At 67.3% G+C, this 230,686-nt stretch carries 186 protein-coding genes, 3 tRNA genes, 6 pseudogenes and 1 riboswitch (2 of these 196 only partly in view); of the genes and pseudogenes, 110 read left to right on the top strand and 85 right to left on the bottom strand.

What is annotated here, in order from left to right; all coding sequences use genetic code 11:
- Positions 1-488 carry the 5' portion of a GntR family transcriptional regulator gene (locus tag M9799_RS01250; RefSeq protein WP_231042604.1) on the bottom strand. The gene continues 193 nt to the left of window position 1, outside the view, so 488 of the gene's 681 nt are visible here — the first part of the coding sequence; it begins with the start codon at positions 486-488; its stop codon lies beyond the left edge, outside the window.
- Between the two features lie 364 nt (positions 489-852).
- Here M9799_RS01250 and M9799_RS01245 point away from each other — a divergent pair, with 364 nt between their 5' ends.
- The 21 genes from M9799_RS01245 (at position 853) to M9799_RS01145 (ending at position 20,575) form a co-directional block, all read left to right on the top strand.
- On the top strand, positions 853-1,605 hold the full coding sequence (locus tag M9799_RS01245) for a DUF969 domain-containing protein (RefSeq protein WP_231042603.1): 753 nt from the start codon (positions 853-855) through the stop codon (positions 1,603-1,605).
- A gap of 2 nt (positions 1,606-1,607) precedes the next feature.
- Positions 1,608-2,564 carry a DUF979 domain-containing protein gene (locus M9799_RS01240; protein ID WP_231042602.1) on the top strand — a complete coding sequence of 319 codons (957 nt, stop codon included), beginning with the start codon at positions 1,608-1,610 and terminating at the stop codon, positions 2,562-2,564.
- Positions 2,565-2,580: 16 nt separating this feature from the next.
- Positions 2,581-3,249 (top strand): pyroglutamyl-peptidase I, encoded by a 669-nt coding sequence (pcp, locus tag M9799_RS01235; protein ID WP_231042601.1) that lies wholly within the window; start codon positions 2,581-2,583, stop codon positions 3,247-3,249.
- 16 nt (positions 3,250-3,265) lie between these two features.
- On the top strand, positions 3,266-4,036 hold the full coding sequence (locus M9799_RS01230) for a LamB/YcsF family protein (RefSeq protein ID WP_231042722.1): 771 nt from the start codon (positions 3,266-3,268) through the stop codon (positions 4,034-4,036).
- A gap of 7 nt (positions 4,037-4,043) precedes the next feature.
- Positions 4,044-5,660 (top strand): 5-oxoprolinase subunit B/C family protein, encoded by a 1,617-nt coding sequence (locus M9799_RS01225; protein ID WP_231042600.1) that lies wholly within the window; start codon positions 4,044-4,046, stop codon positions 5,658-5,660.
- A gap of 4 nt (positions 5,661-5,664) precedes the next feature.
- Positions 5,665-7,395, top strand: coding sequence for an acetyl/propionyl/methylcrotonyl-CoA carboxylase subunit alpha (locus tag M9799_RS01220; RefSeq protein WP_231042721.1), 1,731 nt, complete (start codon positions 5,665-5,667; stop codon positions 7,393-7,395).
- Positions 7,396-7,692: 297 nt separating this feature from the next.
- Positions 7,693-9,624 carry a threonine--tRNA ligase gene (thrS, locus tag M9799_RS01215; protein WP_231042599.1) on the top strand — a complete coding sequence of 644 codons (1,932 nt, stop codon included), beginning with the start codon at positions 7,693-7,695 and terminating at the stop codon, positions 9,622-9,624.
- Between the two features lie 76 nt (positions 9,625-9,700).
- Positions 9,701-10,306: a translation initiation factor IF-3 gene (gene infC / locus M9799_RS01210; protein ID WP_231042598.1), complete on the top strand. Its 606-nt coding sequence runs from the start codon at positions 9,701-9,703 to the stop codon at positions 10,304-10,306.
- A 208-nt stretch (positions 10,307-10,514) separates the two neighbouring features.
- The gene (rpmI, locus tag M9799_RS01205) at positions 10,515-10,718 is read left to right on the top strand and encodes a 50S ribosomal protein L35 (RefSeq protein ID WP_231042597.1); all 204 of its coding nucleotides are present in this window, start codon (positions 10,515-10,517) and stop codon (positions 10,716-10,718) included.
- 26 nt (positions 10,719-10,744) lie between these two features.
- Positions 10,745-11,104: a 50S ribosomal protein L20 gene (rplT, locus tag M9799_RS01200; protein WP_159912880.1), complete on the top strand. Its 360-nt coding sequence runs from the start codon at positions 10,745-10,747 to the stop codon at positions 11,102-11,104.
- A gap of 100 nt (positions 11,105-11,204) precedes the next feature.
- Positions 11,205-12,257, top strand: coding sequence for a phenylalanine--tRNA ligase subunit alpha (gene pheS, locus M9799_RS01195; protein WP_231042596.1), 1,053 nt, complete (start codon positions 11,205-11,207; stop codon positions 12,255-12,257).
- A 71-nt stretch (positions 12,258-12,328) separates the two neighbouring features.
- Positions 12,329-14,776, top strand: a complete 2,448-nt coding sequence (gene pheT / locus M9799_RS01190) for a phenylalanine--tRNA ligase subunit beta (RefSeq protein ID WP_231042595.1) — start codon at positions 12,329-12,331, stop codon at positions 14,774-14,776.
- 38 nt (positions 14,777-14,814) lie between these two features.
- The gene (locus tag M9799_RS01185) at positions 14,815-15,150 is read left to right on the top strand and encodes an integration host factor subunit alpha (protein WP_231042594.1); all 336 of its coding nucleotides are present in this window, start codon (positions 14,815-14,817) and stop codon (positions 15,148-15,150) included.
- Positions 15,151-15,226: 76 nt separating this feature from the next.
- Entirely contained in the window at positions 15,227-15,652 is a 426-nt protein-coding gene (locus M9799_RS01180; RefSeq protein ID WP_377006976.1) for a MerR family transcriptional regulator, read from the top strand.
- A 32-nt stretch (positions 15,653-15,684) separates the two neighbouring features.
- A tRNA-Pro gene (locus M9799_RS01175) sits at positions 15,685-15,761 on the top strand.
- An 84-nt stretch (positions 15,762-15,845) separates the two neighbouring features.
- Complete coding sequence (locus M9799_RS01170; protein ID WP_231042592.1) at positions 15,846-16,211, top strand: single-stranded DNA-binding protein; 366 nt, start codon at positions 15,846-15,848, stop codon at positions 16,209-16,211.
- Between the two features lie 112 nt (positions 16,212-16,323).
- A complete protein-coding gene (locus tag M9799_RS01165) occupies positions 16,324-17,127 on the top strand; it encodes a MetQ/NlpA family ABC transporter substrate-binding protein (protein ID WP_231042591.1) in 804 nt (267 codons plus the stop codon).
- A gap of 363 nt (positions 17,128-17,490) precedes the next feature.
- Positions 17,491-18,342: a methionine ABC transporter ATP-binding protein gene (locus M9799_RS01160; protein WP_231042590.1), complete on the top strand. Its 852-nt coding sequence runs from the start codon at positions 17,491-17,493 to the stop codon at positions 18,340-18,342.
- Complete coding sequence (locus tag M9799_RS01155) at positions 18,335-19,000, top strand: methionine ABC transporter permease (protein WP_231042589.1); 666 nt, start codon at positions 18,335-18,337, stop codon at positions 18,998-19,000. The genes M9799_RS01160 and M9799_RS01155 overlap by 8 nt, the downstream gene beginning before the upstream one ends.
- Before the next feature lie 92 nt (positions 19,001-19,092).
- The gene (locus tag M9799_RS01150; RefSeq protein WP_231042588.1) at positions 19,093-19,914 is read left to right on the top strand and encodes a MetQ/NlpA family ABC transporter substrate-binding protein; all 822 of its coding nucleotides are present in this window, start codon (positions 19,093-19,095) and stop codon (positions 19,912-19,914) included.
- A 112-nt stretch (positions 19,915-20,026) separates the two neighbouring features.
- Positions 20,027-20,575, top strand: coding sequence for an NADPH-dependent FMN reductase (locus tag M9799_RS01145; RefSeq protein ID WP_231042587.1), 549 nt, complete (start codon positions 20,027-20,029; stop codon positions 20,573-20,575).
- 61 nt (positions 20,576-20,636) lie between these two features.
- Here M9799_RS01145 and M9799_RS01140 read toward each other — a convergent pair whose 3' ends face one another.
- The 3 genes from M9799_RS01140 to M9799_RS01130 form a co-directional block, all read right to left on the bottom strand.
- Complete coding sequence (locus tag M9799_RS01140; RefSeq protein ID WP_231042586.1) at positions 20,637-22,739, bottom strand: TonB-dependent receptor family protein; 2,103 nt, start codon at positions 22,737-22,739, stop codon at positions 20,637-20,639.
- 219 nt (positions 22,740-22,958) lie between these two features.
- The gene (locus M9799_RS01135) at positions 22,959-23,279 is read right to left on the bottom strand and encodes a hypothetical protein (protein ID WP_231042585.1); all 321 of its coding nucleotides are present in this window, start codon (positions 23,277-23,279) and stop codon (positions 22,959-22,961) included.
- 184 nt (positions 23,280-23,463) lie between these two features.
- Positions 23,464-24,081, bottom strand: coding sequence for an FMN-dependent NADH-azoreductase (locus M9799_RS01130; RefSeq protein ID WP_231042584.1), 618 nt, complete (start codon positions 24,079-24,081; stop codon positions 23,464-23,466).
- Between the two features lie 137 nt (positions 24,082-24,218).
- Here M9799_RS01130 and M9799_RS01125 point away from each other — a divergent pair, with 137 nt between their 5' ends.
- From M9799_RS01125 to M9799_RS01080, 10 genes are all read left to right on the top strand, one after another.
- The gene (locus M9799_RS01125; protein WP_231042583.1) at positions 24,219-25,163 is read left to right on the top strand and encodes a LysR family transcriptional regulator; all 945 of its coding nucleotides are present in this window, start codon (positions 24,219-24,221) and stop codon (positions 25,161-25,163) included.
- Between the two features lie 69 nt (positions 25,164-25,232).
- Positions 25,233-25,808 (top strand): RBBP9/YdeN family alpha/beta hydrolase, encoded by a 576-nt coding sequence (locus tag M9799_RS01120; RefSeq protein WP_231042582.1) that lies wholly within the window; start codon positions 25,233-25,235, stop codon positions 25,806-25,808.
- A 113-nt stretch (positions 25,809-25,921) separates the two neighbouring features.
- A complete protein-coding gene (locus tag M9799_RS01115) occupies positions 25,922-26,923 on the top strand; it encodes a sulfate ABC transporter substrate-binding protein (RefSeq protein WP_231042581.1) in 1,002 nt (333 codons plus the stop codon).
- 81 nt (positions 26,924-27,004) lie between these two features.
- Entirely contained in the window at positions 27,005-27,868 is an 864-nt protein-coding gene (cysT, locus tag M9799_RS01110; protein ID WP_231042720.1) for a sulfate ABC transporter permease subunit CysT, read from the top strand.
- Positions 27,865-28,779 (top strand): sulfate ABC transporter permease subunit CysW, encoded by a 915-nt coding sequence (cysW, locus tag M9799_RS01105; protein ID WP_231042580.1) that lies wholly within the window; start codon positions 27,865-27,867, stop codon positions 28,777-28,779. The genes cysT and cysW overlap by 4 nt, the downstream gene beginning before the upstream one ends.
- Positions 28,780-28,792: 13 nt before the next feature.
- The gene (locus tag M9799_RS01100) at positions 28,793-29,917 is read left to right on the top strand and encodes a sulfate/molybdate ABC transporter ATP-binding protein (protein ID WP_231042579.1); all 1,125 of its coding nucleotides are present in this window, start codon (positions 28,793-28,795) and stop codon (positions 29,915-29,917) included.
- 45 nt (positions 29,918-29,962) lie between these two features.
- On the top strand, positions 29,963-30,469 hold the full coding sequence (locus tag M9799_RS01095; protein WP_231042719.1) for a disulfide bond formation protein B: 507 nt from the start codon (positions 29,963-29,965) through the stop codon (positions 30,467-30,469).
- 78 nt (positions 30,470-30,547) lie between these two features.
- Positions 30,548-31,351, top strand: coding sequence for an MlaE family ABC transporter permease (locus M9799_RS01090; protein ID WP_231042578.1), 804 nt, complete (start codon positions 30,548-30,550; stop codon positions 31,349-31,351).
- Positions 31,352-31,368: 17 nt separating this feature from the next.
- Complete coding sequence (locus tag M9799_RS01085; RefSeq protein ID WP_231042577.1) at positions 31,369-32,361, top strand: MlaD family protein; 993 nt, start codon at positions 31,369-31,371, stop codon at positions 32,359-32,361.
- Entirely contained in the window at positions 32,358-33,080 is a 723-nt protein-coding gene (locus tag M9799_RS01080) for a hypothetical protein (RefSeq protein ID WP_231042576.1), read from the top strand. Before M9799_RS01085 ends, M9799_RS01080 begins: the two co-directional genes overlap by 4 nt.
- A 10-nt stretch (positions 33,081-33,090) precedes the next feature.
- On the opposite strand, the gene M9799_RS01075 is transcribed toward M9799_RS01080, so the two are convergent.
- Both M9799_RS01075 and M9799_RS01070 read right to left on the bottom strand, forming a co-directional pair.
- On the bottom strand, positions 33,091-33,252 hold the full coding sequence (locus M9799_RS01075; protein WP_231042575.1) for a hypothetical protein: 162 nt from the start codon (positions 33,250-33,252) through the stop codon (positions 33,091-33,093).
- Positions 33,253-33,467: 215 nt separating this feature from the next.
- Positions 33,468-34,499, bottom strand: coding sequence for a porin (locus M9799_RS01070; protein WP_231042574.1), 1,032 nt, complete (start codon positions 34,497-34,499; stop codon positions 33,468-33,470).
- 220 nt (positions 34,500-34,719) lie between these two features.
- On the opposite strand from M9799_RS01070, the gene M9799_RS01065 reads away from it, so the two are divergent.
- Together M9799_RS01065 and M9799_RS01060 are read left to right on the top strand one after the other, a co-directional pair.
- Positions 34,720-34,932, top strand: a complete 213-nt coding sequence (locus M9799_RS01065) for a hypothetical protein (RefSeq protein ID WP_231042573.1) — start codon at positions 34,720-34,722, stop codon at positions 34,930-34,932.
- Between the two features lie 95 nt (positions 34,933-35,027).
- Positions 35,028-35,444 carry a hypothetical protein gene (locus M9799_RS01060; protein ID WP_231042572.1) on the top strand — a complete coding sequence of 139 codons (417 nt, stop codon included), beginning with the start codon at positions 35,028-35,030 and terminating at the stop codon, positions 35,442-35,444.
- 8 nt (positions 35,445-35,452) lie between these two features.
- On the opposite strand, the gene M9799_RS01055 is transcribed toward M9799_RS01060, so the two are convergent.
- A complete protein-coding gene (locus M9799_RS01055) occupies positions 35,453-35,878 on the bottom strand; it encodes a thermonuclease family protein (protein ID WP_231042571.1) in 426 nt (141 codons plus the stop codon).
- A gap of 217 nt (positions 35,879-36,095) precedes the next feature.
- Here M9799_RS01055 and M9799_RS01050 point away from each other — a divergent pair, with 217 nt between their 5' ends.
- Positions 36,096-38,798, top strand: coding sequence for a beta-glucosidase (locus tag M9799_RS01050; RefSeq protein ID WP_231042570.1), 2,703 nt, complete (start codon positions 36,096-36,098; stop codon positions 38,796-38,798).
- A 380-nt stretch (positions 38,799-39,178) separates the two neighbouring features.
- The gene (locus tag M9799_RS01045) at positions 39,179-40,528 is read left to right on the top strand and encodes a chloride channel protein (RefSeq protein ID WP_231042569.1); all 1,350 of its coding nucleotides are present in this window, start codon (positions 39,179-39,181) and stop codon (positions 40,526-40,528) included.
- A gap of 39 nt (positions 40,529-40,567) precedes the next feature.
- Here M9799_RS01045 and M9799_RS01040 read toward each other — a convergent pair whose 3' ends face one another.
- Positions 40,568-40,981 carry a hypothetical protein gene (locus M9799_RS01040; RefSeq protein ID WP_231042568.1) on the bottom strand — a complete coding sequence of 138 codons (414 nt, stop codon included), beginning with the start codon at positions 40,979-40,981 and terminating at the stop codon, positions 40,568-40,570.
- A 261-nt stretch (positions 40,982-41,242) separates the two neighbouring features.
- Here M9799_RS01040 and M9799_RS01035 point away from each other — a divergent pair, with 261 nt between their 5' ends.
- From M9799_RS01035 to M9799_RS01015, 6 genes and pseudogenes are all read left to right on the top strand, one after another.
- Complete coding sequence (locus M9799_RS01035; protein ID WP_231042718.1) at positions 41,243-42,505, top strand: putative Na+/H+ antiporter; 1,263 nt, start codon at positions 41,243-41,245, stop codon at positions 42,503-42,505.
- A 228-nt stretch (positions 42,506-42,733) separates the two neighbouring features.
- Positions 42,734-42,931 (top strand): annotated as a pseudogene (locus M9799_RS20635) (IS30 family transposase); the annotation flags it as partial.
- Positions 42,920-43,126: pseudogene (locus M9799_RS01030) on the top strand (hypothetical protein); the annotation flags it as partial. The pseudogenes M9799_RS20635 and M9799_RS01030, both read left to right, overlap by 12 nt.
- A gap of 171 nt (positions 43,127-43,297) precedes the next feature.
- Positions 43,298-43,558, top strand: a complete 261-nt coding sequence (locus M9799_RS01025) for an alcohol dehydrogenase catalytic domain-containing protein (RefSeq protein WP_255662466.1) — start codon at positions 43,298-43,300, stop codon at positions 43,556-43,558.
- A gap of 113 nt (positions 43,559-43,671) precedes the next feature.
- Positions 43,672-44,856: pseudogene (locus tag M9799_RS01020) on the top strand (zinc-dependent alcohol dehydrogenase).
- A 10-nt stretch (positions 44,857-44,866) separates the two neighbouring features.
- Positions 44,867-45,454, top strand: a complete 588-nt coding sequence (locus tag M9799_RS01015; protein WP_231042567.1) for a hypothetical protein — start codon at positions 44,867-44,869, stop codon at positions 45,452-45,454.
- A gap of 356 nt (positions 45,455-45,810) precedes the next feature.
- On the opposite strand, the pseudogene M9799_RS01010 reads toward M9799_RS01015, so the two are convergent.
- The 3 genes and pseudogenes from M9799_RS01010 to infA form a co-directional block, all read right to left on the bottom strand.
- Positions 45,811-46,877 (bottom strand): annotated as a pseudogene (locus M9799_RS01010) (IS1182 family transposase); the annotation flags it as partial.
- Between the two features lie 567 nt (positions 46,878-47,444).
- Positions 47,445-47,521 (bottom strand) — tRNA-Pro (locus tag M9799_RS01005).
- A gap of 80 nt (positions 47,522-47,601) precedes the next feature.
- Positions 47,602-47,850, bottom strand: a complete 249-nt coding sequence (gene infA, locus M9799_RS01000; RefSeq protein ID WP_159918070.1) for a translation initiation factor IF-1 — start codon at positions 47,848-47,850, stop codon at positions 47,602-47,604.
- Positions 47,851-48,370: 520 nt separating this feature from the next.
- Here infA and asd point away from each other — a divergent pair.
- Positions 48,371-49,225, top strand: coding sequence for an archaetidylserine decarboxylase (gene asd, locus M9799_RS00995; protein ID WP_231042566.1), 855 nt, complete (start codon positions 48,371-48,373; stop codon positions 49,223-49,225).
- A 27-nt stretch (positions 49,226-49,252) separates the two neighbouring features.
- On the opposite strand, the gene M9799_RS00990 is transcribed toward asd, so the two are convergent.
- The 11 genes from M9799_RS00990 to M9799_RS00940 all read right to left on the bottom strand — a co-directional run bounded on the left by M9799_RS00990 (position 49,253) and on the right by M9799_RS00940 (position 60,076).
- A complete protein-coding gene (locus tag M9799_RS00990) occupies positions 49,253-49,600 on the bottom strand; it encodes a hypothetical protein (protein ID WP_377006963.1) in 348 nt (115 codons plus the stop codon).
- A gap of 69 nt (positions 49,601-49,669) precedes the next feature.
- Positions 49,670-50,731 carry an NAD(P)/FAD-dependent oxidoreductase gene (locus tag M9799_RS00985; protein ID WP_231042565.1) on the bottom strand — a complete coding sequence of 354 codons (1,062 nt, stop codon included), beginning with the start codon at positions 50,729-50,731 and terminating at the stop codon, positions 49,670-49,672.
- 17 nt (positions 50,732-50,748) lie between these two features.
- The gene (gene fdxA / locus M9799_RS00980) at positions 50,749-51,078 is read right to left on the bottom strand and encodes a ferredoxin FdxA (protein ID WP_231042564.1); all 330 of its coding nucleotides are present in this window, start codon (positions 51,076-51,078) and stop codon (positions 50,749-50,751) included.
- 131 nt (positions 51,079-51,209) lie between these two features.
- A complete protein-coding gene (locus M9799_RS00975; protein WP_231042563.1) occupies positions 51,210-52,532 on the bottom strand; it encodes a sulfate adenylyltransferase subunit 1 in 1,323 nt (440 codons plus the stop codon).
- Positions 52,532-53,464: a sulfate adenylyltransferase subunit CysD gene (gene cysD, locus M9799_RS00970; protein WP_231042562.1), complete on the bottom strand. Its 933-nt coding sequence runs from the start codon at positions 53,462-53,464 to the stop codon at positions 52,532-52,534. Before cysD ends, M9799_RS00975 begins: the two co-directional genes overlap by 1 nt.
- A 38-nt stretch (positions 53,465-53,502) precedes the next feature.
- Entirely contained in the window at positions 53,503-54,300 is a 798-nt protein-coding gene (locus M9799_RS00965) for a phosphoadenylyl-sulfate reductase (protein ID WP_231042561.1), read from the bottom strand.
- Positions 54,300-54,686, bottom strand: a complete 387-nt coding sequence (locus M9799_RS00960) for a DUF934 domain-containing protein (RefSeq protein ID WP_231042560.1) — start codon at positions 54,684-54,686, stop codon at positions 54,300-54,302. The genes M9799_RS00965 and M9799_RS00960 overlap by 1 nt, the downstream gene beginning before the upstream one ends.
- A 26-nt stretch (positions 54,687-54,712) precedes the next feature.
- Positions 54,713-56,503 (bottom strand): nitrite/sulfite reductase, encoded by a 1,791-nt coding sequence (locus tag M9799_RS00955; RefSeq protein WP_231042559.1) that lies wholly within the window; start codon positions 56,501-56,503, stop codon positions 54,713-54,715.
- Between the two features lie 270 nt (positions 56,504-56,773).
- Complete coding sequence (mnmC, locus tag M9799_RS00950) at positions 56,774-58,690, bottom strand: bifunctional tRNA (5-methylaminomethyl-2-thiouridine)(34)-methyltransferase MnmC2/FAD-dependent 5-carboxymethylaminomethyl-2-thiouridine(34) oxidoreductase MnmC1 (RefSeq protein ID WP_231042558.1); 1,917 nt, start codon at positions 58,688-58,690, stop codon at positions 56,774-56,776.
- Between the two features lie 6 nt (positions 58,691-58,696).
- Positions 58,697-59,308 (bottom strand): trimeric intracellular cation channel family protein, encoded by a 612-nt coding sequence (locus M9799_RS00945; protein WP_231042716.1) that lies wholly within the window; start codon positions 59,306-59,308, stop codon positions 58,697-58,699.
- 101 nt (positions 59,309-59,409) lie between these two features.
- A riboswitch (glycine riboswitch) is annotated at positions 59,410-59,535 on the bottom strand.
- 265 nt (positions 59,536-59,800) lie between these two features.
- Complete coding sequence (locus tag M9799_RS00940) at positions 59,801-60,076, bottom strand: oxidative damage protection protein (RefSeq protein WP_231042557.1); 276 nt, start codon at positions 60,074-60,076, stop codon at positions 59,801-59,803.
- 135 nt (positions 60,077-60,211) lie between these two features.
- Between M9799_RS00940 and M9799_RS00935 the strand changes: the two genes are divergently transcribed.
- From M9799_RS00935 to M9799_RS00915, 5 genes are all read left to right on the top strand, one after another.
- A complete protein-coding gene (locus M9799_RS00935) occupies positions 60,212-61,234 on the top strand; it encodes a sulfate ABC transporter substrate-binding protein (protein ID WP_255662463.1) in 1,023 nt (340 codons plus the stop codon).
- Between the two features lie 36 nt (positions 61,235-61,270).
- Positions 61,271-61,471, top strand: a complete 201-nt coding sequence (locus tag M9799_RS00930; protein WP_231042555.1) for a hypothetical protein — start codon at positions 61,271-61,273, stop codon at positions 61,469-61,471.
- Positions 61,468-61,836 carry a VOC family protein gene (locus M9799_RS00925; protein ID WP_231042554.1) on the top strand — a complete coding sequence of 123 codons (369 nt, stop codon included), beginning with the start codon at positions 61,468-61,470 and terminating at the stop codon, positions 61,834-61,836. The genes M9799_RS00930 and M9799_RS00925 overlap by 4 nt, the downstream gene beginning before the upstream one ends.
- On the top strand, positions 61,833-62,771 hold the full coding sequence (locus M9799_RS00920) for a CysB family HTH-type transcriptional regulator (protein WP_231042553.1): 939 nt from the start codon (positions 61,833-61,835) through the stop codon (positions 62,769-62,771). The genes M9799_RS00925 and M9799_RS00920 overlap by 4 nt, the downstream gene beginning before the upstream one ends.
- Before the next feature lie 70 nt (positions 62,772-62,841).
- Positions 62,842-63,399 carry a pseudouridine synthase gene (locus M9799_RS00915; RefSeq protein ID WP_231042552.1) on the top strand — a complete coding sequence of 186 codons (558 nt, stop codon included), beginning with the start codon at positions 62,842-62,844 and terminating at the stop codon, positions 63,397-63,399.
- Between the two features lie 2 nt (positions 63,400-63,401).
- Here M9799_RS00915 and M9799_RS00910 read toward each other — a convergent pair whose 3' ends face one another.
- Both M9799_RS00910 and argA read right to left on the bottom strand, forming a co-directional pair.
- Positions 63,402-64,064: a glutathione S-transferase gene (locus M9799_RS00910; RefSeq protein WP_231042551.1), complete on the bottom strand. Its 663-nt coding sequence runs from the start codon at positions 64,062-64,064 to the stop codon at positions 63,402-63,404.
- A 316-nt stretch (positions 64,065-64,380) separates the two neighbouring features.
- Entirely contained in the window at positions 64,381-65,727 is a 1,347-nt protein-coding gene (gene argA, locus M9799_RS00905) for an amino-acid N-acetyltransferase (protein ID WP_231042550.1), read from the bottom strand.
- Between the two features lie 275 nt (positions 65,728-66,002).
- On the opposite strand from argA, the gene hrpA reads away from it, so the two are divergent.
- The 3 genes from hrpA to M9799_RS00890 all read left to right on the top strand — a co-directional run bounded on the left by hrpA (position 66,003) and on the right by M9799_RS00890 (position 72,274).
- Entirely contained in the window at positions 66,003-69,974 is a 3,972-nt protein-coding gene (gene hrpA, locus M9799_RS00900) for an ATP-dependent RNA helicase HrpA (RefSeq protein ID WP_231042715.1), read from the top strand.
- A complete protein-coding gene (locus M9799_RS00895; protein ID WP_231042549.1) occupies positions 69,974-70,489 on the top strand; it encodes a hypothetical protein in 516 nt (171 codons plus the stop codon). The genes hrpA and M9799_RS00895 overlap by 1 nt, the downstream gene beginning before the upstream one ends.
- 84 nt (positions 70,490-70,573) lie before the next feature.
- Complete coding sequence (locus tag M9799_RS00890) at positions 70,574-72,274, top strand: long-chain fatty acid--CoA ligase (protein ID WP_231042548.1); 1,701 nt, start codon at positions 70,574-70,576, stop codon at positions 72,272-72,274.
- A gap of 3 nt (positions 72,275-72,277) precedes the next feature.
- Here M9799_RS00890 and M9799_RS00885 read toward each other — a convergent pair whose 3' ends face one another.
- Positions 72,278-72,940, bottom strand: coding sequence for a hypothetical protein (locus M9799_RS00885; RefSeq protein ID WP_231042547.1), 663 nt, complete (start codon positions 72,938-72,940; stop codon positions 72,278-72,280).
- Between the two features lie 249 nt (positions 72,941-73,189).
- On the opposite strand from M9799_RS00885, the gene M9799_RS00880 reads away from it, so the two are divergent.
- From M9799_RS00880 to M9799_RS00840, 9 genes are all read left to right on the top strand, one after another.
- Positions 73,190-74,308, top strand: a complete 1,119-nt coding sequence (locus tag M9799_RS00880; protein WP_231042546.1) for a 4-oxalomesaconate tautomerase — start codon at positions 73,190-73,192, stop codon at positions 74,306-74,308.
- A gap of 71 nt (positions 74,309-74,379) precedes the next feature.
- On the top strand, positions 74,380-75,756 hold the full coding sequence (locus M9799_RS00875) for an MFS transporter (RefSeq protein WP_231042545.1): 1,377 nt from the start codon (positions 74,380-74,382) through the stop codon (positions 75,754-75,756).
- A gap of 36 nt (positions 75,757-75,792) precedes the next feature.
- On the top strand, positions 75,793-76,821 hold the full coding sequence (locus M9799_RS00870) for an amidohydrolase family protein (protein ID WP_231042544.1): 1,029 nt from the start codon (positions 75,793-75,795) through the stop codon (positions 76,819-76,821).
- A 25-nt stretch (positions 76,822-76,846) separates the two neighbouring features.
- Positions 76,847-77,530 (top strand): 4-carboxy-4-hydroxy-2-oxoadipate aldolase/oxaloacetate decarboxylase, encoded by a 684-nt coding sequence (gene ligK / locus M9799_RS00865; protein ID WP_231042543.1) that lies wholly within the window; start codon positions 76,847-76,849, stop codon positions 77,528-77,530.
- Positions 77,531-77,542: 12 nt separating this feature from the next.
- On the top strand, positions 77,543-78,472 hold the full coding sequence (locus tag M9799_RS00860; RefSeq protein WP_231042542.1) for an amidohydrolase family protein: 930 nt from the start codon (positions 77,543-77,545) through the stop codon (positions 78,470-78,472).
- Between the two features lie 2 nt (positions 78,473-78,474).
- Positions 78,475-78,918 carry a protocatechuate 4,5-dioxygenase subunit alpha gene (gene ligA / locus M9799_RS00855; protein ID WP_231042541.1) on the top strand — a complete coding sequence of 148 codons (444 nt, stop codon included), beginning with the start codon at positions 78,475-78,477 and terminating at the stop codon, positions 78,916-78,918.
- Positions 78,919-79,785, top strand: a complete 867-nt coding sequence (locus M9799_RS00850) for a class III extradiol dioxygenase subunit beta (RefSeq protein WP_231042540.1) — start codon at positions 78,919-78,921, stop codon at positions 79,783-79,785.
- The gene (locus M9799_RS00845) at positions 79,782-80,741 is read left to right on the top strand and encodes a Gfo/Idh/MocA family oxidoreductase (protein ID WP_231042539.1); all 960 of its coding nucleotides are present in this window, start codon (positions 79,782-79,784) and stop codon (positions 80,739-80,741) included. Before M9799_RS00850 ends, M9799_RS00845 begins: the two co-directional genes overlap by 4 nt.
- Positions 80,742-80,817: 76 nt before the next feature.
- Positions 80,818-81,831, top strand: coding sequence for an aldo/keto reductase (locus tag M9799_RS00840; RefSeq protein ID WP_231042538.1), 1,014 nt, complete (start codon positions 80,818-80,820; stop codon positions 81,829-81,831).
- A 67-nt stretch (positions 81,832-81,898) separates the two neighbouring features.
- Here the strand turns inward: M9799_RS00840 and M9799_RS00835 are convergent, their stop codons facing one another.
- Positions 81,899-82,900 carry a Bug family tripartite tricarboxylate transporter substrate binding protein gene (locus M9799_RS00835; protein WP_231042537.1) on the bottom strand — a complete coding sequence of 334 codons (1,002 nt, stop codon included), beginning with the start codon at positions 82,898-82,900 and terminating at the stop codon, positions 81,899-81,901.
- Between the two features lie 152 nt (positions 82,901-83,052).
- Here M9799_RS00835 and M9799_RS00830 point away from each other — a divergent pair, with 152 nt between their 5' ends.
- Complete coding sequence (locus M9799_RS00830; RefSeq protein ID WP_231042536.1) at positions 83,053-83,961, top strand: LysR family transcriptional regulator; 909 nt, start codon at positions 83,053-83,055, stop codon at positions 83,959-83,961.
- A gap of 183 nt (positions 83,962-84,144) precedes the next feature.
- On the opposite strand, the gene M9799_RS00825 is transcribed toward M9799_RS00830, so the two are convergent.
- Entirely contained in the window at positions 84,145-84,930 is a 786-nt protein-coding gene (locus M9799_RS00825) for an IclR family transcriptional regulator domain-containing protein (RefSeq protein WP_231042714.1), read from the bottom strand.
- 122 nt (positions 84,931-85,052) lie between these two features.
- On the opposite strand from M9799_RS00825, the gene pobA reads away from it, so the two are divergent.
- Complete coding sequence (pobA, locus tag M9799_RS00820) at positions 85,053-86,228, top strand: 4-hydroxybenzoate 3-monooxygenase (RefSeq protein ID WP_231042535.1); 1,176 nt, start codon at positions 85,053-85,055, stop codon at positions 86,226-86,228.
- A gap of 15 nt (positions 86,229-86,243) precedes the next feature.
- On the opposite strand, the gene M9799_RS00815 is transcribed toward pobA, so the two are convergent.
- The gene (locus M9799_RS00815) at positions 86,244-87,464 is read right to left on the bottom strand and encodes an MFS transporter (RefSeq protein ID WP_231042534.1); all 1,221 of its coding nucleotides are present in this window, start codon (positions 87,462-87,464) and stop codon (positions 86,244-86,246) included.
- A gap of 95 nt (positions 87,465-87,559) precedes the next feature.
- Here M9799_RS00815 and M9799_RS00810 point away from each other — a divergent pair, with 95 nt between their 5' ends.
- Positions 87,560-88,006 carry a winged helix-turn-helix transcriptional regulator gene (locus tag M9799_RS00810; RefSeq protein WP_231042533.1) on the top strand — a complete coding sequence of 149 codons (447 nt, stop codon included), beginning with the start codon at positions 87,560-87,562 and terminating at the stop codon, positions 88,004-88,006.
- Between the two features lie 79 nt (positions 88,007-88,085).
- On the opposite strand, the gene M9799_RS00805 is transcribed toward M9799_RS00810, so the two are convergent.
- The 3 genes from M9799_RS00805 to M9799_RS00795 form a co-directional block, all read right to left on the bottom strand.
- On the bottom strand, positions 88,086-89,075 hold the full coding sequence (locus M9799_RS00805) for a TauD/TfdA dioxygenase family protein (RefSeq protein ID WP_231042532.1): 990 nt from the start codon (positions 89,073-89,075) through the stop codon (positions 88,086-88,088).
- A gap of 25 nt (positions 89,076-89,100) precedes the next feature.
- A complete protein-coding gene (locus M9799_RS00800) occupies positions 89,101-90,153 on the bottom strand; it encodes a tripartite tricarboxylate transporter substrate binding protein (RefSeq protein ID WP_231042531.1) in 1,053 nt (350 codons plus the stop codon).
- A gap of 114 nt (positions 90,154-90,267) precedes the next feature.
- Positions 90,268-90,948 (bottom strand): GntR family transcriptional regulator, encoded by a 681-nt coding sequence (locus tag M9799_RS00795; RefSeq protein ID WP_231042530.1) that lies wholly within the window; start codon positions 90,946-90,948, stop codon positions 90,268-90,270.
- Between the two features lie 105 nt (positions 90,949-91,053).
- On the opposite strand from M9799_RS00795, the gene M9799_RS00790 reads away from it, so the two are divergent.
- The 4 genes from M9799_RS00790 (at position 91,054) to M9799_RS00775 (ending at position 94,700) form a co-directional block, all read left to right on the top strand.
- Positions 91,054-92,034 (top strand): Bug family tripartite tricarboxylate transporter substrate binding protein, encoded by a 981-nt coding sequence (locus M9799_RS00790; protein ID WP_231042529.1) that lies wholly within the window; start codon positions 91,054-91,056, stop codon positions 92,032-92,034.
- A gap of 35 nt (positions 92,035-92,069) precedes the next feature.
- Positions 92,070-93,344, top strand: a complete 1,275-nt coding sequence (locus tag M9799_RS00785; protein WP_231042528.1) for a glucarate dehydratase family protein — start codon at positions 92,070-92,072, stop codon at positions 93,342-93,344.
- A gap of 79 nt (positions 93,345-93,423) precedes the next feature.
- Positions 93,424-94,191 carry a 2OG-Fe dioxygenase family protein gene (locus M9799_RS00780; protein WP_231042527.1) on the top strand — a complete coding sequence of 256 codons (768 nt, stop codon included), beginning with the start codon at positions 93,424-93,426 and terminating at the stop codon, positions 94,189-94,191.
- 71 nt (positions 94,192-94,262) lie between these two features.
- Positions 94,263-94,700 carry a universal stress protein gene (locus M9799_RS00775; RefSeq protein WP_231042526.1) on the top strand — a complete coding sequence of 146 codons (438 nt, stop codon included), beginning with the start codon at positions 94,263-94,265 and terminating at the stop codon, positions 94,698-94,700.
- Between the two features lie 66 nt (positions 94,701-94,766).
- Here the strand turns inward: M9799_RS00775 and M9799_RS00770 are convergent, their stop codons facing one another.
- The gene (locus M9799_RS00770; protein WP_263725569.1) at positions 94,767-95,177 is read right to left on the bottom strand and encodes a hypothetical protein; all 411 of its coding nucleotides are present in this window, start codon (positions 95,175-95,177) and stop codon (positions 94,767-94,769) included.
- Between the two features lie 106 nt (positions 95,178-95,283).
- Here M9799_RS00770 and M9799_RS00765 point away from each other — a divergent pair, with 106 nt between their 5' ends.
- Together M9799_RS00765 and M9799_RS00760 are read left to right on the top strand one after the other, a co-directional pair.
- On the top strand, positions 95,284-96,171 hold the full coding sequence (locus tag M9799_RS00765) for a LysR family transcriptional regulator (protein WP_231042524.1): 888 nt from the start codon (positions 95,284-95,286) through the stop codon (positions 96,169-96,171).
- A 158-nt stretch (positions 96,172-96,329) separates the two neighbouring features.
- Positions 96,330-96,761 (top strand): hypothetical protein, encoded by a 432-nt coding sequence (locus tag M9799_RS00760; RefSeq protein ID WP_231042523.1) that lies wholly within the window; start codon positions 96,330-96,332, stop codon positions 96,759-96,761.
- A 54-nt stretch (positions 96,762-96,815) separates the two neighbouring features.
- On the opposite strand, the gene M9799_RS00755 is transcribed toward M9799_RS00760, so the two are convergent.
- The 4 genes from M9799_RS00755 to M9799_RS00740 form a co-directional block, all read right to left on the bottom strand.
- The gene (locus M9799_RS00755) at positions 96,816-98,393 is read right to left on the bottom strand and encodes an MFS transporter (protein ID WP_377006942.1); all 1,578 of its coding nucleotides are present in this window, start codon (positions 98,391-98,393) and stop codon (positions 96,816-96,818) included.
- Positions 98,394-98,395: 2 nt separating this feature from the next.
- Entirely contained in the window at positions 98,396-100,285 is a 1,890-nt protein-coding gene (locus M9799_RS00750) for an amidohydrolase (RefSeq protein WP_231042521.1), read from the bottom strand.
- A 61-nt stretch (positions 100,286-100,346) separates the two neighbouring features.
- Positions 100,347-101,018: a hydrolase gene (locus tag M9799_RS00745; RefSeq protein ID WP_231042520.1), complete on the bottom strand. Its 672-nt coding sequence runs from the start codon at positions 101,016-101,018 to the stop codon at positions 100,347-100,349.
- A 46-nt stretch (positions 101,019-101,064) separates the two neighbouring features.
- A complete protein-coding gene (locus M9799_RS00740; RefSeq protein ID WP_231042519.1) occupies positions 101,065-101,784 on the bottom strand; it encodes a pirin family protein in 720 nt (239 codons plus the stop codon).
- Between the two features lie 140 nt (positions 101,785-101,924).
- On the opposite strand from M9799_RS00740, the gene M9799_RS00735 reads away from it, so the two are divergent.
- Positions 101,925-102,827, top strand: a complete 903-nt coding sequence (locus M9799_RS00735; protein ID WP_231042518.1) for a LysR family transcriptional regulator — start codon at positions 101,925-101,927, stop codon at positions 102,825-102,827.
- On the opposite strand, the gene M9799_RS00730 is transcribed toward M9799_RS00735, so the two are convergent.
- A complete protein-coding gene (locus M9799_RS00730; RefSeq protein ID WP_231042517.1) occupies positions 102,824-104,032 on the bottom strand; it encodes an MFS transporter in 1,209 nt (402 codons plus the stop codon). The genes M9799_RS00735 and M9799_RS00730 overlap by 4 nt on opposite strands.
- A 147-nt stretch (positions 104,033-104,179) precedes the next feature.
- Between M9799_RS00730 and M9799_RS00725 the strand changes: the two genes are divergently transcribed.
- Positions 104,180-105,085, top strand: a complete 906-nt coding sequence (locus tag M9799_RS00725) for a LysR family transcriptional regulator (RefSeq protein WP_231042516.1) — start codon at positions 104,180-104,182, stop codon at positions 105,083-105,085.
- Between the two features lie 67 nt (positions 105,086-105,152).
- Here M9799_RS00725 and M9799_RS00720 read toward each other — a convergent pair whose 3' ends face one another.
- From M9799_RS00720 to gcvT, 12 genes are all read right to left on the bottom strand, one after another.
- Positions 105,153-106,136, bottom strand: a complete 984-nt coding sequence (locus M9799_RS00720) for a Bug family tripartite tricarboxylate transporter substrate binding protein (protein WP_231042515.1) — start codon at positions 106,134-106,136, stop codon at positions 105,153-105,155.
- A 437-nt stretch (positions 106,137-106,573) separates the two neighbouring features.
- A complete protein-coding gene (locus M9799_RS00715) occupies positions 106,574-107,332 on the bottom strand; it encodes an SDR family NAD(P)-dependent oxidoreductase (protein WP_231042514.1) in 759 nt (252 codons plus the stop codon).
- A 53-nt stretch (positions 107,333-107,385) separates the two neighbouring features.
- Entirely contained in the window at positions 107,386-108,096 is a 711-nt protein-coding gene (locus M9799_RS00710; RefSeq protein ID WP_231042513.1) for an ABC transporter ATP-binding protein, read from the bottom strand.
- The gene (livG, locus tag M9799_RS00705) at positions 108,096-108,863 is read right to left on the bottom strand and encodes a high-affinity branched-chain amino acid ABC transporter ATP-binding protein LivG (protein ID WP_231042512.1); all 768 of its coding nucleotides are present in this window, start codon (positions 108,861-108,863) and stop codon (positions 108,096-108,098) included. The genes M9799_RS00710 and livG overlap by 1 nt, the downstream gene beginning before the upstream one ends.
- The gene (locus M9799_RS00700) at positions 108,860-110,125 is read right to left on the bottom strand and encodes a high-affinity branched-chain amino acid ABC transporter permease LivM (RefSeq protein ID WP_231042511.1); all 1,266 of its coding nucleotides are present in this window, start codon (positions 110,123-110,125) and stop codon (positions 108,860-108,862) included. Before M9799_RS00700 ends, livG begins: the two co-directional genes overlap by 4 nt.
- Positions 110,125-111,054: a high-affinity branched-chain amino acid ABC transporter permease LivH gene (gene livH / locus M9799_RS00695; RefSeq protein WP_231042510.1), complete on the bottom strand. Its 930-nt coding sequence runs from the start codon at positions 111,052-111,054 to the stop codon at positions 110,125-110,127. The genes M9799_RS00700 and livH overlap by 1 nt, the downstream gene beginning before the upstream one ends.
- Positions 111,055-111,157: 103 nt before the next feature.
- Positions 111,158-112,282 carry a branched-chain amino acid ABC transporter substrate-binding protein gene (locus tag M9799_RS00690; RefSeq protein WP_231042509.1) on the bottom strand — a complete coding sequence of 375 codons (1,125 nt, stop codon included), beginning with the start codon at positions 112,280-112,282 and terminating at the stop codon, positions 111,158-111,160.
- A 169-nt stretch (positions 112,283-112,451) separates the two neighbouring features.
- Entirely contained in the window at positions 112,452-113,117 is a 666-nt protein-coding gene (locus tag M9799_RS00685) for an RluA family pseudouridine synthase (protein ID WP_231042508.1), read from the bottom strand.
- Positions 113,101-115,296: a PAS domain-containing hybrid sensor histidine kinase/response regulator gene (locus M9799_RS00680; RefSeq protein ID WP_231042507.1), complete on the bottom strand. Its 2,196-nt coding sequence runs from the start codon at positions 115,294-115,296 to the stop codon at positions 113,101-113,103. The genes M9799_RS00685 and M9799_RS00680 overlap by 17 nt, the downstream gene beginning before the upstream one ends.
- An 88-nt stretch (positions 115,297-115,384) precedes the next feature.
- Positions 115,385-118,297 (bottom strand): aminomethyl-transferring glycine dehydrogenase, encoded by a 2,913-nt coding sequence (gcvP, locus tag M9799_RS00675; protein ID WP_231042506.1) that lies wholly within the window; start codon positions 118,295-118,297, stop codon positions 115,385-115,387.
- Positions 118,298-118,394: 97 nt separating this feature from the next.
- Positions 118,395-118,769 carry a glycine cleavage system protein GcvH gene (gcvH, locus tag M9799_RS00670; RefSeq protein ID WP_231042505.1) on the bottom strand — a complete coding sequence of 125 codons (375 nt, stop codon included), beginning with the start codon at positions 118,767-118,769 and terminating at the stop codon, positions 118,395-118,397.
- Positions 118,770-118,856: 87 nt separating this feature from the next.
- Positions 118,857-120,020 (bottom strand): glycine cleavage system aminomethyltransferase GcvT, encoded by a 1,164-nt coding sequence (gene gcvT, locus M9799_RS00665; RefSeq protein WP_231042504.1) that lies wholly within the window; start codon positions 120,018-120,020, stop codon positions 118,857-118,859.
- A gap of 109 nt (positions 120,021-120,129) precedes the next feature.
- Here gcvT and M9799_RS00660 point away from each other — a divergent pair, with 109 nt between their 5' ends.
- Together M9799_RS00660 and M9799_RS00655 are read left to right on the top strand one after the other, a co-directional pair.
- A complete protein-coding gene (locus tag M9799_RS00660; RefSeq protein ID WP_231042503.1) occupies positions 120,130-121,716 on the top strand; it encodes a long-chain-fatty-acid--CoA ligase in 1,587 nt (528 codons plus the stop codon).
- Positions 121,717-121,809: 93 nt separating this feature from the next.
- Entirely contained in the window at positions 121,810-123,435 is a 1,626-nt protein-coding gene (locus tag M9799_RS00655; RefSeq protein WP_231042502.1) for an amidohydrolase family protein, read from the top strand.
- Positions 123,436-123,453: 18 nt separating this feature from the next.
- Here M9799_RS00655 and M9799_RS00650 read toward each other — a convergent pair whose 3' ends face one another.
- From M9799_RS00650 to M9799_RS00615, 8 genes are all read right to left on the bottom strand, one after another.
- Complete coding sequence (locus M9799_RS00650; RefSeq protein WP_231042501.1) at positions 123,454-124,941, bottom strand: amino acid permease; 1,488 nt, start codon at positions 124,939-124,941, stop codon at positions 123,454-123,456.
- A 406-nt stretch (positions 124,942-125,347) separates the two neighbouring features.
- A complete protein-coding gene (locus M9799_RS00645; protein ID WP_231042500.1) occupies positions 125,348-126,142 on the bottom strand; it encodes an ABC transporter ATP-binding protein in 795 nt (264 codons plus the stop codon).
- A 15-nt stretch (positions 126,143-126,157) separates the two neighbouring features.
- Positions 126,158-127,048: an ABC transporter permease gene (locus M9799_RS00640; RefSeq protein WP_231042499.1), complete on the bottom strand. Its 891-nt coding sequence runs from the start codon at positions 127,046-127,048 to the stop codon at positions 126,158-126,160.
- A 95-nt stretch (positions 127,049-127,143) separates the two neighbouring features.
- Positions 127,144-128,109 carry an ABC transporter substrate-binding protein gene (locus M9799_RS00635; protein ID WP_231042498.1) on the bottom strand — a complete coding sequence of 322 codons (966 nt, stop codon included), beginning with the start codon at positions 128,107-128,109 and terminating at the stop codon, positions 127,144-127,146.
- 165 nt (positions 128,110-128,274) lie between these two features.
- Positions 128,275-129,981: an electron transfer flavoprotein-ubiquinone oxidoreductase gene (locus M9799_RS00630; RefSeq protein ID WP_231042497.1), complete on the bottom strand. Its 1,707-nt coding sequence runs from the start codon at positions 129,979-129,981 to the stop codon at positions 128,275-128,277.
- Between the two features lie 134 nt (positions 129,982-130,115).
- Complete coding sequence (locus M9799_RS00625) at positions 130,116-130,694, bottom strand: peroxidase-related enzyme (RefSeq protein WP_231042496.1); 579 nt, start codon at positions 130,692-130,694, stop codon at positions 130,116-130,118.
- A gap of 78 nt (positions 130,695-130,772) precedes the next feature.
- Positions 130,773-132,218, bottom strand: coding sequence for a catalase (locus tag M9799_RS00620; protein WP_231042495.1), 1,446 nt, complete (start codon positions 132,216-132,218; stop codon positions 130,773-130,775).
- Between the two features lie 136 nt (positions 132,219-132,354).
- A complete protein-coding gene (locus tag M9799_RS00615; RefSeq protein ID WP_231042494.1) occupies positions 132,355-132,897 on the bottom strand; it encodes a LuxR C-terminal-related transcriptional regulator in 543 nt (180 codons plus the stop codon).
- 76 nt (positions 132,898-132,973) lie between these two features.
- Between M9799_RS00615 and M9799_RS00610 the strand changes: the two genes are divergently transcribed.
- The 3 genes from M9799_RS00610 to M9799_RS00600 all read left to right on the top strand — a co-directional run bounded on the left by M9799_RS00610 (position 132,974) and on the right by M9799_RS00600 (position 135,820).
- Entirely contained in the window at positions 132,974-133,681 is a 708-nt protein-coding gene (locus tag M9799_RS00610; protein WP_231042493.1) for a CoA transferase subunit A, read from the top strand.
- A gap of 2 nt (positions 133,682-133,683) precedes the next feature.
- Positions 133,684-134,322: a 3-oxoacid CoA-transferase subunit B gene (locus M9799_RS00605; protein WP_231042492.1), complete on the top strand. Its 639-nt coding sequence runs from the start codon at positions 133,684-133,686 to the stop codon at positions 134,320-134,322.
- Between the two features lie 133 nt (positions 134,323-134,455).
- Positions 134,456-135,820 carry an HD-GYP domain-containing protein gene (locus M9799_RS00600; RefSeq protein ID WP_231042491.1) on the top strand — a complete coding sequence of 455 codons (1,365 nt, stop codon included), beginning with the start codon at positions 134,456-134,458 and terminating at the stop codon, positions 135,818-135,820.
- A 15-nt stretch (positions 135,821-135,835) separates the two neighbouring features.
- Here the strand turns inward: M9799_RS00600 and M9799_RS00595 are convergent, their stop codons facing one another.
- Positions 135,836-138,181, bottom strand: a complete 2,346-nt coding sequence (locus M9799_RS00595; RefSeq protein ID WP_231042490.1) for an AsmA family protein — start codon at positions 138,179-138,181, stop codon at positions 135,836-135,838.
- A 229-nt stretch (positions 138,182-138,410) separates the two neighbouring features.
- On the opposite strand from M9799_RS00595, the gene M9799_RS00590 reads away from it, so the two are divergent.
- From M9799_RS00590 to M9799_RS00565, 6 genes are all read left to right on the top strand, one after another.
- The gene (locus tag M9799_RS00590) at positions 138,411-139,331 is read left to right on the top strand and encodes a pseudouridine synthase (RefSeq protein ID WP_231042489.1); all 921 of its coding nucleotides are present in this window, start codon (positions 138,411-138,413) and stop codon (positions 139,329-139,331) included.
- Positions 139,332-139,962: 631 nt separating this feature from the next.
- Positions 139,963-157,671 carry a SwmB domain-containing protein gene (locus tag M9799_RS00585; RefSeq protein WP_231042488.1) on the top strand — a complete coding sequence of 5,903 codons (17,709 nt, stop codon included), beginning with the start codon at positions 139,963-139,965 and terminating at the stop codon, positions 157,669-157,671.
- Between the two features lie 45 nt (positions 157,672-157,716).
- Positions 157,717-157,857 (top strand): hypothetical protein, encoded by a 141-nt coding sequence (locus tag M9799_RS00580; RefSeq protein WP_263725559.1) that lies wholly within the window; start codon positions 157,717-157,719, stop codon positions 157,855-157,857.
- Positions 157,854-159,293 carry a TolC family protein gene (locus tag M9799_RS00575; RefSeq protein ID WP_231042487.1) on the top strand — a complete coding sequence of 480 codons (1,440 nt, stop codon included), beginning with the start codon at positions 157,854-157,856 and terminating at the stop codon, positions 159,291-159,293. The genes M9799_RS00580 and M9799_RS00575 overlap by 4 nt, the downstream gene beginning before the upstream one ends.
- Positions 159,290-161,446, top strand: a complete 2,157-nt coding sequence (locus M9799_RS00570; protein ID WP_231042486.1) for a type I secretion system permease/ATPase — start codon at positions 159,290-159,292, stop codon at positions 161,444-161,446. The genes M9799_RS00575 and M9799_RS00570 overlap by 4 nt, the downstream gene beginning before the upstream one ends.
- A complete protein-coding gene (locus tag M9799_RS00565; protein WP_231042485.1) occupies positions 161,443-162,633 on the top strand; it encodes a beta-barrel domain-containing protein in 1,191 nt (396 codons plus the stop codon). The genes M9799_RS00570 and M9799_RS00565 overlap by 4 nt, the downstream gene beginning before the upstream one ends.
- A 272-nt stretch (positions 162,634-162,905) precedes the next feature.
- On the opposite strand, the gene M9799_RS00560 is transcribed toward M9799_RS00565, so the two are convergent.
- Positions 162,906-163,904, bottom strand: a complete 999-nt coding sequence (locus tag M9799_RS00560) for a DNA/RNA non-specific endonuclease (protein WP_255662458.1) — start codon at positions 163,902-163,904, stop codon at positions 162,906-162,908.
- 295 nt (positions 163,905-164,199) lie between these two features.
- On the opposite strand from M9799_RS00560, the gene M9799_RS00555 reads away from it, so the two are divergent.
- Positions 164,200-164,273 (top strand) — tRNA-Gly (locus M9799_RS00555).
- A gap of 41 nt (positions 164,274-164,314) precedes the next feature.
- Here the strand turns inward: M9799_RS00555 and M9799_RS00550 are convergent.
- Positions 164,315-165,487 (bottom strand): GGDEF domain-containing protein, encoded by a 1,173-nt coding sequence (locus tag M9799_RS00550; protein WP_231042483.1) that lies wholly within the window; start codon positions 165,485-165,487, stop codon positions 164,315-164,317.
- A 314-nt stretch (positions 165,488-165,801) separates the two neighbouring features.
- Here M9799_RS00550 and M9799_RS00545 point away from each other — a divergent pair, with 314 nt between their 5' ends.
- The gene (locus M9799_RS00545) at positions 165,802-167,877 is read left to right on the top strand and encodes a DNA repair helicase YoaA (RefSeq protein WP_231042482.1); all 2,076 of its coding nucleotides are present in this window, start codon (positions 165,802-165,804) and stop codon (positions 167,875-167,877) included.
- Here the strand turns inward: M9799_RS00545 and M9799_RS00540 are convergent.
- Positions 167,831-168,622 (bottom strand): outer membrane protein assembly factor BamD, encoded by a 792-nt coding sequence (locus M9799_RS00540; RefSeq protein ID WP_231042481.1) that lies wholly within the window; start codon positions 168,620-168,622, stop codon positions 167,831-167,833. The genes M9799_RS00545 and M9799_RS00540 overlap by 47 nt on opposite strands.
- A 173-nt stretch (positions 168,623-168,795) precedes the next feature.
- Here M9799_RS00540 and dnaE point away from each other — a divergent pair, with 173 nt between their 5' ends.
- From dnaE to sbcB, 5 genes are all read left to right on the top strand, one after another.
- Complete coding sequence (gene dnaE, locus M9799_RS00535) at positions 168,796-172,332, top strand: DNA polymerase III subunit alpha (protein ID WP_231042480.1); 3,537 nt, start codon at positions 168,796-168,798, stop codon at positions 172,330-172,332.
- Positions 172,333-172,445: 113 nt separating this feature from the next.
- Complete coding sequence (clpS, locus tag M9799_RS00530; RefSeq protein WP_231042479.1) at positions 172,446-172,799, top strand: ATP-dependent Clp protease adapter ClpS; 354 nt, start codon at positions 172,446-172,448, stop codon at positions 172,797-172,799.
- A 60-nt stretch (positions 172,800-172,859) separates the two neighbouring features.
- Positions 172,860-175,196 carry an ATP-dependent Clp protease ATP-binding subunit ClpA gene (gene clpA / locus M9799_RS00525; RefSeq protein ID WP_231042478.1) on the top strand — a complete coding sequence of 779 codons (2,337 nt, stop codon included), beginning with the start codon at positions 172,860-172,862 and terminating at the stop codon, positions 175,194-175,196.
- A gap of 77 nt (positions 175,197-175,273) precedes the next feature.
- A complete protein-coding gene (cls, locus tag M9799_RS00520) occupies positions 175,274-176,728 on the top strand; it encodes a cardiolipin synthase (protein WP_231042477.1) in 1,455 nt (484 codons plus the stop codon).
- Between the two features lie 36 nt (positions 176,729-176,764).
- On the top strand, positions 176,765-178,207 hold the full coding sequence (gene sbcB, locus M9799_RS00515) for an exodeoxyribonuclease I (protein ID WP_231042476.1): 1,443 nt from the start codon (positions 176,765-176,767) through the stop codon (positions 178,205-178,207).
- Positions 178,208-178,389: 182 nt separating this feature from the next.
- On the opposite strand, the gene M9799_RS00510 is transcribed toward sbcB, so the two are convergent.
- A complete protein-coding gene (locus M9799_RS00510; protein WP_231042475.1) occupies positions 178,390-179,625 on the bottom strand; it encodes a nucleoside recognition domain-containing protein in 1,236 nt (411 codons plus the stop codon).
- 178 nt (positions 179,626-179,803) lie between these two features.
- Here M9799_RS00510 and M9799_RS00505 point away from each other — a divergent pair, with 178 nt between their 5' ends.
- Together M9799_RS00505 and M9799_RS00500 are read left to right on the top strand one after the other, a co-directional pair.
- Entirely contained in the window at positions 179,804-182,224 is a 2,421-nt protein-coding gene (locus M9799_RS00505) for a putative bifunctional diguanylate cyclase/phosphodiesterase (protein ID WP_231042474.1), read from the top strand.
- Between the two features lie 13 nt (positions 182,225-182,237).
- Positions 182,238-183,161 carry a phosphate/phosphite/phosphonate ABC transporter substrate-binding protein gene (locus tag M9799_RS00500; protein WP_231042473.1) on the top strand — a complete coding sequence of 308 codons (924 nt, stop codon included), beginning with the start codon at positions 182,238-182,240 and terminating at the stop codon, positions 183,159-183,161.
- Here the strand turns inward: M9799_RS00500 and M9799_RS00495 are convergent.
- Complete coding sequence (locus tag M9799_RS00495) at positions 183,148-184,263, bottom strand: PQQ-dependent sugar dehydrogenase (RefSeq protein WP_231042713.1); 1,116 nt, start codon at positions 184,261-184,263, stop codon at positions 183,148-183,150. The genes M9799_RS00500 and M9799_RS00495 overlap by 14 nt on opposite strands.
- Before the next feature lie 465 nt (positions 184,264-184,728).
- On the opposite strand from M9799_RS00495, the gene M9799_RS00490 reads away from it, so the two are divergent.
- The gene (locus M9799_RS00490) at positions 184,729-186,144 is read left to right on the top strand and encodes a cation:dicarboxylate symporter family transporter (protein ID WP_231042472.1); all 1,416 of its coding nucleotides are present in this window, start codon (positions 184,729-184,731) and stop codon (positions 186,142-186,144) included.
- Positions 186,145-186,297: 153 nt separating this feature from the next.
- The gene (locus M9799_RS00485; RefSeq protein ID WP_231042471.1) at positions 186,298-187,002 is read left to right on the top strand and encodes a YebC/PmpR family DNA-binding transcriptional regulator; all 705 of its coding nucleotides are present in this window, start codon (positions 186,298-186,300) and stop codon (positions 187,000-187,002) included.
- A gap of 155 nt (positions 187,003-187,157) precedes the next feature.
- Here the strand turns inward: M9799_RS00485 and upp are convergent, their stop codons facing one another.
- Complete coding sequence (gene upp, locus M9799_RS00480) at positions 187,158-187,787, bottom strand: uracil phosphoribosyltransferase (protein ID WP_231042470.1); 630 nt, start codon at positions 187,785-187,787, stop codon at positions 187,158-187,160.
- Positions 187,788-187,832: 45 nt separating this feature from the next.
- Positions 187,833-188,807: a threo-3-hydroxy-L-aspartate ammonia-lyase gene (locus M9799_RS00475; RefSeq protein ID WP_231042469.1), complete on the bottom strand. Its 975-nt coding sequence runs from the start codon at positions 188,805-188,807 to the stop codon at positions 187,833-187,835.
- Between the two features lie 184 nt (positions 188,808-188,991).
- On the opposite strand from M9799_RS00475, the gene M9799_RS00470 reads away from it, so the two are divergent.
- The 8 genes from M9799_RS00470 (at position 188,992) to rng (ending at position 197,298) form a co-directional block, all read left to right on the top strand.
- On the top strand, positions 188,992-189,711 hold the full coding sequence (locus M9799_RS00470; RefSeq protein ID WP_231042468.1) for a YebC/PmpR family DNA-binding transcriptional regulator: 720 nt from the start codon (positions 188,992-188,994) through the stop codon (positions 189,709-189,711).
- A complete protein-coding gene (gene purD, locus M9799_RS00465; RefSeq protein ID WP_231042467.1) occupies positions 189,708-190,991 on the top strand; it encodes a phosphoribosylamine--glycine ligase in 1,284 nt (427 codons plus the stop codon). The genes M9799_RS00470 and purD overlap by 4 nt, the downstream gene beginning before the upstream one ends.
- 18 nt (positions 190,992-191,009) lie before the next feature.
- The gene (gene hemF, locus M9799_RS00460) at positions 191,010-191,942 is read left to right on the top strand and encodes an oxygen-dependent coproporphyrinogen oxidase (RefSeq protein ID WP_231042712.1); all 933 of its coding nucleotides are present in this window, start codon (positions 191,010-191,012) and stop codon (positions 191,940-191,942) included.
- Between the two features lie 253 nt (positions 191,943-192,195).
- Complete coding sequence (gene rsfS, locus M9799_RS00455) at positions 192,196-193,005, top strand: ribosome silencing factor (RefSeq protein WP_231042466.1); 810 nt, start codon at positions 192,196-192,198, stop codon at positions 193,003-193,005.
- 13 nt (positions 193,006-193,018) lie between these two features.
- Complete coding sequence (rlmH, locus tag M9799_RS00450) at positions 193,019-193,486, top strand: 23S rRNA (pseudouridine(1915)-N(3))-methyltransferase RlmH (protein ID WP_231042465.1); 468 nt, start codon at positions 193,019-193,021, stop codon at positions 193,484-193,486.
- 200 nt (positions 193,487-193,686) lie between these two features.
- Positions 193,687-195,045, top strand: coding sequence for an alanine/glycine:cation symporter family protein (locus M9799_RS00445; RefSeq protein ID WP_231042464.1), 1,359 nt, complete (start codon positions 193,687-193,689; stop codon positions 195,043-195,045).
- A 136-nt stretch (positions 195,046-195,181) separates the two neighbouring features.
- Entirely contained in the window at positions 195,182-195,796 is a 615-nt protein-coding gene (locus M9799_RS00440) for a Maf family protein (protein ID WP_231042463.1), read from the top strand.
- An 11-nt stretch (positions 195,797-195,807) separates the two neighbouring features.
- Positions 195,808-197,298, top strand: coding sequence for a ribonuclease G (gene rng / locus M9799_RS00435; RefSeq protein WP_231042462.1), 1,491 nt, complete (start codon positions 195,808-195,810; stop codon positions 197,296-197,298).
- Between the two features lie 58 nt (positions 197,299-197,356).
- Here the strand turns inward: rng and M9799_RS00430 are convergent, their stop codons facing one another.
- The 8 genes from M9799_RS00430 to lptF form a co-directional block, all read right to left on the bottom strand.
- Complete coding sequence (locus M9799_RS00430) at positions 197,357-198,679, bottom strand: hypothetical protein (RefSeq protein WP_231042461.1); 1,323 nt, start codon at positions 198,677-198,679, stop codon at positions 197,357-197,359.
- 248 nt (positions 198,680-198,927) lie between these two features.
- Positions 198,928-199,848, bottom strand: coding sequence for a ZIP family metal transporter (locus M9799_RS00425; protein ID WP_231042460.1), 921 nt, complete (start codon positions 199,846-199,848; stop codon positions 198,928-198,930).
- 12 nt (positions 199,849-199,860) lie between these two features.
- Positions 199,861-200,487 (bottom strand): superoxide dismutase, encoded by a 627-nt coding sequence (locus M9799_RS00420; protein ID WP_231042459.1) that lies wholly within the window; start codon positions 200,485-200,487, stop codon positions 199,861-199,863.
- A gap of 176 nt (positions 200,488-200,663) precedes the next feature.
- On the bottom strand, positions 200,664-201,854 hold the full coding sequence (locus tag M9799_RS00415) for a pyridoxal phosphate-dependent aminotransferase (protein ID WP_231042458.1): 1,191 nt from the start codon (positions 201,852-201,854) through the stop codon (positions 200,664-200,666).
- An 11-nt stretch (positions 201,855-201,865) separates the two neighbouring features.
- Positions 201,866-202,807 carry a CysB family HTH-type transcriptional regulator gene (locus M9799_RS00410; RefSeq protein ID WP_231042457.1) on the bottom strand — a complete coding sequence of 314 codons (942 nt, stop codon included), beginning with the start codon at positions 202,805-202,807 and terminating at the stop codon, positions 201,866-201,868.
- Positions 202,808-202,886: 79 nt separating this feature from the next.
- Positions 202,887-203,279, bottom strand: coding sequence for a sirohydrochlorin chelatase (locus M9799_RS00405; RefSeq protein ID WP_231042456.1), 393 nt, complete (start codon positions 203,277-203,279; stop codon positions 202,887-202,889).
- A 2-nt stretch (positions 203,280-203,281) separates the two neighbouring features.
- A complete protein-coding gene (gene lptG / locus M9799_RS00400; protein WP_231042455.1) occupies positions 203,282-204,388 on the bottom strand; it encodes an LPS export ABC transporter permease LptG in 1,107 nt (368 codons plus the stop codon).
- Entirely contained in the window at positions 204,385-205,488 is a 1,104-nt protein-coding gene (gene lptF / locus M9799_RS00395) for an LPS export ABC transporter permease LptF (protein ID WP_231042454.1), read from the bottom strand. Before lptF ends, lptG begins: the two co-directional genes overlap by 4 nt.
- A 23-nt stretch (positions 205,489-205,511) precedes the next feature.
- On the opposite strand from lptF, the gene M9799_RS00390 reads away from it, so the two are divergent.
- From M9799_RS00390 to M9799_RS00380, 3 genes are all read left to right on the top strand, one after another.
- Positions 205,512-207,092 carry a leucyl aminopeptidase gene (locus M9799_RS00390; protein ID WP_231042453.1) on the top strand — a complete coding sequence of 527 codons (1,581 nt, stop codon included), beginning with the start codon at positions 205,512-205,514 and terminating at the stop codon, positions 207,090-207,092.
- 17 nt (positions 207,093-207,109) lie between these two features.
- Positions 207,110-207,544: a DNA polymerase III subunit chi gene (locus M9799_RS00385; RefSeq protein WP_231042452.1), complete on the top strand. Its 435-nt coding sequence runs from the start codon at positions 207,110-207,112 to the stop codon at positions 207,542-207,544.
- Positions 207,545-207,863: 319 nt separating this feature from the next.
- Complete coding sequence (locus tag M9799_RS00380; RefSeq protein ID WP_263725554.1) at positions 207,864-208,058, top strand: hypothetical protein; 195 nt, start codon at positions 207,864-207,866, stop codon at positions 208,056-208,058.
- Between the two features lie 18 nt (positions 208,059-208,076).
- Here M9799_RS00380 and M9799_RS00375 read toward each other — a convergent pair whose 3' ends face one another.
- Complete coding sequence (locus M9799_RS00375; RefSeq protein ID WP_231042450.1) at positions 208,077-209,084, bottom strand: D-2-hydroxyacid dehydrogenase family protein; 1,008 nt, start codon at positions 209,082-209,084, stop codon at positions 208,077-208,079.
- Positions 209,085-209,685: 601 nt separating this feature from the next.
- On the opposite strand from M9799_RS00375, the gene M9799_RS00370 reads away from it, so the two are divergent.
- Together M9799_RS00370 and cyoE are read left to right on the top strand one after the other, a co-directional pair.
- Entirely contained in the window at positions 209,686-210,858 is a 1,173-nt protein-coding gene (locus M9799_RS00370) for a COX15/CtaA family protein (RefSeq protein ID WP_231042449.1), read from the top strand.
- Positions 210,855-211,754, top strand: a complete 900-nt coding sequence (gene cyoE / locus M9799_RS00365) for a heme o synthase (RefSeq protein ID WP_231042448.1) — start codon at positions 210,855-210,857, stop codon at positions 211,752-211,754. The genes M9799_RS00370 and cyoE overlap by 4 nt, the downstream gene beginning before the upstream one ends.
- A 30-nt stretch (positions 211,755-211,784) precedes the next feature.
- Here cyoE and M9799_RS00360 read toward each other — a convergent pair whose 3' ends face one another.
- From M9799_RS00360 to cyoA, 7 genes are all read right to left on the bottom strand, one after another.
- Entirely contained in the window at positions 211,785-212,318 is a 534-nt protein-coding gene (locus M9799_RS00360; protein WP_231042447.1) for a response regulator transcription factor, read from the bottom strand.
- Positions 212,290-213,549 (bottom strand): ATP-binding protein, encoded by a 1,260-nt coding sequence (locus M9799_RS00355; protein WP_231042711.1) that lies wholly within the window; start codon positions 213,547-213,549, stop codon positions 212,290-212,292. The genes M9799_RS00360 and M9799_RS00355 overlap by 29 nt, the downstream gene beginning before the upstream one ends.
- A 117-nt stretch (positions 213,550-213,666) precedes the next feature.
- Complete coding sequence (locus M9799_RS00350; RefSeq protein WP_465252532.1) at positions 213,667-214,410, bottom strand: SURF1 family protein; 744 nt, start codon at positions 214,408-214,410, stop codon at positions 213,667-213,669.
- Between the two features lie 50 nt (positions 214,411-214,460).
- Entirely contained in the window at positions 214,461-214,871 is a 411-nt protein-coding gene (gene cyoD / locus M9799_RS00345; RefSeq protein WP_231042446.1) for a cytochrome o ubiquinol oxidase subunit IV, read from the bottom strand.
- The gene (gene cyoC / locus M9799_RS00340) at positions 214,871-215,503 is read right to left on the bottom strand and encodes a cytochrome o ubiquinol oxidase subunit III (RefSeq protein ID WP_231042445.1); all 633 of its coding nucleotides are present in this window, start codon (positions 215,501-215,503) and stop codon (positions 214,871-214,873) included. Before cyoC ends, cyoD begins: the two co-directional genes overlap by 1 nt.
- Positions 215,496-217,493, bottom strand: coding sequence for a cytochrome o ubiquinol oxidase subunit I (gene cyoB, locus M9799_RS00335; protein WP_231042444.1), 1,998 nt, complete (start codon positions 217,491-217,493; stop codon positions 215,496-215,498). Before cyoB ends, cyoC begins: the two co-directional genes overlap by 8 nt.
- A gap of 63 nt (positions 217,494-217,556) precedes the next feature.
- Positions 217,557-218,603, bottom strand: a complete 1,047-nt coding sequence (gene cyoA / locus M9799_RS00330; RefSeq protein ID WP_231042443.1) for a ubiquinol oxidase subunit II — start codon at positions 218,601-218,603, stop codon at positions 217,557-217,559.
- Positions 218,604-218,922: 319 nt separating this feature from the next.
- On the opposite strand from cyoA, the gene M9799_RS00325 reads away from it, so the two are divergent.
- The 5 genes from M9799_RS00325 (at position 218,923) to M9799_RS00305 (ending at position 226,682) form a co-directional block, all read left to right on the top strand.
- Positions 218,923-220,257 (top strand): MFS transporter, encoded by a 1,335-nt coding sequence (locus M9799_RS00325; protein WP_231042442.1) that lies wholly within the window; start codon positions 218,923-218,925, stop codon positions 220,255-220,257.
- A gap of 188 nt (positions 220,258-220,445) precedes the next feature.
- On the top strand, positions 220,446-223,070 hold the full coding sequence (alaS, locus tag M9799_RS00320) for an alanine--tRNA ligase (protein ID WP_231042441.1): 2,625 nt from the start codon (positions 220,446-220,448) through the stop codon (positions 223,068-223,070).
- A gap of 93 nt (positions 223,071-223,163) precedes the next feature.
- Positions 223,164-224,510, top strand: coding sequence for a GntP family permease (locus M9799_RS00315; protein WP_231042440.1), 1,347 nt, complete (start codon positions 223,164-223,166; stop codon positions 224,508-224,510).
- 7 nt (positions 224,511-224,517) lie between these two features.
- On the top strand, positions 224,518-225,420 hold the full coding sequence (locus tag M9799_RS00310) for a LysR family transcriptional regulator (protein ID WP_231042709.1): 903 nt from the start codon (positions 224,518-224,520) through the stop codon (positions 225,418-225,420).
- 146 nt (positions 225,421-225,566) lie between these two features.
- A complete protein-coding gene (locus tag M9799_RS00305) occupies positions 225,567-226,682 on the top strand; it encodes an NADH:flavin oxidoreductase/NADH oxidase (protein ID WP_231042439.1) in 1,116 nt (371 codons plus the stop codon).
- Between the two features lie 176 nt (positions 226,683-226,858).
- Here M9799_RS00305 and trmB read toward each other — a convergent pair whose 3' ends face one another.
- The 4 genes and pseudogenes from trmB to M9799_RS00285 all read right to left on the bottom strand — a co-directional run.
- On the bottom strand, positions 226,859-227,611 hold the full coding sequence (gene trmB, locus M9799_RS00300; protein ID WP_231042438.1) for a tRNA (guanosine(46)-N7)-methyltransferase TrmB: 753 nt from the start codon (positions 227,609-227,611) through the stop codon (positions 226,859-226,861).
- Entirely contained in the window at positions 227,608-228,582 is a 975-nt protein-coding gene (gene gluQRS, locus M9799_RS00295; protein WP_231042437.1) for a tRNA glutamyl-Q(34) synthetase GluQRS, read from the bottom strand. Before gluQRS ends, trmB begins: the two co-directional genes overlap by 4 nt.
- Positions 228,579-229,687, bottom strand: a pseudogene (locus M9799_RS00290) (NAD(P)/FAD-dependent oxidoreductase). Before M9799_RS00290 ends, gluQRS begins: the two are co-directional and overlap by 4 nt.
- Positions 229,688-229,783: 96 nt before the next feature.
- Positions 229,784-230,686, bottom strand: a pseudogene (locus tag M9799_RS00285) (LysR family transcriptional regulator) (it continues 34 nt past the right edge of the window).

Below are 230,686 nucleotides of genomic sequence, written 5' to 3'. Positions count from 1 at the left end.
CGCAATTCGACCAGCAGGTGGGAAAAGAAACTGTTGAGGCGCTCGCTGTCGGCCATCTCCACCAGCGCCATGTGGAAGTCCATGTTGGCCGTGCCCACGCCCTGCCAGTCGCCCGCGCCGCGGCAGGCCTGGGCCTTGTCAACGGCCTGGCGCATGCGCTTCTTGGCCGGGTGGCAGGGATAGGCCTGGGCCAGGGCCTGGCACTCGATCATGCGCCGCACGCGGTAGATGTCGATGATCGACGCGATGCTGGGCGTGGCCACGAAGACGCCGCGGTTGGGTGCGTGCTTGAGCAGCCCCTCCTTGGTCAGGGTGCGGAACACTTCGCGCAGCGTATTGCGTGAGATATCCAGCGACTCGCTCAGTGCCGCCTCGGAAAGCTTCTGCCCGGGAACGAACTCTCCCTGCACGATCTTCTGGCGAACCATGTCGGCCACACGTTCATTGAGGCTGGTAGTGGCGCCGGGGAGTTCTGAAACAGATGTCATCGGTAGGGAGAAGGGGAGGGTGACAGGATATGCGGCAGGGACGAAGACCATGCCCCGGGCCATTGTGCCGCCAAAGAAGCATGGAACGGCCCGGAGAAAAGCGTCTTGTACAAGACCAATTAGGGAAACTACTGATCCTATGGCCATTGCGACGGCTCACAATGCGGATATTGTTCATTCACATGGTTGTGAGTGATCAATCTTTTGCGTGAATTGTTCAACAAATACAAGGGCTGGTTTTTTGGACCAGCCCTTGTGCCGTTCTATATGCCGTAGGCAACAGTGCGCAGTGGACGCATGGCATGTGGCCATCGAGTCCCTTGCCCCGGCTGCCGGGTCGGTGGAGAAAAGAAAGGTCTAACCAATGCCAACAGACGTCAGCCTTTGGCCCCTGATCGGGGTCGGCGTCATCATCGCGGGCTTCGTGCTGCGCTTCAATCCGATGCTGGTGGTGATCGCCACCGCCATTGCCACGGCCCTGGCCGCCGGCTTTGGCTTCGACAGGATCCTGGCCACGATCGGCACGGGCTTCATCAAGACCCGCAACCTGCCGCTGATCATCCTGCTGCCGCTGGCGGTGATCGGCCTGCTCGAGCGCCACGGGTTGCGCCAGCACGCGCAGAACTGGATCAGCAGCATCAAGTCGGCCACGGCCGGGCGGCTGCTGGTGGTGTACCTTGCCGCGCGCGAGCTCACTGCCGCCGTCGGTCTGACCAGCCTGGGCGGGCACCCGCAGATGGTGCGTCCGCTGCTGGCCCCGATGGCCGAAGGCGCGGCGCAGACCAGGTACGGCACGCTGCCCCAGCGCATCCGCCACAAGCTGCGCGCCTATTCGGCCGCCACCGACAACGTCGGCCTGTTCTTCGGCGAAGACATCTTCGTCGCGTTTGGCGCCATCGTGCTGATGGTCACCTTCCTGCGCGAGGCGGGCATTGAAGTCGAACCGATCCATGTCGCGCTGTGGGGCATTCCCACCGCCATCTGCGCTTTCCTGATCCACGGCTGGCGCATGTACCGCCTGGACAAGATGCTTGACAAGGAACTGGGTGGCGGTCGCGCCGCCGAGGAAGTCGCCGCCGAGCAGGCGGCTGCCGCCAAGAGCGTGGAGGCGCGCTGATCATGATTCTGTCGATTCAACATCTCTACTATCTCGTCGGCATCATCCTGGCGATCACCGCCCTGATGACGCTGGCCGACAAGGGCCATACGCGCCGCTACACCAGCGCTGCCTTCTGGGGCCTGTATTCCCTGGTCTTCCTGATCGGCGAGCGGCTGCCCCCGGAATGGGTGGGCGTGGGCGTCATCGTCATGGCGCTGATCGCCGGTTTCGGCGGCGTGGGCTTCGGCGTGCACAAGCCGCGCACCGACGCGCAATACTTTGCCAGCGCCAAGCGCCTGGCCAACAAGCTGTTCGTGCCGGCGCTGGCGATTCCCGCCGTGACGGTGATCGGCACCGTGCTGCTGCACAACGTGCGCATCGGCGATGCGCTGCTGCTCGACCCGAAGAACACCACGCTGGTGAGCCTGGGCGTGGGCTGCATCGTGGCGCTGGCGCTGGCCTGCTGGCTCACGCGGGAGACGCCGGTGCAGGGCATGCGCGAGTCGCGCCGCCTCACCGACGCGCTGGGCTGGGCGCTGGTGCTGCCGCAGATGCTGGGCATGCTGGGTCTTGTGTTCTCCGACGCCGGCGTGGGCAAGGCCGTGGCCTATGTCACCACCAGCTACATCAACATGGACATCCGCTTCGTCGCCGTCGCGGTCTACGTGCTGGGCATGGCGCTGTTCACCATCATCATGGGCAACGGCTTCGCCGCCTTCCCGGTCATGACCGGCGGCGTGGGCGTGCCGATCCTGGTGGGCGTGTATGGTGGCGATCCGGCCGTCATGGCCGCCATCGGCATGTTCTCGGGCTACTGCGGCACGCTGCTGACGCCGATGGCCGCGAACTTCAACATCGTGCCCGCGGCGCTGCTGGAGCTGCCGGACAAGAACGCGGTGATCAAGGCGCAGGCGCCGACGGCGCTGGCGCTGCTGGTCGTCAACATCTTCCTGATGTATTTCCTGATGTTCCGTTGAGCTGGAGTCGTGAGCCATGAGTGAATCCCTGAACATCCTGCTGACGGGTTTTGAGCCCTTCGAGCGCGACACGCTCAATCCTTCGTGGGAAGTCGCGCGCGCGCTGGACGGATGGAGCCTGGAGCTCGAGGGCCGCACGGCGCGGGTGCACGCAGTGCAGCTGCCCTGCGTGTTCGGCGCGTCCGCTGAGGCGCTGCGCGAGGCCATGGCCCGGCTGCAGCCGCATCTGGTGGTCTGCATGGGCCTGGCCGGCGGGCGCACCGAGATCACGCCCGAGCGCGTGGCGATCAACGTCGACGATGCGCGCATTCCCGACAACGCAGGAGGCCAGCCGATCGATGAGGCCATTGCCGACGGCGGGCCCGTGGCCTACTGGTCTACATTGCCGATCAAGGCCATCGTGCGCGACATGCGCGCAGCGGGCGTGCCGGCATCGGTTTCCAACACTGCCGGCAGCTTTGTCTGCAACCATGTCTTCTATGCGCTGATGCATGCCCTGGCCCGGGACGGGCAGGGCGTGCGCGGCGGGTTCGTGCATCTGCCGCTGCTGCCGCAGCAGGCGGTGCACCGCCCGGGCCTGCCGAGCATGGCGCTGGAGACCCAGGTCGAAGGCATGCGCCAGTTGCTGCGCACGGCGCTCACGGTGCAGGCCGATGTGCGCGAAACCGGCGGCAAGCTGCATTGAGAAGGAACGAGAGATGTTGAAGATGGATTTGAACAGCGACCTGGGCGAGAGCCTGGGCGCATGGCGCATGGGCGATGACGCGGCCATGCTGAAGATCGTGAGCAGCGCCAACGTCGCCTGCGGCTTCCATGCGGGCGATGCCGCCGGCATCCTGGAGACGCTGCGCGAAGCCAAGGCCAATGGCGTCACGGTGGGCGCGCATGTCGCCTACCGCGACCTCGTGGGTTTCGGCCGGCGCAACATGGATGTCGCAAGCGCTGACCTGGTGGCCGATGTGATCTACCAGATCGGCGCGCTGCAGGGCCTGGCTGCCGCCGCCGGCACGCGCGTGCGCTACGTCAAGCCACATGGCGCGCTCTACAACATGATCGCGCACGACGCGCGCCAGGCGCACGATGTGATCAACGCCATCCTCGCCATCGATTCCAGCCTGGTGCTGGTGTGCCTGGCGGGCTCGCCGCTGATCGGATGGGCGCGCGCTGCGGGCCTGGCCACGGTGGCCGAGGCCTTTGCCGACCGCGGCTACATGCCCGACGGCAGCCTGGTGTCGCGCCGCGAGAAGGGCGCCGTGCTGCATGATGCCGACGAGGTCGCCAGCCGCATGCTGCGCCTGGTGCGCGAGGGCGTGGTGGCCGATCTGAACGGCAACGACGTGCGCATCGAGGCGGACTCGATCTGCGTGCATGGCGACAGCCCCGGCGCGGTGGAGATGGCGCGTGCCGTGCGCGCGCGGCTGCAGGCCGAGGGCGTCGAGATTTCGGCCTTCGTGCCCGGCAACGGGAGCTGAGCGGCCCATGCGTTTCCTGCCTGTGAACCTGAATGCGCTGCTGGTCGAGCTCGATGACCTGGCGCAGACCCTGGCGCTGTTGCAGTCGCTGCAGTCCGAGCCCGTGGCCGGTGTCGAGGAGCTGATCCCCGCGGCGCGCACCATCCTGGTCTATTTCAACCCGGCGCTCGTGCCCGCGGCGCGGATCATGGCCGACATCGGCGCGCGCAGCGTCGATGCCCAGGTCGAGCGTTCCACCCACCGCGTGCAGATTCCCGTGCATTACGACGGCGAGGATCTGCAGGAAGTCGCCGATCTGCTGGGTGTCGCGCGCGAGGATGTGGTGCGCATGCACACCGGCTCCGAGTATTCGGTGGCCTTCACGGGCTTCGCGCCGGGCTTTGCCTATCTGTCGGGCGGCAACGAACGCCTGAACGTGCCGCGGCGCAAGACACCGCGCACGCGCATTCCCGCGGGCGCCGTGGGCTTGGCGGGCAGCTTCAGCGGGGTCTATCCGCAAGCGAGCCCCGGCGGCTGGCAGATCATCGGCACGACACCGGTGCAGATGTGGGATCTGGAGCGCGCCGCGCCCTCGCTGCTGCGCCCGGGATTTCGTGTGCAGTTCGTCGATATCTCGACCCTCTCGCCCGAAGCACTGGCAGCATTGGAAGCCGAGTGCGCCGGCGAGCGTGTGGCGCAGGCGACAGGCGACGCGGGCAGCGCCGGCGCTGCGGGCCTGCGCGTCGAGGCACCCGGCCTGCAGACCCTGTTCCAGGACGGCGGCCGCCATGGCCGCGCGGGGCAGGGCGTGGGCGCATCGGGCGCCATGGACCGCGGCGCGCTGCGCGCGGCCAACCGCGTGGTGGGCAATCCCGCGGACACAGCCTGTCTGGAAGTCGCCTTTGGCGGTCTCACGCTCGAGGCCCTGCAGCCTGCGGTGCTGGCAGTCGCAGGTGCCGCGGCACCCCTTGAAGTGCTGACGGCGCAGGGCCAGCGCTATGGCGCTTGCACCTATGCGCCGCTGGCGCTGGATGCCGGCGACCGTCTCACCGTGCAGGCGCCCGAAGCCGGCTCGCGCAACTATGTGGCGGTGCGCGGCGGCTGGAATGTGGCGCCGGTGCTGGGCAGCGTCTCCACGGATACCCTGGCGCGTGTCGGCCCTGCTGCGCTGGCGGCCGGAGATGTCCTCCAGGTGGGGCGCGACACGGGCCTGCCCGCGGTGGCGCTGGGCGAGCAGCCTGCCTTCGATCTGCCGCGCGCGGGCGAGGAAGTCTGCCTCGATGTCGTGCTCGGGCCGCGCACCGACTGGTTCACGCAGCAAGCCATCGATCTGCTGACCGCACAGGCCTGGGCCGTGACGCCGCAATCCAACCGCGTGGGCATCCGCCTGCAGGGCGAGGCGCCGCTCACGCGCGCCGAAAACCGCGAGCTGCCTAGCGAGGGCACGGCGCGCGGCGCGATTCAGGTGCCCGCCAGCGGCCAGCCGGTGCTGTTCCTGGCCGACCATCCGCTGACCGGAGGCTATCCGGTGATCGGCAGCGTGGCCAGCTACCACCTGGATCTGGCGGGTCAGATTCCGGTCAATGCCAAAGTGAGATTCCGCGTGGTGCGCGCGTTCGAGTCCATCATCCACGAGAAGAATTGAAATGATGAAAAAAGTCCTGATTGCCAACCGCGGCGAGATCGCCGTGCGCATTGCGCGTGCCTGTGCCGACTACGGCGTGAAGTCGGTGGCGGTCTATGCCGATGCCGATATCGACGCATTGCACGCGCGCATGGCCGACGAAGCCTATGGCCTGGACGGCCAGCGCCCAGCCGACACCTATCTGAACATTCCGAAGCTGCTGGAGATCGCGCGCAAGAGCGGCGCCGATGCCGTGCATCCGGGCTATGGCTTCCTGTCGGAAAGCGCGGCCTTTGCGCAGGCGGTCATCGATGCCGGGCTGGTCTGGATCGGTCCCTCGCCCGAAGCCATCAGCCGCCTGGGCGACAAGGTGCAAGCGCGCAAGCTGGCCATTCAGGTCGGCGCGCCCCTGGTGGCCGGCACGGCCGAGCCCGTCAAGGACGTGCAGGAAGTGGTGGATTTCGCCCGGCAGCATGGGCTGCCCGTGGCCATCAAGGCGGCATTTGGCGGCGGCGGCCGCGGCATCAAGGTGGCGTGGAAGCTCGAGGAAGTGACCGAGCTCTACCATTCGGCGGTGCGCGAGGCCGTCACGGCCTTTGGCCGCGGCGAATGCTTCCTGGAGCAGTTCCTCGACCGCCCGCGCCATGTCGAGGCGCAGGTGCTGGCCGACCAGCATGGCAACGTGCTGGTGCTGGGCACGCGCGACTGCTCGCTGCAGCGGCGCAACCAGAAGCTGGTGGAGGAGGCGCCTGCGCCCTTCCTGAGCGAGGAGCAGCGCGCGCGCATCCACCAGTCGGCCAAGGACATCTGCGCGGCGGCGGGCTATACCGGCGCCGGTACCGTCGAATTCCTGCTGAGCCAGAACGGCGCGATCTCCTTCCTGGAAGTCAACACCCGGCTGCAGGTCGAGCATCCCGTCACGGAAGAGACGACGGGCATCGACCTGGTGGTCGAGCAGCTGCGCATCGCCGACGGCCTGCCGCTGCGCGTGCTGGAGACTCCCGCGCCGCGCTGCCACGCGCTGGAGTTCCGCATCAACGCCGAGGACGTGGGCCGCGGCTTCGTGCCCACGCCCGGCGCCATCACGCGCTTCGACGCGCCCTCGGGCCCGGGCGTGCGCGTCGATACCGGTGTCCTTGCCGGATCGGTGATTCCGGGCACCTTCGACTCGATGATGGGCAAGCTGATCGTCACCGGCGCCACGCGCGCCGACGCCATCGTGCGCGCGCGCCGTGCGCTCAAGGAATTCCGGATCGAAGGCGTGGCCTCGGTGCTGCCCTTCCACCGCGCGGTGCTGGAGCAGCCGGACTTCACTGCCGAAGCAGACGAGGACTTCAAGGTGCATACGCGCTGGATTGAAACCGACTTCGCCGGCGATCTCGAAGCTGCAGTGCGCGTAGTGCCAATCGCAGGCGCGGCGCTGCACCGCACCGTGATGGAGATCGACGGCCGCCGCGTGAGCCTGGGGCTGCCCGCCGAATGGCTGGCCGGCCTGTCCGCAGGTGCCGCGCCGCAGGCGGCCGCGCCTGCCGAGGCGCCCAAGGACGCGGCAGCCGTCGGCGCGCCCGTGACCGGTACGCTACATGCCTGGCAGGTGGCCGATGGCGATCTGGTCAACGCCGGCGACGTCATTGCCGTCATGGAAGCCATGAAGATGGAGATGCAGGTGACCGCGCACCGCGCCGGCAAGATCGCCCTGCGCGCCGAAGCCGGCTCCTTCCATCAGCAGGGCACGCCGATCGCCAGCATCGAATAGTGTTGCAACGGGCAAGCAGGGCGGGCTGCTGAAAGCGCGGCTTGCCACGGAATGCGCGCGGCAGGGGTAAAATGCGCGCCTGCACCACTGTTTCCAACGTACAAGGGCGAGAAAGGCAAACTGGTTATGACACCGCGAACTACCTCCACGGAGAATTCCTCCGGCCGCTAGGCCGGTTGTTCGCGCCTGCACGAGACCTGCTTTTCCCCCTCTCAAGCGCGGACCCGTTCCGCGCTTTTTGTTTTCCGGCATGGGCGCGCGCACCACTCCCCCAGACAAGCTTTGACAAGGAATCCCATGATCCACATCACGCTCCCCGATGGCTCCCAGCGCGAGTACCCCGGCCCGGTCACGGTCGCCGACGTCGCGGCCTCGATCGGTACCGGCCTGGCCAAGGCGGCGCTGGCCGGCAAGATCGGCTCCGGCGACGCGGCCAAGGTCGTCGACACCAGCCACCTGATCGAGCAGGACGCCCAGCTGTCCATCATCACCGCCAAGGACGCCGACGGCCTGGACGTGATCCGCCATTCGACGGCCCACCTGCTGGCCTATGCCGTCAAGCAGCTGTTCCCCGAAGCCCAGGTCACGATCGGTCCCGTGATCGAGAACGGCTTCTACTACGACTTCGCCTACAAGCGCCCGTTCACGCCCGAAGACCTGGCGGCCATCGAGAAGCGCATGGCCGAGCTCGCCGCCAAGGACGAGCCCGTGCATCGCCGCGTGCTGCCGCGCGACGAGGCGGTGGATTATTTCAAGGGCCTGGGCGAGCACTACAAGGCCGAGATCATCGCCAGCATCCCGAGCAACGAGGACGTGAGCCTGTACCGCGAAGGCGACTTCGAAGACCTGTGCCGCGGCCCGCACGTGCCGAGCACCGGCAAGCTCAAGTTCTTCAAGCTGATGAAGGTCGCGGGCGCCTATTGGCGCGGCGACCACCGCAACGAGATGCTGCAGCGCGTGTACGGCACGGCCTGGGCCAGCAAGGACGAGCTGCAGCAGTACCTGCGCATGCTGGAGGAAGCCGAGAAGCGCGACCACCGCAAGCTCGGCCGCGAGCTCGACCTGTTCCATATCGACGAGCATTCGCCGGGCACGGTGTTCTGGCACCCCAAGGGCTGGACGCTGTGGCAGCAGGTCGAGCAGTACATGCGCGCCGTCTACCGCGACAACGGCTACCAGGAGGTCAAGGCGCCGCAGATCCTGGACAAGGGCCTGTGGGAGAAGACCGGCCACTGGGACAAGTACCGCGACAACATGTTCGTCACCGAGAGCGAAAAGCGCGACTACGCGCTCAAGCCGATGAACTGCCCGGGCCACATCATCATCTTCAACCAGGGCATCAAGAGCTACCGCGACCTGCCGCTGCGCTACGGCGAGTTCGGCCAGTGCCACCGCAACGAGCCCACCGGCGGCCTACATGGCATCATGCGCGTGCGCGGCTTCACGCAGGACGACGGCCACATCTTCTGCACCGAAGACCAGATCCAGCCCGAAGTGTTGGCCTTCAGCCGCCTGCTGCAGAAGGTCTATGCCGACTTCGGCTTCACCGAGATCATCTACAAGGTCGCGACGCGCCCCGAGGCGCGCATCGGCTCGGACGAGAGCTGGGACAAGGCCGAAGCCGCCCTGATGGACAGCCTGCGCGCCTCCGGCGTCGAGTTCGAGATCGCGGTCGGCGACGGCGCCTTCTACGGCCCGAAGATCGAATACACGCTCAAGGACGCGCTGGGCCGCCACTGGCAGTGCGGCACGATCCAGGTGGACTTCTCCATGCCCGAGCGCCTGGACGCGGAATACGTGGGCGAGGACGGCAATCGCCACCGCCCGGTGATGCTGCACCGCGCGATCGTCGGCAGCATGGAGCGCTTCCTGGGCATCCTGATCGAGCAGTACGCGGGCGCGCTGCCGACGTGGCTGGCACCGGTGCAGGCGGCGGTGCTCAACATCACCGACGCCCAGGGCGACTACTGTCGTGAAATTGCCGAAAAGCTGCGAAAGGCCTTGCCCGGCCAGGAGCTTCGCGTGGTCACCGATCTGCGCAACGAGAAGATTACGTATAAAATACGCGAGCATTCGTTGCAGAAGCTGCCCTATATTCTTGTTGCTGGCGACAAGGAAAAGGCGGCTGGAGCGGTTGCAGTGCGCGCCCGGGGCAACAAGGACCTCGGCGTGATGTCGGTCGATGCATTCATTGAATTGGTCGCCAGCGACATCACATCCAAGAACTGACTGAGATGTCAGCCTTTGGCTTGCGTGCACAGTGCACGCAAGCAGGCTACGCTGTTGTAGCCATTCATATTCAAGGGTGAAAACCATAGCTACTGAATTTCGCGATCGCCGTCACCGTGAGGAGCGCAAGCACCGCCTCAACCGTGAAATCATGGCGCCTGAAGTGCGTCTGTCCGGCCCGGAAAACGAGCCCCTCGGCATTGTTCCCATCATGGAAGCACTGCGCATGGCTGGCGAGTTGGATGTTGACCTGGTGGAAATCGCCGCTACCGCCAATCCGCCGGTCTGCCGGCTGATGGACTACGGCAAGTTCAAGTACCAGGAGCAAAAGCGCGCTGCCGAGGCCAAGGCCAAGCAGACGGTCATCGAGATCAAGGAAGTCAAATTCCGCCCCGGTACCGACGACGGCGACTACAACATCAAGCTGCGCAACATCCGCCGCTTTCTGGCTGACGGCGACAAGTGCAAGATCACGCTGCGCTTTCGCGGCCGCGAGATCACGCACCAGAACCTGGGCCTGGCCCTGCTCAACCGCCTGCGCGATGACCTGGCCGACAGCATTTCCGTCGAGCAGTTCCCCAAGCTCGAAGGCCGCCAGATGATCATGATGATCGCACCGGCGAAGAAAAAGCCCGCAGGGGCCAAGCCGCAGGGCGATGCGCCCACAACGCCGGCTGCTTGAGGCATAATCTCTGCCTGCAAGCGAGGTGAGCCTTCGGGCTCACCTTTTGTTTTGCGCGGCACGGCCTTCGGGCCGGGCTGCACAGGCGGCGGATTCGTCCGCTGCCAGGCGCGCCCGAGAGGGTGGGCCAAAAAAGAAGTGGCTCGGGGCCAACAAGTTCGCGCAGTTGCGCGAACGCCTCGCGAGCACAATCAACAGGAGCATTCACATGCCCAAAATGAAGACCAAGAGCAGCGCGAAGAAGCGATTCCGCGTTCGTCCCGGTGGCACCGTCAAGCGCGGTCAAGCCTTCAAGCGTCACATCTTGACGAAGAAGACCACCAAGAACAAGCGTCACCTGCGTGGTGCGGTTGCTGTGCACGAGACCAACATGGGCTCGATCGCGCAAATGCTGCCCAGCTTTGGCTTGTAATCAACTGACGAACAAGGAGTACTTACATGCCTCGCGTCAAACGTGGTGTAACGGCCCGTGCCCGTCACAAAAAAGTTCTGGCCCTCGCTAAGGGTTTTCGCGGTCGCCGCGGCAATGTCTTCCGTATCGCCAAGCAGGCGGTAATGAAGGCTGGGCAATATGCCTACCGTGACCGTCGTAACAAGAAGCGCGTGTTCCGCCAGCTGTGGATTGCCCGTATCAACGCCGCTGCGCGTGAACTCGGCATGACCTACAGCGTGTTCGCCAACGGCCTGAAGAAGGCATCGATCGAGATCGACCGCAAGATGCTGGCCGATATCGCGGTGCACGACAAGGCTGCTTTCGCCAGCATCGTGGAACAAGTCAAGGCCAAGCTGGCTGCTTGAGTTCACGGCCGGCAGTCGCCCTCCGCGGCTGCCAACGCACTAAACAACAAGGGCTAGAGCTTGAAAAGGCACTAGCCCTTGTTTATTTTCAAGAGTCGATATGAACGAGTTGGATTCTCTGGTCGAAAGCGCGCAGCAACTGTTTGCGCAAGCCGCAACCCCTGCCGATCTGGAAAACGCCAAGGCCCAGTTCCTGGGCAAGTCCGGTCGCGTGACCGAACTGATGAAGGGCATGGCGCAGCTTTCCGTCGAGGAGAAGAAGTCGCGCGGCGCGGCTATCAACGTGGCCAAGCAGGCGATCGAGGCGGCGCTCACGGCGCGGCGCCAGGCGCTGGCCGATGCCGAGCTGCAAAACCAACTCAAGGCCGAGGCGCTGGACGTGAGCCTGCCCGGGCGCCGCCGCGGGCAGGGCGGCCTGCACCCGGTGTCGCTGACGCTCGAACGCATCGAAGGCATCTTTGCCTCGATGGGCTTCGACGTGGCCGACGGTCCGGAGATCGAGACCGACTGGTTCAACTTCACCGCGCTCAACACGCCCGAAGACCACCCCGCGCGCTCGATGCACGACACCTTCTACGTCGAAGGCGGCACCGAGACCGCACCCAACCTGCTGCGCACGCACACCAGCCCGATGCAGGTGCGCTATGCGGTGCAGCACGTGAAGAAACACCAGGCCCTGCTGGATGCGGGCCAGAGCATGCCCGAGATCCGCGTGATCGCGCCGGGCCGCACCTACCGCGTGGACAGCGATGCCACGCATTCGCCGATGTTCCACCAGTGCGAAGGCATCTGGATCGGCGAGAACGTCAGCTTCAAGGACCTGAAGGTGGTGTTCACCGACTTCTGCCGCACCTTCTTCGAGAGCGACGACCTGGTGCTGCGCTTCCGTCCGAGCTTCTTTCCCTTCACCGAGCCCAGCGCCGAGATCGACATCCAGTTCCAGACCGGCCCGCTGGCCGGCCGCTGGCTCGAGGTGGCCGGCTCGGGCCAGGTGCACCCGAACGTGGTGCGCAACATGGGGCTCGACCCCGAGAAATACATTGGCTTTGCCTTCGGCATGGGCCCTGACCGGCTGACCATGCTGCGCTACGGGGTTAATGACCTGCGGCTGTTCTTCGACGGCGATGTCCGCTTCCTGTCGCAGTTCCAGTAAACGTCGCAACCACCGCCTGTGTCGGCGCCTGCGCCCGTGCGCAGGCCCGTTTGAAGCCAAAGAGTCTGACTATGCAATTTCCTGAATCCTGGTTGCGTGCGTTCTGCAACCCGCCGCTGAGCACCGCCGAACTCGCCGAAACCCTGACCATGGCTGGTCTGGAAGTCGAGGAACTGGCGCCCGTCGCGCCACCGTTCTCAAAGATCGTCGTCGGCGAGATCAAGCAGGCCGAGCAGCACCCGAACGCCGACCGCCTGCGCGTGTGCCAGGTCGATGTCGGCCAGCCCGAGCTGCTGACCATCGTCTGTGGCGCGCCCAACGCGCGCGTGGGCATCCGCGTGCCCTGCGCCATGGTCGGCGCCGAGCTGCCGCCGGGCGACGACGGCAAGCCCTTCCTGATCAAGATCGGCAAGCTGCGCGGCGTCGAGAGCTTCGGCATGCTGTGCTCGGCCAAGGAACTCAAGCTGGCGGAGGACCATGGCGGCCTGCTCGAGCTGCCGCTCGACGCGCCGCTGGGCCAGGACATCCGCAGCTACCTGAACCTCGACGACACGCTGTTCACACTCAAGCTCACGCCGAACCTGGCGCACTGCCTGAGCGTCTACGGCATTGCACGCGAAGTCGCGGCCCTCACGGGTGCGCCGCTGCAGGCTCCCACCTTCACCCCCGCCACCGTCAAGAGCGACGCGCGCCTGCCGGTGAAGATCAGCGCCCCTGACCTGTGCGGCCGCTTCTCGGGCCGCGTGATCCGCAATGTCAACACCCAGGCCAAGACCCCGGCCTGGATGGTCGACCGCCTGGCGCGCTGCGGCCAGCGCAGCGTTGCGCCCCTGGTCGACATCTCGAACTATGTGATGTTCGAGCTGGGCCGTCCGTCGCACATCTTCGATCTCGACAAGATCCATGGCGGCCTGGACGTGCGCTGGGGCCGTCCAGGCGAGCAGCTCAAGCTGCTCAATGGCAACACGGTGACCGTCGATGGCCAGGTCGGCGTCATTGCCGACGACCAGGCGATCGAGTCGCTGGCCGGCATCATGGGCGGTGACGCCACGGCCGTGGGCGACGGCACGCGGCATATCTATGTCGAAGCCGCGTTCTGGTGGCCCCGCGCCATTGCCGGACGTTCGCGCCGCTTCAACTTCTCGACCGATGCCGGTCACCGCTTCGAGCGCGGCGTGGATCCGCAGCTCACGGTGGAGCACATCGAGCGCATCACCGAGCTGGTGCTCGAGATCTGCGGCACGCCCGAGACCGAGTGCGGCCCGATCGACGACCAGATCGCCAACATCCCCACGCCCCAGCCGGTGCAGTTGCGCGTGGCGCGCGCGGCCAAGGTGATCGGCATGCCCGTGACCCAGCAGCAATGCGCAGAGGCGCTCGAGGGCCTGGGCCTGGCGGTGGCGCAGGGCGCGGGCGTGCTGACGGTGACGCCGCCGTCGTACCGCTTCGACATCGCGCTGGAAGAGGACCTGATCGAGGAGGTCGCGCGCATGCTGGGCTACGGCCAGCTGCCGACCACGCCGCCCATGGCGCCGATCACGCCCAAGCTGCGCGCCGAGAACCGCCGCAGCAGCTTTGCCGTGCGCCGCGCCATTGCCGCGCTGGGCTACCAGGAAACCATCAACTTCAGCTTCGTCGAGGAGCGCTGGGAGCATGAGCTCGCCGGCAATCCGAACCCGATCAAGCTGCTGAACCCCATTGCCAGCCAGCTCAGCGTCATGCGCAGCTCGCTGCTGGGCTCGCTGCTGCAGGTCGTGAAGTTCAACCTCGACCGCAAGGCCCAGCGCGTGCGCGTGTTCGAGCTCGGCCGCGTATTCCTGCGCGATGCCAACGTGCAGAACACCGACACGACGGTGCAGGGCTTCGACCAGCCGATGCGCGTGGCCGGCATGGCCTGCGGGCCGGCCGAGCAACTGCAGTGGGGTCGCAAGGACCAGGCAGTGGATTTCTACGACGTCAAGGGCGATGTGGAAGCCTTGCTGGCGCCGCTGCGCCCGACATTCGAAGCAGCCCAGCACCCGGCAATGCATCCGGGCCGCTGCGCGCGTGTGCTGCTGGACGGCAAGGCCATCGGCTTCGTCGGCGAGCTGCACCCGCAGTGGCGCCAGGGCTGGGAGCTGCCGCAGGCTCCGGTGATGTTCGAGCTCGAGCTCGACGCCGTGCAGCAGCGCCAGGTGCCGCAGTTCCGCGCCGTGGCCAAGCACCAGTCGGTCGAGCGCGACATCGCCGTCGTGGTGGCCGAAGCGGTGACCCATGCCGAAATCATGGCTGCCGTCGAAGCCGCAGCAGCGCACACGGTGCTGCGTTCCGCCGTGCTGTTCGACGTCTTCCGCGCCAAGCCGCTGCGTGCGGGCGAGGAGCCGGCGCCCGGGGCGCTGGCGCCCCACGAGAAGAGCCTGGCCGTGCGCCTGCTGCTGGGCAGCGACACGGCCAGCCTGACCGAAACCGAGATCGAGGCCGCGATGGCCGCCGTGATCGAACAACTGGTGGCACGTTGCGGCGCGCGCCTGCGCGGATGATGGACGCTGCTGTCTTTTCCCACGAAGGGGGATCTGCCATGGAACTGGCCATTGAAAGCCTGGACAGCCCGGCGCTGACCAAGGCGCAGCTTGCCGATCTGCTGTTCGACCAGATCGGCCTGAACAAGCGCGAATCCAAGGAAATGGTGGATGCGTTCTTCGACCTGGTGTCGCAAAGCCTGGTGGAAGGCGATGACGTCAAGCTCTCGGGTTTCGGCAACTTCCAGATCCGCACCAAGGCGCCGCGCCCGGGGCGCAATCCGCGCACCGGCGAGCTGATCCCGATCCAGGCGCGCCGCGTGGTCACATTCCACGCCAGCACCAAGCTCAAGGAACAGATCCAGAGCGGCGAGACCTCGGGGTCCGCGCTGTAGCACTGCGTTGCGTCGGTCCAACGCGCATGGCGGCCAGGCAGCGCCTGCGCTAGCCTTGGTGGGTTGATGATTGGAGATGCAAGCGATGTCCCAGGTTTCCACGCTTCCGGCGATTCCAGCCAAACGCTACTTCACGATCGGTGAGGTGGCGCAGCTGTGCGGCGTGAAACCCCATGTGCTGCGCTACTGGGAGCAGGAGTTCACCCACCTGCGCCCGGTGAAGCGCCGCGGCAACCGGCGCTACTACCAGCACCATGAATTGCTGATGATCCGCCGCATCCGCGAGCTGCTGTACGAGGAAGGATTCACCATCCAGGGCGCGCGCAACCGCCTGCGCGAGAACGGGGCGCTGACCGGCGATGGCGTGGCGCAGGCGGAGGAGACCGAACTGGTGTCCGCCGACTGGCGTGTGGATGCGCCGGGCATGCAGACGGCTGGCGTCCCCGATTCCAGGGCGGTACGGCAGGAGCTTTTGCAGATTCGCGAGCTGTTGTCCTTGTGACTGCTTTTTCCGGTATATAATTCAATTCTCGTCGGCGTGTAGCGCAGCCTGGTAGCGCACTTGCATGGGGTGCAAGGGGTCGAAGGTTCGAATCCTTTCTCGCCGACCACAATCCCAAAAAGGGTCAGCAGATTTGTCTGCTGACCCTTTTTTCATTGGCGCATATGCTGCGCATATTCACGGAGTTCCGACCATGATGGATGGATTGATCGCCGGGCGCCTCTATGGCACGCCCGAGCAGCGCACCGGCAAGGCGGGCAAGCCCTTCGTGGTGGCGCGCATGCGTGCCGAGTGCGGCGACGGCGAGAACCTGTTCGTGAACGTGATTGCCTTCGATGCCGCGCCCTGTGCCGCGCTGCAGGCCCTGCACGAGGGCGACGCCTTGACCATTGCCGGCCCGATCACGCCCAAGGTGTGGACGGACAAGCAGGGCATGGTGCATCCCGCGCTCGATGCAATTGCCCACCAAGTGCTCACGGTCTACCACGTGGAGCACCGCCAGCGCCAGGTGCTTGCAGCGCAGGGGCTGCCTGGCGGAGGACGCGAGCGTGAGGATTGACGCGGCTGGCCATTATTCCCCCGGGATATAAACAGCTGCGTATTTCGTCGGTAACAAGGTGTGCAATTCAGCGTACAGTGCTGCCTTTGTATTTCCGACTGAAGGCATTTCCGTGAACAAGCGCCAACTTCTGCAAACCTCTGCCCTGGCTCTGGGCCTGGCCCTCGCCGCACCTCTGGCGGCCTTCGCCCAGGACAAGACTTCGATCAAGGTCGGCGTCACCGGCGGCCCGCACGCCCAGATCTTCGAGCAGGTCAAGCTCGTCGCCGAGAAGCAGGGCCTGAAGATCCAGGTGGTGGAGTTCGGCGACTATGTCCAGCCCAATGCCGCACTGTCCGCCGGCGACCTCGACGCCAACAGCTACCAGCATCTGCCCTACCTCGATGCGCAGGTCAAGGACCGCGGCTACAAGCTGGTGCGCGTGGCCGATACCGTCAACTTCCCCATCGGCCTGTACTCGAAGAAGGTCAAGAAGCTGGCCGACCTGCCACAAGGCGCGAAGTTCGGTATCCCCAACGACCCCACCAATGGCGGCCGCGTGCTGCTGCTGCTGCAGGCCCAGGGGCTGATCAAGCTCAAGGAAAACGCCGGCCTCAAGGCCACGCCGCTGGACGTGGTGTCGAACCCGAAGAAGCTGCGTTTCGTCGAACTCGACGCCGCGCAGCTGCCGCGTTCGCTCGATGACCTCGATGCCTCGGCCATCAACACCAACTTCGCGCTCTCGGCCGGCCTGAACCCCAAGACCGATTCCATTGCCCAGGAAAGCGCCAAGAATCCCTACGTCAACATCCTGGTGGTGCGCGAGAGCGAAAAGGCCCAGCCCTGGGTGGCCAAGCTGATCAAGGCCTACCAGTCGCCCGAAGTGCGCCAGTTCATCGATACCCAGTTCAAGGGTTCGGTGGTGCCGGCTTTCTAACCGCCGCGCAGTGCCGGCCCTGGCATTGCCGGGGCAAGCGACAAGCCAGTTCCGCATGCTGCGGGACTGGCTTTTTTACTCTGTCATCCGGGGGGCGTAGGCCGACTTTGGCCAGGGAAAGACGCGATTGAACCCGCTGCTTTATTAGGAAAAATGCATAAGCATGGGTCTTTAAATTCGTTGATGAAATTCCTGGATGACGGCACACTTCATCCCTTTCCCGTGTCAGCGGATGGCGCATTTCTCCGTGCCTGTGGGCAGCGGCTCAGGTTGCTGGCGCGGGCGGCACGGGATCCAGATCAAGGGCGCCAAGCCATCGACACTGCCGCGACCGGCGGTCCAGCTTCCAATGAACGTGATTGCATGAGTCAGAAAACTGCCGACAAACTGCCGCTCATCCGCCTGCGCGATGTGCAGAAAAGATTCGCCACCGCCGATGGCGGTGTGTTCGAAGCCGTCAAGTCGGTGAGCCTGGAGGTGCGCCAGGGCGTGATCTTCGGCCTGATCGGCAAGAGCGGCGCCGGCAAGTCGACCCTGCTGCGTCTGATCAATCTGCTCGAGCGTCCCGATGCCGGCGAGGTTTTCGTGGCTGGGCGCGAACTCACGCGTCTGAGCCGGCGCGAACTGCGCGATGCGCGCCAGAACATCGGCATGATCTTCCAGCAGTTCAATCTGCTGCAGAACGCCAGCGTTTTCGACAACGTCGCCTTTCCGCTGAAGATCCACGGCGGCCATTCGCGCGCGCAGATCGACGCGCGGGTGCGCGAGTGCCTGGCGCTGGTGGGCCTGTCCGACAAGCTCGGCAGCTACCCGGCGCAGCTGTCGGGCGGGCAGAAGCAGCGCGTGGCCATCGCGCGTGCGCTGGCGCCGCGCCCGCAGGTGCTGCTGTGCGACGAGCCGACCTCGGCGCTCGACAGCGAAACCACGCGCTCGCTGCTGGAGACGCTGCGCGACATCCAGCAAAAGACCGGCGTGACGATCGTCATCGTGACGCATGAACTCTCGGTGGTCGAGGTGCTGTGCAGCGAAGTGGCCATCGTCGAGGGCGGACGCATCGCCGAACAGTTCTCGCTGCAGGGCGCGGGGGCGCCGCGCAGCACCGCGCTCGGCCAGGAATTGGAAGCCCTGCGCGAGCGCACGGCTCGTGAAGCCCGCTGGAGCGCGGCTCCGGCATCGAACGCTGCCGCGGCAGCCCAGGAACCAAACCATGTCTGAGAATATCGCCGCCATCCTTCCCGAGCTGTGGGTGGCCATCGGCCAGACGGCGCTGATGCTGGGTATCGGCCTCACGGCCGCCGTCGTGCTGGGCGGGCCGCTGGGCGTGCTGCTGTTCCTTCTGGGCCCCGGCCAGTCGCTGGCCAACAAGCCGGCGTTCCTGGTGCTCAACTGGCTCGTGAACACGGTGCGCTCCTTTCCCTTCATCATCCTGCTGGTGGCGCTGGTGCCGTTCACGCGGATCGTCGCTGGCACCTCCATCGGCCCGCTGGCCGCCGCCGTGCCGTTGTCCATAGCGGCAATTCCCTATTTCGCGCGCCTGGTCGACCAGTGCCTGCGCGAAGTGCCGCGCGGCGTGATCGAGGCCGCGCATGCCATGGGGGCCTCGGAGCTGCAGATCGTCTGGCGCGTGCTGGTGGTGGAGGCGCGCTCGGGCCTGGTGCTGGCGCTCACCGTGCTGGCCGTGAGCTTCCTGTCGTATTCGGCCATTGCCGGCGTGGTGGGCGGTGGCGGCATTGGCGACCTGGCCATCCGCTATGGCTATTACCGATTCCAGACCGACGTGATGGTGCTTACCGTCACGGTGCTGGTGGTGCTGGTGCAGATCCTGCAATTCGTCGGCAACACCGCGGCGCGGCGCCTCGACAAGCGCGGCTGACGGCTTGGGCAGCCGGCCGCTGCCGAAATTTCCTGTAGGGCGCTGCGCGCGGCGCCTTTGTTCGCGTGGTTTCTCCTGAAAAGAGGTTTGTGATGAAGAATTTCGTAGTGCGTCGTTCCCTGCTGGCCGCTGCTGCGGCGGCCGTGACCCTGGTCGGCCTGACGGCGCCCGTGCAGGCCCAGGTGAAGAAGGACCTGGTCATCGGTGGCACTGCCGGCTCCAATATCGACCAGCTCAAGCAGGCCATCGTGCCGATCCTCGAGAAGAAGGGCTACAAGGTCAAGCTGGTCGAGTTCAACGATTACGTGCAGCCCAACCTGGCGCTGGCCCAGGGTTCGCTCAATGCCAACTTCTTCCAGCACCGCGTGTACCTGCAGAAATTCGCCGCCGACCAGAAGCTCGATATCGTCGAGCTGGTGCAGGGTGCGATCGCGCCCCTGGGCGTGTACTCGCAAAACCGCAAGACGCTGGAAGAAGCCAAGGTCGGCGACCGCGTGACGCTGCCCAACGACCCCAGCAACCTGGCGCGCGCACTGGTGCTGCTCGAGCAGAACAATCTCGTGAAGATCAAGCCCGGCATCGATCCGCTGCGCGCTTCGGAAAAGGACCTGGCCGAGAACCCGCGCAAGCTCAAATTCATCCCGCTCGAAGCCGCGCAGCTGCCGCGTTCGCTGGGCGACACCGAGTACGCCATCATCAACGGCAATTTCGCGATTTCTTCGGGCCTGAAGCTGACCGAAGCCGTGAAGCTGGAGAAGACCGCCGACCACTACCTGAACGTGGTGGCCGTCAAGCGCGCCGACAAGGACACGCCCTGGGCCAAGGACATCGAAGCCGCCTTCCGCTCCAACGAATACAAGGCCGTGGTGGACAGCAAGTTCCAGGGCTATGCCAAGCCTTCCTTCCTGCAGTGATTCGCGGCTTCAGCGGCAGGCGCGGCGTCCGGTGTAGGACGTTGCCCACCGCGCGGATTGCTGGGGGCTTCCATAATGGAAGCCCTTTTTGTTTTTGCCGCGAGGAGTTTTCATGAGCCAATACCAGGTCGCCGTCATCGTCGGAAGCTTGCGCAAGGAATCCTTCAACCGCAAGCTGGCGCAGGCCATTGCGCGCATGGCGCCCGAAGGTTTCAACTTCGAGGAAATCGCCATCGATGCCCTGCCGCTGTACGACCAGGATGCGGACGGCAATGAGGTCGAGGCCGTGAAGCGCTTTCGCGCGCAGATCGCGGGCGCCCAGGCGCTGCTGTTCGTCACTCCCGAATACAACCGCTCGGTGCCCGGCGTGCTGAAGAACGCGCTGGACCAGGGCTCGCGGCCCTATGGCCAAAGCGTGTGGGGCGGAAAGCCCGGTGCGGTGCTGGGCGTTTCGGTGGGCGCGGCCGGCACGGCGATGGCACAGCAGCATCTGCGCAATATCCTGGCCTATCTCGATGTGCCGTTGCTGGGTCAGCCGGAGATGTTCATCCAGTACAAGGACGGGTTGTTCAATGAGGATGGGTCGATAGGCGAGGGCAGCCGCCAGTTCGTGCAAAGCTGGCTGCACCGCTATGTGGAGTGGGTCAAGCGGCACGCTTGAATGGCTTTTGTCCAAAAAAAACCGGCCACCAGGGCCGGTTTTTTTCGTCGGAGAAGGCTGCTCAGAACTGGTAAGCGGCGCTGACGCCCGTCGCCCACTGTCGGCCCGGTGCGCTTTCGAAGAAGCGGTTGTTGCCGTCGTTGACGATGACCGAGCCCACATACTTGCGGTCGAACAGGTTGTCGACGCGCGCAAACGCGCGCAGCGTCCACGGGCCCATGACCTTGCGATAGCCGATGCTGGCGGCGGCCACGGTGTAGGAGGGCGCGGATTCGCTGTTGGCGTCGTTCACGAAGACCTTGCCCATGTGCTCGGCCGATAAGCCCAGGCGCCACGCGGGCGTGACATGGTAGTTCAGGCCCACCACGAGGTGCTGCTTGGACAGGCCGGGCAGCATGTTGCCCGCGGCGGCGCTGCCCGAGTCCTGGCGGAACTCGGCGTCGAGGTAGGTATAGCCGGCCAGCAGCTGCCACCGGGGCGACAGGCGCAGGTCCGTCTGCAGCTCCAGGCCCTGGCGGCGCGTGTCGCCGGCGTTGCGGTAGGTGGTGCGGCCATTGCTCGAGCCGGCGCTGACGATCTCGTCGCTGGTGCGCGACTGGAACATGGCGGCGCTCCAGTGGCCCTTCACCGCACCCGTCAGGCGCTGGCGGAAGCCGATCTCGTACTGGCTGCTGCTGCTGGGCTGCAGGTCCAGGTTCAGGCCGCCGATGCTGCCGGTGCGGTACGACAGCTCGGCAAAAGTGGGGGTCTCGAAACCGCGGCCGGCGCTCACGTACACCGTCTGCTCGGGCGTGATCTGGTGCGACAGCGAGACCACCGGCAGCGCCTGGCTGTGGGTCACGGAGCCCGAGTCGTCGGGGTTGCCGGCACGGATGTAGCGGTCCTCGGACTCGAACTTCACATGGCTGTAGCGCAGGCCCGTGCCCAGGCTCCAGTCGGGCGCGAGCTTCCAGGTCGCCTGCACGTAGGGGTCGATGCTGGTGACGGTGTTGTCTTCGTTGCGGCGCAGCGCGCCCTTGACGCCCAGCTGGCTGCCGATGAAGTTCTCGTAGCCCTGGCGGTCTTCCTTGACGGTCTCCACGGCCAGGCCGGCCGTGACGGTGACGGGCACCGGAGCGTCGTTGAACGTTCCGGTCCAGCGCGCATCGACGCCGCCATAGTCGCGCGACATGTCGATCACGCCGCCCGCATGGCCGGCGGCGCGCTGGGCCGTGTCGGGAATGGACTGGTACTGCTCCATCGAGCGGTGGCCGGCATAGGCCGTGAGCGACAAGCTATGCTCGCCGTTCAGGCGGCGCTCATAGGTCGTGCCGACCTGGGTCTGCTTGAGCGTCTTGCGGGTGTTGAAGCGCTCGGCCACGGCAGAGGCCTGGCGCGGATTGGCCTGGTATTGTTCCCAGGTCAGGCCCTGCGGGTCCTCCGCGCTGGATTCCATGCTGTTGGCGACGATGGTCAGGCGCGCGTCGTCACCGATGGCCGTGGACAGCTTGGCATTGAGCACATTGCGGTCGGCGGCGCTGTGGTCGCGATAGCCGTCCGTCAGGAAACGGCTGGCGCTGAGCACATAGCTCAGGCCCTGGCCCGTCTGGCCGCTGGCCTTGGCCGACAGGCGCTTCTGGCCGTTGCTGCCCACCGAGTAGCCGCCTTCGATGGTGGGGCGGCCCGTCGGGGTCTCGGTGTACATGCTGATCACGCCGCCGGCCGAGTTGCCGTACAGCGCCGAGTAGGGGCCGCGCAGCACCTCGACGCGCTCCAGGCTGGAGATGTCGATGTGCGACAGCGCGCCCTGGCCGTCGGGCATGGTGGCGGGAATGCCATCGACATACAGCCGCACGCCGCGCAGGCCGAAGGTCGAGCGCGCGCCATAGCCGCGCACCGACAGCTGCAGGTCCTGGGCGTAGTTCTGGCGGTTGTTGATCTGCAGGCCGGGCACGCCCGACAGGCTTTCCGACAGGTTGACCTGCAGCTGGCGGTCGCGCATCTGCTCGGCGTCGATCACCGTGACGGACGCGGGGGTCTGCGCCAGCGTGGTGCCGCCCAGCGTGCTCTGGATGGTGATTTCGGGCAGCCGGGCGTCGGCTGCGGGCTGCGCCATGGCAACGCCATACATACCGCCCACCAGGACGGGAACGCCGGCAACCCAGCGCAGTTGATGCAATTTCATGAAAGAGCCTTGGTTATGGAATGCACCTGCGCGGACAGCAGGACACGGCCGCGCGCAGCGCTGCTGCGTGTACATGCGCAGCATTCATTCGATGGGGAGGGGCTGCCGCGCGACAGCTGCGGCGAAGTCCTGAGAATGCCACAGAGCGCGCAGCAAATTGCGCATCACGGTCGAAAAACCAACAGCCCTGTATTCAGACGCCTGCAGCAGGGGCGCCAGTCAGCGGCCTGCCGACTTCTGCCTCTCCTGCGCCTGGTCGATGGCGTCGACGATGACCTTGCCCGTGCTCTGCACGCCAGGTGCCGCGAAGCCGGGGCCAGGGGTCACGCCGGGATGGGCCAGCAGCTGCTCGCGGACCGCGAGGCGTGTGGCAATGGCTTCGGGCATCGGCTCGGGCGGCTGCACGGGCGTGCTGCGCAGGTAGTGCCGGTAGACCTTGCTCTGGGCCTGCTGCATTTCGCGCGTGTCGCGCGCTTCAAGATACCAGTTCAGCAGATATCCCAGCACGATGGCGCTGACCAACCCGACGGTAACCGCCATGATCACAAAGGACTCATCCGTATTTTTGCGCGATCGCTGCGGGATAGAAGACATGGCAAATGCGCCAAAGCGTGGCACAGGGAAATCCCTAGCCTAACAAAAAAAGCCCCCGTGTCCATGACGGTGGGGGCAATGTCCGAGCTGGACGGTGTTGCTTGGCCTCAGGCGCAGTGGGCCGCCTGGCTCAGGCCGCCCGGGTCAGCTGGCTCTGGATGGCTTCTTCCGCCTGCGCCAGCGCCGTGGCCTTGGCATCGCCACCCATGGCCACGCCCTCGGCGCGCACGAAGCGCACGTCGGTGACGCCCATGAAACCCAGCACCGTCTGCAGCAGGCTTTCCTGGTGCTCCATGGCACGGCCGCCCTCGGAGGTGGAATAGACGCCGCCGCGGGTCGAGACCACGATGACCGTCTTGTCCTTGGCCAGGCCTTCGGGGCCGGCCGAGGTGTAGCGGAAGGTGCGGCCGGCCTGGGCCACGCGGTCGATCCAGGCCTTGAGCTGGCTGGGAATGCTGAAGTTGTAGAAGGGCGCGCCGATCACCACGACATCGGCCGCCAGGAACTGGGACACGAGCTTTTCGGAGATCGCGTTCTCCTGGCGCTCGGCTTCGGTCGTGGCCTGCTGGCCGGTGCGGAAACCCATCGACACCGCCGACAGATGGCTGGGCGCATCCTTGGCAAGGTCCAGATACTCGACCTGCAGGCCGGGGTGGGCCTGGGCCCAGGCCTGCACGGTGCGTGCGGTCAGGGCGCGGGAGACGGATTGGTCGCCGGTGATGGCGGAATCGATGTGCAGCAGTTGCATGAAAGGCTCCTTGGATGGATTGCAGACCGTGGATGGTCAGTGCTTGGGATAGATTATGCGGCTAGGACGAAAGCTTGATAAGCAGCATTGAATGCAATAGATTGTTCCGAAAATGGAACGATTAAGGAAGCTGGAGAATGAACGATCTCAATGACATGCTGTATTTCGCCGAGGTGGTCGAGCGTGGCGGCTTTGCCGCGGCCGGGCGGGCGCTGGGTATCCCGAAGTCGCGCCTGTCGCGCCGCGTGGCCGAGCTGGAGGGGCGCCTGGGCGTGCGCCTGCTGCAGCGCACGACGCGCAAGCTGTCGTTGACCGAGGTGGGCGAGGCCTATTTGCGCCATTGCCAGGTGATGCGCGACGCCGCGCAGGCCGCGGCCGACACCGTGGCCCAGGTGCAGACCGCGCCCTGCGGCACGCTGCGCGTGAGCTGTCCGGTGACGCTGGCGCAGACCGTGCTGGGCGCACTGATGCCGGTCTATCTCGCGCGCCATCCCCAGGTGCGCGTGGACATGCAGGTCACCAACCGCCCTGTCGACCTGGTGGAGGAAAGCATCGACGTGGCGCTGCGCGTGCGCTCCTCGCTCGACGACAGCGGCAGCATGGTGGTCAAGCGCCTGGACATCTCGCGCCAGGTGCTGGTGGCCAGCCCGGAGCTGCTGCGCCGCCAGGGCCGGCCGACGCGGCTGGAAGAGCTCGAACGCATCGACAGCTTGGCGATGTCGTCAGTGGACGGGCGCTCGAGCCTGCGTCTCACCGGCCCCGAAGGCCAGCACTACACGCTGCAGCATCAGCCGCGCTATGTGGTCGACGACCTGCTGACGCTGAAGTTCGCGGTGCTTGCCGGCACAGGCATGGGCTGGCTGCCTGATTACATGTGCCATGACGAGCTGGCCGACGGCCGCATGGTGCACCTGCTGCCCGGCTGGTCGCCACCGCCGGGCGTGGTGCACGCGGTGTTTCCGTCGCGCCGCGGTCTGTCGCCGGCAGTGCGCAGCTTCCTGGATTTCCTGGCCGAAACCCTGCCCGGCAGCAGCGAAGCCGTGGGCCGGGGCAGGGAGGGCGGCCGGGCCGCGCAGCCATAAGGTAACAACCAATGGTTCGTTGGGATTCGAAGCAAAGCTGCCGACAATCGCGCCTCAAGGAGAACCGGCATGGATAAGACCCCCCGCATTCTGATAGTCCCCGGCTGGCATGGTTCGGGCCCGGGCCACTGGCAAAGCCTCTGGGCCGCCCAGCTTCCCGGCGCCGAACGGGTGGAACAGGACGACTGGGTCGTGCCCAAACGCGAGGCATGGGTCCGGCGCCTGGAGGAATGCGTGCTGGCGCGGCCGGAACCGGTGGTGATCGTGGCCCACAGCCTGGGCTGCATCGCCACGACCCACCTGCGGCCCGAGGCCGCCACGCGCGTGGCCGGAGCGCTGCTGGTCGCTCCCGCCGACCCGGAGCGCCGTGCGCAGCTGATCGATTTCGCGCCCGTGCCCTCGGCTTCGCTGCCCTACCGCAGCGTGCTGGTGGCCAGCAGCAACGACCCGTTCTGTCCGATCCGCCTGGCGGGCGCCTATGCGCGGGCATGGGGCAGCGAGCTGGTGCGGCTGCAGAATGCCGGCCATGTGAATGTCGATTCCGGGCACGGCGCCTGGCCGCTGGGCCTGGCGCTGCTGCAGTCCTTGACGGCGGGGCTGTCATGGTCTTGCGCGCCGGTCGATACTGCGGCGCTGCAGGCGTGAAATGGCCAGACCTATATGCCTGTATTGGATTAATTAACAAGAATATATTCGTTTGAGTTTGAAGATGAAGCTCGGACAATGAAACAATTCTTCACGTTCCAGGTTTTGCATCCATGAAATCTTTGACCCTCAAGACAGTTCTGGCCAGCCTTGCCTTCGCGGCCAGTGGCGCGGCGATGGCACAGAACCAGCTGCTCAACGTGTCGTATGACGTGGCGCGCGAGTTCTACAAGGACTACAACGCGGCGTTTGCCGCGCACTACAAGAAGACCACCGGCAAGGACGTGAAGATCGACCAGTCGCATGCCGGCTCGAGCGCCCAGGCGCGCGCCGTCAATGACGGGCTGGACGCCGACGTGGTGACCATGAACACCACTACCGACATCGAATTCCTGGCCGGCAACGGCGTGGTGGCCAAGGACTGGGCCAAGAAATTCCCGCACGATGCCTCGCCCACCACCTCGACCATGCTGTTCCTGGTGCGCAACGGCAATCCGAAGAACATCAAGGACTGGGACGACCTGATCAAGCCCGGCGTGCAGGTCGTGGTCGTGAACCCCAAGACCGGCGGCAACGGCCGCTATGCCTATCTGGCCGCCTGGGGCGCGGCGCGCGAGAAGGGCGCCACCGACGCGCAAGCTGCGGAATTCGTCGGCAAGCTCTACAAGAACGTGCCGGTGCTGGGCAAGGGCGGGCGCGATGCCACGGCCATCTTCCTGCAGCGCAACATCGGCGACGTGCTGATCACCTTCGAGTCCGAAGTGATTTCCATCGACCGCGAATTCGGCAAGGGCAAGGTCCAGGCCGTGTATCCGTCCTCGTCGATCGTTGCCGAGAACCCGGTGGCGGTGGTGGAGCGCACCGTGGCCAAGAAGGGCACGGCTACGCTGGCCAAGCAATACCTGGACTACCTGTACTCGGACGAGGCGCAGGAGATCGCGGCCCAGCATGCGCTGCGCCCGCGCTCCGAAGCGGTGCTGAAGAAGCACGCCGATACCTTCAAGCCGCTCAAGCAGTTCACCGTCGCCAAGTACTTCGGTTCGCTGTCGGAGGCGCAGAAGGTGCACTTCAACGACGGCGGACAGTTCGACAAGCTCTACACGCCTGGCAAGTAAGCCGGCGCGCGCACCTGCACCATGGTTCCTGCTGCTTCCCCGGCTTCGGCCGCATCCCCTGCGGCGACGGCGGAAGCCGCGATGCCGATCACGCCGCCACCGCCTCGCCGCGGACGCGGCGGCGCCAAGCGCGTGCTGCCCGGCTTCGGCCTGACACTGGGCTACACGCTGTTCTATCTCAGCATCATCGTGCTGATCCCGCTGTCGGCGCTGGTCTTCAAGACCTTCACCATGACCTGGCCCCAGTTCTGGGAAGCGGTGAGCGCGCCGCGCGTCATGGCCTCCTACCGCCTGACTTTCGGCGCCTCGCTGATCGCCGCGCTGGTCAACCTGGTGTTCGGGCTGCTGATCGCCTGGGTGCTGGTGCGCTACAGGTTTCCCGGCAAGAAGATCGTCGATGCACTGGTGGACCTGCCCTTCGCGCTGCCCACCGCCGTCGCCGGCATCTCGCTCACGGCGCTGCTCGCGGGCAACGGCTGGATCGGCCAGTACCTCGAGCCGCTGGGCATCCAGCTGGCGTTCAAGCCCGCCGGTATCGTCATTGCGCTGATCTTCATCGGTCTGCCCTTTGTGGTGCGCACGGTGCAGCCGGTGCTCGAAGACGCGGAAAAGGAACTGGAAGAGGCCGCGACCAGCCTGGGCGCGACGCGCCTGCAGATCTTCTTCAAGGTGATCCTGCCGAGCATCACGCCGGCGCTGCTGACGGGTTTTGCGATGGCCTTCGCCCGCGCGGTCGGTGAATACGGCTCGGTGATCTTCATCGCCGGCAACATGCCGATGATCTCCGAAATTACGCCGCTGATCATCATCGGCAAGCTGGAACAATACGACTATGCGGGCGCGACCGCCGTCGCGGTGGTGATGCTGATCATCTCCTTCGCGCTGCTGCTGGTCATCAACGCGCTGCAGGCCTGGCAGCGCCGCCACGCGGGAGCACCGGCATGAGTGGAGCAACATCTTCCCGAAGCCCGGTGCGCCGCGCCAAGGCCGGCACCACCGAGGCGCCCTGGGTGCGCTGGACGCTGATCGGCGTTGCCATGGCCTTCCTGCTGCTGTTCCTGGTGCTGCCGCTGGCCGCGGTGTTCACCGAGGCGCTGCGCAAGGGCTTCGGCGCCTACCTCGAGGGCCTGCGCGAGCCCGATGCCTGGTCGGCCATCAAGCTGACGCTGCTGACGGCGGCGATTGCCGTGCCGCTGAACCTGGTGTTCGGCATCGCCGCGGCCTGGTGCATCGCCAAGTACGAGTTCAAGGGCAAGGCCTTCCTCACCACGCTGGTGGACCTGCCGTTCTCGGTCTCGCCCGTGGTCGCAGGCCTGACCTATGTGCTGATGTTCGGCTCGAACGGCTGGCTCGGCCCGTGGCTGCAGGCCAACGACATCAAGATCATCTTCGCCGTGCCGGGCATCGTGCTGGCGACGATCTTCGTCACTTTCCCCTTCATCGCGCGCGAGCTGATCCCGCTGATGCAGGCCCAGGGCAGCGACGAGGAGCAGGCGGCGATCGTGCTGGGCGCCAGCGGCTGGCAGACCTTCTGGAAGGTCACGCTGCCGAACATCAAGTGGGGCCTGCTGTACGGCGTGATCCTGTGCAATGCGCGCGCCATGGGCGAGTTCGGCGCGGTGTCGGTGGTCTCGGGGCATATCCGCGGGCAGACCAACACCATTCCGCTGCACGTCGAGATCCTCTACAACGAATACCAGTCGGTGGCGGCCTTTGCCGCGGCCTCGCTGCTGGCGCTGCTGGCGCTCGTGACCCTGGTCATCAAATCCTTTGCCGAGTGGCGCGCCGAGCGCGAGCAGGCCGCCGCCGCCGAGCTGCCTCCCGAGCGGCCCACGCCGCCGGCCGCGTCCGCCTGAAAGAAGAAGCACCATGAGTATCGAAATCCGCAACGTCAGCAAGCAGTTCGGCAGTTTCCAGGCGCTGCGCGACGTCAGCCTGGACATCAACTCCGGCGAGCTGATCGCGCTGCTGGGCCCCTCGGGCTGCGGCAAGACCACGCTGCTGCGCATCATCGCCGGGCTGGAAACGCCCGACGTGGGCAGCATCCACTTCAGCGGCGAGGACACGACCGACGTGCACGTGCGCGAGCGCAACGTCGGCTTCGTGTTCCAGCACTACGCGCTGTTTCGCCACATGACGGTGTTCGAGAACGTGGCCTTCGGCTTGCGCATCAAGCCGCGCAAGCTGCGCCCGAGCGAGGCGCAGATCCGCGCCAAGGTCATGGACCTGCTCAAGCTGGTGCAGCTCGACTGGCTGGCCGACCGCCACCCCTCGCAGCTCTCGGGCGGCCAGCGCCAGCGCATTGCCCTGGCGCGCGCCTTGGCCGTCGAGCCCAAGGTGCTGCTGCTCGACGAACCCTTCGGCGCGCTGGACGCCAAGGTGCGCAAGGAGCTGCGCCGCTGGCTGCGCCGGCTGCACGACGAGCTGCACGTGACCTCGATCTTCGTGACCCACGATCAGGAAGAGGCGCTGGAAGTGGCGGACCGGGTGGTGGTCATCAACCAGGGACGCATCGAGCAAAGCGGCTCGCCCCAGGAGGTCTGGGACAATCCCGCAAGCCCCTTCGTCTACGGTTTCCTCGGCGACGTGAACCTGTTCCACGGCCGCGCGCACGAGGGCCTGGTGCACATGAGCGGCATCGAGCTCGATGCGCCCGAAGCCGATGCGGCCAGGGACGCCAAGGCCTTTGCCTATGTGCGCCCGCACGACCTCGATGTCGAGCGCTATTCGCCCGGTCAGAACATCGACGCCCAGGGGCGCCCGCGCGGCATCGTGGCGCGCCTGGACCGCGCCATAGTGGTGGGCCCGATTGCGCGCCTGGAACTTATTCCGGACGATGATGATCATTCCACCACCCAGAGCGGGGAGGAGGCCTTGATCGAAGCGCAGATTCCGGCGCAGCAGTTCAAGGAAATGGGCCTGCGCGAGGGCGAGACGCTGGTGGTGACACCGCGCAGGGCAAAAGTGTTCATTGATCACGCCGCAGGCATCTGACGGACCAAAGGGCCGCGTGCCGCGGCTTCGGAGGGAGCTCGAATGGTGTTGTTGAACTGGTTTGACACGGCGCCGCGCCGGGTGCTGGCGCTGATCTGCGCCGCCTGCGTGGCGATGCTGGCCTTTGGCATGTACCTGCAATACGGCCAGGGCCTCGAGCCCTGCCCGATGTGCATCGTGCAGCGCTATGCGCTGATCGGCGTGGCGATCTTCACCGGCCTGGGCAGCCTGCGCGGCGGCCGGGGCTGGCTGGCGGCCTGGAGCGGCCTGGCGCTGCTGAGCGCCGGCTTCGGTGCCTTCGTGGCCGCGCGCCAGAGCTGGCTGCAGTGGAATCCGCCCGAGGTCGCTTCATGCGGTCGCGACTTCTACGGCATGATCGAGAACTATCCGCTGAGCCGGTCGATCCCCATGATCTTCCGCGGCTCGGGCGACTGCACCGCCATCGACTGGACCTTCCTCGGCGGCTCCATCGCCAACTGGTCGTTCATTGCCTTCGTGCTGTTTGCCCTGGCGCTGCTCGCTCTCTTGCTGCGCCGGCGCAGCGCAGCCTGAGCCGTCGGGCGGGCTGCGGCAAGCAGGGCGCAGCGCGCCTTGCAGGTGAAGCTGCAGCCTCGCCCTTATCATCGCCGCATGAACTTGAGCCAAGCCACCTGGGGTTTTGCCGAGCGCGTCTGGGAGGGCGCGCTCGAGACGGCCATGGGCTGGTGGCGCAGCGTGTACCTCGGGGCAGTGGTGCTGGTGCTGCTGCTGTCGCCCTCGAGCTACCTTGGAGTGTCGCGTGCGCGCATGGCCTACCAGCTCTACGTGCAGACCGGGCCCGTGCTGCTGGGCTTCACGGCGCTGGCGGCGCTGCTGTGCGCCGTCATCACGCGCATCGTGGTGGTCACGGCGCTGAGCTACGGGCTTTCGCGCTATGCGCTGGAGATGGTCGTACGGGTGCTGGTGCTGGAGCTGATCCCGCTCACGGCCTGCCTGTTCGTCGCCATGCGCTGCACCATTCCCAACGGATCGCAGCTGGTGCAGCTACGCCTGCGCGGCCATGGCGAGGCGCTGCAGCGCCGTGGCATCGATCCGGTGCGCAGCGAGCTGCTGCCGCGCGCCGTCGGCGGGCTGTTTGCCTGCCTGACGCTGGCGGCGCTGAGCTGCGTGGTGGCGCTGATCACCGTGTACCTGAGCGTCTATGGATTCACGCTAGCGGGGCTGCCGGCCTACACGCGGCTTTTCGGGCAGGTGTTCAGCCCGGGGGTGACGCTGGTGTTCGCGCTCAAGACGCTGTTTTTCAGCCTGGCGGTGGCGCTGATTCCGCTGGCCTCCGGCTGGTACTCCCCGCTGCCCAGGCTGCGCCGCGAGGGGCGCGAACTGGGCGGCCTGGCACGGATGTTTGCCGTCTTGCTCATAATCGAGATTCTTTCCCTCATGGGCAACTACTATTGAGCTTTGGAGCCTAGTCGATGCAGACCGATGAATCCGCGGGCGCGGCTGCGCCGCCCTTGCCCGACGCGGCCGAACTGCGCCCGGTGGCCCATCTGCGCGCGAAGGCCGCCGCGCTGCTGATCTTCACGCTGGCGCTGGTGCTGGGCTCGGCGCTGTACCTGCTGTACTCGCGCGGCGTGTTCGAGCCGACCCAGCGGCTGGTGCTCACGACGGATGATTCCGAGGGCGTGGTGGTCGGCATGGACATGACCTTCTCCGGGTTCCCCATCGGGCGCGTGCGCCAGATCCAGCTGTCCGGCGATGGCAACGTGCGCATCCTGGTCGACGTGCCGCGCAAGGATGCGCACTGGCTGCGCGAGTCCAGCGTCTTCACGCTGGTGCGCGGGCTGGTGGGCGGCACGACCATCAAGGCCTACAGCGGCATCCTCAGCGACCCGGCGCTGGCCGAAGGCGCCGAGCGGCCCGTGCTGCGCGGCGATGCCACTGCCGAGATCCCGCAGATCATGGCCTCGGCCAAGACGCTGCTGGCCAACCTCGGGGCCATGACGGCGCACGATTCGGCGCTGGGCGGGGCGCTGGGCGAAGTGCGTTCCCTGGCCGAGCGGCTGCAGGGGCCGGGCGGGGCGCTGGGGGTGGTGATGGGCAACGAGGCCGACGCGCGCCGCGTGGTCGCCACGCTCGAGCGCGCGAATTCGCTGATGGCGCGCATGGAGCAGCTGGTCACGCGCGCCGACCGCCAGGTCTTCGATGCCGACGGCGTCATGCCCGAGGTGCGCGCCACGGTGGCGCAGCTCAACGGCCTGCTGGGCGACACCCGCCAGAGCCTGCGCAAGGTGGATGCGGTGCTGGCCGAAGTGCAGGCCGTGGGCGCCAACGCGCGCGAGGCCACTACCGACCTGGGCGCGCTGCGCGGCGAAGTGGAAGGCAACTTGCGGCGCCTGGAAACCATCCTTGTCGACATCCAGCGCAAATGGCCTTTCGCACAAAAGCCGGAGCTTGCATTGCCATGACCCATGCCACCCTTTTGCATGTACGGCGCTGGCCGGCGATTGCCACGCTGTGCTGCGCGCTTGCTGCCTGCGGCAACCAGCCTCCCGCCGCCGACTGGGCGCTCAATGCCGATTCGGCCGCCGAGCGCGCCACCCAGGCCTATCTGCGTGGCGATGCGCGCGTGCAGGCGCTGGAATGGAGCAAGGCGCGCAGCGAGGTCGAGCGCACCGCACGCCCGCAGTTGATCGCCCGGCTCGCGCTGATGCGCTGCGCGGCCGAACAGGCGAGCCTGGACTGGAAGGAATGTGGGGATTACGCGGCCGTGGCGGTCGATGCCGAAGCTGCGGAGCAGGCCTATGCGGCTTATCTGCAGACAAGGCCATTGTCGGTGCAGGACATCGCACTGCTGCCCGCAGCCCAACAGCCCGTGGCGCGTGCCTTGGGCGAACCCGGCGCGGCGCTCGCAGCCGTCAAGGCGGTGAAGGAACCACTGTCGCGCCTCGTGGCAGCATCGGTGGTGTTGCGCGCCCAGGGGCCCTCCGATGGACTGCTGGCCGAAGCGGTGGATACCGCATCCTCGCAGGGCTGGCGCCGTCCCCTGCTGGCCTGGTTGCTGCTGCATATCGGGCAGGCGCGCAAAGCGGGTGACGAGCGCCAGGTGCAGGCATTGGAACGCCGGGTGCAGGTACTGCAGGGCGCCGGCTCGACAGGCGCCGCAGTTCAGGGTCCGGCGCGCTAGCGGGTGTTTCTTACTCTTCCAGCAGCGTGAACAGGTCGACCACCTGCAGGCTGTCGGCGGCCTGCGCGGCATTGTCGATCCAGAGCATCGAGCCCATGGAGGACACGGCGAGCACGACGGTGACGGCAAATGCGACGAGCGGGTGGCGGGCGATCGAGGGGAAGGCTTTCATGGTGGCCTCCTGTCTGTATGGTGGGCGGTTGGAAGTAAGTGAGGGCAAACCCTGCACACCCCGATTGCACCGCTGATTCTCGACCGCCATTGTCGGACAAAAGCGCTTCAACTTGACTTCCGCCGCGCCGCCTCCCGGCAGGCCAAAAAAAAGCGAAGCCGGAGCCTCGCTTCTTGCGTTGGAGCAGGCTTGGCGCCCGCATCCCATAGCTGCGTTCAGAAACGGTGGCGCATGCCCAGCACCACGGTGGTGCCCGAGCGCAGGTCGGTGATCTTGTCGTGCATCACGACACCGTACACATCGGTGCGCTTGGACAGGAAATGGTCGTAGCCGAGGCTCGCGGTGGTGCGCGTCGCATCCAGCGTGCCTTCCACTTTGGTGCGCGCCACGGCGGCCTTCACCGCACCGGCCTTGTTGAGCACCGGCAGGTCCAGACCCAGGGAAATCGTGCGCGCCTCGAAGTCGGTGGCGTTGACCTTCGCCTCGCCGTAGGTGGCATAGGCCTTCACGACGCCGAAGTCATAGTTGCCGCCCAGCATCCAGTTGGTCTTGGTGTCCATCGGCGCGAGCGTGACGGGGTTGCTGATCTTGGCGTTCTCATAGAAGCCCACCAGCGTCAGCGGGCCGCCGAAGTACAGCGCGTTCAAGCCGACATTGCGCTTGCCCGAATCGCCCGCCTGTTCGCCGAACTGGTAGTGCAGGTTGGCCTTGAGGCCGCCAAAGCTGGGAGTCGTGTAGGTGACCTGGTTGCTCCAGCCGGTGTCGGACGGCGTGGTCAGGTTGGCAATGCCCCAGTAGGGCGCATTGGCGATATTGGCGTGCACCACCAGGGGCGACACCACGAAGGAATCGCCGTAGGGGTTGGACAGGATGGTGGGCAGGAAGTTCGGGGCCATGGAGCGGCCCAGGCGCAGGGTACCGAAGCCGCCGGACAGCGCCACGTTGGCGTCGCGGGAGAATGCCGGGTCGCCGTTGTAGCGGCCCAGGGTGCCGACGTCGGCGCGCAGGAAGGAAGACAGCGCGAATTCAGCCTTCAGGCCGCCACCCAGATCTTCCTTGCCGAAGAAGCCCAGCCAGGAAGTCGTCATGCCGCCCGAGCCCACGCTATTGGTGCGATCAGGGCTGCCTGCCAGGCGCATCGAGCCGGCGTAGACATCGACCAGGCCTGAGATCTGCACGGTGCTTTGGGCGTGTGCTGCGCTGGCGCACGCAAGGGCGGCAACCACTGCGAGCAGTGACTTCTTCATGGGAAACTCCAGTAATGAATAGTTAGAAACCCGAATATAGCAAGACATGTGCCAGCCATAAAGCGGGCATTTGTCCTACGTGCGGATAAGCTGGTGACTGCTTGATGAATGTTGTTTCGCTCCAACAAAGGTGCCCGATTCCGGTGTGTCCGGGATGGGTTTGCCGTAAGTCCGTTGCCGCCGCACAATGGCCCTCCCGCAACGCACAAAGGAAATCGATATGCAGCCCCAAGTCCCCGGAGAACATGTGTTTGGCGAGAGCGATGGCAGCAGCTACAGCGCAACGCTGTGTCAGGCCGACGGGGCCTGGTATTGCACCAGCTTCGTGGTGGACGAGCACAACATCCTGTTGAACGGGGAGACCTGGCCGACGCGCGAAGCCGCGCTGGATGCCTTGCGGCGCATTGCCTCGGGTGACCGCGCGCCGCTTTGAAGCTCTCGGCAATCGCATGCAATGCCTATCTGATCCATTGATTTAATAGCGTATTACTATTAAATTGGAGTTTCGATTACATTGGGAGTGGCTCCATGCGCAAATATTTCGTCGCCTGCCTGGTTGCACTGACAGTGTGCGGTGCCGATGCCGCCACCGAGCATCTGCTCCCCGAGAAGTTCTTCGGCAGCTATCTCGCCAACCGCTCCACCGAAGCCTGCCTGCGCCGTGAACGCGAAGGCAAATCGCTGCCGGCCTATCTCGTGGTGCAGGCGCGTTATTTCCGCTATGGCTACACCAACCCCAAGGCGGACCACAGCCTGGACGCCATGGTATGCCGGGCGACCGAGCCAGTGGTGGTGACGGACGACAGCATGGAAGTGCGCAGCGAGTGCTTTCTGACCGACCAGCTGGTCCAGCGGCATTTCCGGTTCACCAAGCGCGCAGGCGTGCTGCGGCTGCGCGACCTGGAGCGCCAGACCGAGGAAGAGTTCGAAGCCTGCTATCCCTAGCCAGGCGCTCAGCGATGGCGCCAGTCCCAGGGCGCCACGGGGTGCGGGTCGGCCCAAAGCCCCACGCGTGCCCGGCGCGCATGCGCTTCCAGTACCGCCAGATCGGAGCGGGAGCGGGCATACCGCAGGTAGGCCCATGCCATCCCATTGCGCACCTGGTGCGCCGCCACATCCTCCTCCCGGCATTCGAGCCGGGCCACGAGACGACCGTAGCCATCGATTTCCAGCGGCCGGATACGCGCGTGCGCATGCAGGCACAACGCGGCCAGGCTGTCGCGGGAGGCCTCGCTAAAGGACTGGAAGCGCTCGGGTGCGTCAATGCCGTGGATGCGCACTTGGCGCAGCTGCGCGTGGCCCGTCGGCCCGCATTGCACCGTCAGCGAATCGCCATCGCTGATACCGATGACCAGGCAGACAAGGAGTGTGGCGAGCATCTGCACATGATGCTGCAACGAGGCTCACCAGGCCCGCCGAAGGGTGTTGCCCACTGTGGGCGCCATGGTTACGTAAGCGCCGGGCTGGTGAATCCTGTAGGCAAACTTCGCCAATTTGCTCCAAATTTCGTCAATTCCTCCGCTATGGCTTGGTCAAGCTTTTACTGACCGTAGTATCCCGTTCGATTTCCGAGTGTCATAACAACAGAGAGATGGAATGAGAAAGCAAGTACAAAACAGGTGGACCGTTCTGGCAGTGGCGGCGCTGCTCACCGCGTGCGGCGGCAGCGGCGGCTCCGATGATTCCGTGGCGGAGCCGAATCCCACGGCCCCGGTCCTCACGCCCGGGGACATTGCCGATCAGGAGATCGATGCCAAGGTGGCATCCGTCATGGCCCGCATGAGCCTGGGCGAAAAGATCGACTACCTGCGCCAGATTGGCAAGAACTGGGTCCATCCCAACGCCGCCCTGGGCATCCCGGCGGCCTGGGGCCTGGACTCGCCCAACGGCATCCGCGTCGATCAGGACCTGGTGGGCACGCAGTTCCCGTCGCAGAAAATCCTCGCCGCGACCTGGAACCTCGAACGCGCCAAGGAATACGGCCTGGCCATCGGCTATGAAACCCGCCTGGCGGGCGGCCACATCACGCTGGCGCCGACGCTGAACATGTACCGGACGCCCTACAACGGCCGCAGCTCGCAGGCCATCTGCGGTGAAGATCCCTTCCTGTGCGCGGCGCTGGCCCCGGCCGTCGTGAACGGCATCCAGACGCAGGGCATGATGGCCTCGGCCACCCACTTCATCGCCAACGAGCAGGAGGCCAACCGCAAGAACGTGAATATCGTCGTGGACGAGCGCACGCTGCGCGAAGGCTATTTCCCGCCCTTCGAGTCCGTCGTCAAGAACGCGGACGTGGCCAACATCATGTGCGCCTTCACCCACGTCAACGGCGACATCGCCTGCGAGAGCAAGTGGCTGCTCAAGGACGTGCTCAAGGGCGAATGGAAGTTCAAGGGCAGCGTGGCCTCCGACTTCGACTCGATCCGCGATGCCGGCAAGGCGCTGCTGGCAGGCGCGGATCTGGACATGGGATCGGGCAAGACCATGGTTCCCGCCACGATCCAGCAGCTGCTGCAGTCGAAGCAGATCAGCGAGAGCGACATCGACGACGCCGTGCGCCGCAACCTGCGCGGCGTGGTGCGCTTCGACAGCGGCGCGCACGCGGCGGGCACCGTCGACCATAGCCACGGCAAGGCCGCGGCCCTGGCGATCGCCCGCGAAGGCATCGTGCTGCTCAAGAACGAGAGCAACGCGCTGCCGCTGCAGAAGAACGCGCGCATCGCGGTGATCGGCAAGCCCGCCAACAGCCGTCCCGCGACAACCTTCGGCGCCGCGTATGGCGCGCCTGCATCCTTCATCACGGAAGTGCAGGGCCTCAAGGACCTGGCGTCTTCGGCGGCGAACATCGACTACTTCCCGGCCAACAACCTGAGCCCGCGCGACAGCATCTGGTACCACCGCGATGCCGGCGGAGCGCTGGTGCGCGGCGTGCAGGCCGAATACTTCACCGGCGGCAACTTCTCGGGCGCGCCGGCCATGACGCGCATCGAGCCCGGCCTGGACCTGAACTTCCTGGCGCGCATGAACATCACCAACCACGGCGTGACGAACCTCTCGGCCATCAACATTGCCGAGAACCAGCTGGCGGCGCGCTTCACCGCGGTCGTGCAGCCGCAGGTCACGGGCCAGCACGTGCTGAAGTTCCGCGGCGACGGTCCCTACCAGGTGAAGGTCAATGGCCAGCGCGTCATCGACAACAGCTTCCCGGTGGCATCGGACGGCCTGACCAACATCCACCCGTCGACGGTGGCTCTGGACTTCGTGGCCGGCCAGGCCTACGACGTCGAGGTCGAGTTCCGGCGCGTGACCCATCCGTGGACCTTCGAGCCCATCGGAGGCATCCAGGGCTTCCAGGCCAGCTGGGCGCCGCTCGTTCCCACGGCCGATCTGAGCGGCTATGACGCCGTGCTGGTGTCCGTCGAGCGTTCCCACGAGAACGAGGGCGAGAGCATGGACACGGAGTTCGCGCTCCCGGACCAGCAGTCGATCCTGCTGCAGAACGTGATCAAGGCGCATGCCAACACCATCGTGGTCGTGCACACCGGCGGCGGCGTGGACCTGATGCCCTGGGCCGACCAGGCCAAGGCCATCCTGTACGCGGGCCAGACCGGCCAGATCCAGGGCCAGGCCGTGGCCGAGATCCTGTATGGCGATGTCAACCCCTCGGGACGCCTGCCTTTCTCCTTCGACCGCAGCATCGGCGACAACCCGAGCTTCGCCTCGTACAGCAAGGTCAGCGACTACGTGGGGGCGAATGCCAAGACGACCATGACGTACTCCGAAGGAACGGACTATGGCTACCGCGGCTACCTCAAGAGCGGGGCCAAGCCGCTGTTCCCGTTCGGCTTCGGGCTGTCGTACACGACGTTCAGCTTTGCCGGCCTGACGGTGGCGGACACCGAGCTGCTGCGCAGCGGCGGCGACGCCCGCGTGCTGGTGAATGTCTCCAACACCGGCAAGCTGGCGGGCTACGCCGTGCCGCAGCTGTATGTGACGCGCCCGGATGGCAGCGTGCGCAGCCTCCAGGCCTTCACCAAGCTCTGGCTCGAGCCGGGCGAAAGCAAGGCCGTGTCGATGCCGCTCAACACGCGCTCGCTGGCAAGCTATGACACCGCGGCCAAGGCCTGGGTGGTGGCGCCGGGCAGCTACAAGCTGCAGCTGGGGCAGGATGCGCAAACCATGGTCCTGAACGCGGACCTGCGCATCGACACGCGCCTGACGCAGACCGCCGCGGAATCGAACCCGCTGCCGCAACAGGTCAAGGCCATGACCATGGTGGGAGCCGATCGCCGGTTCTGATTGCGCGGGCTTGATTCGAAGCCGCCCCTGCGATGTGGGGGCGGCTTTTTGTTGGGCGGGTGGGAACATGCAGGTATCGGCCCGGGATCACGCGGCCGGAGCGGACAGGTCGCCGCCGCTTCACCAAATCGTCCTCGATGCCAGGGCCGCTGAAGCGCGATAGGGTTGCACGCATTGACCATCAACGACGCATCCACAGGATTTCGTTGATTCATTGCCGCAATGTGAAGCGGACAAATGACTTCCTTGCGTACATCCTGCCCCAAAACGCGCAATGCGACCCAGGGTGGGCAGCGGGCCATGACCGCGTTGGCGCCTTCCTCAGCGCCGATCCGCCGTCTCGTGCAGAATGAAGCGCTTTGGCCAGCGGCTGGACCTTGATGCATCAAGAACCCGATTTCCTCCAGAACCTCCACAAAGAACTCAAGGACGGCAGGCGCTGGCTGGACCGGGGTATCGTGCTCACCTTCGCGGTCGCCGCCGGCCTGTGCGTGGTGGCCTTCACGCTGATGGCCGATGCCGCGTTCGAGCTGTTCCTGCACATCTACCAATGGCAGGGGGGCTGGCTGGTGCTTTTCTGGATGCCCGCGGTCACCGCGGCCGCGGTATGGCTCACGCGGCGCTGGGCGCCGGGCGCCGCGGGCTCTGGCATCCCGCAGGTGGTCGTGGCGCTCGATCCCGCCCTCGACAGCTCCCTGCGCGGCCGCTTCGTGTCCCTGTGGCTTTCCTTTGCCAAGATGACACTGGCCACGGCCGGTTTTGCCGCGGGGCTGTCGATCGGCCGGGAAGGGCCGTCGGTGCAGGTGGCGGCCGGCGTCATGCACAGCGCCCGGCGCTGGCTGGGCCCGCAGTCGGGGATCACCAGCCATGCGCTGCTGGTGGCGGGCGGTGCCGCGGGGATCGCGGCGGCTTTCAATGCTCCCCTCGCCGGTGTGGTCTTTGCCATCGAGGAGCTGTCGCGCAAGCTGGAGTCGCGTTCGAGCGGCTTGATCATCGCGGCCATCGTGCTGGCCGGCCTGATGGGGGTATCGGTGTTCGGCAACCTGAGCTATTTCGGGCGCATTCAGGTTCCGCGCCTGTCGTGGGAAGCGCTGCTTCCGGGGCTGGTCGTCACGCTGGTGTGCGGCGTGCTGGGCGGCCTGTTCGCCAAGCTGCTGGCCGCCTCGCTGACGGCCGCACCCGAGCGCCTGAACCGGTTTCGCGCGCGCTTTCCCATCCGCTTCGCCGCCGCGGGCGCGCTGGCAGTGGCCGTGATCGGCATGGCGACCGGAGGCGCGACCTTCGGTGCGGGCTCGGAGGCCGTCAAGCACATGCTGGTGGGCCAGGCCGACGTACCCGAGTTCTATGTCACGCTCAAGTTCATCGCCACCTGGCTGTCGGCATGGGTCGGCATACCGGGCGGGATCTTCGCGCCGTCGCTCTCGATCGGCGCAGGCGTCGGCCACAACGTGGCCGAGTTGATGGGCACTGACATCGCCCCGGCATTGATCGCCATGGGCATGGCCGCCTTCCTCGCGGCCGTGACGCAGGCGCCGCTCACGGCATTCATCATCGTCATGGAGATGGTCGACGGGCATGCCATGGTGCTCAGCCTGATGGCCTCCGCCATGCTGGCCAGCCTGGTGTCGCGCATGCTGGCGCGGCCGCTGTACGAGACGCTGGCGCTGTACATGCTCTCCACGGTGGCCGGGCCGGCGAGGGATGTGGAGGCACCCAAGGCCCACAACTGAGAGCTGATCCAGGGCTGTCGGGGAGGCTGCCCTTCCCGGTCACTTCACCAGCTTGCAGGCAGCGCGCACGAGGCGGTCCGCCTCTCCGGGAATCTCGGCAAAGGCAACGGGGGCGTGGCCCACCTTGAACGATCGGCTCTGCGTCACCGGCCCTGTCCACACGGGGAGGCCGTAGAAATCCATCTGCGTGTACCAGCCCGCCTGGTTGCTGCAATCGATGACCGCGATGGAATGGTGCGAGCGGTACTTGCCGCCACCGTAGGCGTTGCGCTCGACACTGCGCGACACGCGCACCTCGACCGTGGGAAGATCGACGGTCGAGATAAAGGATGGCCGGATCTCGATAAGGTCACTCTGCGACTGCAGGGGGTCGCCGTAGACAACGAACCATTCCTTTGCCATCGAGGGAAAACAGACGGTAGCCAGCATCAGGCCGGCGAAGAGGTATCGCATTGAAGTGACGAAGAGTTGGCCTCATTATGGCATCCGCGTTTTGGCCCTCGATCTGGATGCCCTGGCGGGCCTTGTAGTTGCCATCGGATCGAAGCTTCGATGACCGTCAGCCAATCCCGGCAAGCGGCAGCTCCTGCCCGGTGTCATCCACTCCGCCGAAGCTCGATCTGTTTAGAATGCTCGACGGGTGGTGTATCGCAAGGATGCATCAGGACAGTAGCGAAGGTCGGGCCGCCTCGCTGCGTTTTGACGACCACCCACATGTTTGATCTGCCCTTTGAATGGATCGCTGCATCCATCCTTGCCATTGCCCTGGCGCATACCTTCGCCGCCAAGCAATTCGAGCGCCTGTCCCATCGCTATCCGCATCACGCCGGCCTGTTTCACCTGCTGGGCGAAGTCGAGGTCGTGTTCGGCTTCTGGGCCATCGTCCTGATCGTCCTGATGGCCTTGTCATCGGGCGGCACCGCCGCATTGCAGTACGCGGAATCACGGAACTACACGGAGCCGCTGTTCGTGTTCGTCGTGATGGTGATTGCCGCATCCAGGCCCGTGCTGGCCACCGTCATCCAGGCCGTGAACGCCATCGCACGCCTGGCGCCGCTGTCCACGCCCATCGCCGCTGCCTGGCTAGGATTGGCCGCGGTCCCCTTGCTGGGATCGCTGATCACCGAGCCGGCGGCCATGACGATCGCCGCCTTGATGCTGGCGCCGCAGATCTTCCTCCCCCAGGTGCCCGAGAGGCTCAAGTACTTGGCCATCGGCGTGCTTTTCGTCAATGTTTCCATAGGCGGTACGCTGACTTCCTACGCGGCGCCGCCGGTGTTGATGGTGGCCGCCACCTGGCAGTGGGACAGCGCCTTCATGCTGTCGACCTTCGGCTGGAAGGCCGCGCTCGCCGTGCTTGCGAACGCCAGTGTGGCGACCTGCCTGTTGCGGCACCACCTGCGCTCCACGCCGCCGGGCCGCCAGGAAGGGCCGGAGCACGCGCGCATTCCACTGCCGGTGGTCGCGGTGCATTTGCTGCTGCTGGCCGGCGTGGTGCTGTTTGCGCACCATCCAGTCATTTTCCTGGGGCTGTTCCTGATGTTTCTGGGCTTCACGCAGGCCTATGAAAGATACCAAAGCCCGCTGATCCTCAAGGAGGCCTTGCTCGTCGGTTTCTTCCTGGCAGGCCTGGTGGTCCTGGGCGGAATGCAGCAATGGTGGCTGCAGCCGATCGTGGCCAGCCTGGAGCCTTTGACGCTGTTCATCGGCGCGGTGGGCCTGACCGCCATTACGGACAACGCCGCGCTGACCTACCTGGGCTCGCTGATCGAAGGCATCTCCGACGAATCCAAATACATGCTCGTGGCGGGTGCTGTTGCCGGCGGCGGCCTCACGGTGATTGCCAATGCGCCCAATCCGGCAGGGGTGGCTTTGCTCAAGGGAGGTTTTGCGGACGAGACTGTCGGAGCTGGAGGACTGCTGCTGGGGGCATTGGGGCCGACGGCGGTGGCGGTCGCGGCGTTTATGTTGCTCTGATCTTCTTTGGCTGAATGAGTGGCTTCTATCCGGAAGCCGGTGGGCTTGCGAAAAGGTGTTTGTAAGTGGTGATAAGCGGCGCTTATCGTTACCTATATGGGCCTTGTTCAGCATAGCGTGCGGTCGGGCCCTGATCTTTTACATTACAGCGTATGCAACGTCCGTACGGCTGTGGATTCAACCAGTTGATGCAACACAATGACTGCCGCTGGTAGAAGGAGTGTTGGCATGAAGGAAAGGCTGCGGATTTACTACACTGAAGCTCAGAAGGCCCTCATGTGGGTTCGCTGGAAAGCTGGCGATGCCTTGCACGAGATTGGCAAGATGTTTGACCGCCCGTACACCTCGATTCACACCATCCTAAGTGCCTCCGGTGGTATTCGGCCAGCAGCTAAGCATCGGTCTCGGTTGGCATTGACCATGTCTGGATACTCACAAGACAGCCTGGATGCGATTGCCAGGCAGCTCAATCACCGCCCACGCAAAACGCTGGGATACCGGACACCTGCCGAGATGTCGATGAATGTATTGCGTCGATCAGTTGAATCCCCGGCCCAAAGCGTACCTAGGATTGCTCTCCTTGGTATGTCTGTCCGCCTGAAGAACTTCGCGCCTCTGTAAGAGCCTGTTGGCCAGACCTGTCCTACTTCCAAATAACGGTCCGTCCTATTGTGCATTGGTAGTTCGCGCCTACGATGGTTTTTGAGTCGAACGGTCACGACGTGCCAGGATGCAGCGCTGCTCCTTGCCAGGTAGGGCGGGCTATCTCCTGACGGAATACAGGAGTAGATCATGAAAGCTGTCGTCTATCGAGGTCCCAACCAGGTAGCGGTCGAAGACGTGCCCGATCCCAAGAGCAAGCGTTCAACGGCCGCCATCGTTAAGATTACTTGCACTAATATCTGCGGCTCCGACCTCCACATGTACGAGGGCCGCACCGATTTCGAGCAGGGCCGCATCTTCGGCCACGAAAACCTGGGGGTAGTCCAAGAAGTAGGGCGCGACGTGCGCGATCACCGTTGGACCAAGGTAGTCCTGCATCCTGGTACCTAGCCAGGCAGGTCGCTGCCCACCAGTCGCGCACTTGTCGCCAGCCCTGGTGTCAATCCCTTCCTGCGCGGCGGTCGCATCTGCGTGAGCGCGGGCCATTCCTGAGAGGAGGTTCTATGTTAGCCACAAATTATCGTGGACCATACCGGATCCGGGCGTCGCAGAAACCGGATCCCGTCATCGAACACCCTGGTGACGCCATCGTCCGCGTGACACGCGCCTGCATCTGCGGCTCCGATCTGCACCTGTACCACGGCCTGGTGCCCGACACCCGCATCGGGCACACCTTCGGCCATGAGTTCATTGGTATCGTGGAGTAGGTCGGCTCGGCGGTCGAAACAATTAAGCCGGGTGATCGCGTGCTGGTGCCCTTCAACCTGTTCTGCGGTTCGTGTTTCATCTGCCAGCGCGAGCTGTACGGCAACTGCCACAACACCAACCCCCAAGCGACCGCGGTGGGCGCCATCTACGGTTACTCGCACACCGCCGGCGGCTACGACGGCGGCCAGGCCGAGTACGTGCGCGTGCCGATGGCCGACGTAGGACCGTACAAGATCCCGGACGACATCGGAGACGAGGATGCGGTACTGCTGACGGACGCGTTACCGACCGGCTACCAGGCCGCCGAGATGGGCGACATCAAGGAAGGCGACACCGTCGTGGTGTTCGGCGCCGGACCGGTCGGCATCTTCGCCGCCAGGTCGGCCTGGCTGTTCGGCGCGGGCCGCGTCATCGTGGTCGACCATGTAGAGTACCGGCTCGACTTCGTGCGGCGCTACGCCCCCTGTGAAGTCATCAATTTCCGAGAAGTGGGCGACGTCGCCCTGCACATCAAGAAGATGACGGACTGGCTGGGCGCCGACGTGTGCATCGACGCCGTCGGCTGCGAGGCCTCGGGCAGCCTGGCCCAGACCATCACCGGACGCTGGACCATGCTGCAGGCGGGCGCGGCCACCGCGCTGTTCTGGGCCATCAACTCGGTACGCAAGGGCGGCAACGTGTCGATCGTCGGTGTCTACGGGCCGACCTTCAACGCCGTGCCGATCGGCAACGCGCTGAACAAGGGCATTACGATGCGCATGAACCAAGCCTCCGTCAAGCGCCATGTGCCGCACCTGATCGAGCATATCCGCCAGGGGCATCTGAAGCCGAGCGAGATTATCACCCACCGGGTGCCGCTGGAGGAGGTTTCGGACGCGTACCACATCTTCTCGAGCAAGTACGACGACTGCATCAAAACCGTGCTGATTCCACCGCGTGCAGGCTCGGCGCGCGCGACGGTGACCAGCGTCATTGACTGAAGGAGCAGCCATGGACACCGAAACAGCCCGCCGCGATCTCGCCGAGCAGCAGCACGACCCACACCACCACGGCCATGTGGACTACGAGCGCCAGATGGACCACGACCTAAACCGGCATAGTCCACCCCGCGAACAGTTACAGCTCATCAACGGCTGGGGCGCGGATCTCGACCGCAAGAATCGGCCGGCCGTGCCGATGGAACGCACGCCGCCACGCTTCATCCACGTGCCGGAGGGGCAGCCGGTACAGCAGGCGCAAACCGTCGAAGTGTTCTGCTCACCGGAGCGGCCGGGCATCACGCCGATCTTTGGTACGGCAGAGCCGCCGAAGTGGCTGTCAGGCGCCATCCGGCGCCTGGCCTACAAGCTGCCGGAGAACGACCTGCGCCACTGGCTGATGCTGGTCGCCGCCGACCGCGTCAACATGGTCGAGGGCATCGTCGAGGACCTGGCGCACGGCCACGTACCCAACGTGCTCGCGGAAATGGGGATCCGCTCCGAACTGCGCCACAACCCGGCCGGTCTGGTGCGCAAGGCGCTCATCGCCACGGCAGTAGTGGGCGCAATTATGGCCCTGCGCAACCGCCGCAGGCGCTAACTAATCCCGCAACGCTCGGACAAGTCGGACGAGCATGCAGTCCCGCGTTCGCGGCGCGAGCGCGGGCTTTTCAAGAATCCCGTGGAGAACTATTCTGCACACTCTGACGCTCATGTGCGGTATCAAGTGCGGTACCTCGGGTGGAGAATTCGCAAGGCGTTCTTGTCCGAATACGTCTGCTTTTGGCCCAGGCCGTGTAAAAACTCAAAGCCGTATCCTTGCAGGAGAACTGAACAAGCCGATCCACGTTGTGGGGCTTTTAAGCTCAGGTAGTAGTGCCGACTTATCAGGATTCCGGGCCGAGTCAGCAAGGTAATTGCTCCAAACACGCGCTGTAGGGCCAGTAAAAGGGCATACGCCCTGATCGCTTCCACCATGCCGGCGACACCAAGCAACGTCATCAACCGTTTGAAGTTATAAGCCAGCACGTGGAGGCTCATTTCGGTCTTCACGCGCTCCAGGCCCTTCGTCAGGAAGTGCGTCGCCCCTATCCACGATTTGATGGTCCCAAACGGGTGTTCACCCGAGCAACGCCGAATGCGCATGGCATCGGGACTCTGTTCAAGCTGGACCTGCATCTCGTCGAGCACGCCCTGGTGCTCCCAGCGCGTCACCCGGCGTGCTTGGCTTGGTGTGCACTTGTCCTTCATTGGGCAGCCCTTGCAGTTCGAACTCCAGTAGCGGTGATACGTCAGTCCCTTTTCAACGCTGGTAAAACGATAGATTAGTGACTGGCCAGCTGGACAGCGAAACTCATTTTTCTGCCGGTCATAGACGAAGTCGGCTTGATCGAGTCGCCCGTCTGCCTTGGCGTTAGAAGTTTTTTTGCTGGCACCAACGCAGTAATGCCGGCCTGGTGGCACGCCAGGATTTCCTCGCCCTTAAAGTAGCCCTGATCAGCGATCGCAGTCAGCGAGTTTGCCCCGATTGCAGTGCAAGCTTTCTTTGCCATTCCCGAAAGTTGATGGCGATCGTTGCCGATATTGGTGACCTCATGCTCGATGATCAGATGGTGCTTGGCGTCGACTGCGGTTTGCATGTTGTAGCCGACGATACCTGAGCCCCGCGTCATCATGGAACGGGCGTCCGGATCGGTCGGTGAGATCTGAGTTTCGCCAGTCGCTTCCAGCTTCGCTTCGATATCTTTGAGCGCCGCCATCTGCGATTTCATTGCCGCGATCTTGTCGTTCAGCCGAGCGCTGCGCGCTTGCTTTGTCGCCGGTTCCTGACTGTCAGCTGTGTCGAGTTCCGTCAGATAGCGACTGATGTTCGCCTCGATCTCCTCCATCCGACGCTTGAGCTTGGCCTGCGTGAAGTTGCGGTCGCTGCTGTTGACTGCCTTGAACTTGCTACCATCAATCGCTACCACTGCGTCCGAGAAGAGGTCCAGTTGCTGGCACAGCACGACGAACTGCCGGCATACCGGCTTTCCAGCGATCTCACATCAGGGCCTTCTGCGCTTCAGTATAGTAAATCCGCGGTCTTTGCTTCATGTCAACACTCCTTGTGCCAGTGGCAGTCATTGTGAAAGCAAGAAAATGAACCTAATACATGGCAATACGCTGTAATTCACATAGACGCCAATAGGGTAGGCCTCTAGCGGTACTAGTTTTGGACCTCACGTACGTTGGGTCATTCAGCTACTTACTAAACGCCCCAAAAAGCACCGCTGCCACGTTGACAAACCTAGTGCAATTGACGTTTCAGAGCATGAGCTGCCCACGTCCATCTTTGAGAGCGGGAGACCAGTACAAGCCAAAAACCTCCTCCAGGCACCCTCAGAGAAGCCGTCGGTCGATAAGGTGTTACATGGAAGCGGGCTCATACCATCAGCTATAGAACCCCATTGCAAAAGACAAGAGCAACTGCGGATTCCAAGTATCGTGCGGGGTAGGGGTGGGAGCAAATAGGCGAGCAAAAATGTATTTGCTTTTCAGCGCCACAATAGACAAAAGGCCCTGGCTATTTCTAGCCAGGGCCTTGATATCAATGGTCGGAGCGGCGGGATTCGAACTCGCGACCCTCTGCTCCCAAAGCAGATGCGCTACCAGGCTGCGCTACGCTCCGACAAAAAGAATTCTAAGCTGGATTGCGGGGCGCTTTTTTGAATTTTCAAAAATAATTCAAAAATAGTGCCCGGCACCTGCTCAGCGGGGCGAGGGGCCCGGGCCGCGGCCGGCCAGGTGGCGGAAGGTGATGCGGCCCTTGGTCAGGTCGTAGGGGGACATCTCCAGCGAGACCTTGTCGCCGGCCAGGATGCGGATGTGGTGCTTGCGCATCTTGCCGCCGGTGTAGGCAATCAGCTGGTGTCCGTTTTCCAGCGTCACGCGAAAGCGCGAGTCGGGCAGGACTTCCGTGACGGAGCCTTGCATTTCAATCAGTTCTTCTTTGGCCATGTTCTCAATCTCTCATTTAAATCTGGGTTGGTGCGCCTGGCGGAAAAGACGCAGCAGCCGCAACGGCCTGGGGCCACTGAAGTGCTGTGCAGGGCAGGCGGTACAAGCCGCTGCGCTCCAGGCGCAAAACGGCCAGAGGGCCGGAAAACGGCTGCATTCGCACAGGCGCGGAGCTGTGCGCAATCTATGGGATTGTAACCCGTAGGCGCTGGGTCTGCTAGGTCGGGGGTGTGATTGCCGAGGCCGACGCACACCGGATCGGTCTGGATGAGGACGCCGGCCAGCCGGCGCAGGCGCAGGTGCAGGTTCCAGCCCTTGGAAGACGTGACTTCGGTGCCGCGCAGGCCTGCCGGCGTGCATTGGAAGGCGGCGCGGCCGGCGAGGTGCAGCAGCAGTCCCTGGAGGTCGCGCCGGCTGGTGGGAAGCACCTGAAGGCGGGGGGCGGGGCACTCCGTATGGGCAGCGGCCCGAATGCATGGCTAGAATGCCCTGCTTGTCCCGAACCTCTGGAAACCAATACGTGTCTGATCGCCTTGCCGTGCTTCCCCAATATCTGCTGCCCAAGCAGGCCCTGACGGTTCTCATGGGCCGCCTGGCAAGCGCGCGTGCGGGCGCTTTGACCACCTGGGTGATCAAGCGTTTCATTACCCATTACAAGGTGGACATGACCGAGGCCGAGAATCCGGACCCGGCCAGCTACGACACCTTCAATGCGTTCTTCACGCGCAGCCTGCGGCCGGATGCGCGCAAGGTGGCCGAGGCTTCGCTGGTCTGCCCCGTCGACGGCGCGATCAGCCAGCTGGGCGCCATTGCCGGCGACCAGATCTTCCAGGCCAAGGGGCACCACTATTCGACCCGGGCGCTGGTGGGCGGCGATGCCAAGCTCGCGGCGCAGTTCGACAACGGCCACTTCGCCACCATCTACCTCAGCCCGAGCGATTACCACCGCATCCACATGCCCAGCGACGGCCAGCTGCGGGAGATGATCCACGTCCCGGGCGACCTGTTCTCGGTCAATCCGGTCACGGCGCGCGGCGTGCCCGGGCTGTTCGCGCGCAACGAGCGCGTGGTCTGCGTGTTCGATTCCGCGGACGGCCCGTTCGTGATGGTGCTGGTGGGCGCGACCATCGTCGGCAGCATGGCAACCGTGTGGCATGGGCAGGTCAATCCCCCGCGCAGCGCCGAGATCCGCCGCTGGCAGTATGGCCAGGACGGCCCGAGGCTGCGCCAGGGCGAGGAAATGGGGCGCTTCCTGCTGGGCTCCACCGTGGTGCTGCTCTACCCCAAGGGGCCCATGCTGTTCAATCCGCTGTGGCAGGCCGGCAGCTCGGTGCGCCTGGGCGAGGCGCTGGCCGAGCGCGGCGAGCGCGCCTGAACCTGGCGCCAACGCCAGGCCGGGCGCTCAAAGGAACCAGTTGAGCCCCTCCGTGCGCCGCACGGTGGTGAAGCGCGAAGGCTGCAGGCGCAGCCGGTCGGGCCGCACGGGCTCCTCCTGGCCCACGAGATAGACCATCATCTCGCGCCGGCGCAGGATCACATGGCTGACGGTCTCGGTGCGCCCGTTCTGCTGCACTTCCACGCCGGGGCGAAACAGCGGCATCTCGAACATGAAACTGCGCGCCGCGACCGGCGCATGGGCTTCAGGCGTGGCCACGCCCGGCATGTCAATGCCCGGCGCGGACGCGCCCGTGGGGTCGGCAGCGGCCGTGGCATCTGCCACGGTCTCCGGGGAAATGATGAGGGATTGCATAGGCGCAGACTGGGCAAATAAATTGCTTATCGGCAGGCTGCGCGGGAAGTTGAGGGCCAATCTGCGGCTTCAGGAGGCGCCGGGATGCTCGACGCCCAGGATGCGGTGCAGCCGCGCGCTGGTCGTGGTGTATTGCAGCGCCACCTTGTCGCCGGCCAGCAGCTCCGCCGCGGCAAAGGCCGCCAGCGTGGCTTCATGGAAGGCGCACAGGATAAGCCGGCGCTTGCCCGGGTAGCTGTTGATGTCGCCCACGGCGTAGATGCCGGGCTGGCTGGTGGCAAAGGATGCCGGATCGACCAGCAGCTGCTTGCGCTCGATGGCCAAACCCCAGTCGGCCACCGGGCCCAGGCGCGGCGAGATGCCCAGATAGACCCACAACTGGTCGAGCGCAAGGCGCTGTGGCGCACCCTGCGGATCGGTGAGCTGCAGCGCGGCCAGCCGGCCGTCTTGCTCCTCGATGGCATTGATCTGCGCGGCCACCACCTCGATGCGACCGGCATCGCGCAGCGCCTGCAGCCGTGCCAGCAGCCCGGGCTCTGCCTGGAACACATCGCGGCGGTGCAGCAGCGTGACAGCGGCCGCAGGATGCGCATCGGCGCAGTGCACAGCGGCGGCCACCGCGGCTTCGTCGCCGCCATGCACCACGATGCGCTGGCCTGGCGGCACTTCGGGATCGGCGGGATGGTAGTGCAGCTGCCGGCCCAGATGGGCCTTGATGCCCTCGATCTTCAGCGTGCGCGGCACGAATGCACCCACGCCCGCGGCAATGAACACGCAGCGCGCGCGCAGCTGCGTTCCCGCCGTGGTTCCCAGCAGGAAGCGGCCGTCGGCCAGGGTTTCAAGCGACTGCACCTGGGTGCCCAGGTGCCACTGCACGCCGATGGGCGCGAGCTGTTCGAGCAGCAGGCCTACCAGCTCGCGGCCGGTGCAGACCGGAATGCCGGGCACGTCATAGATGGGCTTGTCGCCATAGAGCTCGGCGCACTGGCCGCCCGCGTGGGGCAGGGCGTCGACGATGTGCGGGCGCAGCCCCTGCAGGCCCAGCTGGAAGGCCTGGAACAGGCCGGCCGGGCCGGCGCCGATCACCACGGCATCGGTGTCGAGGGGGATGGGGGCGGCGCTGTCGGTCATCCGGGTGGATGGATGGCTTAACGCAGCAGCTCGGCGAGCTTGCCGGGCTTGCCGTTGAATTCGTCGGCATCGGGCAGCGCAGCCTTGCGCTTGGTGATGCTCTTCCAGCCCTGGGCCAGCGCCAGCTCGGCATTGAGCTTGATGAAGGCCAGTTGATCGGGCGGAACGTCCTCTTCGGCAAAGATCGCGTTGGCCGGGCACTCGGGGATGCAAACTGCGCAGTCGATGCATTCATCCGGGTCGATGACCAGCATGTTCGGGCCTTCGCGGAAGCAGTCCACGGGGCATACGTCCACGCAGTCGGTGTATTTGCACTGGATGCAGTTTTCGGAAACGACGTGAGTCATGAGGAACTTTGGAGTTATAGGGTCAGTACGGAGCCGATTTTATTTCACCAGGGCCGCCAATGGGCGCAGTGCGTATCGGATTCAAGCGCAGCGCCGGGGTATCCGTCCCCTGCACGCTGCGTTTTCGCTCCTCAATGGGCCAGCGCGGCGGCGGCCGTCTTGTGGCTGGCGGTGTCGACCAGGATCAGCGCGCCCTGGATGCGGGCCTCGTTGAAGGCGCGCAGCGGCAGGGCTTCCTGCAGAGCCAATTCAACCACGCCAATGGCATTGGCTTGCAGGTTGGCGGCGGGCTCCTCGGCCAGCGTGTGGATGTCGAGGTGGTGCACCACGCGGCGCACCTTGGCCTTGACCCAGCGGTGGCCGTGCAGCGCCCAGTACAGGCGCCCGGGCACCAGTGGCTCGTCGTCCATCCAGGCGACGGTGGCCGTCAGGTCGCGGCGGCCCACAGGTGCGGGCTCGGGCGTATCGAAATCATCGTCGGCCACCGGCTGTGCGTCCGGTGCCGCGAGGATCCAGTCGCCGCGCGAGACATCAACCTCGCGGTCGAGCACCACGCCGGCGCTGTGGCCCGCGGCCACCTCGGTGGGGCGGCGCGCGTGGTCCAGCACCTGCGCGACGACGGCGCTCTGGCCGCTGGGGAAGATCTGCACGCTCTGGCCGACCTGCAGCTGGCCGGCGCCCAGGCGTCCCCAGAACACGCGCCGGCCCTGGGAGGTGTCGGACGAGGAGGAGAATTTCTCGACCCACTGCACGGGCAGGGCCACGGGCAGCGCGATGTCTGCCGGCGTGCCGGGCAGGCCTTCGAGCCACTGCAGCAGGCTCGGGCCGCTGTAGCCACACCAGTTTTCATGCGGCGTGACCACGTTCCAGCCCTTGAGCGCCGAGACCGGCACCGTGGCGGCCACGCGGATGCCCGCGTCCCTGGCGAAGCGCTCGAGCGCGGCCTGGATATGGGCAAACGCCAGCGCCGGGTCCTCCACCGCATCGAGCTTGTTCACGGCAAACACCAGCGAGGGCACGCGCAGCAGGTGCACCAGCAGGCTGTGGCGGCGCGTCTGCGGCAGCAGGGCGAGCTCGGGCGAGCGCCAGTCGAGCTTGGTGGCATCGACCAGCACCACGGCGGCGTCGGCGCTGCTCGCGGCCGTGACCATGTTGCGCGTGTACTGCTCGTGGCCGGGCGCGTCGCCGATGATGAACTTGCGCGCGGGCGTGGCGAAGTAGCGGTAGGCGACGTCGATGGTGATGCCCTGCTCGCGCTCGGCGGACAGGCCATCGGTCAGCAGCGCCAGGTCGGTTTCGCCGCTGCGCTGCACGCCGGCGAGCTGGTCCTGCAGCACCGACTTGCTGTCCACCAGCAGGCGGCCGATCAGGGTGCTCTTGCCGTCATCGACGCTGCCGCAGGTGATGAAGCGCAGCGCCGAGGCGGTGTCGGGGGAGGTGAATGCGGTGCTCATCAGAAATAACCTTCCTTCTTGCGCTTTTCCATGGACGCGTCGCTGGTCTTGTCGTCCATGCGCGTGGCGCCGCGTTCGCTGACGTCGGCGGCCAGGGTTTCGATCACGATGTCGGCGGCGCTGGCGGCCGTGCTCTCGACGGGGCAGGTGCAGGTGATGTCGCCCACGGTGCGAAAGCGCACGTCGCGCGTCACCACTTCCTCGCCCTCGCGCGGGGGGGTCAGAAGGGTCACGGGCACCAGCAGGCCGCGGCGCTCGACCACCTCACGCGGATGCGTGTAGTAGATCGAGGGCAGGGCGATCTGCTCGCGCTCGATGTACTGCCACACGTCCAGCTCGGTCCAGTTGCTGATGGGGAACACGCGGAAGTGCTCGCCCGGTGCAATGCGGGTGTTGAACAGCGTCCACAGCTCCGGGCGCTGGGCCTTGGGCTGCCACTGGCCGAAGCTGTCGCGGTGCGAGAAGATGCGCTCCTTGGCGCGGGCTTTTTCCTCGTCGCGGCGCGCGCCGCCGATCAGCGCGTCGAAGCGGAATTCCTCGATGGCCTCGAGCAGCGTGACCGACTGGTGCACGTTGCGCGATTCGCCGGGATGGGCCAGGCGCACGGTGCCGCGCGCCATCGAGTCCTCGACGCTGCGCACGATCAGCTCGGCGCCGAGCTCCTTCGCGCGCAGGTCGCGGAAGTCGGTGACCTCGGGGAAGTTGTGGCCGGTGTCGATCATCAGCAGCGGATAGGGCAGGCGGCCCGCGCCAAAGGCCTTTTCGGCGCAGCGCAGCATGACCAGCGAATCCTTGCCGCCCGAGAACAGCAGCGCCGGGCGCTCGAAGGTGGCGGCGACTTCACGCAGGATGAAGATGGTTTCCTCTTCCAGCGCGTCGAGATGGTGGTTGCTGAGCTGGGTCAGCACTTGGGGGGCAATGGAGGCGTTCATGCAAAACCTTGGAAAGCAATATCGGCGGGAGGCGGCGCTCAGGCGGCCTTGACGTGCAGGCCGCATTCCTTGGCGGCCTCGTCCTCCCACCACCAGCGGCCGGCGCGGAAGTCCTCGCCCAGGCTGATGGCCCGGGTACAGGGCGCGCAGCCGACCGAGGGGTAGAACTGGTCGTGCAGCGGGTTGTAGTCCACATCGTTGGTGGCGATGTAGTGCCAGACGTCGCCCCAGGTCCAGTCGGCCAGCGGGTTGTATTTGGTCAGGCCCTTGGTCTCGACCTCGGACGTGTCGATGGCGGGCACGTCGGCGCGCGCGTTCGACTGTTCGCGGCGCAGGCCGGTGATCCAGGCGCTCTTGCCGGCCAGCGCGCGCGCCAGCGGCTCCATCTTGCGGATGCCGCAGCACTGCTTGCGCAGTTCCAGGCTGCGGTACATCGCGTCCTGGCCCTCGCGGCGCACGAAGTCAATGACCTGCTCGTGCTGCGGGCGGTAGACGCGTACCGGCGCGCGCGAAGTGGCTTCGGTGCGCTCGAGCAGCGCCAGCGTCTCGCGGTGCAGGGCGCCGGTTTCAAGCACGAACACGGGAATGTCCAGCGCCAGCGCATTGATGAGGTGGGTGATGACCACGTCCTCGGCGCCCAGGCTCGAGGCCTGCGTCACGCCGCCCTCGCCGCTGCCATGCAGCGCGGCCTGGCGCAGCAGCTGCCCGGTCTGCGCGAGTTTGGCGGCGAAATCGGCGCTGGCGCGCGCATTGCTGCGCACCGCCTGGCGCGCCGAAGCCGGGGCGGCCGAGCCAACGCCAGCAACGGACAACAAGGAACTGGTGCCGCCGGACATCAGGCTTCCTGCCGCGCGAAGATCGGCGCGGTCTGCACCGCGTCGGCCTGGTAGTAGCGCGAGAAGCGCTCGAACTGGCGCTGCGCGGCCGAGGCGTCGACGTCGGCGCGCAGCACGGCGCTGGAAAAGCCCGTGCGCTGCATCTGCACCAGCTGGTCGATCAGCACGTCGCCCGTGGCGCGCAGCTCGCCGGTGAAGCCGCGGCGGCGGCGCAGCAGGTAGGCCTGGCTGAAGGCGCGGCCGTCGGTGAACTGCGGAAAGTGCAGGTCGATGCGCTCCACGCCTTCGAGCGGCAGCGCCAGCGCGTCGGCGTCGTTGGCCAGCGCCACCTGGCGCGTGTCGCCCTCAAGCGGGGGCTGGTGTTCGTGGGAAGTCAGGATTTTCATCGTCTCGGGAAAATTCATGGGCGGGATCAGGCCGTGGCCTCGGCTTCTGCGGGGGCAGGGTGGCGCGCGGCCTTGCCGGCTTCCTTGAACAGGTCCAGGCCGATGCGGCGCACGGTGTCCTGGAAGCGTTCGCCGGGCTGGCGCTGGTCGCGGTAGGTGCCGAGCATGGCTTCGATCACGTCGGGCACCTCGGCCGCGGAGAACGAGGGGCCGATGACCTTGCCGGCCACGGGCGCGCCCGACAGGATCGAGCCGTCCGAGCCGCCCAGCGTGACCTGGTACCACTCCTTGCCGTCCTTGTCGACGCCCAGGATGCCGATATGGCCGCTGTGGTGGTGGCCGCAGCTGTTGATGCAGCCGCTGATGTGCAGGTCGATGGGGCCGATGTCGTCGAGCTCGTCCAGGTCCTGGTAGCGCTGGGTGATGGCCTCGGCGATCGGCAGCGAGCGGGCGTTGGCCAGCGCGCAGAAGTCGCCGCCGGGGCAGGCGATCATGTCGGTCAGCAGCTGCACGTTGGCGCTGGCCAGGCCCAGGGCGCTGGCTTCCTGCCACAGCGCGAACAGCTCGCCCACCGGCACCCAGGGCAGCAGCACGTTCTGGTCGTGCGTCACGCGCGCCTCGCCGGCGGAGAAGCGGTCCATCAGCGCGGCCAGCGCATCGAGCTGGTCGGCCGTGGCATCGCCTGGCGCCTGGCCCGGGCGCTTGAACGACAGCGTCACGGCGCGCAGCTGCGGGTTGCGGTGCGGGTGGACGTTGCGCGACAGCCAGCGCGAGAACGCCGGGTGCGCGGAGGCATGGCTCAGCAGCGACTGCTCGATCTGCGCGGGCGTGAGTTGCGGGAATTCGGGCAGCTGCGGGTCGACGAAGCAGGCCTTGACGCGGTCGAACTCGGCCTGGGGAATGGTGTGCGGGCCGCCGTCGATCTCGACGATCTGGCGGTACTCCTCCTCCACGTCATCGATGTACTGCTGGCCTTCGGACTTGACCAGGATCTTGATGCGCGCCTTGTACTTGTTGTCGCGCCGGCCGTGCTCGTTGTAGACGCGCACGATGGCCTCGATGTAGTTCATGATCTGGTTCCAGGGCAGGAACTCGCGGATCGGCGTGCCGATGACCGGCGTACGGCCCATGCCGCCGCCGACGAACACCTTGAAGCCGATCTCGCCGGCCTCGTTCTTCACCAGGTGCAGGCCGACGTCGTGCCAGCCGGTGGCCGCGCGGTCTTCCTGCGCGCCGCTGATGGCGATCTTGAACTTGCGCGGCAGGAAGGCGAACTCGGGATGCAGCGTGGTCCACTGGCGCAGGATCTCGGCATAGGGACGCGGATCGACGATCTCGTCGACGGCAATGCCGGCCAGCGCGTCGGTGGTGGTGTTGCGGATGCAGTTGCCGCTGGTCTGGATGCCATGCAGGTCGACGCTGGCCAGCAGGTCCATCACATCGGCGGCCTTGGACAGCGGAATCCAGTTGAACTGCACATTGGTGCGCGTCGTGAAGTGCGCGCAGTGCGTGGGCAGGAAGGTGGTGCCCAGCAGGCCCTGGCCTTCCATCGCGGCCTTGAACACCTCGGCCTCGGGCTCGTCGTACTCGCGCGCCACGCGCGCCAGCGCGCGGATCTGGCGGCTGGCGATTTCGCCATAGGGCACGGCCACGCGCAGCATGGGCGCGTAGCGTTGCACGTACCAGCCGTTTTGCAGGCGCAGCGGGCGGAAGTCGTCTTCCGGCAGCGTGCCGGCCTGCCAGCGTTCGAGTTGGTCGCGGAACTGTTCGGCGCGCAGCTTCACGAATTCCTGGTCAAAGGGGGTGTATTGGTACATGGCGGTTCAATGCGGAAACCGGTGATGCCCTGCCGGGCCGTGACGGGCCTCTTGCAGGCGGGCGAAAACGCAGGACCGGAGCGTTGCCGCCCGGCGCCGGCTTGCGGCGGTGGTGGACGGGACGCTCCGTGCCTGCATGGTGGAACTGTAGGAGGGTATGACCCTGGAGCAAACTATTGTTTTGTGCTTCCTTTATGCGAATAAGCTTATGCGCCAATGCTGGCGCGGCTTCCCGGCCGGTGCAAGGGGCCATGGAAGCACCGTTGCGGATCAGGCACGCAGGCGCCCGGTGGACAAGGCCTGCGCAAGCCTGGCATCGAGCGGCAGCGGCTCGCCATGCAGGCGCGCCGCCAGCAGCTCGGCGCACAGCAGCGCCAGCGTGATGCCGCGCGCGCCCATCGCGGTGCAGGCCCAGAGCCCGGGCTGCTGCGCGGGATCGACCGGGCCGACCAGCGGCAGCCGGTCATGCGATGCCAGGCGCACGCCGGCCCAGAGCCGGGGCGTGGCGGCAAAGGCGGGCGCCAGCGCAGGGGCCTTGAGCGGAAGCAGGGTCCGCAGGCGTTCGGCGTTGGCTGCATGGGCCTGGGCCTGGTCGGCGGGCGAGGGCGGCAGTTGGTCCACATCGCGCTCGAAGCTCGAACCCATGAACCAGCCGGCTTCTCTGGTATCCAGAGGAATGTGCGGCACCAGGCTGCCCTTGCCATTGACGGGGAAGGGGGGCAGGGAGGCCAGGGCGCTTTCCTCGCCCCACGACACCTGCCCGCGCATGCGCTGCAGCGGCCAGTGGGCGGGCAGCAGCCGGTCGCTGCCATGGCCGCCGGCAATGACCACCAGCGCAGCCTCGGCCAGCGGCTGGCCCTGGGCATCGAGCAGTTGCCATCGGGTGTCGCTGGCATCACGCTGCAGGCGTGCCACTTCGCGCCCGCCGTGCCAGGCAATGCCGGGCCGGTTCAGCAGTGCGCGCACCAGCCGCGCCGGCCGTATCCAGCCGGCCTGGGCATGCCAGCAGGCCGCGGCCCCGTCATCGAGACCCGCAAGCGCACGCTGCGCGGCATCTGCCGGACGGCTCCAATCGCGGCCGGGGTGGCGGGAGTCGCCCATGGCGCCAGGGCCCTCGAGCTGCCATTCGCGTGGCAGGCCGATCAGCCCGTCGGTGCTTTCCACGCGGTGCTCGAGGACGCCGCAGTGCAGCCAGTCGCGGCCGGGCTCGAGCAGCGCCCGGGCCTGCTGCAGCGTGGCGCGCACGCCGCTGCGCGACAGGCGCGACAGCACGCTGTCGTCGGGCGAGACATGGGGCGCGAACAGGCCTGCAGGCAGGCCCGAGGCGCCGGCGGCGGGGGCTTCGGCCTGGTCCAGCACATCGACACGCCAGCCGCGCTGCGCCAGCTGGAATGCCACCGCCGCGCCCGCCAGGCCGCCGCCCAGCACGATGCAGTGGCGCGCATCGGGCATTGCAGGGGACTCGCTCCAGGGATCGGGCCGCCGGCGCGGTTCCCAGCGCGGGTCGAACAGCGCCTGCAGGTTGTCGCGCTTCGGGGGAACGCCGGGCATCTTCCTGACCTGGAAGCCGTTTTCCGCCAGTGCATCGCGCACCGCGCGCGCAATGGTCCAGGTGGCCAGGCGCGTGCCGCGGCGGCAGCAGCGCGCCACTGCCTTGAGCGTCCGCGGGTCCCAGATCTCCGGGTTGCGCGCGGGGCTGAAGCCATCGAGATAGATCGAATCGGCGGTCGGCATCTGCTGGCGCAGCTGGGTTTGGGCATCGCCCACATACAGCGTCAATTGCACCTGACCGCCCTCGAACGACAGCCGGTGCACACCAGGCAGCAGGCCCCAGAACTGCGCCGCGAGCTGCTCGGCCAGCGGGCGCAGCGCAGGATCCTGCGGCATTGCCCGGCGCATGTCTTCGGCAGCGACGGGAAAGGCCTCGGTGGAGACGAAATGCAGCAGCTGCGGGCGCTGGGGGGCGGCCTTCCACGCGGCCCAGGTGACAAGAAAGTTCAGGCCGAAGCCGAAGCCGGTCTCCAGGATGCGCCACATCGGCTGATCCGCCCAGGCCTCGGGCAGGCCGCAGCCGGCGAGAAACACCTGGCGCGCCTGATCCAGGCCGCCGTTCTCGCTGTGGTAGCGGTCGCCGAAGCGCGGGCTGTAGGGCGTGCCGTCGGGCAGCCAGTCAATGGGTTCGGGCATCGCGATTCATTCCCAGCGCTGCTGGTAGGAGAAGGTGGGCAGGCGCCATTTGAAGCGGATGGCCGAAAGCCGCAGCGCCAGCCCGCCGCCGAAGCACACGGCGGTGCTGACGCCGGTGGCCACCTCGAAATGCTGCAGCGCCAGGAACAGCACGCAGACGGCCAGCGACACGCTGGCATAGAGCTCGCGCCGGAACACGACCGGCACCTGGTTGCACAGCACGTCGCGCAGGATGCCGCCGCTGATGCCGGTCAGCATGCCGGAGATGATGACCACGACCAAGGGGTATTTCAGCTCGAGCGCCACGTTGCAGCCGATCAGCGAGAACGCAATCAGCCCCATGGCGTCGAGCAGCAGGAACAGTTGCTTCAGGCGCAGCAGGTGCCGCGCAACCAGGGTGGTGAGCAGGCCCGCGGAAATCACCAGATAGACGTATTCGGGATGCTGGGTCCAGCCGATGGGAAAGTGCCCGAGCACCATGTCGCGGATGGTGCCGCCGCCCAGCGCGGTGACGAAGGCAATGACCGCGACGCCGAAGATATCCATGTTGCGCCGCCCGGCCGCGAGCGCTCCGGACATGGCTTCGGCGGTGATCGCCACCAGGTAGATCACCAGCATGGTGTCGATGGGCGGCGCCAGCAGCGCCAGGATGTCGGAGATGTGGGAGGACACGCAAAAACTCTTGGTAGAAGCCAGCCCGCCCTTCGGCGTGCCGGCATGCCTCTCCCGCTGTCCTTTGTACCTGAGAGTTTGCGCGCCCGCGGGCGGGCTGCCTGCAGGCGCTTGCCCCTTCGGTGGGCCGGCAGCGCATGGACTGCGCCCGGCCGCTCTCCAGTTGGCGAACGATTCCTGCGGTTGGGGGGCCTGAGCGATTATGGGAGTTTGCGCCTTCGGCGAAGGTTAGAGCAGTTTCGTCCTGACCGCTGCGCCCTGAAACGCCCTTCGACAGGCTCAGGGCGAACGGCAGGGTATCCGTTCGTCCTGAGCTTGTCCAAGGATGACGGGCTTACTCAGCACAAAACCGCTCGAGGGACCTTGCTCTCCCGCAGAAGGATGGAATTATCCCGTGCAAGCGGGGGCACGGTCAATCCATCCCCGCCTGGTGCTGCCTCAGGCGTCGGTGGGGGGAACGTAGCCCGCAGCGGCATCGGCGCCGCCGCCGAAGAAATGGTTTTCCATCTGGCGCGCCAGGTACTGGCGTGCGCGCGCGTCGGCCAGGTTCAGGCGGTTTTCGTTGACCAGCATGGTCTGGTGCTTGAGCCAGCCGGCCCAGGCTTCCTTGCTGACGTTCTCCCAGATGCGCTTGCCCAGCTCGCCAGGGTAGGGAGGAAAGTCCAGCCCTTCGGCTTCCTTGCCGAGCTTGATGCAGTTGACGGTACGTGCCATGGGGAGATCCTTCAGATGACTTCAGATGTTTTAGGTATAACGAACTGAAATCTTATTGGTTTAAGTTTTGTTGGGTCGGTTTAAGAATGCGTGCATCGGCGTTGGAACGCCAATCGCAAACTTTTCGAGGCCCAAATGACAATTCGCCGCCACTTTATCAAGTTTCCAGCCCTGCTCGCGCTGACTTCCAGCCTTGCACTCACGGCGGGTCCGGCCATGGCCCAGTCCCTCACGCTGCTCAACGTGTCCTACGATCCGACCCGCGAGCTGTACGTGGAATACAACCAGGCCTTTGCCAAGCACTGGCAGGCCAAGACCGGGCAGACGGTGTCGGTCAAGCAGTCGCATGGCGGCTCGGGCAAGCAGGCGCGCTCGATCATCGACGGTATCGACGCCGACGTCGCGACGCTGGCGCTGGCCGGCGACATCGACGCCGTGGCGAAGAACGGCGGCCAGGTCAATGCCGACTGGCAAAAGCGCCTGCCGCACAACTCCGCACCCTATAGCTCGACCATCGTGTTCCTGGTCAAGAAGGGCAACCCCAAGGGCATCAAGGACTGGGACGACCTGGTCAAGCCCGGCGTGCAGGTGATCACGCCCAACCCCAAGACCTCGGGCGGCGCGCGCTGGAACTACCTCGCGGCCTGGGAGTTCGCCAAGCGCAAGTACGGCGGCGACGCGCAGGCCAAGGAATTCGTCGGCAAGCTGTTCCAGAACGTTCCGGTGCTCGATACCGGCGCACGCGGCTCGACCATGACCTTCGTGCAGCGCGGCGTGGGCGATGTGCTGCTGGCGTGGGAAAACGAAGCCTTCCTGGCGCTCAAGGAATTCGGCCGCGACAAGTTCGACATCGTCGTGCCCTCGATCTCCATCCTGGCCGAGCCTTCGGTGGCGGTGGTCGACAAGGTGGTGGACAAGCGCGGCACGCGCGCCGCGGCCGAGGAATACCTGAAATTCCTGTATTCCGAGGAGGCGCAGCAGATCGCCGGGCGCAATTTCTATCGCCCGACCTCCGAGAAGGCCAAGGCGCAGTTCGCCAATACCTTCCCCAAGCTGACGCTGGTGACCATCGACCAGGCTTTCGGCGGCTGGGCCAAGGCCGACAAGGCGCATTTTGCCGACGGCGGCAGCTTCGACCAGATCTATACCCGTAAGTAAGCGCCGCTGGCGCCACGATGCCTCGAGGAGAGCCCCATGACCACCTGCCCGCAGTTCGTCGCCCGTGGCGCGGCGCCCCAGACGCCCGCCTTGCAGCTGATCGCCACCACGGCCGCCAGCTGGAATCTGATAGCGCCGGTGCGCACGCGCCGGCGGGCACGGCGCATTGCGCTGCGCGGCTTTACGCGGCCGGCAGCGGCGCGCACGAGCTGCGGCACCGCGGCGGGGGCGACATGAGCATTCGCGGCGTGCACCATCTGCAGCTGGCTTTCCGCGCCGGGTGCGAGCAGGCGATGCGGCATTTCTACCGTGACCTGCTGGGGCTGAGCGAGCTGCCGGGACCGGCGCCGCGGGCAGCGACGCTGCGCTTCGCCGCCGGGGAGCAGCGCATCGATCTGGTCGGTGTGGCGCAGTGGCAGCCGCTGCCGGCGGTCTCGCACCTGGCCTTCGCGGTGCAGGACGTGCAGGCGCTGCGCGAGCGGCTGCTGGCCGCGCAGCTGCCGCTGGTGGAAAACCGGTGTCTCGCGGGCTTCAAGCGTTTCTATCTCAAGGACCCGGCGGGCAACCAGCTTGAATTCCTGGAGACCGGGGCTGCGGCATGAACTTTCAGCAATTGCGCTCGGTGCGCGAAACCGTGCGCCGGGGCTTCAACCTCACCGAGGTGGCGCAGGTGCTCTACACCTCGCAGCCGGGCGTGAGCCGGCAGATCCGTGAGCTCGAGGAAGAGTTGGGCGTGCAGATCTTCGTGCGCGCCGGCAAGCGCCTCACGGGCCTGACGCCGCCGGGCGAGAGCCTGATGCCGACGGTGGAAAAGCTGCTGTTCGAGGCCGACAACCTGCGCCGCGCGGGGCTGGACTTCAGCGCCAGCGAGCAGGGGCGGCTGTCGATCGCGGCCACGCATTCGCAGGCGCGCTACGCGCTGCCGCAGGTGGTGCGCGACTTCCGCAGCCGTTTCCCGCAGGTCGTGCTGCACCTGCACCAGGGCTCGCCGCAGCAGGTGGCGCAGATGCTGCTCAGCGGCGAGGCCGACATCGGCGTGGCCACCGAGGCGTTGAGCAGCCATGCGGAGCTGGTCACGCTGCCTTGCTACCGCTGGACGCACAGCGTGGTGGTGCCGCCAGGCCATGCGCTGCTGGATGCGCCCGGGCCGCTGACGCTGGACCAGCTGGTGCAGCACCCGATCATCACCTACGAGCAAGGGTTCACCGGGCGCGCGCATATCGACGAGGCCTTTGCGCGCGAGGGGCTGACGCCGGACGTGGTGCTGTCGGCCATGGATGCCGACGTGATCAAGACCTATGTGGAACTGGGCATGGGCGTGGGCATCGTGGCCTCGATCGCGGTCGATGCCGAGCGCGACCGCCATCTGCGCCTGCTCGACGCGGGCCATCTGTTCGAGGTCAATCTCACGCGCCTGGGCCTGCGCCGCGGCGCCTGGCTGCGCGGCTATGCATTCCACTTCATCGAAAGCTTCGTGCCGACGCTCACGCGCGAGGTGGTGGCGCGGGCGCTGGAAGAGACGCACGCGAGCGGCTGAGCGGCCTGGCATCGGGGACAATCGCAGTCTGTTTTTGTCCGCTGGCGCCGCCTGGCGCCACGCTCTTGCCATGCCCCGCTATTTTCTACTGCACAAGCCCTATGGCGTGCTGTCCCAGTTCACCCCCGAGGATGGCGCGCGCTCGCTGGCGGAGTTCGGCCTGCCCAAGGGCGTATACCCGGCCGGCCGGCTGGACAAGGATTCCGAGGGCCTGCTGCTGCTGACGGATGATGGCCCGCTGATCGAGCGGCTGCTCAATCCACGCAATGAAAAACCCAAGACTTATTGGGTGCTGGTCGAACGCGTGCCCACCGAAGAGGCATTGCAGCGGATGCGCAGCGGGCTGCGCATCGAGGACTATCAGACCAAGCCCTGCACCGCGCGGCTGCTCGACCCGCAGCCCGAGGTGCCGCCGCGCGATCCGCCCGTGCGGCTGCGCAAGTCGGTGCAGGACGTGTGGCTCGAGGTCTGCCTGATCGAGGGCAGGAACCGCCAATTGCGCAAGATGACGGCGGCCATCGGGCATCCGACGCTGCGGCTGGTGCGCCAGGGCATGGCCAATCTGCGCCTGGACGGGCTGGCGCCGGGGCAGTGGCGGGAAATCGGCCGCGCCGATATCCGGTTCTGAACCTACTGCGCGCCCGACACCTGGGCCATGAAGGTCGGCCCGGTCTCGCCCTCGCGCCAGCCGGGGTAGGTCTCCATCACCTCGGCAAACAGCGCCGAATCGATCCAGCGCTGCAGCCAGGCCTGCAGTGCCGGCCAGGGCTGCTCGGCCCACTGGGCCTCGTCGATGCGCGCGAACTGGCGCACGAAGGGGCGCAGTGCCATGTCCGCCAGGCTGGGGTGCAGGCCGAACAGATAGCCGGTCTCGGCGAGCTGCTGGTCCAGCGCCGCCAGCCAGGTCAGCGCCTCGGTCTGGGCCTCGTTGACTTCGGCAGCAGCGTAGCGCTCGGGGTATTTGCAGCGGTCGAGCGCGGGCTTGAAGCGCGTATCGAGATCGTGGATCAAGGCCAGCATCTCGGCTTCGCTGCCCGCCGTGGGGGCGAGCCAGCCATCGGGATCGTTCTGCCGCAGCGCCCAGAGCATGATGTCCAGGCTCTGCTCGAGCACCCCATCCGCGGTCACCAGCACCGGCACCGTTGCCTTGGGAGAGGCCTGCAGCAGCGCCTCGGGCTTGGCACGCAGATTGACCTCGCGCAGCTCGCAGGCAATGCCCGCATGCGCCAGCGCCAGGCGGGCGCGGATGGCATAGGGGCAGCGGCGGAAGGAATAGAGGATGGGCAGGGGCATGGAAGGCGGGAGAGGGGGAAAGGCTGTCGATGATAGCGGCGTTGGGCTGTCCTGGGAGGGCGCTTGGGCTTGGTGGTTTTGCTTCGGGCAGCTCCCCGATTTGTCGCGGGGCCGTCCACCCTTCGACGGGCTCAGGGCGAACGGTTTCTGCCGCTGACCCTTCGACGGGCCCAGGACGAACGGTTTCTGCGCTCACTCTTCGAGGGGCTCAGGGCGAACGGGTAGAACCGTTCGTGCTGAGCTTGTCGAAGCATGAACGGCCACCCCCGAAGACAAGCGCGCGACTGCTGGCAAGGTCTATGCCCCGGCCACAGACTCAGAGCTTCTTGACCAACACCTGGCTCTTTCGATCCCAGTTGTACTTCGCCTTGCGCGCCTCCGGCAGCCACGACGGGTCCACCGGCTGGAAGCCGCGCTTGATGAACCAGTGCATGGTCCGTGTGGTCAGCACGAACAGGCTCTCCAGCCCCTGGTTGCGCGCGCGCTGCTCGATGCGCTTGAGCAGCTTCTCGCCGTCGCCCGTGCCCTGGCTCTTGGGCGAGACCGTGACGGCGGCCATCTCGGCGGTCTTTTCCTTGGGATAGGGGTAGAGCGCAGCGCAGCCGAAGATGACGCCATCGTGCTCGATCAACGTGTAATTGGTGATATCGCGTTCGATCTCGGTGCGGCTGCGCTTGACCAGCGTGCCATCGTTCTCGAAGGGCTCGATCAGCTGGACGATGCCCGCCACGTCGTCGGGCGTGGCCTCGCGCAGTTCCTCGAGCTTCTCGTCGATGACCATCGTGCCGATGCCGTCGTGCACATAGATCTCCAGCAGCAGCGCGCCATCGACCGCAAAGGGCAGGATATGGCTGCGCTCGACGCCGTTCTTGCAGGCCTTGACGCAATGCTGCAGGTAGAACGCGGTGTCGGTGGGCTGCTGCGGCGCCGGCAGCTGGGCCAGCAGCGCCTGGGCGGTGGCCAGCGGCAGCTCGGTGTCGATGGGGTTGTCGTCGCCCGCGGGCTCGAGCGGGTTCTGGTACACGCCCGGCACCTCGGTCATGAAGATCAGCTTGTCGGCCTTGAGCTCGATGGCGACGCTGGTGGCGACCTCTTCCATGTTCAGGTTGAAGGCTTCGCCCGTGGGCGAGAAGCCAAAAGGCGAGAGCAGCACCATGGCATCCATGTCCAGCGTCTGGCGGATGGCATTGACATCGACCTTGCGCACCAGGCCCGAATGCTTGAAATCGACGCCGTCGACGATGCCCACCGGGCGCGCGGTGATGAAATTGCCCGAGAGCACGCGCACCGTCGCGCCGGCCATCGGCGTGTTGGGCAGGCCCTGGCTGAAGGCGGCCTCGATCTCGTAGCGCAGCTGGCCCGCCGCTTCCTGCGCGCAGTCCAGCGCGACGGAGTCGGTGATGCGGATGCCGTGCGAATACTGCGGCGCATGGCCCTTGGCCTGGAGCTGCTCGTTGACCTGGGGCCTGAAGCCGTGGACCAGCACGATGCGCACGCCCATCGCCTGGATCATGGCCAGGTCCTGCGCGATGCTGGTGAGTTTGCCCGCGGCAATGGCCTCGCCCGTGATGCCGACCACGAAGGTCTGGTTGCGGAACTTGTGGATGTACGGCGCAACCGAGCGAAACCAGGGAACGAAGGTGAAATTGAAGACGGTGGACATGGGGCAACGGGGCAAACGGTGAGAGCCGGCTGGTTGCAGCGGCGGATAGTCGCATCATAAGCACGCTGCGGGCATTTGCCGCTGTCGGGACAAAGAAGTTGCCGTGCCGCGGATGCAAAAAGAGCCCTGTGCCCATAACACAGAAATCGGTGGCGGTCAGCGCTGGAACCCCAGGCTGCGGATAATGGCGGGCTATGCCTTTGAATCCCGCGCCCTGCGCCCTGAAGATCGAATTTCCCCCTTCTTTGCCCGTGTCCGCGCGGCGCGAGGAGATCATGCGTGCCATGCAGCAGCACCAGGTGATCATCGTCTGCGGCGAGACCGGCTCGGGCAAGACCACGCAGCTGCCGAAGATCGCTCTGGCGCTCGGGCGCGGCAAGTGCAACGCGCCCGAAGGCACGCGCGGGCGGTTGATCGGCCATACCCAGCCGCGGCGCATTGCCGCCAGCTCGGTGGCCAAGCGCATTGCCGACGAGCTCCAGTCGCCGCTGGGCGAAGTCGTGGGCTACAAGGTGCGCTTCCAGGACCGCCTGTCCAGGGACGCCTCGGTCAAGCTGATGACGGACGGCATCCTGCTGGCCGAGACCCAGACCGACCCGCTGCTGCAGGCCTACGACACGCTGATCATCGACGAGGCACACGAGCGCAGCCTGAACATCGATTTCCTGCTGGGCTACCTGCGCCAGATCCTGCCGAAGCGCCCGGACCTGAAGGTGGTCGTGACCTCGGCGACCATCGATGCCGACCGCTTCGCGCAGCACTTCGCCTCGGCGGACGGCCCGGCGCCGGTGATCATGGTCTCGGGCCGCACCTTTCCCGTGGAGCAGCGCTACCGCCCCTTCGAGGAAAGCCGCGACTATGGGCTGAACGAGGCCATTGCCGATGGCGTGGACGAGCTCTGGGCCGGCGGGCGCGGCGGCGACATCCTGGTGTTCCTGCCCGGCGAGCGCGAGATCCGCGAGGCCGCCGACCACCTGCGCAAGCACCTGCAGCACCAGCCGGTGCTGCGCGGCGCGGAAGTGCTGCCACTGTTCTCGCGCCTGTCGCAGGCCGAGCAGGACCGCATCTTCGAGGGCCATACCGGCCGGCGCATCGTGCTGGCCACCAACGTGGCCGAAACCTCGCTCACGGTGCCGGGCATCCGCTATGTGATCGATGCCGGCACGGCGCGCGTCAAGCGCTACAGTTTCCGCAGCAAGGTCGAGCAGCTGCTGGTCGAGCCCATCAGCCAGGCCGCGGCCAATCAACGCGCGGGCCGCTGCGGGCGTGTGGCCGACGGCATCTGCCTGCGCCTGTATGACGAGGCCGATTTCGTCGCGCGTCCGCCATTCACCGACCCCGAGATCCTGCGCAGCTCGCTGGCCGGCGTGATCCTGCGCATGAAGTCGCTGGGGCTGGGCGACGTGGTGAACTTTCCCTTCCTGGAAGCACCCACGGGCCGTGCGATTGCCGACGGCTACCAGCTGCTGGCCGAGCTCGGCGCGGTCACCGACCATGGCGACATCACGCCCATGGGCCAGGAGCTGTCGCGCCTGCCGCTCGATCCGCGCGTGGGCCGCATGATCCTGGAAGCGCGCGCGCGCGGCGCCGTGGCCGAGGTGCTGGTGATCGCCTCGGCGCTGTCGGTGCAGGACGTGCGCGACCGCCCCATCGACGCGCAGCAGCAGGCGGACCAGCAGCATGCCAAGTTCGACGACGAGAAAAGCGAATTCAGCGGCTACCTGCGGCTGTGGAAGTGGCTGCAGGATGCGCGTGGCGGCAAGGTGGTGGCGCAGAGCCGGCGCGAGATGGCGGCGCAGAACGCGCCCGCGCCCCGCGTGTCGACGCGCAGCGCCGCCTTCCTGCCCGCGGCCCAGCGCAGCAGCGGCGCGCAGCCGCCCCAGGCCTTGGCACCGGCATGGACGCCGGCGCCTGGCGTCCCTCAGGCCGAAGATGACTCGACGCACAAGCTCAGCAACCGCCAGTGGGAGCAGCTGCTGCGCCAGAACTTCATCAATATCCGCCGCGTGCGCGAGTGGCGCGACATCCACTCGCAGCTGCTGACGGTGGTGAAGGAGCACCGCTGGCAGATCAACACCGAGCCCGCGGGCTACGAGGCGCTGCACCTGTCGATGCTCTCCGGCCTGCTGGGCAACATCGGCTACAAGGCCGACGAGAGCGACAGCTATCTGGGCGCGCGCGGCATCCGCTTCCACCCGCACCCGGGCGCGCATCTGTCGAAGAAGCCCGGCCGCTGGATCGTCGCGGCCGAGCTGGTCGAGACCTCGCGCCTCTACGGCCGCGGCATTGCCGCCATCGATCCCGCCTGGCTGGAGGAGGTGGGGGCGCATCTGCTCAAGAAGCAGCTACTTGACCCGCATTGGGAGAAGAAGGGCGCCGATGTGGTTGCGCTCGAGCGCGCCACGCTGTACGGCCTGGTGGTCTACAACGGCCGGCGCGTGAGCTTCGGCAAGGTCGATCCGCAGACCGCGCGCGAGCTGTTCATCCGCCAGGCACTGGTCGATGGCGGCTGGGACACACGCCTGCCTTTCCTGCAGGCCAACCGCAAGCTGGTCGCGAAGATCGAGGAGATGGAGCACAAGTCGCGGCGCCAGGACGTGCTGGTCGACGACGAGCTGATCTACGCCTTCTACGACCAACAGCTGCCGCAGGACGTGTTCAGCGGCGCGAGCTTCGAGCGCTGGTTCCAGACGGCCAGCCGCGAGAATGCCGACCTGCTGCGCCTCACGCGCGACGAGCTCATGCGCCACGAGGCCGCGGGCATCACCACGCAGGCCTTCCCGAAGGTGATCAAGCTCGGCGGCGTGGACTGCAGCGCCCAGTATCTGCATTCGCCTGGCGACGCGCGCGATGGCGTCACGGTGACGGTGCCGCTGTTCGTGCTCAACCAGGTCAGCGAGGAGCGCGCCGAATGGCTGGTGCCGGGCATGCTCAAGGACAAGATCCAGGCGCTGCTCAAGAGCCTGCCGCAGCGCCCGCGCAGTCGCTTCGTGCCGCTGCCCGAGAACGCCGCGCGGCTGGCCGAGCTGCTGTGCGCGCCCGAGCGCCATCTGCAGGGTGGGCTGATCGACGCGCTGCTCAAGCAGGTGCGCGACGAGACCTCGCTCGATGTCAAACGTGCCGACTTCAAGCTCGACATGCTGAGCCCGCACCTGTTCATGAATTTCCGCGTGACGGACGAGCATGGCCGCCAGCTGGGGCAAAGCCGCAACCTGGGCGCGCTCAAGGCGCAGCTCGGCGCCAAGGCGCGCGGTGCCTTCCAGGCGCTGGCGGGCATGAAGCTGGCCACGGTGCTGGACGAGAAGGCGCCGGCCGCGCCGGTGGCTGCGGCCAAGCCCGCGTCCCCTGCGGCAAAGGCCGCGCCCGCGCCCAAGCCGGCCAGCAATGCGCCCTCGGCCAGCCAGCGCTATACGCAGTGGAGCTTCGGCACGCTGCCCGAGCTGATGGAAATCCGCCAGGGGCAGCAGACGCTGGTCGGTTTTCCGGCATTGATCGACCACGGCGACAGCGTAGGCATCGAGGTCTTCGACGAGCCCGAGGCGGCGGCCGCGCGCCACCGCGCGGGCCTGCGCCGGCTGTTCGCGCTGCAGATCCGCGACGCGCTCAAGTACCTCGAGAAGAACATTCCGGACCTGCAGAAGATGGCCGTGGCCTTCATGCCGCTGGGCACGCAGGAGGAGCTGCGCCAGCAGATCATCGACACGGCCATCGACCGCGCCTTCCTGCTCGATCCGCTGCCGACGAACGAGGCGGAGTTCAAGCAGCGCATCCAGGACGGGCGCGGGCGGTTGACGCTGATCGCCAATGAGGTCGCGCGCCTGGCTGGCTCCATCCTGACCGAGTATTCGGCCGCGGCGCGCAAGATCAAGGACACGAAGAACGCGCCCGAGGCCACGGCCGATGCCCAGCAGCAGTTGCAGCGGCTCATGCCCAAGCAGTTCATCGCCGCCGCGCCCTGGGCGCAGCTGGCGCACTTCCCGCGCTATCTCAAGGCCATCACGCTGCGCCTGGACAAGTACCGCGCCGACATGGCGCGCGACGCGGCCAGGCTGGCCGAGCTGCGTCCGCACGAGCAGCGCTACTGGCGCCTGGTGGCCGACCGCAAGGGCCAGGTCGACGCGCGCATGCAGGAATACCGCTGGATGCTCGAGGAACTGCGCGTGGGCTTCTTTGCCCAAGAACTGCGCACGCCCTATCCGGTCAGTATCAAGCGCCTGGACAAGGTCTGGGCGCAGATGCAGCGCTGATGCTGCGCTGGTTCTGGCGCCGTCCGCTGCTGCCGTCCGAGCGCGATTTCGTGCGGCAGTACTTCGGCGCGGCGCTGGACGCTCGATTGCCATCGCTGCGCCTGTATCTGCGCCGCGTGGGCGATACCGGGCGCGCGCTGTCGTTCAATGGCGGCCGCATCTCCCTGCCGCGTGCCTGCTTTGCCGCAAACGACCCGCGCCAGCCATTGCGCCTGGATCATCCGCGGATCGCCGGGCTGTTTGCGCACGAGCTGCTGCACCAGTGGCAGCGCGCGCAGGGCCTGCCGGTGACGCGCCAGGCGCTTTGGCTGCAGCTGCGCATGCTGCTTGGCGGACATGATCCCTATGCGTATGAGCGCTGCAGCGACCCGGTGGCGATGCAGGCCTGCTTTGCGTCAGCCCAGGTGGAGCAGCAGGGCCAGATCTGGGAAGACCATGTGCGCGCCTGCGTGGCGGGCCAGCCCGCGGCCGAGTTCGCGCTGATTGCAGCCGAGGTGCGCGCGTCGCCCAGGTGACCGGGCCCTGGGTGTGTCCCCAATGGCAGGGCAGGCAGACTGGCCTAGTCTGGGCGTTGCCCCGCAACTGAACCCTGCACACCCATGCGCCCACACCATGCCTTCTGGCCCCGGCGGCTGCCGCATTCCATCACCGTACCCGCCACCTCGGTCTGGGACAACCTCGCGGTCAGCGCGCGGCGCTATCCGGACAAGACGGCGCTGGTGTTCTTCGGCAGGCATGTGAGCTATCGCCAACTTGCCGAGGGCGTCGAGCGCATGGCGGCCTGTCTGCATGGCCTGGGCGTGCGCACCGGCGACCGGGTGATCGTGCTGATGCAGAATTCGCCGCAGCTGGTGCTGGCGCATTACGCCATCATGCGTGCCAACGCGGTGGTGGTGCCGGTGAACCCGATGAACCGTGCCGATGAACTGCAGCACTACATCACCGATCCCGAAGCCCGCGTGGCATTGACCACCGGGGATCTGGCGGGGGAACTGGCACAGGCAAGCAATGCCTTGCCGGCAGGCTACGGCCTGCAGCATCTGGTGGTCACGCAATTCAGCGACGCCTTCGACCCCGCAGCGCAAGGAGCCGATGCGCCGCCCGAGCAATGGCGCGACTGGCTGGGCACGCGCCACCCCTTGCCGGCGCTGGCGCACGGCGAGGTCCATGCATGGGAGGAGGCGCTGGCTTGCACCGACATCCCGCCCCCGCATGCCGTGGGCAGCGACGACCTCTGCGTGCTCCCCTACACCAGCGGCACCACCGGGCTGCCCAAGGGCTGCATGCATACCCACCGCAGCATCATGCACAACGCGGTGGCCTCGGGCCTGTGGAACAACTCCACCAGCGAGCAGGTCCTGCTGGGCGTGGTGCCGATGTTCCATATCACCGGCCTGGTCTCGATGCTGCATGCCTGCATCCACCTGGGCGCGACGCTGGTGATCATGCCGCGCTGGGAGCGTGAGCTGGCGGGACGGCTGATCTCGCGCTACCAGGTGACGAGCTGGACCAATATCCCGACGATGGTCATCGACCTCATGGGCAGCCCCAACTTCGACCAGTACGACCTGCGCAGCCTGCGCCATATCGGCGGCGGCGGCGCGGCCATGCCCCAGGCGGTGGCGCAGCGGCTGCTCGACCAGTTCGGCCTGCGCTATATCGAAGGCTACGGCCTGACCGAAACCGCCGCGCCCTCGCATTCCAATCCACCGGACCGGCCCAAGCAGCAGTGCCTGGGCATTCCCTTCATCGGCACCGACGCGCGCGTGATCGATCCCGATACGCTGCGGGAAGTGGCGCAGGGCGAGCAGGGCGAGATCGTGATCCACGGCCCCGAGGTCTTTGCCGGCTACTGGAAATGTCCAGAGGCCACGGCCGCGGCGTTCATCGAGATCGATGGCAAGCGCTTCTTCCGTTCGGGCGACCTGGGCCGGGTCGATGAAGAGGGCTACTTCTTCATCACCGACCGGCTCAAGCGCATGATCAACGCCAGCGGCTTCAAGGTCTGGCCCGCCGAGGTCGAGGCGCTGATGTTCAGGCACCCGGCCATCCAGGAAGCCTGCGTGATTGCCGCGCGCGACAGCTACCGCGGCGAGACCGTCAAGGCGGTGGTGGTGCTGCGCCCCTCGCATCGGGACCGGGTCGGCGCGCAGGACATCCTGGCTTGGTGCCGTGAACACATGGCGAACTACAAGGCGCCGCGCCAGGTGGTCTTCGCCGATGCGCTGCCCAAGAGCGGCAGCGGCAAGGTGATGTGGCGGGTGCTGCAGGAGCGCGAGGCGCAGGCTCTGAAAGAGTAGAGGCTATTGCTCGAATCCTTCGGGATGGTCGGCGGCCGCAATATCCGGCCGGAATTCCGCCAGCACCTCGGCATCGACCGCGCCCTGCAGCGAGCAGGTCACGCGCGTCCTCTTGCCCTGGCTGCCCTCGTCGGGCTCCAGGATGAAGATGCGCTCCAGGCGCGTCCTGCCCGGGGCGTCGCCCGGCGGAGCGGCGACCACTTCCCACTGGGCGCCTTTGCGCACCTCGCCGCGCGCATGCAGCCCGGACACCGGCAGCAGGTGCTCGCTGCGGTGGATCAGCGGGCGCAGCTTCCCTGCCACCTCGTCCGGACTGCCCTCGACGACAAAGCCCCAGAACAGGTAGTTGCCGAGCACGTCCAGATCCACGCTCTTGTCGAAGTAGGCCAGCAGCTTCACGCCGGCCACCTGCGGCGTGTGGCGCAGGGGGACCGAGGCAGACTGGCCATAGGCGCGGTCCTGTACCGGAATCCAGCTTACATCTTTCAGGGAGTCAAGTGGTACATGCTTGCTCCAGGCGGCGGAATTCCGATGCAGGCTGAGGAAGAACCGTTCATCGCAGTGGCTGAAAGCCTTGAAGCTTTCTTCCAGTGCGACATTGCTGGCAAGGGCGATGGGTGCCAGCAGGCTGGAGGCGAGAAGTGCGGTACGGGTCAGCAGATTCATGGAAGCGGTTCAAGGACAGGAGAGGGCACATCCCGGGTCGGTCAACTGCCGATTCAAGCAGGCGGCGGCAAGCCCATTTGTCGGTCAAGCGCTTGTTTTCCGTCAATTCAGGCGTGGATGAAACAGATGCTGCGAAGATGTCCATGAAGTGCGATATGCCCGGCAGCTATATCTGCTAGGGCGCGATATGCCTAGTGCAGCCAGGCGCAATTGGTGAAAATCCGCACAAACACAGGAGAGACAACAGCAATGCAGACGGCCATTCCCTGCCTTTTGATGCGTGGCGGCACCTCGAAGGGCCCTTTCTTTCGCGCTGAAGACCTGCCCGGGGATCTGCCCACGCGCGACAAGGTGCTGCTGGCGGCGCTCGGCTCGCCCGACAAGCGCCAGATCGACGGCATCGGCGGCGCACATCCGCTGACCAGCAAGGTCGGCATCGTGTCTTTGAGCGAGCGTGAGGGCATCGACCTGGAGTTCCTGTTCGCCCAACTGCAGCCGGACAAGGACACGGTGGACACCACGCCCAACTGCGGCAACATGCTGGCAGCCGTGGTGCCCTTTGCGCTCGAGACCGGCATGGTTCAGGCGCGCGGCGAGACCAGCACCTTCCGCGTGCTCACGCTCAACACCGACATGGCGGCCGACATCACGGTGCATACGCCGGGCGGCCAGGTCTCGTACGAAGGCAATGCGCGCATCGACGGCGCGCCGGGCCAGTCGGCGCCGGTGGACATCGGCTTTCTCGATACCGCGGGCTCGGTCTGCTCGAGCCTGCTGCCAACGGGCAACCCGAAGGACCGCATCACTGTCACGGGCGAGGGCTTCGAGGATTTCACGCTGGACGTGACCTGCATCGACAACGGCATGCCGCTGGTGATCCTGCGCGCGCAGGACCTGGGCTGCACCGGCCAGGAAAGCGTGGCCGAGCTCAACGGCAACGACGATCTCAAGCGCCGCATCGAGGCGCTGCGCCTGCAGATCTCGCGGAAGATGGGCCTGGGCGACGTCACGCACAAGAACTATCCCAAGATGACGCTGATCGCGCCGCCCGCGCAGGGCGGGGCGCTCACCACGCGCAGCTTCATTCCCCATGTCTGCCACGAAGCGATCGGCGTGCTGGCTGCCGTGACGGTGGGCACGGCGGTCAAGCTGCCGGGCACGGTCTGCGAGGGCGTGGCCGAGGTACCGGCAGGCGATGGGAGCATCACCGTGTCGGTCGAGCATCCGACAGGCGAATTCAGCGTCACGCTCGACAGCGATCCAGCGCGGCCCGAGGTCGTCACCAAGGCGGCGCTGCTGCGCACCGCGCGGCTGCTGATGCGCGGCGAGGTCATGGTGCCGCGCGCGGTCTGGGACGGCGCTCGGTAATTCCGGCCCGGTCGATGGTTGCAATGGCGGCCGCGGCAAGCGCGGCCGCGACGAGATTGAAGTGAAGCGTTATGTCCTCCAAGTCCCTGCGTGAGCCCGGTGCTGCAGTCAATGTGCAGACCCTGCTCGACGAGCATGCCTTTTCCGGTTTCCAGTGGCGCATCTTCGCGCTGTGTTTCTTCATTGTCTTGCTCGATGGCTTCGATACCTCGGCCATCGGCTATATCGCTCCCATGCTGATGAGCGAGTGGGGCGTGAGCAAGCCCGATCTCGCGCCGGTGCTCAGCGCCGCGCTGTTCGGCCTGGCCGCGGGCGCGCTCAGCGCCGGGCCGCTGGCCGACCGCCTGGGCCGCAAGGTGGTGCTGGTGGGTTCGGTGGCGCTGTTTGCCTCGGCCTGCCTGGCCTCGGCCTTCTCGCCCGATCTCTGGACCCTGACGGCATTGCGCTTCGTCACCGGCGTTGGCCTGGGCGCGGCCATGCCCAATGCCGTGACGCTGATGAGCGAGTACTGCCCGGCGAGCCGGCGCGCGACGCTGACCAACGCGATGTTCTGCGGCTTCCCGCTGGGCGCGGCCGCAGGCGGCTTTCTTGCCGCCTGGATGATTCCGCTGCTGGGCTGGCGCAGCGTGCTGGTGCTCGGCGGCGTGCTGCCGCTGATCCTGGTATTGCTGCTGCTGTGGCAATTGCCCGAGTCGGTGCGCTACATGGTGGCCAGGGGCTACCCGATCGAGCGCGTGCGCCGCGTGCTGGTGCGCATTGCGGGCGAGAGCGTGAAGAACGTGCAGCGCTTCGTGCTGACCGAAACGGCTCCCGCGTCGGATGCCAAGAGCGGCATCGGCGTGGTGCTGTCCGCGCCCTACCGCGTGGGCTCGGTGATGATGTGGCTGGCCTATTTCATGGGGCTGGTGATCTTCTACGCGCTGATCAACTGGATGCCGATCCTGTTCCGCGACGCGGGCCTGGACCCCAAGACCGGCGCGCTGGTGGCGGCGCTGTTCCCGCTGGGCGGCGTCGGCGCGGTGTTCTTCGGCTGGCTCATGGACCGCTTCAACGCCACGCGCATCATTGCCGTGGGCTATGCGCTCACGGCGGTGTCGATCTGGTGGATCGGCCAGACCGCGGGCAACCTCGGGTGGCTGGTGGTGTCGGTGTTCCTTGCCGGCACCATCATGAACACCGCGCAGTCCTCGATGCCGGCATTGGCCGCCGCCTACTATCCGACGCGCGGCCGCGCCACCGGCGTGGCCTGGATGCTGGGCGTCGGCCGCTTTGGCGGCATCGCAGGATCGTTTCTCGTCGCCCAGCTTTCCGCGCAGCACCTGGGCTTCAGCGAGATCTTCAGCGTGGTCGCCGTGGCGGGCTTGATCGCCACGGGCGCGCTGATCGTCAAGGAAATCTTCAGCCCCAGGCCCCATGGCGAAGCCGTGGGCCGCAGCGCCGCGCACTGAGCCGGCACCTTTCAGGAATCACAGGAGTAAACAGCCATGATCATTGACGTACACGGCCACTACACGACGGCTCCGGCCGCGCTCGGCGCCTGGCGCGACCTGCAGATCGCGGGCCTCAAGGACCCGAGCCAGGCCCCCTCGGCCAGCGCGCTGAAGATCAGCGACGACGAGATCCGCGAGACCATCGAGACCAACCAGCTCAAGCTGATGAAGCAGCGCGGCTCGGACCTCACCATCTTCAGCCCGCGCGCGAGCTTCATGGCGCACCATATCGGCGACTTCGAGACGTCTTCCACCTGGGCCGCGATCTGCAACGAGCTGTGCTATCGCGTGAGCCAGCTGTTTCCCGAGCATTTCATTCCCGCCGCGATGCTGCCGCAGTCGCCGGGTGTCGATCCCGCGACCTGCATTCCCGAGCTGGTCAAGTGCGTGGAGCAGTACGGCAACGTCGGCATCAACCTCAACCCCGATCCTTCGGGCGGCCACTGGACCTCGCCGCCGCTGTCCGACCGCAGCTGGTATCCGATCTACGAGAAGATGGTGGAGTACGACATTCCCGCCATGATCCATGTGAGCACCAGCTGCAACAGCTGCTTCCACACGACCGGCGCGCACTATCTGAACGCCGACACCACGGCCTTCATGCAGTGCCTGACCAGCGACCTGTTCAAGGACTTCCCCACGCTGAAGTTCCTGATCCCGCATGGCGGCGGCGCCGTGCCCTACCACTGGGGGCGCTTCCGCGGCTTGGCGCAGGAGCTGAAGAAGCCGCTTCTGGACGAGCACCTGCTCAACAACATCTTCTTCGACACCTGCGTGTATCACCAGCCGGGCATCGACCTGCTGACGAACGTGATCCCGGTCAAGAACATCCTGTTCGCCAGCGAGATGATCGGCGCGGTGCGCGGCATCGACCCGACCACGGGCCATTACTACGACGACACCAAGCGCTATATCGAAGCGACGCAGAACCTGAGCGAGGAGGAGCGCTACCAGGTCTACGAGGGCAATGCGCGCCGCGTCTTCACGCGCCTCGACACCGCGTTGAAGAACAAGGGCCTGTAAACGGCCGAGCCATCAGGAGATTCACATGTACGAACTGGGTGTGGTTTACCGCAATATCCAACGCGCCGACCGGGCCGCGGCCGACGGCCTCGCATCGCTGGGCTCGGCCACGGTGCACGAGGCCATGGGCCGCGTCGGGCTGCTCAAGCCCTATATGCGCCCGATCTATTCGGGCCAACAGGTCTCGGGCACGGCCGTCACCGTGCTGCTGCAGCCCGGCGACAACTGGATGATGCATGTCGTCGCCGAGCAGATCCAGCCCGGCGATATCGTGGTCGCGGCAGTGACCTCGGAATGCACCGATGGCTATTTTGGCGACCTGCTGGCGACCAGCTTCCAGGCACGCGGCGCGCGCGCCCTCATCATCGACGCCGGCGTGCGCGATGTGAGGACGCTGCAGGAGATGAACTTCCCGGTCTGGAGCCGTGCCATCTCTTCGCGCGGCACCATCAAGGCCACTCTGGGCTCGGTCAACATTCCCGTGGTCTGCGCCGGCATGTCGGTCAATCCCGGCGATGTGATCGTGGCCGACGACGACGGCGTGGTCTGCGTGCCTGCGGCCAAGGCGGCCGCCACCCTCGAAGCCGCGCAAAAGCGCGAGAGCTTCGAGGGCGAGAAGCGCGCCAAGCTGGCTTCGGGCGTGCTGGGGCTGGATATGTACAAGATGCGCGAGCCGTTGGAAAAAGCGGGCCTGCGCTACATCGACTGAAGGATTGCGGATATGCCGAATTTCGAGAAGACTCCCGGCTGGCTGGACTGGTACAGCGGCCCCTCTACACCCCGATTCAAGCTCCCCGCGGGCGCGGTCGACGCGCATTGCCATGTGTTCGGTCCGGGCAACGAGTTCCCGTTTGCGCCCGAGCGCAAGTACACCCCTTGCGATGCCAGCAAGCAGCAGCTGTTCGCGCTGCGCGACCACCTGGGATTTGCGCGCAACGTGATCGTGCAGGCGACCTGCCACGGCGCGGACAACAGCGCGATGGTCGATGCGTGCCAGACCTCGGGCGGCAAGGCGCGCGGCGTGGCGACGGTGAAGCGCAGCATCAGCGATGAGGAGCTGCAGGCGCTGCACGCGGCCGGCGTGCGCGGCGTGCGCTTCAATTTCGTCAAGCGCCTGGTGGACTTCACGCCCAAGGACGAGCTGCTGGAGATCGCCGGCCGCATCCAGAAGCTGGGCTGGCATGTGGTGATCTACTTCGAGGCGGTGGACCTGCCCGAGCTCTGGGACTTCTTCACCAGCCTGCCGACCACGGTGGTGGTCGACCACATGGGCCGCCCCGATGTGAGCAAGCCCATCGACGGCCCGGAGTTCCAGCTGTTCCTGAAGTTCATGCGCGAGCACGAGAATGTCTGGAGCAAGGTCTCGTGCCCCGAGCGCCTGTCGGTCACGGGCCCGAAGGCGCTCGATGGCGAGCAGAATGCCTACCGCGACGTGGTGCCCTTCGCGCGCCGCGTGGTCGAGGAATTCCCCGACCGCGTGCTGTGGGGCACCGACTGGCCGCACCCGAACCTCAAGGACCATATGCCCGACGACGGGCTGCTGGTGGATTTCATTCCGCACATCGCGCCAACAGAGGAGCTGCAACGCAAGTTGCTGGTGGACAATCCGATGCGCCTATATTGGCCCGAAGAAAGCTCCCAGGAGGCCTGAGCATGGCATTGCACAAACCCTATACCGATGTGCCCGGCACCATCATTTTCGACGCAGAGCAGTCCCGCAAGGGCTACTGGCTCAACCAGTTCTGCATGTCGCTGATGAAGGCCGAGAACCGCGCGCGCTTCAAGGCCGACGAACGCGCCTATCTCGACGAGTGGGCGATGACCGAGGAGCAGAAGCAGGCGGTGCTGGCGCGCGACCTGAACTGGTGCATGCGCACCGGCGGCAACATCTACTTCCTGGCCAAGATCGGCGCCACGGACGGCCTGAGCTTCCAGCAGATGGCGGGCTCGATGACCGGCATGACCGAGGAGGAATACCGCGCCATGATGCTCGCCGGCGGCCGCTCGGCGCAGGGCAACCGCGTGGTCGGCGAAGACGGCGACGCGCAGGCGCACCGCCAGCCCCAGGGACTATCTCGCTTGAAGGAGGGCAACTGAATGGCCCGCATCACCGCTTCCGTCTATACCTCGCACGTGCCCGCCATCGGCGCCGCGCTCGACCTGGGGCGCGATCAGGACGACTATTGGCGCCCGCTGTTCCAGGGCTATGAGCCCTCCAAGCAGTGGATGAAGGACAACAAGCCCGACGTCATCTTCCTGGTCTACAACGACCATGCCACGGCCTTCAGCCTGGACATGATCCCGACCTTCGCCATCGGTACCGCCGACAGCTACACCCCCGCGGACGAAGGCTGGGGCCCGCGCCCGGTGCCCACCGTGGTCGGCCACCCGGAGCTGGCCTCGCATATCGCGCAGTCGGTGATCCAGCAGGATTTCGACCTGACCATCGTCAACAAGATGGACGTGGACCATGGCCTCACCGTGCCGCTGTCGCTGATGTGCGGCCAGCCCGGGCCTGGCCAGGGCTGGCCCTGCCCGGTGATTCCCTTTGCCGTGAATGTCGTGCAATACCCTGTGCCCTCGGGCCAGCGCTGCTTCAACCTGGGCCGCGCCATCCGCAATGCGGTGGAGAGCTTCGATGAGGACTTGAACGTGCATATCTGGGGCACGGGTGGCATGAGCCACCAGCTGCAGGGCGCGCGCGCGGGGCTGATCAACAAGGAATGGGACCTGAACTTCCTTGACCGCCTGGTCGACAACCCGCATGGCCTGGCGAAGATGCCGCATATCGACTATGTGCGCGAGGCCGGCTCCGAAGGCATCGAGCTGGTGATGTGGCTGATCGCGCGCGGCGCGATGAGCGATATCGACAGCCCCGCGCCCGTGCCGCGCGTCGCGCACCGCTTCTACCACGTGCCCGCATCGAATACCGCCGTGGGCCACCTGATCCTGGAGAACCAATGAACAGCAGCAAGACCATCAAAGTAGCTCTCGCCGGCGCCGGCGCGTTCGGCATCAAGCACCTGGACGGCATCAGGAACATCGACGGCGTCGAAGTCGTCTCGCTCGTGAGCCGCGACCTGGAAAAGACGCGTGAAGTGGCCGAAAAATACGGCATCAAGCACGTCACGACGGAACTGGCCGACAGCCTGGCGCTGCCCGAAGTCGATGCCGTGATCCTGTGCACGCCCACGCAGATGCACGCCGCCCAGGCCATCCAGTGCCTGGAGGCGGGCAAGCACGTGCAGGTCGAGATCCCGATGGCCGACAGCCTGGCGGATGCCGAAGCCGTGGTCGCTGCGCAGAAGAAGGCGGGCCTGGTCGCGATGTGCGGCCACACCCGCCGCTTCAACCCGAGCCACCAGTGGGTGCACAACAAGATCGGCGCGGGCGAGCTGAACCTGCAGCAGATGGACGTGCAGACCTATTTCTTCCGCCGTACCAACACCAATGCGCTGGGCCAGCCGCGCAGCTGGACCGACCACCTGCTGTGGCACCACGCGGCGCACACCGTCGACCTGTTCGCCTACCAGGCCGGCAGCCCGATCGTGCAGGCCAACGCCATCCAGGGCCCGATCCATCCGGAGCTGGGCATCGCCATGGACATGAGCATCCAGCTCAAGGCCGAGAACGGCGCGATCTGCACACTGAGCCTGTCGTTCAACAACGACGGCCCGCTTGGCACCTACTTCCGCTACATCGGCGACACCGGCACGTATCTCGCGCGCTATGACGACCTGTTCAACGGCAAGGACGAGAAGATCGATGTGTCGAAGGTCGATGTGTCGATGAACGGCATCGAGCTGCAGGACCGCGAGTTCTTCGCCGCCATCCGCGAGGGCCGCGAGCCCAATGCCAGCGTGGCGCAGGTCCTGCCTTGCTACCAGGTGCTGCACAAGCTCGAGCAACAGTTGAATTAAGCTTAGGGCAGGCTTGCCTGAATCGCCCCCCCCGAGCCAGCGCATGCGCTGGCTTTGCTTTTTGAAGGATTGACCCATGCAAACGCGCAAGATCGGCCCCTTCGACGTCACCAGCGTCGGCCTGGGCTGCATGAACCTGAGCCATGCCTATGGCACGCCGCCCAGCCCCGAGCAGGGCCGCGAACTGCTGGCGCATGCGCTCGACCAGGGCGTGACGCTGTTCGACACCGCCGCGCTCTATGGCTTCGGCGCCAACGAGACGCTGGTCGGCCCGGTGCTGGCGCCGCACCGCGACCGCATCACGCTGTGCAGCAAGGGCGGCATGGCCGGCGTGGCGGGCGAGGACGGCGTGCTGCGCCGCGTCATCGACGGCCGCCCGGCCACGATCCGGCGCAACTGCGAGGACAGCCTGCGCCGCCTGGGCACCGAGGTCATCGACCTCTACTATCTGCACCGCTGGGACAAGTCGGTGCCGATCGAGGAATCGGTGGGCGAGATGGGCCGGCTGCTGCAGGAGGGCAAGGTGCGCGCGTTGGGCCTGTCCGAGGTCTCGGCCGAAACGCTCACGCGGGCCCACCGCGAGCACCCGGTCACGGCGCTGCAAAGCGAGTATTCGCTGTGGTCGCGCAATGCCGAGCTGGGCACGCTGCAGCGCTGCGCCGAACTGGGCGTGGCCTATGTGGCCTTCAGCCCGCTGGGGCGGGGCTTCCTGGCCGGCGGCCTGCCCGATGCTTCCACCCTGGGCGAGAAGGACGTGCGCAAGCCCATGCCGCGTTTCTCGCCCGAGAACTACGCGCGCAACCTGCGCCTGCTGGCGCCCATGCGCGAGATCGCCGAGGAAGCGGGCTGCAGCCTGGCGGCGCTGGCCATCGCCTGGGTGCTGCACCAGGGCAGCCATGTGATCGCGCTGCCCGGCACCACGCAGCGCGCGCATCTGGACGAGGACCTGCATGGCGGCGAAGTCCGGCTCACGACCGAGCAGCTGGAGCAGCTGAACGAACTGTTCCGGCCTTCCGCCATTGCCGGCAGCCGCTATGCGGCGCAGGGCCACCGCGAAGTCGATACCGAGGAGTTCGAGCGCATCGGGTGAGCCGGGGCTTTCCCATGCAAAAAGCCGCTGGGGTTGCCTCCAGCGGCTTTTTCCGGGGGGGCGCTGCTTACAGCTCCAGATTCGCGCGGCGGATCACGTCGCCGAAGCGCTTGTTCTCCTCGACCATGAAGGCCTTGAATTCCTGCGGCGACGGGAAGTAGTTCTCGTAGCCGAAGGTCTGGAACTTGGGCTGCACGTCGGGCTCGCTCAGCGCCTTCATGGTGTCGCGGCGGATCTTCTCCACCACCGCGGGCGGCGTGCTCCTGGAGACCGCAAACGCGTTCCAGCCCGTGACGATGGCATTGGCCGGGCCGCCCGATTCGGCCACCGTGGGCACGTCCTCATAGCCCTTGAGGCGGTGCGGCGCGAGCACCGCCAGGAAGCGCAGCTTGCCCGAACGCGCCAGCGGCCCGGCCGTGCCCGAGGAGCCCAGCGCGAACGCCAGCTCGCCCGTCGCGACGCTGGTGTAGAGCTGGCTGGTTTCCTTGTAGATCACATGCTCCATCTTCGTGCCCGTGAGCGACTCGAGCAGCGCCGAGCCCAGGTGCACCGGGTTGCCCACCGACCAGGAGCCGTAGTTGAGCTTGCCCGGGCGCGCCTTGGCATCGGCAATCAGGTCGGCCATGGTCTTGTAGGGGCTGTCGGTGGCGACGCAGACGAAGAAGAAGGTGCGGAACAGCGGCAGGACGACTTCGAAATCCTTGTCGATGTTGTAGGGCAGCTTCTTGAACAGGTGCGGGTAGGCCGCGAGGTGGACGTTGTCGAGCTGGATGATGTCCGTGCCGTCCGTGGCGCCGCGCTTGAACGCATCGATGGCGATGAAGCCGTTGCCGCCGGGCCGGTTCTCGACGACGACGGGCTGGTTCCACATGCGCGCGAGCTTGTCGGCCACCAGGCGCGACGTGCCGTCCGGGCCGCCGCCGACGGGGAAGGGGTTGATGATGCGCACCTGCCTGGTGGGCCAGTGGGTCGCGTTCTGCGCGCGCGACGATGCCATGGTGCCCAGCGCCAGGGCGCCCAGGGCAAGGCCGGCGCTGCGGCGGTTCATGCGGCGGGTGTCGATGCTCATTTGTCTCCCTTGAAAGGTGAATTGCGTCTTGTTGCGCTGTCTGCCCGGTCTACGGGTCAATTTTTGCATTGTGTCAGTGCAACCTCATGCGCCTAGGGGCTTGGCTCACTATCAGCTATAGCAAAATGGCATGGTTACAGCTTGAACGCGCCATGAATCTCCAGCAGATAGAAACTTTTGTGCATGTGGCCGAGACCGGCAGCTTCAGCAAGGCGGCATTGCTGCTCGACATCGCCCAGCCGGCCTTGAGCCGCCAGGTGCGTGCGCTCGAGACCGAGCTGCGCGAAACGCTGCTGATCCGCACCGGCCGCGGCGTGACGCTCACCGACGCCGGCCGCCGCCTGCTCGAGCACGGCCATGCCATCATGCAGCGCGTGGCACTGGCCAAGGAAGACCTGGGCAGCCAGCGCGACGAGCCCGTGGGGCGCATCGTGGTCGGCCTGCCGCCGAGCCTCGCGCGCCGCCTCACGCTGCCGCTGATCGATGTCTTCAGCCGCGAGATGCCCAAGGCCGGCCTGGCGGTGGTGGAGGGCTTCTCGGTCAACATGGCCGAATGGCTGACCTCGGGGCGCATGGACCTGGCGCTGGTCTACACGCCCGAGCCCCAGCCCCAGGTCGAGGTCACGCCGGTGCTCGAGGAAAGGCTGTGCCTGATCGGGCCGGCCAGCATGGGCCAGCGCGCATCGGTGTCTTTCGAGGAGCTGTCGAACTATCCGCTGGTCATGCCCCAGCGCGGCCAGATCTTCCGCAAGCTGATGGAAGCCCAGGCCACGCTGTCGCAGGTCAAGCTCAATGTCGTCTGGGAAGTCTCCAGCGTGCCTGCGATCCTGGACCTGGTGCGCGGCGGTTACGGGTACGCAGCACTCACAGCGAGCGCTCTGAGCAGCCTTGAACATGGGGACGAGCTGGCGTGCATTCCCATCGAGTCGCCGGGGATCGTCAGCACGCTGTGCATGGCGCAGTCTTCGAAGAAAAGGACTACGCCCTTGATCCGGCGGACTTCGGAGCTGTTGCGGGGGTTGTGCCTGGAGGCGGTGGGGCGGGCTCCCAAAACCCTGTAATTTTTTCAAGACGCGCACTCATTTTTCGCGCAGGCCGTCCATCCTTCGACAGGCTCAGGACGAACGGTGAATACCGGGCGCGCTTTTACCGTTCGCCCTGAGCCTGCCTGCGCGGCCCGGTCGAAGGGTGAAGGGCCAGTCCATAAGTTTGGGACGATCGCCGGAATACCGTGCAGCCATTCCTCACACCAACGGCCTCAACTCCTGCGCCGCATCCCTGAGCAACGGCAGCAGCTCCCGCTCCAGCCCCTGCGCCGTCATCTGCTGCGCCCCCATCACCGCATTGAGCGCAGCCACCACCTGCCCGGCGCTGTTGCGCAGCGGCACGGCAATCGCCTGCACGCCCAGTTCGTGCTCCTCCTGCGCGATGCAGTAGTCCTGCGCGCGCACCTGGTCGAGGCATGCGCGCAGCTCCGAAGGCTGGGTCAGTGTGTGCAGCGTCAGCCGGTGCAGCGTGCGGCAGCCAAGCCATTCGTCCAGCGCCTCGGCAGGAAGGGAGGCCAGCAGCACCCGCCCCGTCGATGAAGCATGCGCCGGCAGCCGGCTGCCCAGATGCACGCCATGCGCAAACAGCTGCGGCGCCGCGCCATGCGGGGTGCTGCGCGCGATCACCACGGTTTCGCTGCCCGCGAGAATGGCGGCCGAAAAGGAAAAAGCCGCCAGTGCGCTCAACCGGTTGAGCACCGGCTGCACCGTGCGCGGCAGCCGCGCGCTGGCCAGGTAGCTGCCCGAAAGCCCGAGCACCTTGGGCGTGAGCCAGAAATGGTGGCCGTCGGATTCGAGATAACCCAGATGCGCCAGCGTCAGCAGATGGCGGCGCGCCGCGGCGCGCGTGAGCCCGGCGCGCTCGGCGGCCAGCGTGGCATTGAGCCGCTGGCGCTCGGTGTCGAAGCATTCGAGCACCGCCAGGCCCTTGCCCAGGCCGGCAATGTAGTCGGCGGGCGCAATGGAGTTGGAAGAGGAGAGCATGGCTTCGATATTGCGCGATGAGCGCGCAGTGTGCGCGATCATCGCGCAAAAGTCGAGCCGGGCCTGCGCTGGTTCGGAGGATGGCTTCTACGCTTGGCACAAACAACTCCGTGGAAGAGACAATGCGCACCCAAGTCGCGATCATCGGCGCAGGCCCCGCGGGCCTGCTTCTGGGCCAGCTGCTGTACGAAGCCGGCATCGACAACATCATCTTCGAGCAGCGCAGCGCCGAATACGTGCTCGGCCGCATCCGCGCCGGCGTGCTCGAGCAGGTCACGGTGGACCTGCTGGCGCAGGCCAAGGCCGACTCCCGCATGCGCGCCGAGGGCCTGCCGCACGACGGCATCGAGCTGCTGTTCGGCGGCAAGCGGCACCGCATCGACTTGAACGAACTCACGGGCGGCAAGCGCGTGATGGTGTACGGCCAGACCGAAGTCACGCGCGACCTGATGCAAGCGCGTGCCCGCGCCGGCCTGCTCACGGTGTATGAAGCCGAGCATGTCACGCCCGTTGACTTCGGCAGCGAACACCCGCGCGTGCGGTATGGAAAGGACGGCCAGCAGCACGAGATCGACTGCGATTTCATCGCCGGCTGCGACGGCTTCCATGGCGTGTGCCGCGCCAGCATCCCCGAAGGCAGCATCCGCAACTACGAGAAGGTCTACCCCTTTGGCTGGCTAGGCATCCTGGCCGATGTGCCGCCCGTGTCGCACGAGCTGATCTATGCGCACACCGAGCGCGGCTTCGCGCTGTGCAGTCAGCGCAGCGCGACGCGCAGCCGCTATTACCTGCAGGTGCCGCTCACGGACAAGGTCGAGAACTGGAGCGACGAGGCCTTCTGGGACGAACTGCGCCTGCGCCTGGACCCGGAGGCACGCGCCAACCTGGTCACGGGTGCATCGCTCGAGAAAAGCATCGCCCCGCTGCGCAGCTTCGTCTCCGAGCCCATGCGCTTCGGCCGCATGTTCCTCGCCGGCGACGCCGCGCACATCGTGCCGCCCACGGGGGCCAAGGGCCTGAACCTGGCGGCGTCCGACGTGGGCTATCTGTCGCGCGCGTTTGCCGAGTACTACCAGCAGCGCAGCAGCGAGGGCATCGACCGCTATTCGGAGATCAGCCTGCGCCGCGTCTGGAAGGCCGAGCGCTTCTCGTGGTGGATGACCTCGCTGATGCACCGTTTTCCCGACTCGGACGACTTCGACCGCAAGGTGCAGGAGGCCGAGCTCGACTATCTGGTGCATTCGCGCGCGGGATCGACCTCGCTGGCGGAGAACTATGTGGGCCTGCCGCTGAACTGAGCGGCTGCGGCGCACTCAGGCGGCTGTGCGCGGCGGCGCCGGGCAGGCCTCGCGCGTGCGCCACCACAGCAGCAGCGCCAGCAGGCTCACGCCGGCGCCGAGCAGGCACACGGCCTGCCAGCCGGCATGGGCGTAGGCGGCGGTGCCGCAAAGCGCGCCGGCTGCGCTGCCCGCGGCATAGAACAGCATGTAGAGGGCGATCAGCCGGCTGTGCGCCTCGGGCCGCGCCTGCAGCACCAGGCTCTGGTTGGTCACATGCAGCGCCTGCCCGCCCAGGTCCAGCAGCAGGATGCCCAGTACCAGCGCCCACAGCGATTGCTCCATCAGCGCCAGCGGCCACCACGCCAGCAGCAGCAGGGCCAGCGCCAGCGCGCTGGTGCGCCCGGCGTATCCGCGATCGGCCCATTGCCCGGCGCGCGCGCCCGCCAGTGCGCCGGCCACGCCCACCAAACCGAAGGCACCGATGGCCGTGTGCGACAGGCCGGCGGCGCGCAGGGGCAGCACCAGCGCGCTCCAGAAGATGTTGAACGCGGCAAACATCAGCAGCGCCAGCAGTCCGCGCACCTGCAGCTGCTTTTGCTGGCGCAGCAGCGTGAGCATCGAGCCCACCAGGCGTGCATAGCCGGGCGACTGGCCCGTGGCAGGCAGGGCCGGCAGCCGGCGCCACAGCGGCAGCGCCAGCGCCAGCATCAGCAGCGCGGCGCTGGCATAGACCGCGCGCCAGCCCGCAAGATCGCTCACGGCACCGGAAAACACCCGCGCCAGCAGCAGGCCGACAAATACGCCGGACTGCGCCGCGCCGACGACGCGCCCGCGCGCCTGCGGCGCAGCAGCGCTGGCCGCGTAGGCAATCAGGCCCTGCGTCATTGCGGTGCCCATCAAGCCCACCAGCAGCATGCCTGCCAGCAGTACGGGCAACTGCCGCGCCAGCGCCACACCCGCAAGCGCGGCCACGAGCACCAGCAGCTGCGCCGCCATCAGCCGGCGGCGCTCCAGGCGGTCGCCCAGGGGCACCAGCAGCAGCAGCGCCAGCGCGCAGCCTATCTGCGTGGCCGTCACCACGCCGCCCACCACGGCCTGACTGATGCCGAAGTCATGGGCCAGGCTGTCGAGCAGCGGCTGGGCGTAGTAGACGTTGGCAACGCTCAGGCCACTGGCCAGCGCAAACAGCAGCACGACAGCGCGGGGCAGTTCCGCTGGCGCACGAGGCAGTGGGGGGACGGGCGAAGGATGCATGCGGTAGCTCCTGAAACTGGTTTCAAAATAAAACTGCTTTGATGCTAGGTGAAGCAGTCCTAAAATGCAACCACATGCCGACTTCCACAAACTCCGTGTCACGCCGCCCTGCCATTGATCACGAGCCCTGTCCCGTCGCGCGCTGCGTCGATATCGTGGGAGACCGCTGGACGCTCCTGATCGTGCGCGACGCCTTCGATGGCGTACGCCGCTTCGGCGACTTCCAGCGCAGCCTGGGCATGGCGCGCAACATCCTGGCGGACCGCCTGCGCAGGCTGGTCGATGCCGGCGTCCTCGCCATGCAGGCCGCATCCGACGGCACGGCCTATCAGGAATACGTGCTGACGCCGCGCGGCGAAAGCCTGTTTCCCGTCGTCGTGGCGCTGCGCCAATGGGGCGAACGGCAGCTGTTCGGCACCGGTGAGCGCCATTCGGTGCTGGTGGACAGGCGCACGCAACTGCCGGTGCCGTTCATGGTGCCGAGCACCGAGGACGGCCGGCCGCTGGCGCCGGACGCGACCGAGGTGCGCAAGCTCGATTGAGGCGCAGCAGGCGAAAAAAAAGCGCTGCCCAGGCAGCGCCCAAATTCCCCAGAGGGAAGAGACATCCCCTTCAACCCGCTCAGTAAGCCGCCCCATGCGCCGCCAGCACCGGATCCCCCTGGATCGCGGTGGACGGGCGCCCATCCGCCCCCACCGGCACCTCGCCGACCAGCGTGCTGCGGTAGAGCTGGCGGTCGTATTCCAGCGCGAAGATATCCTGCGGCGCGACATGGGCCGTCGATCGGTTGTCCCAGAAGGCAATGGAGCCCGGCTCCCATTTGAAGCGCACGGTGAATTCGCTGGAAACCGCGTGTTCCCAGAGCAATTCCAGCAGCACGCGCGATTCACGTGTGCGCAGCCCGCTGATGCTCTTGAGGAACCCCGGGCTGATGTAGAGCACCTGTTCGCCGGTCTCGGGGTGCACGGTGACCAGCGGATGCTCGCTGACCAGGGTGTTGTTGCGGATCAGCTCGAGGTATTCGGGCGTGGGGTTGGCGCCCGCGGGCGGACTGAAGCGGTGTTCGCCGCGCAGGGTCTGGGCAAAGGCCTTGAGCGGCTCGGACAGCGCCTCGTAGGCGGCCGCCAGATTGGTCCACTGCGTGTCGCCGCCATAGGGCGGAATCGTCACGCCGCGCAGAATCGAGGCCGCGGGCGGGTTGTGCGCGGCGGTGACGTCCGCATGCCAGCCGGTCCAGGGCCGGCGCTCGGGCTCGCTGCCGTGGCTGTTGGCGCGGCGGTGCTTGGCGATCGAGTACAGCTCGGGGTGGCCTTCCACATGGCCGAAGACCGGGTGGCCAATGGTCAGCTCGCCGAACTGGCGCGCAAAGGCCACATGCTGCTCGTGGCTCAGGTGCTGGTCGCGAAAGAACACCACCTTCCAGCGCAGCAGCGCAGAGCGGATGCTGTGCACTTCGGCGGCCGTCAGCGGCCGGCGCAGGTCCACGCCGCCGATCAGCGCGCCGATGTGAGCCGATTGCGGCACGGCGCTGATATGGGGCGTGGCCTGCAGCGCGGTCCGCAGGCGCTCGGTCAACAGTTGCTGGGGCGAGGCATCCAGGCGCATGTTCATGTCGTCTCTCCTGTCGTTGGCAGTTTCAGCGGGACTTGGCGAGCTTTTGCGGCGCGTCGGGCAGCAGGCCCAGTTCGCCCAGCAGCGCCTGGTTGGTCTTGAGCTGGGCCTGCAGCAGCTGCTGCGTCGCCTGCGGGCCCTGGAACCAGGGCTCCCACTGGTTCAGCGCGACGAAGTCCTTCCACTCCCGGGTTTCAGACACCTTGCGCAGCGCATCGACCCAATAGGCGGTCTGCGCCGGGCTGGCGCCGGGCACCGTCATCACGCCCTGGAACGAATCGCTGACATAGTCGATGCCTTGCTCCTTCCAGGTCGGCGACTGCGCGAACGCGCCGCCCAGGCGCTGCTCGGCGGCGATCGCCAGCACGCGCACGCGGCCGCTTTGCAGATAGGGCAGCAGGTTGGGCGTGGTGGCGGAAACCACGTCGAGGTGGCCGCCGACCAATGCGGTCATGGATTCGACCGAGGATTTGTAGGGCACGATGCGCAACCCCTTGATGTCCACGCCGGCCTGCTTCAGTGGCTGCGCCACCCCCAGATGGATATGGTTGCCCAGCGTCGTGGCAATGCCTATGGAGTATTTGCCTGGGTCCTGTTTGAGCTGCGCGATCAAGTCCTGCGTGTTGCGCAGCGGCGAGTCCGCGCGTACCACCACCGTGACGAATTCGCGGAACAGCGTGGCCACGGGCGTGCCCTTTTGCAGGTGCGCGGGCAGCGCGTTCTGCGCCTGGCTGTTGCCGTAGCTGGTGCTGAGCGTCATCAGCGTGTGGGCGTCGCCCGGGTGGCGGTGCAGGCCCTCGAGCGCCACGATGCCATGGGCGCTGGATTTGTTGCTGACAATGAAGCCGGGCGCGAGCTTCTCGCGCGCCAGCAGCTCGGTGAGCTTGCGCGCCGCGACATCGAGCGCCGCGCCCGCGCCGCTGGGCACGAGAAATTCGGTGGACTTGCTCGGCTTCCAGGAACCGGCCCCCGTCTGCGCCTGCGCCGGCAGCCAGGCGCTGCAGGCCAGGGCCGCCGCCAGGGCGGCGCGCCGCGAGAGGGCAAGGCGCGGGGGCGGAAAGTGTTTCGTTGTGGGCATGGCGCGGTTCCTTTGCAGACTCTTGCTGCTTGAACCGCACTGTAGAAAGCCCCGTTTATGCTGAAAAGGAAGCTTTTCGCATGAACTTGCTTGGAAAAAGCATAAGGACGCAACTCACTGCGTGACGTATTCCGGGTGCCGCGCGCGGATGTCGGCAACCCGGCTCAGCGTGCCGGACAGATGCGCGCGCAGCGCCGCCTGCGCCGCGTCGGCATCGCCCTTGGCAAGTGCATTCACGATGCGCCGATGGTCGCGCACCACGCGCTCGGGATTGCCGGGAGAGGGCAGGTCCAGCCGGCGCAGCCGGTCGAGATGGCCGCTGCGCCGGCGCACCAGTTCGTAGAGATCGGGCACACCTGCAGCTTCGTACATCGCCCGGTGGAAGGCCTGGTCGGCTGCAATGAATTCCTCGGCGCCGTGGCTCGCCAACGCTGCCTGCAGATCCACCATGGCGGCCAGCCGGGCGTGGAGCGCTGCATCGCCGGAAAGCGCCAGGGAGCGCAGCACCTCGAGTTCGATGGCGCAGCGCAGGAACTGCGCCTGCTCGGCCGAATGCAGGTCGATGCGGCTGACGCGCGTTGCGTGCTGGGCGAAGATATCGACCAGCCCCTCCTGGCGCAGCTGCATCAGCGCGTCGCGCACGGGAGTCTGGCTCAGCTCGAAGCGCTCGGCCAGTTCGTTGCGCGGCAGGGCGGTGCCGGGCGCGAGCTCCAGCGAGATGATGGCCTCGCGCAACCATCCGAACACTTGCGGGGCGGCCTGGCGGGTGCGGTCGAGCTTGGGAATGGTCTTCATCGTGGGTGGCGTGGAGAAGCTTTGATTCTAGGGTCTGCCACGTTGACGCACTAATATATTAGTGCTTCAATGGCTTCGCTTTTTCATAATTCCGGAGACAATTCCATGCACCGTCGCCTTGCCCTGATCGCTGCTGCGTGCAGCGCCACCTGCCTGTTTGCCCCGGCCGCCCAGGCCAGCGAGTGGCCCACCGCCAAGCCCATCACCTGGGTCGTGCCCTTTGCCCCCGGCGGTTCGACCGATGTCGTGGCGCGCATGGTGGGGCAGGAGCTGTCCACCGCGCTCAAGCAATCGGTGGTGGTGGAAAACCGCCCGGGCGCGGGCGGCGGCATCGGCGTGCAGGCCGTGGCCCGTGCGCCGGCCGATGGCTATACGCTGATCGGCGGCACGATCAGCACCCATGCCATCAACAGCGCGCTCTACAAGAAGCTGCCCTATGACCCGGTCAAGGATTTCGAGCCGGTCACGCTGATCGCCTATGTGCCCAATGTGCTGATGGTCAACAGCGCGCTGGGCGTGAACACGGTACAGGAACTGGTGGAGTGGATCCGCAAGAACCCTGAAAAAGCCTCGTACGCATCCTCCGGCGCGGGCACTTCGACGCACCTGACGGGCGCGCAGATGGCGGAATTGATCAAGGTGCCGATGCAGCACGTCGCCTACAAGGGCAGCCCGCAGGCGCTGCAGGACGTGGCGGCGGGCAATGTGCCCTTCCTGTTCGACCAGCTCACGGCCGGCCTGCCGCTGGTCAAAGCCGGCAAGCTGAAATTCCTGGCGGTGACCACCAAGACGCGCTCGCCGCTGGCGCCCGATGTTCCGACCACGGCCGAGGCGGGCTTTCCTGGCCTGGACCTGGTGTCCTGGCAGGGCGTCTATGCACCCAAGGGCACGCCCAAGGAGGTGGTGGCCCGGCTCAATACCGAGATCGTCAAGGCGCTCAAGACACCCGAGCTCAAATCCAAGTTTGAAACGCAGTTCGGCATGCAGGTGGTCGGCAGCAGCCCGGTGGAACTTGCCCGCGTCACGGCCGCCGACATCGCCCGCCTGGGCGAGCTGGTGCGCAAGACCGGCGCCACCACCGAATGAAGAACCGAGACCTGCACCGAGAGACAGAGAGAACCATGGCACGCGATATCACCATCACCCACGTCCGCATCACGCCCATTGCCTTTCGCGACGGTCCGCTGCTCAACGCCGCCGGCATCCACGAACCCTGGGCACTGCGTGCCATCGTCGAGCTCGAGACCAGCGACGGGCGCGTGGGCATCTCCGAGACCTATGGCGACGAGCCGATGCTGCGCGTGCTGGAGCAGGCGCGCGAGCTGCTGATCGGCCTGTCGCCCTTTGCGCTCAATGCGATGGAGGAGCGCGTGCGGGCCACCATCAAGGCGGTGCCCGGCGCGGTGGAGTTCGAGCTGGCGCCGGGCTCGCATGCGGCGAAGAACGCGCCCAAGGTGATCAGCACCTTCGAGGTCGGAATGCTGGACCTGCAGGGGCAGATCGTCGGCGCGCCCATCGTTGACCTGCTGGGCGGCGCCGTGCGCTCTTCGGTGCCCTACAGCGCCTACCTGTTCTTCAAGTATGCGGAACACATCGGCCGCCCCTATGCCCCCGATGCCTGGGGCGAAGGGATCAGCCCGGAGCAGATCGTGGCGCAGGCGCGGCGCATGATCGATCTCTATGGCTTCCAGAGCATCAAGCTCAAGGGCGGGGTGTTCGAGCCGGCGCACGAGGTGGCCTGCATGCAGGCGCTGGCCAAGGCCTTCCCTGGACTGCCGCTGCGGTTGGACCCGAACGCCAACTGGTCGCTGAGCGCCAGCATCGCCGCGGCGCCGGCGCTCGACGAGATCCTCGAGTACTACGAGGACCCGACGCCCGGCCTTGAAGGCATGGCGGAGCTGGCGAAGCACACGCGCCTGCCGCTGGCCACCAACATGGTCATCACGACCATGGAGGACTTCCGCAAGGGCTGCGAGATGGGCTCGGTGAAGGTGCTGCTGTCGGACCATCACTACTGGGGCGGCCTGCGCGCCACGCAGACGCTGGCGCGCATGTGCCGCCTCTGGGGCCTTGGCATGTCCATGCACTCGAACTCGCACCTGGGCATCAGCCTGATGGCCATGACGCATGTGGCGGCCAGCGTGCCCAACCTGACCTATGCCTGCGACACCCACTATCCCTGGCAGGAGGAGGAGGTGGTCAACGGCGGACGCATCCGCTTCGAGCAGGGCGCGGTCGCGGTGCCCACCACGCCCGGCCTGGGCGTGGAGCTCGACCGCGAGGCGCTGGCCACGCTGCATGCGCAGTACCTCGAATGCGGCGTGCGCAACCGCGACGACCTCAAGCAGATGCAGCGCTACGATCCCTCGTTCACCGGCAAGACACCGCGTTTCTGACGCCAGCCGGCCGGTGCCGGCAAAAAATGCGCCGCGTGTCCGGCCCAGGCCCGGGGCGCGGCGTTAAGCTCGGGGATCTATGACGCACGTCACCTTCTCCCCTCCCTATATCCGCCCCGCGCAGCTCGCGCAGCAGTTGCGCAGCCAGGGCTATGCCGTTCTGTCCCCCGCCGACGTCGCGGCCTGGATCGGCGTGGCGCTGGAACAGCTGCAGGCATTGTGCGGCGACTGGGCCGACCTGCCGCCCGACGAGCACCTCAAGGATGGCGGCCGCTACCGCCGCCGGCGCCATTCCTGCTTCATTGCCGGCGACGGCGGCCTGCGGCAGGTCGCCCACCGCGCGCACTGGCAGCCCGTCGAATACAACGCCCTGCATGGCGGCATGCTGCGCATGTTCGCACCCATGCATGCCGAGCTCGTGGCCCAGCCCGCCTGGCAGCGACTGCTGCTGCAGATGGGGCATCTTTGCGACCAGGTGTTCGGCGCCGGCGCGCCGATGGGCCCCTGGTTCATGGAAGCGCACCAGTTCCGCATCGACACCGCGCATGGCATCGGACGGCCCACGCCCGAGGGCGCGCACCGCGATGGCGTGGACCTGGTGGCGGTGTTCCTGGTCGGCCGCGAGAAGGTCAAGGGCGGCGAGACGCGGGTGTTCGAGGCCATGGGCCCGCAGGGCCAGCGCTTCACGCTGACCGAGCCCTGGTCGGTCATGCTGCTGGATGACGCGCGCATGATCCATGAGACCACGCCGATCCAGCCATTGGGCGAGGGCGGCTACCGTGATACGCTGGTGCTGACGTGCCGCCGCGGGAATTTCCAGGGGGCGGAGTTCGATCACCCGGCGTGACCTCCCTCATGGACTTGGCGCCGGGTGCCATGCCACACTGCAGCAGCAGGTTCAACTAGAGGAGAAACATCATGTTCAAGCACATTCTGGTTCCCGTCGATGGTTCTTCCACGTCGCTGATGGCGGTCTCCAAGGCCGCGGAAATGGCCAAGGTCTTCGGCAGCAGCGTGACCGCGGTGTATGTGGTGGATCCCTATCCCTTCACCGGCGTGGGGGCCGATTTCGCCTATGGCCAGGCGCAGTACCTGAGCGCCGCCACGGCCGAAGCCAATACCGCGCTGGAATCGGCGCGCAGGATCATGGACGAAGCCGGCCAGCCCGTGACCACGGTGGTGGGCGAGGGCCATGCGGTGCATGAGGGTATCGTGCGCGTGGTGGAGAACACGGGCGCCGATCTGATCATCATGGGCTCGCAGGGCCGGCGCGGCCTCGAGAAGCTGATGCTGGGCAGCGTCACGCAGCGCGTGCTGCGCTCGGTGCATATTCCGGTGATGGTCGTGCGCACCTGAGCACGGCCTGCCAAGGGCAAAAAAGCCGCTGGGGACAGCGGCTTTTTTGCATCCGGGCGGCCGGGCTCAGTGGACCGGGGCGGTGTGTGCCGTATCCGCACGGCTGCTGCGGCGCCTGAACAGGGCGATCAGCACATGCGCGCCCACGGCCAGCGCCAGCAATGCCAGCGCGCCCAGGCCCCAGATGACCCATGCCAGAACCGTGACGCCGCCCGCCAGCGCAGGGACCGCGGACAGTGCCCACTCCACCCAGGGGCCGAAAGACTGCAGCAGTGCCTCGAACTCCGCCGTCAGCCCTGGCGGTATCAAGACACCCCATCCGCCCGGCGCCCGAACCGAACCCATGGCCGCGGTACCGCCTGCCAAGGCACCGGCGCCGGCTACCGCCCACACAGTGGCTGCATGCAGGCCCCAGCAAACCAGCGACCACAGGCCCAGAAGCACGAACGAAAGAGACCAACTGAGAGCGTAGAACATGGATGTCGACCGGGAAGATGGCAAATGCCGAGTATGGCGTTTCCGGTCAAGCGGATACACCAGAAGGAACCGAACCTAAGATGCGGTTTTTCCAGAAGGACATCGGATGCTGAATTTCCGCCATCTCTACTATTTCTGGATGGTCGCCAAGGAAGGCGGCTTCGCGCGCGCCGCCGAACGCCTGGAGATGGCGGTGCAGACCATCAGCACGCAGGTGCGCGATCTGGAGCGGTCCCTGGGCCACCAGCTGCTCAAGCCCGCGGGCCGTGGCGTGGCGCTGACCGAGGCCGGGCAGGCGGCTTTTGCGCGCGCCGAGGAGATCTTCGAGCGCGGCCAGCGCATTGCCGACGAGGTGCGCGAGGCCGGCAGCGCTCCGGTGGCGCGGCTTGCAGTGGGCTTGTCCGACGGCATTTCCAAGCTGGCCGCGCATGCGCTGCTGGCGCCGGTGCTGGCCACGCCCGGGCTGCGCCTGGTGTGCCACGAGGGCGAGTTCGACGAGCTGCTGTCGGAGCTGGCGCTGCATCAGCTCGATATGGTGCTGGCCGGGCAGGCGGCGCCGCACCATCCCGCGCAGCGCCTGTCGAGCCAGCGCATCGCGCGCTCTTCGCTGCAGTGGTTTGGGCCGGCATCGCTGGTCAGGAAGTCGGCGCGCGAGCGCTTTCCGCAGTCGCTGCAGGAGCTGCCGGTGCTGCTGCCCACATCCCATGCACCGCTGCGCTCCACGCTCGATGCCTGGTTCCAAGAGATAGGCGTGCGACCGCGCGTGGTGGGCGAGTTCGAAGACAGCGCGCTGCTGGCGGTGTTCGCGGCGCGCGGGCTGGGGGTGTTTCCGGTGAGTGATCTGGGCGCGGAAGATGTCGGATTGGTGCGGGGGCTGCGCCTGCTCGGATTGTGCCCCGGGCTGCACGAGGAGGTGCATGCGCTGTGGTCGCGCCGCGGGCAGCACCACCCGCTGGTGCGACGGATCGTTGCAGCGGCAGATGCAGACAATTGAAACCCAGACGCTAGATGGATGATAGCTATTGATAATTAAAGTTGATAGTGATAAATTATGAAGCGTGCCGTCCAACGGTTGACGCCATCCGCCCAGCAAGGCTTGCCGGGTGGAAGCAATGGCAAGACGCACGGTCCATCCACGATTCGTTTACCAACATGCTTCTTCAAATCGATCTTCCCCATTACGATCCCCTGTTCATCCTGTCCGAGGCCATTCTTGCCGTCGAGCTGGCCTATCAACCAGGCCAGTTTGTCGAGATTCCAATGGATGAGGATGCCGAGGTGGTGGATCCGGCCCTGCTGGCAGCCGTGATGGATGCCGAAGCGGACCACGGGGTGCCAGCCCTTGTACCCGCGGCAGCGGCGGCGCCGACAGCTGCCGGGCAAATGCGTGAGGGCGGTCCCGCCCCTGCGCCGGACGTCGAAGAACCCGGCGGGCCAGGCGGCGAGTGGCTCGATGCGCTGATCGCCCGGGTACAGAATCCGGGCGAAGGCCATCCGGCATCGGATATGAACTCCGAAGGCCTGCCATCGAGGGCTTTCACCCCCCCGGCGTTCCTGCAGGCCTCAAGATACGCCCCGACCTGAATCCGAGGCAGCGCGCGAGCCGCACCCACCGCGCCCAACGACCCGCTGCATCTCCTACAGCGCCAGAAAATGCCGCACTTGCGGCTTGTCCGGGCCACGGTGGAACTGCAGCACTTCGGTCTGCAGGTCGGCATCGGCATGCGACACGCGCTGGTGCTGGCGCAGGTGTTCGGCCCAGGAGGCGACCATGAACCACTCGATGATCTGTTCGGCATCGGCCGTGTGCTCCATCACGCCCCAAGCATAGGCGCCGTCGCGCAAGCGTTCCTGTGACAGGCGGCGGATCGCTTCCAGAAAGGCCGGCCGGTCCTGCGGCAGCACGCGGTACGCGGTCTGCACCATCACCGGACCGCGGTCGTTTGCGACTGCTTCGCTCATCGCCGGCTCCGGCCAATGGTGGGAGGGCTGCAGATCGGCTTCGCCCGCCGGCAGCCGCACGCGGTGCATCAACAGCGCGACGATCGCCAGCCCCGCGGCGCTGGCCGCCAGCGCCGCCGGCAGGCCGATGGCGCGCGCGACCAGCCCCCAGCCGAGGCTGCCCGCGGCCATCGCACCGTTGAACACCATCAGGTACACGGCCAGGCCGCGCCCGCGCACCCAGTCGGGCACAATGGCCTGGGCCACGCTGTTGAAGGCGGTGAGCGCCGTGATCCAGCCCGCGCCCAGCAAAAGCAGCAGCACGACCGCCAGCCACTGCGGCGGCGCAAGCGCCAGCGCTGCCATGACGGCGGCGCTGAGCAGCGCGGCGCCCAGCACCATGCCGTCGGCATCGAGCCAGCGGCGCAGCCGCGGCATGAGCATTGCCCCGCCAATCGCGCCCACGCCCACGGCGCCCAGCAGCACGCCATAGAAGCCGGCGCTGCCGCCCAGCATCTGCCGCGCCACCAGCGGCAGCAGCGCCCAGACGGCGCTGGCAAATGCAAAGAACAGCGCGGCGCGCAGCAGCACGCGGTGCAGCTCGCGGCTGGCGCGGATATAGCGCAGCCCGGCGCGCAAGGCGCCTGTGAAGCTCTCGGACAATGCGTCGTCGGCGGCCCGGGGCCGCTTCCACCACAGCAGCGCGCCAATGACAAAGACATAGCTCAGCACATCGAGGCCATAGACCACGGCCGCGCCAAAGCTGGCCAGGATCAGGCCGCCCGCGGCCGGGCCGATGGCGCGCGCGATATTGATGCCCAGCGAATTGAGTGCCACCGCGCCCTTGAGCTGCGCACGCGGCACGAGCTCGGGCACGATGGACTGCCAGGTCGGCCCCATCAGCGCCGCACCGACGCCGCCGACGAAGGTCAGCGCGATCAGATATTCCACCGTGAGCGCGCCAGCCTGCGACAGCAGCAGCAATGTGCCGCTCACCGCCGCCAGCACCAGTTGCACGCAGATCAGAAAACGCCGGCGGTCCAGGATGTCCGAGAGCACGCCCGCGGGAATCGCCAGCAGGAAGACCGGCAGCGTGGCCGCGGTCTGGATCAGCGCCACGGCCGTGGGGCTGGCCGACAGGTCGGTCACGAGCCAGGAGCTGGCGACATCGCGCATGAAGCTGCCGGTATTGCCCAGCACCGTCGCGGCCCACAGCACGGCGAATACCGGCTGGCGCAGCGCGGCGAAGCTGCCGGATGTGTGGGTATCAGCCATGCTCATACCGCCCAGCAGGCACAGCCCAGTGCGCCCCAGAAACTCTTGGCGTCGGAGGTGGGCAGCTGTGCATTCCACGCGCCACCATGCGCATGGCCGTGCACATTGCAGGCATTCGCGCAGGCACACGCCGCCGCGGCCTGGCGCGCGAGCTGCTGCAGCGGGCCATTGTCCTTGGCACCCCAGGCGCCATAGCCGCCATAGCGGCGCACCGGCGACCAGTCGGGCATGGCGGGCGGCAGCTGCGCCTCGTCGAACTGCGCGAAGTCGCCCGCGCCATAGACCACCTTGCCACCGACCATGGTGAGCAGCGCCGAAGTGTCGGCAATCTCGGATTCCGGGCAGGCAAAGAAGTCGCGGTCGGGCACCACCAAATCGGCCAGCTGTCCCGCCTCGATGCGGCCCTTCTTGCCTTCCTCGTTGGAGAACCAGGTGACGTTCTCGGTCCACATGCGCAGCGCCTGCTCGCGGTCCAGGCAATTGCGCTGCGGCGTCAGCTGCAGGCCGCCAACGGTGCGGCCCGTGACCAGCCACGACAGCGACACCCAGGGGTTGTAGCTGGCAACGCGTGTGGCATCGGTGCCGGCCGAGGTCTTCACGCCCATCTCCAGCATGCGCTTGACCGGCGGCGTGGCCTCGGCGGCGCGCGCGCCATATTGCTCGACGAAATATTCGCCCTGGTAGGCCATGCGGTGCTGCACCGCCACGCCGCCGCCCAGCGCCGCGACCCGCTCGATCGAACGCTCGGAAATGGTTTCGGCATGGTCGAAGAACCAGTTCAGGCCGGCCAGCGGCGTGTCCTGGTTCACCTTCTCGAACACATCCAGCGCGCGGCTGATGGTCTCGTCATAGGTCGCATGCATGCGCCAGGGCCAGCGGTTCTGCGCCAGGATGCGCACGACTTCCTCCAGATCACCTTCCATGCCGGCCTCGAGTTCGGGGCGCGGCTGGCGGAAGTCCTCGAAGTCGGCCGCCGAGAACACCAGCATCTCGCCTGCGCCGTTGTGGCGGAAGTAGTCGGTGCCCTGCTTGTATTGCGAGGTCGCGGTCCAGTTCAGGAAGTCTTCCTTTTCCTGCTTGGGTTTTTGCGTGAACAGGTTGTAGGCCAGGCGAATGGTCAACTGGTCGGCTTCGGCCAGCTCCTCGATGACGTTGTAGTCGTCGGGATAATTCTGGAAGCCGCCGCCCGCATCGATCGCGCCCGTGACGCCCAGTCGGTTGAGTTCGCGCATGAAGTGGCGCGTGGAGTTGAGCTGGTATTCGCGCGGCAGCTTCGGGCCGAGCGCCAGCGTGGCATACAGGATGGCGGCATTGGGCTTGGCCAGCAGCAGCCCGGTCGGGTTGCCGGAGCTGTCGCGCAGGATCTCGCCGCCGTGCGGCGCGGGGGTGTCCCGGGTGTAGCCCACGGCGCGCAGCGCGGCGCCGTTGAGCAGTGCGCGGTCATAGAGATGCAGGATGAAGACTGGCGTGTCGGGCGCCGCGGCATTGAGCTCCTCCAGCGTCGGCAGGCGTTTCTCCACGAATTGATGTTCTGTGAAGCCGCCGACCACGCGCACCCACTGCGGCGCGGGAGTGATGTCAACCTGGGCGCGCAGCATGGCCATCGCGTCCGCCAGGCTGCGCACGCCGTCCCAGCGCAGCTCCATATTGAAGTTCAGCCCGCCGCGGATGATATGCAGGTGGTTGTCGATCAACCCGGGCAGCGCGCTGCGGCCCTGCAGGTCGATGCGGCGCGTGCCGGCAGCGGCCAGCGCCAGCACCTCCTGGTTGCTGCCGACGTGGAGGAAGCGGCCGCCGGCAATGGCAACGGCCTGGGCGGTGGGGTTGGCGCGGTCCAGCGTGGTGAAGCGGCCGTTGAAAAGAACCAGATCGGGCGTGGCGGGCGTGGGCATGTTGTCTCCTGGGATGTCATCCGATGGGAGCCCCGGGGCGCAGCGCCCGGGGCCGCGGCGATCAGCCTTCGTGGGCGTTGAACATGCTTTTCGCGTAGTTGATGCCGATGCCATATGCGCCGCCAAACTTCTTGGCGATGCCGGTCGTCAACTCATAGGTCTCGCCGCGCGCCCAGTCGCGCTGCAGCTCGAGCAGGTATTGCAGCGCGGTGATCGGGCGGGCGCCGGCCTGCACCATGCGGTCCATGGCGCGCTCGTGGGCCTCGGTGGAGATATCGCCGCAGGCATCGGCAATGACATAGACCTCGAAACCCTGGTCCAGCGCCGACAGCGCGGGGCCGACGATGCAGACGCTGGTCCACAGCCCGGCCAGCACGATGCGCGGCTTGCCGATCTCGTTGACGCGGCGGATGACGGCCCCGTCCTCCCAGGTGTTCATCGAGGTGCGGTCGAGCAGGGCCTGGCCGGGGAAGGGCGCCGTGACTTCATCGAACATCGGGCCACTGAAGCTTTTCTCCGCGACGGTGGTCAGGATGGTGGAGACACCGAAGCCTGCCGCCGCATGGGACACCAGCGCCGCGTTGTTGCGCAGCGTGGTGGCATCGATGGAATGCGTGGCAAAGGCCATCTGCGACTGGAAGTCGATCATCACCAGGGTGTGGTCCTGGGAATTGAGCAGCGTGGCGCCGGGCTTGGCGTAGGCAACGGGCTGGGCGATGTGGGCGTTGGTCATGGCGGTGTCTCCTGAAGTTGAAAAGGGTGGATGGAAAAAGCGTGGCTCACATCGTGGGCAGCTCGTTGGGGCGCAGGTCGAACACCAGCACCTCGGCGTTCTCGCCCTTGCCGAAGCGCAGCGCCGGGGCGTTGCGGATCCGTGCGCCGTCGCCTTCGGACAGGCGCTCGCCGTTGACTTCCAGGCTGCCGCGCGCCACATGCACATACACATTGCGGTTGGCGCCCACATCGAGCGTGGCGGCTTCGTCGCCGTCGAACAGGCCGGCATAGACCCGCGCATCCTGGCGCACCGCCAGCGCGCCGTTTTCGCCGTTGGGCGCGATGATCAGGCGCAGCTGGCCGCGCTTGTCGGCTTCCTCGAAGCGCACCTGCTGGTAGCGGGGCTCGGCGCCGCGCTCGTTGGGCACGATCCAGATCTGCAGGAAGTGCACCGGCTGCTCGGCAGAGTGGTTGAACTCGCTGTGCTGCACGCCGCTGCCGGCGCTCATCATCTGCACGTCGCCGGGAACGATCACCGAGCCGGTGCCCATCGAGTCCTTGTGCGCCAGCTCGCCTTCGAGCACATAGGAGAAGATCTCCATGTCGCGGTGGCCGTGCGTGCCGAAACCCTTGGCCGGGGCCACGTGGTCGTCGTTGATCACCAGCAGGTCGGAGAAACCCTGCTGGCGCAGATCGCGGTAACTGCTGAAGGAGAAGGTATGGCGCGATTGCAGCCAGCCGTGATTTGCGCGGCCCCGGTCGTCGGATTTGCGGATGTCGATCATGATGCGTCCTTTCGTTCGATGAAATTCATGCAAGGTCTTCGGCGTTTTGCTGCGTTCCTTGCTGCGATGGATGTAGTTTCCCGCTTTGTGCAAGTTTCGAGGTTGAAGCTTTTCACGATTCATCATCGATAATTTCGAACATGCTCAAATTGACCCTCGAAGCCATAGAGATCATCGACGCCATTGCGCGCCACGGCTCCTTTGCCGCGGCCGCGGAGCGCTTGTACAAGGTACCGTCCACCATCTCCTACGCGGTCGCCAAGCTGGAGGATCAGCTCGGGCTGGCGCTGTTCGTGCGCAGCGGCCCGCGCGTCACGCTCACTCCGGCCGGCCAGGAAATGCTCAAGGAAGGGCGCTGGCTGCTGACCGCGGCGCAGCAGCTGGAGTCGCGCATGCGGCAGATCGCCACCGGCTTCGAGTCGGAGCTGCGGCTGGTGCATGACTCGCTGATTCCCACCAGCGCCTTCAACCCCGACATCTGCGCCTTCGAGGAGCTGAACTGCGGCACGCGCCTGCGCATAGGCACCGAGGTGATGACGGGCACGTGGGAAATGCTGCGCGAGGGCCGCGCCGACCTGATCGTTGCCGCGGGCGAGGGGCCGCCCGGGGGCGGCTACAAGGCGGTGTCGGTGGGCAGCCTGGAATTCATTTTCTGTGTCACCGCCACGCACCCGCTGGCGCAGATCAAGCGCCCGCTGGCGCGCGACGATCTGCTTCGGCACACGGCCATCGTCGTCGGCGATAGCGCGCGCTCCTCGGCCAGCCGCACGGTGGGGTTGATGCTGGGCCAGCGGCGCATCACGGTGCCCGACATGCAGGCCAAGATCGCGGCGCAGTGCGCGGGCCTGGGCCATGGCTACCTGCCGCGCGCCTGCGTGCTGGGCGAACTCGAACAGGGCGTGCTGGTCGAGCTGCAGCTGGAGCAGCCGCGTCCGCCCGAGGGCTTCTGGCTGGCCTGGAACCCCGAGCGCATGGGCGAGGCGCTCAAGTGGTGGGTGCAGCGGCTCGATCGCCCGCTGCTGCCCGGCATTCTTCCCTGTTAGCGGCGCATGCGCAGGGCAAACGCTGCCAGCGCCGAGGCCGTCGCCAGCGCCGTCACGCCCATCCAGCCCCAGCGCGCGAACAGCAGCGCCGCCGCCGCCGAGCCCAGCGCCATGCCGATGAACATGCCGGTGAACAGCACCGCATTGATGCGGCCGCGCGCGCCCGCGTCCAGGCCGTAGACGATGGTCTGGTGCGCGATCAGAGCCGCCTGCAACCCCAGGTCGAAGCCGATGGCGCAGGCGACCAGCAGCCACAGCTGCGCGCCCGGCGGCAGGAAAGCCATGAGCGCCATGGCGGCAAAAGAGGCCGCCACCAGGCCGGTGCCGACCCGCGTCACCAGCACCGGGCCGCGCCGGTCGGCCAGGCGCCCGGCCACGGGAGCAACGAGCGCGCCCGCGGCGCCAGCCAGTCCAAACGCGCCCGCAGCCGCGGCGCCCAGGTGGAAGGGCGCACCATGCAGCAGCACCGCCAGCGTCGACCAGAATCCACTGAAGCCCACCGCCAGGAGCGCCTGGGCCACGGTCGCGCGGCGCAGCGCCGGGTGCTGGCGCCACAGCGTGGCCAGCGAGCCCAGCAGCGCCACGTAGGGCAGCTGCGTGGTGGCGGCGAAGCGCGGCAGGCGCCGCCATGCGGTCAGCCCCAGCAGCGCGATGCTCGCCGCGGCGCCCGCGAACATCACGCGCCAGCCCCATTGCTCGGCGACGAAGCCGCTCACGACGCGCGACAGCAAAATGCCCAGCAGCAGGCCGGTCATCACCATGCCCACGACCTTGCCGCGCTGGCTGTCGGGCGCCAGCGTCGCGGCCGCGGGCACGATGTCCTGCGCCAGCGTCGCGGCCAAGCCGATGACCAGGCTGGCCGCGAGCAGCACGCCCAGCGAAGGCGCGCTTGCCGCCAGCAGCAGCGCCAGGCACAGCACGATGGACTTGCCCAGGATGATGCTGCGCCGGTCGTGCCGGTCGCCCAGCGGCGCCAGGAACAGCAGGCCCGACGCATAGCCCAGCTGCGTGAGCGTCGGCAGCAGCCCCACGGCCTGCGTGGAGGCCCCGATCTCGCCCCCCAGCACCCCCAGCATCGGCTGGCTGTAATAGAGCGATGCAACGGCCAGCCCCGCGCCGCTGGCCATCAGCAGGGTCAGGGAGTGCGGCAGGCCGGCGGAGGACGAGGGCTGCAGGGCAGCGTTGGGAGCAGGGCGGCTGGACATGGTGTGATCTTTGAAAGCGGGGGCCTGATGGATGCCAGGAACGAAGTGTGAGGCTTGCGCCGGCGATGTGCAGAGATTAGCCTTTGCTCTGGGTTTACTGAATATGTGCATTTCGCAATTCGCCGTTGCGATGGACGCAAAATCGATATGGACAAATTGCTTGCCTTGCGTGTTTTCATGGATGTGGCGCAGACCGGGGGCTTCTCCAGGGCCGCGCAGCGGCGCGCGGTCGCCACCTCGTCAGTCACGCGGCTCATCGACGGGCTCGAGGCATCGCTGGGAGTGGCGCTGCTGACGCGCTCGACACGCCAGGTGACGCTGACCGATGCCGGCGCTGCCTATCTGGAGCAGGTGGCGCGGCTGCTGTCCGACCTCGACGAGGCCGATGCCAGCGTGGCGGATGGGGGATCGGAGGCGGTCGGGCCGCTGCGGGTGTCGGTGCCGGTGAGCTTCGGTCGCCTGTGCGTGGGGCCGCACATCGCCGCTTTCCTGCGCGCGCATCCCAGGGTCTCGCTGGAGCTGGTGCTGTCCGATGCCTATGTCGATCTGGCGGCCGAGCGCATCGACGTGGCCGTGCGCATCGGCACGCCGGAACACCACCCGCAGCTGATCGTGCGCCCGTTGGCCGGACATCGGCGCCATGTGGTGGCGAGCCCGGGATACCTGGCATGCCATGGAACGCCCGCCAGGCCCGAGGATCTGGCACTGCATGAGTGCCTGCGCTTTGCCTACCAGGCGGGGCCGCAGCGCTGGTCGTTCCTGCGCGGCGGCGCGGTGCAGGCGGTGGAAGTCGACGGCAGGCTGGCGGCCAACAATGCGGACATCCTGCGCGAAGCCGCATTGGGCGGCTCTGGCATCGCGCTGCTGGCGCAGTGGCTGGTCGAGGAGGATGTGCGCGCCGGGCGGCTGCAGCGGCTTTTCGCCGACTACGCCATCAATCCACAGGACCAGGACGTGAACATTCACGCGGCCTGGCTGCCCAATCGCCGGCATTCGCGCAAGGTGCATGCCTTTGTCGATTTCCTGCAGCGGCATATGCCTTGCGCTAGTTGATCCAGCCATGAAAAAAGCGCCCGGCCCGGATCGGACAGGGCGCCTTGGCGCAAGAGCGATCGGCAGCTTACTGGATCTTCGCGCCCGAGTCCTCGACGACCTGCTTCGAGGCCTTGAAGTCGGCCTTGAACATGCGCTCGAAGTTGGCCACGCTCATGGCCTGGGGTTCTGCACCCTGGGCCAGGATCGCGTCGCGGATCTCGGGCATGGCCAGCAGGCGGTTGACCTCGGCATTGACCTTGGTGACGATGGCCGCGGGCGTGTTGGCAGGCATGAACAGGCCGTACCAGGTGCTGACGTCGAAGCCCTTGATGCCGGTTTCGGCCAGCGTGGGCACGTCGGGCAGCGAGCTCGAGCGCTTGGCCGAGGTCACGGCCAGCGCGCGCAGCTTGCCGGCCTTGATCTGGCCGATGGCCGAGGGGACGGAGGACACCAGCAGGTCCACATTGCCCGCCAGAGCGTCCATCAGCGCGGGATTGGAGCCCTTGTAGGGCACGTGGGTCAGCTGCACCGCAGCCGCCTTTTCCAGCTGCACGCCGGCGATATGGATGCTGGTGCCGTTGCCGGGCGAGCCATAGGTGATCTTGCCGGGGTTGGCCTTGGCTGCGGCAATGACGTCGGCCACGGTCTTGTAGGGCGAGTTGACGCTGGTGGCGATGACGACCGGCGTATAGGCCACGTGCGCCACCGGAGTCAGGTCGCGCACCGGGTCCCAGGGCAGGTTCTTGTACAGGTACGGGCCCAGCACCAGGTTGTCCTTCTGGCCCATGACCATGTCATAGCCGGTGGGCGCCGCCTTGGCCGCATCGGTGATGCCGATGGTGCCCCCGGCGCCGGCCTTGTTCTCGGGCACGACGGTCCACTTCGTGACTTCGGTGAGCTTGTTGGCCACCACGCGCGCCAGGATGTCGGTGCCGCCGCCCGGGGGGAACGGAATGACCATGCGGATCGGCTTGTTCGGATAGTCGGTGGCAGGGGCCTGGGCGGCGGCGGTGAAGCTGGCCGTGGCAGCGCAGGCCATCACGGTGGCGGTGAGCAGTGGACGAAACATGAAACAACAAACTCCGTTGGCGGATCGAAAGGAACAGCTGGCCGCACGCGCGCGACTGCGGGTGGCAGTGGGACGCTGCGGCCGCTCGGGCTGAAGCAAATGGGCTGATTCGATGATCGGGGAGGGTGTTTCCGCCATCAATGGGTGTTTGTCTCTAGGTCGTAGAGCGACGGCAGGGCGCAAAAACCTGCCGTCTCACAGCCCGTGCCAGGCACAGCGGGGTTGCCGGCTGCGCGATCACCAGCAGCGCGCCTGGTCCGGTGCGCTGCCCTGTGTGGCCCACGGGACGCGGGCTGAGGGGTTGGAGCTTACTGCATTTCGTTACTGCGCCAGGCGCAAGCACGTGGTAGCAGTCCACGTCAACGGGGCTTTGCAGCGCGCTCGGGGCCATGGCCCCCGGGCCATGCCCTGAGGGCCATGCCCTCAGGGCCGTGCCCTCAGGGCTGGCGTATGTCCGCCACCGGCTGTTCGCCGAAATCCGCGCGCTCCAGCCAGGCCAGCACCTGCCGCGCCGCCTGCTCGGGCGAGGCCAGCTGGTCATGGCTCTTGAGGTCGGCAAAGCGCTGCAGATCGGGAAATGCCGCGGGGTCGGCATTGCGCAGCTGGATCTGCATGTCGGTGTCGATGACACCCGGCGCCAGCGAGCACAGCTTCGCCCCATGCGGCTTGAGCGACTCCTCCAGCGCCACGCAGCGCGTGAAATGGTCCAGCCCGGCTTTGGCAGCGCAATAGGCGGCCTGCGAGGCCATCGGGCGCCGTCCCAGGCCCGAGGAGATGTTGAGCACCTTGCGCTCGGCCGGCCAGTGCTCGGTGGCGCCGAGAAAGGCCGCCGTGAGCAGCATCGGCGCCTCGAAGCCCACGCGCAGCGCGGGCGACAGCTCCGCGGAAGTCAGCGAGGACAGCGGCGCAATGGCCGGCATGGCGCCCGCGTTGTTGATCAGCGTGGCCTGCGCGAAGCGGCCCGAGGGCTGCTGCCTGAGCCAGTCGCCCAGCTGCACCGCGGCTTCGGCCGGCGCGCCCAGGTCCACGCTCCACTGCTGCAGCGGCGCGCTCGCAGCCGCCGCGGCTTCGGCCAGCGCCTCGTTCTGGTTGCGCGACAGGCAGATCAACTCGTGATCGGGGTGCAACAGTTGCCGGGCCATGGCCAGGCCCATGCCGCGCGAGCCACCGGTGAGGAAAATCAGATGGGATGTCATGGGGGAATGGTAACGAGGATGGGACGATTCGCAGCGTAGGTCCGTTGCTGCATCTATGCGCCCAGGTACGCCGCCCGCACCGCATCGTTGCGCAGCAGGTTCTCACCCGTGTCGTGCAGCACCACGCGGCCGTTCTCCAGCACATAGCCGCGGTCGGCCACCTGCAGTGCGCGGTGGGCGTTCTGCTCGACCAGGAACACGGTGACGCCGGCCGCACGGATGGTCTGGATGATCTCGAAGATCTGCGCGATGACCAGCGGCGCCAGGCCCAGCGTGGGTTCGTCCATCAGCAGCAGCCGGGGCCTGGACATCAGCGCGCGGCCGATGGCCAGCATCTGCTGCTCGCCGCCAGACATGGTGGCGCCGCGCTGGCGCGCGCGCTCGCGCAGCCGCGGGAACAATCCGAATACATGCTCCATGCCATTGCGCATCTGCTCCTTGTCCAGGAAGAATCCACCCATCATCAGGTTCTCGGTGACGCTGAGATGCGGGAACACGCGCCGGCCCTCCGGCGCGATGGCAATGCCGCGGCGCATGATGTGGTGCGTGGCCAGTTGCGTGATGTCCTCGCCCTCGAAGCGCACGCTGCCGCTGCTGGCGCGCGGCGTGCCGCACAGCGTCATCAGCAGGGAAGTCTTGCCCGCGCCGTTGCTGCCGATCAGCGTCACGATCTCGCCCATGCGCACCTCCAGGCTGACGTTGTCGACCGCGCAGACCGCGCCGTAATAGGTGAACACATTGCTCAGCTGCAGCATGGCCGCCATCAGGCTTCTCCCAGGTAGGCCTTGATGACCCGTTCGTCGCGGCGTATCGCCTCGGGCGTGCCGGTGGCGATCGGCTTGCCGTATTCCATGACCAGGATGCGTTCCGAAACGCCCATGACCAGCCCCATGTCGTGCTCGATCAGCAGCACTGCCACGTCGTGCTCGCGGCGCAGCGCGTCGATCATCCGCTGCAGTTCCTTCTTTTCGTGCGGATTGAGGCCCGCGGCGGGTTCGTCCAGCATCAGCACCCGCGGCCTGGTGATCATGCACCGCGCGATCTCCAGCCGGCGCTGGTGCCCATAGGGCAGGTTGCCCGCGGGCCGGTTGGCATAGGCGCGCAGGCCCATGTAATCCAGCCAGTGCAGCGCATGGTCCAATGCCTGCTGCTCGGCGCGGCGGTAGCCCGGGGTGTTGAACAGCCCGGCGAGCAGCGAGGTGCGCAGCTGGCGGTGCTGCGCCACCAGCAGGTTCTCGAGCACGGTCATGGCCTTGAACAGCCGCACGTTCTGGAAGGTGCGCACCACGCCGCGGCGCGCGACCCGGTGGCTGCCGAGCCCGCCGATGCTGTCTCCGGCCAGGGCGATGCGCCCGGCGCTGGGCTGGTAGAAGCCGCTGATGCAGTTGAACACCGTGGTCTTGCCCGCGCCGTTGGGCCCGATGATGGCGAACACCTCGCGCGGCTGCAGCGCAAAGCCCACTGCGTCCACCGCCATCAGCCCGCCGAAGCGCATGCTCAGTGCCTCGACTTCCAGCAGCGCCGCGCTCACGGGCCGACCTCCAGATGCGGGCGCTGCATGGGCAGCAGACCCTGCGGGCGCCAGACCATCATCAGGATCATGACCAGCCCGAAGATCAGCATGCGGTATTCGGAGAACTCGCGCGCCAGCTCGGGCAGGACCGTGAGCACGATGGCGGCGATGATCACGCCCAGCTGCGAGCCCATGCCGCCCAGCACGACGATCGCCAGGATCAGCGCCGACTCGATGAAGGTGAAGGATTCGGGGTTGACGATGCCCTGGCGCGCGGCAAAGAAGGCCCCGCCCAGGCCCGCGAACATCGCGCCCAGCGTGAAGGCCGAGAGCTTGATCTTCATCGGGTGCAGCCCGAGCGAGCGGCTGGCGATCTCGTCCTCGCGCAGCGCCTCCCAGGCGCGGCCGATGGGCATGCGGATCAGCCGGCTGGAGATCCACAGCGTGACGAGCGCCAGCGCCAGCGCCATCAGGTACAGCGCGACCACCATGTGCAGCGACTGGAACTCGAGCCCGAAGAACTGGTGGAAGGTGGTGCCGCCTTCGATGGTGGGGCTGCGCGTGAGTTCGAGGCCGAACACCGTGGGCTTCGGGATGCCAGAGATGCCGTCGGGCCCGCCGGTGAAGCCGGTGAGGTTGATCAGCAGCAGCCGGATGATCTCGCCAAAGCCCAGCGTGACGATGGCCAGGTAGTCGCCGCGCAGCCGCAGCACCGGAAAACCCAGCACGCAGCCAAAGCCGGCGGCCACGGCGCCAGCCAGCGGCAGCGCCTCCCAGAAGCTCCAGCCGGCCCAGTGGAAGAGCAGCGCATAGGTATAGGCGCCGACGGCATAGAACCCCACGAAGCCCAGGTCCAGCAGGCCCGCAAACCCCACGACGATGTTCAGCCCCAGGCCCAGCATCACATAGATCATGGCCAGCGTGGCGATGTCCACCGCGTTGCGGCCGGCAAAGAACGGCCACGACACGGCGATCAGCAGCGCCGCCAGCATCATCGCCTGGCGCTGGCGCGCCGTCGTGGCCGGCAGTGCCGGGCGCTGCAGCCGCGGCACGCCGGCAAAAGCACGCGCCAGCCAGGGCCGCAGCAGCTGCACCGCAAAGACCAGCGCGCAGGCCCAGGCCACCGTGGTCCACTCCGCCGCGATCACGGTGCGCGTGCCCGCGCGTTCGAGGTGCAGCCCGAAGATGGGCACCGTCACCAGCGCCGTCAGCACCGAGGCTATCGATGCATCGCGCAGGCTGGAGCGCAGGGTGTCGCGCGACACGGAGGCCGGGGCCATCAGACTTTCTCCACTTCGGGTTTGCCGAGCAGGCCCGTGGGACGCACCAGCAGGATCAGTACCAGCAGCGTGAACGCCACGATGTCCTTGTACTCCGAGGAGATATAGGCCGCGGCGAGCGTTTCGGCCACGCCCAGCAGCACGCCGCCGAGCATTGCGCCGGGGATGCTGCCGATGCCGCCCAGCACCGCCGCCGTGAAGGCCTTGATGCCGGCGAGAAAGCCGATGAAGGGGTTGAGCTTGCCCACCGCCAGCGCGATCAGCACGCCGCCCACGGCCGCCAGCACCGCGCCCAGGATGAAGGTGAAGGAGATCACGCGGTTGGTGTTGATGCCCAGCAGGCTGGCCATGTGCATGTCCTGCGCGCAGGCGCGCGAGGCCCGGCCCATGCGCGAGTGGCGGATGTACAGCGTGAGCAGCGCCATCAGCACCACGGCCACGGCGATGATCATGATGCGCGTGTAGGGGATGAAGATCTCGAAGCCGCCGCCGTGTCCGCCGAACTGCAGCGCGCCGGGCAGCAACTGCGGCACAGCCATGTCGCGCGCGCCCTGGCCCAGCGCCACCCAGTTCTGCAGGAAGATCGACATGCCGATGGCCGATATCAGCGCCACCAGCCGCGGGCTGTTGCGCACCGGCTTGTAGGCCACCTGTTCCACCACAAAGCCATAGACGCCGGTGATGATCGCGGCCACCACCAGCATCGATCCAATCACCAGCCAGAGCGGCACGCCGCCCTGCGTGCCTATGGCCGACAGCGTGACCAGGCCGACATAGGCGCCGATCATGTAGATGTCGCCATGCGCGAAGTTGATCATGCCGATGATGCCGTAGACCATCGTGTAGCCGATGGCGATCAACGCGTAGATGGCGCCGAGCGAAAGCCCGTTGAACAGCTGCTGCAGCAGCTGGGGCAGGAAATCATCCATCAGTCACCGCCTTCCGCGAAAAGTGGCCTTTGCGCCGCGCCACGCAAGGATGGCGTGCAGCCAGGCCGCACACCATCCTTGCCTTGGCGCATGGGCGCCGGTTTCATTTGACGGCGGGCGTCTTGCTGCCGTCCTTGTGCCACTCGAAGACCTGGAAGTCGAAGGCCTTGAGGTCGCCTTGCCGGTTCCAGCCCACTGTGCCCAGCGCCGTCTCGAAATTCGTCTTGCGCAGGTGCTCGGCCACCTTCGCCGGGTTGTCGCCCACGGCCTTGATGCTGTCGAGCAGCACCTGCGCCGCGGCATAGGAGGTCATCTGGAACGCTCCCGAGGGGCTGCGTTTCTTGTCCTGGAAGGCCTTGACCACGGCCGCGTTCTTGGGGTTGGAGGCGAAGTCGGCCGGCATGGTCACCAGCATGCCTTCGACGGCATTGCCGGCAATGGCGTTGACCTCGGGGTTGCCCACGCCTTCGGGGCCCATCATGCGCACCTTCAAGCCCTGTTCCGCGGCCTGGCGCAGCAGCAGGCCCATCTCGGGGTGGTAGCCGCCGTAGTAGACGAAATCGACGCCATTGCTCTTGAGCTTGGTGATGACCGCCGAATAGTCGCTGTCGCCGGCATTGATGCCCTCGAACAGCGCGACGCTGATGCCGGCCTTTTGCAGCGCGTCGCGCACCGAGGTGGCGATGCCCTGGCCGTACGACTGCTTGTCGTGCACCACCGCCACCTTCTTCGGCTTGGCCTTCTCGATGATGAACTTCGCCGCCGAGGGACCCTGCTGGTCGTCGCGGCCGATGGTGCGGAAGATGAACTGGTAGTTCTTGCCATCGGTCAGCGCCGGCGAGGTGGCGGAGGGCGTGACGGCCACCACGCCCTCGTTGTTGTAGATTGGCGCCGCGGCAATGGCTGCGCCCGAGCAGATCGGGCCGATCACGTAGCCGATCTTGGCGTTGACCACGCGGTTGGCGGCCACCGGCCCCTGCTTGGGCTCGCAGGCGTCGTCCACGGGCACCAGCTCGATCTTCTTGCCCTGGATGCCGCCAGCGGCATTGACCTGCTCGACGGCCGTGAACGCGCCTTCCTTGACCATGTCGCCGTACTGGGTCAATGCCCCTGTGGTGGGGATGACCATGGCGATGCGGATGTTCTGCGCATGGGCCACGGACAGCAGGCTGGTGGCAGCCAGGCCCAGCGAAGCAATGAGAACAGACAAGCGAAACGGCTTTTGCATGGAGATCTCCTTGAAGGGCCTTCGGGCATGCGCGAGGGCAGGCCGCAAGGCGTTTGCATCGAGGAGTTCCAGCTTATTCCCGGAGCCGGGGGCCGCAATAGGGTATGTGCGGGGGGATGGCCGCGTTTGCGAGAAAAGGAGCCCTGTGGCGAGGTTGTTTCAGGCCGTTTCAGAAAGCCGCGGGCGACTCGAACCCGCGCCAGTCGCCGTGGCGCGGATGGGCCAGCCCCAGCTGCTCGGCATGCAGCAGCAGGCGCGGCGCACGGGCCACGATCGGCTCGCCAGCGTAAAGCGCATCGCCCAGGATCGGATGGCCCAGGTGCGCCAGGTGCACGCGCAGCTGGTGCGTGCGGCCGGTGACCGGCTCGAGCTCGACACGCGTGCAGCCAGGCCAGCCCGGCGGATCGTGGGCCAGCACGCGCCAGCGCGTCTGGCTGGGCTTGCCGGCCGGGTCGATGATGCGCAGCGGACGGCGCGGCCAGTCGGCAGCAATCGGCGCGTCGATGGTCTGCCAGGCTGCGGGATCTTCGGAGGCGGGCCGCAGCAGTCCATGGACGATGGCCACATAGCGCTTGTGCACCGCGCGCTGCTCGAAGGCGAGCCCCAGCTGGCGCTGCACGGCCGGCGAGCGCGCCATCAGCACCAGCCCCGACGTGGCCATGTCCAGCCGGTGCACCACCAGGGCGCCGGGCCACAGGGCCTGGGCGCGCGCGCTCAGGCAGTCCTGCTTGTCCTCGCCCCGCCCGGGTACGCACAGCAGGCCCGCGGGCTTGTCCAGCACCAGCAGGTCCTCATCGATCGCAACGCAGTGCACCACCTCAGCCGCGTCCGGCACTGTGCATCAGCCGGTCGACGGTGGTGCACAGCTCCTCGACGTCGTTGGGCTTGTGGATCAGCGCGCGCGCGCCCGCAGCCAGCGCCTCGGCCTCGATCTCGGCCGTGACGTAACCCGAGGCCAGCGCGACGGGCAGGTCGGGGCGCGTGGCGATGGCCGCGCGCACCAGGTCCACGCCGCAGAAACCCGGCATGTTGTAGTCGGTGACCACCAGGTCGTAATGATCGGGCGCCGCCACGAGCGCGGCCATGGCCTCGCGCGGGTCGGTGAAGCCGCTGACGTCATAGCCGCGCCGGCGCAGCAGGCGCTGAACGAGGAAAACCAGTGCCTGGTCATCGTCGACGTACATGACATGGCGGCGCAGTGCGTTGTCGCCATCGGCCGTGGGCGGCGCGTCGAGCGCCGGGCGGCGCTCGATGGGCGCGGGCAGCACCGGTGCCGAGCCGCCGGCCACCGGGAAATACAGCGTGAAGCGGCTGCCTTCGCCGGGCGTGCTGGCCACATCGACCGCGCCGCCATGGGTGCGCATGACGCCATGCACCACCGCGAGGCCCAGGCCCGTGCCCTGGCCCACCGGCTTGGTCGTGAAGAAAGGCTCGAAGATGCGCTGCAGCGTGGTCGCATCCATGCCCGGCCCGTTGTCCTGCACGCTCAGCGCCACATAGGTGGCCAGCGGCAGGCCCAGGCGGTCGCTCAGACGCTGGTCGGCGGGCGCGAGGCTGGCGGTCATCTGCACCATGCCGCGCGCGTCGCCGATGGCATGCACGGCATTGGTCGCCAGGTTGAACAGCGCCTGCTCCACCTGGGTGACATCGGCCAGCAGCGGCGGCAGGTTCGGCACGATGTGCGAATGCAGCGCGATGGCGGGCGGCAGCGTCACGCGCAGCAGGCGCTCGGTGTCGCGTATCACGTCCACCGCCTGCACCGCATGGCGCTGCGGCGGCTCGTTGCGGCTGAAGGTCAGGATCTGGCGCACCAGGTCGCGCGCGCGCCGCCCGGCCTTCTCGATCTCCTGCAGGCTCTCGAGCAGAGAGGAGTTGTCCGGGCAGTCGGCGCGGGCCAGCTCGACGTTGCCCAGGATCGCGCCGACGATGTTGTTGAAGTCGTGGGCAATGCCGCCGGCCATGGTGCCCACGGCCTGCATCTTGTGCGATTCGCGCAGCTGCGCCTCGAGCTCGCTGCGGTGGGCCTCGGCCTTCTTGCGGCTGCTGAGGTCGCGCGCAAAGACCGTGGTCGTGGCCTCGCCGCCCGCGTGCTGCTCGAAGGCCACGCTGACTTCCACCGCCACGGTCTTGCCGCTGGCCGTGCGGCCTTCCATCTCGCCGAGCACCGCCTGCGTGGTGAGCGCCGCGAGCCCCAGCGCGCTGGCCGCGTCGGGCAGGAAGCGCTCGAGCGGGCTGCCCAGCGCATCCTCGGCGGCGCAGGTGAACAGCGCCGCCGCCGTCGGATTGAAGACCGTGATGCGCTGCGCGTTGTCGACGCAGAGGATGGCGTCCAGGCTGGAGTTGATGACCGACTCGAGGCGGCGCTCGCTGGCAAACAGCTGCGTGTTGCGCTCCTGCAGCGCGCGCCGCTCGGCCAGCAGCGGTCCCTGGTCCACCACGGCGCAAAGGAACTGCGCGATCGGCGGGCCTTTCTTCTGCGGGATCTCGATGCAGGCGATATGCAGGTCGCCGCAGACCCTGGCCTCGTCGTTGATGGTGAAGACCACCTCATGCACTTCGCTGCCGCCATGCTCGCGCGCCTGGAGGAAGGCTTCGCAGACGCGGTCGGCATGCTGCTCGCTGACCAGCGGCATGAACGACACCAGGATGCGGTCGTGCTCGGTCGGCTGGAAGGCGCTGTGGGCCATGGCGTTGGCCTGGATCACCATGTCGTGTTCGTCGAGCACCAGCAGCGGCAGCGGAATGCTGGCGAAAAGCGCCTCGAAGCGCTCGGACGCGCTTTCGGCCACCGCCTGGCTGTAGTCGAGCACCTTGTTCTGGATCTCGAGCTCGTGCTGGTAGTTGCGCAGCTCGGTGACGAGCGCCGCCAGCGGTTCGTCCACCAGGGGTTCGGCGTCCTGCTGCGGCCAGGGCATGGGTTCGGCCGCGTCGGGACCGGCGTCGGGACCCATCAGGGAGTGCAGGCCCAGCGGGTCGTCTTTGCGCAGGAGAAATGACAGGTCGGGACGGCTCATGGAAGGTGGTGCATTGGCCGTACGGCAGGGTTTTTCCTTAGACGCCGCGAGTGTAAGCCGGCCGCAGTGGACCGGCAACCTGCCGGGATTATCCGCCCGATGCCTCGGGCTGCGGGGCGATGCAGGTGCAGTGCAGGTTGCGGTCGCCATGCACGTTGTCGATGCGCGCGACCGGAGGCCAGTACTTGGCGCTGCGCAGCCCGGGCAGCGGAAAGGCCGCCTGCTCGCGCGCATAGGCATGCGGCCAGTCGGCGCCCAGCAGCGCGGCCGCGGTGTGCGGCGCGTTCTTGAGCAGGTTGCCGGTGCGCGGGGCTTCCCCGGATTCGATCTCGGCGATCTCCGCGCGGATGGCGATCATGGCCTCGATGAAGCGTTCGATCTCGGCCAGCGGCTCGCTTTCGGTGGGCTCGACCATCAGCGTGTTGGGCACGGGAAAGGACAGGGTCGGCGCATGCAGCCCGTAGTCGATCAGCCGCTTGGCCACGTCCTCGGCGGTGACGCCGCAGCTGGCCTTGAAGCCGCGCAGGTCGAGAATGCACTCGTGGCCGACGCGCGCCCGCCCGCCCGGGGCTGCGCTGCTGGCATACAGCGTGGGGTAGTGTTCCTGCAGCCGGCAGCTGATGTAGTTGGCGCTGAGGATCGCGGTCTCGCTGGCGCGCTGCAGGCCCTCGGCGCCCATCATGCGCATGTACATCCAGCTGATCGGCAGCACCGCGGCATTGCCCAGCGGCGCCGCGCTCACGGCGCCCACGCCCGACACCTGGCCGGTGCTGGCGTGGCCTGGCAGGAAGGGCACCAGATCCTCGACCACGCAGACCGGGCCCACGCCCGGGCCGCCGCCGCCATGCGGAATGCAAAAGGTCTTGTGCAGGTTCAGGTGGCTGACGTCGCCGCCGAAGCGGCCCGGCGCGGCTATGCCGACCAGCGCGTTGAGGTTCGCGCCATCGACATAGACCCGCCCGCCATGCCGGTGCACCAGCGCGCACAGCTCCTCGACGCGCGCCTCGAACACCCCGTGCGTGCTGGGGTAGGTGATCATGACGCACGACAGGCGCCCGCTGTATTGCGCGCATTTGTCCGCCAGGTCGGCAAGGTCCACGTTGCCCTGGGCATCGCAGGCCGTCACCACGACCTCCAGCCCGGCCATCTGCGCACTGGCCGGGTTGGTGCCATGCGCGCTCGAAGGAATCAGGCAGATGTCGCGCTGCGCCTGGCCGCGCGCCGCGTGGAAGGCCTGGATCGCCAGCAGCCCCGCGTACTCGCCCTGCGATCCGGCATTGGGCTGCAGGCTGATGCCCGCGTAGCCCGTCGCCTCGCCCAGCCAGGCGCGCAGCTGGGCATCGAGCAGCTGGTAGCCGGCGAGCTGCTCGCGCGGCGCGAAGGGGTGGATCTGCGCGAAGGCCGGCCAGGTGATCGGGATCATCTCGCTGGTGGCATTGAGCTTCATGGTGCACGAGCCCAGCGGGATCATGCTGCGGTCGAGCGCCAGGTCCTTGTCGGCGAGCGCGCGGATATAGCGCAGCATCGCGGTCTCGGCGCGGTGCAGGTGGAACACCGGGTGCGTCAGATACGCGCTGCTGCGGCGCAGGTGGGCGGGAATGCGCAGCGCGCCGCCGGCCTCGAAGCTCGCGAAATCGGGCTGCTCCTGGCCGGACAGCGCGAAGATCTGCCACAGCCGCTCGATATCGGCGCGGGTGGTGGTTTCGTCCAGCGCGATGGCCAGTGCCTCTGCGGAGAAGCGCCGCAGGTTCACGCCCATGGACACCGCGCGCGCGGCCAGCGCCGCCGTGCCCTGGCCGGTGTGCAGCAGCAGGGTGTCGAAGCTGTCGTTTTCCGCCACATAGTGGCCCAGCTGCTCCAGCCCCTGCGCCAGGATCGCGCTGTAGCGTGCCACGCGCAGCGCGATGCGCTCGAGCCCCTCGGGGCCGTGGTAGACCGCGTACATGCTGGCGACGACCGCCGGCAGCACCTGCGCGGTGCAGATGTTGCTGGTGGCCTTCTCGCGCCGGATATGCTGCTCGCGCGTCTGCAGCGCCAGCCGGTAGGCGCTCTGGCCATGGGCATCGCGGCTCACGCCGACGATGCGCCCGGGCAGCGCGCGCTTGCCGGCGTCGCGGCAGGCGATGAAGGCCGCGTGCGGGCCGCCCGCGCCCATCGGCATGCCGAAGCGCTGGCTGCTGCCGACCACGATGTCCGCATCCCACTCGCCGGGCGGCACGAGCAGCGTCAGCGCCAGCAGGTCGGTGGCGACGATGAAGGCCGCGTCGCGCGCATGCGCCTGGGCGATGTCGGGCCCCAGGTCGCGCACGCTGCCATCGGTGGCCGGATACTGGTCCAGCGCCGCGAAATACTCGCCTTCGAGCGCCTCCTGCCAGGCCGCGGGCGTGGCGGGCACCACCACCTCGATGCCCAGCGGACGCGCGCGTGTCTGGATCACCTCGAGCGTCTGCGGATGCACGCCCGCCGACACCACGAAGCGCCGGCTGGCCGATTCGTCGACGCGCAGCGCCAGCGTCATGGCCTCGGCCGCGGCCGTGGCTTCATCGAGCAGCGAGGCATTGGCGATGGGCATGGCCGTGAGGTCGCAGACCAGGGTCTGGAAGTTGATGAGCGCCTCCATCCGGCCCTGGGAGATCTCGGCCTGGTAGGGCGTGTAGGCCGTGTACCAGCCCGGGTTCTCCAGCACGTTGCGCAGGATCACGCCGGGCGTGTGCGTGCCGTAGTAGCCCTGGCCGATGAAGCTTCTGAGCTGCTGGTTGCGCGCGGCAAGCGCCTGCAGTTCGGCCAGCGCCTGGGCTTCGCCCACCGCCGGCGGCAGCTGCATGGGCCGGCGCAGCGCGATGCCCGCTGGCACGATCTCGGCGATCAGCGCCTGGCGCGAGGCCGCGCCGACCACTTCCAGCATGCGCGCTTCCTCCTGTGCGCCAATGCCTATGTGGCGTTCGATGAACTCGCCGGGGTTCTCCAGGGCCGGCAGGGCGGGAACAGGGGACATCGTCATGGCAGGACCTTCAAGAAAAATCAGGGGTCTGGAGCAATGGATCACCCGGGCATCGAGCCCGGCAGGCACGTCCCGTGCCAGGCGCCGGCCCGCGGGCTCAGGCGCTTTGCGCGAAGGCGGTGTACGCGGCCTCGTCCAGCAGCGCATCGAGCTGCGCCGGGTTGCTGAGCTTGACCTTGAAGAACCAGCCGGCACCCAGCGGGTCCGAATTGGCCAGCGATGGATCATCGCGCAGCGCCGCGTTGACCTCGACGATCTCGCCGTCGACGGGCATGTACACGTCTGCCGCGGCCTTGACGGATTCCACCACGCCTGCGACCTCGCCCTGGGCAAAGGTCTTGCCGACTTCAGGCAGCTCGACGAACACCACATCGCCCAGCGCATCCTGCGCATGCACGGTGATGCCCACGACGGCGGCGGCCGCGTCGGCCGAATCGATCCACTCATGGTCCTTGGAAAATTGAACGCTCATGAAAACTCCAGAGAAAAAAGAAAAGCGCAAAGCACCAAACCCGCACTGTAGCCCCTTGGCGGCCCGGCTGAAGCCAGACGCCGTCCTTCAACCTCGGTAATAGCGGCTGGGCACGAAAGGCATTGCCACGACTTCCATCGGCACGCGCCTGCCGCGCACCAGCGCCTGCAGCCGCGTGCCTGGCGCGGCGCTTGGCGGTTCCACATAGGCCTGGGCGATGGGCTGCGCCAGGCTCGGCGAGAGCAGGCCGCTTGTGACCTGCCCCACCTGCCGGCCGTCGGCACCGCACAGCGGCGCGGGCTCACGCACCGGCACGCGCTCGAGCGCACGCAGGCCCACGCGCTGGCGGCGGCGCAGCGCCGGATCGGCCATCTGCGCCAGCAGCCGCGCGGCACCGGGAAAACCGCCCTCGCGCTCGCCGCCTGCGCGCCGCGCCTTCTGCACCGCCCACAGCAGCCCGGCCTCCGCGGGCGTGGTGTTTTCATCGAGCTCGTTGCCATACAGGCACAGGCCCGCTTCCAGGCGCAGCGAATTGCGCGCGCCCAGGCCCGCCGGCGCGGCTTCGGGGTGCAGCAGCAAGGCGCGCGCCAGGGTTTCAGCCATGAAGTCGGGAAGGGATATCTCGAAGCCGTCCTCGCCGGTGTACCCGCTGCGCGTGATGTAGAGCTCGCTGCCTTCCCAGACGAAGGCGGCGCCGTCCATGAATCGCAGCTGCCCGACGCCAGGCACCAGGCGCTGCAGCACATCCACGGCCAGCGGGCCCTGGAATGCCAGCAACGCCTGCCCGGCCAGCGGCGTGATCTCGCAGCGCTCGCCGATCCGGGCCTGCAGGTGCGCGAGGTCGGCCCGCTTGCAGGCGCCGTTCACGACCAGCAGGAAATCATTGCTGCGCCGCACCAGCATCAGGTCGTCGAGGATGCCGGCCTGCTCGTTGAGCAGCAACCCGTAGCGCTGACGGTCCACAGGCAGGTCGAGCACATCGATGGGCATCAGCGTTTCAAGCGCCGCCGCGGCATCCGCACCCACCAGCCGAAGCTGGCCCATGTGCGAGACATCGAACAGGCTGGCGGCGGCGCGCGTGTGCAGATGCTCGGCCATCAGCCCCTGCGCAAACTGCACGGGCAACTGGTAGCCGGCAAACTCGACCATGCGCGCACCCAGCTCCAGGTGCAGCGAGTGCAGCGGGGTCTGCAGCGATGCGCCGGTCGCGGCATGCGGAAAATGGGGCAGGTTGGGGGACGCGGTGGTCATGGCGGTCTCCGGTCGGACGGGTGCTGCAGTGCCATATGCAAATTGCCGATGGCGATAAGCCAAAGCCTACACTGCGCGCCAAGATTCGTGAATTCCCGGAGATCCCTGCATGCAACTGACCCTTGGCGACACCCTCTCGTGGCCGGCCCGCTATCTGCCGCGCAAGGAGGCCCTGGTGGCCTGGGAGGGCGGGCGGCGCCGCGCCTGGACCTACGGGCAGCTGGACGCCGAGGTCAATCGCCATGCCCATGGCCTGCAGGCGCTGGGTATTGCGCGCGGTGATGTGGTGGCGGCATTTCTCTACAACACGCCGGCCTTCGTGTTCACGCTGCTGGCCGCGGCGCGCATCGGCGCGGTGTTCAATCCGGTCAACTACCGGCTGGCGCCGCAGGAGCTGGCCTTCATCCTGCAGGACGGCCAGGCGCGCGCGCTGGTGTTCGAGCGCGAGGTCGCGGATGTCGTGGCGCTCACCCAGGCGCTGCTTGCAGGCGAAAGCGTCCGCCCGGAACACTGGATCTACGCCGGTGAAGGCGAGGCCGATGCCACGCCCCAAGGCGCCAGCGCCCGGCTGGGGGCGCTGGCCGCGGACCGCCCGAGCACGGCGCCCGAGGTCGCTGTCGATGAAATGGACCCTTGCATCCTGATGTACACCAGCGGCACGACAGGCCGGCCCAAGGGGGTGCTGCATACCCACCGCAGCAAGCTCGCGCACAACGCATTGATGCACCAGGTGATGCAGCTGCGGCGCGAGGACGTGGGCCTGTCGCTGGCGCCGCTCAACCACACGGCGGAGCTGCACACCAGCTTCCTGCCGCGCCTGCAGGTGGGCGCGACGCTGGTGCTGCAGCGGCGTTTCGACGCGGCCGAGGCCTGGCGCCTGGTCGAGCAGGAAAAGGTCAGCTTCTTCTTTGCCGCGCCGACCATGGTGTCGATGCTGCTCAACGAGCCCACGCTGGCCGCGCGCGACACCAGCAGCCTGCGGCTTGTCGAATACGGCGGCGCGTCGATGGCTCCGCATCTGATCCGCGAGTGGACGCGCCAGGTGGGCTCGGGGCTGGTGCAGGTGTTCGGCACCACCGAGATGGGACCCTGCATGTCGGTGCTCTATCCGCACGAGCAGCTGTCGCATGCCGGATCGGCGGGAATGCCCGCGCTGAGCCATGACCTGGTCGTGGCCAGGGTGCCCGCGGACGGCAGTCCGAGCGATCCCGCCGCGCGCTGCGAAGTGGGCGAGGCCGGCGAGATCCTGGTGCGCGGGCCTTGCATGATGGCCGGTTATCTGCGGCGCCCCGATGCCAACGCGCGCGCGCTGGCGCATGGCTGGTACCACACCGGAGACATGGGGCATCTGGATGCCGAGGGCTACCTGTGGATACGCGACAGGATGGATTACATGATCAATTCGGGCGCGGAAAACGTCTATCCGCGCGAGGTCGAGGATGCGCTGGTCGAGCACCCCGCGGTGCTCGAGGCGGCCGTGGTGGGCGAGGCCGATGCGCGCTGGGGCCAGGTGGTGGTGGCGCATGTGGTGTGCAAGGCGCCGGCCGCGGCCGATGCGCAGGCGCTCGATGCCTTCCTGGTGCAGGGCGACCGACTGGCGGCGTACAAGCGTCCGCGCCGCTATCATTTTGTGCAGGCACTGCCCAAGACCACCAGCGGCAAGATCCAGAAGCACCTGCTGCGGCCGCCGCACTGAGGTTCGGCGGCCGCAATATCCGGACGAGGGGCCCATGCATTCGCTGCATGGGCCTTTTTGTCGTTGTAATGGCGGCAAACAAGGGAGGATGTGATGCAGTTGCCTACGCGTATCCTGGATTTGCACACCCATCTGTTCAATGCGCGCTACCTTCCGCTGGCCAGTGTCATTGCCCATGCGATGGGCCGCGACAGCAGCCCGCTGGCGCACCAGGTGGCACGGCTGCTGCAGGCGCTGACGGGCTCGGCCTATGCCGATGTGCCGGTCGAGGCCGTGTTCTCGGCATCCGCTGGCGACGCGCAGGACGAAGAGGTACAGGACACCCGGGAGCTCGAATGCCTGGAGCATCTGTGGCGCATGGTGGAGTACGAGCTGCTGCAGAGCACCGGCTCGCTCGATGCCGTCGAGCAGGGGTTGTCGCCGCAGCTCGAGCAGTCGCTGCAGGCGCCGGTCTTCGACCGTCTGCGCGCCTCGCAATTCATGGACATCCTGCTGAGCCTGGAGCAGATCGACTACGCTCAGGAAGGATGGCCGGGGGCGCCTGAGCCGGGGGCGCCTCAGCCGGGGGCGCCGTCCGCATTGCCGCTGCCGATCGGCCCGCTGGCGCGCGAACACGGCACCAGCGAGAGGGCCTTCGTTCCCGAAATGCCGCGGCCGGAAGCCGCCGCCTCCTTTCCCGACTTCCTGCAATGGGCCGAGCGCGTGGTGCGCAAGGCGCTGTGGGTCGTGACGCGGCTGATGGACCCCATGGCCTGGGGCGACGTGGTCAACTATCCGGCCTTCTTCCTGACCCTGCTGCATTCGGAGGAGCAGCTGCTGCAGAAGCTCTTTGCCAGCTACGGGCAGGGCCTGCCGCCGCTGCAGGCCGTGCATTACCTGATGGACATGCAGATGGCTTTCCCCGGCCAGGAGGCGCCGTACTACCCGCTGCAGCCGGTGCAGGAGGACCGCATGCAGGCGCTGCAGCGCGCGCATCCGGCGCGGGTGTTCGGCTTCAGCGCCTTCGATCCACGGCGCGCCGACTGGCATGCGCGCGCCCTGCATGCCCTGGGCAAGGGGTTTGCCGGCTTCAAGTTCTATCCGGCCATGGGCTACAAGCCGGTGGGCAACGAGCCTGCCATCCAGGCCCGCATCGACGATTTCCTGGATTTCTGCGTCGCACGCGGCCTGCCGGTGTTCGCACATTGCACTCCCGTGGGGTTCCAGACGCGGTTGCGGCTCGGGGGCTACGCCCACCCGCGCCACTGGCGCGAGGTGCTGGAGCAGCCGCGCTGGCGGGGGCTGCGCCTGTGCCTGGGCCATGCGGGCGGCGGACGGCTGGACAATGGCGCGCTGCATTCCCCCGGCTGGCTGGCGCGCTCGGAAGAGGAATGGCGGCACGAGGACAATTTCGCGCGCATCGTCGGCGAGCTGTGCACGGCCCATCCGAATGTCTACTGCGAGGTGGCCTACCTGGCCCAGCTGATGCAGGGCGATGGCTTCGCCCCGTTCGAGGCCAACCTGCGGCGGGCGCGTCAGGACGCGGCCTCGGCCGGCCGGCCCTACGAACTGCTCGAGAAGATGGCCTATGGCTCGGACTGGCACATGCCCGATGTGATCACGCGCACGCGCCGCTATCTGGACCTGTTCCTGGAATGGATGAACCAGCCCGAATATGCGCCATACCGCGAGGCCTTCTTCTGGAAGAACGCCTACAGGTACCTGCGTCTGCCGCTGTGAAGTAGCGGCAGCTTCGGCTCAATACGGCTCTGCCCGGACCTTCATCTCGCTGTAGGGAACGATGCGCGAACCCTTGACCACCCGATAGCCCCACCAGATCAGCAGGAACAGCGGCAGCCCGATATAGGTCGCCACCACGCCGCCCCAGTCGATGCGGTCCTGCACGAAAGCCTGGTAGTTCTGGCCCAGCGTGATGATCAGGCACAGCACGAAGGCGAAGATCGGCCCGAAGGGAAAGCCGGCCGCGCGGTAGGGCAGGGCCGCGAGATCCAGGCCCTGCGCTTCGTAGCCCTTGCGGAAGCGGTAGTGGCTGATGGCGATGCCGAGCCAGGCGATGAAGCCGGTCATCCCCGACAGGTTCAGCAGCCAGATGTAGACCGCCTGAGGGCTGAAGATGTTGGTGAGGAAGCACAGCGCGGCAATCGCCGTCGTCGCCAGCAGCGCCATCATGGGCACACCGCGGCGGTTGACGCGCGCGAAGATGCGCGGCGCCATGCGCTGGCAGGCCAGCGTGTAGAGCATGCGCGTCGAGGCATACATGCCCGAGTTGCCGGCCGACAGCACCGAGGTCAAGACCACGGCATTCATGATCGCCGCCGCCGACAGCAGTCCGGCGCGCTCGAACACCAGCGTGAAGGGGCTGACGCTGATGTCGCTGACGTCGTTGCGCAGCAGCTGCGGGTCGTTGTAGGGCAGCAGCAGGCTGATGATCAGGATCGCGAACACATAGAACAGCAGGATGCGCCAGAACACCTTGCGCACCGCGCGCGGCACATTGCGCGCCGGGTCCTCGGATTCGCCGGCGGCAATGCCGATCAGCTCGGTGCCCTGAAAGGAGAAGCCGACGATCATCGCCACACCGATCAGCGCCGCGAAGCCGCCGGCAAAGGGCGCCTCGCCCACGCTCCAGTTCGCGAGGTTGCCCCACAGGCCCTCGGGCGCGCCGCCCTGCAGGATGCCCAGCACCATCAGCAGGCCCAGCGCGATGAACACGATCACCGTGACCACCTTGATAGCGGCGAACCAGTATTCGGCCTCGCCAAAGCCCTTCACCGAGATCGCGTTCAGGCCGAACATCAGCGCCAGGAACAGCGCGCTCCAGACCATGCCGTTGACATCCGGGATCCAGTAGGCCATGACCAGCTGCGCCGCCACCAGGTCGACGGCAATGGTCACCGCCCAGTTGTACCAGTAGTTCCAGCCCAGCGCGAAGCCGAAGCCCTCATCGACATAGCGCGCGCCGTAGGTGGCAAACGAGCCCGAGACCGGCAGGTGCGCGGCCATCTCGCCCAGGCTGGTCATGAGGAAATAGACCATCAGTCCGACCACCATATAGGCCAGCAGCGCGCCGCCCGGTCCGGCTTGGGAGATGGTCGCGCCCGAGGCGACGAACAGGCCGGTGCCGATCGAGCCGCCGATGGCGATCATCGACAGATGCCGCGCCTTGAGGCTGCGGCGCAGGCCGGACTGCGCCGGGCTGCTGGTGGGGGAGGCGTTGTCGCTCATCGGTTGGATTCCTTGGTCCACTGCGCGCGGCCAGCGGCCGGCAACGCAAAAGGCCGCTGATTGCGCGGCCTCGAAAAAGCGGCATTGTGCGCGATTTGCCGGGGTGGTGCTTGAATTCTGCAAATCCCTGATGGGTCGAGAGGAACGGGGGACATTCATGTCTGGAGGACAGGCCGTCCATGGTTCGACAGGCTCACCACGAACGGTTGAAACAGGCCCACCACAGACGGTTCATATCCGTTCGTCCTGAGCCTGCCTAGGGGCGGCCCCGTCGAAGGATGACGGGCCGGCGCTCAAGTCTCGAAGACAGGCCGTCCATGGTTCGACAGGCTCACCACGAACGGTGAAAGACAGGCTCACCACGAACGGTGAAAGACAGGCGCACCACGAACGGTGAAGGACAGACTCACCCCAGCAGCAGCGCATCGTCCGCCAGCCTCTCCCCCCGCACCCTCTCGAACATCCTGAGAAGATCCGGGACATCCATCCGCCGGCGTTCCTCCCCGCTCACATCCAGCACCACCTGCCCCTGGTGCAGCATGACGGTGCGGTCGCCGACGTCCAGTGCCTGGCGCATGCTGTGCGTGACCATCATGGTCGTCAGCCGGGCCTCGGTGACGATGCGCGCGGTGAGCTGCAGCACGAAGTCCGCGGTGCGCGGATCGAGCGCGGCGGTGTGCTCGTCGAGCAGCAGGATGCGCGAGGGCTGCAGCGCCGCCATCAGCAGGCTCACGGCCTGGCGCTGGCCGCCGGAGAGCAGGCCGATGCGGTCGGACAGGCGCTGCTCCAGCCCCAGCCCCAGTGTGGCCAGGCGCTCGCGGAACACCTCTCGCATGGGTTTGCGCAGCGCCAACGAAAGCCGCCGGGAAGTGCCGCGGCGCTGGGCCAGCGCCATGTTTTCCTCGATGCTCAGGTCCTCGCAGGTGCCGGCCATCGGGTCCTGGAACACACGCGCCACGCGCTCGGCGCGGGCCCAGACGGGCAGGGCCGTGACGTCCCGCCCATCGAGGACGATGCTGCCGCGGTCCACGATCTGGTCGCCCGACACGGCGTTGAGGAAGGTGGACTTGCCCGCGCCGTTGGAGCCGATCACGGTGACGAATTGGCCGGCGGGAATCTCCAGCGACAGGCCACGCAGCGCGCGGGTCTCGACCGGCGTGCCGGGGTTGAAGGTCAGGAAGAGGTCTTTTGCACTCAGCATGGCAAACTCCTGCGCTCAGCGCGGCTTGCGCCTGGCCAGCTTGTTCTTGAGCTGCGGGAGGACCAGCGCCACCGCCACCAGCACGGCCGTGACCAGGTTCAGATCCTGCGCCTTGAGGCCGATGAACTCGCTGTTGAGCGCGGCGGCAATGAAGAAGCGGTAGACGACGGCGCCCAGCACCACCGCCAGCGTCGCGTGGACGATGCGCCGCGAGGGCAGCAGGCTCTCGCCGACGATCACCGCCGCCAGGCCGATGACGATGGTGCCGATGCCCATGGAGATGTCCGCACCGCCCTGGGTCTGCACGAACAGCGCGCCGCCCAGCCCGACCAGGCCGTTCGAGACCGCCATGCCCAGCAGGACCATGGCGCCGGTGTTCACGCCCTGCGCGCGCGCCATGCGCGCGTTCGAGCCGGTGGCGCGGATCGCCAGGCCCCGCTCGGTCGAGAAGAACCAGTCCATGGCCAGCTTGGCCAGCAGCACTATTGCCGCCAGGATCAGCGGGCGCGCCACGTAGTCGGGCATGCCTTCGGGCTGCAGCAGCGTGAACAGCGTCGCGTCGTTGATCAGCGGCACGTTGGGGCCGCCCATGATGCGCAGGTTGACCGAGTACAGCGCGATCATCACCAGGATCGAGGCCAGCAGGTCCATGATCCGGAGCTTCACATTGAGCCAGCCGGTGAGCACGCCCGCGGCCGCGCCGGCGGCCGTGGCGGCCAGAGTCGCCAGCCAAGGGTTGGTGCCGCTGGAGATCAGCACCGCGCAGACCGCGCCGCCCAGCGGGAAGCTGCCGTCCACCGTGAGGTCGGGAAAGCGCAGCAGCCTGAAGGAGATGAACACGCCCAGCGCCACCAGGCTGAAGATCAGGCCGATCTCGATGGCGCCCAGCAAGGAAAACAATGACATGGAAAATGCGGCGTTGAAAATGCAATGGCAGGTCCGTGCATCCTACGGTACCTGCCATGGGAGGACCAGCGCCGGGCATGGGCCCGGCACGGGAATCATTCGACGATCTGCGCCGCCGCTTTCAGCAATGCGTCGGGCAGCTTCACGCCCTGGCGCTGCGCCGCGCCCGGGTTCACGAACAGCTCGAGCTTCGTGCTGACCTCGGGCTTGATATTGCCGGGCTTCTCGCCATTGAGGATGCGCGCCACCATGCGGCCGGTCTGCTCGCCCAGGTCGCGGTAGTTGATGCCGTAGGCCGCCACGGCGCCGCGCTTGACGGAGTCGGTGTCCGCGGCGACCATCGGGATCTTCGCGTCCTGGCCGACCTTGACCAGCGCCTCATAGGCCGACACCACGTTGTTGTCGGTGTTGGTGTAGATGACATCGACCTTGCCGACCAGGCTGCGCGCGGCGCTGCCCACGTCCACCGAGCGCGGCGCCGCGGCTTCGACCAGCGTCAGGCCCAGCGTCGGCAGGAGCTTCTGCAGCTGCTTGACCACCACCATGGAATTGGCCTCGCCCGGGTTGTAGACGATGCCCACGCGCTTGGCATTGGGCACCACCTGCCTCAGCAGCTGCATCTGCTTGTCGAGCGCCAGCAGGTCCGACACGCCCGTCACATTGCCCTTGCCCGGCTCCCAGCTCGCCAGCAGCTTGGCGGCGACCGGATCGGTCACGGCCGAGAACACCACCGGCACCGCCTTGGTGGCGGCCACCACTGCCTGCGCCGAGGGCGTGGCGATGGCGACGATGGCATCGGGCTGGTCGCCGATGAACTTGCGCGCGATCTGCGCGGCGGTGCCGGTGTTGCCCTGCGCGCTCTGGTATTGCCACTTGAGGTTCTTGCCGGCCTCGAAACCCGCGTCCTTGAGCGCGGCCTGCACGCCGTCGCGCACCGCGTCGAGCGCCGGGTGCTCGACGATGGCCGTCACGGCCACGGATTTCTGCTGTGCCAGCGCCGGGCTCACTGCTGCCAGCGCCAGCACCAATGCGCCCAGGGGCGCGATCGACAGGTGTTTCATGCGGATCTCCACGCAAAGAAGAGGCCATTGGCGGCTGCACGCCGCCAGGGGACAAGTCGTCTCGAGTCTAATGCAGGCGCAGCCGCGCGCGCGCCGCAGGCTTCCCGCAGGGAGCATGTCGAGCGCGCCGCTGGCATGGGCAGCCGCATGCGGCCGCCGCAGGCCTCACATGCCCGAATAGTTCGGGCCGCCGCCGCCTTCGGGCGTGACCCAGACGATGTTCTGCGTCGGGTCCTTGATGTCGCAGGTCTTGCAGTGCACGCAGTTCTGCGCGTTGATCTGCAGTCGCTGCGCGGCGCCGCCAGCGGCCTCGTCGGGCACGAACTCGTACACGCCGGCCGGGCAGTAGCGGCTCTCGGGCCCGGCATAGCGCGCCAGGTTGATGTCCACCGGAACGCTGGGGTCCTTGAGCGTCAGGTGCGCCGGCTGGTCTTCCGCGTGGTTGGTGTTGCTGATGAACACGCTCGACAGCTTGTCGAAGGTCAGCTTGCCGTCGGGCTTGGGGTAGACGATGGGCTTGCACTCGGCCGCGGGCTTGAGGTAGGCGTGGTCGGGCTTGTCGCGGTGCAGCGTCCAGGGGATGTTGCCGCGCAGCACGAACTGCTCGATGCCGTTCATCAGCGTGGCCGTGGTCAGGCCCTTCTTGAACCAGGACTTGAAGTTGCGGCTCTTCTTGAGCTCCGCGTGAAGCCAGCTGTTCTCGAAGGCCGTGACATAGGCACTCAGCTCGTCGCCCTGGCGGCCGGCCTGGATGGCGTCGAAGGCGGCTTCGGCCGCCAGCATGCCGGTCTTGATCGCGGCGTGGCTGCCCTTGATGCGGCTGACGTTGAGGAAACCGGCCTCGCAGCCGACCAGCGCGCCGCCGGGGAACACGAACTTGGGCAGCGACATCAGGCCGCCCGCGGTGATCGCGCGCGCGCCGTAGCCGATGCGCTTGGCCGGCTTGATGCCCTTGGTTTCGTCGCCTTCGAGGTAGTAGCGGATGTTGGGGTGGGTCTTCCAGCGCTGCATCTCCTCGAACGGGCTCAGGTAGGGGTTCGAGTAGTCGAGGCCGGTGATGAAGCCCAGCGTGACCTTGTTGTCCTCCATGTGGTAGAGGAAGGCGCCGCCATAGGTGTCGGACTTCATCGGCCAGCCGGCGGTGTGCAGCACGAAGCCGGGCTGGTGGCGGGCCGGGTCGATTTCCCAGAGTTCCTTGACGCCCAGGCCGTAGGTCTGCGGGTCGCGCCCCGCGTCGAGCTGGTAGCGCGCGATCAGCTGGCGGCCCAGGTGGCCACGCGCGCCTTCGGCAAAGATCGTGTACTTGCCATGCAGCTCCATGCCCAGCTGGAACTCGCCCGTGGGCTCGCCGTCCTTGCCGATGCCCATGTTGCCGGTGGCCACGCCCTTGACCGAGCCGTCTTCGTTGTAGAGCACTTCCGCCGCGGGGAAGCCCGGGAAGATCTCGACGCCCAGGCCCTCGGCCTGCTCGGCCAGCCAGCGCACGACATTGCCCAGACTGACGATGTAGTTGCCGTGGTTCTGGAAGCACGGCGGCAGCAGGAAGTTGGGCGTGCGCAGCGAGCCTTTCTCGCCCAGAAAGACCATCGCGTCGTCGGTGACGGGCTGGTTCAGCGGCGCGCCGAGTTCCTTCCAGTTGGGAATCAGCTCGGTCAGGGCCTTCGGGTCCATGATGGCGCCGGACAGGATATGGGCACCCGGCTCGGAACCCTTTTCCAGCACCACCACCGACAGTTCCTTGCCTTGCTCCGCGGCCAGCTGCTTGAGGCGAATCGCGGTGGAGAGGCCGCCGGGGCCGCCCCCGACCACCACCACGTCGTATTCCATTGCCTCGCGGGGGCCGTACTGGGCCAGGATTTCATCGTTTGTCATCGGGTGTCTCTTTTGCTGCAGATGTATGGGCGTCATGGCGCACCCCCCCTGGGCGCTCACCAGTAGCCGATCATTTTATGCGCAGCGCGATGGCGCGCAGGAATTTTTGTGCGCTGCAGCAACCGCTGCGCGGCTCAGGCGCTGGCCTTGGGAACCCGCCCGAGCAGGAAGAATTCCGGATTGGGCTGCATGCCCGCGAAGCTCGCCATGCGGTTCGACAAGCCGAAAAAGGCGGTGATGGCGGCGATGTCCCAGATGTCCTCGTCGTCGAAGCCATGCAGGTGCAGCGCGGTGAAGTCGGCGTCTTCGATCTCGTGGCTGCGCGCGCCGACCTTCATCGCGAAGTCCAGCATGGCGCGCTCGCGCGGCGAGATGTCGGCCTTGCGGTAGTTGACCGCCACCTGGTCCGCCAGCAGCGGCTTCTTCTCGTAGATGCGCAGGAGCGCGCCATGGGCCACGACGCAGTACAAACACTGGTTGGCGGCGCTGGTGGCGGTGACGATCATCTCGCGCTCGCCCTTGGTGAGCGAGCCTTCCTCCTTGAGCATCAGCGCGTCGTGGTAGGCAAAGAAGGCGCGCCACTCGGCCGGGCGGCGCGCGAAGGCGAGAAAAACATGGGGAATGAAGCCGGCCTTTTCCTGGACCTCGAGGATGCGTGCGCGGATATCCTCGGGCAGATCGGTGACGGCGGGGAAGGGGTAGCGGGCAGGCATGGGCGGGTTCTCCTTGTGATGACCCAGCATAGTGCGCCGACCGCCGGCGCGCCATGTGCACAACCCTGCCCGCTGCCTTCAGCGGCCTGCCTTGAGCGCCTCGATGGCCCGTGCGACGCCTGCGCCATAGGCGGGATCGGCCTGGGTGCAGTGGTGGATGTGCTTTTGCACGATGTGCTCCGATACACCCGCGATATTGCGCGCGGTGTTGTCGAACAGGCGCTGCTGTGCGTCGGGCGTCAGCAGGCGGAACAGGTCGCCGGGCTGGGTGAAGTAGTCGCTGTCTTCGGCGCGGTAGTTCCACCGGTCGGCCGCGCCATGCAGCGCCAGCGGCGGCTCCTGGAACGCCGGCTGCTGCTGCCACTCGCCGCGCGTGTTGGGCTCGTAGGCGATGGTGGCGCCGAAGTTGCCATCGACGCGCATGGCGCCGTCGCGGTGGTAGGAATGCACCGGGCAGCGCGGCGCGTTGACCGGAATGCTGTGGTGGTTCACGCCCAGGCGGTAGCGCGCGGCATCGCCGTAGGCAAACAGGCGCGACTGCAGCATGCGGTCGGGCGAGACGCCGATGCCGGGCACCAGATTGGCCGGGGTGAAGGAAGCCTGCTCGACATCCGCATAGTAGTTGCGCGGGTTGCGGTTGAGCTCGACGATGCCGACCTCGATCAGCGGGTAGTCCTTCTTGCTCCAGACCTTGGTCAGGTCGAAGGGGTGGAAGCGGTAGGTGTCGGCTTCGGCCTCGGGCATGACCTGCACGCACAGCTTCCACTTGGGGAAGTCGCCGCGCTCGATCGCGCCGAGCAAGTCGCGCTGCGAGCTCTCGCGGTCGGTGGCCACCACGGCTGCGGCCTCGGCATCGGTCAGGTTCTCGATGCCCTGCTGGCTGACGAAGTGGAACTTCACATAGAAGCGTTCGTTCTGCGCGTTGTAGAAGCTGTAGGTGTGCGAGCCGAAGCCATGCATGTGGCGGTAATCCTTCGGGATGCCGCGGTCGCTCATGACGATGGTTATCTGGTGCAGGGCTTCGGGCAGGCCGGTCCAGAAGTCCCAGTTGTTCTCGGCCGAGCGCATGTTGGTGTAGGGGTCGCGCTTGACGGCCTTGTTCAGGTCGGGGAACTTGAGCGGGTCGCGGAAGAAGAACACCGGCGTGTTGTTGCCGACCACGTCCCAGTTGCCTTCCTCGGTGTAGAACTTCATGGCGAAGCCGCGGATGTCGCGCTCGGCATCGGCCGCGCCGCGCTCGCCGGCCACGGTGGAGAAGCGCGCGAACATCTCGGTGGTCTTGCCGATCTCCGAGAAGATCTTCGCGCGGGTGAAGCGCGTGATGTCGCCGGTCACGGTGAAGGTGCCGAAGGCGCCGGAGCCCTTGGCGTGCATGCGGCGCTCGGGAATCACTTCGCGGTTGAAATGCGCGAGCTTCTCCAGGTGCCAGATGTCCTGCAGCAGCATCGGGCCGCGCGGGCCGGCGGTCATGGAATCCTGGTTGTTGGCAACGGGGGCGCCGGCGACGGTGGTGAGCATGCTCATGCGAAACCTTTCAATACGAAATTTGCTATCGGATGTGGTCAATTATTAGCGATTGCCTATGTTTTTTGACGCATCTGCCGATTGCATGTTTGCAAGAGCGCAATAGGAAATTTTTCGCGCGGCTTGTGCCGCCTGCCTAGTTCAGCGTCAGCTTGCGCACCAGGTCCGCAGCCGTGGTGGCGCCGTATTTGCGCATCAGGCGCGCGCGGTAGATCTCCACCGTGCGGTGGCTGATGCCCAGCGCCTTGCCCATTTCCTTGGAGGTCATGCCCTCCAGCAGACGGGCAGCGACCTCACGCTCGCGCCCGGTGAGCCCGGCCTTGACGGGCCGCTGCGCGCTCAGGTCCTCGAAGCTCCAGACCCCGGCCGCGTGCGGGCTGCCGCGCTCGAGCGTGCGGCCCGAGACCTGGCACCAGAACGCCTCGCCGCTGGCGCGCTGCATGATGCGGCTGTCGGAATACATGCCGGTGGCGCTGAGGATCGGCGCCATGCGCTGCCCCAGGCGCTCGTATTCCTCGGCCGATGGATAGAGAATCTGGAAGGACTGGCCGACCAGCAGCTCGCGCGAGGCACCGAACATGGTGCACAGCTGCTGGTTGCAATCGGTCATGATGCGGTTGCGCGAGATGGCCAGGCCGACGGGAGCCATCTCGAACGCGAGCCGGTAGTCATGGGTCATAAGTGCAAGTCTTTACGGAAAACTACGTACCTGGTTACGTAGTATCTTAGCGGTCAACCCTTCTCAGGAGACAAGAGTGAAAAAGCTTTATCCCTCGGCGGCCGAGGCGCTTGCCGGCGTGGTGGCGGATGGCCAGACGCTGGCCGTTGGCGGCTTCGGCCTGTGCGGCATTCCGGAGGCGCTGATCGATGCGCTGCAGGCCAGCGGCGTGCAGGACCTGACGGTGATCTCCAACAACGCGGGCGTCGATGGCTTCGGCCTGGGCAAGCTGCTGGAGACGCGCCAGATCAAGAAGATGATTTCCTCCTACGTGGGCGAGAACAAGGAATTCGAGCGCCAGTACCTGGCGGGCGAGCTCGAGCTCGAATTCACGCCCCAGGGCACGCTGGCAGAGAAGCTGCGCGCGGGTGGCGCGGGCATTCCGGCCTTCTTCACCAAGACCGGCGTGGGCACGCTGGTGGCCGAGGGCAAGGAGCTGCGCGAGTTCGACGGCGAGACCTATGTCATGGAGCGCTCGCTGGTGCCCGACGTTTCGCTGGTCAAGGCGCACCGCGCGGACAAGAGCGGCAACCTGCAGTTCCGCCTCACGGCGCGCAACTTCAACCCGGCTGCGGCCACGGCCGGCAAGATCTGCATCGTCGAGGTCGAGGAGGTGGTCGAGGTCGGCGCCATTGCACCGGACGATATCCACCTGCCCGGCATCTACGTGCACCGCATCGTGCACAACCCGAACCCCGAAAAGCGCATCGAGAAGCGCACCGTCACTGCAAAGCAAGGAGCCTGAGCATGGCATGGACCCAAGACCAGATGGCTGCGCGCGCGGCGCAGGAACTCGAAGACGGCTTCTACGTGAACCTGGGCATCGGCATTCCGACCCTGGTGGCGAACCACACGGGCAGCAAGGAAGTGTGGCTGCAGTCGGAAAACGGCATGCTGGGCATCGGCGCCTTCCCCACCGAGGACCAGGTCGACGCCGACCTGATCAACGCCGGGAAGCAGACCGTGACCACCATTGCCGGCTCGGCGATCTTCGGCAGCGACCAGTCGTTCGCCATGATCCGCGGCGGCAAGATCAACCTGTCGATCCTGGGCGCGATGCAGGTCAGCGAGAAGGGCGACCTAGCCAACTGGATGATCCCCGGCAAGATGGTCAAGGGCATGGGCGGGGCCATGGACCTGGTGGCCGGCGTCAAGCGCGTGATCGTGCTGATGGAGCATGTGGCGAAGAAGAAGGACGGCACCACCGACCTGAAGATCCTGCCGCAATGCACGCTGCCGCTCACGGGCGTGGGCGTGGTGGACCGCATCATCACCGACCTGGGCGTGTTCGACGTGACGCCCGAGGGCCTCAAGGTGGTCGAGCTGGCGCCGGGCGTGGAATTCGCGCAGGTGCAGGAGCAGACCGGCGTGACGCTGCTGCGCTGAAGCGCCAAAGCAGCTGCGATACGGCCCCCAGGGGCCGTTTTTTTGTTGGCTTTCGACCGCCGGCCTTGCCAACATGTAGGAACATTTCCTACGAAGCCGTATATTCGGGGCCTGTCCCAATTCACTGCAACGAATGTCAACAACTGCTTCTCCAGACCTGGATGTCGTGCCGGACGATCTGCGCGACAGCGCGCATTTCCTGCGGGCGGTCACCGAGCTGGCTGAAAAAGACAATGTCATCACGCACAGCCCGATCTACACCGATCGCGGCATCAAGCTGGTGGAAAGCGGTGCGCGCATCGACAGCCGGCTCTACGACCGCCTGGTGCAGGCACCGCTGCGCGAGTCCATCGACCATAACCTGATGGTCGACAACATGGTCTGCATCCAGTCCATCGAGGCTGAGGTCATGGTGCAGTGCGAGACCATGCCGCTGGTGCGCCGCCTGGGCGAGAAGCTCGGCGGCGTGGAACGGCTGCTGGCGCCGCTGCGCTTCATTCCGCTGCCGATGCCGATCGCCTTCAAGCTGACGCTGATGCGCGAGCAGCGACCCGAGCTCTACAGCCACAGCCTGCAGATGATGCTGGTGGCGTTGTACCTGGCGCTCGAGGCCGGCTGGAGCGAGCGCGATTGCGTGCCGCTGGCCGCCGCGGGCCTGCTGCACGACATCGGCATGCTCTACATGCCGCCGGCCTGGACCGACCCGGCGCACAAGCTCAGCCCCGAGGAGCGCAAGCAGCTGGTGGCGCATTCGGTCACGGCCATGTGGGTGCTGCGCGAGCAGCAGGTCTACACGCCCGCGGTGCAGCTGGCGGTGCTGGAGCACCACGAATGCATGGACGGCAGCGGCTACCCGCGCGGGCTGCAGCGCGAGCAGATCTCCCCCATGGGGCAGATGCTCATCCTGGCCGAGGTGGTGTCGGCTTTCCACGAGAAATATGCCGACATGCCCGGCCCGCGCCTGTCGCTGATGCTGCGCATGAACCACCGGCGCTATCCACCGGACCTGGTCGAGAAGATCCTGCCGCTGCTGGCCGTGGAGGTGGACACCGGGCTCGAGATGGAGCCGCTCATGGCCGAGGTCGAGGCCATGGCGGCCTTGCTCGGGCGCCACTTTGCCCATTGGGCGCAACTGCGCGCGCCGCTGGCGCCTCCGGCCCTGGCGCCTGCGGCCGCCAAGCCGCCGCGGCCGCTGGACCGCGCCGTGGTCTGGCTCGACGGACGCCTCAAGGCGCTGGAGCAGGAGCTGGCGCAGGCCGGCTCGCATCCCAAGCAATTGCGCGACCTGCTGGGCTATCTCAGGGACGACCTGCAGGGCATGGCCGAACTGGCGCTGCTGCACCGCGAGGCGGTGTGGCAGCTCGAGACCATCGCCAACGGCTGCCTGCGCCGCTGGCCGCAGCTGCTCGAGCGTGCCACGCCCACCGACGAGGCGCTGGCCGACTGGTGCCAGGCCGTGAGCGCAGCCGGCGCGCCCCGGGAACCCGAAACGCGCTGATCGCTCACCGAGCGCTCATTGAGCGCGCGCCGGCTTGTTGGCGCCCTTGGGGCCTGCCTGAACCGCGGCGCGGCCCGCCGCCAGCAGCCGGCCGCAGTTGGCATCGTCCTCAGCTGCCGGCACGGTGATCGGCACCAGCGCCAGGGCCACCGGCGCGACGGCGGCAGCGACCACCGCGGCGCCTGCGCGCAGCGCCAGCGGGGCGATTTCCGGGCGAACCTTGGGGCTCGAGAAGGGCCCCTGCACATTCAGCGGCGTGCGCAGGGAGAAGAACTTCCATTTGAGCGCTTCGGGCTTGATATTCAGGTCGAACAGCTCGCGTCCCATGTCGATGGTGCCGGTGACCTCGACATTGGCCTCCGGCGTGGCCAGCTTGGCGACGCGCGCCCGCGCCACGCCCTTGTTCACCGCGAAGTCGGCGACCGCGCACTGCAGCTGCACTTCGCGTTCGTCGCCAAACAGCTTGGCCACCACGATGGAGCCGACATTGAGCCCCGCGAGGTCGAGCAGCGTCGCGCTCAGCGTGCCGTTGCGCACATAGAGCTTGAATTCGCCGGTGCTGGTGCCCAGCAGCTTGGCCACCGAGTTGCCCTGCGCGCTCAGCGCTAGGGCGCCGTCGACCTGGCCCAGGCTCTTTTCCATCAGCTCGACCTTGGGAAACAGCGCCGACAGCTTCAGGCCGGCGACCGTGCCGCGGATCTCGCCCGCCAGCGGCTTCTTGTTGCTGTCGAGCATGACGCTGGTGTTGAACTTGCCGCGGGCGACATCGAAGCGCAGCGGGTCCAGGCGCAGCACGCCGTTCTTGAGCACGGCATGGGTGCTCAGCGCATCGATGGGTAGCTTGTCCGAACTGATGATTTTCTTGCCGTCGAATTTCAGATCGAGATCCATGGCGTTCCAGCGGCCGATGTCGAAGGTATCGTCCGGCAGGATCTTGCCGCCCGTGGCCTTGGCGCGCTCGGCCTTGGCCTCGGAGGTGCCGAGCACCGGCACCAGGTCGGCCAGGCGCAGCTGCTCCGAGCGCATGAAGCCTTCCAGGCGCGGGCGCGGCTTGGCCGAGGTGTAGGTCAGGCTGCCGGCGAGATCGCTGCGGCCGACCTTGCCGCGGAATTCCTCGTACTTCCACACCGCCTTCTGCGGCTCGAGGCTGCCCGTCAGGTGGCCGCGGGTCTCGAAGGCCGGGGTGTTGGGCAGCACCAGGCCGGTCAGCGGGTAGAGATCGGCCATGCTGTTGGCCTTGAGCGTGACGTCGAAATCCAGGCCTTCCAGCTTGACCGGATTGGCCAGGATGCCTTCGGCCGTCGCGGCCACGCTGCCGGCGCGCGCCGCGAACTGCAGCGGATAGTTGATTTCCCGCTCGCGCAGGCTCAGCACCGGTCCACCCTTGCCCTGGCCCGTGACGTCGGCCTTGCCATAGCTGCCGGTCAGCGCGAAGGCCAGGCCGTAGGGGCTGTCGGCGGGTGCGTTGTCGATGGTCGACAGGCGCGCGCGCATGGCGAGATCGATGGGGCCGTCCAGGTAGCCCAGCCAGCCTTGCTGGATGCGCAACTGGCCCACGTCGAAGCTCCAGGGGTTGTCGCTTTGCTCGCGGCGCTCGAATTGCCAGTTGACCTTGCCATCCTCGCGGCGCGCGAAGACGATGTCGGGTTCATCCAGTGCCAGCGCGTCGATCTGCACATGGCGCGTCAGCAGCGGCCACAGGCGCAGCGAGGCGCTGGCATGGGCAATGCTGGCCATCATCGCGGGGTCGCGTTCGCCCGCAGCGGTCTGACTTGCCGGCACGCCCTTGTCGGTGTTGGCAGCCGCTGGCTTGGCATCGGGCGGGGTGTCCGCCTTGGCCTCGGCCTGCGCCACCGCCGGCTTGGCATCCGGCTTGGGGTGGCGCTTGGGGTCGGCCTTGGCAGCATCCTTGGGGTCGGTGACATCGGTGGCCGCGTCGGGCACCGGCACCGTCAGTGCCTTGCGCGCGGGCAGGGCGGGCAGGCCGGCGGCGGCGCGCGCCGGCGCCTCGGGGGTGGCGAAGTCCACGGGGTTGCCCAGCGTCAGCTGCTCGGCATGCACGGTGACGCCCGGGATCCAGCGGCGCCAGCCGGTATCGAGCGGCTGCGGCCAGTGCCAGTCCGCCGACAGCGGCCCGGCAATGTGAAAGCTGCGGCCCGTGGCCTCGCTGACCTTCTGCTCGATCCAGGGCTTGGCCCGGTTCAGGTCGTAGTTGATGATGAACAGCACGATGGCGACCAGCAGGGCCAGCAGCACCGCCACGATGCCGGCGACCCAGCGCAGGACACGGTGGCGCGTGGGCTTCGGTTTGCCGGATTCGGGTTGGTCGGTAGGGGCGTCGGATGTGTCGTTCTGGTTCATGTAGGTTCTGGGTGCATCCTGGCGAAGCGCCGCCGGAAAAAGCCTGGCTGCTCGCTCCTTGCCGGCCACCTGCGGCCTGCAGATGCGATCAACCGCATGGCTGCATCCTAGCCTCGCATTCCGGCGCAACCAAGTGCCGGGCAGCGGCTTGCGCCCTTGGCTTACAAAACCTGCCCGCCTCGGGCTGGCCCGGGGCGGGTGGCGTGCCGGCCGCTAGAATCACGCCGCCATGCACAACACGCACGATCCCAAAGTCCTGCCCATGCGCGACGGGGTCAGCCCCAGCTGTGTCGTCCTGCCCACCCGGGGGCAGGGCAGCATGCTGGATTTCCTGACCGAGCGCCTGCCCGCCGTCACGCGCGCCCAATGGCTGGCGCGCATGGAGGCCGGGGAGGTGGTCGATGAGCATGGGCAGCGCGTCACGCCCGGGCGCGCCATGGCGGCGGGCCTGCGGCTCTATTACTACCGTGCGCTCGTGGACGAGGTGCCGCTGCCCTTCGAGGCCGAGGTGCTGTTTCGCGATGCGCATCTGCTGGTCGCCGACAAGCCGCACTTCCTGCCGGTGGTGCCGGCCGGGCGCTTCCTGCAAAACAGCCTGCTGGTGCGCCTCAAGCGCAAATACGACCTGCCCGAGCTTTCTCCCATCCACCGCATCGACCGCGAGACCGCGGGCCTGGTGCTGTTCTCGGTGCAGAGGCCGACACGGGGCTTGTACCAGGGGCTGTTTCGCGATCGCGCCGTGCAAAAGCGCTATGAGGCGGTCGCGCCATGGAATGCGGGCCTGCGCTTTCCACGCGAACATGCCAGCCGCATGGAGGAAAGCGGGCATTTCTTTCGCATGCACGAGGTCCCGGGCGAGCCCAACAGCTTCACGCACATGGATGTGCTCGAACACAACGCGCATTGGGCGCGTTATGCGCTGGCGCCCGTCAGCGGCCGGCGCCACCAGCTGCGGGTGCACATGGCGGCGCTTGGTCTGCCGCTGCGCGGCGACACGCTTTATCCCGAAGTGAATGATGCCCCCGAGGGCGATTATTCCAATCCGCTGCAGCTCCTGGCGCGCTCGGTGGCATTTGAGGACCCCCTGACCGGCAAGCCGCGTTGCTTTGAAAGCCGCCGGCATTTGCAGCCACTCCCGGCAGAGAAATGAATGGCGCCCGGGGGCGCGCCGGGTCCAGCGGCAATGCAGTGGCGCCTGTCAAGCAAATGGAAACGATTCTTTCGGATTTACATGAATATGACCGTTGGCGCGGTCGCTGGTTCGCTTGCGGCGGGTGCGGTGGGACTTCATTCGTGTAGGTCAATGCCGCAAAAAAATGCAGTCTCATAAATCCCATCAAGATTTAATCAGGTTTGATTGATTTTCTTGATGTGTCGTTACGCTTGGTAGCAAGAGGACGGATCCAATATTCCATTGGTAATGAAAAAAATTATTGCACCATTGACGGTTTGAGATGTTTTCTTACAAATACTTTCAATAGAGCGGAAACGTGCAAATCAAATAAGCTTGGCGGCATTGAGGTAATGGCTTCGAATCGTTCAATTCGGGAGACGGTATGAATTTCCTTGCTAAAACAGCGCCCATCGATCAATCCGTGGTTTCTGCTCCCAGCATAGAAGTTTCTACCGGGTTAACCCTGACAGAACCCAGTCGGGTATTCCTGAATGTCAGTACCGCCGATATTGGGAATTTCAGCCGCGTTGGCAACGACCTGGTATTTTCTTTCTGCGGCGACGCGGTCACCATTGCCGGCTTTTTCCTGCCGGAAGCCCCCAGCGAATTGTTTCTGCGCGGTGCCGATGGAGAGGCCGTTCTCGTCCTGCTGGAAAGCATCGGCGCCGATGGCGAGATCATCGCGCGTTTCCTGCCGCAGGCCGAGGCTGCGCCCTTCGAATCGCTGACATCTTCCGTGGCGTGCGTGATCGCTCCCGAGTCGGGCTCCAGTCTGGCGTCGATCGGCGCCGCGGCCGCGGCCGTGCTGGGCGGGGTGGCCGTGCTCGGCGCTGCGGCGAACAGCGGTGGCGGTGGCGGCATGGACCCGGGAACACCTGCGCCCGCGCCACGCGCACCCTCCTTTGTCGGCGCCACGCTGGGCGCCGATGGCCGCGTGCTGAGCCTGTCCTACGACACCGCGCTCGATGCCGCGAATCCTCCGCCGGCGGAAAGCTTTGCGGTGCTGGTCAACGGCGCCGCGGTGCCCGTGACCGCGGTCAGCGTGGTCGGGGGGCGGGTGGACCTCACGCTGGCCACGCCGGTGCCCGCGGGCGCCACGGTCAGCATCGGCTACAGCGATCCAACGCCAGGCAATGACGCCAGCGCCATCCAGGACGGCGCGGGCACCGATGCCGCGAGCCTGCCGCAGACCGGCGTGGCCAATGACGTGCCCGCCGCCACGCCGCCGCTGTTCCTGTCGGCGCAGACCAGTACCGATGGCGCCACGGTGGTGCTGGTCTACAACCAGCCGCTCGATGCTGCCAACCCGCCGTTGCCCGGCAGCTTCGTGCTCAACGTGAACGGCGTGGCGGTGGCCGTGGCTGGCGCCGCAGTGGCCGGCAACACGGTCGTTCTGACGCCGGCGACGCCCGTGCCGGCGGGCGCGGCCGTGACGGTGGCCTATGCCGATCCCACCCCGGGCAACGACGCCAGCGCGATCCAGGACGCGCAGGGCAACGACGCGGCGGCGCTGGCGCCCGTGGAGGTCGTCAATCTGGTGCCCGACGGCAGCGCGCCGGTGTTCGTGTCGGCCGTGACCAGTGCCGATGGCGCCTCGCTGGTGTTGACCTACAGCGAAGCGCTGGATGCGGCCAACCCGCCGGCCGCGGGCAGCTTCGTGGTGGCCGTGGACGGCGTGCCGGTGGTGGTGTCCGCCGTCTCCATCGTCGGCAGCAACGTGGTGCTGACGCTGGCCACGCCGGTGGGCCATGGCGCGGCGGTGACCGTGGCCTATGCGGACCCCACGGCCGGCAACGATGCCAGCGCGCTCCAGGACGCGGCCGGCAACGACGCCGCGAGCCTGGCGCCGACGGGCGTGACCAACGCCGTGCCCGACAGCACCGCGCCGGTGTTCGTCGCCGCCGCGACCAGCACGGACGGAGCCACGCTGGTGCTGACCTATGACGAAGCGCTCGATCCGGCCCGTCCGCCGGCTGCGGACGGCTTCCTCGTCAACGTCAATGGCACGCCGGTGGCGGTGACCGCAGTGGCGGTGCTCGGCAGCAGCGTGGTGCTGACGCTGGCCAGCGCCGTGCCGCATGGCGTGGCCGTGGCCGTGGCCTACACCGATCTCGGCGCGGGCGACGATGCCGCGGCGATCCAGGACCTCGCCGGCAACGACGCCGCCAGCCTGCCGCTGACCAACGCCAGCAATCTCGTGCCTGACGGCACGCCGCCGGCCTTCGTCTCGGCCGCGACCAGCAGCGACGGCAGCGCGCTGGTGCTGAGCTATGACGAGGCGCTCGACGCGGGCAATCCGCCCGGCGCCGCGAGTTTCGTGGTCCAGGTGGACGGCAGCCCGGTGGCCGTGACCGGGGTGCTGGTTTCGGGCAGCACGGTGCGCCTGAGCCTGGGCTCCCCGGTACCCCATGGCGCGGCCGTCACGGTGGCCTATGGCGACCCCACGCCGGGCAATGACGGCAATGCGCTGCAGGATGCGGCGGGCAACGACGCCGCCAGCCTGCCCGTCACCAGCGTCAACAATCTGGTGCCCGATGGCGCCACGCCGACCTTTGTCTCCGCTGCCACCAGCGCCGATGGCGCCACGCTGGTGCTGGGCTATGACGAGGCGCTGGACGCGGCCAATCCGCCCGCGCCCGGCAGCTTCGTGGTCAACGTCGATGGCGTGGCGGTGGCCGTGACCGGCGTGGGCATCGCCGGCAGCACGGTGGTGCTGACCCTGGCGTCACCGGTGGCGCACGGCGCCGTGGTGACGGTGGCCTATGCCGATCCCACACCGGGCAACGATGCAGCCGCGATCCAGGATGCGGCCGGCAACGATGCCGCCAGCCTGGCCGCCGTCAGCGTCGCCAACCTCGTGCCCGACACCACGCCGCCGGCGTTCGTTTCCGCGGTGACCGGCGCGCAGGGCGCCACGCTGGTGCTGACCTATGACGAGGCGCTGGACGCCGCCAATCCGCCGGCCGCCGACAGCTTCGTGGTCAACGTCGACGGCGCACCCGTCGCGATCACGGGCCTGAGCATCTCCGGCAATGCCGTGGTGCTGGCGCTGGCTGCGCCAGTGCCCCAGGGCGCGGCCGTGACGGTGGCCTATGGTGATCCGACCGCGGGCAACGATGGCGCCGCGCTGCAGGATCTCGCGGGCAACGACGCCGCCAGCCTGGCGCCCACGGGCGTAACCAATACCGTGCCCGACAGCACGCCCCCGGTGTTCGTCTCGGCCGCCACCAGCAGCGATGGCGGGGCGGTGGTGCTGAGCTATGGCGAGGCGCTGGATGGCGCCAATCCGCCGCCGGCCGCAGGGTTTGCGGTCACGGTCGACGGCGCTGCCGTGGCGGTCACGGGCGTGGCCGTCAGCGGCGCCAGCGTGGTGCTGACGCTGGCCACCGCCGTGCCCAGCGGCGCGGCAGTGACCGTGGCCTATGCCGATCCCACGGCCGGCAACGACGCCAATGCCATCCAGGACGCGGCCGGCAACGACGCCGCCAGCCTCCCGCCCACCAATGTCAGCAACCTGGTGCCCGACACCACGCCGCCGGCCTTCGTCTCCGCCGCCACCAGCGCCGATGGCGCCAGCGTGGTGCTGCGCTACGACGGCGCGCTGGACGCGGGCAATCCGCCCGCCGCCGGGAGCTTCACGGTCAATGTGAACGGCGCTGCGGCCACGGTGGCCTCGGTGGTGGTCGAAGGCAGCGCCGTGGTGCTGACGCTGGCCACGCCCGTGCCGAATGGCGCCGCTGTCACGGTGGCCTATGCCGATCCCAGCGCGGGCAACGACGCGGCCGCGATCCAGGACGGCGCCGGCAACGACGCGCCCAGCCTGCCGCCGACCAGCGTCGACAACCTGGTGCCCGACACCGCGGCGCCGGCCTTCGTGTCGGCCGCGACCAGCGCCAGCGGCGCGGCGCTGGTGCTGACCTACAGCGAGCCGCTGGATGCGGCCAGCGCGCCGACGGCCGGCAGCTTCGCCGTCACCGTCGGCGGCGCGCCGGTGGCAGTGACGGCGGTGACTATCGACGGCGCCAGCGTGGTGCTGACGCTGGCCGCCGCGGTGCCCAGCGGCGCGGCGGTGACCGTGGCCTATGCCGATCCCACGGCTGGCGACGATGCGAACGCCATCCAGGATGCGGCCGGCAACGACGCCGCCAGCCTGGCTGCCACCGGCGTGAACAACACGGTGCCCGACACCCTCGCGCCGGCCTTCGTGTCGGCGGCGACCAGTGCCGATGGCGCGACGCTGGTGTTGACCTACGACGAAGCGCTGGATGCCGCCAACCCGCCCGCTGCGGGCGGGTTCCTGGTCCGCGTCGGCGGCGCGGCCGTGGTGGTGTCCGGTGTGGCCGTCGCCGGCAGCAGCGTGGTGCTGACGCTGGCAGCGCCGGTGCCCCATGGCGTGTCGGTGACGGTGGCATACGCCGATCCCAGCACGGGCAACGACGCGAGTGCCATCCAGGACGCGGCCGGCAACGACGCCGCCAGCCTGCCGCCCACCAACGTCAGCAACCTGGTGCCCGACGGCACCGCGCCGGCCTTCGTCGCGGCCCAGACGAGCGCCGATGGCGCGACGCTGGTGCTGACCTACGACGACGTTCTGGATGCCGCCAATCCCCCGGCTGCGGGCAGCTTTGCCGTCAATGTCAACGGCGCGCCCGTGGCCGTCGCGGGCGTGGCGGTCTCCGGCAGCACGGTGGTGCTGACCCTGGCCAGCCCGGTCACGGCAGGTGCCGTGGTGACCGTGGCGTACGACGACCCCGCGCCCGGCGACGATGCCAATGCCATCCAGGACGCCGCCGGCAACGATGCCGCCAGCCTGGGCGAGACCGCGGTCAACAATCTCGTGCCCGATGGCACCAGGCCGACCTTTGTGTCGGCCGCCACCAGCGCCGATGGCGCGACCCTGGTGCTGACCTACGACGAGGCGCTGGATGCCGCCAATCCGCCGGCCCCGGCCAGCTTCGCGGTCAGCGTCGGCGGCGCCGCGGTGGCGGTGACGGGCGTGGCGGTAGTCGGCAGCACGGTGGTGCTGACGCTGGCGGCTGCGGTGGTCAATGGCGCCGTGGTCACGGTGGCCTACGCCGATCCCACCGCCGGCAACGACGCCAGCGCCGTCCAGGATGCGGCCGGCAACGATGCGGCCAGCCTGCTGCCGGCCAGCGTCAGCAACCAGGTGCCCGATACCACGGCGCCGGCCTTCGTTTCGGCCCGGACCAGCGCCGATGGCGCGACCCTGGTGCTGACCTACGACGAGGCGCTGGACGCCGCCAATCCGCCGGCCGCGGCCAGCTTTGCGGTCAGCATCGGCGGCGCCTTGGTGGCGGTGACGGGCGTGGCCATAGCGGGCAGCACGGTGGTGCTGACGCTGGCCACACCGGTCGCCAACGGCGCCGCGGTCACCGTGGCCTATGCCGACCCGACCGCGGGCAACGACGGCAACGCCATCCAGGACGCGGCCGGCAACGACGCCGCCAGCCTGGCGCCCACCGGCGTGGACAACACCGTGCCCGACGGCAGCGCCCCGGCCTTCGTCTCGGCCGTGACCAGTGCCGACGGCAGCACGCTGCAGCTGCGCTACAGCGAAGCGCTGGATGCGGCCAATCCGCCGCCGGCCAGCGCATTCGTCGTCACCGTCGATGGCGTCCAGGTGGCGGTGACCGGCGTTGCCGTCGACGGCAGCGACGTGGTGCTGACGCTGCAGGCGCCGGTCGTGAACGGCGCGGCGGTAACCGTGGCGTATGGCGATCCCACACCCGGCAACGACGGCAATGCCATCCAGGACGCTGCGGGCAACGATGCGGCCAGCCTGCCGGCCACCAATGCGAGCAACATCGTCGCCGACGTCTCGCCCCCGGTGTTCGTCTCGGCCGCGACCAGCACCGACGGCCGCACGCTGGTGCTCGAATACGACGATCTGCTCGATGCGTCCAACCCGCCGGCCGCCGGCAGCTTTGCCGTCAACGTCAACGGCACGGCGGCCGTGGTGACCGGCGTGGCCGTGGCCGGCAGCGCCGTGGTGCTGACGCTGCAGGCGCCGGTGGCCCATGGCGCGGCGGTCACGGTGGCCTATGCCGACCCGTCCGCGGGCAACGACGGCAATGCCATCCAGGATGCGGCGGGCAACGATGCCGCCAGCCTGCCCGAGACCGGCGTCGACAACCGGGTGCCCGACAGCGGCGCGCCGGTCTTCGTGTCCGCCGTGACCAGCGAAGACGGCGCCGCGCTGGTGCTGACCTACAGCGAAGCGCTGGATGCGTCCAATCTGCCCGAAGCCGTCCGCTTCTCCGTCACCGTCGATGGGGTGGCCGTGCCTGTCGCTGCCGTGTCGGTCGATGGCCGCAGCGTGGTGCTGACGCTCGCCGCCGCCGTCGCCCACGGCGCCACGGTCACCGTGGCCTATGCCGATGCCACGCCGGGCAACGATCCCGACGCGGTCCAGGACGCCGCCGGCAACGATGCGGCCAGCCTGGCGCAGACCGGCGTCACCAACCTGGTGCCCGACACCACCGCGCCGGCCTTCGTCTCGGCCGCCACCAGTACCGACGGCAGCACGCTGGTGCTTGGCTACAGCGAAACGCTGGACCCCGCCAGCCCGCCCCCGGCAAGCGCCTTCGTCGTCACCGTCAACGGCGCGGCGGTGGCCGTGGCGGGCGTGTCGACCGTCGGCAGCACCGTGGTGCTGGCGCTGCAGACTCCGGTGGCGCACGGCGCGGCGGTGACCGTGTCCTATACCGACCTCACGCCAGGCAATGACGCGGCCGCGATCCAGGATGCGGCCGGCAACGACGCGGCCAGCCTGCCGACGACGAACGTCAGCAACCTCGTTCCCGACCTCGAGCCGCCGGTGTTCGTCTCGGCCGCCACCAACGCCGACGGCAGCGAGCTGACGCTGACCTATGACAAGGCGCTGGATGCGGTCAATCCCCCGGACGCCTCCCATTTCGTGGTCCGGGTCAACGGCGCGGCGGTGGGCTTTCGCAGCCTTTTCGTGTCAGGCAACAGGGTCCTGCTGGCGCTGGAAACTCCCGTGCCCAGTGGCGCCCGCGTGACCGTGGCCTACAACGCTCCCGGCGCCGGCGACCCGGGCGCGGTGCAGGACCCGGACGGCAACGATGCGTCCAGCCTCGCGGAAACCGGCGTGAACAACCTCGTGCCCGACGGCATCACGCCGACCTTCGTCTCGGCCGCCACGAGTGCGGATGGCGCCAGCGTTGTGCTGACCTACGACGAAGCGCTCGATGCCGCCTTTCCGCCGGCGCTGGGCAGCTTCGCCGTCAATGCCGACGGCGCGCTGGTGGCAGTGACCGGAGTGGCCATTGCCGGCAACCGCGTGGTGCTGACGCTGCAGTCGCCGATTGCCAACGGCGCAACGGTCACGGTGGCATACGCCGATCCCACGGCGGGCAACGACACCAGCGCCATCCAGGATGCGGCCGGCAACGATGCGGTCAGCCTGGTGGCCATCAGCGTCGACAATCTGGTGCCCGATACCGTGGCACCGAATTTCGTTTCCGCCCGGACCAGCGCCGACGGCACGACGCTGCAGCTGAACTACAGCGAGGCGCTGGACGCCGCCAACCCGCCGGCCGCCGATGCCTTCGCGGTCACCGTCGACGGCGCCGCGGTGGCGGTGACGGCGGTCAGCGTGTCGGGCAGCAGCGTGCAGCTGATCCTGGCGGCGCCGGTGGCCAACGGCGCGGTGGTCACGGTGGCCTACGCCGATCCGACGTCCGGCAACGACGCTGGCGCGATCCAGGACATGGCGGGCAATGACGCCGCCAGCCTGGCGCCGACCGGCGTCGACAACACGGTGCCCGACAGCACCCCTCCGGTGTTCGTGTCGGCAGCCACCAGCGCCGATGGCCTCACGTTGGCGTTGAACTACAGCGAGCCGCTGGACGCGGCCAATCCGCCCGCTGCAAGCAGTTTCGTGGTGCGTGTCAATGGCTCGCCGGTGGCGGTGAGCATGGTCAGCGTGAGCGACGGCACGGTGGTGCTGCGCCTTGTGGAGCCGGTCGCGAACGGCGCCGCGGTCACCGTGGCCTATGCCGACCCAACGGTCAGCAACGATGCCAGCGCCATCCAGGATGCGGCAGGCAACGATGCGGCCAGCTTGGCGGAGACCGCCGTGAGCAACATGGTGCCCGACACCACGGCGCCGGTTTTCGTCTCGGCCGTGACCAGCGCCGATGGCGCCAGCCTGGTGCTGACCTATGACGGCGCGCTCGATGCGGCCAACCCGCCCGCGGCGGCGAGCTTTGCCGTGAGCGCGGGCGGCGCTGCGCTGCCGGTGACCGCGGTCACCGTCGACGGCAGCACCGTCGTGCTGACCCTGGGCAGCCCGGTCGCCCATGGCGCCGCCGTGAGCGTGAGCTACACCGATCCCACCGCGGACGACGACGGCAATGCGATCCAGGACGCGGCCGGCAACGACGCGGCCAGCCTGGTGGACGTGGCCGTGGTCAACGCGGTGCCGGACACCACCGCGCCGGTGTTTGTCTCGGCCGTGACCAGCCCCGACGGCGGCACGCTGCAGCTGAGCTACAGCGAAGCGCTCGACGACATCAACCTTCCCGCGCCCGGCAGCTTTGCCGTGACCGTGAACGGCACGGCGGTGGCGGTCAGCGGCGTGAGCGTGGCGGGCAACGTCCTGCTGCTGGCCTTGGCCGGCCCGGTCCCCAGCGGCGCCGCGGTGACGGTGGCCTATGCCGACCCGTCGACGGGCAATGACGGCAGCGCGATCCAGGATGCGGCCGGCAACGACGCGGCCAGCCTGGCGCAGACCAGCGTGAACAACCTGGTGCCCGACACCAGCGCGCCGGTGTTCCTATCGGCCCAGACCAGCGCCGATGGCAGCACGCTGCAGCTGCGCTACAGCGAAGCGCTGGATGCGGGCAACCCGCCCACAGCAGGCGCGTTCGTGGTCAACGTCAATGGCGCGGCGGTGGCCGTGACGGGCGTTGCCGTGGCGGGCAGCAGCGTGGTGCTGACCCTGGCAACGGCGGTGGCCAATGGGGCGGCGGTCAGCGTTGCCTACAACGATCCCAGCGTGGACAACGACATCGGCGCCATCCAGGACGCGGCCGGCAACGATGCCGCCAGCCTGCCCGTCACGGGCGTGCAGAACCTGGTGCCCGACACCACCGCCCCGGTGTTCGTCTCCGCCGCGACCAGTGCCGATGGCGCGACGCTGGTGCTGACCTACAGCGAGGCGCTGGATGCGCTCGATGCGCCCGCGCCGGGCAGCTTTGCGGTGAACGTCAACGGCGTGCCGGTCACGGTGACGGCCGCGGCCATTGCGGGCAGCAGCGTGGTATTGACGCTGGCCAGCTCCGTGCCAAATGGTGCGCCGGTGACCGTGGCCTATGCCGACCCGACGCCAGGCAACGATGGCAATGCCATCCAGGACGCGGCCGGCAACGATGCGGCCAGCCTGCCGGCCACCGGCGTGAGCAACCGGGTGCCGGACACCACGGCGCCGACCCTTGTCTCGGCCCAGACCAGCGCCGACGGCAGCACGCTGCAGCTGAGCTACAACGAGGCGCTGGATGCGCTGAACGCCCCCGAGGCGGCGAGTTTCACGGTCAACGTCAATGGCTCCGCCGTGGCCGTGAGCGCCGTGGCGGTGGTCGGCAACGCGGTGCTGCTGACGCTGGCGGCGCCGGTACCCCATGGCGCCTCGGTCACCGTGGGCTATGCCGATCCTTCGCCGGCCAACGACGTCCGCGCCATCCAGGACATGGCTGGCAACGACGCGGCGGCCCTGAACGGCGTCGCGGTGCTGAACACCGTGCCCGACAGCCTGGCGCCATCTTTCGTCTCGGCCGCGACGAGCACCGATGGCGCATCGCTGGTGCTGACCTACAGCGAGGGGCTGGATGCGGCGAATCCGCCCGCCATTGGCGCTTTCGTGGTCAACGTCGATGGCACGCCGGTCGCGGTGACCGGCGTGAGCGTGGCCGGCAGCAGCGTGGTGCTGGCGCTGGCCAGCCCGGTGGCCCATGGCGCCGCGGTCACCGTGGCCTATACCGATCCGAGCACGGGCAACGATGCCAATGCCATCCAGGACACTGCCGGCAATGACGCGGCCAGCCTGCCGCCGACCAGCGTCAGCAACCTCGTGCCCGATGTGACGCCGCCGGCATTCGTCTCGGCCGCCACCAGCGCCGACGGCGGCTCGCTGGTTCTGACCTACGACGGTGCGCTCGATGCGGCCAATCCGCCCGCTGGGGGCGACTTCACCGTCAACGTCGCGGGCAGCCCCGTTGCCGTGACCGCCGTGGCCGTCATCGGCAGCACGGTGGTCCTGACGCTGGCCACCGCGGTGGCCAACGGCCAGCCGGTGACGGTGGCCTATGACGATCCCACGCCGGACGACGATGCCAATGCCACCCAGGACGCGGCGGGCAATGACGCCGCCAGCCTGGCCGAAACCGGCGTGAACAACCTGGTGCCCGACGGCCTGACCCCGACCTTTGTCTCGGCCACCACCAGCGCCGACGGTGCCACGCTGGTGCTGAGCTATGACGAAACGCTGGATGCGGCCAATCCCCCGGCGGCGGGAAGTTTCGTGGTCAATGTGAATGGCGCGGCGGTGCCGGTCACGGCAGTGGCCGTGATCGGAACCGACGTGGTGCTGACGCTGGCGACCCCGGTGTCCCATGGCGCAGTGGTCACCGTCGCCTATGCGGACCCCTCGGCGGGTGACGATGCCAGCGCGATCCAGGACGATGCCGGCAACGATGCCGCCAGCCTGACCGCCACCAGCGTGGCGAATCTGGTGCCCGACACCGTGGCGCCCACATTCGTCTCGGCCCAGACCAGCGCCGATGGCGCAACGCTGGTGCTGCGCTATGACGAAGCGCTGGATCCAGCGAATCCGCCGGCTGCCGGCAGCTTTGTGGTCAATTCCAACGGCGTGGCCGTGCCGGTCAGCGCGGTGGCGGTGTCGGGCGACAGCGTGGTGCTGACGCTGGCCACCGCGGTGACGAATGGCGCCGCGGTGACGGTGGCCTACGCCGACCCCACCGCAGGCAACGACGCCAGCGCGATCCAGGATGCCGCCGGCAACGACGCTGCGAGCCTGGCGGAGACCGGCGTGACCAACACGGTGCCCGACGGTACCGCCCCGACATTCGTCTCGGCCGTCACCAGCGCCGACGGCGCCTCGCTGGTGCTGATCTACAGCGAGGCGCTGGATGCCGCCAATCTGCCCTCCGCCAGCGCTTTCGTGGTCAATGTCAATGGCGCGCCCGTCGCCGTGACCGGCGTGAGCGTGGCCGGCAGCAGCGTGGTGCTGGCGCTGGCCAGCCCGGTGGCCCATGGCGCGGCGGTCACGGTGGGGTATACCGACCCGACGAGCGGCAATGACGCCAGCGCCATCCAGGACCCGGCCGGCAACGATGCGCCGAGCCTGCCCGAAACCGGCGTGAACAACATGGTGCCCGACACCAGCGCTCCGCTGCTGGTCTCCGCCGCCACCAGCGCCGATGGCGCGAGCCTGGTGCTCAGCTACAACGAGGCGCTCGACGCGGCGAATCCGCCGCTGGCCGGCAGCTTTGCCGTCACCGTCAATGGTGCGGCTGTGGCGGTGAACAGCGTAGGCATCGCCGGAAACACCGTGGTGCTGGGCCTCGGGGCCCCCGTGGCCCATGGCGCCGTGGTCAGCGTCGGATACACCGATCCCACGGCGGGCAATGACGCCAGCGCCATCCAGGACCTGGCCGGCAACGATGCGGCCGGCTTCGCGCCGGTCCCGGTCGACAACACGGTGCCCGACACCACCGCGCCGGTGCTCGTCTCGGCCGTGACCGGCACGGACGGCGCCAGCCTGGTGCTGAGCTACAGCGAGGCGCTGGATGGCGCCAACCCGCCGCCGGCGGGCAGCTTCGTCGTCAACGTGAACGGTGCCATCGTCGCGGTGACCGGCGTGGCCGTCGCGGGCAACAGCGTGGTGTTGGCGCTGGCCGCGCGGGTCGCCAATGGCGCCGTGGTCAGCGTCGGCTATGCCGATCCCACTGCGCTCGACGACCTCGAGGCGGTCCAGGACGCCGCCGGAAACGATGCGGCCAGCCTGGCGCCGGTGGCCGTCAACAACACGGTGCCGGACACCACCGCGCCAGCCTTTGTCTCTGCCGTGACCACGGCCGACGGCGCCGCACTGGTGCTGGCCTTCAACGAAGCCCTGGATGCGGGCAATCCGCCGCCGGCGGCGGCCTTTGCCGTCAATGTCAATGGCGCGGCGGTGGCGGTGACCGGGGTCGCCGTGGTGGGCAGCAGCGTGCAGTTGACCCTGGCCACCCCGGTGGCCAACGGCGCCGCGGTCACCGTCGCCTACACCGATCCCACGGCTGGCAACGATGCCGGCGCCGTCCAGGATGCGGCGGGCAACGATGCCGCCAGCTTCGCGGCCACCGGCGTGAGCAATATCGTGCCCGACACCACGCCGCCGGCCTTCGTCTCGGCCGCGACGAGCAGGGATGGCAGCACGCTGGTGCTGAGCTACGACGAAGCGCTGGACGGCGCCAATCCTCCGGCGGCTGGCAGCTTCGTGGTCAACGTCAACGGGGCGGCGGTGGCGGTGACGGGCACGGCCATTTCCGGCAACGCGGTGGTGCTTGTGCTGGAGACGGCGGTGCCCAACGGCGCGGCCGTGACCGTCGCCTACGCCGACCCCAGCGCGGGCAACGATGCCGCCGCCATCCAGGATGCGGCCGGCAACGACGCGGCCAGCCTGCCGGTCACGAACGTGAGCAACATCGTGCCCGACACCACGCCGCCGGCCTTTGTCTCGGCGGCCACCAGCGCCGACGGCGGCACGCTGGTGCTGAACTACAGCGAGGCGCTCGACGCGCTCAATGCCCCCGCGGCCGGCAGTTTCGTGGTCAATGTGAACGGCACACCGGTCACGGTGACGGCCGCGGCCGTTGCCGGCAGCAGCGTGGTGCTGACGCTGGCCACGCCGGTAGCCAACGGCGCCACCGTCACGGTGGCCTATGCCGATCCGAGCGCGGGCAATGACGTGGCGGCGGTCCAGGATGCGGCGGGCAATGACGCCGCCAGCCTGCCGGCCACCGTCGTCAGCAACACCGTGCCCGACACCACGCCGCCGGCCTTCGTCTCGGCCACCACCAGCACCGACGGCACGCAGCTGGTGCTGCGCTACGACGAGGCGCTGGACGTGCAGCGCCCGCCGGCCGCCGGCAACTTCGCCGTCAATGTGAACGGCGCGCCGGTCGCGGTGACCTCCGCCACCGTGGCCGGCAGCACGGTGGTGCTGACGCTGGCTTCGGCCGTCACCCACGGCGCCGCGGTCAGCGTGGCCTACACCGACCCGACGGCGGGCAACGATGCCAACGCCATCCAGGACGCGGCGGGCAACGATGCGCTGAGCCTGGTGCCCACCGGCGTGACCAATTTCGTGCCCGACACGCAGGCGCCGAGCCTGCTGATCAGCGCCGACGACCTGCAACTGGCGCGTGGCGAGACCACCACGGTGCGCTTTGTCTTCAGCGAGCCCGTGACCGGGTTCACGCAAGGCGACGTGGCCGTTGCCGGCGGCGTGCTCGGCTCCTTCATGCAGCTCGATGCCACCACCTGGAGCGCCACCTTCACGCAGGATGGCGGCAGCACCCAGCCCAGCATCGCCGTGGCCAGTGGCGCCTATACCGACATCGCGCTGAACCCGGGCACCGGCTACACGCTCGATGGCGCGCAGGGCCTGAGCGCGGACATCGCGCCGCCCACGCTGCTGATCACGGCTGCCGACCTGGCATTGGCCAGCGGCGAGGCCACGGCGGTGACCTTCCGCTTCAGCGAAGCCGTCAGCGGCTTCGCGCAGGGCGACGTCGCAGTGCAGGGCGGCACGCTCTCGGGCTTTGCCCAGGTCGATGCCAGCACCTGGACGGCGACCTTCACCCAGGACGGCACGGCGACCCAGCCCAGCCTGAGCGTGGCCGCGGGCAGCTACACCGACCTGGCTTCGAATCCCGGCACGGGCTACACGCTCGACGCCGCCACGGGCCTGACGGCCGACATCACGCCGCCGCAGCTGCAGTCGATCTCGACCAACGCCGCCGGCATCCAGCTCACGCTGGCCTACAGCGAGGCACTGGACCCCGCGAACCTGCCGGCCGCCGGCGCCTTCGAGGTGCGCATCAATGGCAGCCTGGTGGGGGTCAGCCGGGTGTCGGCCTCCGGCAACAACCTGGTGCTGGGCCTGGCGGGCGCGGTGGTGTTCGGCGACAGCGTGACGCTGGCCTACAACGATCCGGGCGCCGGCAACGATGCCAATGCGATCCAGGACCTCGCCGGCAACGACGCGGCCAGCCTGGCGCCCCAGGCCGTTGTGAACACCGTGCCTTCAACGGACACGACGCCGCCCACGCTGCGCATCACCGCCTCCGACCTGCTGCTGGCGCGCGGCGAAGCCACCACCGTGACCTTCGAGTTCAGCGAAGCGGTGTCCGGGTTCAGCGCCAGCGACGTGGCGCTGGCCGGCGGCGCGCTGTCGGCCTTCACGCAGGTCAATGCCAACACCTGGACGGCGGTCTTCACGCAGGACGGCACGGCCACGCCGCCCAGCATCAGCGTGGCCAATGGCAGCTACACCGATATCTCGCTGAACCAGGGCACGGGCTACGCGCTCGACGGCAGCACCGGCCTCGTGGCCGATATCACGCCGCCCACGCTGGTCTCGGCGGCGACCGGCCCCGGCGGCGCCACGCTGGTGCTGACCTACAGCGAAGCGCTAGATGCGGTGCGCCTGCCCGCAGCCGGCAGCTTCGTGGTGAATGCCAACGGCACGGCGGTCGCGGTCACCGGGGTGAGCGTTTCCGGCAGCAGCGTCGTGCTGGCGCTGGCCCAGCCGATCGCCAATGGCTCCACCGTCACGCTGGGCTATACCGATCCCACCGCGGGCAACGACGCCAATGCGATCCAGGATCTGGCCGGCAACGACAGCGCCACGCGCACCGGCGTGCCGGTGCTCGACACCCAGGCGCCGGTATTGCAGGGCGCAAGCGTCACCGGCGCCACCTTAACCCTGACCTATGACGAAGCCCTGGGCACGCCGCCGGGCGTGGGCAGCTTCGTGGTGAACGTCAACGGCGCGCCGGTGGCGGTGAGCAGCCTGGCGGTGGCGGGCAGCACGGTGGTGCTGACGCTGGCCGGCGCCGTGGCCGCCGGTTCGGTGGTGACGGTGGGCTACACCGATCCCACGGCCGGCAATGACGCCAGCGCCATCCAGGACGTGAGCGGCAACGATGCCGCCAGCCTGGTGGCGGCGCCGGTGGCCAACACCCGTGCACTGATCCAGGTGGACGAGGACGACCTGACGGCGGCGGTGCCGGCCGTGGTCACCGGCACGTTTGCCGGCGTGGCGGCCAATGCCGCGCTGACGCTGGCAACGCCCGCGGCGGCGCTGACCTCGGGCGGCCAGGCGATCGTCTGGACCGGGGCCGGCAGCTCCACGCTGACCGGGCATATCGGCTCGGCCACGGGGGCGGTGGCGATCGTGGTGTCCATTGCCAGCGGGGCGGATGCGGGCCGCTATGCAGTGTCGCTCTACCGGCCGCTGGACCATGTGGCGGGCAACGGCGAGAACCTGCGCAACTTCGATGTCGGCGTTCTCGCCAACGGCGCCGCCAGCAACCTGCAGCTCACCGTGGGCGTGATCGACGACGTGCCGGTGGCCGCGCCAACGACCACGCAGGTCTTTACGGGGTCGGGCAGCGTGCAGGGCAATGCCGCGCTGACCTTTGGCGCCGATGGCGGCTATGTGCAGAGCGTGAATGTGGACGGCTTCCAGTTCAGCTACAACCCGACGGCGCGCACCATCACGCAGACCGGCACCTCGAGCTCGGTGTATGCCTATGCGTACGACAACCAGTCGACGCTCACGGTGACCACGCTGCGCGGCGAGACCTTCACCATCGACCTCTCCAGCGGCCAGTACAGCATGCTTGCCACGGGCATACGCTCGGCCGTGCAGCCCAATGTCGCGCCGGTGGCGGGCGTGGCGCAGAGCGGCGGCCTGCTGGGGCTGGCCAGCCTGAATGCGCTGGGCCTGATCGACGTCAGCACGCAGCAGACCTTCACCGCCAGCGATGCCAACAACAACATCCGCGAGGTCGTGCTGCAGTTCGGCGGGGTCAGCGTGGGCTCGCTGCTGCGCAATCCCTTCGTGTTCTCCGCCTCGCTGGCGGCGGAGCTCGGCCTGCGTGTGGAGGTGAGCTCGCTGCTGTTGGTGCACCAGCTGCGCATCACCTCGGTCGCGGGCGGGGCCATCGACAATCTGCGGCTCAACGAGCTGCTCGGGTCGGTCTATCTCGATACCAACCTGCTGGGCGCGCTCTCGCTGGAGCTGCTGTCGACGCTGAACATGAGCGTAACGGACATGGCCGGCCTGACGGGCACCGCCAGCAGCGCGAACCTGCTGAACCTGCAGCTGCTGCAGACGCTGCTGGGCCGGCAGGCCCCGGGCCTGGAAGTCGGCACGGCGGGCGCGGATGTGCTCGACGGCGCGGACGGCCTGGCCGCCAGCGCCAGCCGGCGCCTCTATGGCTATGCCGGCAACGACACGCTGCTGGGCAACCAGGGCAACGACCTGCTGCGCGGCGGCGCGGGCAACGACACGCTCAACGGGTTTGCCGGCAACGACATCCTGGTGGGCGGCTCCGGCGCCGACACGCTGACCGGCGGCGAGGGCACGGACGTGTTCCGCTGGGAGGCGGGGGACCAGGGAACGCAGGGTGCGCCGGTGGTCGATACCATCACCGACTTCAACGTCAACAGCGCCTGGGCGGGCGGTGACGTGCTGGACCTGGCCTCGCTGCTCAACGGCGAGGGGCGCATCGGCTTCACCTCGGGCAACCTGGCCAACTACCTGCATTTCGCCAAGGTCGGCAACGACACCCTGATCAGCATCAGCACCCAGGGCGGCTATGTCGGGGGCTACAACGCGGGCAATGCCGCGCGCACCGACCAGCAGATCCTGCTGAAGAACGTCGATCTGGTCACGGGCTTCGGCAATGACAGCGCCATCATCACCCGCCTGCTGGGCCAGGGCAAGCTGCAGGTGGATGCGGCGGGTGTGGACAGCAGCGCGCTCGACAGCACCACCGATGTCGGCTTCGGCCTGGTGGACCGCGACGGCGATACCGCCTCGGGCGCGGTCACCTTCGACACCGGCGCCGTGACACCGGCCACCTTCAACCCGAACAACCGCGCCCCCGAGGTGCAGGTTTCAGGCACAGGACTGCTGGGGCTGATCGGCCTGGATGCGTTGAACCTGCTCAACCTCAGCAGCCAGGACCTGACGGTGGTCGACCGCGACAACAACCTGAGCCAGGTCGCGGTGCGCTACCAGCCGCTGCTGACGCTCAGCCTGACGCCGATGCAGCTCACGGCGTCGCAGAACATCGCCACGGAACTGGGGCTGCAGCTGCGCGTCGAGAACAATCCCGGCGTGCTCAACCTGATCGCGCCCAGCTCGACGCTGGTCATCACTTCGCTGGTCGCGGGGCGCGCCATCAGCAACCAGGCGGTCAACGAACTGCTGGCCTCGGTGCATCTGACGGACCAGGCCGGAACGGTGCTCAACGGCTCGCTGCTGAGCGCCGACGTGATCAATGCGCTGAGCATCACCGCGACCGATGCGCAGGGCGCGACCTCGAGTGCCGGGGTGGGCCAGCTGCTCGATGCGAACCTGGCCAACAACCTCAACGCCCAGTCCAACATCATCGAAGGCAGCAACGGCGCGGAAACCCTGACCGGCACCGCGGGCGCGGACCGGCTCTACGGCCACGGCGGCGACGACGTACTGCGCGGCGGCGATGGCGACGACCTGCTGCGCGGCGGCTCGGGCAACGACACGCTCGACGGCGGCAACGGCGATGACCTGCTGATCGGCGGGGTCGGCAACGACACCTTCATCGGCGGCGCGGGCTCGGACACGATCCAGCTGCTGAGCCCAAGCTACGCCTCGATCAGCGGCGGCACGGGCTTCGACACGCTGCTGCTCGATGGCGGCATCAACCTGAGCCTGACCAGCGCGCCCACCCGCATCAGCAGCATCGAGCGCGTCGATCTGGGCACGGGGGATGCCGGCTCGGTGCTGACGTTGAGCGCGCAGGCCGTGCTCGAGCTCACCGACAGCCCCTCGCACACGCTGCAGATCGTCGGCGATGCGCGAGACAGCGTGGTGATGTCGGGCGCCACCCGCGGAGCCACCACGGTGGTGGGGGATGTGAATTTCGTCTCCTACGCCTGGAACGGCGCCACCGTGCTGGTCGAACAGGAGATCACCAACGTCGTCGTGTGAGACAGGTTTTCAAGGCAGTCCATTTTTGAGGAACGAGTTGCATCCATGGGTCTTTTCATTGCTTCGACTGCCATTTCCGCTGCTCCCCAGGTCTGCGACCGGGAGCAGATTGTTCCCGACACCGATGAGGCAGCCGCCGTGCCTGTGCGCGGCGGCGGCCGCTGCCTGTCCCAGGCGCGGCCATGAGCGCCCGCATGCGCCGGGGCAGGCGGCTGGGCCTGTGCCTGCTCGTGGGCTGCTGCTGGACGGGCCAGGCGGCCTGGCCGGCCGAGGGCATGCTGCGCGTGACGCGCGGCCTTGCGCCCGCGTCCATTGCCACGGCGAAGGGCCCGATCACCGCGGCCAGCGTGGCCAGCGCCGACGGCTCCAGATCCGTCGCACCCGTGGTGGCGGATGCAGCTGCGCCGGCCCCGCCGCGCACCGGCAGGGGGCTGGCGCTGCGCGACGCCGTGCAGCAGGGCCTGGAGCGCAATCCCGCGGTGCGCTCGGCGATGGCGCGGCTGGGCCGCTCGGGCACCGAGGTGGAGATCGCGCGCGCGGGCTACCACCCCAACGTGCAGGCCGGGGTAGGCACGGCAGGCTCGAACAGCATGCGCCTGGGCTACGACGTGCTGGTGACGCAGATGCTCTACGACTGGGGCGCGGTCGAAAGCCAGATCGACAGCGCCCGTGCCACCGAGCGCCATGCGGCGCACGAGCTGCTGGTGGCGCGCGAGGATGCGGCGCTGCAGGTCAGCGAAAGCTACTTCGACGCGTTGTTCGCGCGTCGGCGCGCGGCGGTGGTGGATGGCTACATGGAGCGCCTGCAGGCGCTGCTTGAACTCAGCCAGCGCCGCGTATCGACCGGCTATGTGGACCGCAGCGAAGCCGGCCGCGTGACGCTGGCGCTGGCGCGCGCCGAGGAGCAGCGCCAGCTCGAGCAGGGCAAGCTGCAGGAGGCGCTGCAGCAATACGCGTTGCTGGTCGGCTCCCAGGCGCAGGACCTGGAGGAGCCGCCGCTCATGGTGCTGGACCAGATGCTGGGGCAGGGCCGCCATCTGTCCGGCCTGATCACCCGCGCGCCGCTGTACCTGCAGGCGGTGGAAAAAAGCCGCATCGAGGAAGCGAACATCCAGGCCGCCGATGCGGCGCTCAAGCCCCAGCTCAACCTGGAAGGTTCGGTGCAGCGCCGCGAGATCGGCGGACAGCTCACGCGCGACTCCACCCTGATGCTGCGCCTGCGCATGGCCGCGTTCCAGGGCCTGTCGAACTTCAGGCGCGTCGATGCCGCGCGCCAGGCGCTCGAAGCCGCGCAGTGGGACCGCGACCAGGTGGAGCGCGACATCCGCGGCAAGGTGCAGACCCTGCTCGAAGGCGAGGCGCCACTGGCCGCGCGCGACACCGCGTTGCGCGCGCAGATCGAGGGCGCGGACGAGATCGGCGGCATCTACCGCGAGCAGTTCCTGGTCGGCATGCGCAGCATGGTCGACCTGCTGTCCGTCGAGTCCGACCGTTTCGAGGCCGAACGCCAATGGTTGCAGCTGCAAAGCGAGCGCCAGCGCCTGCCGCTGCGCGCCATGGCCCAGCTGGGCCTGCTGGTGCCGCTGCTCGAAGACCGTATCGCTGAAAAGATGCTTCCATGAGCGCCACTCTGAACCTTGCCCCCCGGCCCGCCGCAGCGGGTGCATCCCCGCGCGATCCGGTGCGCGAGGCCCTGGTGCTGCTGTGCGCGCACTTCGGCCATGGCGTGAGCGTGGCCGAGCTGGGCCAGGGCTTTGCCCTCGAGCGCGGCCGCCTGCCCCTGGAACTCGCCCCGCGCGCGCTGCGCCGCACCGGACTGAACGCACGGGTGCAGCGCATCGCCCTGGCCGACATCACGCCGCAGCTGCTGCCGGCGCTGCTCGAGCTGCAGGACGGGCGCATGCTGCTGTGGGTGCAGAGCGAGCAGGGCAGTGCCGTGCTGCTCGACCCCGAGAGCGGCGGCGGCCGGCAGACGCTGTCCCTGGACGCGCTGCAGCCGCTCTACGCCGGCCAGGCGCTGTTCGCCCGCCCGCAGTACCGCCCCGACGCGCGCGCCGAGGGTTTTGCGCAGGATGCGCCCGCGCACTGGCTCAGGGGCCCGCTGCGCGCCTGCTGGCGCGACTACGCGCGCGTGGCGCTCGCGGCACTGATGGCCAACCTGCTGGCCATCGCCTCCTCGCTGTTCGCGCTGCAGGTCTATGACCGGGTGGTGCCCAACAGCGCCTTCGAGACGCTGTGGCTGCTGGCCAGCGGCGCGGTGCTGGCGATCGTCTTCGAGTTCGTGCTGCGCAGCCTGCGCGCGCATGTGCTGGAGGTGGTGGGCAAGCGGCTGGACCTGCAGCTGTCCACGCAGCTCTTCAACCAGGTGCTGCAGCTGCGCCTGCAGGCCAAGCCGGCGTCGATGGGCGCCTTCAGCAACCAGGTGCGCGAGTTCGAGTCGGTGCGCGAATTCTTCACCTCGACCACGGCCGCGACGCTCAGCGACCTGCCTTTCGTATTCCTGTTCATCGGCATCGTCTGGGTGATCGGCGGGCCGGTGGCCTGGGTGCCGCTGGTGGCGGTGCTGCTGATCCTGGGCGTGGGGCTGCTCACGCAGGGCATGCTCGCGCGCCTGTCGCGCCAGAATCTGCGCGAGGGCGCGATCAAGAACGGCGTGCTGCTCGAAGCCATCGAGCATCTGGAGACCGTCAAGACCACGCAGGGCGAGGGCCGCCTGCTGCAGCAATGGGAGCGGCTCACCGCCGAGATGGCCAGCGCCAGCGTGCAGCAGCGCAGCCTCAGCGCCACGATCGGCTTTGGCGCGGGGCTGGTGCAGCAGCTGTGCTATGTGGGCGTGGTGGTCGTCGGCGTCTACCAGATCAGCCAGGGGCACATGACCACCGGCGCGCTGGTCGCCTGCTCGATGCTGGCCTCGCGCGCGGTCTCGCCGATGTCGCTGGTCGCGGGCATGCTGGCGCGCTGGCAGCACGTGAAGGTGGCGATGGAAGGGCTCGACGCGCTGATGGCCTCGCCCGTGGAGCGGCCGGCCGAACGGCGCTTTGCGCGTCCGGCGTCGCTGGGCGGCCATTACCGGCTGGAGCAGCTGCGCGCGGCCTACGGCAAGGACGGACCGGTGGCGCTGGATATCCCGCAGCTGGAGATCCGCGCCGGCGAGCGCGTGGCGCTGCTGGGCGGCAATGGCGCGGGCAAGTCCACGCTGCTGCGGCTGCTGTCCGGGCTGAGCTCGCCGAGCGACGGGCAGATCACGCTGGACGATCTGGCGCTGGCGCAGATCGACCCCGCCGCGCTGCGCCAGTCCATCGGCTATCTGCCGCAGGACACTGCGCTGTTCTACGGCACGCTGCGCGACAACCTCTCGCCCCTGGGCGCGCATCTGAGCGATGACGAGATGCTCGAGGCGCTCGAAGGCGTGGGCCTGGGCGAGTTCGTGCGCGCGCATCCGCTGGGCCTGGACATGCAGCTCAGCGGCAGCGCCAGCGTCTCCGGCGGCCAGCGCCAGGCCATCGGCTTGGCACGGCTGCTCCTGCTCGATCCGCGCATCGTGCTGCTGGACGAGCCCACGGCGGCCTTCGACCAGGAAAGCGAGCTGCGCGTGATCCGCTACCTGCAGACCTGGCTGGAAGGGCGCACCCTGATCCTGTCCACGCACAAGCGCCAGCTGCTGGACCTGACGCAGCGCGCCGTCGTGCTGCGCCAGGGCCGCGTGGTCATGGACGGTCCGTTGAACCAGACGGTGCAGGGCAACCGCGTGCAGGCCAGGGAGGTGCAGGCATGAGCCGGCGCAAGAAGGAAGAAGGCGCCTTGCTGCGCTCGCTGCGCGACCCGGCGCTGTCCATGGAGCATCCGAAGGCGCGCGGCGTGTTCTGGGTCAGCGTGCTGTGCATCACGGCTTTCATCGCCTGGGCGGCGCTGGCCGAGCTCGACGAGGTCACGCGCGGCGACGGCCGCGTGATTCCTTTCAGCCGCGTGCAAAAGATCCAGAGCCTGGAGGGCGGCATCCTCAAGCAGCTGCATGTCAAGGAAGGCCAGGAGGTCGAGGCCGGGCAGATGCTGGCGGAGATCGACAACACGCGCTTTCGCTCCGCCTACCTCGAAAGCCAGAGCCACATCGAGGCGCTGAGCGCCACGGTGGCGCGGCTCGAGGCGGAAACGCTCAACCGCGAGCGCATCGCGGTGCCCGCGGACCTGCCCGCCGACAGCCGCGCGATGGCCTCGGAGCAGGCGCTGTTCAAGGCCAAGCGCGAGAAGTTCAAGGCGGCGCAGGCCTCGCTGCAAAACGAGCTGCGCCTGGCGCGCCAGCAGCTGGCCGTGATCGAGCCACTGGTGGCCACGCGCTCGGTCAGCGAGATGGAACTGCTGCGCCTGCGGCGCGAGGCGGCCGGGCTCGAGGGCCGGCTGCTGGAGCTGGGCAACGAGTATTTCCAGCAGGCCTACAGCGAGCTGTCGACCAAGAAAGCCGAGCTCAACGCGCTGCAGCAGACCTCCTTGCAAAAGGCCGACCAACTGCGCCGCACCGACCTGGTCTCGCCGGTGAAGGGCAGCGTCAACGCCATCCTGATCACCACGCGCGGCGGCGTGATCCAGCCCGGCGAGGCGATCATGGAGGTCATTCCCAGCGACGAGCAGCTGCTGGTCGAGGCCAAGGTCAAACCAAAGGACGTGGCCTTCCTGGTGCCCGGCATGCCGGCGCGCGTGAAGATCACTGCCTATGACTACACGGTGTATGGCGACCTCTCCGGGCGCCTGGAGCAGATCAGCCCCGACACCATCCAGGAAGACACGCCGCGCGGCAAGGAAGCCTTCTACAAGATATTGGTGCGCACCGAGAGCAGCCACCTGCAAAAGGGCGCGGAGAAGCTGCCGATCAAGCCCGGCATGGTGGCGGAAGTCGATGTGCTCAGCGGCAAGCGCTCGGTGCTGAACTATCTGCTGCGGCCGCTGATCAAGGCGCGGTTGAATTGAACGCGGTATGGCGCCTTCCACTCCGTTCGTCCTGAGCTTCAATAACCGTTCGTCCTGAGCCTGTCGAAGGATGAGCGGCCTATCCACGAGTTTGGGTCAATTTGCTTTGAAAAGCCCTGCTGGATTTTTCGCGCAGGCCCTTCACCCTTCGACAGGCTCAGGGCGAACGGTTGAATCCCGTTTGTCCTGATCCTGAGCTTACCCGGGCGGCTCCGTCGAAGGATCGAAGGATGAGCGGCGAGGGCAGGGCCTAAAGATCAACAGCTGTTTGTTCACCCCGGCAAGAACCGAATCCCACTCCTGCGCACCAGCTCCTCATAGCTGATCGGCGCGCTCATCCTTGTCCCCGCCGCATTCGCCTGCCAATGCGCCCAGCTCCTGCCCGTGCTCGCGTCGTAGACCAGCTTGAACAGATGGCTGGGCACCTGCACCTTGTTCGGTCCGATGGTCTTGATCGGCCCGGAATACACCGGCCCGGTGAACACATAGACATCGCCCTGCGCGCGCTGCGCGTAGCTGCGCGTGTCCTGCTCGATCTGGCTCCAGGGCCCGGCATTGTGCGCCTGGTTCTGCGGCACCATGTTGGCCAGGCTGAAGCTCTGTGCCATGGCTTCGGCGCTGGCCATGTCGCCGGCCGGCGCCATGTGGCCGCGCGAGTAGCCCGAGCCCTGGTAGTCGGCCAGTTCGGCACGCTCGGCGCGCGGCAGGCGCGCGTCGGCAAAGAACCTGTCGGTGCGCTGGCGCCCCTTGGCCTGCGCGATGGTTGCGCGGTTCAGCCGCTCGGCGACGAACACCGGGGTCTTGTGGCTGCCGCTGTGCAGCACCGCGAAGGCGCTGTAGCACAGCTCGCGCAGATTGGACGAGTCCGGCACCATGGGCGGCTGGCCCGCGGGAAAATGCTGGCGGCATTGCGAGAACTGCGTGGCGCTGCTGCTGGGCGTGCCGGCCACCGAGGAGCTGGCGCTGCCAGACGTGCCGACCGGCAGCCCGAGCAGGTCATGCAGCACATAGCGCGTGAGCCCATCGGCCAGCGGGGTGAGGGTGGCCAGCACCGAGGCCAGCAGCGGAGCCGCCACCGTGCCGCTGAACTTGGCCAGCATCGAGTCATAAAGACCCGAGCCCAGTGTGCAACCCGACACCTGGTGGCCCACGGCCGCCGAGGAGGTCAAGCCGAACCAGAACCGGCGCATCCGCAGGAGGCCATTGATCTTGGAAAACACCTCGCTCTTGAAAGAGCGTCTGCGTCTGGCCTTGCGGGGTCGCTTCGTCATTCTGCGCGGATGTTAACCTCCAAACGCCGAGCTCCCGTCCTTGGGCCGAATGTTTGCACTCGCACCGCAGGCGCCCCGCGCGGGCGCTTCACGCAAGTGATTGTCAGCACTGGATAAACTTGCGCGCAGCAGAGCTCATTCAGTGCTAAACACTGTAGTTTTCCTCAGGTATTAATTCGCCTTGCGAGCCTTGAATGCGTCGGCCTCATGTAACGGCTGGTAGCCGGCCGCGCAAATATCCTATACTTGCGGCTTTGGTAGCCTCCCCCGGTGCGGCGTGGAGGCATCACCTGAAGCGGGCGTAGTTCAATGGTAGAACTTCTGCTTCCCAAGCAGATAGCGTGGGTTCGATTCCCATCGCCCGCTCCACTTTCCACGCACTCGGCAATGGCCCGGCTCGGCCAGCGGCTTCACAGCCCCCGCGCTGCCTTCTCCCGCACCCTGCGCGCCACATGCACCCGGTCGCGCCCCGCCTGTTTGGCCTGGTAGAGCAGCCCATCGGCATGCGACAGCGCAGCCGACAGCTGCGACAGGTCCTCGATCGGCGCGATGCCGAAGCTGATGGTCATGCGCTCGCCGTTGGGCAGCAGGCTCCTGTCCTCGCTCAGCTGGGTGCGTATGCGCTGGGCGATCTGTTCCGCGCCGGCCAGATCGCTGCGCAGCAGCAGCACGAACTCCTCGCCGCCGAAGCGTGCCACCAGGTCGCCCGCGCGCACCTGCTGGGTCAGCGCATGGGCGACGTTCTGCAGCACGTAATCGCCGCGCGCATGGCCCCAGCTGTCGTTGATGCGCTTGAAATGGTCGATGTCGCCGATCAGCAGCGTCCAGGGGCCGAGCCGGGGATCGCTGAGCAGGGGTTCGGCCGCCTCGCGAAAGGCGCGGCGGTTGAGCAGGTTGGTCAGCGGGTCCATGTTGCGCTCGGTGCGCAGCGCGCTCAGGGCGTCGCGCACCGAGTTGGCGAGCAGCAGCATCGCGAACAGCAGGACGAACAGCATGGTGGTGGCCAGCATCATCAGCCAATAAGAGGAGAAGCCACGCCCGTCTTCGGTCAGGCTGCCCAGCGCCAGCGACAGCAGCGGGCGAATGCTGGTGTTGACCGCGAACAGCACATAGGACCAGTACATCGTGCGCTCGAGCCACCCGGTGGCCGGACGCAGGCGCAGGATGTGCGGCGCCGGCAGCAGCTGCAGCAGCCCCAGTCCGGCGTTGAGCCAGTAGAGCCGCGTCCAGATATCGGGCACCACCTGGCTGTAGTAATGAAGGGCCAGCAGCACCACCGCGCTGATGAGCAGTCCAAGCCGCGGATGCGCCGACACGCCGTAATAGCCCGCAATGCCGCGCGCGAAGCTCCAGGCGCCGAACAGGTACATCACGCCCGTGAACACGGCCCAGCGCTGCAGCTCCTCGGGCGGCAGCAGCGTCTGCCAGGCCAGCGCCAGCCCCACCAGCGCATAGCTTCCCGCGACCCACGGCAGATAGCGGTGGCGCCGCTGCACCAGCCAGCAGCCCACCAGCGTGCAGCCCAGCAGCAGCATGCAGGCCGGGATGATCAGCAGAAAGAGGCGGTCGATGGGAAAAGACACGGGAACGGAAAAGGCCAATACGGGAAATGGTGTGGCACGCCCGACCCCTCATGTGCAGGCGGAAGCCGATCGGCAGCGGCGGCCATGCGGCGCGCCTGCCATGCGAACAGGCCGGAATTGGACGCAGATGAGGACGCCGGGCGGCATTTTCATGCATGTACCAAAAGCCCTTGGGAATGCTTGGTTCTCCCTCCGCCAGCGGGCTGGGCGGCCCTGCTTCGACCCGGGACAAAGAGGCAGGAGCCGGCTGGAACCGCGCGCGCGTGGCAAGCTCTTAGAATTCCTGCCAGTTGTGCAGCGGTTCCAGGAGCGGCGTGAACGATTATTTTTCCGCCGTGCAGGCGGCTTTCTCGGCAGACGGCGTGATCGCGCGGGCGCAGCCGCATTTCCGGCCACGCGGCGGGCAGACCGAAATGGCGCTGGCCGTGGCCGAAACCATCTCCGATGGCGGCGTGCTGGTGGTCGAGGCCGGCACTGGCGTCGGCAAGACCTATTCCTATCTGGTGCCGGTGCTGCTCAGCGGGCAGCGCGTGCTGATCTCCACCGCCACCAAGGCGCTGCAGGACCAGCTCTTCTCGCGCGACCTCCCGGGCCTGGCGCAGATGCTGGGGCTGCCGCTGCGCATGGCCCAGCTCAAGGGCCGGCCCAGCTATCTGTGCCAGCACCACCTCGGCCAGGCGCGACAGGGACGCGGCGCGCCCAAGGACCCGCAGCTGCTGCGCACGCTGGCGCAAGTCGAGGAATGGGCGCGCGTCACGCGCAGCGGCGACTTGGCCGAGCTTTCGAGCATTCCCGAGGACTCTCCCGTCTGGCCACTGGTCACTTCGACGCGCGACAACTGCCTGGGCAGCGCCTGCCCGCAGTTCGGGCCCTGCCACCTCAACGTGGCGCGGCGCGAGGCGCTGGTGGCCGATGTGGTGGTGGTCAATCACCACCTGTTCTTCGCCGATCTGGAAGTGCGCGAATCGGGCGTGGCGCAGCTGCTGCCGTCGGTGGGCGTGGTGGTGTTCGACGAGGCCCACCAGCTCAATGAAACGGGCATACAGTTCGCCGGCACGCTGGTGGGCACGGCGCAGTTGCAGGGCTATGCGCGGGATTTCCTGGCGCAGACGCTGGAGCATGCGCGCGGCATGGGCGACTGGATGCAGCTGAGCGCCGATCTGGAGCGCACCGTGCGCGACCTAAGGCTGGCGGCGGGCCGCACGGCGGTGGGCGAGCGGCTGCGCTGGCTGGGCGCCGTGCCCGACGGGCTCGACGCCCATGTCTGGTCGCACGCCTTCTCGTCGCTGGGCCAGGCGCTGCATGCGGCGCTGGTGGCGCTCGGGGCCGTCGAGGAAATGGCGGCCGAGCTGCGCCAGCTCTATGCGCGCGGCGAGGCGCTGCTGCGCCGGCTGGCGCTGTTCGGCAAGACCAGCAGCGACGACAGCGTGCGCTGGCTCGATGTCGGCAGCCGCCATCTGCGCATGATCGAGTCGCCGCTGAGCATCGCGCGCATCGTGCGCACGCGGCTGCTGCAGGAGGGCGAAGGGGCGGACGGCGCCGGCCCGCGCCCCGGTGCCTGGATCTTCACCTCGGCCACGCTGGGCGACGACGCCGACCTCAGCTGGTTCACCGAGCCGTGCGGGCTGCGCGACGCGCGCGTGCTGCGCGTGGACAGTCCCTTCGATTATGCGCATCAGGCGGCCGTCTATGTACCGCAGGAATTTCCCGCGCCTGGCACGCCCGCGCACAGCGCCGAGGTCGCGGCCCTGGTGCAGCGCTCGGCCGAGGTGCTGGGCGGGCGCACGCTGGTGCTGACGACGACCACCAAGGCGCTGCAGGCCATCGGCGCGGCGCTGCAGGCGCAGTTCGGCCTGTTCTCGGATCTGGAGGTGCTGGTGCAGGGCCAGGCGCCCAAGCAGTTGCTGCTCGAGCGCTTTCGCGCCGGCCGGCAAGGCGCTGGCCGGCAAGGCGCTGGTCAAGCGGGCGGGCGCGGCTGCATCCTGGTGGCCTCTGCGACCTTCTGGGAGGGCGTGGACATGCCCGGCGACGCGCTGGAGCTGGTGGTGATCGACAAGCTGCCGTTCCCTCCGCCCGACGATCCGCTGGTCGAGGCGCGCTCGCAGCAGCTCGAAGCCGTGGGGCGCAGCGCGTTCCGCGATTACATGCTGCCCGAGGCGGCAATGGCCCTCAAGCAGGGCGCGGGCAGGTTGATCCGGCGCGAAACCGACCAGGGCGTGCTGGTCATCGCCGATACGCGGCTGGTGGCCAAGCCCTATGGCCGGCGGCTGCTGGCGGCGCTGCCGCCGATGCGCCGCCTGCATACGAGCGCCGATTACGACGCGGCGCTGCAGGCGCTGGCGCTCACCAGAACTTCCACCAGGGATTCGTCTTCCTCGGCAGCTCCGTAGAGGCACCATCGGGGTAGGTGGTCTGCAGCACGCGCTGGGCGTCGTCGCGCAGCTGTGTCATGCCCAGCGCATCGTAGGACTTGATCAGGATCAGCAGCGCCTCGCGCACAGCCGGCACGCCTTCGTAGTCCGCCAGCGCGGTCTGCGCGCGGCCGATGGCCGCCACGTAGGCGCCGCGCTCGTAGTAGTAGCGCGCGACATGCACCTCGTACTGGGCCAGCGAATTGACGATATAGGTCATGCGCTGGCGCGAATCGTTGGCGTACTTCGACTCTGGAAAACGCGTGACCACGGCGCGGAAGGACTCGTAGGAATCCTTGGCCGCCTGCTGGTCGCGCTCGGACAGGTCCTGGCGCGACAGCCAGGCGAACATGCCCAGGTTGTCGTTGAAGTTGACCAGGCCCTTGAGGTAGAGCGCGTAATCGGTGGCCGGGCTGGCCGGGTGCAGCTTCAGGAAGCGGTCGAGCGTGGCCTGCGCCTGGGCCTTGTCGCCGGCCTTGTACTGGGCATAGGCCTTCTCGAGCTGGGCCTGCTGCGCCAGTGGCGTGCCGGCGGCGCGGCCTTCGAGCTTCTCGAACAGCGGCACGGCCTTGTCGAAGGCGCCGGCCGAGACCTCGTCGCGCGCTTCAGTGTAGATCCGGTCGGGAGTCCATTTCGCGGTGGGATCTTCCTGGGTCTGGGCACAAGCCGCCAGCAGGCCCGCAGCGAGCACGGCAGGAAGAAGGGGCGAGGACAAACGCAGCATGGCAGGAAGCTTTCTGGCAATGAGGGGCATCTGGTGTGGGGCACTCCGGGGAGTGCCAAGGCCGATAAAGGCGCAGGATACGGCATTGTAATGTCCGCAAAGGCCCGCGCCCCGCGGGGCCTGCGGGCGCCGGCTCGCGGCGCCCCGGGCCGGGCCTTTCTACAATACCGGCCATGTTTGTTCATCTGCGCCTGCACTCCGAGTTCTCCGTCATCGATGGGACCACCCGTATCAACGCCATCGTGAAGGCCGCTGCCGCCGATGGGCAGCCCGCGCTGGCCATCACCGACTACAACAACATGTTCGGTGCGATCAAGTTCTACAAGGAAGGGCGGGGCAAGGGCGTCAAGCCGGTGCTGGGCACCGAGATCCAGCTCGAGGGCGAGGAGGGCGCGGCCCCTTCGCGCGTGGTCCTGCTGGTGCAGAACAAGACCGGCTACCACAACCTGTGCGAGCTGCTGGCGCGCGGCTGGACGCGCAATGTCGTCAGGTCGCAGGCCTGCTACACCTGGGAGTGGCTGCAGGAACTGGGCGAGGGGCTCATCGTGCTGTCGGGCGCGCAGGCCGGCCCCGTGGGGCAGGCGCTGATGCGCGGTGACCTGCCGGGCGCCACCAACCAGGCGCTGCGGCTGGCGAAGATGTTCCCGCACCGCTTCTACATGGAGCTGCAGCGCGCGGGCCGCGCGGACGACGAGGCGCATGTGCTGGCGGCCGTGCAATTGGCCGCGCGCCTGAATCTTCCGGTGGTGGCCACGCACCCGATCCAGTTCGCCGGCCCCGACGACTACGAAGCCCATGAGGCGCGCGTGTGCATTGCCGAGGGCGAGATCCTGGGCAACCCCAAGCGCGTGCGGCGCTTCACGCGCGAGCAGCACTTCAAGACCCAGGCCGAGATGCAGGCGCTGTTCGCCGACCTGCCCTCGGCACTGGCCAACAGCGTGGAGATCGCGCGCCGCTGCAGCCTGACGCTGGTGCTGGGCAAGCCGCAGCTGCCCAACTTCCCCGTGCCCGAGGGCATGACCGAAGAGTCGTTCTTCCGCAAGGAGTCCTTCGACGGGCTGGAAGTGCGGCTGGAGCTGCTCTATCCCGATGCCGCCAGGCGCGACGCCGAGCGCCCGCGCTATGTGGAGCGGCTCGAGTTCGAGCTGAACACCATCCTGAAGATGGGCTTCCCCGGCTACTTCCTGATCGTGGGCGACTTCATCAAGTGGGCCAAGAACAACGGCTGCCCGGTCGGCCCGGGCCGCGGTTCGGGCGCGGGCTCGCTGGTCGCCTACGTGCTGAACATCACCGACCTGGACCCACTGGAATACAACCTGCTGTTCGAGCGCTTCCTGAACCCGGAGCGGGTGTCGATGCCCGACTTCGACATCGACTTCTGCCAGTCCAACCGCGACCGCGTCATCGACTACGTCAAGCAGCGCTACGGCCGCGACGCGGTCAGCCAGATCGCGACCTTCGGCACCATGGCCGCGCGCGCCGCCATCCGCGACGTGGGCCGGGTGCTGGACATGAGCTACACCTTCTGCGACGGCATCTCCAAGCTGATCCCGAACAAGCCCGGCCTGCACGTCACGCTGAAATACCCGCCGAATCCGAAGAAGGACGGCGACAAGTACACCTACGCGATCGAGGCCGAGCCCCTGCTTGCCGAGCGCATCGAGAAGGAAGAGGACGTCAAGACGCTGATCGAGATGGCCCAGCGCCTGGAAGGCATGACGCGCAATATCGGCATGCACGCCGGCGGCGTGGTCATTGCGCCGGGGCGGCTGGCCGATTTCTGCCCGCTCTACCAGCAGCCGGGCAGCGATTCGGCCGTCAGCCAGTTCGACAAGGACGATGTCGAGTCGGTCGGCCTGGTCAAGTTCGACTTCCTGGGCCTGGCGACGCTCACGATCCTGGAGATCGCGCGCGAATTCATCATGCAGCGCCACAAGGGCCAGGAGAATTTCGCCTACGAGCGCATTCCGCTCGACGACCATCTGACCTACAAGCTGTTCTCCGAAGGCAAGACCGAGGCGGTGTTCCAGTTCGAAAGCCGCGGCATGCAGGGCATGCTGCGCGACGCCAAGCCGAGCCGCCTCGAGGACCTGATCGCGCTCAACGCGCTGTACCGCCCGGGCCCGATGGACCTGATCCCCAGCTTCGTGGCGCGCAAGCACGGGCGCGAGGTGGTCGAGTACCCGCACCCGATGGTCGAGAAGGTGCTGGCCGAGACCTACGGCATCATGGTCTACCAGGAGCAGGTGATGCAGACCGCGCAGGTGCTCGGCGGCTACTCGCTGGGCGGCGCCGACCTGCTGCGCCGCGCGATGGGCAAGAAGAAGGCCGACGAGATGGCCAAGCACCGCGAACTGTTCCGCGAAGGCGCGGCCAAGAACGGGCTGGACGAGGCAAAGGCCGACGAGGTCTTCGACCTGATGGAGAAGTTCGCCGGCTACGGCTTCAACAAGTCGCACGCCGCCGCCTACTCGCTGCTGGCCTACCACACCGGCTGGCTCAAGGTGCACTACACGGCCGAGTTCTTCTGCGCCAACATGACGGTGGAAATGGACGACACCGACAAGCTCAAGGTGCTCTACGAAGACGCGCTGAAGATGGGTTTGACCTTCGAGCCGCCGGACGTGAACCGCGGCCGCCACCGCTTCGAGCCCGTGACCGACAAGGTCATCCGCTACGGCCTGGGCGCCGTCAAGGGCGGCGGGCAGGCGGCCATCGAGGCCATCGTCGCCGCGCGCGAAGGCACGGGCACCGGCCCGCGCGGTTCGGAGAAGGGGCCGTTCAAGAGCCTGTTCGACTTCTGCGTGCGCGTGGACCGCACGCGGCTGAACAAGCGCACGCTCGAAGCCCTGATCAAGGCCGGGGCCTTCGACTCCATCCACCAGAACCGCGCGGCGCTGGTGGCGTCCATCGACACCGCCTTCGAGTTCGCCAACGCCACCCATGCCAACGCCAACCAGGGCGGCCTGTTCGACATGATGGGCGACGACGCCGTGGGCTCGAGCACGCAGGAGCCGGAGCTGGCCGAGCGCCTGCCCTGGGGCATCAAGGAGCGGCTCACCTTCGAGAAGACCGCCGTGGGTTTCTACCTCTCGGGCCATCTGTTCGACGAGGTCGAAACCGAGGTGCGGCGCTTCGTGCGCACGCGCATCGAGGAGATGCGCGACAGCCGCGAGCCGCAGGTCATGGCCGGCATCATCAGCGATTTCCGCGCCATCACCGGCCAGCGCGGGCGCCTGGGCCTGTTCAAGATCGACGACAAGTCCGGCACCATCGAGGCCTCGGCCGACGAGGGCGTGCTCAACGCGCACAAGGAGCTGCTCAAGGAGGACGAGTTCGTCGTCGTCAGCGGCCGGCTGCAGCTCGACCACTTCAGCGGCGGCCTGCGCATGAAGGTGCAGCAGCTGTGGAGCCTGGCCGATGCGCGCTGCAAGTTCGGGCGCTATTTGCAGGTCAGCGTGGGCGAGACCATGCCCGACGTGCTGCGCGTGCTGGGCGACTTCCCGGCGCGGCGCGTGGAGCAGGAGCAGGCCGAGCCCCTGGTGCACGGCCTGCGCGTGCGCCTGGGCCTGCGCTGCGAGTCGCCGCGCGGCGCGGCCACGGCCGAGCTGCAGCTGGGCGAGCAAAGCCGCTTCTACCCCAGCGACGCGGCGCTGGCGGCCTGGTCGGCCCAGGCGGGCAGCGGCCAGGCCGTGGTCATCTACGAATGAAAACAAGGGCTTGGCGGAGCGGGCGCAAAAGGCTGCTCCGCGGGCTTGAAATCGGCTCCATCCTTCCCATCTGCAAAGACAAAAGAGCCTCGGTGGCTCGCTAGAATGAATTCATGACACAACCCCCTCACATTCCACCCAAGCCCCCCGAGGGCCCAGGCACAGATGATGCCGGTTCGGTCGTGATGGAGCGGCGCGCGCAGCGTGTGGAGCCACCGAAGCTGTACCAGGTTGTCATGCTCAACGACGACTACACGCCAATGGAGTTCGTCATTGCCGTGCTCCAGGAGCTGTTCGGCAAGGACCGCGAGACCGCCACCCAGATCATGCTGAAGATCCATCTGGACGGCCGGGGCGTATGCGGGGTCTATCCGCGCGACATCGCGGCCACCAAGGTCGATCAGGTGCATCAGGCGGCAGCAAAAGCCGGCCATCCACTACAGGCGACATTGGAGCCTGTTGAATAAGCTGCAACCGCCCCGATTTATCTCCATAATGAAATCACGCAAGCCCAAAGGAGTCCCTTCATGATTGCTCAGGAACTGGAAGTCAGCTTGCACATGGCCTTTGTCGAGGCCCGTCAGCAGCGCCACGAATTCATCACCGTGGAGCACCTCTTGCTCGCGCTGCTCGACAATCCCAGTGCGGCCGAAGTGTTGCGCGCCTGCTCGGCGAGCATCGACGATCTGCGTGCATCCCTGTCCAACTTCATCAAGGACAACACGCCGCAGGTCGCAGGCAGCGACGAAGTCGATACCCAACCCACGCTGGGATTCCAGCGGGTGATCCAGCGCGCCATCATGCACGTGCAGTCCACGGGCAATGGCAAGAAGGAAGTCAACGGCGCCAACGTGCTGGTGGCGATCTTCGGCGAGAAGGACTCCCATGCCGTCTACTACCTGCACCAGCAGGGCGTGACGCGCCTGGACGTGGTCAACTTCATCGCCCACGGCATCAAGAAGAGCGAGCCGCCGGAGGCCGCCAAGTCCGACGGCCATGCCGAGGGCGAAGAGGGCGGCGCCAGCGAGCGCCAGGAAAAGGCCTCGCCGCTCGAGCAGTTCACGCTCAACCTGAACCAGGCGGCCAAGGAAGGCAAGATCGATCCGCTGATCGGGCGCAACTACGAAGTCGAGCGCACGATCCAGATCCTGTGCCGCCGCCGCAAGAACAACCCGCTGCTCGTCGGTGAGGCCGGCGTGGGCAAGACCGCGATCGCCGAGGGCCTGGCCTGGCGCATCACGCAGGGCGACGTGCCGGAAATCCTTGCCGACTCCGTCGTGTATTCGCTCGACATGGGTTCGCTGCTGGCGGGCACCAAGTACCGCGGCGATTTCGAGCAGCGCCTGAAGGGCGTGCTCAAGTCGCTCAAGGACAAGCCCAATGCGGTGCTGTTCATCGACGAGATCCACACCCTGATCGGTGCCGGCGCGGCCTCGGGCGGCACGCTCGATGCGTCCAACCTGCTCAAGCCGGCGCTGTCGAGCGGCCAGCTCAAGTGCATCGGCGCCACGACGTTCACCGAATACCGCGGCATCTTCGAGAAGGACGCAGCGCTGTCGCGCCGTTTCCAGAAAGTGGACGTCGTCGAGCCCACGGTGCCCGAGACGGTGGAGATCCTCAAGGGCCTGAAGACCCGCTTCGAGGAACACCACAACGTCAAGTACGCCGCGGCGGCGCTGCAGGCCGCGGCCGAGCTGTCGGCCAAGTACATCAACGACCGCCATCTGCCCGACAAGGCCATCGACGTGATCGATGAAGCCGGCGCCGCGCAGCGCATCGTCATCGCGTCCAAGCGCAAGAAGACCATCGGCAAGGCCGAGATCGAGGAAATCGTCGCGAAGATCGCGCGCATTCCCCCGGCCAACGTCTCGAACGACGACCGCAGCAAGCTGCAGACGCTCGAGCGCGACCTCAAGAGCGTGGTCTTCGGCCAGGACAAGGCGCTGGAAGTGCTGGCTTCGGCCGTGAAGATGGCGCGCTCCGGCCTGGGCAAGGGCGACAAGCCGATCGGCTCGTTCCTGTTCAGCGGCCCCACGGGCGTGGGCAAGACCGAGGCTGCCAAGCAGCTGGCCTTCATCATGGGCGTGGACCTGATCCGCTTCGACATGTCGGAGTACATGGAGCGCCACGCGGTGAGCCGCCTGATCGGCGCGCCGCCGGGCTACGTCGGTTTCGACCAGGGCGGCCTGCTGACCGAGGCGATCACCAAGAAGCCGCACGCCGTGCTGCTGCTCGACGAGATCGAGAAGGCGCACCCGGACATCTTCAACGTGCTGCTGCAGGTCATGGACCACGGCACGCTGACGGACAACAACGGGCGCAAGGCCGACTTCCGCAACGTCATCATCATCATGACGACGAACGCGGGTGCCGAGACCATGAACAAGGCCAGCATCGGCTTCACCAACCCGCGTGCGGCGGGCGACGAGATGGGCGACATCAAGCGCCTGTTCACGCCCGAGTTCCGCAACCGGCTGGACGCGATCGTGGGCTTCAAGTCGCTCGACGAGCAGGTCATCATGCGCGTGGTCGACAAGTTCCTGCTGCAGCTGGAGACCCAGCTGGCGGAGAAGCGCGTCGAGGTCACGTTCACCGATGCGCTGCGCAAGCACCTGGCGAAGAAGGGCTTCGATCCGCTGATGGGCGCGCGCCCGATGCAGCGCCTGATCCAGGACACCATCCGCCGCTCGCTGGCCGACGAACTGCTGTTCGGCCGCCTGGTCGAGGGCGGGCGCCTGAACGTGGACTGGGTCGAGGGCACGGGCGATGCCCAGGGCGAGGTGCAGCTGGACATCCAGCCGCTGCCGCGCAAGGACAAGGGCCGCTCCGAGCCGGCCGAGCCCGAAGAGGCCACCACCGATTGATCACCGCCGCGTGACACCCTCCCCGAGCCGACAGCCTGCGCTGTCGGCTTTTTTTGGTCTTTTCAAAGGCATCCGTCGTGCAATGGTTCAGCGAATACTGGAACTCCGAGAATGCGATCTCGCTGTTCTGGCTGGTTTGGTGGGTTTACGCTCTCGTGATTGGCGTCTGGGTACTGATGCAGCGCAGCGCGCCGGTGGCGACACTGGGCTGGCTGCTGGCGCTGGCCGCGCTGCCCGTGGGCGGCCTGGGCGTCTATTACTTCTTCGGCCCGCAACGCCTCAAGCGCCTGCGCAACAAGCGGCTGCGCCGCCACCGCGCCTCGCGCCTGCGCGTGAGCGCGGCGCGGCTGCGCGAGCGCATGCCGGCCGCCACCGAGCGCCTGCACCAGGTGGCGCGCCTGGTCAGCCGCACGGCGGAGTTCCCGGTCAGCAGCGCCGAGCGCATGGAACTGCTGGTCGGCGGCGACCGCACCTATGACGCGCTGCTCGAGGCGGTGCGCGCGGCGCAGCACCATGTGCATCTGGAGTATTACGTCTTCGAGCCCGACCGCACCGGCACCGCGCTGATGGAAGCGCTCGTCGAGCGCGCGCGCGCCGGCGTCAAGGTGCGCATGCTGGTCGACTCGATGGGCTCGAAGAAGCTCAAGCGCAAGTTCTACGCGCCGCTGGTCGAGGCCGGCGGGGAGTTCGCTTTCTTCCACCAGTCGAAGATCGGCCGGCGCCTGCGCCCGGTGATCAACTTCCGCACCCACCGCAAGATCATGGTCTGCGACGGCACCGTGGGCTTCACCGGCGGCGTGAACATCACCGACGAGGAGGACAGCCGCGTGATGGACTGTGCCTACCACGACGTGCATCTGCGCCTCGAAGGCCCCGTGGTCAACTGGCTGCAGACGGTGTTCCTGGAGGACTGGTCCTATGCGCTGGAGCGCACGCACCCGGTGGAGCCGCCGGACCTCGACGAACTTCTGCCCGAAATGCCCGAGGGCCAGCACGCGGTGCAGGTCGTGAGCTCGGGCCCGGACAACCGGCTCGAAGCCATCCACCGCGCCTATGTCGCCGCGATCAACGCGGCCGATCACCGGGTGTTGCTGACGACACCGTATTTCGTGCCCACCGAGTCGGCCATGACCGCGCTCACCAATGCCGCGCTGCGCGGGGTGGACGTGCAGATCCTGGTGCCGGAGAAGTCGGACTCGTTCATCGTCACGGCAGCGGCGCGCTCGTATTTCGACGAGCTGATCGCCTGCGGCGCCAAGGTGTACGAGTACCGCGCGCGCATGCTGCATTCCAAGACCCTGGTCGTGGACGACAGCATGGCGATCATCGGGACGGCGAATTTCGACCACCGCAGCTTCTTCCTGAACTACGAGGTCTGCGCCATCGCCTACGGGCTCAAGCTCAACGGCGACCTGGCGCAGCAGTTCGCCCTGGACCTGCAGAACGCGCGCCAGGTGCATTACGAGCGCAAGCAGCGCTTCCTGGTGCGGCTCTGGGACTCACTGGCGCGTTTGTGCTCCCCCTTGCTTTGATGGGCTGCGTGGACAATTCACGGGCATACTTCCCCCATGGCTGAAACCACCTTCTTCTGGCATGACTACGAAACCTTCGGAGCCCAGCCGCGCTATGACCGCCCGGCGCAGTTCGCCGGCATCCGCACGGACATGGAGCTCAACGAGATCGGCGAGCCGCTGGTGCTGTACTGCCAGCCCGCGGGCGACTACCTGCCCGATCCGCAGTCCTGCCTGATCACCGGCATCACGCCGCAGCAGTGCGCGGCGCAGGGCGTGCCCGAGCATGCCTTCGCGGCGCGCATCGAGGAGGAGTTCGCCAGCCCCGGCACCGTCGGCGTGGGCTACAACACCATCCGCTTCGACGACGAGATCACGCGCTTCATGTTCTGGCGCAACCTGATCGATCCCTATGGTCGCGAATGGCAGAACGGCTGCGGCCGCTGGGACCTGCTGGATGTCGTGCGCATGGTCTATGCGCTGCGCCCGGACGGCATGGTCTGGCCGCGCAAGGAAGATGGCTCCGTGAGCTTCAAGCTCGAGGACCTGGCGCGCGCCAACGGGCTCGCGCACGAGCAGGCGCATGACGCGCTGAGCGACGTGCGCGCGACCATCGCGCTGGCCAGGCTTGTCCGCAAGCTGCAGCCGCGGCTGTTCGACTTTGCCTTTGGCCTGCACAAGAAGGACCGCGTGCTGCACGAGCTGGGGCTGCCCGCCGTGGCCGCCGATGCGCGGCCTTTCCTGCATGTCTCGGGCATGTTCGGCGCGGCGCGCGGCTGCATCGGCGTGATGTGGCCCCTGGCGACCCATCCGGCGAACAAGAACGAGATACTGGCCTGGGATCTGTCCGAAGACCCGTCGGAGCTGGCGCAGCTGGGCGTGGAGGAACTGCGCCTGCGCCTGTTCACGCGCACGGCCGAGCTGCCCGAGGGCGTGGCGCGGCTGCCGATCAAGAGCATCCACGTCAACAAGTCGCCGATGGTCGTGAGCAGCCTGAAGACGCTGAGCCCGGCGATGGCCCAGCAGTGGGGCATCGACATGGAGCGCTCGCTGCACTATGCCGCGATCGCGCGCGACCTGCCCGACATGAGCGCGCTGTGGAAACAGGTGTTCCAGCGTCCGCCGCCGGGCCCGGTCGATGTGGACCAGGACCTCTATGGCGGCTTCGTCGGCAACGAGGACCGGCGCCGTCTCGACCACCTGCGCTCGCTTACCCCGCTGGAGCTGGCGATGGACCGCACCGGCTTCGACGATGCGCGGCTGGGCGAATTGGTTTTCCGCTACCGCGCGCGCAACTTCGCCGACACCCTTTCGCCCGAGGAGCAGCAGCGCTGGGTCGAGCACTGCGCCGCCTGCCTGCTCGACGGCAAGGGCGGGGCGCGCACGGCCGAGCGCATGTTCGCGCAGATCGACGAGCTGTCGGAATCGGTGGACGAGCGCGGGGAGGAGATATTGGGGGCGCTTTATGACTATGCGGAGTCGATCGTGCCGGATGCGTGAGGGAAGGGTTGGCGGTTTTTGAGGGAATGCCGTTCACCCTTCGACAGGCTCAGGGCGAACGGATGAACAGCCGTGCATTCCGCAACCGTTCGTCCTGAGCCTGTCGAAGGAGGGATGTCCTGTCCTCAGGAGCAAGGCCCATTGCCTTATGCCGGCACTGCCAAAGGCCTTGCCTTCGCAACTCACATCCCTCCAAAGAACCGATAACAAACCGCAATCGCCGCCACCACCCCCGCTAGCTCCGCCAGCAGCGCGCACCCCACCGCATGCCGCGCGCGCTGGATGCCCACCGCGCCGAAGTACACCGCCAGCACATAGAAGGTGGTCTCGGTGCTGCCCTGGATGGTGGCTGCGGCCAGGGCCGCGAAGCTGTCCACGCCCTGGCTCTGCATGGTCTCGATCAGCATGGCGCGCGCGGCGCTGCCGGAGAAGGGCTTGACCAGCGCGGTGGGCAGCGCATCGACGAAGCGCGCGTCCCAGCCGCCGGCATCGACCAGCCAGCGGATTCCCGACAGCGCATAGTCCAGTGCGCCCGAGGCGCGGAACACACCCACCGCGCAGAGCATGGCCACCAGATAGGGCAGCAGCCCGCGCGCCACGTCGAAGCCTTCCTTGGCGCCTTCGATGAAGCTGTCATAGACCGGCACCCGGCGCCAGGCGCCCAGGCAGACGAACAGCAGGATCAAGCCGAACAGCGTCAGGTTGCCCAGCAGCGAGGACAGCGTGGCCAGCGCCGCGGCGCTGAGCGTGGTCAACAGCGCCATGAAGCCGCCGAGCAGCAGCGCCACCGGCAGCAGGTAGGCCAGCACGACGGGGTGCCAGAGTCGGAGGCGCTGCACCAGCCCCACGGCCAGCAGCGCCACCAGCGTCGAGGCCGAGGTCGCCAGCAGGATCGGCAGGAACACCAGCGTCGGGTCGGGCGCGCCCTGCTGCATGCGGTACATGAAGATCGTGACGGGCAGCAGCGTCAGCGAGGAGGCGTTGAGCACCAGGAACAGGATCTGCGCATTGGTCGCGGTGTCGGGGCGCGGGTTCAGCGTCTGCAGCTCGCGCATGGCCTTCAATCCCATTGGCGTGGCCGCGTTGTCGAGCCCCAGCGCATTGGCCGCGAAGTTCAGCGTGATCAGGCCGAGCGCCGGGTGGCCGCGCGGCACCTCCGGCATCAGCCGCGCGAACAGCGGGCCCAGCGCCCAGGCCAGCCACTGCACGACACCGGCCTTTTCGGCGATGCGCAGAAAGCCCAGCCAGAGCGTCAGCGTGCCGAACAGCAGCACCATGACCTCGACGGACAGCTTGGCCATGGCGAACAGCGCCTGGACCATGGCGGCGAACACCTGCGCCTGCCCGCCCACCAGCCACTGGGCCAACGCCGCCACCGCGGCAATGATGAAAAAGCCCAGCCACAGGGCATTGAGCATGGAAATCTCCTGAAGGGCAGACCAGCGCTGCCTGGGCGCTATTGTCATGGCTGACGGCGGCTTGCAGCATGTATGACATGTCATAAACGGCGTCTGCCCCTGCAATGCAGGCAACTGTCACGAAACCGACTTGCTGGCTTTGCATCATGGAGCCCCTGCCTGCCCCGCGCCCCGCTTTGTGACTTCCCTGTACGCCCGTCGCCTGTGCTACCTGCTGCTGTTTCGCCGGCCGGTGTCCACCATGCCTTTGCGCATGGGCTGGAGAGGCATGCGCCTGGCCTGCGTCGGCGCGGCGCTGCTGGTGCTCGGGCTGGTCTGGTGGCTGGCCTGGCAAAGCGTGGCGGCCGAGCGCGCGCAACTGGAGATCAGCACCCGCCAGCAGCAGGCGAGCCTGGCGGCCGTGGTGGCGGAAAATCTTGCCCAAGTGGTCAACAAGGGCCAGTTGATGGCGCTGGCCGCTGGCGATACGCTGGCCAGCCACGCGCGCGGCCAGCAGACCGCCGCCGAGGTGCACCGGCGGCTCTCGACGATGCTGGTGGCCGAGCAGAGCTTCGCGCGCTACCTGCTGCTCGATGCTTCGCTGGCGCCCATGGATTCCTCCTATGCGCTGGCGCGCGGCGAGCTGGCGCCGCTGGTGGCGGCCTTGCGCCAGGCGCTGCGGGCGCCGGTTGCCGGGCAGGCCGCGCGGCTGCTGCCGGCGGCGCAGGCCAGCGCCCCGGGCAGCCCGGATCTGTGGCAGATCCCTCTGGCCTATGCGCTGCGGCCCACCGAGTCCGGCGCCACGTCCGCAGCGGGCGGCTACCTGCTGCTGATGCTGGACCTGGGCTATTTCCTGAACCTCTACCGCGACGTGGAGATGGGCGCGGGCAGCGCGATCCACCTGTTCGACACGCAGGGCGGGCCGCTGGCCGAGCTGGGTGCGCAGGGCTTGACGCTGCCGTTCTCGCGCAGCCAGGCGGCGCCGGTAACGCTGATGGAGGGCAGCCGCGGCGCGGCCGTCGCGGCGCTGCAGCCCGGCGCCGCGCCCAGCCAGTTCAGCTGGCGGCGCAGCGCGCAGTCGCCCTTCATCGTGGTCGCCAGCCGCGGCCAGGAATGGGTGGACGGACCGCACCGCGAGGGCAGCCGCAAGGTCTGGACCCTGCTCGGCGTGCTCAGCGTATGCATGCTGCTGGCCGTGGGCGGCATGCTGCGCGTGCTGCGCCACCAGGAGGGGCTGTTCGTGGCGCTGAGCGTCGCCAACCGCGACAAGCATGCGCTCATCGACCAGCTCGAGCGGGAGAAGACCAAGGCGCTGGAGCTGGCGGCCAATGACCATCTCACGGGACTGCACAACCGCCGCATGTTCAACGAGCTGGTCGCGAGCCATCTGGCGCTGGCCCGGCGCAGCCGCAAGTTCTATGCGCTGATGTATCTGGATCTGGACCGCTTCAAGGCCATCAACGACAGCCTGGGCCACCATGTGGGCGACCTGCTGCTGCAGGCGGTGGCCGGGCGGCTGCGCCAGCTGCTGCGCCGCTCGGACATCATTGCCCGGATGGGGGGCGATGAATTCGCCGTGCTGGTGACCGGCATGGATGCCATGGCCGACATGGACGCGCTGGCCGCCAAGCTCATCGAGTCCCTGAGCCAGCCCTACGAGGGACTCGAGGGCCACACGCTGCAGGTCACGCCCAGCATGGGTGTGGCCTTCTTCCCGCGCGACGGCCATGACGTGACGCTGCTGTGCCGCAACGCCGATGCCGCGATGTATGCCAGCAAACGCGCCGGGCGCGGTCGCTTCAGCTACTACGATGCCACGGCCAGCGCCGACAGCGCGCGCGGGTACGCGCTCGAGCGCGAGCTGCCGCGCGCCGTTGCCGAGCAGCAGCTGGTGCTGCACTTCCAGCCCAAGGTACGCCTCAACGATTGCCGCATCATGGGCTTCGAGGCGCTGGTGCGCTGGCAGCACCCCGAATACGGGCTGATCCACCCGGGCGAATTCATCGCCTCGGCCGAGGCCACGGGTGCCATCCGTGCGCTGGGCGACTGGGTGCTGAAGGCCTGCTGCCGGCAGGTGGCCGCCTGGCGCGCGCTGGGCCTCGACACCGTCCCCATCGCCTTCAATGTCTCCCCGGTGCAACTGCGCGACGGCGCGTTTGCCGAGCGCCTGGCCGCGCATATCGCCGACCACGGCATCGCGCCTTCGGACCTGATGATGGAGATCACCGAAAGCTGCCTGATCGAGCCGCGCGCGCTGGCGCTGAGCGTGCTCGAGCAGGTGCGGGACATGGGCGTGTCCATCGGGCTGGACGATTTCGGCACCGGCTTTTCCAGCCTGAGCCAGATCAAGGACCTGCCCATCGACACCCTCAAGCTCGACCGGTCCTTCGTCAACGACATCCGCAGCAGCAGCGAGGCGGGCGTGATCGTGACCTCGGTCATCACGCTGGCGCACAACCTCAAGATGCGCGTGGTGGCCGAGGGCGTGGAGCTGATGGACCAGCTGGTGTACCTCAAGACCGCCGGCTGCGACGAGGCCCAGGGCTACTTCCTGAGCCGCCCCGTGGGCGCCCACGCGGCCGAGGAGATGCTGCGCGCCGCCTATCTCCATCCCGCATGAAGCTGCCTTGCCCATGAAACCCCACGCAGACATCGCCCGGGACCGGCGGCAGGCGCTGGCAAAGCTGCTGGCGCTGGGCCTGTGCGCGGCGGGCGGCACGGTGGCCACCAGCGCGGCGCATGCCCACCCCGGGCCCGCGCCATGCGAGCCGCCGGCGCGGCTGCGGCTGGCGGTCATTCCCAAGACCAGCGACGATGTCCAGCTCGAAGCCTACCGGATGCTGGCGCGGGCGCTGGCCGGTGCGCTGGCGCTACCCGTCGAGGTGGTGCCTGCCGCGTCCTATTCGGCGGTCGTGCAGGGCCTGCAGGCCGGGCGCATCGACGTGGCCGAGCTCGGGCCGGCCACCTATGTGCAAATGCAGCGCACCGGCGCGGTGGCGCTGCCCTTTGCCGCGCTGGTGAACACCCCCGGCACGTTGAGCCGCTACCAGGCGCTGCTGGTCGTGCGCCGGGGTGCGCGCTGGCGCCGCTGGCAGGACCTGCGCGGCGCGACCCTGGGCCTGGTCGATCCGGCCAGCACCTCGGGCGCGCTGCTGCCGCGGCAGCTGGTGCGGGCGCACACCGGAATGGAGCTGGAGGAATATTTCGCGCGCGTGTCCTATGCAGGCTCGCACGACCGCGCGCTCGCCGCCGTGCGCGACGGGTTGGTGGACGCGGCCTTCATCTCCAGCGAGCGGCTGACGCTGGCCCACGAGCGGAAGCTAGTGGCACCCGAGGAGCTGCGCACGCTGTGGACCTCGGCGCCGCTGCCCACCGATGCCTTCGTCATGCGCAAGAGGCTCTGCCCGGCGCTGCAGGCACAGCTGCTCCAGGTGTTCGTGCAGCAGCAGGCGCTGCTGCGCCCGGCGCTGCAAAAACTGGGCAAGCAGGGCGTGGTTGCCGTCGATGAAGGCGACTACGCCGAGGTGGAGCGCATGCTGGGGCTCAGCGTGCCTTAGCGGCGGCTGCAGGCTGGATGCGCATCAACTGGCCTTTGCTGTCATCGGTCAGCAGGTACAGCCAGCCGTCAGGGCCTTCGCGGACGTCGCGCACGCGCTGTCCGAGCTCGGGCAGCAGCAGATGGCGCGCGGTGATGCGGCCATCCTGCACCGCCAGGCGTTCCAGCATGCGGGTCTTGAGCGCGCCCACCACCATCTGGCCCTTCCATGCCGCGCCATAGCGGTCGCTGGTGATGAAGGCCAGGCCCGAAGGCGCAATGGAAGGCGTCCAGTGCAGCAGCGGCTGCTCCATGCCGTCCTTGGCCGTGATGCCGTCGCCGATCCTGCCGCCGCCGTAGTTCACGCCATGGGTGATGACGGGCCAGCCGTAATTGCGCCCGGCCACAGGCCGATTGACCTCGTCGCCGCCCTGCGCGCCATGCTCGTGCACCCAGAGCTGGCCGTCGGGGCCGATTGCCGCGCCCTGCGGGTTGCGGTGGCCCCAGCTCCAGATCTCCGGCAGCGCATCGGCGCGCTGCCTGAAGGGATTGTCGGCCGGCACGCTGCCGTCCTTGCCCACGCGCACCACCTTGCCGAAATGGCTCTTCAGGTTCTGCGCCTCCTCCTTGGCGGTGGAGCGCTCGCCCAGCGCCAGGAACAAAGTGCCGTCGGGTTTGCCGTCCACCACGCGCTCGGCGATGCGGCAGCCGAAATGCAGCCGGCTGGCGTATTTGGGCTGCTGCGAGAAGATCACCTTCACGTCGGTCAGCCGCGTGGCGTCGTCCGACAGCCGCGCGCGGGCCAGTGCCGTGCTGTTGACCGACCTGTCGCCCCCGGGCCCGGGCTCGGAAAAGCAGAAGTACAGGGTGCGGTTGCGTTCGAAGTCGCTGTCGAGCTGCACGTCGAGCAAGCCTCCCTGGCCCCCGGCGGCGATGGCCGGCAGCCCAGACAGCGGTGCCTGCACCCGGCCGTCGGCCTCGATCACGCGCATGCGCCCCGGTTTTTCCGTGACCAGATAGCGGCCGCCGGGCAGGAAGGCCAGCGCCCAGGGATGCTCCAGCCCGTCGGCCACGGCACGGGCTTCGAGGCGCGGCGCGTCGGCGGCAGCGGGGGTGGCGGCCATTGCCGGGGCGGCCAATGGCTGGGATTGGGCGCTCAGCGCCAGCAGGGCAGCGCAGACGGCAAGGGGCAGGGCGGGTACAGGGCGCATCGGCAATCTCTCCTTGGGACATCCAGGTGAAAAAGAGACGGATAAGCGTTTTTAGGGATTGGTTCCGCTCGGTTCCCTGAATATAGCCAACCGAAAAGGCATTGGGTGAAATTCCTGCGAGGTTCCGCGCGCCAGCGCCGCATCTTCAGGGGGGGCATTCCGTCGCGCCGCAGTGGGCAAGGCCAGGGGATAGATCCCGGCATGGAGCGCCACTTCGAGCGTATTAAGGTTTGTCCTCATCCACTGAGAGGGGGTTCACATGTCGGCTGTCATATCTTGCGCGGCGGGACACTGCTCCGGCTGCGACCTTGTCCATCGCCTGCCGCACCCAGGTGCTCCGGCCACCGCACTGCGCCCGCGGCGTTCCATGGAGACGCCATGACGGGCCCGGCGCTCACTGTGGACGCGGGCGTCCCTGCAGCGGTTGTCGGGCTCCCCTGGTACCGCCGGCTCGGCACCCAGGTGCTGATCGCGCTGGTGCTGGGCATCGTGGTCGGGCTTGCGTTCCCCAGATTCGCCGCGCAGCTCAAGCTGCTGGGCGACATGTTCCTGTCGCTGATCAAGGCCGGTATCGCACCGCTGGTGTTTCTCACCATCGTGCATGGCATTGCCTCGGCGGGAGACGTGCGAAGCGCCGGGCGGGTCGGCTGGCGCGCGATCCTCTACTTCGAGCTTGTCTCGACCCTGGCGCTGGTGCTCGGACTGGTGGCCGGGAACCTGCTGGGCATCGGCGAGGGGATGGCACGAGAGGTCTCCGGCACTGCCGCGCCGCTCGCCAAGGGCATGGCGCCGCGGGGCTTGCCCGAGTTCATCGCGCATATCGTTCCAGACAATTTCGTGGGTGCGTTCGCCAAGGGCGAGCTGCTGCAGGTGGTGGTGCTGGCGGTGATGGCCGGCATCGGCATCCTGGCCATCCCCGAGGAGCGGCGCCAAAGGATCAGCGCCGGCCTCGATTCGGTCTGCGAAGTGCTGTTCGCGTTCATCAACCTGGTGATGAAGCTCGCACCCATCGGCACCTTCGGCGCCGTCGCCTATTCGGTGGGCAGCAATGGTCCGGCGGTGCTGATCGCGCTGGCGCAGCTGGTGCTGGGCTTCTATGCCGTGGTGCTGCTCTTCATTGCGCTGGTGCTTGGCGCGATCACCCGACTGGCGGGCTTGAGCCTGTGGCGGCTGCTGCGCTACATCAAGGACGAACTGCTGATCGTGCTGGGCACGGCGTCCTCCGAAAGCGCACTGCCGTGGCTGCTGATCAAGCTCGAGCGCCTGGGCTGCGCCAAGCAGACGGTGGGTCTGGTGCTGCCCACGGGCTATGCCTTCAACCTCGACGGCACTTCGCTGTTCATGGCGATGGGTGTGGTGTTCCTCTCGAATGCCTATGGCGTGCCGCTGGGCGTCGAGCAGCAGATCGGCATCCTGCTGGTGATGCTGCTGACCTCCAAGGGCGCGGCAACGGTGTCGGGCGGAGCCTTCGTGGCGTTCACCGCGACCGTGACCGCTACCGGCATGCTTCCCACCGAGGGACTGGCGGTGATCTTTGGCGTCTACCGTTTCCTGTCGATGGCCATTGCGACCTGCAACACCATCGGCAACAGCGTGGCGGTGGTGGTGGTCGCCCGCTGGGCTGGCACCTTCGATGCCAGGGTGGCGCAGCGCCATCTGTATCCCGAACGCCATCCACGGACCGCCGCGGCAGACGCCGCGCTGGCCGACGGCAACCTGCTGCCCGAAGACATGAAGGACACCAATCCCCATCCTCCGGGAATCGACCTGCATCCGCAGGCGCGGCCGCGTTGATGGCGGGGCGGCAGCTGGACCTGCCGCTGTGGCGGACGCGCGGCATTTGCTTTTTTTGCTGCAGCCCTGCCGCGACCGGTGTATAACCTGCTCCCTTTGGGCAGCGCGCGCCCGGTTGGGGCGCGCGCGCCTGTCACCTGAAGGAAAGCATTCATGGGCGCGCAGTGGAAATCGAAGGGCAAGGCACTGGTTGCCGACGCCAAGGGCAAGCTGTTTGGCAAGCTGGCCAAGGAAATCATGGTGGCCGCGCGCGGCGGCGCCGATCCGGCGGCCAACTCCAAGCTGCGCCTGGTGGTCGAGCAGGCACGCAAGGTGTCCATGCCCAAGGACACGCTCGAGCGCGCGATCAAGAAGGGCGCGGGCCTGACGGGCGAGACCGTCAACTTCGAGCATGTGATCTACGAGGGCTATGCCCCCCACCGCGTGCCGGTCATGGTCGAGTGCCTGACCGACAACCTCAACCGCACGGCACCTGAGATGCGCGTGGCCTTCCGCAAGGGCCAGATGAGCGCCGTGGCCTGGGATTTCGACCATGTGGGCATGGTCGAGGCCGAGCCTGCCGAAGCCGGCGCCGATGCCGAGCTGGCCGCCATCGAAGCTGGCGCGCAGGACTTCGAGCCAGGCGAGGCCGAAGGCAGCACGCTGTTCCTCACCGATCCCACCGACCTCGACCTGGTGGCCAAGGCCCTGCCTGCGCATGGCTTCACCGTGCTGTCGGTCAAGCTCGGCTACAAGGCGAAGAACCCGATCAGTGCCTCGAGCCTGAGTGCGGAGCAGCTGGAGGAGGTGCAGGCGTTCCTGGCGGGCATCGACGACAACGATGACGTGCAGAACATGTTTGTGGGGTTGGTGGATTAATAACCCTCAGGCTCCGTTCGTCGCGGGGCCGTCCATCCTTCGACGGCGCCGCCGAGGCAGGCTCGGGACGAACGGATTCAACCTCCGTTCGCCCCAGGCGGGCCCCCCGAGCCTGTCGAAGGGTCCTGCGGGCTCCACCGAGCCGACAAAACCGGTTACTTGGTGCCGAAAATCCGGTCGCCTGCATCGCCCAGGCCGGGAAGGATATACCCATGGCTGTCGAGCTCGCGGTCGATGGCAGCGGTGTAGATCGCCACGTCCGGGTGCGCCTTCTGCATCGTGGCGATGCCCTCGGGCGCGGCCAGCAGGCACATGAACTTGATGGACTTGGGGTTCATCTGCTTGAGGCGCGCCACGGCGGCGGCCGCCGAGTTGCCCGTGGCCAGCATGGGATCGACGACGATGATGTCGCGCTCTTCCATCTCCGAGGGCATCTTGAAGTAGTACTCGACCGGCTGCAGCGTCTGCGGGTCGCGGTACAGGCCGATGTGGCCGATGCGCGCGCCCGGCACGACGTTGAGCATGCCGTCGAGAAAGCCGTTGCCCGCGCGCAGGATCGAGACCAGCACCAGCTTCTTGCCGTCGATGACCTTGCCGGTCATGGTTTCCATCGGCGTGTCGATCTCGATGTCCTGCAGCGGCATGTCGCGCGTGATTTCATAGGCCATCAGCGTGCTGAGCTCGCCGAGCATGCGGCGGAAGCTGTTGGTGCTGGCTTCCTTGCGGCGCATCAGCGTGAGTTTGTGCTGGACCAGCGGGTGGTCGATGAGATGAACTTGGCTCATGTTGTTCTGTGGATTCGTCAGGGAAGGGAGGGCCCGGGCCCGGCGTCAGTCCGCCAGGAAGCGCGCGTAGCGCTGCAGGTCCACGTTGCCGCCACTGATGATGACGCCAACGCGCGCGCCCGCAAGCGGCACGCCGCCATGCAGGGCTCCGGCAAATGCCAGGGCACCGGTGGGCTCGACCACGATTTTCATGCGTTCGGCAAAAAAGCGCAGCGCCTGCACCAATTGCTCGTCCGACACAGTGAGTATGTCCTCCACTGCCGACCGGATCACGGCAAAGGTGATATCGCCCAGGGCCTGCGATTGTGCGCCATCGGCGATGGTCTTGGGCGTGGGAATGCGCACCAGCGTGCCGCTGCGCAGCGATTGCTGCCCGTCATTGCCGGTTTCGGGCTCCACGCCATAGACGCGGCACCCGGGCGCCAGCGCCTGCGCCGCCAGCAGGCTGCCCGAGAGCAGGCCGCCGCCGCCCAGGCAGACGAACAGGTAGTCCAGGTCGGGCACCTCCTTGAACAGCTCCCTCGCCACGGTGCCCTGGCCGGCAATCACATCGGCATGGTCGAAGGGCGGGACCAGCGTCATGCCGCGCTGGCTGGCGAGCTGCGCGCTGATGGCTTCGCGGTCCTCGGTGAAGCGGTTGTAGGTCACGACCTGGGCGCCGTATTCGCGCGTGGCGGCGATCTTGGCGGCCGGCGCGTCCTCGGGCATGACGATCAGCGACGGCATGTCGAGCAGGCTTGCCGACAGCGCGATGGCCTGCGCATGGTTGCCCGAGGAAAAGGCCAGCGCGCCGCCGCGCCTTTGCTCCTCGGTGAAGCGCGACAGCGCGTTGTAGGCGCCACGGAACTTGAAGGCGCCCATGCGCTGCAGGTTCTCGCACTTGAAGAACAGTTGCGCGCCGAGCTGCGCATCCACCGTGCGCGAGCGCATGACCGGGGTGCGGTGCGCCACCCCCTGCAGCCGTCCGGCGGCGGCTTCGACATCGGCGTAAGTGGGCAGGATGGCAGGGGTGGAGGGCATGGCGCACAGGGAGGAAATGAAGTGTCGGTCATCATAGCGAGCCCCTGCCATGCCGGGGCCGGCAGCGGCCCGCATTCTGTGGCAGAGTCCACCGCGATGGGGCCAAATAGGATTTCCTTCAATGGATGCGCGCCGTCAAAAGTAAAATCGCCGGCTACAGATTTAAATCAAACAAGGAATTCCTGTGGCAGGACACAGCAAATGGGCAAATATCCAGCACCGCAAGGGTCGCCAGGATGAAAAACGCGGCCGCATCTGGACGCGCATCATCCGGGAAATCATGGTGGCCGCGCGCATCGGCGGCGGCGACCTGGATGCCAATCCACGGCTGCGCCTGGCGGTTGACAAAGCCAAGGCGGCCAACATGCCTGCGGACAACATCAAGCGCAACATCGACAAGGCGACGGGCAACCTCGAAGGCGTGAACTACGAGGAAATCCGATACGAAGGCTACGGTATTGGCGGAGCGGCGATCATTGTCGACACCATGACCGACAACCGTGTGCGCACGGTGGCCGACGTGCGCCATGCTTTCAGCAAATACGGTGGCAACATGGGCACCGAAGGCTCGGTGGCCTTCCAGTTCAAGCACTGCGGACAGATCATCTTCGCCCCCGGCACTTCCGAGGACCGCGTCATGGAAGTGGCGCTGGAGGCCGGCGCCGAGGATGTGGTCACCGACGAGGAGGGCGCCATCGAGGTGCTGACCTCGCCGGCCGACTTCGAAGCCGTGCGCAATGCGCTGGAAGCCGCGGGCCTCAAGCCCGATGCGGCCGAGGTGACCATGCGCCCCGAAAACACCATCGCCCTGGAAGGCGATGACGCGACCCGCATGCAAAAGCTGCTGGACATGATCGAAGACCTGGATGACGTTCAAGACGTTTACCACAACGCAGACCTATGAAAATTCTTGTGATTGGCGGCGGAGGCCGTGAACACGCCCTGGCGTGGAAGATGGCGCAATCGCCCAAGTCCACCAAGGTGTATGTGGCCCCCGGCAACGGCGGCACCGCGCTGGCCGGCGGCAAGCTGGAGAACCTGGCCATTACCGATGTCGTGGCGCTGCGCGAATGGGCGCAGGCGGAGAAGATCGGGCTGACGGTGGTCGGCCCCGAGGCGCCGCTGGCTGCCGGCGTGGTGGACGAGTTCCGCGCCCACGGCCTGCGCGTGTTCGGCCCGACGAAGGCCGCCGCACAGCTCGAGAGCTCCAAGGCTTTTTCCAAGGCCTTCATGGCGCGCCACGGCATTCCCACGGCGGCCTACGACACTTTCAGCGACGCCGCGCTGGCGCATGCCTATATCGACCGCATCGGCGCGCCCATCGTGGTCAAGGCCGACGGCCTGGCCGCGGGCAAGGGCGTCGTGGTGGCGCTCACCGCCCAGGAAGCGCATGACGCGGTGGACTTCATGCTGGTCGACAATAAGTACGGCGTGAGCCACAACGCGGGCGGCGCGCGCGTGGTGATCGAGGAGTTCCTCGAAGGCGAGGAAGCCAGCTTCATCGTGCTGTGCGACGGCAAGAACGTGCTGGCGTTGGCGACCAGCCAGGACCACAAGCGCCTCAAGGACGGCGACGAGGGCCCGAACACCGGCGGCATGGGCGCGTATTCGCCCGCGCCCGTGGTCACGGCCGATGTACACGCGCGTGCCATGCGCGAGATCATCCTGCCGACGATCCGCGGCATGGAGCGCGATGGCATCCCGTTCACCGGCTTCCTGTATGCAGGGCTGATGATCGACGGCTCGGGCCACCCCAAGACGCTGGAGTTCAACTGCCGCATGGGCGACCCCGAGACGCAGCCGATCATGATGCGCCTCAAGAGCGATCTAGTCGACGTGATGTCCGCGGCCGTCGACGGCAAGCTCGACCAGGTCGAGCTCGAATGGGACCGCCGCACCGCGCTGGGCGTCGTGATGGCGGCCCATGGCTATCCCGAGTCGCCGCGCAAGGGCGATGCCATCACCGGCCTGCCTGCGGAGGCGGCGGACGCGATGGTCTTCCATGCCGGCACCGAACTCGTCAATGGCGTGCCCCAGGTCAACGGCGGCCGCGTGCTGTGCGTCACGGCGCTGGCCGACAGCGTCAAGCAGGCACAGATCCGCGTCTATGACGTGGCGCGCGGTATCCATTTCGATGGCATGCAGTACCGCCGCGACATCGGTTTCCGCGCCATCAAGAGCTGAAGGCTGCGCGTGGAAGCGATGATCGACACCCCGGCCACGGTGGCCGACGTGCGCGCCTACCTGACCGGCCTGCAGGACGAGATCACCCATGCGCTCGAAGCCGTCGAGGGCGAGGGCGGCGGCCGTTTCCTGGCCGATGCCTGGCACAAGGGCGCCGAGGAGCGGCTGCAGGGCGAGGGCATCACGCGCATCCTGGAGGGTGGGCGGGTGTTCGAGCGCGCGGGCTGCGGTTTCTCGCACGTGCGCGGCGCGCAGCTGCCGCCTTCCGCCACGCAGCACCGCCCGGAGCTCGCCGGCGCGCCCTTCGAGGCGATGGGCGTCTCGCTGGTGTTCCACCCGCGCAACCCCTATGTGCCGACGGTGCACATGAACGTGCGCATGATCTCCGCCGGCCATCCCGGTCAGGAGCCCGTGCGCTGGTTCGGCGGCGGGCTGGATCTCACGCCGTGCTATGGCTTCGAGGAAGATGCGGTGGCCTTCCACCGCACCTGCCGCGATGCGCTGGCGCCCTTTGGCGCCGATCTCTATCCGCGCTTCAAGGCGTGGTGCGACGAGTACTTCCATCTCAAGCACCGGGGCGAGCAGCGCGGCGTGGGCGGCATCTTCTTCGATGACTTCGCCGAGCTCGCGCCCGAACGCAGCTTCGCCATGCTGCGCTCGGTGGGCGATGCGCTGCTGCAGGCCTATCTGCCCATCGTCGCGCGGCGCAAGGACATGCCCTATGGCGAGCGCGAGGTAGAGTTCCAGCGCTACCGGCGCGGGCGCTATGTCGAGTTCAACCTGGTCTGGGACCGCGGTACGCATTTCGGCCTGCAGTCGGGCGGGCGCACCGAATCCATCCTGCTGTCCATGCCCCCGCATGCCTGCTGGAGCTACCAGCGCGAGGATGCGCCGGACACGCCCGAAGCGGCGCTTACGCGCGACTTCCTGGTGCGGCGCGACTGGCTGTGAACGGCGGCGCGGAGGGCGGGGCAAGCCATGCCTCGCCACCGCGCTCCCTTGGCTGCCCGCCCCCGGCGGGGCGCTTGATGCGCGCGCAGCGGGGTTATGCGGCAAAAAACTATAATTTCGATAGCTGTGCGCGCAAGCGCACCACACCTATCCATTCCAAAAACAATAGACCCGTTCCGTGGAACGGGCAGCCGCTGAAGGCATTCGGCCCCGAAGCGCGCTATATTGACCCATCTTTTCTACACATCGCCTGATGACCACCACCCCCAAAGCAGAAACCGCCGCCAAGAAAGACGTCACCAAGCTCCAGCGCGCCATCGTCGATGGCCTGGAGGACGTCAAGGCGCAAGACATCCAGGTCTTCAACACCGAACACCTGTCGCCGCTGTTTGAACGCGTGATCGTGGCATCGGGCACGTCGAACCGCCAGACCAAGGCGCTGGCAGCCAGTGTGCGCGAAGCGGTCAAGGAAGCCGGCTTCGACAAGCCGCGCGTCGAGGGCGAGGACAACGGCGAGTGGATCATCGTCGACTGCGGTCCGGCCGTGGCGCACATCATGCAGCCGGCCATCCGCCAGTACTACCGCCTGGAAGAGATCTGGGGCGAAAAGCCGGTGCGCCTGAAGCTTGGCGCCGCCAAGCCCGCACCCTCGGCCGCCAATCTGCTGGCCGACAAGAAGGCCGCGCAGAAGGCTGCCAAGGCCGATGCCAAGGCTGCTCCCAAGTCGCGCGCAAAGCCCAAGGCTGAGGACGGCGTGAAGGCGCCGGCCAAGAAGGCGGTGGCGAAGAAGCCCGCGGCCAAGACCGTGGCCAAGGGCTTGGCCGCACCCGCCGCCAGCGCCAAGACCGCCGCCAAGACGGCTGCGAATGCCGTGGCCAAGGAGGCGGCCAAGGCGGCTGCGAAGACTGCCGCCAAGGCCGCCGCGAAGCCTGCCGCCGAGAAGAAGCCGGCGGCGAAGAAGGTGGCCGCCAAGGTGCAGACCGTGGTGGTGAAGCCTTCTGTGCCACGCACCGCCAAGCCCGCGGCGCCCGCCGCCAAGCGCGCTCCCCGCAAGGCCTCCTGACCGGGCCTGAAGGATGAAGCTGCTGATCGTGGCCGTGGGCCAGCGCGTGCCCGATTGGGCGCAGACGGCCTACGATGATTACGCCAAGCGCTTTCCACCCGAGCTCAAGGTCGAACTCAAGGCCGTCAAGACCGAGCCGCGCGGCTCCAAGACGCTCGAGACGCTGTACGCGGCCGAACGCGAGCGCATCGAGGCGGCCATTCCGCGCGGCACGCGCATCGTGGTGCTGGACGAGCGCGGCACCAGCCTGACGACCAAAGCGCTGGCCCAGCGCCTGCAGGGCTGGCAGCTCGAAGGCGACGACGTGGCGCTGGTCATCGGCGGCCCCGATGGGCTCGAACCCGCCTTCCGCCAGGCGGCGCACGAGCGCATCCGGCTGTCGGACCTGACGCTGCCGCATGCGATGGTGCGGGTGCTGCTGATCGAGCAGCTGTACCGTGCCTGGTCGGTGAATGCCGGCCATCCGTACCACCGGGAATGACGCCGGCGCGCGCCGCCAAAGCAGCCACGGGCTGCTTTTTTTCGTTGGGCTGGCGCTTGGCGGCGAGGGCGGCGGGCGGCGCTGGATGGCGCTTCTGCGGCGGCATCGGGGTCGTTGAGTAGCTGTTAGATTGCAGTGCCGGCAAAAGCGCCGTTGGGTGACCGCTTCCCGGACATCCGTATGAACCAAAGAGAAAATCCATGGAAACACTGAATGCGTTCTTCACGTCGCTGAACGGCATCGTCTGGGGCGTGCCGATGATCGTGCTGATCCTGGGCACCGGTTTCTACCTGCAGGTCCGGCTGGGCTTCATGCCGCTGCGCAACATCGGCCGCGGCTTTCGCATGATCTGGCGCAGCCGCAGGATCGAAGACCGGGCCGATGGCGACATCTCGCCCTATGCCGCGCTGATGACGGCGCTGTCGGCCACCGTGGGCACCGGCAATATCGCCGGCGTGGCCACGGCCATCGCCGTGGGCGGGCCCGGCGCGCTGTTCTGGATGTGGATGACCGCGCTGCTCGGCATGGCGACCAAGTACGGCGAAGTGGTCGTGGCGGTGAAGTACCGCGAACGCAATGCCAAGGGCCAGTGGGTCGGCGGCCCGATGTACGCGATCAAGAACGGCCTGGGCCGGCACTGGCGCTGGATGGGCACGCTGTTCGCCATCTTCGGCGGCTTTGCCGGCTTCGGCATCGGCTCCATGGTGCAGGCCAACGGCATCGCCTCGGCCATGCACAGCGCCTTCGGCCTGGAGAACTGGGTCACCGGCCTGGCGCTGGCGCTGTTGGTGGGCGCGGTCGTGCTGGGCGGCATCACGCGCATCGGCGCAGTGGCCGAAAAGCTGGTGCCCGCCATGTGCCTGCTCTACATCGCCTGCGTGCTGTGCGTGCTGTGGGTTTTCGCCGAGCGCATTCCCGCCGCGCTCGCGCTGATCTTCGCGCAGGCCTTCAATCCGACGGCGGCCACGGGCGGTTTCCTGGGCTCGACGGTGCTGATGGCGCTGCGCATGGGCGTGGCGCGCGGGATCTTCTCGAACGAAGCCGGCCTGGGCACCGCCGGCATCGCGCAGGCCGCGGGTGCCACCAAGGATCCGGTGTTCTCGGGCCTGGTCGGCATGATGGGCACCTTCATCGACACCATCATCGTCTGCACCATGACCGGCCTGGCCATCGTGGTCAGCGGCGTGTGGAACTCGGGCGCCACCGGCGCGGTGCTGTCGACCCAGAGCTTCGAGGCAGCTCTGCCCGGTATAGGAAAGTACCTGCTGGCGCTTTCGCTGGCTGTGTTCGCGTTCACCACCATCCTGGGCTGGGCCTACTACGGCGAGAAGTGCTGGACCTATCTGGTGGGGCCGGTCTGCGAGAAGCCGTTCCGCGTGCTGTGGACGTTGGCCGCCTACTTCGGCGCCGTGGCGACGCTGGACTTCGCCTGGCTGGTGGCCGACACGCTCAACGCGCTGATGGCCATTCCGAATCTGATCTCGCTGCTGCTGCTGTCGCCGGTGATCGTGCAGCTCACGCGCGAGTACTTCGCCAGTCCCCATACCGGGGTGCGGTAGGGGGTGGCGGCGGCGCCGCTGTCTTGCACGGCAGCCCGTGCCTGATGGCGTGGCCGCGAAGCCCCCCGTGGTACTATCTTTTTCATAGCCTGCGACGCTTGATATTCAAGGGTTGCAGCAGTCTTCTCCGTCTGCCATGCCCGATTTCATCTACCTCGCTTCGCAAAGCCCGCGCCGCCGTCAACTGCTCGAACAGATCGCCGTGCGCCATGAGCTGCTGCTGCCCAATGCCGCGGGCGACCTGGCCGAGGATGCCGAGGCCATCGAGGCCGTGCTGCCGGGCGAGGCGCCGCGCGACTATGTGCAGCGCGTGACCGGGCTCAAGCTGGATGCGGCCGTCGCACGCCTGGCGCGCCGCGGCCTGCCGCCCGCGCCGGTATTGTGCTCCGACACCACCGTCGCCCTGGGCACGCGGATCCTTGGCAAGCCCGAAGATGAAGATGACGCGGCGCGCATCCTCGCGCTGCTGGCCGGCCGCGAGCACGAGGTGCTCACGGCGGTGGCGCTGCAATCGGGCCAGGAACGTTTTGCCGCGCTGTCGGTATCGACGGTGCATTTCGCCCCGATGTCGCCCGCGCAGATCGCCGCCTATGTCGCCACCGGCGAGCCCATGGGCAAGGCCGGCGCCTACGGCATCCAGGGCGCGGCCGCGGTCCATGTCGCGCACCTCGCGGGCAGCTATACCGGCATCATGGGCCTGCCGCTGTTTGAAACCGCCTCCCTGCTGCGCCAGGCCGGCTGGGCCCTCTGAATTCCAAGACCATGCAACAAGACATTCTGATCAACTGGTCGCCCCAGGAAACGCGCGTGGCGATCGTCGAGAGCGGCGCGGTGCAGGAGCTGCACATGGAGCGCCCGCTCGAGCGCGGCCTGGTGGGCAATGTCTATCTGGGCAAGGTGGCGCGCGTGCTGCCGGGCATGCAGTCGGCGTTCATCGACATCGGCCTGGAGCGCGCGGCCTTCCTGCACGTGGCCGACGTCTGGCAGCGCCAGGAGGGCGGCGAGGCACCGATGTTCGCACGCAAGGACCAGCCGCTCAAGCCGATCGAAAAGCAGATCTTCGAGGGCCAGGCGATCATGGTCCAGGTCATCAAGGACCCGATCGGCACCAAGGGCGCACGCTTGTCCACGCAGATCAGCATTGCCGGACGGCTGCTGGTGTTCCTGCCGCAGGACGACCATGTGGGCGTGTCGCAGAAGATTCCGCCGGCCGAGCGCGACGCGCTGCGCGCGCGGCTGCAGGGCCTGGTGGGCGACAAGGCCAGCGGCGGCGGCGGCGGCTTCATCCTGCGCACCAATGGCGAGGAGTCCAGCGACCAGGAGCTCTCCGAAGACATCGCCTACCTGCGCAAGACCTGGGCGCGCATCAGGCAGTCTTCCGTGCAGCTGCCCGCGGGCTCGCTCTTGCACCAGGACCTGAACCTGCTGCAGCGCGTGCTGCGCGATCTGGTGGGCGAGCAGACCCAGACCATCCGCATCGACTCGCGCGAACAGTTCGCGCTGCTGCAGTCCTTCGGCCGCGAATTCATGCCGGCCGCCGTGCCGAAGCTGCAGCTGTACAAGGGCGAGCGCCCGATCTTCGACCTGTATTCCATCGACGAGGAAATCGCCCGGGCGCTGGGTCGGCGCGTGGAGCTCAAATCGGGCGGCTACCTGATCATCGACCAGACCGAGGCGCTGACCACCATCGACGTCAACACCGGCGGCTTCGTCGGCGCGCGCAACTTCGACGACACCATCTTCAAGACCAATCTCGAGGCGGCCCAGGCGATCGCGCGCCAGCTGCGCCTGCGCAACCTGGGCGGCATCGTCATTGCCGACTTCATCGACATGGTGCGCGAGGAGCACCAGCAGGCGGTGCTGGCCGAGTTCCGCAAGCAGCTCGGCCGTGACCGCGTCAAGACCATGATGGCGGCGGGCTTCTCGCAGCTGGGCCTGGTCGAGATGACGCGCAAGCGCACGCGCGAATCGCTGGCCCACATGCTGTGCGAGCCCTGCCCGATGTGCACTGGCAAGGGCATCGTCAAGACCGCGCGCAGCGTCTGCTACGACGTGCTGCGCGAGATCCTGCGCGAGGCGCGCCAGTTCAATCCGCAGGAATTCCGCGTCATCGCCTCGCCCAAGGTGGTGGACCTGTTCCTCGACGAGGAAAGCCCGCATCTGGCGAGCCTGTCGGATTTCATCGGCAAGCCGATCTCGCTGCAGGCGGAGAGTGCGATGGGGCAGGAGCAGTACGACATCGTGCTGCTGTGAGGCAGATGGTCTGGATGCCGGACCGCCTGACCCTCGGCCCGCCGCATCCCGCCAGGGATCAACGCGAGACCATCAGCAGTACGCCCTGCTCGGCCGGCAGGGCTTCGGGCACATCGGGGTCCAACGCGACGACCATCACCACGACATAGGTGGTTTTGCCGTCGGCGGTGTGCTTGTAGGCCCTGGCCCGCGCGATGGTCGCATCTTCACCCTGGCCGTCTCTGGAGCCTTCCGGGCTGAACAATTGCGCTATGTATAGCAGCCTCTCCGAGGGGGCCCCGGCCTGCGTCAGCTTGCCGTCGGTGCCGACCAACACGTCCATGAGGTGCATGCTGTCCTGATACACAGCGAAGCGTTTGCCAAGGACCTCGCGATGGTCCACTTCCGTGAACTCGTCCGACAGATAGACGTAATGGGCGCTGCTCTCGTCAGATGGCGAGACCGTGTTCTTCAGGTGGCTGTCGCGGCCGCTGAGCATCCCGATCCGGTTGCCCATCAGGCTCAGGATGGAGGTGAAGGCGCCGGAGCGGTCCACGGCCGTGATGTTGCCTTCCGCATCCCGGCCACGGATCGGCAGGACCTGCATGCCCAGGGTGGGATCGGGAAGGGTCAGCGCCTCGCTGCCATCGGGCAAGGTTTTCAGGCCGATCGGAAAGCTCGTCCAGCCGGGAACGGTGAAGGCATGTGCCGTGTACGCCGTCTGCGTGAGTTTCTCACCCGCGGCCATGCGGGCTGCAGCTTCATCCTGGGACAGCTCGGCAATGCTCAGCGCGCGCCCATAGCGCTCCAGCAGATCGTCGGCGGCATCGCTCCTGTGCGCCTTGAAGAGCGTTGTCACGGGGTGGAAGTCCGCAGGCAGCACGGGTTTGTCCGGAAGCACCACCAGTGCCGCCTTGAGCTTCTCCAACGCCATTGCCAGCTTCGCTTCGGTGATGGCGGCGCCAATGTCGGCCTGGGTGGCACGGGCATACCACTTTGCAGGATCTTCGCTGGCCAGGCTGGCGACCATCAGGTCGGTGAGGGGCGTGATGTTGGCGGTGCCCGCAGCGTGGGCGACCGAATGCAGTGCTGCGCCCAGGGGCTTGCCGCGGACACTGCCGCCGGAGACGCTCAACGCGCAGGGAAAATCGCTGTCCGCCATCTCGACGTCGAAGCTGCCGTCGGCCGCCGTGGTGGCGGAGGCGTACTTTCCGGACGCGCATTTGCAGGCGACCGAAGCGCCGGCGATGGGCGCACCGATCGCGGCCACGCCGCTGATCCCGGGCCGGGTCGCTGCGTTCGGGGTCGTTGGGGAGCTGCCACCGCCGCAAGCGGTGAGTGCCAGGGCCAGCGCGGTGCAGGCGCTGGCCCTGGGGATGATTCGACTTGGAAAACGCAGCACTTGGTACCTCCGTATATATTTGCGCCAATATGGCAATAGAAAATATATATAGAAGTTTATTTAACGATAGTATAAAACTACCTATTGACGCGTGCGTGGTCCGGGCCCAGCACACTTGCTGCATTGGCGCCGGGCATGGCAGGGTGGACGAAGAACGTCGCGGAGCAATGGGCGCCGGACGCGCCGTGTGGCCGCGCAGACGCTGCGCCTCCCCGATGAAGGGGCGCGAACAGGACGTCAGGCTGCGGTCAAGCCAGCGCCGTATCGAGCACCATCATCATCACGAACCCGATCATCAGCCCCGCAGTGGCAAAAACCTCGTGCCCCTTGCGGTGCGATTCGGGAATGATCTCGTGGCTGATCACGAACAGCATGGCGCCGGCGGCAAAACCCAGGCCCCACGGCAGCAGCAGGGCCGAGTGGCCGACGATGGAGGCGCCCACCACGGCGCCCAGCGGTTCGACCAGGCCCGAGGCCATGCCGATCAACACGGCTAGCAGGCGGCCGTAACCCGCGGCAAGCAGCGCCGCGGCCACGACGAAGCCCTCGGGCACGTCCTGGATCGCAATGCCGATGGCCAGCGCATTGGCGCGCATGACTTCGTCGTTGCCCGCGTAGCCCACGCCGATCGCCAGGCCCTCCGGAATGTTGTGCAGCGCGATGGCAATGACGAACAGCCAGGTGCGGCGCAGTTGCTGCGCACTGGCGCCTTCGCGTCCCTTGATGAAATGCTCGTGCGGCAGCAGCTTGTCCATCGCCAGCAGCGCGAGGCCGCCCAGCAGGATGGCGGTGCCGACCGAGACGCTGGCGTTCCAGGCGCTGCCGCCGGCTTCGCGCACGGCGTCAAGGCCTGGAATCACCAGGGAGAAAGCACAGGCCGCCAGCATGACGCCCGCGCCAAAGCCGAACAGCGTGTCCTGCAGCCGCTCGGAGGGGCGCTGCGACAGCAGCACGGGCAGGGTGCCCAGGGCAGTGGCCAGCGCCGCCACGCCGCCCGCCAGCAGCGCGCCGCGGGCCGAGGGGTTGCTTTGCAGGCCGTCCCAGATCAGCGCGGCCAACGCCCAGACGCCCAACAGCGAGATCGCCAGCCCGATGCGGGTCCTGAGCCTCAAGCGGTTCGCACCGGGCGGGCCGGCGGGATGGGGAGCGGGCGTCGAGCGATCGTCCATGCGGGCTTCCTGTCAGGCTTGGCGGGCGAGGGCGTAACGGCGTGCGACCTCGGCCCAGTCGATGACGTTGTAGAACGCCGCGATGTATTCGGGGCGGCGGTTCTGGTACTTCAGATAATACGCATGTTCCCAGACGTCGAGGCCGAGGATGGCGGTATTTCCCGAACCGATGCCGACCATGGCGGGATTGTCCTGGTTGGCGCTGCTCTCCACCGCCAGCTTGCCGGCCTTGTCCACCGTGAGCCAGGCCCAGCCGCTGCCGAAGCGGGTCAATGCCGCCTTCGTGAACGCGGCCTTGAAGGCTTCCATGCCGCCCAGGTCGCTGTCGATCGCGCGTGCCAGATCGCCCTCGGGCTGGCCGCCGCCCTGGGGCGACATCACTTTCCAGAACAGGCTGTGGTTGGCATGGCCGCCGCCATTGTTGCGCACCGGCGCGCGCAGCGCCTCGGGCAGGGACTCGACCTTGGCAACGAGCTCGTCGATCGGGAGATCCGCATGCTCGGTGCCTTCCAGCGCGGCATTGAGGTTGTTGACATAGGTCTGGTGGTGCTTGGTGTAATGCACTTCCATGGTCTGTGCGTCGATATGGGGCTCGAGGGCGTCGTAGGCGTAGGCCAGCGGAGGCAAGGTATGGGGCATGCAGGAACCTTTGAAGTGTTGAAGGGAGAGCGCAGACGGCGGGGGAAGCCGGTCGGTTGCCGCCGTCCATCCATCCTAAATGCGAATCATTCCCTGCACAAAGCCCATCATGGCGGCATTGATATGAACCGGTGCTGCCTGCAGGCCGCCCGGGCGCGCAGCCTGCCTCCCGGAGTTCAGAGGCGGCGCAGCCGCTCCAGCGCCAACTGCAGCGTGGCGTCTTCCTTGGCAAAGCAGAAACGCACCATGCGCTGGTCGAATCCGTCGCCATAGAAAGGCGACAGCGGAATTCCCGCTACGCCGATCTCGCGCACCAGCCACTGGCTGAACTCGACGTCGCCCAGGTCGCTCACGGCCGAGAAATCCACGCATTGGAAGAAGCTGCCGTTGCAGGGCAGCAGCTTGAGGCGCGAGTTTTCGAGGCCGGCGCGGAACAGGTCGCGCTTGCCCTGGTAGAAGGCCGGCAGTTCCAGATAGCGCGCCGGATCGGCAAGGTAGCTGGCCAGCCCGTGCTGCACGGGCGTGTTCACGGTGAACACGTTGAACTGGTGCACCTTGCGGAATTCGGCCATCAGTGCCGCGGGCGCGGCCACGCTGCCGACCTTCCAGCCCGTGACGTGGAAGGTCTTGCCGAAGCTGGAATTGATGAAGGCGCGCGCGGCCAGGCCGGGAAAACGCGCCGCGCTCTGGTGCTCGGCGCCGTCGAACACCATGTGTTCGTAGACCTCGTCGCTGATCAGCAGCACCTCGGTGGGCGCGAGCAGGTCCTCGAGCGCACGCATTTCCTCGGCCGTCCACACGGTGGCGCTGGGATTGTGCGGCGTGTTGATGATCAGCAGCCGCGTGCGCGGCGTGATGGCGGCGGCAATGGCTGCCAGGTCCGGGCGGAAACTGCCGGGCGTCAGGGGCACGCGCACCGGCACGCCGCCGGCGAGCTCGATGTTCGGGATGTAGCTGTCGTAGCAGGGGTCGAGCACGATGACTTCGTCGCCCGGGTGCACGCAGGCCAGGATGGCGGTGAGGATGCCCTGCGTCGCACCCGCGGTGATGGTGATCTCGCTGTCGGGGCTGTAGCCGCGGCCGTGCTGCGCGCGGATCTTGTCCGCAACGGCCTGGCGCAGCGCGGGCACGCCGGGCATTGGCGGATACTGGTTGTGGCCGGCCAGCATGGCCTGATGCACGGCCTCGATCAGCGCCGGGTCGCAGGCGAAGTCGGGAAAGCCCTGGCCCAGGTTCACGGCCTTGTGTTCGGCGGCCAGCGCCGACATGACGGCGAAGATGGTGGTGCCGACCGCAGGCAGCTTGCTCTCGAAGCGCGGGGTGCGGGGCAGGGCCTGGGAAGGGAGGGCAGCGGAGGCAATGGTCATTTTGCGGCGGGTCAAAGTTCGTAATCGGCCACATGGCCGTTCATGGCGCGCACCACGAGCTCGCGGCTCAGGCGGTCGCTGAGCAGTTCGGCGAACTTGTAGACGAAGTTGCGCATGTAGGCGCCGCGCTTGAAGGCCACGCGCGCGACGTTCTGCCCGAACAAATGTCCCATGGGGCGCACCACCAGATCGGTCGCGGGGTCGTCGCGCATGGCCATCTCGGCCACGATGCCGATGCCCAGGCCCAGGCGCACATAGGTCTTGATCACGTCGGAATCGATGGCTTCGAGCACCACGCGCGGCTGCAGGCGCCGGGCGCTGAAGGCCTGGTCGATCTTGTTGCGGCCGGTGAAGGACGGGTGGTAGGTGATCAGCGACTCGTGCGCGATGTCGTCCAGCGAGATGCGCTCCTTGAGCGCCAGCGGGTGCTGCGGCGGCACCACCAGCACATGCTCCCATTCGTAGCAGGGCAGGGTCACGAGCTCGGGGTAGTCGGACAGCGACTCGGTCGCCATGCCGATTTCCGCCACCTCGTCGATGACCATGCGCGCGACCTCGGCGGGCGTCGCCTGGTGCAGGCTGATGTTGACCTTGGGATAGAGCTCGCGCAGCTTGGCCACCGCGGGAGGCAGCACATAGCGCGCCTGGGTATGGGTGGTGGCGATGCTCAGCGTGCCGCTGTCCTGGGCGCTGAACTGCTCGCCGATGCGCTTGAGGTTGCCGACCTCGCGCATGATCAGCTCGATGCTCTGCAGCACATGCTGGCCGGGCTCGGTGATGCGCTTGAGGCGCTTGCCGTGGCGCGCGAAGATGTCCACGCCCAGCTCTTCCTCGAGCTCGATGATGGCCTTGGAGACACCGGGTTGCGAAGTGTGCAGGGCCTTGGCCGCCTCGGTGAGATTGAGGTTGCGGCGGGCGGCTTCCTGGACGAAACGGAATTGATGCAGGTTCATATCTGATTTCTGCTAAAAGCGACTGTCATTATGACCCAATCGTCTAACAAAACACAGCGGGTTGCTTCACCCGTTGGAATCAGGCCGTCGGCGGCGAGGACTCGGTGGCAATTTGCGCCAGCAGCGCCGTGACGCGCGCATCTTCGCCCACCGACGCCTGCACTTCCACCGCGATTCCGGGATGGCGTGCCTTCAGTTCGGCCACCAGGCGCGGGATGTCTTCGCGCGCATGCTTGCCGGTGCCGAGGAACATCGGCGTGATGCGCAGGCGCTGTACGCCCCGGGCAATCAACTGGTCCGCGGCCTGGCCCAGGTCCGGTGCGGTGAGTTCCAGGTAGGCACAACAGCAGGGGGTCTGCGGCTGCGCCTGGGCGATGCGTGCCTGGACCGCCTCGATGGGCGCGCGCCATAGCGGGTCGCGCGATCCATGGCCGAGCAGGATCACGCCGCAGGTGGGAGCAGGGGAGGTCATAGTCAACGTCTCAGGACCAGCCAGCTGAACGCGCCCAGCGACAGCAGGCTGTAGATGAAACCGGGCGCGGCGGCCGTCAGCCAGGGCGACCAGTTCTGCAGGTTGCCCGCGTAGCCGAACACGTTGTTCAGCAGGAAGAAGCTGATGCCCGCCATGACACCGCCAAAGACATAGGCGGCAATGCCGCCCGAGCGGAAGTGCAGGTAGGCAAAGGGCAGCGCCAGCACCACCATCACCAGGCAGCTCAACGGATAGAACACCTTGCGCCAGAACTCGATCTCGTAGCGCTGCGCCGACTGGCCGTTGGCCTCGAGGTGGCGGATGTAGCGGAACAGGTCGAGCGTCGCCATGCGGTCGGGCTTGAGCAGCGAGGCCGACACCATTTCGGCGCTGATGCGGGTCGGCCAGTTCAAGGTCTCCAGCTGCTCGCGCTCGAGGCGCGCCTGGCCGGCCTCGATCACATAGGTGCTGCGCGCCACATTGCGCAATGCCCATGTGTCATTGGCGGCGTCCACCACGGCGCTTTCGGCGCGGGTCTGCGATGCCATGCGGCCCTGGGCGTCGAACTCGAAGATGCGTATGCCGCGCAGCCCGCCCTCGTTGCCGAGCGCGCCGACGTTCACCGCCACGGAGTTCTCGCCCTGGCGCTCCTTGAGCCAGGCGCCGGTGGCGCCCAGGGACAGGCGGCCGAGCAGCGTGGCCTTGGAGGTCTGCGCCAGCCGCTCGGCCGCCGGCGCGATGTAGTCGCCGACGGCAAAGGTGAGCACCACGAAACCGCAGCCCAGCATCAGCAGGGTGCGCAGCGCCATCCACGGCCCCATGCCACTGGTGCGCATGATGGTGAATTCGGAGCTCTGCGCCAGCCGTGCCATCACGAAGATGGTGCCGATGAGCACGGTGATCGGCAGCAGCTCGTAGAGGTGGTTGGGCAGGCTCAGCAGCACGTAGACCAGCGCATGCGTGGGCGTGTAGAGCTCGCCGCCGGTGCGGCTGACCGAGCGCAGCTCGTCGATCAGATCGAAGAAGAAGAACAGGCCGAGAAACGCCAGCGTGACGAAGGCCACGGCCGAAAGCGCATCGCGGTAGATCCATCGGCGCAGGACCCTCATGGCATGACCTCCTTGCGGCGCGCCGTCCACAGCGCGCGGACGGACCAGCGGTGGTGGCGCGCCGTCAGCACGGCAAGCCCGGCCGCCAGCATGCCGCCATGCAGCAGCACCAGGAAGCCCAGCGCGCCGATACGGCCCGCGCCGACCCAGCTCTGGCCCAGCGTCATGAAGTTGTAATAGACGACGAAGGCCAGCAGCGCGACCATCAGGCTGGCGCTGTTGCCCGCGCGCGGGTTGACGCTGGCCACGGCCAAACCGAGCACGACGAAGTTCAGTGCCGCGAACGGCAGGCCCAGGCGCCAGCCGAACTCGGCCTGGTAGGACGGTTCGGCACTGCGCCACAGCGCATGCGTGTACTGGCTGCGCGCCGAGGCATCTTCCGCGGTGCTGACGCTGCCGCCGTCCAGCTGCACGCCGTATTCCTTGAACTCGCTGATCTTCACGCCGGGCGCGCCGGTCTGCGTTTCCACGCGCTGGCCGTCGCTCAGGATCACCGTGCGCTGGCCGTTCTCGACCACCAGGCGCGCGCTGCGCGCGGAGGTCACGGATTCGGAATTCGCTTCGTTGGTGACGACGAAGACATTGCTGGCAGCCTGCGCGCCGGGCGTGTCCTTGTCGATGAAGAACACGCGCGAGCCGTCGGAGGACTCCTGGAATTCACCCGGCGCGATGCGGTCGATGTCGCTGCGCTGCGAATACTGCGTCCTGAGCTGCTGCACCTGCTGGTTCGACCAGGGCCAGACCAGCGTGGCCAGCACGGCAATGACGGCCACGACCGGCCAGGCAAAGCGCAGCAGCGGTGGCAGGAACGAGATCAGCCCGCGTCCGCTGGCAAACCAGATGACCATCTCGCTGTCGCGGTACATGCGCGAAAGAGACCCCACGACGGACACGAACAGGCTCAACCCCAGTATGGTCGGCAGTTGGCCCAATACCGTGAAGCCCATCACCATGATCACGTCGGAGGGATTGACGTTGCCGCGCGATGCCTGTCCCAGCGTGCGAATCAGCATCATGGTCATGACGACGGTGACCAGCACCACCAAGGTGGCGCCAAAGCTGCGGGCCAGCTCTTTGCGTATGGATGAATCGAATAACATTGGCTGAAAGGAAAACGCCGATTATGAACTTTGATCTCAAGGCACTGACCATTGCGGCCGCCGCCAACGAAAAATGTGACCTGCTGGTGCTGCTCGTTGCCGAGCCCACACCCGCCGCGTCCGATCCCCTGTCCTCGCTGGTGGCCCTGGCCCTCAAGCATGGCGACCTGCAGACCGAGGCCGGCAAGTCTTTGTCGCTCTACCAGCCCCCCGCCGTGGCCGCGCGCCGTGTGCTGCTGGTGGGCGCGGGCGACGGCTCGGCCAAGTCGGTGCGCAAGGCGCTGACGGCAGTGGGCCCGGCGCTCAGCGCCCCTGCGCTCAAGCGTGCCGTAGTGTGCTTCAGTTTCGATGTCCCTGCACAGGCGCTCACGGCTGCGGTGCAGGCGCTGGCCGACGCGACCTATGTATTTTCCGCCACCAAGCCTTCGGCCAAGCCCTGCAGCCTGGATAAGGTGGTGCTGGGCGTGCCGTCCAAGGCGCCGCTGCAGCCGGCGTTCGCGCGCGGCGTGGCGCTGGTGCTGGGCCAGGGCGTGACGCGCGAGTGGGCCAACCGGCCGGCCAACCACGCCACGCCGACCCGCCTGGCCGACGCCGCCAAGGCGCTGGCCAAGCTGCCCGGCATCGAATGCAAGGTGCATGGCCCGGCCGATGTGGCCAAGCTCGGCATGGGCGCCTTCCTGGCCGTGGCGCAGGGCTCGGAGGAGCCGCTGCGGCTGATCGAGCTGCATTACCGTGGCGCGGGCAAGAACGAGGCCCCAGTGGCGCTGGTCGGCAAGGGCATCACCTTCGACACCGGCGGCATCTCGATGAAGCCCGCCGCGGAAATGGACGAGATGAAGTTCGACATGGGCGGTGCCGCCAGCGTGCTCGGCGTGTTCCGCGCGCTGGCCGAGCTGCGTCCGGCCATCAACGTCGTCGGCCTGATCCCGGCTTGCGAGAACATGCCGGACGGCCGCGCCGTGAAGCCCGGCGACGTAGTCACCAGCATGAGCGGCCAGACCATCGAGGTGCTCAACACCGACGCCGAGGGCCGTCTGGTGCTGTGCGATGCGCTGACCTACGTGGCGCGCTTCAAGCCGCGCACCGTCATCGACATCGCCACGCTCACGGGTGCCTGCGTGGTGGCGCTGGGCGGGCTGCGCACCGGACTGTTCTCCAACGACGATGCGCTGGCACAGGCGCTGCTGGACGCGGGCGAGCAGTCCGAGGACCTGTGCTGGCGCATGCCGCTGGACGACGAATATGCCGAAGGCCTCAAGAGCAACTTTGCCGACATGGGCAACGTCGCGGGCCGCGCGGGTGGCGCCGTCACGGCCGCGAAGTTCCTGCAGCGCTATGTGGGCGACATGACCTGGGCGCACCTGGACATTGCCGGCACGGCCTGGAAGGGCGGCGCCGCCAAGGGTTCGACCGGCCGCCCGGTGGGCCTGCTGGTGCACTACCTGCTCGACGCCGCGCAGGCCGCGCCTTCGGCCAGGCAGCCGAAGGCGGGCAAGGCGGCGAAATCGTCCAAGGTGCTGGCATCGAGCGAGATCGTCGCGGTGGCCAAGTCCATCACGCCCGAGGCGGATGCACCGAAGGCCGCTTCCAGCGAGCTGAACTGATGCGGGAGGCTGCGGCCATGACGGAAGTCGCGTTCCACTTCAATGCGCCGGACCGGCTGGCCTATGTCTGCCGTTTCGTGCGCAAGGCGCTGCGCAGCGATGTGCGCGTGGTGGTGACAGGGCCGCCGGCGGTGACGCAGGCGCTGTCGCAGATGCTGTGGAAGCTCGCGCCGTCCGACTTCCTGGCCCATGCCTGCGAGGGCGACGACGCGCAGGTGTTTGCCGCGTCGCCGGTGCTGCTGGTGCAGGACGAGCGCTGCGCGCCGCACCAGGAGCTGCTGGTCAACCTGTGGGAGCAGGTGCCGGTGCATTTCGCGCGCTTTGCGCGCCTGGTCGAGGTCGTGAGCGCGCAGGACGAGCACGACCGGGCGCAGGCCCGGCTGCGCTGGAAGCATTACGCGGGCCTGGGCCTGGACATCGTGCGCCATGACCTGGTGCTGAAAGGCGGATGATGGATTTGCCCATGCCGAAGTCGCCTCCGCGCTATGTGCCCACCCTGACCGAAGTGGTCACGGAGCCGGATGCGGGGGCGCTGGCGCCCGACGTGCCCGAAGACTTCACCGGCGCGGAGCCCGCCTGGGCCGCGCCGCCGGAGATGGGCCTGGACCTGGAGCTGACAAAGGACTCGGACCTGGATCTGGATCTGGCGCTGGACCTGGGCCTGGAACCCGCGCCCGCCTACCAGGCACCAGCGATCGAGGGAGTCCGCTCGCCGCCTCGCTGCGCAGAACCCTGGCCGATGAGGGGGCCGCGCAGGCCGAGGAGTTCCTGGTGCAGTGCCTGCTCGAGCGCGTGGAACACGGTCTGGACGAGCGCCTGCGCGAAACCATCGCGCACGTGGTGCACGAACAGACGCGCTCGTTCACGCTGCGTCTGCAGGAAGCACTGGAATCGGTGGTGCGTCAGGCGGTGCAGGACGCGTTGGCCCAGGAGCGCGAGCTCGGAGAAAGCGGGCCGCACCGCTGACGCACGGCCGGCGCGGTCTCAGCGCCGCGCGAGCTGGTAGTCGGGATTGACGATCTGCGTGGGTGCGCCGTCGATGAAGTTGACGACATTGTCGAAGGCCGCGCCGAAGTACAGCTCATAGCTGTCCTGCTCCACATAGCCCAGGTGCGGCGTGCAGATGCAGTTTTCCATGCGCAGCAGCGCATGCCCCTGCAGGATGGGCTCGCTCTCGAACACGTCGACGGCGGCCATGCCCGGGCGGCCGCTTTGCAGCGCGGCCACCAGCGCATCGGGCGCGATGAGCTCGGCCCGCGAGGTGTTGACCAGCAGCGCCGTGGGCTTCATCAGCGCCAGGTCCTCGAGGCCGATGAGGTGCTGCGTGGCTTCGTTGAGGCGCAGATGCAGGCTGATGACATCGCACTGCGCGAAGAATTCCTCGCGCGTCGTCGCCGCCTGGTAGCCGTCGGCCAGGGCCTCGGCGCGCGAAGCGTCGCGCCCCCAGACGCGCACGTTCATGCCGAAGGCGCGGCCGTAGCCGGCGACGATGCGGCCGATGCGGCCGTAGCCCCAGATGCCCAGCGTCCTGCCGCGCAGCACGCTGCCCAGCGCGAAGTTCGGCGGCATCGAGGCGGCCTTGAAGCCCGACTGCTGCCAGGCGCCATGCTTGAGATTGGCGATGTACTGCGGCAGCCGGCGCATCGCGGCCATGATCAGCGCCCAGGTCAGCTCCGCGGGCGCGACCGGCGAGCTCACGCCTTCGGCAATGGCAATGCCGTGTTCGGTGCAGGCCTGGACATCGATGTGCGCGCCCACCCGGCCGGTCTGGGCAATGAGCTTGAGGCGGGGAAGCTTCTCGATCAGCTGGCGGGTGATGGCGGTACGGTCGCGGATCAGCACGATGATGTCCGCGTCGCGCAACCGCACGGACAGCTGGCCCAGGCCCTTGACGGTGTTGGTGTAGACCTTGGCGTTGAGCGCGTCGAGGCGGCTGGCGCAATGCAGCTTGCGTACGGCGTCTTGGTAGTCGTCCAGGATCACAATGTTCATGACGGGCTTCCAGCTCTTGGGCTTTTTGGCGATAACAGCAAATGGGACCTGCGCCTGTAAGGAAGGCAGGGCCGGAACGACGGGGTGGAGCGAAACGCCGGCGCAGGCTTTTCGCGAGGGCCTTCAGGGTCTGCGCGATACGGCCAGCTGCGGACGTGCGTGTTCGAATCGACCCATTGTCCCGCATGCACCTGCGGTGATGCGTCGGCAAGTCGATGCAGCACCCTGGAATCCCCCTTTGGATTGTTACCGATTACATGAAGATGTAGCAAGATGTTTGGGTTGCGACAATCTGCCTCAATCAAGCCATCGCTTCGTGCAGCAGCGGCGCCAGGCACGCGCCCGTTCCGGTCATCCATAGGGTCACTTGGCGTGCCGGCTGTGCCTGACCGCGGCTCCCGATAGAATTGCGCCGGGACAATGCGCCAGTCCCGGTCTGGCCGTGGGCTGCTGTAGCGTTGGCACGATATGTCAACGCGCGGTGCACGCAAGCTCGCCAGCGCGGTTTCTTGTGGAAAACGTTCAGATATTTCAGACAATCTTGAAATTTGTGTCGAGCTTCGATGGGCGTCCCATTGGGTACAAACGATAAGAGTGATTAATGACCGATAGCCAGCCTCTCTATGACTTGGGACCGTTGCTGCATCTGATGCTGATCGGCGCGGTGATCGCGCTGGCGCCCCTGGCATGGGTCTGGCTGCGCAACCGCCAGCATGGTCCGGCGGAGAAACTGCTGGCGCTGAGCGTTTTCACGCTGTTCCTCACCTTCGATCTGGTGATGTTCGGCGCCTTCACGCGGCTTACCGACTCGGGGCTGGGTTGCCCCGACTGGCCCGGCTGCTACGGCAACGCCAGCCCGCTGGGCGCGCACCAGGAAATCAGCGCGGCGCAGACGGCCATGCCCACCGGGCCCGTGACGCATGGCAAGGCCTGGGTCGAGATGATCCACCGCTATCTGGCCACGGGCGTGGGCGTGCTGATCATCGCGCTCACGCTGATGAGCTGGCGGCTCGCGCGCAAGGTGCCGCTGCGTGCGGGGCGCAGCCCCTGGTGGCCCACGGCCAGCCTGGTATGGGTCTGCATCCAGGGGGCGTTCGGCGCGCTCACGGTGACCGAAAAACTGTTCCCCGCCATCGTCACGCTGCATCTGCTGGGCGGCACCGTGCTGCTGGCGCTGCTGTGCGTGCCCGCCGTGGCCCACGGCCTCGCGGTGCGCGGCCAGCAGCCCGAGCCGCTGGCGCCCTGGCTGCGGCGTGCGCTGGCGGCGGCCCTGGCGCTGGTCACGCTGCAGGTGGCGCTGGGCGGCTGGGTCAGCACCAACTATGCGGTGCTGGCGTGCACCACTTTCCCGACCTGCCAGGGCAGTTGGTGGCCGGCCATGAATTTCTCGCAGGGTTTCGAGATCTGGCGGCCGCTGGGCCTGCTCAAGGATGGCAGCCACCTGGATTTCGAGGCTTTGACGGCCATCCATTACGTGCACCGGCTCGCCGCCTATGCGGTCGTGCCGGCGCTGCTGGCGCTGGCGCTGGCGCTGCGCCGCGCCGGGGCGCTCGCGCGCCAGCGCCGCTGGCTTGCAGGGCTGGTGCTGCTGCAGGTGATGACCGGATTGTCGAATGTCCTTTTTGACTGGCCTTTGATTGCCGCCGTGCTGCACACTGGAGGCGCTGCGGCGCTGGTGGGCGCGCTGGTCTGGGCTCTCGCGGTCAGCCGCAGCTCCAGCGCGGATCCGGATCCGCGCCACTCCTCCTCGAAGAAAGCTTTCGCTCGCGCATGACCACGGATACCATGCTTTCCCCCGCTTCACGCTTCGTGCAGTTCTACGCCCTGACCAAGCCCCGGGTGGTGCAGCTGATCGTCTTTTGCGCCCTGATCGGCATGGTGCTGGCCGTTCCCGGCTGGCCCAGCGGCGCGCAGTGGCTGCACATGGCGGTGTCCTGCCTGGGCATCTGGCTGGTGGCGGCCGCCGCCGCGGCCTTCAATTGCCTGGTCGAGAAGCACATCGACGCGCGCATGCAGCGCACCGCCTGGCGCCCGACGGCGCGCGGCGAGCTCTCGAGCTCGCAGGCGCTGGCGTTCTCGGCGGCGCTGTGCAGCCTGGGCTCCGTCATTCTTTTCATCGGCAGCAACCCGTTGACCATGTGGCTCACGCTGGCCACCTTCGTCGGCTATGCGGTGATCTACACGGTGGTGCTCAAGCCGCGCACCCCGCAGAACATCGTGATCGGCGGCGCCTCGGGCGCCATGCCGCCGGTGCTGGGCTGGGCGGCCATGACCGGCCAGGTGGGCCCCGAAGCGCTGATCCTGTTCCTGATCATCTTCCTGTGGACCCCGCCGCATTTCTGGGCGCTGGCGCTGTACCGCGTCGAGGATTACCGCAAGTCCGGCCTGCCGATGCTGCCGGTGACGCACGGCAGCGAACACACGCGGCTGCAGATCCTGCTCTACACGGTGGTGCTGTTCGCCGCCTGCCTGCTGCCCTTCGTCTACGGCATGAGCTCCTGGCTCTACCTGGCGGCGGCGGTGGTGCTGGGCGCGGGCTTCTGCGCCTATGCCTGGCGCCTGCGCCGCCACTATTCGGATGCGCTGGCCTGGCGCACCTTCAAGTTCTCGCTGGTGCACCTGAGCGCGCTGTTCGCGGCGCTGCTGGTGGACCATTACCTGTTTTTCTAGCCTGGGCCGGGCAGCCTCGGCCGGCCAGCGTCATTTCACCTGGCGCTTCTCCAGCTTGCGCGCCAGCGTGCGCCGGTGCATGCCCAGGCGCCGCGCGGCCTCGGAGATATTGAAGTCGCTGTCGGCCAGCGTCTCGTGGATATGCTCCCATTCGAGCGTCTTGATCGAGCTGGTCTGCTGCGTCAGCTCGACTTCGGTGTCCCCGGCGATGCGGCCGAAGGCAGCCTCGATGTCGTCAGTGTTGGAGGGCTTGGCCAGGTAGTGGCAGGCGCCGAGCTTCACCGCCTCCACCGCCGTGGCGATGCTGGCATACCCCGTCAGCACCACGATCAGTGCCTCGGGATTGTGCTCGTGCAGCATCTGGATGCAGTTGAGCCCCGAGGCATTGCCCGCGAGCTTCAGATCCATCACGGCGTAGCCCGGGCGGTGCTCCTGCAGCAGCAGCTTCACCTCCTCGGCGCTGGCCGCGGTCAGCACCTGGTAGCCGCGGCGCTCGAAGGAGCGCGCCAGGGTGCGCGCAAAGGCGGCATCGTCTTCAACCAGCAGCAGCAGGCGTGTGTCCATGGTCTTTATCTCCCAGGGTGATGGCGGACAGGGGAAAGCGTACCGTGACCTCGGCGCCGCCATCGTCGCGGTTGCGCGCCGAGGCCGTGCCGTTGAGCGAGCGCGCGACGTTGGTCACCAGGAACAGGCCCACGCCGCGCCCCGCGCGGTCCTTCTTGTTCGATTGCTGGTATTTGCCGAAGTTGCGCAGAATCTCGGGGGCAAAGCCGGTGCCGCGGTCGAGCACGGTGATGACCAGCTGATCGTCCTCGCAGCGCAGCCGCAGCTCGACCTCGTCGGCCGAAGCCTCCAGCGCATTGTCCAGCACGTTGAAGATCATCTGCTGCAGCGCGGTGTCGGAAATGATCGCCACGTCCTGCGCGATGTCGTTGCGATAGCGAAAGCGCAGCGGATGGTGGTCTGCCTGCCACTGCGCGATGAGCCGGTCCATGAAGCGAAAGAGCGTGGTCGGCTTGGGCGCATCGGCGCGGGCCTCGCCGGCCGACAGCAGCACGTTGCTGACGATGCTCTTGCAGCGCAGCAACTGCTGCTGCATCTCGTCGAGATCCTGCAGCAGCTCGGGCTGGCGCGCGATCTCGGGCATGCGCTGCCAGTCGCCCAGGATCACCGACATCGTCGCCAGCGGCGTGCCCAGCTCGTGCGCGGCGCCCGTGGCCAGCAGCCCCATGCGCACGATGTGCTCCTCCTCGCTGGCGCGCTGGCGCATGTCGGCCAGGCGCGAGTCGCGCCGGCGCAGGTTGCCGACGATGCGCGTGAGAAAGATCACCAGCAGCACCGTGGTCAGCGCGAAGCAGGTCAACAGGCCCATGACATACAGGCTGTGGTGCGGCTGCACCGCCAGCGGGCGCGAGGAGCCCGCCAGGTCGAGCGCGCACAGCCCGGTGATGGCGGCGATGACCCAGGTGTGGGCCGGCGACAGCAGCACCGCGCTCAGGATGGCCTGCAGCAGGAACAGGTAGATGAAAGGGTTGCTGGCGCCGCCGCTCAGATACAGCTGCACCGACAGCGCCGCGACGTCGGCCAGGAGCGCGCAGAACAGGCCCAGGCTGGTCACGTTGCGCCGGCGCCATTTGAACCAGTACACATACCCCAGGTTGGTGACGATCAGCGCCATCAGCACCGCGGTCATCTCCGGCAGCGGAAGCGGAATGCCCAGGCCGTAATGCACGACGCCGATGGTGATCACCTGGCCCACCACGGCAAGCCAGCGCAGCTGGATCAGCAGCTGCATGTTCTTGCGCTCGGTGGTCAGTTCGACCTGGGACAAAGGGTCGGAGGAGCGGGGGCGGAGAGGGCGTAAGGGGCGATTCACCGGCAGGATTTTGCCGCAGCCGGCGAATCGCCCGGCCTACAAGGTCTTGTGCGCGGGCAGCGCCCGACGCTTTTCCCAGCGCACCACGATGACCGCGGCGGCCAGCACCATCAGCGCCATGCCATACCAGGTCAGGGCATAGACCAGGTGGCTGTTGTGGAAGGCAATGACGGTCATGCCCGGGCGCGGCCAGGTCTGCGCGGCCACCGGCTGGCCCGGGCGGCCGGCGTCGATGAAGTAGGGCGCCGCGCGCTCCAGGCCCTGCGCCGCGGCGATGGCCGCGACGTCGCGCGAATACCAGCGCTGCTGCGCCGCGTCGTTGTCGCGCAGGAAACCACCGCCAGGCTCGCTCATGCGCAGCAGGCCGGTGATGGACTGCGGCGCGGCTGCGGTTTCGGCAGCGGCTGCGGGAAGCCAGGCCTCGCGCTCGCTCGCCGGCACGAATCCGCGGTTGACCAGCGTCTGGCTGCCGTCGGCGGCCTGCAGCGGCGTCATGACCCAGAAGCCCGCGCCCAGTTCGGTAACCGCCTGCGCCAGCACCGTCTTTTGCGTGAGCAAGCGCCCGGTCAGCGTCACCGGCAGGTATTCATGCTGCTGCGCCGTGACCTCCGGCCACTGCGCGGGCGCAGGCGCGGCCACGGGCTGCGCGCGCACGCGCTCGGTGACGCGCTCGATCAGGTCCAGCTTCCAGGCGCGGCGCTGCAGCTGCCATGTGCCCAGGCCCACGAACGCAAAGAACAAGGCCATGCCCAGCAGTGCGAGCATGGCCTTGAGGGCCATCGAACGCGGGCGCGCAGGCCCGGCGTTCGATGCGTTGGCGTTGACGGAGGTCAAGGCTGCGGCGTGGTGGAGGCGGCGGGCGGCGTGCCGTGGTGCGGCATCATGTTGGCGTTCATGTGGAACATGACCCAGAGCGTACCCGACAGCGCGATCACGACGAAGACCACGGTGAAGATCGTGGACAGCAGCGTCCAGCCGGCCTCGATCTTGCTGTTCATGTGCAGGAAGTAGTACATGTGCACCAGGATCTGCACGATGGCGAAGGCGCCCAGCACCAGGACGGCGGTGGTGCGGCCTTCGATGACCTTGGCCATGATCAGCCAGAAGGGGATCGCCGTCAGGATGACCGACAGCACGAAGCCCGTCATGTAGCCGGAGAAGGTGCTGTGCGGGCCGACGTCGTGGTGGTGGTCGTCGTGCGCGTCGTGCGCGCCGCCGGCGTGGATGTCATGTGCGCTCATTACAGCACTCCCATCAGGTAGACAAAGGTGAAGACGCCGATCCAGACCACGTCCAGGAAGTGCCAGAACATCGACAGGCACATCAGGCGGCGGTTGTTCTCGTGCGTCAGGCCGTGCTTGCTGATCTGCAGCATCAGCACGACGAGCCAGATCAGGCCGAAGGTCACGTGCAGGCCGTGGGTGCCGACCAGCGTGAAGAACGACGACAGGAAGGCGCTGCGGCCCGGGCCCGCACCCTGGTGCAGCAGGTGCGAGAACTCGTAGAGTTCCAGGCCCAGGAAGCACAGGCCCAGGACGCCGGTGACCGCCAGCCAGCCCAGCGTGGCGCCGACCTGGTTCTGCTGCTTCTTGAGCATGGCGAAGCCGAAGGTGATCGACGACAGCAGCAGGAAGGCCGTGTTCATCGCCACCAGCGGCAGGTCGAACAGGTCGGCGCCGGTCGGGCCGGCGGCGTAGCTGCGGCCCAGCACGCCATAGGTGGCGAACAGGGCAGCGAAGATGAGGCAGTCGCTCATCAGGTAGAGCCAGAAGCCCAGCGCGGTGCCATTGGCCGTATGGGGTTCCTCGGCCAGATGGTAGTCGCGGGGTTCAATGGCGCCCGCGGCGCCGGCGTTCATGCGGAGTTCAGACATTGCGTGCAAGCAGTTCGGTGCGGGCATCTTCAGTCGCAGCAACTTCCGATGCTGGGATGTAGAAATCGCGCTTGTAGTTGAAGGTATGGACGATCGAGATCAGCACGATGGCGGCAAACGTCAGGCCGGCGAGCAGCCACATGTGCCAGATCATCGCGAAGCCGAACACGGTCGCCACCATGGCGATCACGAAACCGGCCGCGGTGTTCTTGGGCATGTGCAGGGCCTTGAAGCCCGTGAGGGGGCGCTTGTAGCCGTGCTTCTTCATGTCCCACCACGCATCGATCTCGTAGACCTTGGGCGTCATGGCGAAGTTGTAGTCGGGCGTGGGCGAAGCCGTGGACCATTCCAGCGTGCGGCCGTCCCATGGGTCGCCGGTCACGTCGCGCAGCGCCGCGCGGTTGCGGAAGCTAACCCACAGCTGCACCAGGAAGGCGCCGATGCCGGCGGCAACGATCACCACGCCGACCGTGGAGATGTACAGCCAGATGTTGTAGGCGTCGTCTTCGAACACGTTGACGCGGCGCGTCGCGCCCATCAGGCCCAGGATGTACAGCGGCGTGAAGGTGACCCAGAAGCCCACCAGCCAGCACCAGAACGACACCTTGCCCCAGAACTCGTCGAGCATGAAGCCGAAGGCCTTGGGGAACCAGTAGTTGATGGCCGCGAACAGGCCGAACACCACGCCGCCGATGATCACGTTGTGGAAGTGGGCGATCAGGAACAGGCTGTTGTGCAGCACGAAGTCGGCCGGGGGAACGGCCAGCAGCACGCCGGTCATGCCGCCGATGGCGAAGGTGGCCATGAAGCCCACGGTCCACATCATCGGCACGGTGAAGCGGATGCGGCCCTTGTACATCGTGAACAGCCAGTTGAAGATCTTCGCCCCGGTCGGGATGGAGATGATCATCGTGGTGATGCCGAAGAACGAGTTCACGCTCGCGCCCGAGCCCATCGTGAAGAAGTGGTGCAGCCAGACCAGGTAGGACAGGATGGTGATGGCCACCGTCGCATACACCATCGAGGTGTAGCCGAACAGGCGCTTGCGGCTGAACGTGGCGGTGATTTCCGAGAACACGCCGAAGGCCGGCAGGATCAGGATGTACACCTCTGGGTGGCCCCAGATCCAGATCAGGTTCACGTACAGCATGGCGTTGCCGCCCATGTCGTTGGTGAAGAAGTGCGTGCCCAGGTAGCGGTCGAGCGACAGCAGCAGCAGCGTGGCCGTCAGCACCGGGAAGGAGGCGACGATCAGCGCGTTGGTGCACAGCGAGGTCCAGACGAAGATCGGCATCTTCATCAGCGTCATGCCGGGGGCGCGCATCTTGATGATGGTCACCAGCAGGTTGATCCCGGACAGCGTCGTGCCGACCCCGGCGATCTGCAGGGCCCAGATGTAGTAGTCGAGTCCGACACCCTCGGGGTTGTGGCCGAGGTTGGAAAGCGCCAGCCAGCCCGAGGTCGAGAACTCGCCGACGAACAGCGACACCATCACCAGGATCGCGCCGGCGGTGGTCATCCAGAAGCTGAAGTTGTTCAGGAACGGGAAGGCCACATCGCGCGCGCCGATCTGCAGCGGAATGATGTAGTTCATCAGGCCCGTGACCAAAGCCATGGCCACGAAGAAGATCATGATGGTGCCGTGCGCCGTGAAGATCTGGTCGTAGTGGTGCGGCGGCAGGAAGCCCACGCCGTCCACGGTGGCCACGGCCTGCTGCATGCGCATCATCAGCGCGTCGGCAAAGCCGCGCAGCAGCATGACGATACCCAGGATCATGTACATGATCCCGATCTTCTTGTGGTCGATGCTGCAGATCCAGTCGCGCCAGAGGGTGCCCCAGAGCTTGAAGCGGGTCAGCAGGGTGAGGATCGCCAGGCCGCCCAGAACCACGCCGGCAAAGGTCGCCAGAAGGATCGGGTCGTGCAGCGGTATCGATTGCCAGCTCAACCGTCCGAAGATCAGTTGGGCCGTATCAAATTGATCAGACATAAAGGGTCTCTTGTGAGGTGGTCGGCAGGGCAGGCTTGCCTGGCGTGCCGACCACCGAATTGCTTATTGCTGGATGACGGCTTCGGAAGCGACGCCAGGCTCCAAAGCGGCCGTGATCTTCGCGGCGTCTTCGGTCGTGCAGATGTCGCCCGACAGGTTCAGGCCCTTGGCGCGCATGTAGGACTGGCCGCCGGCCTTGTCGATGGCCATCATGGTGTGCATGCACATCTGGCCTTCTTCCACGCAGCGGTTGAGCACCGTGTGGTAGAGCTTGGGATCGACATTGCCGAAGCGCTGGACCGGATGGCGCTCGGTGGGCTTGACCAGCTCGAGGTAGGTCGTGCGGTCCAGCGTGCCACCTTCGGACTTGGCCTTGGCGATCCAGTCGTTGAAGCCGGCTTCGGTCAAGCCATGGAACTTGAAGTTCATGTGCGAGAAGCCGGGGCCGCTGTAGTGCGTGGACAGGCCCTTGTAGACGCCTTCCTTGTTGATGACGGCATTGAGCTCGGTCTGCATGCCGGGCATGGCATAGATCATGCCGGCCAGGTCGGGCACGTAGAACGCGTTCATCGTGGTCGTGGAGGTGATCTTGAAGTGGATCGGGCGGTTGACCGGCGCAGCCAGTTCGTTCACCGTGGCGATGCCCTGCTCGGGATAGAAGAACAGCCATTTCCAGTCCATGGCCACGACTTCCACCGTCAGCGGCGTGACGTTTTCCGCCAGCGGCGTCTGGTGGTCGATGCGGTCGAGCGGACGATAGGGGTCGAGCTTGTGGGTGCTGATCCAGGTGATCGCGCCGAGCACGATCACGATGGCCAGCGGCGCGGTCCAGATCAGCAGTTCCAGCTTGGTCGAATGGTGGAACTCGGGGTCGTATTCGGCCTCGGTGTTCGACTGCCGGTACTTCCAGGCGAAGAAGAAGGTCGCCAGGATCACGGGGACGATGATCAGCAGCATCAGGTAGGTGGCCACCATGACCAGATCGCCTTGCTGTGCGGCGACATCGCCTGCGGGGTTGAGAACTACGGCTTTGCTGCAGCCGCCGAGGGCGGCAAGCAGCGCGGTAGCTGTGAGCCACGCAGGCCCACGGATTTCCTTGGATTGAAGCATGTCATGGGCGCGCCCGAGCGCGCTTAGGTGTAAACGTGAGTTGGGAAACAGCGTAAATGTAATAAAACGGCGAAAAATGTCGATTGGACATTTTGTCCTACGTGCGCACGGGGGCGCATGCCGACATTCTGGGTAGCGCAGCGAATTTTCATGTAGGCGGGAGAGCCGTCGGGGCGTCGGCCCGGTGGGAGTGGTCGGGTGGATGCAGGCAGCCGTCGGGCTGTAGTTGTTGGCTGACATGTGCAGGCGTCAAAGACGTACTGGGCTCGGCGGTAGACGGGCGTAGAAACGGCTAGTCAACTGAATGGGAGGTATCTTCATGAGCGCAACCGGTTACACAGCACCTTCCACAGGGGGTTACGAGAGCCCCCAGGCATTGTCCCGTGCAGATACGCACGAAGAGGTCAGCCCTGGCGATATCGCGGTGGGCGTCGTCATTGGACGGTCGGCGGAATATTTCGACTTTTTCGTATTCGGCATCGCTTGTGTGCTGGTCTTTCCGGCACTGCTGTTTCCCTATATGGCGCGCATCGACGGCACGCTGGCGTCGTTCGCGATCTTCGCGCTGGCCTTCATCGCCCGCCCGATCGGCACCGCCATCTCCATGGCCATCCAGCGCCGCTGGGGCCGCGGCACCAAGCTGACGCTGTCGCTGTTCCTGCTGGGCAGCTGCACGGTGGGCATGGCCTTCCTGCCGGGCTACGAGCGCCTTGGCATGTGGGCCATCGTGCTGTTCGCCGCGCTGCGCATCGGCCAGGGCCTGGCGCTGGGCGGCACCTGGGACGGCCTGCCGTCGCTGCTGGCGATCTCCGCGCCGCGCAACCGCCGCGGCTGGTACTCGATGCTGGGCCAGCTGGGCGCACCGGTGGGCTTCTTCCTGGCCGCGGGCCTGGTTGCCTATGTGTATGAAGCGACGACCCCGGAAGAATTCATTGCCTGGGGCTGGCGCTTTCCTTTCTTCGTGGCCTTTGCCATCAACGTGGTGGCGCTGTTTGCGCGCATTCGCATTGTCGTAGGCCAGACGTACTCCCATCTGCTGATGGAAAACGAGCTCGAGGCGGTGAAGACTTCCGAAGTGATGCGCAGCGAAGGCCGCAACGTGGCCATCGGCGCCTTCGCGGCACTGGCCAGCTTCGCGCTGTTCCATCTGGTGACGATCTTCCCGCTGTCGTACATCGAGCTGTACTCCGACCAGCCGGTGGGCGACGTGCTGCGCGTGCAGATGCTGGGCGCCGCCGCTGCCTGCGCGGCGATGGTCGCCTCGGGCTGGCTTGCCGACCGGTTCGGGCGCCGCAACACCCTGGGCACGATGGCGGCGCTGATCTGCGTGTTCAGCTTCGTCGGCCCGGGCCTGCTGGGCAGCGGCCAGGCCGGCAACAACGCCTTCCTGATCATCGGCTTCATCCTGCTGGGCCTGTCCTACGGCCAGTCTTCGGGCACCGTGACGGCCAACTTCACGCCGCACTACCGCTACACCGGCGCGGCGCTGTCGGCCGACATGGCCTGGCTGGTGGGCGCGGCCTTCGCTCCCCTGGTGGCGCTGGCCGTGTCGGCACGCTTCGGCCTGTTCGGGCTGGGCATCTATCTGCTTTCGGGCGGCATCTGCACGCTGGCGGCGCTGGCCATCAACCGCCGCATCGAAGCGCGCGACTGATCCGCACCCAGCTGGCCTGGTGCTTGCTGCCCTTGTCCGCACCGCGGGCAGGGGCAGTCTTCATTTGGCTGCCCGTCTGGCGCCATGGCGCTTCGCACAAATCTATAATGGAAGATTGACCCGCTTGCCCAGGCGGCGCGCCTTTTCATGCGAGCGTGCAGGCGCTGCGCACTTCCTAACCATACGCCATGAGCCAACCCACTTTTTCCGTTGCCGAAATCAGGAAGTCGTTCCTGGACTTCTTTGCCTCCAAGGGCCACACCATCGTTGCCTCGAGCTCGCTGGTGCCGGGCAACGACCCGACGCTGATGTTCACCAATTCGGGCATGGTGCAGTTCAAGGACGTGTTCCTCGGCACGGACAAGCGCCCCTACCAGCGCGCCACCTCGGTGCAGGCCTGCCTGCGTGCCGGCGGCAAGCACAACGACCTGGAAAACGTCGGCTACACTGCACGCCACCACACCTTCTTCGAGATGCTGGGCAACTGGTCCTTTGGCGACTACTTCAAGCGCGAGTCGCTGAAGTGGGCGTGGGAGCTGCTGACCGAGGTCTACATGCTGCCCAAGGAGCGGCTGCTGGCGACCGTGTACGCCGAGGACGACGAGGCCTACGACATCTGGACGAAGGAGATCGGCCTGCCGCCGGAGCGCGTGATCCGCATCGGCGACAACAAGGGCGGGCGCTACAAGTCCGACAACTTCTGGATGATGGCCGACACTGGCCCCTGCGGCCCCTGCTCGGAGATCTTCTACGATCACGGCGAGCACATTCCCGGCGGCCCGCCAGGCAGCCCGGATGAGGATGGCGACCGCTTCATCGAGATCTGGAACAACGTGTTCATGCAGTTCGACATGGACGAGCAGGGCGTCTTGACCAAGCTGCCCGCGCCCTGTGTGGACACCGGCATGGGCCTGGAGCGCCTGGCCGCCATCCTGCAGCACGTGCACAGCAACTACGAGATCGACCTGTTCGCTGCCCTCATCAAGGCGGCAGGACGTGAAACGCACACCGCCGACCTGGACAACCCTTCGCTCAAGGTCATCGCCGACCATATCCGTGCGACCTCGTTCCTGGTCAGCGACGGCGTGATTCCCTCCAACGAAGGCCGCGGCTATGTGCAGCGGCGCATCGTGCGACGCGCCATCCGCCACGGCTACAAGCTGGGCCAGAAGACGCCGTTCTTCCACAAGCTGGTCAAGGACCTGGTGGCGGTCATGGGCGATGCCTATCCGCAGCTGCGCGAGCAGGAAGAACGCATCACCGCGGTGCTCAAGGCCGAGGAGGAGCGCTTCTTCGAGACCCTGGCCAACGGCATGGAGATCCTCGACAGCGCGCTGGCGGGCGATGTCAAGGTGCTGCCCGGCGACGTGGCTTTCAAGCTGCACGACACCTATGGCTTCCCGCTGGACCTGTCCAACGACGTGGCGCGCGAACGCGGCCTGAGCGTGGACGAGGAAGGTTTCCGCGCGGCCATGGAGGCGCAGAAGACCAAGGCGCGCGCCGCCGGCAAGTTCAAGATGGACCGCGCGCTCGAATACAGCGGCGCGGCCAGTGCCTTCACCGGCTATGGCGACCTGTCGGCGCCTGCCAGGGTGCTGGCGCTGTATGCCGAGGGCACCAGCGTCGACGAGCTGGCCGCGGGCCAGAACGGCGTCGTGGTGCTCGACAGCACCCCGTTCTACGCCGAGTCGGGCGGCCAGGTCGGCGACCAGGGCCTGATCACGGCCGCGGGCGTGCGCTTCGCGGTGCAGGACACGCTCAAGCTGCGCGCGGACGTGTTCGGCCACCATGGCGTGCTGGAAAGCGGCAGCCTGAAGGTGGGCGACAGCGTCACGGCCGAGGTCGACACTGCGCTGCGCGCCGCCACCATGCGCAACCACTCGGTCACGCACATCATGCACAAGGCGCTGCGCGAGGTGCTGGGCAGCCATGTGCAGCAAAAGGGCAGCCTGGTCAACGCCGAGCGCACGCGCTTCGACTTCACGCATGGCGCGCCCGTCACCGACGCCGAGATCCGCGAGATCGAGCGCCGCGTGAACGAGGAGATCCTGGCGAATTCGGCGACCGAGGCCCAGGAAATGGACATCGAGAGCGCGCAGAAGACCGGCGCGATGATGCTGTTCGGCGAGAAGTATGGCGAGACCGTGCGCGTGCTGGGCATCGGCAGCAGCCGCGAGCTGTGCGGCGGCACCCATGTGCAGCGCACCGGCGACATCGGCCTGTTCAAGGTCGTGGCCGAGGGCGGCGTGGCCGCGGGCGTGCGCCGCATCGAGGCGGTGACCGGCGTGAATGCGCTGGCCTACCTGCAGTCGCTGGAAGACACCGTGGCCCAGGCCGCGGGTGCCTTCAAGGCGCCGGCCACCGAGCTCAAGGGCCGCATCGGCCAGGCGCTCGATCAGATCAAGGCGCTGGAGCGCGAAGTCGCCGCGCTCAAGGGCAAGCTGGCATCGAGCCAGGGCGACGAGCTGGTGAACCAGGCCATCGATATCAAGGGCGTGAAGCTGCTGGCCGCGCGCCTGGAAGGCGCCGATGCCAAGACGCTGCGCGACACCATGGACAAGCTCAAGGACAAGCTGGGCAGCGCCGTGATCGTGCTGGCCGCCGTGGATGGCGACAAGGTGCAGCTGGCCGCGGGCGTGACCAAGGACTGCACGGCCAAGCTCAAGGCCGGCGAGCTGGTCAACCATGTGGCGCTGCAGGTCGGCGGCAAGGGCGGTGGCAAGCCCGACATGGCGATGGCCGGCGGCACCGATGCCACAGCGCTGCCGGCGGCCCTGGCTTCGGTGCAGGGCTGGGTCAGCGAGCGTCTCTAAGGCATCCAGACTGACAAGGGGCTGCCGCCGGATGCCGTCATGATGGCAGCCGCGGCAGCTTGAGCCGAAGAACTGGATTGCAAAGGAGACGACATGGTCGTACTACACACCACGCTGGCCATCGCACTGGTCATTGGCCTGATCATCTGGTTGCGCGTGGAGCCGGTCATCTCCCTGATGCTGGGCTCGCTCTATCTGGGGCTGGCCAGCGGCGTGGGTTTCACCGACACGCTCACCGCCATCACCGGCGGCTTTGGCGAGATCATGGGCAAGGTCGGCCTGCTGATCGGCTTCGGCGTGGTGATCGGCTCGCTGCTGCATGCCACGGGCGCGTTCAGCCGCATGGTGCAGGCGCTGGTCTCGGCCGTGGGCGCCGGCCGGCTGCCTTATGCCATGGCCGGCGCGATGTCGACGATCTTTCCCTCGATCTATGTGGATGTGCAGGTGGTGCTGGGCGCGCCGGTGGCGCGTTCGGCGGCGCCGCTGCTGGGGCGCACCGGGCTGCCGCTGCTGGCGGGCGCCATCGGCACGGGCATCTTCTCGGGCTATGTGTTCGTGGTGCCGGGCTTGGCTGTCATTCTCATTGCCGGGCAGATGAACGTGAGCCTGGGCTCCTGGCTCGTGGGCGGGCTGGTGATCGGCCTGGCCACGGCGCTGCTGACCACCTTCCTGTTCAGCCTCCTGCTGCGCACGAACTACTGGAAGCCCGAGACCGACGAGGACGCCAGCGAGGCCATGCTCGAGACCGAAGCCCAGGAGGCGCAGGCTCCCGCCGCGGCGCAGGGCCCGGGGCTGCTGCTGTCGGCCGCGCCGATCATCGTGCCGCTGCTGATGATCGCCTTTGGCGCATTTGCCAAGCTCGCCGGCGTCTCCAATGATTTCATCAGCTTCATCGGCAATGCCAACCTGGCGATGTTCGTCGGCCTGCTGGGCGCCTATCTGCTGGCGCGGCGCTGGATCGGCGAGGAGCGCACCACCGAGGCGCTGACGGACGGCTTCAAGACCAGCGGCGAGATCCTGCTGATCACCGGCGTCGGCGGTTCGCTGGGCGCGATCATCACTGCTTCGGGCATGGGCGCGGAGCTGGGCAAGCTGTTTTCCCACGATGCCGGCGGCCCGGTGCTGCTGAGCATCGTGCTGGCCTGGTTCATTGCCGCGGTGCTGCATGTGGCGATCGGCTCGGTGTCGGTCGCCGCGCTGACGGCGGCAAGCATCATCGGCCCGGTGGCAGCGCAGATCGATGTCTCGCCGATCATCATAGGCTTTGCCATCGCCTCGGGCGCGCTGTTCGCGGTGCAGGTCAACAGCAATTTCTTCTGGATGTTCAAGGGGCTGATGGGCCTGTCGACCAAGGGGGCGCTCAAGACGCTGACCATGGTGACCTCCATTGCCGCGGTGGTGTCGCTGGGGCTGGTGCTGCTGGCCAGCATCTTCGGCTGAGGCGCCCATTTCTCTCAAGAGCCTGGACCTGAACCTGCTCAAGGCGCTGGACGCCTTGCTGCAGGAGTGCAACGTGACGCGCGCCGCGGCGCGCCTGGGCCTGACCCAGCCGGCGATGAGCGGCATGCTGACGCGGCTGCGCGAGAGCTTTGGCGACCCGCTGTTCGTGCGTGCCCAGCGCGGCATGGTGCCCACGCAGCGCGCGCTCGACCTGCGCCAGCCGGTGCAGCAGGTGCTGGCCGAGATCGACGCCTTGCTGCAGCCGCCGCTGTTCGATCCGGCCACCGCGCAGCTGACTTTCACCATTGCCTCGACCGACTATGCGCTGCGCGCGATTGCCGTGCCCTTCGTGGCCGCGCTCAAGCCGCTGGCGCCGCAGATCCGCGTGTCGCTCGTGCCGGTCGAGAACGGCCAGGTGGCGGCGCAGCTCGAGCGCGGCCAGATCGGCTTGGCGCTGCTGTCGCCCGAGAACACTCCGCCCGAGATGCATGCACGCACCCTGTACCGCGAGCGCTATGTCTGCGTGCTGCGCGAGGGGCACCCGGCGGCGACCGGACGCGGGCTCACGCTCGAGCAGTTCTGCGCGCTGGACCATGCGCTGGGCTCCTATGACGGCGGCGGCTTCCATGGCGTCACTGACGACGCGCTGCTCAAGCTGGGTCAGCGGCGCAGCGTGACGCTGTCGGCCAAATCCTTTTTGATCCTGCCCGAGCTGCTGCGCGCGAGCGACATGGTGGCGATCCTGCCCGAGCGGCTGGTGGCCGGACAGGACGGACTCGCCATCTGCGAGCCGCCCCTGGAGGTGCCGGGTTTCACCAAGTGCGCCGTCTGGCACGAGCGCACGCACCATGATCCCGCGCACCGCTGGCTGCGCGAGCTGCTGTTCCGCATCTGCGCCGAGCGGCACTAGCGGCCGGCACGCAGCGTGATATCGCGCTGCGAGATGAGGATCATAAATTTATAGCATTTGATTTATTTCAGCGGCGCCGTCATCTGGGGAACTGCCGCAGAAATTCTGCGGTTTCTTTTTATTTCCAGCCCTCTCAGAAAATCAGCATGTCCGCATTGTTTTCCCCATTCACCCTCAAGGATGTCACCCTGCGCAACCGCATCGCGGTGCCGCCCATGTGCCAGTACAGCGCCAAGGACGGCTTCACCAACGAATGGCACCAGGTCCACTATCCCTCCATCGCGCGCGGCGGCGCCGGGCTGGTGATCGTGGAGGCCACGGGCGTATCGCCCGAAGGCCGCATCACGCCCGACTGCCTGGGCCTGTGGAACGATGCTCAGGCCGAGGGCCTGGCGCGTATCGCGGCCGCGATCAAGGCCGGCGGCGCCGTGCCCGGCATCCAGATCGGCCACGCCGGCCGCAAGGCCAGCGCCAACAATCCGTGGGAGGGCGACGAGCACATCGCCGAGGGCGATCCGCGCGGCTGGCAGCCGATCGCTCCTTCGGCCATTGCCTTCGGTGGCGGCCTGCCGCGCGTGCCCAGCGAGATGACCCTGGTGGACATCACGCGCGTCAAGGCCGATTTCGTCGCTGCCGCACGCCGCGCGCGCGATGCGGGCTTCGAATGGCTGGAGCTGCATTTCGCGCACGGATACCTCGCCCAGAGTTTCTTCTCGGCGCATTCCAACCAGCGCACCGATGCCTATGGCGGCAGCTTCGACAACCGCGCGCGCTTCCTTCTGGAAACGCTGGCCGCGGTGCGCGAGGTCTGGCCCGAGAACCTGCCGCTGACGGCGCGCTTTGGCGTGATCGAGTATGACGGCAAGGACGAGGAAACGCTGGCCGAGTCCATCGAGCTGGTCAAGCGCATGCGCGCGGGCGGGCTGGACCTGCTCAATGTCAGCGTCAATTTCGTCATTCCCGATGTGAAGATTCCCTGGGGCACGCCGGCGTTCCTGGCGCCCATCGCCCAGCGCGTGGCGCGCGAAGCCGGTATTCCCGTGGCATCGAGCTGGGGCATCGACGATGTGCAGCACGCCGAGCGCGTGGTGGCCGAGGAGCAGATGGACCTGGTGATGATCGGCCGCGCGATGCTGGCCAACCCGCACTATCCCTATGCGATGGCGCAGATGCTCAAGGAGCAGCGCCCGGACTGGGTGCTGCCGGCGCCTTATGCGCACTGGCTGGAGCGGTATCGCGGGGCGGGGAAGGTGGCGGCCTGATCTTTAGGACGGGTCAGCGCTTGATTTCGAGGACAGGCCGTCCATGGTTCGACAAGCTCACCACGAACGGAATAGCCGGCTCACTACGAACGGTGTTATCCGTTCGTCCTGAGCCTGTCGAAGGATGGACGGCCTGCGCTCGATTTCTCATTGCAGCCTGTCCAAGATGCAATCTCTTATTTCCTGCGAAACACCAGATCCCAAACCCCATGTCCCAGCTTGATCCCCCGGTTCTCGAACTTGGTGAGCGGGCGGTATTCGGGCTGCGGCGCGTAGCCCTCGGCGGTGTTGGCCAGCAGCGGCTCGGCCGACAGCACTTCGAGCATCTGCACCGCATAGGGCTCCCAGTCGGTGGCGCAGTGGATGTAGCCGCCGGGTTTGAGGCGCGCGGCCAGCTTGGCGACCAGCGGCGGCTGCACCAGGCGGCGCTTGTTGTGCTTTTTCTTGTGCCACGGATCGGGAAAGAAGATGTGCACGCCGTCCAGGCTGCCTTCGGGCAGCATGTGGTCGATGACTTCCACCGCGTCATGCCGCAGGATGCGGATGTTGTGGAGGTCCTGCTCGCCGATGCGCTTGAGCAGCGCGCCGACACCGGGTTCGTGCACTTCGCAGCACAGGAAGTTGTCCTCGGGGCGCACGCGCGCGATATGCGCCGTGGCTTCGCCCATGCCGAAGCCGATCTCCAGGATCAGCGGAGCGCTGCGGCCGAAGGCGGCGGTGGCGTCGAGCGGCGCGGCGCGGTACTCCAGCAGGAACTGCGGCCCGACCTCGGCAAAGGCCTTGGCCTGTCCGGTCGTGGTGCGGCCTGCGCGCAGCACATAGCTCTTGATGGTTTTGGGATGGGCCACGCCGGCGGGAGCCGTGCCGTGCGTGGCGTCTTGGGGGGCGTCAGGGCCGGAAGCGGCCGGGTTGGTATGGTGTTCAGTCACAGGGCGAGATTGTAGTGAGCTCGCCAGGCCCGGACCCACAGCGCGAGCGCATCGGCCCGGGATCCGTGGGTGCAATCCGCCACCGGCAGCCCGAGACCCGCTGCCGCAGCGTTCAGCGCGGCGCGGCTGGCGGCGGGGGTGGAGGTGTCGATGGAGCGCGCGCCATGCTGCTTCGACAGCTTTTCGCCATCGGCGCGGCGCACCAGCGGGGTGTGCATGTAGCGCGGCGTGGGCAGGCCCAGCGACTGCTGCAGCAGCATCTGCCGCGGGGTGTTGTCGGTGAGGTCTTCGCCGCGCACGACATGGCTGACCCGCTGCAGCGCGTCATCGACGACGACGGCCAGCTGGTAGGCCCACAGACCGTCGGCGCGGCGCAGCACGAAGTCACCCACGCTTCGCGCCAGATCCTGCGACTGCGGGCCCAGCCGGCGATCCTGCCACAGCAGCCGCCCATCGGACAGCCAGCAGGGCGCGGCCGGGCCTTCGAAGGCCTGCGCACGGCCTGCCATCTTCACGGTGGCGAAGCGCCAGGCGCGCGCCGGGCGGCCGTGCAGGCCGCTGCGGCAGGTGCCGGGGTAGGGGCGCTCCACATGGCGCTCGCGCGCCAGGCCCATCTCTTCCCAGGCCCGTTCGATGTCGCGCCGCGTGCAGGCGCAGGCATAGGCCAGTTGCTGCTCCAGCAGCTGGCGCAGCGCCTGCTCGTAGAAGGCACCGCGCGCGGACTGCCACACCGGGGGCTCATCGGGCTCCATGCCGCAGGCTGCGAGCTGCTGCAGGATCAGTTGGTCCGCGCCCGGCATGCAGCGCGGCGGATCGATATCCTCGATACGCACCAGCCAGCGGCCGCCGTGCGCGCGCGCGTCCAGCCAGCTGGCCAGGGCCGCAACCAGCGAGCCCGCATGCAGCGGGCCCGTGGGGGAGGGCGCAAAGCGCCCGACATAGGGAGAACTTCCAGTTTGCAAGCTTGTCATGCCACTTTCAGGGCCAGCTCCAGGCCCGACACGAACGCGTCTTCCACGCGCGCGCCCAGGCACCAGTCGCCGCAGACGCCGAGGCCGGTCTTGCGGTTCCACAGGAACGCATGGCCCAGCGTGCTCATGGTCTGCGCATGCGGCCAGAAGCGGCTGCTGACGTGGCTGGGAGCGGCGTGGATGCCGGTGATCTCGGCAAAGGCCTTCTGCAGCTTGGCCTGGATGCGCGGCGCGTCGTCGTAACGGTGTTCGTGCGACCAGGCCGGGCTGGCCTGCACCGTCCAGCGTTCCATGGAGGAGCGTCCGGGCTTGGAGGATTCGCGCGCCAGCCAAGCAATGCGGTGATGGGTGCTGCGCGCCGCGTTCCAGTGCGGCCCCAGCGTCGTGAGGCCGGGTTGCTGGGCCTGGGCAAAGTCAGGTGCAGCGTCCAGCAAGGCGCGATGTCGATCTCGTCGAGCGCCTGGCAATGCAGCTCGGCCAGGCCCGTGGGCGCCAGCAGCGTGCGCGCCAGCGGCGCGGGCAGCGCCAGCAGCACGGCGTCGAAGCCGGCATGCACGGCCTGCTGCGCGGGGTCGGCGTTCTCGGTCTGCAACTGCCAGCGCCCGGGCTCGAGCCGGTCGCGCTCGATGGCCGTGACGCGGCACTGCGTCAGCAGCTGGCCGGCGTCCAGAAGCGGCCGGGCCCAGGCCGCGGCCAGGCTCTGCATATGGGGCGTTGCCACCCAGTGCGATTCGCGCGGCGGCGGCACGGCGCTGGCGACGCGGCCGGCGCTGTCGAGCACGCGAATGGTGGTTGCGCTCCAGGGGCGGCACAGCTGGGGGTCGAGCGCCAGCACCTGCTCGAAACGCGCGTCGCGCACGGTGAAGTATTGCGCCCCGGAGTCGAAGCTGCCATGCGAGGTGGAATGCACGGCCATGCGCCCTCCGACCTCGGCGCCCTGCTCGAACAGCTTGACCTGATGGCCGGCCTGCACCAGCGTGCGGGCGCAGGCCAAGCCGGCGATGCCGGCGCCGATCACGGCAATCGTCTGCGGTCGGTGGCGCGCGCGGCGCGGGTGCCGCGCGGCGGTGGGCAACGGAGAAGGGAGCGTGCGCATAGCAGTCATGACAAGCCTTTCGTGGGATGCAAGGAGGCAGGTGGGAGGTCTCTCGATGCCTCGACCGTGGACTGACTCTACACCCTTCGCGCACCGGTTGACGGCTCAGAGGTCCTGATGGTTTTCCAGCAAGGCGGTGCGGGTGGTGGGATTGGCGAGCTTCTCGAGCCACCACTGCAGCGCGCGCCCGGGGCTGGCATGGCCCGAAGTGGTCCAGGCATATTGCAGGCGCAGCGTGCGCCGCGGGCGCACCACCTCGCGCACCACCAGGCGTCCGGCCTGCAAATGCGCGTTGACCATGCCCTGCGGCAAAAAACCGTAGCCCAGTCCGCGCAGCTGGGCCTCGACCTTGGCCGCCATGCTGTCCACCGTGAGCACCGACTGGCCGCCGAGCACGCCCACGCTGGTGGTGTCGCGCGAGGCGGAATCGGCCACCGCCACCACGCGGTGCTGCAGCAGCGTGTCGTCATTGATCGGCTCGGGCACCCGCGCCAGCGGGTGGCTGGGCGCGACGGCCAGGCAGAATGCCATCTCGCCGAGCTCCTGCAGCTGGATGCCGGCGATGTTGCTGGCATTCACCGCAACGCCGATGGCCAGGTCGGCGCGGCCCATGCTCAGCGGCTCGAGCGTGCCGCTCAGGATGCCATCGCGCAGTTTCAGGCGCGTGGGGGACTCGAGCGCATAGAAAGCCTCGACCAGGTCGAACAGCGGACCGCGGGCCAAGGCGCCATCGGCGACGATGGTCAGCTGCGGCTCCCATCCCGTGGCCACGCGGCGCACCCGGTGCGCGACGGCATCGATGTCCTGCAGCAGCCGCGCGCCCTCGCGCAGCAGCTCGAGGCCGGCCTCGGTGGGCTGCGCCTGGCGCGAGCGCCGGTCGAACAGCAGCACGTCCAGCGCGTCCTCGATCTGCCGCACGCGGTAGGTCAACGCGCTGGGCACCAGCCCGAGCGCGCGCGGCCGCGGCAAAGCTGCCGGTATCGGCAATGACCTGGAGCATGGCCAGGC

The sequence above is a fragment of the Comamonas endophytica genome, from assembly GCF_023634805.2.
Lineage (GTDB): Bacteria > Pseudomonadota > Gammaproteobacteria > Burkholderiales > Burkholderiaceae_C > Comamonas > Comamonas endophytica.
Note: the sequence above shows the minus strand (reverse complement) of the source record. Positions and strands in the feature narration are given on the sequence as shown.

Coding starts and splice junctions, on each gene's coding strand:
- M9799_RS01245 (WP_231042603.1), top strand. CDS start 853: ATGCCAACAGACGTCAGCCTTTGGCCCCTGATCGGGGTCGGCGTCATC.
- M9799_RS01240 (WP_231042602.1), top strand. CDS start 1,608: ATGATTCTGTCGATTCAACATCTCTACTATCTCGTCGGCATCATCCTG.
- pcp (WP_231042601.1), top strand. CDS start 2,581: ATGAGTGAATCCCTGAACATCCTGCTGACGGGTTTTGAGCCCTTCGAG.
- M9799_RS01225 (WP_231042600.1), top strand. CDS start 4,044: ATGCGTTTCCTGCCTGTGAACCTGAATGCGCTGCTGGTCGAGCTCGAT.
- M9799_RS01220 (WP_231042721.1), top strand. CDS start 5,665: ATGAAAAAAGTCCTGATTGCCAACCGCGGCGAGATCGCCGTGCGCATT.
- thrS (WP_231042599.1), top strand. CDS start 7,693: ATGATCCACATCACGCTCCCCGATGGCTCCCAGCGCGAGTACCCCGGC.
- rpmI (WP_231042597.1), top strand. CDS start 10,515: ATGCCCAAAATGAAGACCAAGAGCAGCGCGAAGAAGCGATTCCGCGTT.
- rplT (WP_159912880.1), top strand. CDS start 10,745: ATGCCTCGCGTCAAACGTGGTGTAACGGCCCGTGCCCGTCACAAAAAA.
- pheS (WP_231042596.1), top strand. CDS start 11,205: ATGAACGAGTTGGATTCTCTGGTCGAAAGCGCGCAGCAACTGTTTGCG.
- pheT (WP_231042595.1), top strand. CDS start 12,329: ATGCAATTTCCTGAATCCTGGTTGCGTGCGTTCTGCAACCCGCCGCTG.
- M9799_RS01185 (WP_231042594.1), top strand. CDS start 14,815: ATGGAACTGGCCATTGAAAGCCTGGACAGCCCGGCGCTGACCAAGGCG.
- M9799_RS01180 (WP_377006976.1), top strand. CDS start 15,227: ATGCAAGCGATGTCCCAGGTTTCCACGCTTCCGGCGATTCCAGCCAAA.
- M9799_RS01170 (WP_231042592.1), top strand. CDS start 15,846: ATGATGGATGGATTGATCGCCGGGCGCCTCTATGGCACGCCCGAGCAG.
- M9799_RS01160 (WP_231042590.1), top strand. CDS start 17,491: ATGAGTCAGAAAACTGCCGACAAACTGCCGCTCATCCGCCTGCGCGAT.
- M9799_RS01155 (WP_231042589.1), top strand. CDS start 18,335: ATGTCTGAGAATATCGCCGCCATCCTTCCCGAGCTGTGGGTGGCCATC.
- M9799_RS01150 (WP_231042588.1), top strand. CDS start 19,093: ATGAAGAATTTCGTAGTGCGTCGTTCCCTGCTGGCCGCTGCTGCGGCG.
- M9799_RS01145 (WP_231042587.1), top strand. CDS start 20,027: ATGAGCCAATACCAGGTCGCCGTCATCGTCGGAAGCTTGCGCAAGGAA.
- M9799_RS01140 (WP_231042586.1), bottom strand. CDS start 22,739: ATGAAATTGCATCAACTGCGCTGGGTTGCCGGCGTTCCCGTCCTGGTG.
- M9799_RS01135 (WP_231042585.1), bottom strand. CDS start 23,279: ATGGCGGTTACCGTCGGGTTGGTCAGCGCCATCGTGCTGGGATATCTG.
- M9799_RS01130 (WP_231042584.1), bottom strand. CDS start 24,081: ATGCAACTGCTGCACATCGATTCCGCCATCACCGGCGACCAATCCGTC.
- M9799_RS01125 (WP_231042583.1), top strand. CDS start 24,219: ATGAACGATCTCAATGACATGCTGTATTTCGCCGAGGTGGTCGAGCGT.
- M9799_RS01120 (WP_231042582.1), top strand. CDS start 25,233: ATGGATAAGACCCCCCGCATTCTGATAGTCCCCGGCTGGCATGGTTCG.
- M9799_RS01115 (WP_231042581.1), top strand. CDS start 25,922: ATGAAATCTTTGACCCTCAAGACAGTTCTGGCCAGCCTTGCCTTCGCG.
- cysT (WP_231042720.1), top strand. CDS start 27,005: ATGCCGATCACGCCGCCACCGCCTCGCCGCGGACGCGGCGGCGCCAAG.
- cysW (WP_231042580.1), top strand. CDS start 27,865: ATGAGTGGAGCAACATCTTCCCGAAGCCCGGTGCGCCGCGCCAAGGCC.
- M9799_RS01100 (WP_231042579.1), top strand. CDS start 28,793: ATGAGTATCGAAATCCGCAACGTCAGCAAGCAGTTCGGCAGTTTCCAG.
- M9799_RS01090 (WP_231042578.1), top strand. CDS start 30,548: ATGAACTTGAGCCAAGCCACCTGGGGTTTTGCCGAGCGCGTCTGGGAG.
- M9799_RS01085 (WP_231042577.1), top strand. CDS start 31,369: ATGCAGACCGATGAATCCGCGGGCGCGGCTGCGCCGCCCTTGCCCGAC.
- M9799_RS01080 (WP_231042576.1), top strand. CDS start 32,358: ATGACCCATGCCACCCTTTTGCATGTACGGCGCTGGCCGGCGATTGCC.
- M9799_RS01075 (WP_231042575.1), bottom strand. CDS start 33,252: ATGAAAGCCTTCCCCTCGATCGCCCGCCACCCGCTCGTCGCATTTGCC.
- M9799_RS01070 (WP_231042574.1), bottom strand. CDS start 34,499: ATGAAGAAGTCACTGCTCGCAGTGGTTGCCGCCCTTGCGTGCGCCAGC.
- M9799_RS01065 (WP_231042573.1), top strand. CDS start 34,720: ATGCAGCCCCAAGTCCCCGGAGAACATGTGTTTGGCGAGAGCGATGGC.
- M9799_RS01060 (WP_231042572.1), top strand. CDS start 35,028: ATGCGCAAATATTTCGTCGCCTGCCTGGTTGCACTGACAGTGTGCGGT.
- M9799_RS01055 (WP_231042571.1), bottom strand. CDS start 35,878: ATGCTCGCCACACTCCTTGTCTGCCTGGTCATCGGTATCAGCGATGGC.
- M9799_RS01050 (WP_231042570.1), top strand. CDS start 36,096: ATGAGAAAGCAAGTACAAAACAGGTGGACCGTTCTGGCAGTGGCGGCG.
- M9799_RS01045 (WP_231042569.1), top strand. CDS start 39,179: ATGCATCAAGAACCCGATTTCCTCCAGAACCTCCACAAAGAACTCAAG.
- M9799_RS01040 (WP_231042568.1), bottom strand. CDS start 40,981: ATGCGATACCTCTTCGCCGGCCTGATGCTGGCTACCGTCTGTTTTCCC.
- M9799_RS01035 (WP_231042718.1), top strand. CDS start 41,243: ATGTTTGATCTGCCCTTTGAATGGATCGCTGCATCCATCCTTGCCATT.
- M9799_RS01025 (WP_255662466.1), top strand. CDS start 43,298: ATGAAAGCTGTCGTCTATCGAGGTCCCAACCAGGTAGCGGTCGAAGAC.
- M9799_RS01015 (WP_231042567.1), top strand. CDS start 44,867: ATGGACACCGAAACAGCCCGCCGCGATCTCGCCGAGCAGCAGCACGAC.
- infA (WP_159918070.1), bottom strand. CDS start 47,850: ATGGCCAAAGAAGAACTGATTGAAATGCAAGGCTCCGTCACGGAAGTC.
- M9799_RS00990 (WP_377006963.1), bottom strand. CDS start 49,600: ATGCAATCCCTCATCATTTCCCCGGAGACCGTGGCAGATGCCACGGCC.
- M9799_RS00985 (WP_231042565.1), bottom strand. CDS start 50,731: ATGACCGACAGCGCCGCCCCCATCCCCCTCGACACCGATGCCGTGGTG.
- fdxA (WP_231042564.1), bottom strand. CDS start 51,078: ATGACTCACGTCGTTTCCGAAAACTGCATCCAGTGCAAATACACCGAC.
- M9799_RS00975 (WP_231042563.1), bottom strand. CDS start 52,532: ATGAGCACCGCATTCACCTCCCCCGACACCGCCTCGGCGCTGCGCTTC.
- cysD (WP_231042562.1), bottom strand. CDS start 53,464: ATGAACGCCTCCATTGCCCCCCAAGTGCTGACCCAGCTCAGCAACCAC.
- M9799_RS00965 (WP_231042561.1), bottom strand. CDS start 54,300: ATGTCCGGCGGCACCAGTTCCTTGTTGTCCGTTGCTGGCGTTGGCTCG.
- M9799_RS00960 (WP_231042560.1), bottom strand. CDS start 54,686: ATGAAAATCCTGACTTCCCACGAACACCAGCCCCCGCTTGAGGGCGAC.
- M9799_RS00955 (WP_231042559.1), bottom strand. CDS start 56,503: ATGTACCAATACACCCCCTTTGACCAGGAATTCGTGAAGCTGCGCGCC.
- mnmC (WP_231042558.1), bottom strand. CDS start 58,690: ATGCCCGAACCCATTGACTGGCTGCCCGACGGCACGCCCTACAGCCCG.
- M9799_RS00945 (WP_231042716.1), bottom strand. CDS start 59,308: ATGCTGGTGATCTACCTGGTGGCGATCACCGCCGAAGCCATGTCCGGA.
- M9799_RS00940 (WP_231042557.1), bottom strand. CDS start 60,076: ATGGCACGTACCGTCAACTGCATCAAGCTCGGCAAGGAAGCCGAAGGG.
- M9799_RS00935 (WP_255662463.1), top strand. CDS start 60,212: ATGACAATTCGCCGCCACTTTATCAAGTTTCCAGCCCTGCTCGCGCTG.
- M9799_RS00930 (WP_231042555.1), top strand. CDS start 61,271: ATGACCACCTGCCCGCAGTTCGTCGCCCGTGGCGCGGCGCCCCAGACG.
- M9799_RS00925 (WP_231042554.1), top strand. CDS start 61,468: ATGAGCATTCGCGGCGTGCACCATCTGCAGCTGGCTTTCCGCGCCGGG.
- M9799_RS00920 (WP_231042553.1), top strand. CDS start 61,833: ATGAACTTTCAGCAATTGCGCTCGGTGCGCGAAACCGTGCGCCGGGGC.
- M9799_RS00915 (WP_231042552.1), top strand. CDS start 62,842: ATGCCCCGCTATTTTCTACTGCACAAGCCCTATGGCGTGCTGTCCCAG.
- M9799_RS00910 (WP_231042551.1), bottom strand. CDS start 64,064: ATGCCCCTGCCCATCCTCTATTCCTTCCGCCGCTGCCCCTATGCCATC.
- argA (WP_231042550.1), bottom strand. CDS start 65,727: ATGTCCACCGTCTTCAATTTCACCTTCGTTCCCTGGTTTCGCTCGGTT.
- hrpA (WP_231042715.1), top strand. CDS start 66,003: ATGCGTGCCATGCAGCAGCACCAGGTGATCATCGTCTGCGGCGAGACC.
- M9799_RS00895 (WP_231042549.1), top strand. CDS start 69,974: ATGCTGCGCTGGTTCTGGCGCCGTCCGCTGCTGCCGTCCGAGCGCGAT.
- M9799_RS00890 (WP_231042548.1), top strand. CDS start 70,574: ATGCGCCCACACCATGCCTTCTGGCCCCGGCGGCTGCCGCATTCCATC.
- M9799_RS00885 (WP_231042547.1), bottom strand. CDS start 72,940: ATGAATCTGCTGACCCGTACCGCACTTCTCGCCTCCAGCCTGCTGGCA.
- M9799_RS00880 (WP_231042546.1), top strand. CDS start 73,190: ATGCAGACGGCCATTCCCTGCCTTTTGATGCGTGGCGGCACCTCGAAG.
- M9799_RS00875 (WP_231042545.1), top strand. CDS start 74,380: ATGTCCTCCAAGTCCCTGCGTGAGCCCGGTGCTGCAGTCAATGTGCAG.
- M9799_RS00870 (WP_231042544.1), top strand. CDS start 75,793: ATGATCATTGACGTACACGGCCACTACACGACGGCTCCGGCCGCGCTC.
- ligK (WP_231042543.1), top strand. CDS start 76,847: ATGTACGAACTGGGTGTGGTTTACCGCAATATCCAACGCGCCGACCGG.
- M9799_RS00860 (WP_231042542.1), top strand. CDS start 77,543: ATGCCGAATTTCGAGAAGACTCCCGGCTGGCTGGACTGGTACAGCGGC.
- ligA (WP_231042541.1), top strand. CDS start 78,475: ATGGCATTGCACAAACCCTATACCGATGTGCCCGGCACCATCATTTTC.
- M9799_RS00850 (WP_231042540.1), top strand. CDS start 78,919: ATGGCCCGCATCACCGCTTCCGTCTATACCTCGCACGTGCCCGCCATC.
- M9799_RS00845 (WP_231042539.1), top strand. CDS start 79,782: ATGAACAGCAGCAAGACCATCAAAGTAGCTCTCGCCGGCGCCGGCGCG.
- M9799_RS00840 (WP_231042538.1), top strand. CDS start 80,818: ATGCAAACGCGCAAGATCGGCCCCTTCGACGTCACCAGCGTCGGCCTG.
- M9799_RS00835 (WP_231042537.1), bottom strand. CDS start 82,900: ATGAGCATCGACACCCGCCGCATGAACCGCCGCAGCGCCGGCCTTGCC.
- M9799_RS00830 (WP_231042536.1), top strand. CDS start 83,053: ATGAATCTCCAGCAGATAGAAACTTTTGTGCATGTGGCCGAGACCGGC.
- M9799_RS00825 (WP_231042714.1), bottom strand. CDS start 84,930: ATGCTCTCCTCTTCCAACTCCATTGCGCCCGCCGACTACATTGCCGGC.
- pobA (WP_231042535.1), top strand. CDS start 85,053: ATGCGCACCCAAGTCGCGATCATCGGCGCAGGCCCCGCGGGCCTGCTT.
- M9799_RS00815 (WP_231042534.1), bottom strand. CDS start 87,464: ATGCATCCTTCGCCCGTCCCCCCACTGCCTCGTGCGCCAGCGGAACTG.
- M9799_RS00805 (WP_231042532.1), bottom strand. CDS start 89,075: ATGAACATGCGCCTGGATGCCTCGCCCCAGCAACTGTTGACCGAGCGC.
- M9799_RS00800 (WP_231042531.1), bottom strand. CDS start 90,153: ATGCCCACAACGAAACACTTTCCGCCCCCGCGCCTTGCCCTCTCGCGG.
- M9799_RS00795 (WP_231042530.1), bottom strand. CDS start 90,948: ATGAAGACCATTCCCAAGCTCGACCGCACCCGCCAGGCCGCCCCGCAA.
- M9799_RS00790 (WP_231042529.1), top strand. CDS start 91,054: ATGCACCGTCGCCTTGCCCTGATCGCTGCTGCGTGCAGCGCCACCTGC.
- M9799_RS00785 (WP_231042528.1), top strand. CDS start 92,070: ATGGCACGCGATATCACCATCACCCACGTCCGCATCACGCCCATTGCC.
- M9799_RS00780 (WP_231042527.1), top strand. CDS start 93,424: ATGACGCACGTCACCTTCTCCCCTCCCTATATCCGCCCCGCGCAGCTC.
- M9799_RS00775 (WP_231042526.1), top strand. CDS start 94,263: ATGTTCAAGCACATTCTGGTTCCCGTCGATGGTTCTTCCACGTCGCTG.
- M9799_RS00770 (WP_263725569.1), bottom strand. CDS start 95,177: ATGTTCTACGCTCTCAGTTGGTCTCTTTCGTTCGTGCTTCTGGGCCTG.
- M9799_RS00765 (WP_231042524.1), top strand. CDS start 95,284: ATGCTGAATTTCCGCCATCTCTACTATTTCTGGATGGTCGCCAAGGAA.
- M9799_RS00760 (WP_231042523.1), top strand. CDS start 96,330: ATGCTTCTTCAAATCGATCTTCCCCATTACGATCCCCTGTTCATCCTG.
- M9799_RS00755 (WP_377006942.1), bottom strand. CDS start 98,393: ATGGCTGATACCCACACATCCGGCAGCTTCGCCGCGCTGCGCCAGCCG.
- M9799_RS00750 (WP_231042521.1), bottom strand. CDS start 100,285: ATGCCCACGCCCGCCACGCCCGATCTGGTTCTTTTCAACGGCCGCTTC.
- M9799_RS00745 (WP_231042520.1), bottom strand. CDS start 101,018: ATGACCAACGCCCACATCGCCCAGCCCGTTGCCTACGCCAAGCCCGGC.
- M9799_RS00740 (WP_231042519.1), bottom strand. CDS start 101,784: ATGATCGACATCCGCAAATCCGACGACCGGGGCCGCGCAAATCACGGC.
- M9799_RS00735 (WP_231042518.1), top strand. CDS start 101,925: ATGCTCAAATTGACCCTCGAAGCCATAGAGATCATCGACGCCATTGCG.
- M9799_RS00730 (WP_231042517.1), bottom strand. CDS start 104,032: ATGTCCAGCCGCCCTGCTCCCAACGCTGCCCTGCAGCCCTCGTCCTCC.
- M9799_RS00725 (WP_231042516.1), top strand. CDS start 104,180: ATGGACAAATTGCTTGCCTTGCGTGTTTTCATGGATGTGGCGCAGACC.
- M9799_RS00720 (WP_231042515.1), bottom strand. CDS start 106,136: ATGTTTCGTCCACTGCTCACCGCCACCGTGATGGCCTGCGCTGCCACG.
- M9799_RS00715 (WP_231042514.1), bottom strand. CDS start 107,332: ATGACATCCCATCTGATTTTCCTCACCGGTGGCTCGCGCGGCATGGGC.
- M9799_RS00710 (WP_231042513.1), bottom strand. CDS start 108,096: ATGGCGGCCATGCTGCAGCTGAGCAATGTGTTCACCTATTACGGCGCG.
- M9799_RS00700 (WP_231042511.1), bottom strand. CDS start 110,125: ATGGCCCCGGCCTCCGTGTCGCGCGACACCCTGCGCTCCAGCCTGCGC.
- livH (WP_231042510.1), bottom strand. CDS start 111,054: ATGGATGATTTCCTGCCCCAGCTGCTGCAGCAGCTGTTCAACGGGCTT.
- M9799_RS00690 (WP_231042509.1), bottom strand. CDS start 112,282: ATGCAAAAGCCGTTTCGCTTGTCTGTTCTCATTGCTTCGCTGGGCCTG.
- M9799_RS00680 (WP_231042507.1), bottom strand. CDS start 115,296: ATGAGCCGTCCCGACCTGTCATTTCTCCTGCGCAAAGACGACCCGCTG.
- gcvP (WP_231042506.1), bottom strand. CDS start 118,297: ATGACGATGTCCCCTGTTCCCGCCCTGCCGGCCCTGGAGAACCCCGGC.
- gcvH (WP_231042505.1), bottom strand. CDS start 118,769: ATGAGCGTTCAATTTTCCAAGGACCATGAGTGGATCGATTCGGCCGAC.
- gcvT (WP_231042504.1), bottom strand. CDS start 120,020: ATGACCACCGCGTCCCCCAACCTGCCCCATTTTCCGCATGCCGCGACC.
- M9799_RS00660 (WP_231042503.1), top strand. CDS start 120,130: ATGCAACTGACCCTTGGCGACACCCTCTCGTGGCCGGCCCGCTATCTG.
- M9799_RS00655 (WP_231042502.1), top strand. CDS start 121,810: ATGCAGTTGCCTACGCGTATCCTGGATTTGCACACCCATCTGTTCAAT.
- M9799_RS00650 (WP_231042501.1), bottom strand. CDS start 124,941: ATGAGCGACAACGCCTCCCCCACCAGCAGCCCGGCGCAGTCCGGCCTG.
- M9799_RS00645 (WP_231042500.1), bottom strand. CDS start 126,142: ATGCTGAGTGCAAAAGACCTCTTCCTGACCTTCAACCCCGGCACGCCG.
- M9799_RS00640 (WP_231042499.1), bottom strand. CDS start 127,048: ATGTCATTGTTTTCCTTGCTGGGCGCCATCGAGATCGGCCTGATCTTC.
- M9799_RS00635 (WP_231042498.1), bottom strand. CDS start 128,109: ATGAAACACCTGTCGATCGCGCCCCTGGGCGCATTGGTGCTGGCGCTG.
- M9799_RS00630 (WP_231042497.1), bottom strand. CDS start 129,981: ATGACAAACGATGAAATCCTGGCCCAGTACGGCCCCCGCGAGGCAATG.
- M9799_RS00625 (WP_231042496.1), bottom strand. CDS start 130,694: ATGCCTGCCCGCTACCCCTTCCCCGCCGTCACCGATCTGCCCGAGGAT.
- M9799_RS00620 (WP_231042495.1), bottom strand. CDS start 132,218: ATGAGCATGCTCACCACCGTCGCCGGCGCCCCCGTTGCCAACAACCAG.
- M9799_RS00615 (WP_231042494.1), bottom strand. CDS start 132,897: ATGACCCATGACTACCGGCTCGCGTTCGAGATGGCTCCCGTCGGCCTG.
- M9799_RS00605 (WP_231042492.1), top strand. CDS start 133,684: ATGGCATGGACCCAAGACCAGATGGCTGCGCGCGCGGCGCAGGAACTC.
- M9799_RS00600 (WP_231042491.1), top strand. CDS start 134,456: ATGTCAACAACTGCTTCTCCAGACCTGGATGTCGTGCCGGACGATCTG.
- M9799_RS00595 (WP_231042490.1), bottom strand. CDS start 138,181: ATGAACCAGAACGACACATCCGACGCCCCTACCGACCAACCCGAATCC.
- M9799_RS00590 (WP_231042489.1), top strand. CDS start 138,411: ATGCACAACACGCACGATCCCAAAGTCCTGCCCATGCGCGACGGGGTC.
- M9799_RS00580 (WP_263725559.1), top strand. CDS start 157,717: ATGGGTCTTTTCATTGCTTCGACTGCCATTTCCGCTGCTCCCCAGGTC.
- M9799_RS00575 (WP_231042487.1), top strand. CDS start 157,854: ATGAGCGCCCGCATGCGCCGGGGCAGGCGGCTGGGCCTGTGCCTGCTC.
- M9799_RS00570 (WP_231042486.1), top strand. CDS start 159,290: ATGAGCGCCACTCTGAACCTTGCCCCCCGGCCCGCCGCAGCGGGTGCA.
- M9799_RS00565 (WP_231042485.1), top strand. CDS start 161,443: ATGAGCCGGCGCAAGAAGGAAGAAGGCGCCTTGCTGCGCTCGCTGCGC.
- M9799_RS00560 (WP_255662458.1), bottom strand. CDS start 163,904: ATGACGAAGCGACCCCGCAAGGCCAGACGCAGACGCTCTTTCAAGAGC.
- M9799_RS00540 (WP_231042481.1), bottom strand. CDS start 168,622: ATGCTGCGTTTGTCCTCGCCCCTTCTTCCTGCCGTGCTCGCTGCGGGC.
- dnaE (WP_231042480.1), top strand. CDS start 168,796: ATGTTTGTTCATCTGCGCCTGCACTCCGAGTTCTCCGTCATCGATGGG.
- clpS (WP_231042479.1), top strand. CDS start 172,446: ATGACACAACCCCCTCACATTCCACCCAAGCCCCCCGAGGGCCCAGGC.
- clpA (WP_231042478.1), top strand. CDS start 172,860: ATGATTGCTCAGGAACTGGAAGTCAGCTTGCACATGGCCTTTGTCGAG.
- sbcB (WP_231042476.1), top strand. CDS start 176,765: ATGGCTGAAACCACCTTCTTCTGGCATGACTACGAAACCTTCGGAGCC.
- M9799_RS00510 (WP_231042475.1), bottom strand. CDS start 179,625: ATGCTCAATGCCCTGTGGCTGGGCTTTTTCATCATTGCCGCGGTGGCG.
- M9799_RS00500 (WP_231042473.1), top strand. CDS start 182,238: ATGAAACCCCACGCAGACATCGCCCGGGACCGGCGGCAGGCGCTGGCA.
- M9799_RS00495 (WP_231042713.1), bottom strand. CDS start 184,263: ATGGCCGCCACCCCCGCTGCCGCCGACGCGCCGCGCCTCGAAGCCCGT.
- M9799_RS00490 (WP_231042472.1), top strand. CDS start 184,729: ATGACGGGCCCGGCGCTCACTGTGGACGCGGGCGTCCCTGCAGCGGTT.
- M9799_RS00485 (WP_231042471.1), top strand. CDS start 186,298: ATGGGCGCGCAGTGGAAATCGAAGGGCAAGGCACTGGTTGCCGACGCC.
- upp (WP_231042470.1), bottom strand. CDS start 187,787: ATGAGCCAAGTTCATCTCATCGACCACCCGCTGGTCCAGCACAAACTC.
- M9799_RS00475 (WP_231042469.1), bottom strand. CDS start 188,807: ATGCCCTCCACCCCTGCCATCCTGCCCACTTACGCCGATGTCGAAGCC.
- purD (WP_231042467.1), top strand. CDS start 189,708: ATGAAAATTCTTGTGATTGGCGGCGGAGGCCGTGAACACGCCCTGGCG.
- hemF (WP_231042712.1), top strand. CDS start 191,010: ATGATCGACACCCCGGCCACGGTGGCCGACGTGCGCGCCTACCTGACC.
- rsfS (WP_231042466.1), top strand. CDS start 192,196: ATGACCACCACCCCCAAAGCAGAAACCGCCGCCAAGAAAGACGTCACC.
- rlmH (WP_231042465.1), top strand. CDS start 193,019: ATGAAGCTGCTGATCGTGGCCGTGGGCCAGCGCGTGCCCGATTGGGCG.
- M9799_RS00445 (WP_231042464.1), top strand. CDS start 193,687: ATGGAAACACTGAATGCGTTCTTCACGTCGCTGAACGGCATCGTCTGG.
- M9799_RS00440 (WP_231042463.1), top strand. CDS start 195,182: ATGCCCGATTTCATCTACCTCGCTTCGCAAAGCCCGCGCCGCCGTCAA.
- rng (WP_231042462.1), top strand. CDS start 195,808: ATGCAACAAGACATTCTGATCAACTGGTCGCCCCAGGAAACGCGCGTG.
- M9799_RS00425 (WP_231042460.1), bottom strand. CDS start 199,848: ATGGACGATCGCTCGACGCCCGCTCCCCATCCCGCCGGCCCGCCCGGT.
- M9799_RS00420 (WP_231042459.1), bottom strand. CDS start 200,487: ATGCCCCATACCTTGCCTCCGCTGGCCTACGCCTACGACGCCCTCGAG.
- M9799_RS00415 (WP_231042458.1), bottom strand. CDS start 201,854: ATGACCATTGCCTCCGCTGCCCTCCCTTCCCAGGCCCTGCCCCGCACC.
- M9799_RS00410 (WP_231042457.1), bottom strand. CDS start 202,807: ATGAACCTGCATCAATTCCGTTTCGTCCAGGAAGCCGCCCGCCGCAAC.
- M9799_RS00405 (WP_231042456.1), bottom strand. CDS start 203,279: ATGACCTCCCCTGCTCCCACCTGCGGCGTGATCCTGCTCGGCCATGGA.
- lptG (WP_231042455.1), bottom strand. CDS start 204,388: ATGAGGGTCCTGCGCCGATGGATCTACCGCGATGCGCTTTCGGCCGTG.
- lptF (WP_231042454.1), bottom strand. CDS start 205,488: ATGTTATTCGATTCATCCATACGCAAAGAGCTGGCCCGCAGCTTTGGC.
- M9799_RS00390 (WP_231042453.1), top strand. CDS start 205,512: ATGAACTTTGATCTCAAGGCACTGACCATTGCGGCCGCCGCCAACGAA.
- M9799_RS00385 (WP_231042452.1), top strand. CDS start 207,110: ATGACGGAAGTCGCGTTCCACTTCAATGCGCCGGACCGGCTGGCCTAT.
- M9799_RS00375 (WP_231042450.1), bottom strand. CDS start 209,084: ATGAACATTGTGATCCTGGACGACTACCAAGACGCCGTACGCAAGCTG.
- M9799_RS00370 (WP_231042449.1), top strand. CDS start 209,686: ATGACCGATAGCCAGCCTCTCTATGACTTGGGACCGTTGCTGCATCTG.
- cyoE (WP_231042448.1), top strand. CDS start 210,855: ATGACCACGGATACCATGCTTTCCCCCGCTTCACGCTTCGTGCAGTTC.
- M9799_RS00360 (WP_231042447.1), bottom strand. CDS start 212,318: ATGGACACACGCCTGCTGCTGCTGGTTGAAGACGATGCCGCCTTTGCG.
- M9799_RS00355 (WP_231042711.1), bottom strand. CDS start 213,549: ATGCAGCTGCTGATCCAGCTGCGCTGGCTTGCCGTGGTGGGCCAGGTG.
- M9799_RS00350 (WP_465252532.1), bottom strand. CDS start 214,410: ATGGCCCTCAAGGCCATGCTCGCACTGCTGGGCATGGCCTTGTTCTTT.
- cyoD (WP_231042446.1), bottom strand. CDS start 214,871: ATGAGCGCACATGACATCCACGCCGGCGGCGCGCACGACGCGCACGAC.
- cyoC (WP_231042445.1), bottom strand. CDS start 215,503: ATGTCTGAACTCCGCATGAACGCCGGCGCCGCGGGCGCCATTGAACCC.
- cyoB (WP_231042444.1), bottom strand. CDS start 217,493: ATGTCTGATCAATTTGATACGGCCCAACTGATCTTCGGACGGTTGAGC.
- cyoA (WP_231042443.1), bottom strand. CDS start 218,603: ATGCTTCAATCCAAGGAAATCCGTGGGCCTGCGTGGCTCACAGCTACC.
- M9799_RS00325 (WP_231042442.1), top strand. CDS start 218,923: ATGAGCGCAACCGGTTACACAGCACCTTCCACAGGGGGTTACGAGAGC.
- alaS (WP_231042441.1), top strand. CDS start 220,446: ATGAGCCAACCCACTTTTTCCGTTGCCGAAATCAGGAAGTCGTTCCTG.
- M9799_RS00315 (WP_231042440.1), top strand. CDS start 223,164: ATGGTCGTACTACACACCACGCTGGCCATCGCACTGGTCATTGGCCTG.
- M9799_RS00305 (WP_231042439.1), top strand. CDS start 225,567: ATGTCCGCATTGTTTTCCCCATTCACCCTCAAGGATGTCACCCTGCGC.
- gluQRS (WP_231042437.1), bottom strand. CDS start 228,582: ATGACAAGCTTGCAAACTGGAAGTTCTCCCTATGTCGGGCGCTTTGCG.